At 62.1% G+C, this 225,675-nt stretch carries 227 protein-coding genes and 2 tRNA genes (1 of these 229 only partly in view); 139 read left to right on the forward strand and 90 right to left on the reverse strand.

The window, feature by feature from the left end; translation table 11 throughout:
- The 13 genes from murC to AN189_RS03465 form a co-directional block, all read left to right on the forward strand.
- Positions 1–1,247: the 3' portion of a UDP-N-acetylmuramate--L-alanine ligase gene (gene murC, locus AN189_RS03400; RefSeq protein ID WP_253279540.1), read on the forward strand. The gene continues 148 nt to the left of window position 1, outside the view; 1,247 of the gene's 1,395 nt are visible here — the last part of the coding sequence; the start codon falls outside the window, past its left edge; the stop codon is at positions 1,245–1,247.
- A gap of 4 nt (positions 1,248–1,251) precedes the next feature.
- Positions 1,252–2,835: a hypothetical protein gene (locus tag AN189_RS03410; RefSeq protein WP_157057372.1), complete on the forward strand. Its 1,584-nt coding sequence runs from the start codon at positions 1,252–1,254 to the stop codon at positions 2,833–2,835.
- The gene (locus AN189_RS03415) at positions 2,832–3,086 is read left to right on the forward strand and encodes a DUF2484 family protein (protein ID WP_056031079.1); all 255 of its coding nucleotides are present in this window, start codon (positions 2,832–2,834) and stop codon (positions 3,084–3,086) included. The genes AN189_RS03410 and AN189_RS03415 overlap by 4 nt, the downstream gene beginning before the upstream one ends.
- Positions 3,083–3,343 carry a DUF2484 family protein gene (locus AN189_RS03420; protein ID WP_056031082.1) on the forward strand — a complete coding sequence of 87 codons (261 nt, stop codon included), beginning with the start codon at positions 3,083–3,085 and terminating at the stop codon, positions 3,341–3,343. The genes AN189_RS03415 and AN189_RS03420 overlap by 4 nt, the downstream gene beginning before the upstream one ends.
- Positions 3,340–4,278, forward strand: coding sequence for a UDP-N-acetylmuramate dehydrogenase (gene murB, locus AN189_RS03425; protein WP_056031085.1), 939 nt, complete (start codon positions 3,340–3,342; stop codon positions 4,276–4,278). The genes AN189_RS03420 and murB overlap by 4 nt, the downstream gene beginning before the upstream one ends.
- 117 nt (positions 4,279–4,395) lie before the next feature.
- On the forward strand, positions 4,396–5,274 hold the full coding sequence (locus AN189_RS03430) for a D-alanine--D-alanine ligase (RefSeq protein WP_056031088.1): 879 nt from the start codon (positions 4,396–4,398) through the stop codon (positions 5,272–5,274).
- Positions 5,262–6,143 (forward strand): cell division protein FtsQ/DivIB, encoded by an 882-nt coding sequence (locus tag AN189_RS03435; RefSeq protein WP_056031091.1) that lies wholly within the window; start codon positions 5,262–5,264, stop codon positions 6,141–6,143. Before AN189_RS03430 ends, AN189_RS03435 begins: the two co-directional genes overlap by 13 nt.
- Positions 6,143–7,477: a cell division protein FtsA gene (gene ftsA, locus AN189_RS03440; RefSeq protein WP_056031094.1), complete on the forward strand. Its 1,335-nt coding sequence runs from the start codon at positions 6,143–6,145 to the stop codon at positions 7,475–7,477. The genes AN189_RS03435 and ftsA overlap by 1 nt, the downstream gene beginning before the upstream one ends.
- A 177-nt stretch (positions 7,478–7,654) precedes the next feature.
- The gene (gene ftsZ / locus AN189_RS03445) at positions 7,655–9,283 is read left to right on the forward strand and encodes a cell division protein FtsZ (RefSeq protein WP_056031096.1); all 1,629 of its coding nucleotides are present in this window, start codon (positions 7,655–7,657) and stop codon (positions 9,281–9,283) included.
- A gap of 183 nt (positions 9,284–9,466) precedes the next feature.
- Complete coding sequence (gene lpxC, locus AN189_RS03450) at positions 9,467–10,384, forward strand: UDP-3-O-acyl-N-acetylglucosamine deacetylase (protein WP_056031099.1); 918 nt, start codon at positions 9,467–9,469, stop codon at positions 10,382–10,384.
- Between the two features lie 135 nt (positions 10,385–10,519).
- Positions 10,520–11,365 carry an outer membrane protein assembly factor BamD gene (locus AN189_RS03455; RefSeq protein ID WP_056031102.1) on the forward strand — a complete coding sequence of 282 codons (846 nt, stop codon included), beginning with the start codon at positions 10,520–10,522 and terminating at the stop codon, positions 11,363–11,365.
- Between the two features lie 18 nt (positions 11,366–11,383).
- Entirely contained in the window at positions 11,384–13,036 is a 1,653-nt protein-coding gene (gene recN / locus AN189_RS03460) for a DNA repair protein RecN (protein WP_056031105.1), read from the forward strand.
- Between the two features lie 283 nt (positions 13,037–13,319).
- Positions 13,320–14,927: a chloride channel protein gene (locus AN189_RS03465; RefSeq protein WP_083484254.1), complete on the forward strand. Its 1,608-nt coding sequence runs from the start codon at positions 13,320–13,322 to the stop codon at positions 14,925–14,927.
- Positions 14,928–14,936: 9 nt separating this feature from the next.
- On the opposite strand, the gene AN189_RS03470 is transcribed toward AN189_RS03465, so the two are convergent.
- The 5 genes from AN189_RS03470 to cobS form a co-directional block, all read right to left on the reverse strand.
- Complete coding sequence (locus tag AN189_RS03470; RefSeq protein ID WP_056031111.1) at positions 14,937–15,278, reverse strand: DUF427 domain-containing protein; 342 nt, start codon at positions 15,276–15,278, stop codon at positions 14,937–14,939.
- Between the two features lie 43 nt (positions 15,279–15,321).
- On the reverse strand, positions 15,322–17,112 hold the full coding sequence (locus tag AN189_RS03475; RefSeq protein WP_056032098.1) for an aminopeptidase P family protein: 1,791 nt from the start codon (positions 17,110–17,112) through the stop codon (positions 15,322–15,324).
- 74 nt (positions 17,113–17,186) lie between these two features.
- Positions 17,187–19,064 (reverse strand): cobaltochelatase subunit CobT, encoded by a 1,878-nt coding sequence (gene cobT / locus AN189_RS03480; protein ID WP_056031114.1) that lies wholly within the window; start codon positions 19,062–19,064, stop codon positions 17,187–17,189.
- Between the two features lie 18 nt (positions 19,065–19,082).
- Entirely contained in the window at positions 19,083–19,394 is a 312-nt protein-coding gene (locus AN189_RS03485; RefSeq protein ID WP_056031117.1) for a hypothetical protein, read from the reverse strand.
- Positions 19,391–20,377 (reverse strand): cobaltochelatase subunit CobS, encoded by a 987-nt coding sequence (gene cobS / locus AN189_RS03490; RefSeq protein ID WP_056031119.1) that lies wholly within the window; start codon positions 20,375–20,377, stop codon positions 19,391–19,393. The genes AN189_RS03485 and cobS overlap by 4 nt, the downstream gene beginning before the upstream one ends.
- 177 nt (positions 20,378–20,554) lie before the next feature.
- Here cobS and AN189_RS03495 point away from each other — a divergent pair, with 177 nt between their 5' ends.
- The 4 genes from AN189_RS03495 (at position 20,555) to AN189_RS03510 (ending at position 23,001) form a co-directional block, all read left to right on the forward strand.
- The gene (locus AN189_RS03495; RefSeq protein ID WP_056031122.1) at positions 20,555–21,106 is read left to right on the forward strand and encodes a sigma-70 family RNA polymerase sigma factor; all 552 of its coding nucleotides are present in this window, start codon (positions 20,555–20,557) and stop codon (positions 21,104–21,106) included.
- On the forward strand, positions 21,096–21,827 hold the full coding sequence (locus AN189_RS03500; RefSeq protein WP_056031124.1) for an anti-sigma factor: 732 nt from the start codon (positions 21,096–21,098) through the stop codon (positions 21,825–21,827). Before AN189_RS03495 ends, AN189_RS03500 begins: the two co-directional genes overlap by 11 nt.
- Positions 21,828–21,955: 128 nt before the next feature.
- Positions 21,956–22,414, forward strand: a complete 459-nt coding sequence (gene msrB / locus AN189_RS03505; protein ID WP_056031127.1) for a peptide-methionine (R)-S-oxide reductase MsrB — start codon at positions 21,956–21,958, stop codon at positions 22,412–22,414.
- Positions 22,415–22,506: 92 nt separating this feature from the next.
- The gene (locus AN189_RS03510; RefSeq protein ID WP_056031129.1) at positions 22,507–23,001 is read left to right on the forward strand and encodes a hypothetical protein; all 495 of its coding nucleotides are present in this window, start codon (positions 22,507–22,509) and stop codon (positions 22,999–23,001) included.
- A gap of 22 nt (positions 23,002–23,023) precedes the next feature.
- On the opposite strand, the gene AN189_RS03515 is transcribed toward AN189_RS03510, so the two are convergent.
- Entirely contained in the window at positions 23,024–23,671 is a 648-nt protein-coding gene (locus AN189_RS03515) for a J domain-containing protein (protein ID WP_056031132.1), read from the reverse strand.
- A gap of 72 nt (positions 23,672–23,743) precedes the next feature.
- Between AN189_RS03515 and AN189_RS03520 the strand changes: the two genes are divergently transcribed.
- Complete coding sequence (locus AN189_RS03520) at positions 23,744–23,998, forward strand: BolA family transcriptional regulator (RefSeq protein ID WP_056031135.1); 255 nt, start codon at positions 23,744–23,746, stop codon at positions 23,996–23,998.
- Here AN189_RS03520 and AN189_RS19460 read toward each other — a convergent pair.
- Together AN189_RS19460 and gatB are read right to left on the reverse strand one after the other, a co-directional pair.
- Complete coding sequence (locus AN189_RS19460) at positions 23,995–24,375, reverse strand: DUF4177 domain-containing protein (RefSeq protein ID WP_056031139.1); 381 nt, start codon at positions 24,373–24,375, stop codon at positions 23,995–23,997. The two genes, AN189_RS03520 and AN189_RS19460, sit on opposite strands and share 4 nt — an antisense overlap.
- Positions 24,376–24,410: 35 nt before the next feature.
- The gene (gene gatB, locus AN189_RS03530) at positions 24,411–25,925 is read right to left on the reverse strand and encodes an Asp-tRNA(Asn)/Glu-tRNA(Gln) amidotransferase subunit GatB (RefSeq protein ID WP_056031141.1); all 1,515 of its coding nucleotides are present in this window, start codon (positions 25,923–25,925) and stop codon (positions 24,411–24,413) included.
- A gap of 116 nt (positions 25,926–26,041) precedes the next feature.
- Between gatB and AN189_RS03535 the strand changes: the two genes are divergently transcribed.
- Together AN189_RS03535 and AN189_RS03540 are read left to right on the forward strand one after the other, a co-directional pair.
- Entirely contained in the window at positions 26,042–26,602 is a 561-nt protein-coding gene (locus AN189_RS03535) for a type 1 glutamine amidotransferase domain-containing protein (protein WP_056032100.1), read from the forward strand.
- 124 nt (positions 26,603–26,726) lie between these two features.
- On the forward strand, positions 26,727–27,647 hold the full coding sequence (locus tag AN189_RS03540; protein ID WP_083484255.1) for a transglycosylase SLT domain-containing protein: 921 nt from the start codon (positions 26,727–26,729) through the stop codon (positions 27,645–27,647).
- On the opposite strand, the gene AN189_RS03545 is transcribed toward AN189_RS03540, so the two are convergent.
- Both AN189_RS03545 and pepN read right to left on the reverse strand, forming a co-directional pair.
- Positions 27,598–28,473, reverse strand: coding sequence for a lysophospholipid acyltransferase family protein (locus tag AN189_RS03545; RefSeq protein ID WP_056031143.1), 876 nt, complete (start codon positions 28,471–28,473; stop codon positions 27,598–27,600). The genes AN189_RS03540 and AN189_RS03545 overlap by 50 nt on opposite strands.
- An 81-nt stretch (positions 28,474–28,554) precedes the next feature.
- The gene (pepN, locus tag AN189_RS03550) at positions 28,555–31,104 is read right to left on the reverse strand and encodes an aminopeptidase N (RefSeq protein WP_056031146.1); all 2,550 of its coding nucleotides are present in this window, start codon (positions 31,102–31,104) and stop codon (positions 28,555–28,557) included.
- Between the two features lie 115 nt (positions 31,105–31,219).
- Between pepN and AN189_RS03555 the strand changes: the two genes are divergently transcribed.
- The 4 genes from AN189_RS03555 (at position 31,220) to AN189_RS03565 (ending at position 32,882) form a co-directional block, all read left to right on the forward strand.
- Entirely contained in the window at positions 31,220–31,423 is a 204-nt protein-coding gene (locus AN189_RS03555; protein ID WP_056031148.1) for a hypothetical protein, read from the forward strand.
- Positions 31,423–31,575, forward strand: coding sequence for a DUF2256 domain-containing protein (locus AN189_RS18695; protein WP_083484236.1), 153 nt, complete (start codon positions 31,423–31,425; stop codon positions 31,573–31,575). Before AN189_RS03555 ends, AN189_RS18695 begins: the two co-directional genes overlap by 1 nt.
- 28 nt (positions 31,576–31,603) lie before the next feature.
- Complete coding sequence (locus tag AN189_RS03560) at positions 31,604–32,029, forward strand: heme-binding protein (protein WP_056031151.1); 426 nt, start codon at positions 31,604–31,606, stop codon at positions 32,027–32,029.
- 76 nt (positions 32,030–32,105) lie between these two features.
- The gene (locus tag AN189_RS03565) at positions 32,106–32,882 is read left to right on the forward strand and encodes a gamma-glutamyl-gamma-aminobutyrate hydrolase family protein (protein WP_056032102.1); all 777 of its coding nucleotides are present in this window, start codon (positions 32,106–32,108) and stop codon (positions 32,880–32,882) included.
- A gap of 24 nt (positions 32,883–32,906) precedes the next feature.
- Here AN189_RS03565 and AN189_RS19665 read toward each other — a convergent pair whose 3' ends face one another.
- Positions 32,907–40,811, reverse strand: a complete 7,905-nt coding sequence (locus AN189_RS19665; RefSeq protein WP_056031156.1) for a Hint domain-containing protein — start codon at positions 40,809–40,811, stop codon at positions 32,907–32,909.
- Between the two features lie 447 nt (positions 40,812–41,258).
- Here AN189_RS19665 and AN189_RS03575 point away from each other — a divergent pair, with 447 nt between their 5' ends.
- The 5 genes from AN189_RS03575 to AN189_RS03595 all read left to right on the forward strand — a co-directional run bounded on the left by AN189_RS03575 (position 41,259) and on the right by AN189_RS03595 (position 44,540).
- Complete coding sequence (locus AN189_RS03575; protein ID WP_056031159.1) at positions 41,259–41,879, forward strand: ATP-dependent Clp protease proteolytic subunit; 621 nt, start codon at positions 41,259–41,261, stop codon at positions 41,877–41,879.
- Positions 41,880–42,027: 148 nt separating this feature from the next.
- The gene (gene clpX, locus AN189_RS03580) at positions 42,028–43,296 is read left to right on the forward strand and encodes an ATP-dependent Clp protease ATP-binding subunit ClpX (RefSeq protein WP_056031165.1); all 1,269 of its coding nucleotides are present in this window, start codon (positions 42,028–42,030) and stop codon (positions 43,294–43,296) included.
- A 61-nt stretch (positions 43,297–43,357) separates the two neighbouring features.
- A complete protein-coding gene (locus tag AN189_RS03585) occupies positions 43,358–43,741 on the forward strand; it encodes a RidA family protein (RefSeq protein WP_056031168.1) in 384 nt (127 codons plus the stop codon).
- A gap of 62 nt (positions 43,742–43,803) precedes the next feature.
- Positions 43,804–44,187 carry an NADH:ubiquinone oxidoreductase subunit NDUFA12 gene (locus AN189_RS03590; protein ID WP_056031171.1) on the forward strand — a complete coding sequence of 128 codons (384 nt, stop codon included), beginning with the start codon at positions 43,804–43,806 and terminating at the stop codon, positions 44,185–44,187.
- Positions 44,184–44,540, forward strand: a complete 357-nt coding sequence (locus tag AN189_RS03595) for a DUF2155 domain-containing protein (protein WP_056031174.1) — start codon at positions 44,184–44,186, stop codon at positions 44,538–44,540. The genes AN189_RS03590 and AN189_RS03595 overlap by 4 nt, the downstream gene beginning before the upstream one ends.
- Here AN189_RS03595 and aat read toward each other — a convergent pair.
- From aat to AN189_RS03635, 8 genes are all read right to left on the reverse strand, one after another.
- On the reverse strand, positions 44,504–45,145 hold the full coding sequence (gene aat / locus AN189_RS03600; protein WP_056031177.1) for a leucyl/phenylalanyl-tRNA--protein transferase: 642 nt from the start codon (positions 45,143–45,145) through the stop codon (positions 44,504–44,506). The two genes, AN189_RS03595 and aat, sit on opposite strands and share 37 nt — an antisense overlap.
- Before the next feature lie 5 nt (positions 45,146–45,150).
- Positions 45,151–46,497 (reverse strand): acetyl-CoA carboxylase biotin carboxylase subunit, encoded by a 1,347-nt coding sequence (gene accC / locus AN189_RS03605; RefSeq protein WP_056031180.1) that lies wholly within the window; start codon positions 46,495–46,497, stop codon positions 45,151–45,153.
- An 11-nt stretch (positions 46,498–46,508) separates the two neighbouring features.
- Positions 46,509–46,997, reverse strand: coding sequence for an acetyl-CoA carboxylase biotin carboxyl carrier protein (accB, locus tag AN189_RS03610; protein ID WP_056031185.1), 489 nt, complete (start codon positions 46,995–46,997; stop codon positions 46,509–46,511).
- Positions 46,998–47,254: 257 nt separating this feature from the next.
- Complete coding sequence (locus AN189_RS03615; protein ID WP_056031188.1) at positions 47,255–48,004, reverse strand: ABC transporter ATP-binding protein; 750 nt, start codon at positions 48,002–48,004, stop codon at positions 47,255–47,257.
- 73 nt (positions 48,005–48,077) lie between these two features.
- Entirely contained in the window at positions 48,078–48,836 is a 759-nt protein-coding gene (locus AN189_RS03620; protein ID WP_056031192.1) for an ABC transporter ATP-binding protein, read from the reverse strand.
- 4 nt (positions 48,837–48,840) lie between these two features.
- Positions 48,841–50,052, reverse strand: coding sequence for a branched-chain amino acid ABC transporter permease (locus AN189_RS03625; protein WP_056031195.1), 1,212 nt, complete (start codon positions 50,050–50,052; stop codon positions 48,841–48,843).
- Between the two features lie 3 nt (positions 50,053–50,055).
- Positions 50,056–51,132: a branched-chain amino acid ABC transporter permease gene (locus AN189_RS03630; protein ID WP_056031198.1), complete on the reverse strand. Its 1,077-nt coding sequence runs from the start codon at positions 51,130–51,132 to the stop codon at positions 50,056–50,058.
- A 130-nt stretch (positions 51,133–51,262) separates the two neighbouring features.
- Entirely contained in the window at positions 51,263–52,627 is a 1,365-nt protein-coding gene (locus AN189_RS03635) for a substrate-binding protein (RefSeq protein WP_056031201.1), read from the reverse strand.
- A 200-nt stretch (positions 52,628–52,827) separates the two neighbouring features.
- On the opposite strand from AN189_RS03635, the gene AN189_RS03640 reads away from it, so the two are divergent.
- The 5 genes from AN189_RS03640 to AN189_RS03660 all read left to right on the forward strand — a co-directional run bounded on the left by AN189_RS03640 (position 52,828) and on the right by AN189_RS03660 (position 58,564).
- Entirely contained in the window at positions 52,828–54,102 is a 1,275-nt protein-coding gene (locus AN189_RS03640) for a helix-turn-helix transcriptional regulator (RefSeq protein ID WP_056031204.1), read from the forward strand.
- A gap of 106 nt (positions 54,103–54,208) precedes the next feature.
- Positions 54,209–54,577, forward strand: a complete 369-nt coding sequence (locus AN189_RS03645; protein ID WP_056032104.1) for a response regulator transcription factor — start codon at positions 54,209–54,211, stop codon at positions 54,575–54,577.
- Positions 54,574–54,864 (forward strand): hypothetical protein, encoded by a 291-nt coding sequence (locus AN189_RS03650; protein WP_056031207.1) that lies wholly within the window; start codon positions 54,574–54,576, stop codon positions 54,862–54,864. Before AN189_RS03645 ends, AN189_RS03650 begins: the two co-directional genes overlap by 4 nt.
- Positions 54,861–57,548 carry an ATP-binding protein gene (locus tag AN189_RS03655; RefSeq protein ID WP_056031209.1) on the forward strand — a complete coding sequence of 896 codons (2,688 nt, stop codon included), beginning with the start codon at positions 54,861–54,863 and terminating at the stop codon, positions 57,546–57,548. Before AN189_RS03650 ends, AN189_RS03655 begins: the two co-directional genes overlap by 4 nt.
- 92 nt (positions 57,549–57,640) lie before the next feature.
- Positions 57,641–58,564 carry a FliM/FliN family flagellar motor switch protein gene (locus tag AN189_RS03660; protein WP_216597719.1) on the forward strand — a complete coding sequence of 308 codons (924 nt, stop codon included), beginning with the start codon at positions 57,641–57,643 and terminating at the stop codon, positions 58,562–58,564.
- 3 nt (positions 58,565–58,567) lie between these two features.
- Here the strand turns inward: AN189_RS03660 and AN189_RS03665 are convergent, their stop codons facing one another.
- A complete protein-coding gene (locus AN189_RS03665) occupies positions 58,568–59,068 on the reverse strand; it encodes a TIGR01244 family sulfur transferase (RefSeq protein WP_367379428.1) in 501 nt (166 codons plus the stop codon).
- A 4-nt stretch (positions 59,069–59,072) separates the two neighbouring features.
- Here AN189_RS03665 and AN189_RS03670 point away from each other — a divergent pair, with 4 nt between their 5' ends.
- Positions 59,073–59,351 carry a helix-turn-helix transcriptional regulator gene (locus AN189_RS03670; RefSeq protein WP_056031213.1) on the forward strand — a complete coding sequence of 93 codons (279 nt, stop codon included), beginning with the start codon at positions 59,073–59,075 and terminating at the stop codon, positions 59,349–59,351.
- Here AN189_RS03670 and AN189_RS03675 read toward each other — a convergent pair.
- A complete protein-coding gene (locus AN189_RS03675; RefSeq protein WP_056031216.1) occupies positions 59,348–59,563 on the reverse strand; it encodes a hypothetical protein in 216 nt (71 codons plus the stop codon). The two genes, AN189_RS03670 and AN189_RS03675, sit on opposite strands and share 4 nt — an antisense overlap.
- Positions 59,564–59,672: 109 nt before the next feature.
- Here AN189_RS03675 and AN189_RS03680 point away from each other — a divergent pair, with 109 nt between their 5' ends.
- From AN189_RS03680 to AN189_RS03720, 9 genes are all read left to right on the forward strand, one after another.
- Positions 59,673–59,933 (forward strand): DUF2312 domain-containing protein, encoded by a 261-nt coding sequence (locus AN189_RS03680; protein ID WP_056031219.1) that lies wholly within the window; start codon positions 59,673–59,675, stop codon positions 59,931–59,933.
- 78 nt (positions 59,934–60,011) lie between these two features.
- Positions 60,012–60,944: a Gfo/Idh/MocA family protein gene (locus AN189_RS03685; protein WP_253279541.1), complete on the forward strand. Its 933-nt coding sequence runs from the start codon at positions 60,012–60,014 to the stop codon at positions 60,942–60,944.
- A 37-nt stretch (positions 60,945–60,981) separates the two neighbouring features.
- Positions 60,982–63,087 (forward strand): hydantoinase/oxoprolinase family protein, encoded by a 2,106-nt coding sequence (locus tag AN189_RS03690; RefSeq protein WP_253279542.1) that lies wholly within the window; start codon positions 60,982–60,984, stop codon positions 63,085–63,087.
- Positions 63,088–63,089: 2 nt separating this feature from the next.
- Positions 63,090–64,790 (forward strand): hydantoinase B/oxoprolinase family protein, encoded by a 1,701-nt coding sequence (locus AN189_RS03695; protein ID WP_056031230.1) that lies wholly within the window; start codon positions 63,090–63,092, stop codon positions 64,788–64,790.
- Entirely contained in the window at positions 64,787–65,554 is a 768-nt protein-coding gene (locus tag AN189_RS03700) for an HpcH/HpaI aldolase/citrate lyase family protein (RefSeq protein ID WP_056031232.1), read from the forward strand. Before AN189_RS03695 ends, AN189_RS03700 begins: the two co-directional genes overlap by 4 nt.
- Complete coding sequence (locus tag AN189_RS03705) at positions 65,551–66,159, forward strand: glutathione S-transferase (RefSeq protein ID WP_056031236.1); 609 nt, start codon at positions 65,551–65,553, stop codon at positions 66,157–66,159. Before AN189_RS03700 ends, AN189_RS03705 begins: the two co-directional genes overlap by 4 nt.
- 100 nt (positions 66,160–66,259) lie before the next feature.
- Complete coding sequence (locus tag AN189_RS03710; protein WP_056031238.1) at positions 66,260–66,508, forward strand: hypothetical protein; 249 nt, start codon at positions 66,260–66,262, stop codon at positions 66,506–66,508.
- 240 nt (positions 66,509–66,748) lie between these two features.
- Positions 66,749–66,952, forward strand: a complete 204-nt coding sequence (locus AN189_RS03715) for a hypothetical protein (RefSeq protein WP_056031242.1) — start codon at positions 66,749–66,751, stop codon at positions 66,950–66,952.
- 163 nt (positions 66,953–67,115) lie between these two features.
- Complete coding sequence (locus tag AN189_RS03720) at positions 67,116–67,817, forward strand: sugar transferase (RefSeq protein WP_083484239.1); 702 nt, start codon at positions 67,116–67,118, stop codon at positions 67,815–67,817.
- A 39-nt stretch (positions 67,818–67,856) separates the two neighbouring features.
- On the opposite strand, the gene AN189_RS03725 is transcribed toward AN189_RS03720, so the two are convergent.
- On the reverse strand, positions 67,857–69,896 hold the full coding sequence (locus tag AN189_RS03725) for an ASKHA domain-containing protein (RefSeq protein WP_056031244.1): 2,040 nt from the start codon (positions 69,894–69,896) through the stop codon (positions 67,857–67,859).
- A gap of 165 nt (positions 69,897–70,061) precedes the next feature.
- Here AN189_RS03725 and guaB point away from each other — a divergent pair, with 165 nt between their 5' ends.
- The 3 genes from guaB to AN189_RS03740 all read left to right on the forward strand — a co-directional run bounded on the left by guaB (position 70,062) and on the right by AN189_RS03740 (position 75,113).
- Positions 70,062–71,513 carry an IMP dehydrogenase gene (guaB, locus tag AN189_RS03730; RefSeq protein WP_056031247.1) on the forward strand — a complete coding sequence of 484 codons (1,452 nt, stop codon included), beginning with the start codon at positions 70,062–70,064 and terminating at the stop codon, positions 71,511–71,513.
- Between the two features lie 7 nt (positions 71,514–71,520).
- Positions 71,521–72,693: an RsmB/NOP family class I SAM-dependent RNA methyltransferase gene (locus AN189_RS03735; RefSeq protein ID WP_056031250.1), complete on the forward strand. Its 1,173-nt coding sequence runs from the start codon at positions 71,521–71,523 to the stop codon at positions 72,691–72,693.
- Between the two features lie 173 nt (positions 72,694–72,866).
- The gene (locus AN189_RS03740) at positions 72,867–75,113 is read left to right on the forward strand and encodes an ATP-binding protein (RefSeq protein WP_056031253.1); all 2,247 of its coding nucleotides are present in this window, start codon (positions 72,867–72,869) and stop codon (positions 75,111–75,113) included.
- Between the two features lie 14 nt (positions 75,114–75,127).
- Here AN189_RS03740 and AN189_RS03745 read toward each other — a convergent pair whose 3' ends face one another.
- The gene (locus tag AN189_RS03745) at positions 75,128–76,108 is read right to left on the reverse strand and encodes an ROK family protein (RefSeq protein WP_056031256.1); all 981 of its coding nucleotides are present in this window, start codon (positions 76,106–76,108) and stop codon (positions 75,128–75,130) included.
- On the reverse strand, positions 76,105–77,436 hold the full coding sequence (locus AN189_RS03750) for a GH1 family beta-glucosidase (protein ID WP_056031259.1): 1,332 nt from the start codon (positions 77,434–77,436) through the stop codon (positions 76,105–76,107). Before AN189_RS03750 ends, AN189_RS03745 begins: the two co-directional genes overlap by 4 nt.
- 149 nt (positions 77,437–77,585) lie before the next feature.
- Between AN189_RS03750 and AN189_RS03755 the strand changes: the two genes are divergently transcribed.
- Positions 77,586–79,244, forward strand: a complete 1,659-nt coding sequence (locus AN189_RS03755) for an alpha-glucosidase (RefSeq protein WP_056031262.1) — start codon at positions 77,586–77,588, stop codon at positions 79,242–79,244.
- Between the two features lie 60 nt (positions 79,245–79,304).
- Here the strand turns inward: AN189_RS03755 and AN189_RS03760 are convergent, their stop codons facing one another.
- Genes AN189_RS03760 through AN189_RS03775 form a run of 4 tightly spaced genes read right to left on the reverse strand, consistent with a single transcriptional unit; the run spans position 79,305 to position 81,918 of the window.
- Positions 79,305–79,535 carry a hypothetical protein gene (locus AN189_RS03760; protein ID WP_056031266.1) on the reverse strand — a complete coding sequence of 77 codons (231 nt, stop codon included), beginning with the start codon at positions 79,533–79,535 and terminating at the stop codon, positions 79,305–79,307.
- 36 nt (positions 79,536–79,571) lie between these two features.
- Positions 79,572–80,639, reverse strand: a complete 1,068-nt coding sequence (locus tag AN189_RS03765) for a methyltetrahydrofolate cobalamin methyltransferase (RefSeq protein ID WP_056031269.1) — start codon at positions 80,637–80,639, stop codon at positions 79,572–79,574.
- Positions 80,636–81,625 (reverse strand): hypothetical protein, encoded by a 990-nt coding sequence (locus tag AN189_RS03770; protein ID WP_056031271.1) that lies wholly within the window; start codon positions 81,623–81,625, stop codon positions 80,636–80,638. Before AN189_RS03770 ends, AN189_RS03765 begins: the two co-directional genes overlap by 4 nt.
- Positions 81,622–81,918 (reverse strand): virulence factor, encoded by a 297-nt coding sequence (locus tag AN189_RS03775; RefSeq protein ID WP_056031273.1) that lies wholly within the window; start codon positions 81,916–81,918, stop codon positions 81,622–81,624. The genes AN189_RS03770 and AN189_RS03775 overlap by 4 nt, the downstream gene beginning before the upstream one ends.
- A 231-nt stretch (positions 81,919–82,149) precedes the next feature.
- Here AN189_RS03775 and AN189_RS03780 point away from each other — a divergent pair, with 231 nt between their 5' ends.
- Together AN189_RS03780 and AN189_RS03785 are read left to right on the forward strand one after the other, a co-directional pair.
- A complete protein-coding gene (locus AN189_RS03780; protein WP_056032114.1) occupies positions 82,150–83,262 on the forward strand; it encodes a Ppx/GppA phosphatase family protein in 1,113 nt (370 codons plus the stop codon).
- 63 nt (positions 83,263–83,325) lie between these two features.
- Entirely contained in the window at positions 83,326–84,051 is a 726-nt protein-coding gene (locus AN189_RS03785) for an RlmE family RNA methyltransferase (protein WP_056031276.1), read from the forward strand.
- Here the strand turns inward: AN189_RS03785 and AN189_RS03790 are convergent.
- Complete coding sequence (locus AN189_RS03790; RefSeq protein WP_056031278.1) at positions 84,036–84,644, reverse strand: hypothetical protein; 609 nt, start codon at positions 84,642–84,644, stop codon at positions 84,036–84,038. The genes AN189_RS03785 and AN189_RS03790 overlap by 16 nt on opposite strands.
- A 197-nt stretch (positions 84,645–84,841) precedes the next feature.
- Between AN189_RS03790 and recA the strand changes: the two genes are divergently transcribed.
- From recA to AN189_RS03810, 4 genes are all read left to right on the forward strand, one after another.
- Positions 84,842–85,915, forward strand: coding sequence for a recombinase RecA (gene recA / locus AN189_RS03795; protein ID WP_056031281.1), 1,074 nt, complete (start codon positions 84,842–84,844; stop codon positions 85,913–85,915).
- Between the two features lie 168 nt (positions 85,916–86,083).
- Positions 86,084–88,741 (forward strand): alanine--tRNA ligase, encoded by a 2,658-nt coding sequence (alaS, locus tag AN189_RS03800; RefSeq protein WP_056031284.1) that lies wholly within the window; start codon positions 86,084–86,086, stop codon positions 88,739–88,741.
- Positions 88,738–89,025: a DUF1330 domain-containing protein gene (locus AN189_RS03805; RefSeq protein ID WP_056031287.1), complete on the forward strand. Its 288-nt coding sequence runs from the start codon at positions 88,738–88,740 to the stop codon at positions 89,023–89,025. The genes alaS and AN189_RS03805 overlap by 4 nt, the downstream gene beginning before the upstream one ends.
- Before the next feature lie 20 nt (positions 89,026–89,045).
- Positions 89,046–89,495, forward strand: a complete 450-nt coding sequence (locus AN189_RS03810) for an MOSC domain-containing protein (RefSeq protein WP_056031291.1) — start codon at positions 89,046–89,048, stop codon at positions 89,493–89,495.
- Positions 89,496–89,599: 104 nt separating this feature from the next.
- On the opposite strand, the gene typA is transcribed toward AN189_RS03810, so the two are convergent.
- The 12 genes from typA to AN189_RS03865 all read right to left on the reverse strand — a co-directional run bounded on the left by typA (position 89,600) and on the right by AN189_RS03865 (position 100,840).
- Positions 89,600–91,417: a translational GTPase TypA gene (gene typA, locus AN189_RS03815; protein ID WP_056031294.1), complete on the reverse strand. Its 1,818-nt coding sequence runs from the start codon at positions 91,415–91,417 to the stop codon at positions 89,600–89,602.
- 61 nt (positions 91,418–91,478) lie between these two features.
- On the reverse strand, positions 91,479–91,808 hold the full coding sequence (locus AN189_RS03820; protein ID WP_056031297.1) for a multidrug efflux SMR transporter: 330 nt from the start codon (positions 91,806–91,808) through the stop codon (positions 91,479–91,481).
- A gap of 31 nt (positions 91,809–91,839) precedes the next feature.
- Positions 91,840–92,442 (reverse strand): YitT family protein, encoded by a 603-nt coding sequence (locus tag AN189_RS03825; protein ID WP_056031300.1) that lies wholly within the window; start codon positions 92,440–92,442, stop codon positions 91,840–91,842.
- A gap of 88 nt (positions 92,443–92,530) precedes the next feature.
- A complete protein-coding gene (locus tag AN189_RS03830) occupies positions 92,531–93,739 on the reverse strand; it encodes an NADP-dependent isocitrate dehydrogenase (protein ID WP_056031303.1) in 1,209 nt (402 codons plus the stop codon).
- A gap of 91 nt (positions 93,740–93,830) precedes the next feature.
- Positions 93,831–93,968, reverse strand: coding sequence for a hypothetical protein (locus tag AN189_RS19085; protein ID WP_157057373.1), 138 nt, complete (start codon positions 93,966–93,968; stop codon positions 93,831–93,833).
- Complete coding sequence (locus tag AN189_RS03835) at positions 93,965–95,209, reverse strand: formate dehydrogenase subunit gamma (protein ID WP_056031306.1); 1,245 nt, start codon at positions 95,207–95,209, stop codon at positions 93,965–93,967. Before AN189_RS03835 ends, AN189_RS19085 begins: the two co-directional genes overlap by 4 nt.
- 63 nt (positions 95,210–95,272) lie before the next feature.
- Complete coding sequence (gene fdh3B / locus AN189_RS03840; protein ID WP_056031309.1) at positions 95,273–95,866, reverse strand: formate dehydrogenase FDH3 subunit beta; 594 nt, start codon at positions 95,864–95,866, stop codon at positions 95,273–95,275.
- Between the two features lie 11 nt (positions 95,867–95,877).
- Positions 95,878–98,838, reverse strand: coding sequence for a formate dehydrogenase subunit alpha (locus tag AN189_RS03845; protein WP_056031312.1), 2,961 nt, complete (start codon positions 98,836–98,838; stop codon positions 95,878–95,880).
- 42 nt (positions 98,839–98,880) lie between these two features.
- Complete coding sequence (locus AN189_RS03850) at positions 98,881–99,072, reverse strand: twin-arginine translocation signal domain-containing protein (protein WP_056031314.1); 192 nt, start codon at positions 99,070–99,072, stop codon at positions 98,881–98,883.
- Positions 99,073–99,120: 48 nt separating this feature from the next.
- Positions 99,121–99,708 (reverse strand): molecular chaperone, encoded by a 588-nt coding sequence (locus tag AN189_RS03855; RefSeq protein WP_056031317.1) that lies wholly within the window; start codon positions 99,706–99,708, stop codon positions 99,121–99,123.
- Complete coding sequence (locus AN189_RS03860; protein ID WP_056031320.1) at positions 99,705–100,307, reverse strand: DUF3306 domain-containing protein; 603 nt, start codon at positions 100,305–100,307, stop codon at positions 99,705–99,707. Before AN189_RS03860 ends, AN189_RS03855 begins: the two co-directional genes overlap by 4 nt.
- Positions 100,304–100,840, reverse strand: coding sequence for a DUF3305 domain-containing protein (locus AN189_RS03865; protein WP_056031323.1), 537 nt, complete (start codon positions 100,838–100,840; stop codon positions 100,304–100,306). Before AN189_RS03865 ends, AN189_RS03860 begins: the two co-directional genes overlap by 4 nt.
- 283 nt (positions 100,841–101,123) lie before the next feature.
- Between AN189_RS03865 and AN189_RS03870 the strand changes: the two genes are divergently transcribed.
- The 5 genes from AN189_RS03870 to AN189_RS03890 are packed head-to-tail and all read left to right on the forward strand — an operon-like array spanning position 101,124 to position 105,512.
- Positions 101,124–103,073: a 4Fe-4S binding protein gene (locus tag AN189_RS03870; protein WP_056031327.1), complete on the forward strand. Its 1,950-nt coding sequence runs from the start codon at positions 101,124–101,126 to the stop codon at positions 103,071–103,073.
- 9 nt (positions 103,074–103,082) lie between these two features.
- Positions 103,083–103,277: a DUF6494 family protein gene (locus AN189_RS03875; RefSeq protein ID WP_056031330.1), complete on the forward strand. Its 195-nt coding sequence runs from the start codon at positions 103,083–103,085 to the stop codon at positions 103,275–103,277.
- Positions 103,274–104,341 (forward strand): iron-sulfur cluster carrier protein ApbC, encoded by a 1,068-nt coding sequence (apbC, locus tag AN189_RS03880; protein ID WP_056031334.1) that lies wholly within the window; start codon positions 103,274–103,276, stop codon positions 104,339–104,341. The genes AN189_RS03875 and apbC overlap by 4 nt, the downstream gene beginning before the upstream one ends.
- Positions 104,341–105,039 carry a biotin/lipoate--protein ligase family protein gene (locus AN189_RS03885; RefSeq protein ID WP_056031337.1) on the forward strand — a complete coding sequence of 233 codons (699 nt, stop codon included), beginning with the start codon at positions 104,341–104,343 and terminating at the stop codon, positions 105,037–105,039. Before apbC ends, AN189_RS03885 begins: the two co-directional genes overlap by 1 nt.
- Positions 105,036–105,512, forward strand: a complete 477-nt coding sequence (locus tag AN189_RS03890; RefSeq protein WP_056031340.1) for a DUF6505 family protein — start codon at positions 105,036–105,038, stop codon at positions 105,510–105,512. Before AN189_RS03885 ends, AN189_RS03890 begins: the two co-directional genes overlap by 4 nt.
- A 77-nt stretch (positions 105,513–105,589) precedes the next feature.
- Here AN189_RS03890 and AN189_RS03895 read toward each other — a convergent pair whose 3' ends face one another.
- From AN189_RS03895 to AN189_RS03925, 7 genes are all read right to left on the reverse strand, one after another.
- The gene (locus AN189_RS03895) at positions 105,590–106,399 is read right to left on the reverse strand and encodes a substrate-binding domain-containing protein (RefSeq protein WP_056031343.1); all 810 of its coding nucleotides are present in this window, start codon (positions 106,397–106,399) and stop codon (positions 105,590–105,592) included.
- Positions 106,396–107,112 (reverse strand): ATP-binding cassette domain-containing protein, encoded by a 717-nt coding sequence (locus AN189_RS03900; protein WP_056032117.1) that lies wholly within the window; start codon positions 107,110–107,112, stop codon positions 106,396–106,398. Before AN189_RS03900 ends, AN189_RS03895 begins: the two co-directional genes overlap by 4 nt.
- On the reverse strand, positions 107,106–107,810 hold the full coding sequence (locus tag AN189_RS03905) for an ABC transporter permease (protein ID WP_056031346.1): 705 nt from the start codon (positions 107,808–107,810) through the stop codon (positions 107,106–107,108). The genes AN189_RS03900 and AN189_RS03905 overlap by 7 nt, the downstream gene beginning before the upstream one ends.
- 42 nt (positions 107,811–107,852) lie before the next feature.
- Positions 107,853–108,305 carry a cupin domain-containing protein gene (locus tag AN189_RS03910; protein WP_253279543.1) on the reverse strand — a complete coding sequence of 151 codons (453 nt, stop codon included), beginning with the start codon at positions 108,303–108,305 and terminating at the stop codon, positions 107,853–107,855.
- A gap of 171 nt (positions 108,306–108,476) precedes the next feature.
- Positions 108,477–109,754 carry a phosphopyruvate hydratase gene (gene eno, locus AN189_RS03915; protein WP_056031349.1) on the reverse strand — a complete coding sequence of 426 codons (1,278 nt, stop codon included), beginning with the start codon at positions 109,752–109,754 and terminating at the stop codon, positions 108,477–108,479.
- A gap of 35 nt (positions 109,755–109,789) precedes the next feature.
- Positions 109,790–110,680 carry a DMT family transporter gene (locus tag AN189_RS03920; RefSeq protein WP_056031351.1) on the reverse strand — a complete coding sequence of 297 codons (891 nt, stop codon included), beginning with the start codon at positions 110,678–110,680 and terminating at the stop codon, positions 109,790–109,792.
- Between the two features lie 64 nt (positions 110,681–110,744).
- Entirely contained in the window at positions 110,745–111,170 is a 426-nt protein-coding gene (locus AN189_RS03925) for a Fur family transcriptional regulator (RefSeq protein ID WP_056031353.1), read from the reverse strand.
- A gap of 137 nt (positions 111,171–111,307) precedes the next feature.
- On the opposite strand from AN189_RS03925, the gene AN189_RS03930 reads away from it, so the two are divergent.
- Positions 111,308–112,102, forward strand: a complete 795-nt coding sequence (locus AN189_RS03930; RefSeq protein ID WP_056031355.1) for a DUF533 domain-containing protein — start codon at positions 111,308–111,310, stop codon at positions 112,100–112,102.
- Here AN189_RS03930 and AN189_RS03935 read toward each other — a convergent pair.
- The 3 genes from AN189_RS03935 to AN189_RS03945 are packed head-to-tail and all read right to left on the reverse strand — an operon-like array spanning position 112,099 to position 114,806.
- A complete protein-coding gene (locus tag AN189_RS03935) occupies positions 112,099–113,070 on the reverse strand; it encodes a CorA family divalent cation transporter (protein ID WP_172794851.1) in 972 nt (323 codons plus the stop codon). The genes AN189_RS03930 and AN189_RS03935 overlap by 4 nt on opposite strands.
- Positions 113,060–113,902: a PhzF family phenazine biosynthesis protein gene (locus AN189_RS03940; protein WP_056031360.1), complete on the reverse strand. Its 843-nt coding sequence runs from the start codon at positions 113,900–113,902 to the stop codon at positions 113,060–113,062. Before AN189_RS03940 ends, AN189_RS03935 begins: the two co-directional genes overlap by 11 nt.
- Positions 113,903–113,933: 31 nt before the next feature.
- The gene (locus tag AN189_RS03945) at positions 113,934–114,806 is read right to left on the reverse strand and encodes a GNAT family N-acetyltransferase (RefSeq protein ID WP_172794852.1); all 873 of its coding nucleotides are present in this window, start codon (positions 114,804–114,806) and stop codon (positions 113,934–113,936) included.
- A 70-nt stretch (positions 114,807–114,876) separates the two neighbouring features.
- On the opposite strand from AN189_RS03945, the gene AN189_RS19670 reads away from it, so the two are divergent.
- Positions 114,877–114,999, forward strand: a complete 123-nt coding sequence (locus AN189_RS19670; RefSeq protein WP_301281433.1) for a hypothetical protein — start codon at positions 114,877–114,879, stop codon at positions 114,997–114,999.
- On the opposite strand, the gene tyrS is transcribed toward AN189_RS19670, so the two are convergent.
- Positions 114,996–116,246, reverse strand: a complete 1,251-nt coding sequence (gene tyrS, locus AN189_RS03950; RefSeq protein ID WP_056031366.1) for a tyrosine--tRNA ligase — start codon at positions 116,244–116,246, stop codon at positions 114,996–114,998. The genes AN189_RS19670 and tyrS overlap by 4 nt on opposite strands.
- A gap of 61 nt (positions 116,247–116,307) precedes the next feature.
- Between tyrS and AN189_RS03955 the strand changes: the two genes are divergently transcribed.
- Complete coding sequence (locus AN189_RS03955) at positions 116,308–117,411, forward strand: anhydro-N-acetylmuramic acid kinase (RefSeq protein ID WP_056031369.1); 1,104 nt, start codon at positions 116,308–116,310, stop codon at positions 117,409–117,411.
- Between the two features lie 126 nt (positions 117,412–117,537).
- Positions 117,538–118,122 carry an outer membrane protein gene (locus AN189_RS03960; protein ID WP_056031372.1) on the forward strand — a complete coding sequence of 195 codons (585 nt, stop codon included), beginning with the start codon at positions 117,538–117,540 and terminating at the stop codon, positions 118,120–118,122.
- Positions 118,123–118,180: 58 nt separating this feature from the next.
- Here AN189_RS03960 and AN189_RS03965 read toward each other — a convergent pair whose 3' ends face one another.
- Positions 118,181–118,519 (reverse strand): MmcQ/YjbR family DNA-binding protein, encoded by a 339-nt coding sequence (locus AN189_RS03965; protein ID WP_056031373.1) that lies wholly within the window; start codon positions 118,517–118,519, stop codon positions 118,181–118,183.
- A 194-nt stretch (positions 118,520–118,713) separates the two neighbouring features.
- Here AN189_RS03965 and cysS point away from each other — a divergent pair, with 194 nt between their 5' ends.
- The 3 genes from cysS (at position 118,714) to AN189_RS03980 (ending at position 122,632) form a co-directional block, all read left to right on the forward strand.
- The gene (gene cysS, locus AN189_RS03970; protein WP_056031376.1) at positions 118,714–120,147 is read left to right on the forward strand and encodes a cysteine--tRNA ligase; all 1,434 of its coding nucleotides are present in this window, start codon (positions 118,714–118,716) and stop codon (positions 120,145–120,147) included.
- Positions 120,148–120,217: 70 nt separating this feature from the next.
- Positions 120,218–121,837, forward strand: coding sequence for a citramalate synthase (gene cimA / locus AN189_RS03975; protein WP_056031379.1), 1,620 nt, complete (start codon positions 120,218–120,220; stop codon positions 121,835–121,837).
- Positions 121,838–121,867: 30 nt separating this feature from the next.
- Positions 121,868–122,632, forward strand: coding sequence for a squalene/phytoene synthase family protein (locus tag AN189_RS03980; protein ID WP_056031382.1), 765 nt, complete (start codon positions 121,868–121,870; stop codon positions 122,630–122,632).
- Here the strand turns inward: AN189_RS03980 and AN189_RS03985 are convergent.
- Genes AN189_RS03985 through cobA form a run of 3 tightly spaced genes read right to left on the reverse strand, consistent with a single transcriptional unit; the run spans position 122,629 to position 126,053 of the window.
- Positions 122,629–123,864: an MFS transporter gene (locus AN189_RS03985; protein WP_056031384.1), complete on the reverse strand. Its 1,236-nt coding sequence runs from the start codon at positions 123,862–123,864 to the stop codon at positions 122,629–122,631. The genes AN189_RS03980 and AN189_RS03985 overlap by 4 nt on opposite strands.
- Complete coding sequence (locus AN189_RS03990; RefSeq protein WP_056031386.1) at positions 123,861–125,141, reverse strand: cobyrinate a,c-diamide synthase; 1,281 nt, start codon at positions 125,139–125,141, stop codon at positions 123,861–123,863. Before AN189_RS03990 ends, AN189_RS03985 begins: the two co-directional genes overlap by 4 nt.
- 60 nt (positions 125,142–125,201) lie before the next feature.
- The gene (gene cobA, locus AN189_RS03995; protein WP_056031389.1) at positions 125,202–126,053 is read right to left on the reverse strand and encodes a uroporphyrinogen-III C-methyltransferase; all 852 of its coding nucleotides are present in this window, start codon (positions 126,051–126,053) and stop codon (positions 125,202–125,204) included.
- A gap of 97 nt (positions 126,054–126,150) precedes the next feature.
- Between cobA and AN189_RS04000 the strand changes: the two genes are divergently transcribed.
- The 8 genes from AN189_RS04000 to pgi all read left to right on the forward strand — a co-directional run bounded on the left by AN189_RS04000 (position 126,151) and on the right by pgi (position 133,753).
- Positions 126,151–127,200, forward strand: coding sequence for a cobalt-precorrin-5B (C(1))-methyltransferase (locus AN189_RS04000; protein WP_056031392.1), 1,050 nt, complete (start codon positions 126,151–126,153; stop codon positions 127,198–127,200).
- On the forward strand, positions 127,197–127,925 hold the full coding sequence (locus AN189_RS04005; protein ID WP_056031395.1) for a cobalt-precorrin-6A reductase: 729 nt from the start codon (positions 127,197–127,199) through the stop codon (positions 127,923–127,925). Before AN189_RS04000 ends, AN189_RS04005 begins: the two co-directional genes overlap by 4 nt.
- Complete coding sequence (locus AN189_RS04010) at positions 127,922–128,554, forward strand: DNA-3-methyladenine glycosylase (protein ID WP_056031398.1); 633 nt, start codon at positions 127,922–127,924, stop codon at positions 128,552–128,554. Before AN189_RS04005 ends, AN189_RS04010 begins: the two co-directional genes overlap by 4 nt.
- Positions 128,551–129,219 carry an alpha/beta hydrolase gene (locus AN189_RS04015; RefSeq protein ID WP_056031401.1) on the forward strand — a complete coding sequence of 223 codons (669 nt, stop codon included), beginning with the start codon at positions 128,551–128,553 and terminating at the stop codon, positions 129,217–129,219. The genes AN189_RS04010 and AN189_RS04015 overlap by 4 nt, the downstream gene beginning before the upstream one ends.
- Positions 129,220–129,345: 126 nt before the next feature.
- Complete coding sequence (locus AN189_RS04020) at positions 129,346–129,930, forward strand: HNH endonuclease (protein WP_056031404.1); 585 nt, start codon at positions 129,346–129,348, stop codon at positions 129,928–129,930.
- A gap of 88 nt (positions 129,931–130,018) precedes the next feature.
- The gene (gene zwf / locus AN189_RS04025; RefSeq protein ID WP_056031407.1) at positions 130,019–131,473 is read left to right on the forward strand and encodes a glucose-6-phosphate dehydrogenase; all 1,455 of its coding nucleotides are present in this window, start codon (positions 130,019–130,021) and stop codon (positions 131,471–131,473) included.
- 4 nt (positions 131,474–131,477) lie between these two features.
- On the forward strand, positions 131,478–132,149 hold the full coding sequence (pgl, locus tag AN189_RS04030; RefSeq protein WP_056031409.1) for a 6-phosphogluconolactonase: 672 nt from the start codon (positions 131,478–131,480) through the stop codon (positions 132,147–132,149).
- A 5-nt stretch (positions 132,150–132,154) separates the two neighbouring features.
- The gene (gene pgi / locus AN189_RS04035) at positions 132,155–133,753 is read left to right on the forward strand and encodes a glucose-6-phosphate isomerase (protein ID WP_056031412.1); all 1,599 of its coding nucleotides are present in this window, start codon (positions 132,155–132,157) and stop codon (positions 133,751–133,753) included.
- Here the strand turns inward: pgi and AN189_RS04040 are convergent.
- The 4 genes from AN189_RS04040 to AN189_RS04055 form a co-directional block, all read right to left on the reverse strand.
- Positions 133,750–134,220 (reverse strand): thioesterase family protein, encoded by a 471-nt coding sequence (locus AN189_RS04040; RefSeq protein WP_056031416.1) that lies wholly within the window; start codon positions 134,218–134,220, stop codon positions 133,750–133,752. The two genes, pgi and AN189_RS04040, sit on opposite strands and share 4 nt — an antisense overlap.
- Positions 134,217–134,561 carry a RidA family protein gene (locus AN189_RS04045; RefSeq protein WP_056031419.1) on the reverse strand — a complete coding sequence of 115 codons (345 nt, stop codon included), beginning with the start codon at positions 134,559–134,561 and terminating at the stop codon, positions 134,217–134,219. The genes AN189_RS04040 and AN189_RS04045 overlap by 4 nt, the downstream gene beginning before the upstream one ends.
- Positions 134,562–134,587: 26 nt before the next feature.
- A tRNA-Gly gene (locus tag AN189_RS04050) sits at positions 134,588–134,661 on the reverse strand.
- A 93-nt stretch (positions 134,662–134,754) separates the two neighbouring features.
- Positions 134,755–135,324, reverse strand: a complete 570-nt coding sequence (locus tag AN189_RS04055) for a DUF882 domain-containing protein (RefSeq protein ID WP_056032123.1) — start codon at positions 135,322–135,324, stop codon at positions 134,755–134,757.
- Positions 135,325–135,659: 335 nt separating this feature from the next.
- Between AN189_RS04055 and AN189_RS04060 the strand changes: the two genes are divergently transcribed.
- The 4 genes from AN189_RS04060 to AN189_RS04075 are packed head-to-tail and all read left to right on the forward strand — an operon-like array spanning position 135,660 to position 139,881.
- Entirely contained in the window at positions 135,660–137,258 is a 1,599-nt protein-coding gene (locus AN189_RS04060) for a murein L,D-transpeptidase (protein WP_056031421.1), read from the forward strand.
- Positions 137,259–137,290: 32 nt separating this feature from the next.
- Positions 137,291–138,385 (forward strand): UDP-3-O-(3-hydroxymyristoyl)glucosamine N-acyltransferase, encoded by a 1,095-nt coding sequence (locus AN189_RS04065; RefSeq protein ID WP_056031425.1) that lies wholly within the window; start codon positions 137,291–137,293, stop codon positions 138,383–138,385.
- Between the two features lie 3 nt (positions 138,386–138,388).
- Positions 138,389–138,673, forward strand: coding sequence for an acyl carrier protein (locus tag AN189_RS04070; protein WP_157057374.1), 285 nt, complete (start codon positions 138,389–138,391; stop codon positions 138,671–138,673).
- Between the two features lie 5 nt (positions 138,674–138,678).
- Entirely contained in the window at positions 138,679–139,881 is a 1,203-nt protein-coding gene (locus AN189_RS04075; protein WP_056031431.1) for a beta-ketoacyl synthase, read from the forward strand.
- A 61-nt stretch (positions 139,882–139,942) separates the two neighbouring features.
- On the opposite strand, the gene AN189_RS04080 is transcribed toward AN189_RS04075, so the two are convergent.
- On the reverse strand, positions 139,943–140,539 hold the full coding sequence (locus AN189_RS04080) for an invasion associated locus B family protein (RefSeq protein ID WP_056031433.1): 597 nt from the start codon (positions 140,537–140,539) through the stop codon (positions 139,943–139,945).
- A 323-nt stretch (positions 140,540–140,862) separates the two neighbouring features.
- Here AN189_RS04080 and AN189_RS04085 point away from each other — a divergent pair, with 323 nt between their 5' ends.
- On the forward strand, positions 140,863–142,401 hold the full coding sequence (locus tag AN189_RS04085) for a helicase HerA-like domain-containing protein (protein WP_056031436.1): 1,539 nt from the start codon (positions 140,863–140,865) through the stop codon (positions 142,399–142,401).
- The gene (locus AN189_RS04090) at positions 142,401–143,024 is read left to right on the forward strand and encodes a bifunctional 2-polyprenyl-6-hydroxyphenol methylase/3-demethylubiquinol 3-O-methyltransferase UbiG (RefSeq protein WP_056031439.1); all 624 of its coding nucleotides are present in this window, start codon (positions 142,401–142,403) and stop codon (positions 143,022–143,024) included. The genes AN189_RS04085 and AN189_RS04090 overlap by 1 nt, the downstream gene beginning before the upstream one ends.
- 42 nt (positions 143,025–143,066) lie before the next feature.
- Here AN189_RS04090 and AN189_RS04095 read toward each other — a convergent pair whose 3' ends face one another.
- The 4 genes from AN189_RS04095 to AN189_RS19330 are packed head-to-tail and all read right to left on the reverse strand — an operon-like array spanning position 143,067 to position 147,016.
- The gene (locus tag AN189_RS04095) at positions 143,067–144,383 is read right to left on the reverse strand and encodes an HlyC/CorC family transporter (protein WP_056031442.1); all 1,317 of its coding nucleotides are present in this window, start codon (positions 144,381–144,383) and stop codon (positions 143,067–143,069) included.
- A gap of 55 nt (positions 144,384–144,438) precedes the next feature.
- Positions 144,439–145,362, reverse strand: coding sequence for a site-specific tyrosine recombinase XerD (locus AN189_RS04100; RefSeq protein ID WP_253279544.1), 924 nt, complete (start codon positions 145,360–145,362; stop codon positions 144,439–144,441).
- An 11-nt stretch (positions 145,363–145,373) separates the two neighbouring features.
- Positions 145,374–146,849, reverse strand: coding sequence for a hypothetical protein (locus AN189_RS04105; protein ID WP_253279545.1), 1,476 nt, complete (start codon positions 146,847–146,849; stop codon positions 145,374–145,376).
- Between the two features lie 26 nt (positions 146,850–146,875).
- Positions 146,876–147,016, reverse strand: a complete 141-nt coding sequence (locus AN189_RS19330) for a hypothetical protein (protein ID WP_172794847.1) — start codon at positions 147,014–147,016, stop codon at positions 146,876–146,878.
- Positions 147,017–147,181: 165 nt separating this feature from the next.
- Between AN189_RS19330 and AN189_RS04110 the strand changes: the two genes are divergently transcribed.
- Positions 147,182–147,760, forward strand: a complete 579-nt coding sequence (locus AN189_RS04110) for a shikimate kinase (protein WP_056031452.1) — start codon at positions 147,182–147,184, stop codon at positions 147,758–147,760.
- Positions 147,757–148,860 (forward strand): 3-dehydroquinate synthase, encoded by a 1,104-nt coding sequence (aroB, locus tag AN189_RS04115; RefSeq protein WP_056031455.1) that lies wholly within the window; start codon positions 147,757–147,759, stop codon positions 148,858–148,860. Before AN189_RS04110 ends, aroB begins: the two co-directional genes overlap by 4 nt.
- 43 nt (positions 148,861–148,903) lie before the next feature.
- Here aroB and ssb read toward each other — a convergent pair whose 3' ends face one another.
- A complete protein-coding gene (ssb, locus tag AN189_RS04120) occupies positions 148,904–149,455 on the reverse strand; it encodes a single-stranded DNA-binding protein (RefSeq protein ID WP_056031458.1) in 552 nt (183 codons plus the stop codon).
- 139 nt (positions 149,456–149,594) lie between these two features.
- Here ssb and AN189_RS04125 point away from each other — a divergent pair, with 139 nt between their 5' ends.
- On the forward strand, positions 149,595–150,182 hold the full coding sequence (locus AN189_RS04125) for a lytic transglycosylase domain-containing protein (protein WP_056031461.1): 588 nt from the start codon (positions 149,595–149,597) through the stop codon (positions 150,180–150,182).
- A 46-nt stretch (positions 150,183–150,228) separates the two neighbouring features.
- Positions 150,229–151,515, forward strand: coding sequence for a DUF2254 domain-containing protein (locus AN189_RS04130; protein ID WP_083484242.1), 1,287 nt, complete (start codon positions 150,229–150,231; stop codon positions 151,513–151,515).
- A gap of 61 nt (positions 151,516–151,576) precedes the next feature.
- On the opposite strand, the gene AN189_RS04135 is transcribed toward AN189_RS04130, so the two are convergent.
- The 3 genes from AN189_RS04135 to miaA all read right to left on the reverse strand — a co-directional run bounded on the left by AN189_RS04135 (position 151,577) and on the right by miaA (position 155,170).
- Entirely contained in the window at positions 151,577–153,238 is a 1,662-nt protein-coding gene (locus AN189_RS04135) for an ABC transporter substrate-binding protein (RefSeq protein WP_056031467.1), read from the reverse strand.
- A gap of 116 nt (positions 153,239–153,354) precedes the next feature.
- On the reverse strand, positions 153,355–154,212 hold the full coding sequence (locus tag AN189_RS04140) for an AraC family transcriptional regulator (protein ID WP_056031470.1): 858 nt from the start codon (positions 154,210–154,212) through the stop codon (positions 153,355–153,357).
- Positions 154,213–154,273: 61 nt separating this feature from the next.
- Complete coding sequence (miaA, locus tag AN189_RS04145) at positions 154,274–155,170, reverse strand: tRNA (adenosine(37)-N6)-dimethylallyltransferase MiaA (protein ID WP_172794853.1); 897 nt, start codon at positions 155,168–155,170, stop codon at positions 154,274–154,276.
- 83 nt (positions 155,171–155,253) lie between these two features.
- Between miaA and pyrH the strand changes: the two genes are divergently transcribed.
- The 13 genes from pyrH (at position 155,254) to lpxB (ending at position 167,349) form a co-directional block, all read left to right on the forward strand.
- Positions 155,254–155,976 carry a UMP kinase gene (gene pyrH / locus AN189_RS04150; RefSeq protein ID WP_056032126.1) on the forward strand — a complete coding sequence of 241 codons (723 nt, stop codon included), beginning with the start codon at positions 155,254–155,256 and terminating at the stop codon, positions 155,974–155,976.
- 117 nt (positions 155,977–156,093) lie between these two features.
- Positions 156,094–156,654: a ribosome recycling factor gene (gene frr, locus AN189_RS04155; RefSeq protein WP_056031477.1), complete on the forward strand. Its 561-nt coding sequence runs from the start codon at positions 156,094–156,096 to the stop codon at positions 156,652–156,654.
- A 124-nt stretch (positions 156,655–156,778) separates the two neighbouring features.
- Complete coding sequence (gene uppS, locus AN189_RS04160; protein ID WP_056031480.1) at positions 156,779–157,504, forward strand: polyprenyl diphosphate synthase; 726 nt, start codon at positions 156,779–156,781, stop codon at positions 157,502–157,504.
- Between the two features lies 1 nt (position 157,505).
- Entirely contained in the window at positions 157,506–158,315 is an 810-nt protein-coding gene (locus tag AN189_RS04165; protein ID WP_056031483.1) for a phosphatidate cytidylyltransferase, read from the forward strand.
- The gene (dxr, locus tag AN189_RS04170; RefSeq protein WP_056031486.1) at positions 158,312–159,481 is read left to right on the forward strand and encodes a 1-deoxy-D-xylulose-5-phosphate reductoisomerase; all 1,170 of its coding nucleotides are present in this window, start codon (positions 158,312–158,314) and stop codon (positions 159,479–159,481) included. Before AN189_RS04165 ends, dxr begins: the two co-directional genes overlap by 4 nt.
- Before the next feature lie 4 nt (positions 159,482–159,485).
- Positions 159,486–160,814: an RIP metalloprotease RseP gene (gene rseP, locus AN189_RS04175; RefSeq protein WP_056031489.1), complete on the forward strand. Its 1,329-nt coding sequence runs from the start codon at positions 159,486–159,488 to the stop codon at positions 160,812–160,814.
- A 74-nt stretch (positions 160,815–160,888) separates the two neighbouring features.
- Positions 160,889–161,014: a hypothetical protein gene (locus AN189_RS19675; RefSeq protein ID WP_301281435.1), complete on the forward strand. Its 126-nt coding sequence runs from the start codon at positions 160,889–160,891 to the stop codon at positions 161,012–161,014.
- A 170-nt stretch (positions 161,015–161,184) separates the two neighbouring features.
- Entirely contained in the window at positions 161,185–163,467 is a 2,283-nt protein-coding gene (gene bamA / locus AN189_RS04180) for an outer membrane protein assembly factor BamA (RefSeq protein ID WP_253279555.1), read from the forward strand.
- 20 nt (positions 163,468–163,487) lie between these two features.
- Positions 163,488–164,096 (forward strand): OmpH family outer membrane protein, encoded by a 609-nt coding sequence (locus tag AN189_RS04185; protein WP_083484258.1) that lies wholly within the window; start codon positions 163,488–163,490, stop codon positions 164,094–164,096.
- A gap of 73 nt (positions 164,097–164,169) precedes the next feature.
- Positions 164,170–164,643, forward strand: coding sequence for a 3-hydroxyacyl-ACP dehydratase FabZ (fabZ, locus tag AN189_RS04190; protein ID WP_056031492.1), 474 nt, complete (start codon positions 164,170–164,172; stop codon positions 164,641–164,643).
- Positions 164,640–165,422: an acyl-ACP--UDP-N-acetylglucosamine O-acyltransferase gene (lpxA, locus tag AN189_RS04195; RefSeq protein ID WP_253279546.1), complete on the forward strand. Its 783-nt coding sequence runs from the start codon at positions 164,640–164,642 to the stop codon at positions 165,420–165,422. The genes fabZ and lpxA overlap by 4 nt, the downstream gene beginning before the upstream one ends.
- A complete protein-coding gene (locus AN189_RS04200; protein ID WP_056031498.1) occupies positions 165,419–166,201 on the forward strand; it encodes an LpxI family protein in 783 nt (260 codons plus the stop codon). The genes lpxA and AN189_RS04200 overlap by 4 nt, the downstream gene beginning before the upstream one ends.
- The gene (gene lpxB / locus AN189_RS04205) at positions 166,198–167,349 is read left to right on the forward strand and encodes a lipid-A-disaccharide synthase (protein WP_056031501.1); all 1,152 of its coding nucleotides are present in this window, start codon (positions 166,198–166,200) and stop codon (positions 167,347–167,349) included. The genes AN189_RS04200 and lpxB overlap by 4 nt, the downstream gene beginning before the upstream one ends.
- A gap of 76 nt (positions 167,350–167,425) precedes the next feature.
- Here lpxB and AN189_RS04210 read toward each other — a convergent pair whose 3' ends face one another.
- The 4 genes from AN189_RS04210 to guaA form a co-directional block, all read right to left on the reverse strand.
- Positions 167,426–168,910 (reverse strand): hypothetical protein, encoded by a 1,485-nt coding sequence (locus tag AN189_RS04210; protein WP_056031503.1) that lies wholly within the window; start codon positions 168,908–168,910, stop codon positions 167,426–167,428.
- Positions 168,911–169,042: 132 nt separating this feature from the next.
- A complete protein-coding gene (locus AN189_RS04215) occupies positions 169,043–169,900 on the reverse strand; it encodes a DMT family transporter (RefSeq protein WP_056031505.1) in 858 nt (285 codons plus the stop codon).
- Complete coding sequence (locus tag AN189_RS04220) at positions 169,897–170,142, reverse strand: putative quinol monooxygenase (protein WP_253279547.1); 246 nt, start codon at positions 170,140–170,142, stop codon at positions 169,897–169,899. The genes AN189_RS04215 and AN189_RS04220 overlap by 4 nt, the downstream gene beginning before the upstream one ends.
- Positions 170,143–170,159: 17 nt before the next feature.
- The gene (gene guaA, locus AN189_RS04225; protein ID WP_056031510.1) at positions 170,160–171,734 is read right to left on the reverse strand and encodes a glutamine-hydrolyzing GMP synthase; all 1,575 of its coding nucleotides are present in this window, start codon (positions 171,732–171,734) and stop codon (positions 170,160–170,162) included.
- Positions 171,735–171,861: 127 nt separating this feature from the next.
- On the opposite strand from guaA, the gene AN189_RS04230 reads away from it, so the two are divergent.
- Positions 171,862–173,409 (forward strand): trimethylamine methyltransferase family protein, encoded by a 1,548-nt coding sequence (locus AN189_RS04230; protein ID WP_056031513.1) that lies wholly within the window; start codon positions 171,862–171,864, stop codon positions 173,407–173,409.
- On the opposite strand, the gene AN189_RS04235 is transcribed toward AN189_RS04230, so the two are convergent.
- Complete coding sequence (locus tag AN189_RS04235) at positions 173,402–173,710, reverse strand: DUF6477 family protein (RefSeq protein WP_157057375.1); 309 nt, start codon at positions 173,708–173,710, stop codon at positions 173,402–173,404. The genes AN189_RS04230 and AN189_RS04235 overlap by 8 nt on opposite strands.
- Before the next feature lie 235 nt (positions 173,711–173,945).
- Here AN189_RS04235 and AN189_RS04240 point away from each other — a divergent pair, with 235 nt between their 5' ends.
- Together AN189_RS04240 and lipA are read left to right on the forward strand one after the other, a co-directional pair.
- Positions 173,946–175,013 (forward strand): DUF6456 domain-containing protein, encoded by a 1,068-nt coding sequence (locus AN189_RS04240; RefSeq protein WP_056031519.1) that lies wholly within the window; start codon positions 173,946–173,948, stop codon positions 175,011–175,013.
- A gap of 99 nt (positions 175,014–175,112) precedes the next feature.
- A complete protein-coding gene (lipA, locus tag AN189_RS04245) occupies positions 175,113–176,060 on the forward strand; it encodes a lipoyl synthase (protein WP_056031521.1) in 948 nt (315 codons plus the stop codon).
- On the opposite strand, the gene AN189_RS04250 is transcribed toward lipA, so the two are convergent.
- Both AN189_RS04250 and hpt read right to left on the reverse strand, forming a co-directional pair.
- A complete protein-coding gene (locus AN189_RS04250; RefSeq protein ID WP_056031524.1) occupies positions 176,057–176,236 on the reverse strand; it encodes a hypothetical protein in 180 nt (59 codons plus the stop codon). The two genes, lipA and AN189_RS04250, sit on opposite strands and share 4 nt — an antisense overlap.
- Positions 176,233–176,769, reverse strand: a complete 537-nt coding sequence (gene hpt / locus AN189_RS04255; RefSeq protein WP_056031527.1) for a hypoxanthine phosphoribosyltransferase — start codon at positions 176,767–176,769, stop codon at positions 176,233–176,235. Before hpt ends, AN189_RS04250 begins: the two co-directional genes overlap by 4 nt.
- A gap of 82 nt (positions 176,770–176,851) precedes the next feature.
- On the opposite strand from hpt, the gene AN189_RS04260 reads away from it, so the two are divergent.
- Complete coding sequence (locus AN189_RS04260) at positions 176,852–177,301, forward strand: type II toxin-antitoxin system RatA family toxin (protein ID WP_056031531.1); 450 nt, start codon at positions 176,852–176,854, stop codon at positions 177,299–177,301.
- 47 nt (positions 177,302–177,348) lie between these two features.
- On the opposite strand, the gene AN189_RS04265 is transcribed toward AN189_RS04260, so the two are convergent.
- From AN189_RS04265 to AN189_RS04280, 4 genes are all read right to left on the reverse strand, one after another.
- Positions 177,349–178,530 carry an ammonium transporter gene (locus AN189_RS04265; RefSeq protein ID WP_056031534.1) on the reverse strand — a complete coding sequence of 394 codons (1,182 nt, stop codon included), beginning with the start codon at positions 178,528–178,530 and terminating at the stop codon, positions 177,349–177,351.
- 138 nt (positions 178,531–178,668) lie between these two features.
- Positions 178,669–179,154, reverse strand: coding sequence for a CinA family protein (locus AN189_RS04270; protein ID WP_056031537.1), 486 nt, complete (start codon positions 179,152–179,154; stop codon positions 178,669–178,671).
- Complete coding sequence (locus AN189_RS04275; protein WP_056031540.1) at positions 179,151–179,642, reverse strand: phosphatidylglycerophosphatase A; 492 nt, start codon at positions 179,640–179,642, stop codon at positions 179,151–179,153. Before AN189_RS04275 ends, AN189_RS04270 begins: the two co-directional genes overlap by 4 nt.
- Entirely contained in the window at positions 179,639–180,757 is a 1,119-nt protein-coding gene (locus tag AN189_RS04280; protein ID WP_056031543.1) for a bifunctional 2-C-methyl-D-erythritol 4-phosphate cytidylyltransferase/2-C-methyl-D-erythritol 2,4-cyclodiphosphate synthase, read from the reverse strand. Before AN189_RS04280 ends, AN189_RS04275 begins: the two co-directional genes overlap by 4 nt.
- Positions 180,758–180,944: 187 nt before the next feature.
- Here AN189_RS04280 and dusB point away from each other — a divergent pair, with 187 nt between their 5' ends.
- The 9 genes from dusB to hflX all read left to right on the forward strand — a co-directional run bounded on the left by dusB (position 180,945) and on the right by hflX (position 192,670).
- On the forward strand, positions 180,945–181,931 hold the full coding sequence (dusB, locus tag AN189_RS04285; protein WP_056031545.1) for a tRNA dihydrouridine synthase DusB: 987 nt from the start codon (positions 180,945–180,947) through the stop codon (positions 181,929–181,931).
- Positions 181,928–182,998: a nitrogen regulation protein NR(II) gene (locus tag AN189_RS04290; RefSeq protein ID WP_056031552.1), complete on the forward strand. Its 1,071-nt coding sequence runs from the start codon at positions 181,928–181,930 to the stop codon at positions 182,996–182,998. Before dusB ends, AN189_RS04290 begins: the two co-directional genes overlap by 4 nt.
- Entirely contained in the window at positions 182,998–184,359 is a 1,362-nt protein-coding gene (locus tag AN189_RS04295; protein ID WP_056031558.1) for a response regulator, read from the forward strand. The genes AN189_RS04290 and AN189_RS04295 overlap by 1 nt, the downstream gene beginning before the upstream one ends.
- 87 nt (positions 184,360–184,446) lie before the next feature.
- Positions 184,447–186,693: a PAS domain-containing sensor histidine kinase gene (locus AN189_RS04300; RefSeq protein ID WP_056031561.1), complete on the forward strand. Its 2,247-nt coding sequence runs from the start codon at positions 184,447–184,449 to the stop codon at positions 186,691–186,693.
- A gap of 10 nt (positions 186,694–186,703) precedes the next feature.
- On the forward strand, positions 186,704–188,104 hold the full coding sequence (locus AN189_RS04305) for a sigma-54 dependent transcriptional regulator (protein WP_056031564.1): 1,401 nt from the start codon (positions 186,704–186,706) through the stop codon (positions 188,102–188,104).
- Positions 188,105–188,159: 55 nt separating this feature from the next.
- Complete coding sequence (gene trkA, locus AN189_RS04310; protein ID WP_056031567.1) at positions 188,160–189,536, forward strand: Trk system potassium transporter TrkA; 1,377 nt, start codon at positions 188,160–188,162, stop codon at positions 189,534–189,536.
- Positions 189,536–191,056, forward strand: a complete 1,521-nt coding sequence (locus AN189_RS04315; protein ID WP_056031570.1) for a TrkH family potassium uptake protein — start codon at positions 189,536–189,538, stop codon at positions 191,054–191,056. Before trkA ends, AN189_RS04315 begins: the two co-directional genes overlap by 1 nt.
- 102 nt (positions 191,057–191,158) lie before the next feature.
- Positions 191,159–191,392: an RNA chaperone Hfq gene (gene hfq / locus AN189_RS04320; RefSeq protein ID WP_056031573.1), complete on the forward strand. Its 234-nt coding sequence runs from the start codon at positions 191,159–191,161 to the stop codon at positions 191,390–191,392.
- Entirely contained in the window at positions 191,393–192,670 is a 1,278-nt protein-coding gene (gene hflX, locus AN189_RS04325) for a GTPase HflX (protein ID WP_056031576.1), read from the forward strand.
- Between the two features lie 195 nt (positions 192,671–192,865).
- Here the strand turns inward: hflX and glnA are convergent, their stop codons facing one another.
- The 3 genes from glnA to AN189_RS04340 all read right to left on the reverse strand — a co-directional run bounded on the left by glnA (position 192,866) and on the right by AN189_RS04340 (position 195,448).
- Complete coding sequence (gene glnA / locus AN189_RS04330) at positions 192,866–194,272, reverse strand: type I glutamate--ammonia ligase (protein WP_056031579.1); 1,407 nt, start codon at positions 194,270–194,272, stop codon at positions 192,866–192,868.
- Positions 194,273–194,302: 30 nt separating this feature from the next.
- A complete protein-coding gene (locus AN189_RS04335; protein WP_056031582.1) occupies positions 194,303–194,641 on the reverse strand; it encodes a P-II family nitrogen regulator in 339 nt (112 codons plus the stop codon).
- Between the two features lie 339 nt (positions 194,642–194,980).
- Positions 194,981–195,448, reverse strand: a complete 468-nt coding sequence (locus AN189_RS04340) for a Hint domain-containing protein (protein ID WP_056031585.1) — start codon at positions 195,446–195,448, stop codon at positions 194,981–194,983.
- Positions 195,449–195,620: 172 nt separating this feature from the next.
- Here AN189_RS04340 and AN189_RS04345 point away from each other — a divergent pair.
- From AN189_RS04345 to AN189_RS04355, 3 genes are all read left to right on the forward strand, one after another.
- A tRNA-Leu gene (locus AN189_RS04345) sits at positions 195,621–195,705 on the forward strand.
- A gap of 25 nt (positions 195,706–195,730) precedes the next feature.
- Positions 195,731–197,065, forward strand: a complete 1,335-nt coding sequence (tig, locus tag AN189_RS04350) for a trigger factor (protein ID WP_056032132.1) — start codon at positions 195,731–195,733, stop codon at positions 197,063–197,065.
- A gap of 139 nt (positions 197,066–197,204) precedes the next feature.
- A complete protein-coding gene (locus AN189_RS04355; RefSeq protein WP_056031594.1) occupies positions 197,205–197,693 on the forward strand; it encodes a hypothetical protein in 489 nt (162 codons plus the stop codon).
- Between the two features lie 94 nt (positions 197,694–197,787).
- Here the strand turns inward: AN189_RS04355 and rplI are convergent, their stop codons facing one another.
- From rplI to rpsF, 3 genes are read right to left on the reverse strand one after another with little or no spacing between them, the layout of a single operon-like run.
- A complete protein-coding gene (rplI, locus tag AN189_RS04360; RefSeq protein WP_056031597.1) occupies positions 197,788–198,393 on the reverse strand; it encodes a 50S ribosomal protein L9 in 606 nt (201 codons plus the stop codon).
- 11 nt (positions 198,394–198,404) lie between these two features.
- Positions 198,405–198,632, reverse strand: coding sequence for a 30S ribosomal protein S18 (rpsR, locus tag AN189_RS04365; RefSeq protein WP_056031599.1), 228 nt, complete (start codon positions 198,630–198,632; stop codon positions 198,405–198,407).
- A 22-nt stretch (positions 198,633–198,654) separates the two neighbouring features.
- Positions 198,655–199,008: a 30S ribosomal protein S6 gene (gene rpsF, locus AN189_RS04370; RefSeq protein ID WP_056031601.1), complete on the reverse strand. Its 354-nt coding sequence runs from the start codon at positions 199,006–199,008 to the stop codon at positions 198,655–198,657.
- A gap of 256 nt (positions 199,009–199,264) precedes the next feature.
- Here rpsF and AN189_RS04375 point away from each other — a divergent pair, with 256 nt between their 5' ends.
- Together AN189_RS04375 and AN189_RS04380 are read left to right on the forward strand one after the other, a co-directional pair.
- Positions 199,265–199,858 (forward strand): hypothetical protein, encoded by a 594-nt coding sequence (locus tag AN189_RS04375; protein ID WP_157057376.1) that lies wholly within the window; start codon positions 199,265–199,267, stop codon positions 199,856–199,858.
- Between the two features lie 87 nt (positions 199,859–199,945).
- On the forward strand, positions 199,946–200,521 hold the full coding sequence (locus AN189_RS04380; RefSeq protein WP_056031607.1) for a YceI family protein: 576 nt from the start codon (positions 199,946–199,948) through the stop codon (positions 200,519–200,521).
- 152 nt (positions 200,522–200,673) lie between these two features.
- On the opposite strand, the gene AN189_RS04385 is transcribed toward AN189_RS04380, so the two are convergent.
- Positions 200,674–201,861, reverse strand: a complete 1,188-nt coding sequence (locus tag AN189_RS04385) for a cytochrome b/b6 domain-containing protein (RefSeq protein WP_056031610.1) — start codon at positions 201,859–201,861, stop codon at positions 200,674–200,676.
- Positions 201,862–201,998: 137 nt separating this feature from the next.
- On the opposite strand from AN189_RS04385, the gene fabD reads away from it, so the two are divergent.
- The 24 genes from fabD to cysE all read left to right on the forward strand — a co-directional run bounded on the left by fabD (position 201,999) and on the right by cysE (position 221,830).
- Entirely contained in the window at positions 201,999–202,937 is a 939-nt protein-coding gene (gene fabD, locus AN189_RS04390) for an ACP S-malonyltransferase (RefSeq protein WP_056031612.1), read from the forward strand.
- 3 nt (positions 202,938–202,940) lie between these two features.
- The gene (gene fabG / locus AN189_RS04395; RefSeq protein WP_056031614.1) at positions 202,941–203,678 is read left to right on the forward strand and encodes a 3-oxoacyl-[acyl-carrier-protein] reductase; all 738 of its coding nucleotides are present in this window, start codon (positions 202,941–202,943) and stop codon (positions 203,676–203,678) included.
- 135 nt (positions 203,679–203,813) lie between these two features.
- Positions 203,814–204,047 (forward strand): acyl carrier protein, encoded by a 234-nt coding sequence (locus tag AN189_RS04400; RefSeq protein WP_056031618.1) that lies wholly within the window; start codon positions 203,814–203,816, stop codon positions 204,045–204,047.
- Positions 204,048–204,260: 213 nt separating this feature from the next.
- On the forward strand, positions 204,261–205,523 hold the full coding sequence (gene fabF, locus AN189_RS04405; RefSeq protein ID WP_056031619.1) for a beta-ketoacyl-ACP synthase II: 1,263 nt from the start codon (positions 204,261–204,263) through the stop codon (positions 205,521–205,523).
- Complete coding sequence (gene mltG, locus AN189_RS04410) at positions 205,524–206,684, forward strand: endolytic transglycosylase MltG (protein ID WP_056031622.1); 1,161 nt, start codon at positions 205,524–205,526, stop codon at positions 206,682–206,684.
- Between the two features lie 176 nt (positions 206,685–206,860).
- Positions 206,861–207,205: a hypothetical protein gene (locus AN189_RS19090; RefSeq protein WP_056031625.1), complete on the forward strand. Its 345-nt coding sequence runs from the start codon at positions 206,861–206,863 to the stop codon at positions 207,203–207,205.
- Positions 207,132–208,475, forward strand: a complete 1,344-nt coding sequence (locus AN189_RS04420; RefSeq protein ID WP_056031629.1) for a DNA-packaging protein — start codon at positions 207,132–207,134, stop codon at positions 208,473–208,475. The genes AN189_RS19090 and AN189_RS04420 overlap by 74 nt, the downstream gene beginning before the upstream one ends.
- A 100-nt stretch (positions 208,476–208,575) precedes the next feature.
- Positions 208,576–209,745 carry a phage portal protein gene (locus AN189_RS04425; RefSeq protein ID WP_056032135.1) on the forward strand — a complete coding sequence of 390 codons (1,170 nt, stop codon included), beginning with the start codon at positions 208,576–208,578 and terminating at the stop codon, positions 209,743–209,745.
- A complete protein-coding gene (locus tag AN189_RS04430) occupies positions 209,742–209,951 on the forward strand; it encodes a hypothetical protein (RefSeq protein WP_056031632.1) in 210 nt (69 codons plus the stop codon). Before AN189_RS04425 ends, AN189_RS04430 begins: the two co-directional genes overlap by 4 nt.
- Before the next feature lie 26 nt (positions 209,952–209,977).
- The gene (locus tag AN189_RS04435) at positions 209,978–210,520 is read left to right on the forward strand and encodes an HK97 family phage prohead protease (RefSeq protein WP_056031635.1); all 543 of its coding nucleotides are present in this window, start codon (positions 209,978–209,980) and stop codon (positions 210,518–210,520) included.
- Positions 210,521–210,554: 34 nt separating this feature from the next.
- Positions 210,555–211,736: a phage major capsid protein gene (locus AN189_RS04440; RefSeq protein WP_056031637.1), complete on the forward strand. Its 1,182-nt coding sequence runs from the start codon at positions 210,555–210,557 to the stop codon at positions 211,734–211,736.
- Between the two features lie 117 nt (positions 211,737–211,853).
- On the forward strand, positions 211,854–212,453 hold the full coding sequence (locus AN189_RS04445; protein WP_056032138.1) for a head-tail connector protein: 600 nt from the start codon (positions 211,854–211,856) through the stop codon (positions 212,451–212,453).
- Entirely contained in the window at positions 212,450–212,788 is a 339-nt protein-coding gene (locus tag AN189_RS04450) for a head-tail adaptor protein (RefSeq protein ID WP_056031640.1), read from the forward strand. The genes AN189_RS04445 and AN189_RS04450 overlap by 4 nt, the downstream gene beginning before the upstream one ends.
- Complete coding sequence (locus AN189_RS04455; protein WP_056031643.1) at positions 212,785–213,195, forward strand: DUF3168 domain-containing protein; 411 nt, start codon at positions 212,785–212,787, stop codon at positions 213,193–213,195. The genes AN189_RS04450 and AN189_RS04455 overlap by 4 nt, the downstream gene beginning before the upstream one ends.
- A 31-nt stretch (positions 213,196–213,226) precedes the next feature.
- Positions 213,227–213,640, forward strand: coding sequence for a phage major tail protein, TP901-1 family (locus AN189_RS04460; RefSeq protein ID WP_056031646.1), 414 nt, complete (start codon positions 213,227–213,229; stop codon positions 213,638–213,640).
- A complete protein-coding gene (locus AN189_RS04465) occupies positions 213,640–213,954 on the forward strand; it encodes a gene transfer agent family protein (protein WP_056032142.1) in 315 nt (104 codons plus the stop codon). Before AN189_RS04460 ends, AN189_RS04465 begins: the two co-directional genes overlap by 1 nt.
- A complete protein-coding gene (locus AN189_RS04470; RefSeq protein ID WP_056031649.1) occupies positions 213,951–214,157 on the forward strand; it encodes a rcc01693 family protein in 207 nt (68 codons plus the stop codon). Before AN189_RS04465 ends, AN189_RS04470 begins: the two co-directional genes overlap by 4 nt.
- On the forward strand, positions 214,150–214,809 hold the full coding sequence (locus tag AN189_RS04475; RefSeq protein WP_056031653.1) for a phage tail tape measure protein: 660 nt from the start codon (positions 214,150–214,152) through the stop codon (positions 214,807–214,809). Before AN189_RS04470 ends, AN189_RS04475 begins: the two co-directional genes overlap by 8 nt.
- A 12-nt stretch (positions 214,810–214,821) precedes the next feature.
- Positions 214,822–215,454 (forward strand): DUF2460 domain-containing protein, encoded by a 633-nt coding sequence (locus AN189_RS04480; RefSeq protein ID WP_056031655.1) that lies wholly within the window; start codon positions 214,822–214,824, stop codon positions 215,452–215,454.
- Positions 215,451–216,332, forward strand: coding sequence for a DUF2163 domain-containing protein (locus AN189_RS04485; protein ID WP_056031658.1), 882 nt, complete (start codon positions 215,451–215,453; stop codon positions 216,330–216,332). Before AN189_RS04480 ends, AN189_RS04485 begins: the two co-directional genes overlap by 4 nt.
- A complete protein-coding gene (locus AN189_RS04490) occupies positions 216,329–216,757 on the forward strand; it encodes an NlpC/P60 family protein (RefSeq protein WP_056031661.1) in 429 nt (142 codons plus the stop codon). Before AN189_RS04485 ends, AN189_RS04490 begins: the two co-directional genes overlap by 4 nt.
- A 6-nt stretch (positions 216,758–216,763) precedes the next feature.
- Positions 216,764–220,687 carry a glycoside hydrolase/phage tail family protein gene (locus AN189_RS04495; protein ID WP_056031665.1) on the forward strand — a complete coding sequence of 1,308 codons (3,924 nt, stop codon included), beginning with the start codon at positions 216,764–216,766 and terminating at the stop codon, positions 220,685–220,687.
- Positions 220,687–220,995 (forward strand): hypothetical protein, encoded by a 309-nt coding sequence (locus AN189_RS04500; protein ID WP_056031667.1) that lies wholly within the window; start codon positions 220,687–220,689, stop codon positions 220,993–220,995. Before AN189_RS04495 ends, AN189_RS04500 begins: the two co-directional genes overlap by 1 nt.
- 25 nt (positions 220,996–221,020) lie before the next feature.
- Entirely contained in the window at positions 221,021–221,830 is an 810-nt protein-coding gene (cysE, locus tag AN189_RS04505; protein ID WP_056031671.1) for a serine O-acetyltransferase, read from the forward strand.
- Positions 221,831–221,897: 67 nt separating this feature from the next.
- Here cysE and AN189_RS04510 read toward each other — a convergent pair whose 3' ends face one another.
- The 3 genes from AN189_RS04510 to pdhA are packed head-to-tail and all read right to left on the reverse strand — an operon-like array spanning position 221,898 to position 225,653.
- The gene (locus tag AN189_RS04510; protein ID WP_056031674.1) at positions 221,898–223,247 is read right to left on the reverse strand and encodes a pyruvate dehydrogenase complex dihydrolipoamide acetyltransferase; all 1,350 of its coding nucleotides are present in this window, start codon (positions 223,245–223,247) and stop codon (positions 221,898–221,900) included.
- A gap of 12 nt (positions 223,248–223,259) precedes the next feature.
- Positions 223,260–224,639, reverse strand: a complete 1,380-nt coding sequence (locus tag AN189_RS04515) for a pyruvate dehydrogenase complex E1 component subunit beta (RefSeq protein ID WP_056031677.1) — start codon at positions 224,637–224,639, stop codon at positions 223,260–223,262.
- Between the two features lie 3 nt (positions 224,640–224,642).
- Positions 224,643–225,653 carry a pyruvate dehydrogenase (acetyl-transferring) E1 component subunit alpha gene (pdhA, locus tag AN189_RS04520; RefSeq protein WP_056031680.1) on the reverse strand — a complete coding sequence of 337 codons (1,011 nt, stop codon included), beginning with the start codon at positions 225,651–225,653 and terminating at the stop codon, positions 224,643–224,645.
- Between the last annotated feature and the right edge of the window lie 22 nt (positions 225,654–225,675).

Genomic DNA, 225,675 nt, shown 5'->3' on the forward strand with positions numbered 1-225,675 from the left:
GCCTGTCGGACATGGGTGCCCAGGTGTTCATCGGTCAGGTGGCCGAAAACCTTGCCGATGCGCAGGTCGTGGTGATTTCCTCGGCCATCAAACCGGGCAATGCCGAACTGGACGCGGCGCGCGCGCGCGGGCTGCCGGTGGTGCGCCGGGCCGAAATGCTGGCCGAGCTGATGCGGCTGAAATCCAACGTGGCTGTCGCGGGCACCCACGGCAAGACGACGACGACCACCATGGTCGCGGCGCTGCTGGACGAGGGGGGCATTGACCCCACGGTCGTGAACGGCGGCATCATCCATGCCTATGGGTCCAATGCCCGCATGGGGCAGGGCGAGTGGATGGTCGTGGAGGCGGATGAGAGTGACGGGACATTCAACCGCCTGCCCGCCACCATCGCCATCGTCACCAACATCGACCCCGAACACATGGACCACTGGGGCACGATCGAAAACCTGCGTCAGGGCTTCCTCGACTTCGTGTCCAACATTCCGTTCTACGGCCTTGCCGTCTGCTGCACCGACAACCCCGAGGTGCAGGCGTTGGTGGGCAAGATCACCGACCGCCGGGTCGTGACCTTCGGGTTCAATGCGCAGGCCGACGTGCGTGCGATCAACCTGACCTATGAGGGGGGCAAGGCGCATTTCGACATCGCCCTGCAATCCGAGGACGACGTGATCACGGGCTGCGTGCTGCCCATGCCCGGCGATCACAACGTATCCAACGCGCTGTCCGCCGTTGCCGTCGCGCGGCACCTTGGCATGACCAAGGCGCAGATCCGCGCGGCACTGGCAGGCTTTGGCGGCGTGAACCGCCGGTTCACACTTGTGGGCGAGGTCGGCGGCATCACGATCATCGACGATTACGGCCATCACCCGGTGGAGATTACGGCCGTGCTCAAGGCCGCGCGTCAGGCGACCAAGGGCCGCGTGATCGCCGTTCACCAGCCACACCGCTATTCGCGCCTGTCGCATCATTTCGATGAATTCTGCGCCTGTTTCAACGACGCCGATGTCGTGGGAATTTCGGACGTCTATGCCGCAGGCGAAGACCCCATCCCCGGCGCATCGCGCGACGATCTGGTCGCAGGGCTGATCCGCCACGGCCACCGCCACGCGCGGGCGGTGTCGTCCGAAGAAGACCTCGAACGCCTCGTGCGCGAACAAGCCGTGCCGGGCGATATGGTCGTCTGCCTCGGCGCCGGGACGATTTCCGCCTGGGCCTACGCCCTGAAAGACCGGCTGGCAGGCTAGGGCAGTGGAAGTTGCAGAGGTTCAGGACAAGGAGAGCCTAAAGCGGTATCTGGACGCGCTGCCAGAAGATGTGCGGCTGATTACGGCGCGCCGTGTTGCGTTCCGCGCGGCAGCAAGGGTGTTACCACTTGGTGCGAAATGCTTCGAAAAACTTCCGCAGAATGGCCACACACAATATCTCGGTCTGTCAATTTTTGGTGCATCGGCAATCGGCGGATCAGCGGCAGTCTGGCCTAGCCGACCATCTACCGCCACCGCTTCTGCTGCCGCGTCTGCTGCTGCTGCTGCATATGTCGTCGGGACCGATGCAGACTCAGTCCGTGCCGCGGTCGCCTATGCCGCTTTTGCAGCCGCCAGCGCCGCATACACCAGTGTCCCAGGCGCTGAAGTCGACGCAGCTGGCGGCGGCGCGGCCATGGCGGCTGGCGGAGCTAAAATAGTTGATTTATGGCTGGCTGTCAGAGCCGATCTGACAGCAGAGGTCGAACTGCCAAAGGCGGACATGACAGGCCTTTGGACGGCATTGCCTCAGCCTGACGATCTGCGCGACGATTGGGCGACGGTAAAGCAGATTTTGTGCGATGACACATCCGCCGACTGGTCGTTCTGGATCGCGTGGTATGAACGCGTCCTGTCTGGCCGTGATTTTCTGGCGGCAGACATGGCCGACATTTTGAACAAGCTGGGCCATGATGACTGGAAAAAAGGCCCCGCCCACGTCAATCCGATGTTTGACGCTGTGCTGGGGCGCTATCGCGCAGAGGATTTTGAGGCAGGCCATGCTTACGGTTTGCGGGCGCTGGTTAACCGCAAAAAGGATCGGCTTGATCTGATTGCGGTCAAAGCCGTCGATCTGTCTGAGATTGTGAAAAAATTGCGAGGCGCGTTGAGCGACTATAAGCGGCGCAGTAATCGAGGGACTTCGGACAACCAGCTCAACGCGATGTGCTACGATACGCTGGAACCTGAATTGGCTGATTTTCGAAAGGTCATTAGCAAGTACAAGGAAAACCCACAGGCCCTGCACGATGAAATCATAAGATACGAAAAACACGTCATGCGTGTTTTGCAGGATCAGGATTTGCCGCCAGCGGCCGAGGTTGCCAGCCTGATCGACGACATGCGTGCCGCACAGTCCGAAATTTGCCTGATGTCGGAAGAGGTGCGCGCAAAGGAAAAACTGCGCACCGCGATTGCAGTCGAAAAGGCGACTGAAGCCCAGACACTGCAAGCGATCCGCAATTGCCTCGGCATGATGACCGACGGCACAGATGAGATGGAGTTATTTGCCGGTTTGGCGGTCAAGGCGCTGGTCGATCCTGATGCAACGGAGACAGAGAAGCAAATGGCGTGGCAGTTCGCCTATCGCATGGGTGCCAACGCCGCGACGACGATCAAGAGCTACGAGGAAGAGGTTGGGGCGGACAAAACCAACCTTGGAAAGCGTCTTAAGGACGTGTCTGATATGGCAGTGGCAGGTGATAAGTTCGTCGATGTTCTTCAGGAGGCGGTCGCAGAAAGCGCGCCTTGGGTCGACGGATACTTTAAGTATCTTGGCGAAAATGGATTTCCGGGGATGCTTTCATGACCCCCTCCCTCATCATCGCGGCGCTTTGGGTCATTGCAGCGACCATCACCGCCTTCCTTTCCATGCGATACCAATATGTGCCGGGGGTGGCCTTGTTGCTGGTGGCACCCGTGCTGATCGTCTGGCTGGCCGTTGATCTGGGGTGGATCGTGGGGCTGGTGGCGACGCTGGCCTTTGTCTCGATGTTTCGCAATCCGCTGCGTTACCTGATCGCGCGGCTGCGAGGCCACCACCCGGAGGTGCCAAAATGAGCCTGCCCATCATCCTTGGCCTGCTGTGGCTGATCGCCGCCAATGTGGTCGCGATGTTCCCGTCACGTGACAATCACTGGCGCTTTGCCTATGGCATGATCGCCCTTGGCATCCCCCTGCTTGGGTGGGTGACCTGGGTGAATGGTCCGCTGATCGGGCTGTTGTTCATGGCGGCTGGCTGCTCTGTCCTGCGCTGGCCCATCATCTATCTGGGCCGCTGGTTACGTGCCCGTCGTCCGCAGGAGCCTGCCGAATGATCGACCTTCCATCCGTGCGCGGCACGCTGACACCCGATCGCCCGCTGGACAGCCTGACCTGGCTGCGCGTCGGTGGTCCTGCCGATGTGCTGTTCCAGCCTGCCGATGCCGATGATCTGGCGGATTTTTTGCGCGCGCTCGACCCGGCGGTGCCCGTGTTCCCGATGGGCGTGGGGTCGAACCTGATTGTGCGCGACGGCGGCGTGCGCGGCGTGGTGATCCGGCTGGGGCGTGGGTTCAACGCGATCACGGTGGACGGCAATACGGTGACGGCCGGGGCTGCTGCCCTTGATGCCCACGTGGCGCGCCGCGCGGCCGAGGCGGGCGTCGATCTGACATTTCTGCGCACCATTCCCGGCAGTATCGGCGGGGCCGTGCGGATGAATGCGGGCTGTTACGGGTCCTATGTGGCGGATGTCTTTGTCAGCGCGGATGTCGTGCTGCGCGATGGCACGCGGGCCACCCTGCGGGCCGAGGATCTGCAATTTCAATACCGGTCCAGCACGTTGGCCGATGGGGCCGTGCTGGTCGGCGCGACGCTGCGCGGCCCCATGGGTGATCCGCAAGAGCTGGAGCAGCGCATGGCGGACCAGCTGGCAAAACGGGACCAGACCCAACCGACCAGGGACCGCACGGCGGGCAGCACGTTCCGCAATCCGGTGGGCCATTCGTCCACCGGGCGCGATGACGACACCCACGAACTGAAGGCGTGGAAGGTGATCGAGGACGCCGGCATGCGCGGCGCGACCCTTGGTGGTGCTGTCATGAACTTGATGCATGCCAACTTTTTGACCAATGCCGGTGGTGCCACTGCCGCAGACCTCGAAGATTTGGGTGAAAAGGTCAGAAAGAGGGTTTACGCCGAATCGGGCGTCACACTAGAGTGGGAAATCATGCGGGTCGGCGAACGGGCCCCGCATGACACCAAGACATAATCCCCGAAAAGGGGCGGCCCCGGGCAAGGGCCATTTCATAATGACGGGTCGCAAACGACCCGCGAGCGAGGCGGTAAGGGCATGTCATCAGTGGCACCCTCTAAAGTTGTTGTCCTCATGGGCGGCCCATCGGCAGAGCGAGAGGTCTCGCTGTCAACGGGCCGCGAATGTGCGGCGGCGCTTGTCGAGGCAGGATTTGACGTAACAGAACTGGATGCAGGCCCCGATCTGGCCGCGCGTCTGGCAGATATCGCACCCGATGTGGTGTTCAACGCCCTGCATGGTCGCTGGGGCGAGGACGGCTGCGTGCAGGGTCTGCTGGAATGGATGCGCATTCCCTATACCCACAGCGGTGTGCTGGCCTCGGCGCTGACACTGGACAAGCAACGGACCAAGGCGGCCTATGTGGACGGGGGACTTCCGGTTGTGCCCAGCCTGATTGCGGCCTCCGCCGATGTGCGCGCCGGTCACGTCATGGCACCGCCCTATGTGGTCAAACCCAATAACGAAGGGTCCAGTGTCGGGATCTATCTGGTGCACGATATGGCCGATGCACCGCCGCCGCTGTCGGATGACATGCCTGACCGCGTGATGGTCGAGGCCTTTGCGCCGGGGCGTGAACTGACCGTCACCGTTTTGGGCAACCGGTCCCTGACCGTGACCGATATCCTGACGGACGGTTGGTATGACTACGATGCCAAATACAAGGCCGGTGGTTCGCGCCACGTCATCCCCGCCGATCTGCCGCAGGACATTTTCGATGCCTGCATGGACTATGCGCTCAAGGCACATCTGCTGCTGGGGTGTCGCGGTATCAGCCGCACCGATTTTCGCTGGGATGAAACCCGCGATCTGGATGGCTTGATCCTGCTGGAAACCAACACGCAACCCGGTATGACCCCCACATCGCTGGCCCCTGAACAGGCGGCCCATGTCGGAATCGATTTCCCGACCCTGTGCCGCACCTTGGTCGAGGATGCGTCATGCGACCGGTGACCCGACCGATCCGTGATCCCGCTCCGTCGAAATGGGGCTATCGCTGGCAGCGCTGGATGCTGACGCCCGGTGTGCGCACCGGTTTGCGGTTGGGTGTGCCGGCCCTGATCATCGCGGCCATCGCTGGCGGTTGGTCGATGAACGCGGGCAACCGGGCACTGCTGGCTGAACGGATCACCGCGGCACAGCAGGCGTTTCAGGAACGTCCGCAATTCATGGTGTCGGGCCTTGCGATCAACGGCACCGACGAGGAACTGGCCGACGCGGTTGCAAGCCTCGTGGAGACCGAATTTCCGGTGTCATCCTTTGACCTGGATCTGAACAAGCTGCGCGATGATGTCGTCGCACTTGATGCGGTGGCCGAGGCCCGCGTGCGGGTCGGTGACGCGGGTGCGCTGGAAATCAACGTGACACCGCGTGTGCCGGTCGCGATCTGGCGCACGCCCGACGGGCTGCGGATGATCGATGCGGAGGGTGTGTTCGCGGGCGATCTGGCCGCGCGGGTCGACCGGCTGGATTTGCCGCTGATCGGTGGTGACGGTGTGCAGGGCCATATCGACGAGGCGCTGACCCTGTTCCGGAGTGCGGGTCCCATCGCGGATCGCATGCGCGGGTTGGTGCGGGTCAGCGGTCGGCGCTGGAACATGGTGCTGGAGGACGGTCAGCAGTTGTTGTTGCCCGCTGACGCACCGGTCGCGGCACTGGACCGGATCATCGCGCTGCACGAGGCGCAGGATCTTCTGGATCGCGACGTGGCAATCGTCGACATGCGCATGCCGCAGCGACCGACGGTCCGGATGAACCCAGAGGCGGTGGCGGCAACGCGTAACGCCGCGACGACAGGCAGAATTCAACAGGTGGGGCAGTGATGCGGGATTTATACGAAACGCAACGGGCTATGCGGAATGTGCGCAAGGCGGCGATGCAGAGGGGCGTGATCGCCATTCTGGACGTCGGCACGTCCAAGATCGCATGTCTTGTGCTGCGTTTTGACGGTCCTGACCGCCTGGGCGACAATGACGGCGTGGGGTCCCTGGCGGGACAGTCCCGTTTCCGGGTGATCGGGGCGGCCACCACGCGGTCGCGCGGTGTGCGTTTTGGTGAAATCGACGCGATGCAGGAAACCGAACGTGCCATCCGCACTGCCGTGCAGGCCGCGCAGAAAATGGCCGAGGTCCGTGTCGATCACGTGATCGCCTGTTTTGCCGGTGCCCGCCCGCGGTCCTACGGTCTGGATGGCAGTGTCGAGGTGGCCGACAACATCGTGACCGAAGGCGATATCGGCCGTGTGCTGGCCGCCTGCGATGTTCCCGATTTCGGTGAAGACCGTGACGTGCTGCACGCGCAGCCTGTGAACTTTGCACTGGATCACCGCAGCGGTCTGGCCGATCCGCGTGGCCAGATGGGATCGACCCTTGCAACCGACCTGCACCTGCTGACGGTGGACGCCACGGCGATCCGCAACCTGTTTTTCTGCATCAAGCGGTGTGATCTGGAACTGGCCGGGATCGCGTCCTCTGCCTATGTGTCCGGTGTGTCCAGCCTGGTGGAGGACGAACAGGAACTGGGCGCCGCCTGTATCGACATGGGCGGCGGGTCCACCAGCCTGTCGGTTTTCATGAAAAAACACATGATCTATTCCGACGCGGTGCGAATGGGGGGCGATCACGTCACCGGCGATATTTCGATGGGTCTGCAAGTGCCGATGCAGACGGCCGAACGGATCAAGACATTTTATGGCGGCGTGGTCGCCACAGGCATGGACGACCGTGAGATGATCGAGATCGGCGGCGATACCGGGGACTGGGAACGTGACAGGCGCACCGTCAGCCGGGCCGAACTGATCGGCATCATGCGGCCGCGGATCGAGGAAATCCTCGAAGAGGTGCGCGCCCGTCTGGATGCGGCGGGGTTCGAATATCTGCCCAGCCAGCAGATCGTCCTGACCGGCGGTGGCAGCCAGATTCCGGGGCTGGACGGGCTTGCGGCGAAAATCCTGGGGCAGCAGGTGCGTCTGGGGCGTCCGTTGCGCGTTCAGGGTCTGCCACAGGCGGCGACGGGACCTGCATTTTCGTCGTCGGTCGGCCTTGCGCTGTTTGCGGCCAACCCGCAGGACGAATGGTGGGATTTCGACGTGCCGGCGGAAACCTATCCCGCACGGTCGCTGAAACGGGCCGTGAAATGGTTTCGCGACAATTGGTGAGAATCAAGATTTGGCGCGACTCGCCATATCGTGAAAAAATTGTGCGGATTCATGCCACATTTTGTGGTCCCAGTGTGGTTTTCGGGTGACGTATGCGCGCAGAGCCGCTACTATAAAGGGAATTAGGTGATTTCTGCCCGGTGGGACGGGTGCAACATAAAAACAGGCGGACCGAGCATGACATTGAATCTCTCCCTTCCGGGCCACGAGGACCTGAAACCACGCATCACCGTTTTCGGTGTCGGCGGGGCCGGTGGCAATGCAGTCAACAACATGATTGAAAAAGAGCTCGACGGTGTCGAGTTCGTTGTCGCGAATACGGACGCGCAGGCGCTGCAACAGTCCAAGTCCGAAGCCAAGATCCAGATGGGCCTCAAGGTCACCGAAGGTCTGGGTGCAGGCGCACGCGCCACCGTGGGTGCGGCCGCCGCCGAAGAGAGCATCGAGCAGATCGTCGATATGCTGGCCGGTGCCCACATGTGTTTCATCACCGCAGGCATGGGCGGCGGTACGGGCACCGGTGCTGCCCCGATCATCGCACAGGCCGCGCGTGAACTGGGTGTGCTGACCGTCGGTGTCGTGACCAAGCCGTTCCAGTTCGAAGGCGGACGCCGCATGCGTCAGGCCGAAGAAGGCGTCGAGGCCCTGCAAAAGGTCGTCGATACCCTGATCATCATTCCCAACCAGAACCTGTTCCGTCTGGCGACAGAAAACACCACCTTTACCGAAGCTTTCGCACTTGCTGACGACGTGCTGTACCAGGGCGTCAAGGGTGTCACCGACCTGATGGTCCGTCCGGGCCTGATCAACCTCGACTTTGCCGACGTGCGCGCCGTCATGGACGAGATGGGCAAGGCGATGATGGGCACAGGCGAGGCCGAGGGCGAAGATCGCGCCAAGCAGGCTGCGCAAAAGGCCATCGCGAACCCGCTGCTGGACGAAATCAGCCTTCAGGGTGCGCGTGGTGTGCTGATCAACATCACCGGTGGGTATGACCTGACCCTGTTCGAACTGGACGAGGCCGCGAACGAGATCCGCGAAAAGGTCGACCCCGAGGCAAATATCATCGTGGGTTCCACGCTTGACACCAGCATGGAAGGCCGGATGCGCGTCTCTGTGGTCGCCACCGGCATCGATGCGGCCGTCAAGTCGGGTGCAGAACCGCAGCCGCGCCGCAGTGTGTCCGAGCCGGTACGTGAACCTGTCCGCGAACAGCGCCGTGAAGAGCCAGTCGCCCGCGCTGAACCGGCCCCCGTCCGCGAAGAGCCGCGTCGCTATGAGCAGCCCGCAGCCCGTGTCGAGGCACCGCGCCGCGAAGAGCGCGCAGAGCGCAGCCTGCTGGACGAGATGGAGGATCGCCACGCCGCAGAGGCGCGTCGTCCCGCAGCCCCGCAAGCCGCCGATCTTGACGATGATCTGCCGCCGCCAGCCTACCGTCCGCGCGTCGAACCCGAAATCGACGCATCCGAGCAGTTCACCGCACCGCGCGCCGCCCGTCCGGGTGAGCCGTCGGCAGAGGCGCTTGCGCGTCTGCAGGCCGCCGTGCAGCGTCAACCCAAAGAAGCGCCGGTGCGTGCCGCCGCCCCCCAGGAAACCGAAGCCGAAAAGCCGCGTTTCGGGATCAATTCGCTGATCAACCGCATGACGGGCGACCAGAAGCCGGCGGCCCCCGCAGCACCGCGTCAGCAGCCGCAGGTCAGCGCCCGGCGGGAACAGCCGATGACGCATCAGCGCCCCGAGGCTGACATCGATCCCGATCAGGAGCGGATCGAGATTCCCGCCTTCTTGCGGCGCCAAGCGAACTAAAGACGATTATCGTCACCAAAAAGCCGCCCCAAAGTGGGCGGCTTTTTCATTTGAAACAGCAGGTTACATTGCCGGACTGACATTGTTTCAGCTTGTTGCAATGTGTGAATTGTCGTTGTGAACCCATTGGTATTATTGCTGCGTTAACACTTCGTAACAGTGATGTAACCGTTAGGTGCAGCCATGCAGACGACATTGAAAACCGAACTGATCTTTGACGGTGTGGGCCTCCATACCGGCCGTCCGGCCCGTTTGCGTCTGCGTCCTGCGCCTGCTGGTCACGGTGTCGTCTTTCAGCGGACCGATGTCGCCGGGTCCGGCGTCAAACTTCCTGCAATCTGGAATCACGTCGAAATCTCGCCGTTGAACACCCGTCTGCGTGTGGGTGATACGATTGTTTCGACGATCGAACACCTGATGGCGGCCTTGTCCGGTTGTGGCGTGCACAACGTGCTTATCGAAATCGACGGCCCGGAAGTTCCGATCATGGACGGGTCTTCTGCCGAATTTGTGCGCGGCATCCTTGGTGTCGGTGTGTCCCGTCAGGGCAATCCGCTGCGTGCGATCAAGCTGTTGGACGAGGTGCGCGTGACCCAGGGCGACGCCTGGGCCAGTCTGCGCCCCGCGACCAGTCTGCAAATCGATTTCGAGATCGATTTCCCCGATGCGGCGATCGGCCATCAGGCCAAGACGCTGAACATGGCGAACGGCAGCTTTGTCCACACGCTGTGTGACAGCCGCACGTTCTGTCGGAATTCGGATGTCGAGGACATGCGCAAGCGCGGCCTCGCACTGGGTGGTACGCTGGAAAACGCGGTCGTCGTCGACGGTGCCGATGTGCTGACACCAGGCGGATTGCGTCATCCCGACGAGGCCGTGCGCCACAAGATGCTGGATGCACTGGGTGATCTCTATACGGCCGGTGCGCCCATCCTGGGGCGCTACACGGGACACAAGGCAGGTCACAACCTGACCAATGCGTTGCTGCGTGCCTTGTTCGACAACACGGCTGCATGGCGCTGGATGGATTGTACACCGCAGATTGCGGCACGCCTGCCGGGTCATGGCGTGTCTGCCGCGGATATGGTTGCTGTTGCCTGACGGCAGGCGGGGCGTGTCTCACATCTTGGCAAACCCTGACATAAGCCGTTTTGCATGCCTGTTTTTTCTGTTAGACGTTTGCGCGAACCCGGCCGATAAGGTGCGGGACGTGAAAGACGACGCGGGGGCGTAACGATGTCGGGCAAATTTATTCGGTCTGGGACGGCAACGCTGGTGCTATCGCTTGGTCTGTTGGTCGGCTGTAGCGAAAGCTTCAACCCGCGCGATTCCGCTGCCATGGAAGCACTGTCCGCGCAGCAGATCTACCAGTTGGGCGAGGTCGAGGTCGAAACCGGCGATCCCGGTGAGGCCGCGTTCTTTTTCGGCGAGATCGAGCGTCTTTACCCCTATTCCGAATGGGCTGAACGTGCGCTGATCATGCAGGCCTTTGCCTATCATCGCGATGCGGATTACCCCAACAGCCGCGCATCCGCGCAGCGGTTTCTGGATTTCTATCCGGCCCAGCCTGACGCGGCCTATGCGCAATATTTGCTGGCGCTGTCCTATTACGACCAGATCGACGAGATCGGCCGCGACCAAGGGCTGACGTTCCAGGCGCTTCAGGCCTTGCGGACCGTGATCGAACAATATCCCGACAGCGAATATGCCCGCGCGTCGATCCTGAAATTCGACCTCGCGTTCGATCACCTTGCGGCCAAGGAAATGGAAATCGGGCGCTACTACCTCAAGCGCAAGAATTATGCGGCTGCCGTGAACCGGTTCCGCGTCGTGGTCGAGGAATTCCAGACGACGTCGCAAACCCCCGAGGCACTGCACCGCCTGGTGGAATCCTACCTGTCGCTGGGCCTGACGAACGAGGCGCAGACCGCAGGCGCGATCCTGGGGGCGAACTATCCTGCAACCTCGTGGTATCAGGACAGCTTTGCCCTGTTGACGGGGCAGGGGCTGGAGGCCCGCGCCCAGGGCGACAGCTGGCTTGCGTCGATCTATCGTCAGGTCATCCGCGGCGAATGGCTCTAGGGGTGTCAGGCATCTGACATGCTGCGCACATTAGACATTCGTGACATGCTGATCATCGACCAGCTGGAACTGACGTTCCAGCCGGGTCTGAACGTGTTGACCGGTGAAACCGGCGCCGGCAAATCGATCCTGTTGGATTCACTGGGGTTCGTGCTGGGGTGGCGCGGGCGCGCCGAGCTGGTGCGCCAGGGGGCCGATCAGGGCGAAGTCACGGCCAGTTTCGATCTGCCCCCCGACCACCCCGCCCATACCGTATTGTCAGAGGCGGGGTTGCCGGGCGGTGACGAACTGATCCTGCGGCGCGTCAATTCCCGCGACGGGCGCAAGACGGCCTGGGTCAATGATCGTCGGGCCAGCGGCGAGGTGCTGCGCGCCTTGTCCGATACATTGATCGAATTGCACGGCCAGCACGACGATCGCGGGCTGCTGAACCCGCGCGGACACCGTCAGATGCTGGACACTTATGCGGGTGTGGATGCCGAACTATCCGCGGTGCGTGCGGCCTGGACGTCCCTGTCCCGCGCCACCAAGGCCCGCGAGGCAGCCACCCTGCGCATCGCAGAGGTCCGCGCCGAAGAGGAATACCTGCGCCACGCGGTGGGCGAGCTGGACAAGCTGGACCCGCAGGCCGGCGAAGAGGCGACATTGGACGCTGCCCGCCGCACGATGCAGGCCGCCGAAAAGATCAAGACCGACGTGGCCCGTGCGGGCGAGGCGCTGGGTCTACAGGGGGCCGAGGGCATGATGTCCGACGCGAACCGCTGGCTGATCGGCGCCGCCGACCGGGCCGAAGGGCGTCTGGACGAGCCGCTGTCGGCCATAGAACGTGCGCTGGTCGAACTGGATCTGGCGCAGCGCGGGGTGCAGGACGCGCTGGACGCGCTGACCTTTGATCCCGCCGAATTGGAAGCGACAGAGGAACGTCTGTTCGCGATCCGTGGTCTGGCGCGCAAACATGACGTGCTGGCCGATGAACTGGGCCCCTTTGCCGATGATCTGCGGGCGCGGCTGGCCTTGCTGGATGACAGCGAAAAGGATCTGGACGATCTGCTGCGTGCCGAACGCGCCGCGCAATCGGCCTATGACAGCGCCGCTGATGTCTTGCGTGCGGCACGGGCTGCTGCCGCGGGTCGTTTGGATGCCGCAATGGCGTCAGAGCTGGCGCCGTTGAAAATGGAACGCGCCGTTTTCCGCACCAACATGACCGATGCGCCTGCCGGACCCGAGGGGCGCGACGCCGTGGCCTTTACCGTGGCGACCAATCCCGGCGCACCACCGGGACCGCTGAACAAGATCGCGTCGGGTGGCGAACTCAGCCGGTTCCTGCTGGCGATGAAGGTCTGTCTGGCGCAGGCCGGGCAGGGCGGTGTGACGATGATTTTCGACGAAATCGACCGCGGGGTGGGCGGCGCGACAGCGGATGCGGTCGGGCGCAGGCTGGCGGCATTGGCTGACGGTGGTCAGGTTCTGGTCGTCACGCATTCGCCCCAGGTTGCCGCGTTGGGTGGCCATCACTGGCGTGTCGAAAAACGGCAGGACGCGACAGAGACCACTTCGACCGTCGTGCCGTTGGGGGCAGACGAACGCGTCACGGAAATCGCGCGGATGTTGTCCGGCGATACGATCACCGATGCGGCCCGCGCGGCTGCGATGGCCCTGATGGACAGCTGATCCGGCTGTCTGAATTGGCGGGTGCCCCGTTGGACCACCCGCCGAGACTGCTGAAATTATCCCATCCATAAACTGCACATGTAACGACGGTATGTCTTGCGCAGGGGTCAGCCGCGCGAAACAATCGGGGCAAGCGCCCGCTTGCGCGCAAAGGTGGTTGCAATACCGGGCATGCAGACGCTAGCCGGGACATGCGGCAGCGGCAAAGGTCAGTGCAATGGACGGGGCAGAGGAACAGGATCGCATCGGTTGGCTTGGCCAGATCCGTCGCGCCTGGATGGTGATGCGGCTGCGCGGGCCGGGACAGATACAGTTCTGGTTCATCGCGCTTGTGCTGGGGATCGCATCCGGCGGTGCCGCCGTGCTGTTTCGCATGGGCATCGATCTGGTCAGCCGGATTGCCTATGGCACGCCCGATCCCAATCGCCTGCACAGTTTCGTCACCGGCCTGCATTGGTCGCAAGTCCTGATCGTTCCGATCATCGGCGGCCTGATCGTGGGATTGATCCTGAACCGGTTCGTCCCCGACAACCGCGTGCGATCCGTCGCCGACGTCATCGAAGGGGCGGCACTGCGCGAGGGCCGTGTCTCCTTCCGCGAAGGTCTTGGATCGGCAGGGGCCAGTCTCTTGACGCTGGGCATGGGCGGATCATCAGGCCGCGAGGGGCCGGTGGTGCATATCGCTGCAATGATTTCCACGTGGATCTGCGTGCGTATCCGTGCTGACGGTGTGACCGGGCGCGACCTGCTGGGATGCGCTGTCGCCGCCGCCGTGTCGGCCAGTTTCAACGCGCCCATCGCCGGTGCGCTGTTCGCGCTCGAGGTGGTTTTGCGGCACTTTGCGGTGCATGCCTTTGCGCCCATCGTGATCGCCTCTGTGGCGGGGACGGTGGTTAATCGGTTGGCCTTTGGCGATGTGTCGGAATTTGTCATCGACCGGGAAAACGCACTGGGATTCTACATCGAATTGCCCGCGTTCCTGTTGTTGGGCCTGATGTGTGGTCTGGTGGCCGTCGTGCTGATGCGGTCGATATTTTGGGCGGACAACATCGGCAGCCGTATCCAGTACCGCTACCGTATTCCCGCCTATCTGCGCCCGGCGGCCGCCGGCGCGCTGCTGGGCCTGATCGCAATCTGGTTTCCGCATATCATCGGCGTGGGATATGAAACGACGGTTGCAGCGCTGACGGGCGGGTTCCTGCTGCACGAGGCCTTGGTTTTCGTCGCGATCAAGGTGGCAGCGGTTGCAATCACCATCGGCGGCCGCATGGGGGGCGGGGTGTTTTCACCGTCCTTGATGGTGGGGGCGCTGACCGGGCTTGCATTCGGCGTTGTGGCGACAGGCATTTTCCCCAGCGTATCCGGCGAGGGCACCCTATATGCGCTGGCTGGCATGGGGGCCGTGGCCGCAGCGGTGATGGGCGCGCCGATCTCGACCACGTTAATCGTGTTCGAATTGACCGGCGACTGGCAGACGGGTCTGGCCGTCATGGTGGCCGTGTCCATGTCGACAGCCCTTGCGTCGCGATTGGTGGAGCATTCGTATTTCCTGCACCAGCTGGAACGCCGTGGCGTGCATCTGGCCGCGGGGCCGCAGGCATACCTGCTTGGGACATTCGTAGTCGGCAACGTGATGCGTCCCATGTCAGACCCGCGTGCCGCGGCAGAAAAGGCCTGCCGCGACATGATCGCTGCGGGGACCTATATCGACGCGCGCGCGACGCTGGAACAGGCCATGCCCATATTTGACCGGGGGGCCTATGCCTTTGTTCCGGTTGTCATCACGCAAAAGGGCGAAGAACCAACACTGCAAGGTGCGTTGTTTCAGGTCGATGCCTTGCGGGCCTTCAACCGCGCCCTGGCCGACCGCGCCCAGGAAGAACATTCCTGAAGATAGGTGTCAGACTTCTTCGACCGTCACCACGCTGGTGTCGAATGCCAGGTAGCCCGCGATCTGGGCCACATCATCCTTGGGGGTCTCGTAGGACCAGACGACGTTTTCCAGGGTTGCGCTGCGATTGACGATGGAAAAATAACTAGCCGTGCCTTTGAAAGGGCAGGTTGTGCTGTGATCCGTCGCATCAAGGAACGTCATCGCGATATCTTCGCGCGGAAAATAGACGACGGGGTCATGACCTGCTTCGTGCAGGATCATGGCGTTCGTGCTTTCGCCCAGAACAGCACCCCCGGCGCGGACGACCCAGCTGGCAGTTGCGGGGGAAATCGTGATGTGATCGGCCATGGCGACCTCCTCTTTTGGCGAAGTATTTTGGGAAATGCCCTGTTCAGAGCGGTTGGCAAGCCTGTGCAAGCCAGTCACGTGCTGCCCCCTCCACGAGCGGCCCGATCAGTTTCAGTGTATCGGCATGGTATTGGTTGATCCAGTCCAATTCCCCTGCCGACAACATTGACGCAGCGATGAGCCGTCTGTCGAATGGCACGCGCGTCAGCGTCTCGAATGACAGCATCGGCCGGTCATCCGCGCCGACCAGATCCGGTGCGGTCACACAGACAATGAGGTTTTCGATACGGATGCCATAGGCACCTTCGCGGTAGTAGCCCGGCTCATTCGACAGGATCATGCCAGGTTCCAGCGCAACGGTCGATCGGCGCGAAATGCCTTGTGGCCCCTCATGGACGCACAGATAGCTGCCGACACCGTGTCCCGTGCCGTGATCATAGTCCAGACCCGCAGACCACAGCGACGCACGCGCCAGCGCGTCCAGATGTTGTCCTGACAGCCCCTTTGGAAACCGCAGCCTGCTGATGGCGATCATGCCCTGCAGGACGCGGGTATAGCGGTCACGATGTTCTGCACTGGGGGTGCCCACGATTACGGTGCGGGTGATGTCCGTCGTGCCGTCGACATATTGGCCGCCACTGTCGATCAGCAGCAGTTCGTCCGGGCGGACGGGGCGATCAGTGTCTTCGGTCACGCGGTAGTGCACGATGGCACCATGCGGACCCGCACCGCAGATCGTCTCAAAGCTGATGTCGCGCAGCATGTTGGTGTCGCGGCGAAAGGTTTCCAATTGCTGCACCACGTCGATTTCGGTCAATCCGCCCATCGGGGCGGCACCATCCAGCCAGGCCAGAAACTGCACCATCGCTGCCCCGTCACGCAGGTGTGCGGCATGGCTTCCTGCAATCTCGACCTCTGTCTTGCAGGCCTTGGGTAAAATGCAGGGGTCGTTCGCATGGACGACTTCTGCTTCGGCATCCGACAGGATCGTGGCGATCGCATCAGCGCAGACCCGTGGGTCGATGCGTACGGGGCCGACCAGTTGGGTCAGCGCGTCGTCGAAATCTTCGGGCGGGTGAACGGTGACATCAGGCCCCAGGTGTTCGGCGATATCCGTGCATTTGCCCAAGGGCGCGAACAGGTCAACCGTGCCATCGTGATGCAGGATCGCATAGGCGTGTGGCACCGGGTTGCGCGGGATATCGGTTGCCCGGATGTTCAACAGCCAGGCAATGCTGTCCGGCAGCGTGATGATCCAGTGCCCGGTGTCGACGTCAGCTGTCAGGCGTGCACGCTTGTCCGCGTGGCTCTCGCCGGTCAGTTCCAGCGGTTGCGCAAAAAACGGGGCGTCGGGCCGCGCCGGACGGTCGGTCCAGATCGCGTCGATCTGGTTGGGGGCGGCCAGCAGGTCGATGCCGTTCGCCGCCAGCTTGTCGGTCAGGTCGGTGATTTCCGTGACAGTGTGCAGCCAGGGATCATAGGCCACGGTGCCACCATTGGGCAGATGCGCGATCAGCCAGTCAGACAGGCTGGTTTCAGGCCAATGCACCGGGGTATAGACATCGGCCGTCTGGTCACGCACCTGCAACCGGTAGCGTCCGTCGATGAACACACCGGCGATATCCGGCAGAACCACGGCAAAACCGGCAGATCCGGTGAACCCGGTCAGCCAGGCCAGCCGTTCGTCACAGGCCGCGACATATTCGCCTTGCCACCGGTCGGTGCGCGGAACCAGCAAACCGTCGATACCGCTTTTGTCCAGTTGTTCGCGCAGGGCGGACAGGCGTGCGGGTCCCTGTTCGGGGGCGCTGCTGGCAGAAAAGGTCTGAAACATGGGTCTGGTATCCATAGGTTCGCGTTCGCGGCGAGTTTCACCGCGCGCGTCAGGTTTTCAAGTGGCAATCCGGGTCAGCCTGCGCGGCGCAGACCCAGAACGCGGGCGCGTTTGCGCGGATCGCTGTCAAACAGGCCGGCCAGCTGTTCGGTCATGGCCCCGGCCAGTTGTTCGACATCCGTGATCGTGACGGCGCGGTCATAATAACGCGTCACGTCATGGCCGATGCCGATGGCGGCCAATTCGACCGCCTTGCGTTTCTCGATCATGGCGATCACGTCGCGCAGGTGTTTTTCCAGATAATTCGCGGGGTTGACCGACAGGGTGCTGTCATCGACGGGGGCACCGTCGCTGATCACCATCAGCACCTTGCGCTGTTCCTGACGGACCATCAGGCGGCGATAGGCCCATTCCAGCGCCTCGCCGTCGATGTTTTCCTTCAGCAGCCCCTCTTTCATCATCAGGCCCAGATTGGGGCGCGCACGACGCCAGGGGGCGTCGGCTGATTTATAGACGATGTGACGCAGGTCATTTAGACGGCCCGGTCCCGGTGCGCGACCCTCCTTGAGCCAGGCCTCGCGGGATTGGCCGCCTTTCCACGCCTTGGTGGTAAAGCCCAGGATCTCGACCTTGACGTCGCAGCGTTCCAGCGTGCGGGCCATGACATCGGCGCAGATGGCCGCGATGGAAATGGGGCGCCCCCGCATGGAGCCAGAGTTGTCCAGCAACAAGGTCACGACGGTGTCGCGGAATTCCATGTCCTTTTCGACCTTGAACGACAGCGGTGTTGTGGGGCTGGCCACGATCCGGGCCAAACGGCCAGCGTCGAGAATGCCTTCCTCCAGGTCGAATTCCCAGGTGCGGGATTGTTTCGCCTGCAAACGGCGTTGCAGCTTGTTGGCAAGGCGACTGACGGCCCCTTTCAGCGGGTCAAGCTGCTGGTCAAGGTAGGCGCGCAGGCGTTCCAGCTCGGCGGGTTCAGCCAGATCAGCGGCGCTGATTTCCTCGTCAAAGGCGGTGCTGAACACGCGGTAATCCTTGTCGGCGTCAGACACGGGGGCCGGCTGCGGCGGCTCCATCGGGGCCTCGCCGTCGGGCATTTCCATTTCCTCGCCCAACTCGGGTTCGGCCTGATCGTCCATGCTGACCTCGGCCTGTGCCGCGTCCTGCTGTTGTTCCTGGCTTTGCTCTGGCGAGGCCTCTGCCTCGTCACCGTCGCTGTCGTCCTCGCCGGTGGAATCCGGTTCCTGCTGTTCGTCCTGACCTTCTTCGGCCTCGTCGTCCTGATCGTCGTCGGGTCCGTCGGGGTCATCGCCCAGCTGATCGGCATAGCCCAGATCGCTGATGATCTGGCGTGCGAATTTCGCAAATGCACGCTGGTCGCCCAGTGTGTCTCGCAGACTTTCAAGGGTGCCGCCGGCCTGTTCCTCGATGAACCCGCGCCACAGTTCCATGACGTTGTCCGCACCGGCGGGCAGGTCGCGGCCCGTTGCGAGGTGGCGGATCAGATAGCCTGCCGCAACGGCCAGCGGCGCGTCGGCAGCGGATTTGATCTGGTCATAACCCTTGCGCGCGGCGTCATTGCCGATCTTGGCGTCGATGTTGCCGGCGGTGCCGGGCATGTGTTGCGCGCCGACGGCCTCGATCCTTGCGGTTTCCATCGCATCATAGATGTCGCGCGCCATCTGACCTTGGGGCGCATAACGCGTATCGGTCTGGGCGTCGTGAAATTTATGGCGCAGCGCAAAGGCATCGGCGGTGCCGCGCGCCAGCAGGACTTCTTCGCGGCTCATGCGGCGGCTGATCTGGGGCAGGCGGATCGTGTCGTTGGTCTGGCCTGCGGGATCGACGGAATAGCTGACCGTCAGGTCAGGATCGTCCGCCATGACCTTGGTGGCCTCTGCGAGGGCCTTCTTGAACGGATCGGCTGGGTTATCGCTCGGTTTGCTCATGGGGTGGCCTTGGTTGGGTTAGCCGCAGGACAGGGTTGCGGGGATGCGCCCGGCAAATCGCAGGGCAGCAGAGGCGGGCAGGACAGCGGACCGATCACCGCCCGCCAGATCATAGATCACGGGTGCCGCTGTCGCATCGCAGCCCCAGGGGGCTGCGCGTTCCGCTGCGCGTTCGATCCCCGCGATTGTCGGCGCATCCGTGGTGGGCGTGACAAGCGCCAGTTTGCCGCTGTCGGACAGGGTCACGTCATAGCCGCGCGACGGCATGCTGGCCCCGCAAGACGCGAGCCCCAGCACGATACCGCCGGCGATGACGTGGCGCGCGATCACCGCAGGCTCTGGCTTGCGGCGCTCTCGGGCAGTTCCTCGTCGAAACAGCGCTGATAGAATTCGGCCACCGTCTGGCGTTCCAACTCGTCGCATTTGTTCAGGAATGACAGGCGGAATGCATAGCCCACGTTGCCAAAAATGCGCGCGTTTTCGGCCCAGGCGAGCACGGTGCGCGGCGACATCACGGTGGACAGATCGCCGTTCATGAATGCCGTGCGGGTCAGGTCGGCCACGGTCACCATCTGGCTGACTGTCTTTTTGCCCGCGTCGTTCTGGTAATGGGGTGATTTCGCGATGACGATTTCGGTTTCCACGTCGTGCGGCAGATAGTTCAGCGTGGCGACCAGCGACCAGCGGTCCATCTGCGCCTGGTTGATCTGCTGCGTGCCGTGATACAGACCCGTCGTGTCACCCAGACCCACCGTGTTGGCCGTGGCGAACAGGCGGAAATAGGGGTTCGGCGTGATGATCTTGTTCTGGTCCATCAGCGTCAGTTTGCCGTCAGCCTCCAGCACGCGCTGGATGACGAACATGACGTCGGCGCGGCCTGCATCATATTCGTCGAAAACGATGGCGACCGGATTGCGCAGCGCCCAGGGCAGGATGCCCTCGTGGAATTCGGTGACCTGCACGCCGTCACGCAGCTTGATCGCGTCCTTGCCGATCAGGTCGATCCGGCTGATGTGACTGTCAAGGTTCACACGCACGGCGGGCCAGTTCAGACGGGCGGCGACCTGTTCGATATGGGTCGATTTGCCCGTGCCGTGGTAGCCCTGCACCATCACGCGGCGATTGTGGCCGAACCCTGCCAGGATCGCGAGGGTCGTATCCGGGTCAAAGGTATAGGTCGGGTCCACGTCCGGCACACGGTCGGTCGGTTCGGCAAAACCCTTGACGGTCATGTCGGTGTCGATACCGAACACCTCGCGGACGGAAATATCGGTTGTCGGGGTGGCGTTGATGTCGATCGTGCCGTCGGCCATGGGTCAGCCCTTCTCTCGCATTCGCTGTGCATTTTGATAGTCGCGGGATGCAACATATCGCCCGAAATGAAAAGGGAAAGCGGTTGCGGCGCGACACCACAGCAAACACCGCGCCGGGAAACATTGCGTTTTTTGTCAGATGCGCCAAGGTGGCGGCGACAAGCAGGGTAGATAACGATGACGACGACAGCCGATATCGAGGACATGATCGCGCGGATGGCCATGGGCGACCGCGCCGCGTTCGACGGGCTATATAATGCGACTTCCGCGAAACTCTTTGGCGTATGCCTGCGTGTGTTGGGTAATCGGGCAGAAGCCGAGGACGCATTGCAAGAGGCCTTCGTCAAGATATGGCGCAATGCCGACCGCTACCGCGTCAATGGCCTGAGCCCGATGACCTGGCTGATCACGGTCACGCGCAATCATTCGGTGGATCGCGTGCGGGCCCGCAAGGCAAAGCAGGCCGGGAGCATGGACGAAGCGGCCGAGATTGCAGACAGCAACCCCGGACCCGAGGCACTGGCGATGGCATCGTCGGATCGGGTGCGGATCGTGGATTGCATGGGCCAGCTGGACCCCGACAAGGCCGGTGCGGTGCGCCGGGCATACCTTGAAGGTGAAACATACCAAGAGCTGGCAGATCATTATGATGTGCCGCTCAACACAGTGCGGACCTGGCTACGCCGGAGTCTGTTGAAGTTAAGAGAGTGCCTGTCGCATGACGGATGAAATCGAAAAAGACGAAGAGCGTCTGCTGACGGCCGAATACGTGCTTGGCCTGCTGACGGATCAAGAGGCGAAGGCCTACGAAGATGTTCTGGCCGTCGATCCTGAGCTGCGCCTTGAATACGCATTCTGGGCGGAACGGATCGCGGCCCTGACCGACGATATCGCGCCCGTTGATCCACCCGCAAAGATGCTGGCGCGGATCAAGTCCGACCTCTTTGGCGCGGAGGCGGCCGAGACCACGGCAACAAAGGCCCGGTCATGGCTGGATCGTCTCGGTCTGTTGCCGGCGATGACCGGCGGCGTCGTGGCGGCGCTGGCGGTCTTGTGGGTGATCAACCTGTATATTCCCGCAGCACCCACCGTCACTGACCCACCCGTTTTGTCCGCGCCGACGCTTCAGGCGCAGATCGCGGCCGAGGATGACAGCCTGATCGTGCTGGCCAGCTATGACGCGACAGCGCAGGTGCTGACGGTGCAGCGCACCGCCGGACAGGCCCCGGACGGCAGGGTTCTGGAACTGTGGTTGATCGCTGACGACAATCCACCCGTATCGTTGGGTGTGCTGCCTGATGATGAAACCGGACAGATCGGGATCGATGCAACACTGATCCCGGCCTTGCCCGGTGGAGTGCTGGCGATTTCTGACGAACCGCCGGGCGGGTCCACGACGGGTGCGCCCACGGGTAGTGTCCTTGCGGTCGGTCCGATGACCGAGGCCTGATGTCGCGGGCCCTTGGGGTCCGCGGCGCGTCTGACATGGTTTTCACATCCTCGTGGTTTTCCGCATTCTGCGCACATCTTGTGTGCGCAGCGTGATAGGCGGGGTCCGGGAAGAAGAGGAGACCGGACATGAACAGACGCATGTTTATCGCAACGGCACTGGCCGCCACGGCAGCCCCCGCTGCGCTGATGGCCCAGCAGTTCGAAGTGACCCGGACCGATGCGCAGTGGCGGGCCATGCTGACGCAGGCCGAATACAACGTCATGCGCCGTGAAGGCACAGAGAGGGCAGGGTCCAGCCCGCTGGACAAGAATACCGCCGAAGGTGTCTATCACTGTCGCGGGTGTGATCTTGCGCTTTATCCATCGCGGACGAAATTCGACAGCGGCACCGGTTGGCCCAGCTTTTACGCGTCTTACGAAAACGCGTTGGGTACCAAGGTTGACCGCAAGATCGGGGTGGCACGTACGGAACTGCATTGCCGTCGCTGCGGTAGCCATCTGGGCCACGTGTTCAATGACGGTCCGCCGCCCACTGGGCAGCGGCACTGCATAAACGGTGTTTCGCTGGTGTTTCGCGCCGCATGAGTCGGTTCTAGAAACAATCTGTTGACGCGTTTCAGATGGGTCATTTCCGGCCATCCGGTTAGGGTGGCCGGAAACATGGATCTTTGACTGTGATGCGCGACCGAATTCTTTATCCGCTGCGTCCTTCGGTGGGCGAACGCCGTCTGTTGACGGCGTGGATCGGCGTTGCCCTGCTGGGTGGGATTTTGGCCCACATCCTTGTCAGCAACATTTCCTACGAACAATCGATGCTGCGCGTGTTCACCACGTCAGATGGCTGGTTCGTGCTGTGTGGAATCTTTGGTTCCCTGGCAGGGCTCTATTTTGCGCGACGCTGGATGGGATCGACGGGTCGCTTTGGGCCCTGTCGGGCGTTCTGCGGCATGATCATCGTCACCTTCATGGCAGCATTGGTCGGCGGATCGCTTATGCTGCCGCTCTACGGCACGATGTTCGGGCCGATGCTGTTCGTGCTCATGCTGATCGAAAAACCTGTTCTGGCGTTCACATGGATCGCAATGCTGCTGCTTGCCGACAAGCTGATCCGCGACTGGCGGCGAGAGCGCGAAAGCATTTTCGCGCTCTCGTCCTTTCGGGCGCAGAGCTAACGCGTTCCGCGCCTTCTTAGGCTTAGTCCTTTTCGCGGAAGTTGCGGCTGGATTTGAGTTGATCCCACGCCCAGACGACCTCTGACAATTGTTCTTCCTGGCTGCGGTCACCGCCGTTCATATCGGGGTGCAGCACCTTGATCAGCGCTTTGTAGCATTTGCGGATCTCGGCCTTGGACATGCTGTCCTTGGCGTCCAGAATTTCGATCGCGCGGCGTTCGGTCGGCGGCAGGCGCCGCGTGCCGCCCGCAGCAGCCGCATTGCGCCCGGGGTTGCGCGTGGCATTGTCACCCAGCACCTCGTGCGGGTCCTGCACGCCCAGCCGCGCCCAGGCCCGTTCCTCGACCGATCGTTTCATCGGCTTGGTCGGCCGTTCCCAGGTGGCGCGGTCCTTGTCCATTTGCGCCATCAGTTCGGCCTCTGACGTGCCGTCAAAGAAATTCCATTTCAGGTTATATTCCCGAATGTGTTCCTTGCAGAACCAGATGTAGTCATCCAGCGTATCTGGTGATTTCGGCGCGCGGTACTTGCCGGCCTCCTCGCAACCCTCGTGTTCGCACACGCGCGTCGATGTTTCGGACGCGCCTGACATCCCGCGACGTCCGCGCGGGTTCTTCTTCTTGCTGCTCGACACCGACATGTCGAAACCGAAGGGATCTTTCTTGTTCATGGTGGCCCTTTCCGACTCGGAGACAGCACTCTAAACCATTGGTTCGGCAGGTGAAGAGCAATGGAGAAAATAATGGCCCTTGACGCAGAAATCCGCGCGGCCCTGATGGCGGGATTAAATCCCGAACGTCTGGATGTCGTGAACGAAAGCGCGCTGCATGCAGGCCATTCCGGTGACGACGGATCGGGCGAAAGCCACTGGCGTGTGGTCATCGCGGCATCTTCGCTGGACGGTCAGTCGCGGATCGCGAAACACCGCGCCGTGCACGCAGCCCTTGGTCCCGCGATCATCGGTCGCATCCACGCGCTGGCGATCAGCTTCGACTAGGGCGCGGGTTTGGCATCCTCGGTGGGCGCTTCTGCCGCTGGGGTGTCATCCGCCGGGGCAGGGGTGTCCTCTGCCACGGCTGCGTCGTCGGTCAGATCCTCGATCAGGGGCATTGGCTCTGACGGAGTGTCAGCCGCGGGCTGTGCTGTGCGGCGAAACACCATCATGTTCTGAAACACGGTGACCTTGTTCATCATCAACCCGTCGCGTTCGTCCGACGGTAGCGTGTCGGTGCGCTGATATTCCCAGCCATCCGCAGCATGGGCGTTCATCACATCTGACAGCGCCTTGGCAAAGCGCGCCTCGGCTCCCTTCAGACCCTTTGCCTTGAGCCCGCGACGCGGGGCGGGGACGACCAGATATTCGTAATGCATCATGCTATCCCTTTTGCCATTGCCCGCGGTTGTGGGGCCTAAAGCCCCAGTTTTGCCGCGACAAGCGTGTTGACGGCGGCGGGGTTTGCCTTGCCGCCCGTCGCCTTCATCACCTGACCGACGAACCAGCCTGCAAGTTTCGGGTTTTGTTTGGCCTTTTCCACCTGCGCGGGGTTGGCGGCAATGATCTCGTCCACGGCGGCCTCGATGGCACTGGTGTCGGTGACCTGTTTCATGCCTTCGGTTTCGACCACCTCTTCGGGGTCGCGGTCCTGGGTGTAGGCGATGTCGAACACGTCCTTGGCGATCTTGCCGCTGATCGTCTCGGCCTTGATCAGGGACACGATCTGGCCCAGGCGCGCGGCTGAAATCGGGCTGTCGGCGATGCCCTTGTCGCCGTCCTTTTTCAGACGGCCGAACAATTCGTTGATCACCCAGTTGGCGGCAAGCTTGCCATCGTTTCCGGCGGCGACTTCCTCAAAGTACGCGGCGTTGGCCACATCGGCCGTCAGCACGCTGGCGTCATAGTCGGACAGGCCGAATTCACTGATGAAACGACCCTTTTTCGCGTCCGGCAGTTCGGGCAAGGAGGCTGCGATGTCATCAACCCAGGCTTGTTCGATTTCCAGCGGCAGGAGGTCGGGATCGGGGAAATAGCGGTAATCATGCGCCTCTTCCTTGGACCGCATCGACCGTGTTTCGTTCTTGTCCGCGTCATACAGGCGGGTTTCCTGCACGACCTCCTTGCCGTCCTCGACCAGCGCGATCTGACGGCGGGCCTCGACCTCGATCGCCATCTGGATGAACCGCATGGAGTTCATGTTCTTGATCTCGCAGCGGGTGCCCAGGTGGCTGAAATTCTGCGTTTCCTGATATTTCTCGTAATCGCCGGGTCGGCAGATCGACACGTTGACGTCCGCGCGCAGGTTGCCGTTCTGCATGTTGCCATCGCAGGTGCCCAGATAGCGCATGATCTGGCGCAGTTTCGCGACATAGGCGGCGGCCTCTTCCGGGCCACGGATGTCGGGGCGGCTGACGATTTCCATCAGGGCGACGCCCGTGCGGTTGAGGTCCACGAACGACATGTTCGGGTCCATGTCGTGGATCGACTTGCCCGCGTCCTGTTCCAGGTGGATGCGTTCGATCCGCACGCGCCGCGCGGTGCCGTCACCCAGTTCGACCAGCACTTCGCCTTCGCCCACGATGGGATGATACAGCTGGCTGATCTGATAGCCCTGCGGCAGGTCCGGGTAGAAATAGTTCTTGCGGTCGAATGCGCTGAACAGGTTGATCTGCGCCTTCAGTCCCAGCCCCGTGCGCACCGCCTGTGCCACGCAGCCTTCGTTGATGACGGGCAACATGCCGGGCATGCCTGCGTCCACAAAGGCGACGTTGCTGTTGGGTTCGGCCCCGAACAGCGTCGATGCCCCTGAAAACAGCTTGGCCTGCGTGGCGACCTGCGCATGAACCTCGAGCCCGATGACCAGTTCCCAGTCGTGTTTCGCACCGGCGATCACCTTGGGGGCGGGGGCTGTGTATTCCAGATCAAGCATGGGGCACCTCTTTCGTTCGCGGTGTTCTAAGCCAGCACAGTGGATGGAACAAGGGGCCGGGACGCCCCGTTGGTGCGGCAGAGACGAAATGCAGACCCCGATGAAAGGACCGCATGATGACACAGATGAATGACGCGAAAATACTGATCATCGCAACCGATGGTTTCGAGCAATCCGAACTGGAATTTCCGCGCGACCAATTGCGCGCCAAGGGGGCCACCGTCCATGTCGCCACGCTGGATGGCAAGCCGATCAAGGGATGGGAAGGCAACGATTGGGGCGATACCGCAGAAGCCGATCTCAGGATCGAGGACGCCAATATCGACGACTATGACGCCTTGGTGCTGCCGGGTGGCCAGATCAATCCTGACCTGCTGCGCGTGGAGGCAGCGCCGATCCAGTTGATCAAGGATGCGGTCAAGGCAGGCAAAATCGTCGGCGCAATCTGCCATGCACCCTGGCTGCTGATCGAGGCAGAGGTCGTCGCAGGGCGCGAAATGACCAGCTTTGCCTCCATTCGCACGGATCTGAAAAATGCCGGTGCGCAGGTCGTCGACCAAGAGGTCGCGATTTCGAATGGAATCATCACGAGCCGAAATCCGACCGACCTCAAGGCTTTCGTCGCCAAGATCGTCGAAGAAGTGCAAGAAGGTCCTCATCCACGACCCAACGCCTAAACCGTTGCCGTCACATGAAAAGTCGGTGCCATCGGCACCGGCTTTTGCTGCATTGGGCGGCGGATTGCCCATGCCTGCGATTCATTTCTTGTGCGATTGATCCGATCTGGGCAGTTTGACGGCCATGCTCAGGGGGGTTTTCATAACTGCGGGTCTCTTGGCCGGTGTTGTCGGGGCGGATGCGCGTGCAGCGACCGACGCTGCCGTGCTGGCCGACAGAACGGCGACGGTTGCGCCCATCAGCTCAGAGGTGCGGCCCTTTGGTCGCGAGGATGCGGCCGCACAAAAACAAGCCGCGCGCCTGAAAGCCTTGCAATCGGTGCGTCCCCTGGCGCGTCCCGTCCACATGGTGCGCTATCCGGTCGAGGTCATCACGGGCGCACCGCCCCTGCGGCCCGCGATCCGTCCGAATTTCATTCCCGATACCCGCTGGGGAAACAGCAACACCGCCCGCATGTGGACGCGCGCCACGATGGCCGCCGTCGCGACGCACGGTCTGGATACCCAGGTGCCGCGCGATATCGAGGCCTGGTGTCCGGCCTATGCCCAGAACTCTCCGACGTTGCGGCGTGCGTTCTGGGTCGGCATGATGTCTGCCCTGACCAAACACGAAAGCACCCATAACCCCGATGCCGTGGGCGGTGGCGGGCTTTGGTATGGTCTGTTGCAGATCCTGCCCGCAACGGCGCGTGGCTATGGGTGCAGGGCCACCACCGGTGCAGCTCTCAAGGATCCGATTGCGAACCTTGCCTGTGCGGCGCGGATCATGGGTCATACGGTTGCCCGCGACCGGGCGGTTGCCGTTCGTGATGGCCGATGGCGCGGTGTTGCCGCGGACTGGGGCCCGATGAGCAATCGTGCAAAGATCGCAGAAATGTCGGCCTGGACGCGCAAGCAGGACTATTGTGTGATACAGACCCGGCCCCGGCCATTGCTGCGGCCCGAAACCCTTGTGGCGCAAAACGCAGGCGCGCCGCGTCCCGTGCTGCGCGATCTTAGCCCCACGATTTCGACAATGGGTGCCGTGACATCCGCAGCAGACTGACGTTGGGCGCATCGACGCCGCCCAGATCCAGCGTCGCCTTTTTCAGCATCTCGATACCGTCCTCGCTGTTGCGGTCGATCTGGTCGGCGGGAATCGGTTCACCAATCGTCACGCGATAAGGCTGACGGTCCTTGTTCAGCGTTTCATGAAACAGGGTCACGTCGCGCAGCGTCGGGTGCAATTTGTCGAACAGATAGAACAGCGACGAATTGCGTGCCTGAAGGTTCACGGGGATCACGGGCAGGTCGAATTTGCGCGCCAACATCGCAGCCGATGGCATCCATTCGCGTTCATGCAGTTTCAGCCCGACCCGCTTGGCCAGGCGGCCAGAGGGAAAGATGACCCCCAGACGATCCGCGGCCGTTGCCTCGCGGACGTATTGCATTGTCTCGCGGGTTTTTTCGCGGCTCCGTTTGTCCATGCGCCATTCGACGGGACAAATCATGTCGATCATCTGCGGCATGACACGCAGGATGTCGCTGTTGGCAAAGAAATAAAGGTCCGGTCGCACCCGTGAAATAAGGTGCCACAGGATGATCCCGTCTGCGATACCCGTCGGATGGTTCGCCACGATCAGGGCGGGGCCACGCGTCGGGATGTGGGACAGACCGAATACGGTGACCAGTTTGGCCAGCCGTTCCCCCATCGTGTCCATGATCTGTTGTGACGTGGCATGTTCCAGCGACTCGCCGATTGCGACCGTCTTGTCGTAGGCCAACGCGAGGTGCATCAGACCGCGAATGTATCGCATGCCTGGCACGGGCCGATACATCCAGGGCGCACGTTCCACGATAAGTGGGGTGATGCGATCTCTGATCTCGGTCATGCGCAAACCCCGCAAATAAGCCGATGCCGTTTCGCGAGTGACATAGCCGTTATGCGCGATTTGTCCACCTGTCAGTGGAACCTACCCCAAGATTCGCTCCACCATTTCTGTTGTGTCGCGCGACAGGTTCGGGGTGCTTGCGATGCGCGTCAGGGCCGCGCGCATCAGGTCCTGTCGGGACGCGTCATAGCGGGTCATCGCGTCAAAGGCCGTGACCATGCGCGCCGTGGTTTGCGGGTTCAACGGATCGAGTTTGATCAGCCAGTCTGCCATCAGGTCATAGCCGGCCCCATCCTTGCGGTGAAACCCGGCCATATGCCCGGCGAGCGCCCCGAAAACGCTGCGGAACCGGTTGGGGTTTTTCCAATCGAAGGCCGGGTCGCGGGTCAGGGATTGCGCGCGTGCGACCGTTTCGGCCGGATCGGACCGGGCGATCTGCAGGCCGAACCATTTGTCCATCACCAGCCGGTCGCCCTGCCATTGCGCACGAAATGCTGCCAGCGCCTCTTGTCCGGAACCGATGTCCAGCAGACAGCCCAATGCCGCGATCTGCTGGGTCATGTTGTCGGCATCCGCATACTGGGCCGTCGCGCGGCGCCCCGCGTCCAGCAGCGAAAGGTAGGACAGCAAGGTGTTGCCCAATGTCCGGCGGCCTGCGTCCTCGGCCCGGGGATCGTAGGGGCCGGGCACCTGCATCGCGGCAAAAACCGCATCCATCTGCGCATCCAGGGCTGTCGCGATGGCGAGCCGCACCCGCCGACGCGCGCTGTGGATCGTGTCGGGATCGGTCGTTTCACCTGCGCGCACCAGCGCATCGGCGATGTCCTGTTCGCTGGGCAGGGCCAGGATGCGGGCGCGAAACGCCGGATGCAGCCGATCATCGGCCAGCGTCGCGCGCAACCCGTCCAGATAGGTCGGATCGGGTGCGGTATCATCGCGCACCGCGGCCAGCAGCACATCGCGGGCCAGCATGCGCCCGGCCTCCCATCTGTTGAACGAATCGCTGTCGTGCGCCAGCAGGACACCCCGGTCCGCCGCAGACTGTGTGTGGTTCACGATGACGGGGGCGGAAAAGTCACGCAGAACCGACGGGATCGGCCGCGCCGCAAGACCTGAAAAGGTATAGGTCTGCTGCGCCTGCGTCAGTTCCAGCATCCGGGTCGGCACGACCTCGGTGCCATCGGGTGCCAGCAGACCCACGGCCACGGGAATATGCAGCGGCTGTTTGTCCGGCTGCCCCGGCGTGGGGGGCGTCATCTGGGTCAGTGTCAGCTGATATGTGCCGTCCGCGAAATCATCGGTCACGGTGATCTGCGGCGTGCCTGCCTGCGCATACCACAGTGCAAATTGCGTCAGGTCACGCCCCGTCGCATCGGTGAAACATTGCAACCAGTCCTCGATCGTGGCGGCCTGACCATCGTGACGGTCAAAATACAGCGCCAGGGCCGCGCGGTAGCCGTCATCGCCAACCAGTCGTTTCAACATGCCGACCAGTTCGGCACCTTTTTCGTACACGGTCGCGGTATAGAAATTGTTGATTTCGACGAAGCTGGCGGGCCGGACCGGGTGTGCCAGGGGGCCCGCATCCTCGCGGAACTGGCGGGCACGCAGGGTCAGCGCGTCGTCGATCCGTTTGACGGCATGACCACGCAGATCGCCGGTAAAGGTCTGATCGCGGAACACGGTCAGACCTTCTTTCAGGCACAGCTGAAACCAGTCGCGGCAGGTGATGCGGTTGCCCGTCCAGTTGTGGAAATATTCGTGTGCGATGATCGCCTCGATCCGTTCGAAATCCGCATCGGTCGAGGTGTCGGATTTTGCAAGAACGCAGCTGGAATTGAAGATGTTCAATCCCTTGTTTTCCATTGCACCCATGTTGAAGTCGTCAACGGCGACGATGTTGAACAGGTCCAGATCATACGCACGGCCATAGACCTGTTCGTCCCAGACCATCGACGCCTTGAGCGCGGTCATACCAAAGGCACATTTGTCCAGATCGCCGGGGCGCACCCAGATGTTCAGGGCGACCTCGCGCCCCTCCATCGTGGTGAAACGATCACTGTGCGCGACCAGATCACCCGCGACGAGGGCAAACAGATAGGCCGGTTTGGGCCAGGGGTCGTGCCATTCCGCCCAGCCATCGCCCGATGCAACCGGGTTTCCGTTGGACAGCAGAACGGGCATGTCGCCGTCGATGCGGACGGAAAAGACACCCATCACGTCAGGGCGGTCGGGATAATAAGTGATCTTGCGGAACCCTTCGGCCTCGCATTGCGTGCAATACATCCCACCCGACATGTAAAGCCCGTCCAGCGCGGTATTGGCGGCGGGCGCGATTTCGACTTCGGCCTCCCAGACGAACGGGCCGTCAGGGACAGGGCAGGTGAGGCCCGTGGCGGTGATTTCGGGCGTCACGGGCTGACCGTCGATGGTTGCGCCGATCAGTTTGAGGTTTTCACCGTGCAGATAGAACCGATCCTGCCTGCCTTCGGGGTTTGGCCGGAATGCCACGCGCGACACCACCCGCGTGGCCTGGGGATCCAGCCGGAATGTCAGATGCACGCTGTCGACCAGCCAACCGGGGGCTGCGTAATCCGCCAGGTAGACGGTTTGCGGTGCGCTGTCTTTCATGACTTTGTCCTGACGATTGGCTGGGTTTCGCGCCCACGGTATGTTCAACATTGAATAGTCGCAAGACGCGCTATTTCCATGCAGAACACGGAATTGAAAGGAAAGGAGCCTGACCATGTCAGCCCCAAAGACGGATCTGGACAAACAAGAAAAACGCCATCGCGGTGCCCTGACAGGGATCGGCACGGTCGTGATTTTCGCGCTGCTGTTGCTGGCGGGACTGCTGTTTTTGTTGTCGGCGGATGGTAACGAACCCGAGGGCGCAGAGGTGCAGATTGATGGTCGCACCGGCGCCGAGGTGACGGCCGAGACCGAATAATGCCCAAGATGCGCAAGAAATCGGATCTGCCATCCAAGGTCTGCGTGACCTGTGGCAGACCGTTTGTCTGGCGCAAGGCCTGGGCCAAGGTCTGGGACGATGTGAAATATTGTTCTGACAAATGCCGTGCGACGCGGCGCACATCCGGCTGAATCCAGCCCAAACATGACAGGAACTGCCATGACGCAGATCAGCCAGGCGCAGGCGCGCACAATCATCGACACGGCATTCGCAAAAGGTGAAGCCCTGGGGCTAAAACCGCTGTCCGTCGTGGTGCTGGATGCCGGTGGGCATGTGCTGGCGTTCAGCCGTGCGGACGGTGCCGCACCCGGACGTTTTGCGATTGCCCATGGCAAGGCCTACGGTGCGGTGATGCTGGGCATGGCCGGGACCGCCCAGATGAAACGGGCCGAGGATCAGGCCTATTTCATGGCCGCCGTGAACGGTGTGTTTGGCGGACAGGTCGTGCCGGTTCCGGGGGGCGTATTGGCGCGCCATGACGGTGCGGTCATCGGCGCCGTCGGTGTGACCGGCGATACCTCTGACAATGACGCGATCTGCGCGGTTGCCGGTCTGGAAGCTGCGGGTCTGTCGGCCGAAGTTTGACAAGGCAGGTCACGCTTTGCAGTCGCAGCATATTCGCGTTACGCTTTGCCAAACCTGACCGAAAGGATTGCATCGCGTGTCCCGTCCCGTCATCGGCGTTATCGCCAATTCGCATTTGCTGAATGATACCTATGCGGTGCAGGCCGTGGGTGACATGAACCTCGAGGCGATTGCCGCGGTCTGTGACGCCTTGCCCATCATTGTCCCGGCCCTGCCGGACATCGTCGCCCTGCCTGATCTGATGAACAATTTTGACGGGTTCATCTTTCCGGGTGGGCGTCCGAACGTCCACCCCGAGGAATACGGCGAAGACCCCACCCCGGCGCATGGCGAATTCGACCGGGCGCGCGACCGGCTCGCGCTTCCTTTGATCCGCGCCTGTGTCGAGGCTGGTTTGCCGATCCTTGGGATCTGTCGTGGTTTTCAGGAAATGAACGTCGCATTCGGCGGGTCGCTGCATCCTGAAATCCGTGACCTGCCGGGGCGCGACAACCATCGCATGCCGCCTGACGGCACCATCGCGGAAAAGTTTGCCATGCGGCATACTATCAGTTTCACCCCCGGCGGGGTGTTCCACCGGCTGATGGGTGCGGAACAGGTCGTCACCAATTCGCTGCACGGGCAGGGGATCAAGACACCCGGCGCCCGCGTCGTGATCGAGGGCTGGGCCCCCGACCAGACGCCAGAGGCCGTCCATATCGCAGATGCGCCCGGATTTGCGCTGGGCGTGCAGTGGCACCCGGAATATCAGGCCGGGATCGACCCCGTGTCACGTCCGCTGTTTGCCGCCTTTGGCGATGCGGCGACCAACTGGGCCAATGGCAAACGCAGTCCGGTCAGGCAGATTGCCTGACCGTCAATTCTATTTCATCGGTATCTAGCGCAGATTGCCGGCCAACAGCAGTTGTGCCTCGTGGCGTCGCAGGCAGCGCCGGGCTGTATCGCCGTAGTGATGCACATCAGCACGCAGGTCAGGGAACAGGTCAAACAGTTCCGCACGTGCGCGATCCGTGATGCCGTTCATGCCGACGTCGCCGGGATGGAAACTTTCGGTTGCCGCGCCGTTGGCGAAAATCACCTCGTGACAGTCGAACATCATGTGGATGTAGGTGACGTCGCCGCCTGCCTCCTGCGTGACATCCTGACCGTCCAGCAGATGCTTGGCAGGGACCAGAACCTCTGACTCACCGAACAGGAGTTCCGCCCGGTAGCCCTGGAACAGCATCCGATGCTGTGGCGACACGAGCAGATCACTCTCTTGGCCGGTTACCACGCCGGGACGAATACGGATCGGCGCAAAGCGGCCGCGTGCGGGCACCGTGCGGGACTGGATCCAGCGGATGGGTTGCAGGCCGTGATCACGGGTCACCACCAAATCGCCCACCCGCAGGGTTGCCACATCGCGCGCACCGCGCGGCGTGGCAATCATCGCACCGGGAGTAAAGCAGATGATTTCCTCGATATCGCTGAAATTCAGCGTCGTGCCGTCATCCAGCGTCGCGGTGCCGGAATAGCTGCCATTCGCATCGATGGTCGCATCGGCAAGGATCTGGTTCAGGTTGCCCAGACGGCCCAGCACAAGCCGGTCGCCAGTTGTTTCGTCACCGCCGCCGCCAAAGATGTTGATTGTTTCGGTGCCGGGCTGGTCGGTGATGACAAAGGTATCGTCGCCGTCGCCACCGCTGACGGTATCGCCTTCGCCGACTGTGATGATGTCGTTGCCAGCGCCCGCGTCGATGCTGTCGCCCGCCGCGCCAAGGTCGATGGTATCGTTGCCGGCACCCGTGCTGACCGTTTGGCTGCCTGTGTCCCCCGTCACGGTGTCGTCGCCTGCGCCGGTGCTGACCGCCTCGACCTCGGAGAACGTCGCCAGATCCGGGCCATTGGACACTGTGCCCGATTCCGCCCCGTCAAAGGCAACCGTCACATCCTGCGTCAGGCCGCTGCCGTCCAGGACGTCGCCGCGGGTTTCGCCAGTCTCACCGCCGACGAGGGTGTCGTTTCCGAACCCGTCGTTCAGCACCAGATCATCGTCGCCGTCGCCGCCATAGACGCTGTCGTTGCCAGCGCCGCCGTCGAACCGGTTGTCGCCGGTCCCTGTGCCCGTCAGGATGTTGTCCGCCGCGTCGCCTGTCGCATTGGCATCGCTGTCGATGATCTCGACGTTTTCGACATTGCTGATCGTGTCGTGCACCGCACCGTCAAAGGTGACGTTGCCTGCACCCAGATCGACCGTGTGATCCTGGGTGAATGTGCCGCGCGATCCGTCCAGCACGTAGGTGTCGTTGCCGGCACCACCGTCGATCGTGGTGACCTGGGCGACATTCGTCCCGCCGATGTTGACCAGCCGGTCATCACCGTCGTCACCGGACACGCTGACTGCGGCTGATCGGTGTTCGATCGTGTCATTGCCGGTGCCGCCGAACAGCGTGTTGCTGCCATTGGCTGCGGTGATGAAATCATCGCCTTCGTCGCCAAAGACGGTGTTGGAACCGGTTCCGGCGTCGATTGTGTCGTTGTCGCTGCCACCTGACAGGCGGTCATCGCCCGTGCCACCAAACAGCGCGTCTTCGCCCGCCTGACCCTCCAGCCGGTCGTTGCCCGCATCGCCATAGGCCACATCATTGCCGCCGCTCATCCACAGCGTGTCGTTGCCGTCGCCGCCGTAGGCCGTGTCGGCGCTGGGCAGTTCCTGGATGGTGGGAACGTCGTCGATCCAGTCGTCACCGGCCCCACCAAAGAAGGTGTCGCCCTGACCCCGACCGATCAGATAATCGTTGCCGTCTCCGCCGTCGATCGTATCGCCGCCGGCCCCGCCGTCGATCGTGTCGTTGCCCGCACCGCCATAGATTTCGTCGGCACCGTCTTCGCCGTAGATTTCGTCATCGCCCAGACCTGCGAACACGGTGTCGTTTCCGGCCCCGGCCTCGATCAGGTCGTCGTTGCCCGTATCGCCCGGAATGATCGCGTCGCCCGCATCAACGCGGTCGCCATCGGGATCACCGGTATAGGCCGCATCGATCGTATCATCGCCCGCTGTGCCGCTGACGGTGCCGTCAGGCAGACTAATGCCGATGGCAGCCAGGGCAAAAGGCGATTGCAGCGTCGCCGGAGCGACACCCGACAACAGGACGGTTTCGCCATTGGCGAATGTCAGCAGGGCGCTGCCGCCCTGATCGCTGACGGTCACGTCATTGGTATTGACGGGCAGGCCATCCGGTCCTGTCAGGCCGGTCACATCCAGCAGGTCGCGCCCGGTAAAGGTGCCGTCGCCGTTGTCGACGGGCCCTTCGAAATCGAAAACCGTATCGTCGCCGCCATCGTCTTCGAGGACGATGGTGTCCTCGGCCCCGTCGGCCGCCCCAAGGCGGATGGTGTCGTTGCCAGCGCCGCCCGCGACGGTATCGGCCCCGGTGCCTGCATCGATGCTGTCGTTGCCGGCACCTGCGATGATCGTGTCGTCGCCCGCACCGGTTGCCACGCTATCGTCGCCCGCGCTGCCGCTGACCGTGTCATTGCCAGCGCCGGTGCGGACCAGTTCCATCTGGTCAAAGGACGTCGTGTCGGTGCCGTTCGTGATGCTGCCGCTTTCGGGGGTGGTCAGCGTCACATCAACATCTTCGGTCAGGGCGCTGCCGTCCAGCACGTCGCCCGTGGTCTCACCGGTCTCGCCGCCGGTGATGTCGTCATTGCCAAAACCGTTGAACAGCGCAAACACGTCGTCGCCCGCGCCAAGGTCGACCACGTCGTCACCTTCGCCACCGAAAGCGGTATCGTTTCCGGACCCGAGGAAAAATTCCTCGATCTCGGTAAAGCTGACGTTGTTCGCCGCCTGCGTCAGGGTGCCGGTGCCGGTGCCTGTCAGCGTCAATGTCGTGTCGGCATCCACGGCAGTGGCATCCAGTCGGTCGGCTGTCGTCTGGGTCCCGCCGTCAATGTTGTCCTGGCCAAAACCGTCATCAAAGACAAAGCTGTCGTCGCCAGACTCGCCGGACAGGCTGTCGTTGCCAGCACCGCCCGTCAGCGTATCGTTGCCTGCCCCGGATGCGACGCTGTCGTCATCGCTGGATCCAAGCACGGTATCATTGCCGGACCCCAGACGGACGGCTTCGATTTCGGCGAATGTCAGTGTCTGGGCACCGTTCGATAGCGTCCCGCTTTCGCCGTTGGCCGCACCGCCCTGCGTCAGGTCCAGCGTCAGGTTCTGATCCGTGGCAGCCGCATCCAGAACATCGCCTGTCACTTCCTGCGTTTCGCCACCGATGATTAGGTCGTTTCCGAAATCATTGCCCACGACAAAGCTGTCGTCGCCGCCATTGCCGAACTGCTGGTCGTCACCGCTACCGCCGACCAGCGTATCGTTGCCGTCGTCGCCGATGAGTTCGTCATTGCCTGCGCCGCCGAACAGGGTGTCTGCGTCAGTCCCGCCATCGCCGCCGTCGATGATGTCGTTGCCGTCACCGCCAAAGATTTCGTCGCTGCCAGCCTGACCAAACAGACTGTCGTCGCCCGTGCCACCGCGGATCGTGTCGTTTCCGGTTCCGGCCAGAACGTGATCGTTGCCATCGCCCGCGTCGATACTATCGTTGCCGTCGCCGGCCTCGATCAGGTCGTCGTTCTGGGTGTCGCCCGCAAGGATCGCATCATCGGCATCCACGCGGTCGCCGTCGGGATCACCGGTGTAGGCCGCATCAATGATGTCGTCGCCAGCGGTGCCGCTGACGGTGCCGTCGGGCAGGGGGATACCGATTGCCGCCAGCGCGAAAGGCGAATTCAGCTCTGCCGCGGTGACGCCGTCCAGCAGGACCGTTTCGCCATTGGCAAAGGTCAGCAACGCGCTGCCAGCCTGATCGGAGACGATCACATCGTTGGTGTTGACCGGCAGGCCGTCGGGGCCCTGCAGGTCCGAGACATCCAGCAGGTCGCGACCGGTAAAGGTGCCATCGCCGTTGTCGATCGGACCTTCGAAGGCGGTGATGACATCGTCACCGGACCCGTCCTGCAAGACAACCGTGTCATTGGCCGCATCGTTCAGGCCCAGGTCGATCTGGTCGTTGCCTGCGCCGCCGTCGATGGTATCGGCCCCGGCCTGGCCCGCGATCTGATCGTTGCCCGCGCCGCCGGCCATACTGTCATTGCCCGCACCCAGTCTGACGTTGTCATCACCGGCGCTGCCGATGACGCTGTCGTCACCGGTGCCGGTCTCGACCCGTTCAATCTGGCTGAACGTCAGGGTGTTGTCGGCGTCTGACAGCGTACCACTGCCATCGGGACCAAGCGTTACGGTCAGATCTTGCGTGACCAGTTGCGCCGTCAGCAGATCGCCCACCGGAAGCGTATTGTCGCCGCCGGCAATGGTCGCATCCCCGAAATCGTCAAACAGAAGGACGGTGTCATCACCCGCGCCGGTATCGACGGTTTCGTCGCCAACTCCGACGGCAACCAAGTCATCGCCAGACCCCAGCAAGAAGTTCTCGATTTCGGAAAACGTGGTGACTTCGGCCGCGTAGGACAGGTCGCCTTCTTCGTTTCCGTCCAGATAGAGAATGGCGTCATCGGTCAGGGCTGTGGCATCCAGCGTGTCACCGGCGGTTTCACCCAGTTCGCCGCCGACAATTGTGTCGTTGCCGCCACCTGCGGTCACGACAAACGTGTCGTCACCCGCGTCACCCGACAGCGTATCGTCGCCCGCGCCACCGTCCAGTGTGTCGTTACCGGAACCGCCGAAGACCGCGTCATTGCCGAGGCCGGCAAACACGGAATCGTCGCCGCCACCGGCCTCGATCAGGTCGTCGTTGCCGGTATCGCCAGCGAGGATCGCATCGTTGTCGTCAACCGTGTCACCGTCGCCGTCGACATAGCCAAGGCCGATCGTGTCAGCCCCTGCGGTGCCGCTGACCGTGCCATCGGACAGCGGAATACCCGTCGCTGCCAGAAAGAACGGATTTTGCGCATCCGTGGGGGACACACCTGCCAAAAGCACGGTTTCCCCGTTCGGAAAGGTCAGCCGGGCGCTGCCGCCGTCATCGGTGACGCTGACATCGTGATGGTTGACCGGATCACCACCAGCATCCAGCAGCCCCGACACATTCAGCTGATCGCGCCCAGAGAATGTGCCGTCGCCATTGTCGAGCGGCGCCTCGAAACCGAGAATTGTGTCGTCGCCGCTCCCGTTGGTCAGAACCACGGTGTCGTCCATAAGGTCGGCAACACCCAGATCGATCAGGTCGTTGCCCGCGCCGCCTTGAATGCTGTCGGCACCGATACCTGCATCGATCGTGTCGTTGCCGCTGCTGCCGATGACGCTGTCGTCACCGGTTCCGGTTCCAATGCTGATGCCGCTGGCCGCCGCCGAGGCATCGACCGTGTCGTCGAAGGACGTTGTTTCCAGCCGCTCAATTTGTGTGAAATCGACGCTGGCTGTCGTGGCGTTGAAATCAACACGGCCTGCCTCTGCGCTGCTGTAGACAACGGTCACACCGTCGGTGGAGGACGTGTTGTAAAGGTTGAGTGAATCGACATCGGTGTCGCCGACATCTTCGCCACCTTGAACCACATTGGAATCGTCCTGGTCGCCGACCGAAAAAATATCGTTTCCGGCATCGCCATAAAGCGAGTCATTTCCACCACCGCCCAACAACACATCGTTGCCCGTGCCGCCAAAGAGGGTGTCGTTGCCGATACCACCGGCCAAACCATCATCGCCGGCGTCGCCGTACAGAACGTCATCGCCCACTTCGAGTTCGATATCGCCGATAACGTCGTTGCCGTCACCGCCATACAGCGTGTCGTTGCCCGCCCCACCCAGCAGGCTGTCGTCACCATCCTCGCCTGCGACAAAATCATCGCCGTCATCGCCCTGAACCAGGTCGTTGCCGCTGCCACCGTTGACCGTGTCGTTGCCTGTTCCGCCATATACGCTGTCGTTGCCGATATCGCCAAAGACGCGGTCGTCACCGGCGTCACCGAACAGGGTATCGTCACCTTGCTGGCCACTGACGAAATCATTGCCCGCGCCGCCAAAGGCGCTGTCATTGCCGCCTGCCATCCACAGCGTGTCGTTCCCCGCACCGCCGTAAAAGGTGTCGTCGCTGATCAGATCCGGGCCGCCGGGATCATCGTCAAGGTAATCGTCGCCATCGCCACCAAAGACGATGTCATTCCCGTCGCGTCCGATCAGATCGTCGTTTCCGCCGCCCCCATAGAGAACGTCGTCGCCTGCGCCGCCGTCGACCGTGTCGTTGCCGGGTGTGGGGGCAATCGTCGTGAACCGCAGGTCGCCGATATTGACGCCGTGGTTCGTGGTGCCGCCATTGGCGTTGATAAACCGCACTTCGATTGCGGTGACCGGTCCGGCGACGGATACAAAGGCTGCGCCGGCCGGCGAATCCTGCGTATCATTCGATGCAGCTGCCGTGATGGTGTTGTTGCCTGTCCCGGCACCGGTGTTCGATACGACGTCGTTGCCAAAGGCCGTGATGTTGACCGGAACGACATTCCCGTCAGGCCCGTAGGCAAAGACGACAATCTGATCGGTAAAGTTGTTCACACCGTCGCCGGTTACCGCGTCGATGTCCGTGATGTAGAAACCGACGTTGGCCACGGCATCGGAAACACCGCTTTGGGTGTCGGCGGCGAATTCGAAAACCGTCGTCGAGGTCGTGCCACCCGTACCCAGGATCTGGACCGAGGACGTCGGGTTGTAGTTTCCGTCGCCGTTGTTGAAGGTCACCAGATTGCTGGTCAGCGCCGAGCCGAGGCTGCCATCATCGCGGAATGACACGCTGACATTGATGTTGCCGGTATCTTGCGTGAAGCCGTTGCGCACGTCTGCATTCAGCAAGCCGAGGTCGGACCACCGCATCGTTTCCGTGGCAATCGGCGCCGACAGCGGGTCATCGCCGTAAAGCGCGTCATTGCCATCACCGCCCAGAATGGTGTCGCTTCCGGCTTCGCCGTAGATCGTGTCGGCACCCGCGCCGCCGTCGATGGTATCGTTGCTGTCTCCGCCGTAGACGATGTCGTTGCCGCCACCCGCATTGATGCTGTCGCGGCCTGCATTGCCGGCCAGCCGGTCGACGCCCGACCCTGCCGTGATGGTGTCGTCGCCGGTTCCACCCGTGGCACTGTTGTTACCTTCGCCCAGATCGATCAGGTCGTTGTTATAGCCACCCGAAACACTGTCGTTGCCAATGCCGCCATACAGGCTGTCATTGCCGATTCCGCCAATGATCGAATCATCCCCGTCACCGCCAAAGATCGTGTCATTGCCACCGTTGCCGTTCAGCAGGTCCGAACCGGCACCGCCGAAAATAGTATCGTTTCCGGAACCACCGAAAACCGTATCAATTCCGTCGCCGGCATAGACTTCGTCGTTGCCGCGACCTGCGCTGATCGTATCGCTGGCGGTGCCTGTCGCGCTGGTGGTGGATCCACCGTAGATCAGATCAGACGCATCGCTACCGTTCAGCGCGATGTCATTGAGGTTCGTGCCCCGATACAGACTGAATTGCGGGCCGGACTGGACCGTTACCCCGTTGACGTTGTTCGGAAAAGCCGTGTCTGGAACAAAATAGACCTGACCGTTGGTCCCCAGAAAATAGGTGCCGGTCCGGGTGGTCGTGCTGCCGAAAAAATCAAAAATGTTGGCGGTGAAATTCACCGTGACCGATCCCGTGCCGATCACGCGATCGGTCGTGAATGTGGTGATGCCGGTATTTCCGGTATCGCCGCTGTTCAGGGCGTTATTGCCGCCAAGATTGATCTGATAGCCGTTCGGCATGCTGCACCTCAATTATTCAGCCAGTAACGCAGCTGATACTCGTCCAATGGTTCGCTATTTTGTGGTGGTGGCCGATCTGTGACTGAAGGTTGGCGGAACCAAGGAGTTCGTGGTCATTTCGCGGCAAGATCCGGTAAATACGGCGATCTGGTCATATTTGCCGTCGGTCACCGAAAATGTGTCACCGTTTGGTGAACAGGATCGCCCAGGGTCGGCCAGTGACGGCGATCACGAAACAGTCACGCGCCCCAGGTGCCTGTGTGTGGCAGACCGAACGGACCGACTGGTCTGGAATGGCGGGCAGGGCAGGGACGTGTCACCCGACAGACCGGGGGCTGCGGCGATCACGCGCTGCCGTCGGCTCTTGAAGCTGCTGGCCGGGCTGCATAGTGTCTGGGGGACTTTGAAAGACACCGCCCGTCGGTGTCCCCCAGATAAGGCCTTTCCATGCAAGATCCGATCGAAACCCACATGAACCTCGTCCCGATGGTGGTCGAACAGACCGCACGCGGTGAACGCGCCTACGATATTTTCAGCCGCCTGCTGAAAGAGCGGATCATTTTCGTCAACGGTCCCGTGCATGACGGCATGAGCCAGCTGATCGTCGCACAGCTGCTGCACCTCGAGGCAGAGAACCCGAAAAAAGAGATTTCGATGTATATCAACTCCCCCGGCGGCAGCGTCGTTGCGGGCATGAGCATCTATGACACGATGCAATATATCCGCCCCAAGGTGTCGACGCTGGTCTGCGGGCTTGCGGCATCCATGGGATCGGTCATCGCCATCGGCGGCGAAAAGGGGATGCGCTATGCGCTGCCGAACGCCGAATTTCTGGTGCACCAGCCGTCCGGCGGCGCACGCGGTACGGCAGCCGACATCCTGATTTCGGCCAAAAGCATCGAAAATACGCGCGAACGCATGTACAAGCTTTATCAAAAGCACACGGGTCAGTCCTATAAGGAGGTCCAGAAGGCGCTGGACCGTGACAAGTGGATGTCCCCCGAAGAGGCCCTGGAATGGGGCCACATCGACGAAATCGTGACAAACCGCGATAAATCCGACGATTGATCACGCATCGCGGGTGCCATGATCACACAGACCTGAACAGGGTCACCGATTGCGTCTTTTTGGCGTTGTGACCCGGAACGCGCTGTCCTACTCTGACGAACCAAGGACAGCGCGACACCAAACTGGCCCCGGCGCCAAAGGATACGACATGGCAACCACCACCGGTAGCGACAGCAAGAACACCCTCTACTGCAGCTTTTGCGGCAAGAGTCAGCACGAGGTGCGCAAGCTGATTGCGGGCCCGACTGTTTTCATCTGTGATGAATGCGTCGAACTCTGCATGGATATCATCCGTGAGGAAACCAAGAGCGCGTCGCTGAAATCGGGTGACGGCGTGCCGACCCCGCGCGAAATCTGTCAGGTTCTCGATGATTACGTCATCGGCCAGATGCACGCCAAGCGGGTTCTGTCCGTGGCCGTGCACAACCATTACAAACGTCTGAACAATTCCGACAAATCCGACATCGAGCTGGCGAAATCCAACATCATGCTGATCGGGCCGACCGGCTGCGGCAAGACTCTGCTGGCCCAGACGCTGGCCCGCATTCTGGATGTGCCGTTCACGATGGCCGATGCCACCACCCTGACCGAGGCCGGTTATGTCGGCGAGGATGTGGAAAACATCATCCTGAAACTGCTGCAGGCGTCCGAATACAACGTGGAACGCGCGCAGCGCGGCATCGTCTATATCGACGAGGTCGACAAGATCACGCGCAAGTCCGACAACCCGTCCATCACCCGCGACGTGTCGGGCGAGGGCGTGCAGCAGGCCTTGCTCAAGATCATGGAAGGCACGGTTGCATCGGTCCCGCCGCAGGGCGGTCGCAAGCATCCGCAGCAGGAATTCCTGCAAGTGGACACCACGAACATCCTGTTCATCTGTGGTGGGGCATTCGCCGGTCTGGACAAGATCATCGCGCAGCGCGGCAAAGGCTCTGCCATGGGCTTTGGTGCTGACGTCAAGGATACGGATGAACGCGGTGTCGGTGAAACCTTTATGGATCTCGAACCCGAGGATCTGCTGAAATACGGTCTGATCCCCGAATTCGTGGGCCGTCTGCCCGTCATTGCGACGCTGACCGACCTCGATGAAGAGGCGTTGATGATCATTCTGACACAGCCGAAGAACGCATTGGTCAAACAATACCAGCGCCTGTTCGAGCTGGAAGACACCAAACTGACGTTTACCGATGATGCGCTGACGGCGATTGCCAAACGCGCCATCGAACGCAAGACCGGTGCCCGTGGCCTGCGGTCCATCATGGAAGACATCTTGCTGGACACGATGTTCGAGCTGCCCGGCATGGATACGGTCACAGAGGTCGTCGTGAACGAAGAAGCGGTTGGCCCAGACGCCAGCCCGCTGATGATCCACGACGACGGCAAGAAAAAAGAGAAAGAGACCGCCAGCGCCTGAGGGTTCTCGGGATCAGAACAGGGCCGCTGCGGATGCAGCGGCCCTTTCTCATGGGGGTCACATGACAGTCAGACATATCACCACCGGTAGCCCGTTCGAGGCGCAGATCGGCTATTCGCGTGCGGTCGTGGCCGATGGCTGGGTCCATGTCGCAGGGACCACCGGTTATGATTACGCAACGATGAAAATGCCCGACGATATCGTGGATCAGTGCCGCAATGCGCTGGCCACCATCGGGCGCGCGCTGGTCGAGGCAGGCAGCAGTCTGGATGACGTGGTGCGCGTCACATATATTCTGCCTGATCGCGCGGAATGGGAAAGCTGCTGGCCAGTGCTTGCCGAGGCGTTTCGTAACGCGCGGCCCGCTGCAACGATGTTCATAGCCGGGCTGCAAAACCCCGAAATGAAGATCGAGATCGAGGCGACAGCCCGCCTGCCGCGCTGAACCTGCTGGACCTTTTCATGCGATTGCGGCATGACAGGCACAGCCACAGACCGGAGACGACCATGGGTATCGCCCGCAACATCGCACGCATTTTCACCTGGTGGGACGGGCAGACCTTTGCCACCCAGTTCTGGACATGGCGCAAGGGCGAGCGCGTGGGCGAAGACGCCGGCGGAAACATCTTTTACCGCAATGCCGACGACAGCCGTCGCTGGGTCATTTTTAACGGAGAGGCCGAGGCGTCGAAGGTTGCACCGGAATGGCATGGCTGGCTGCACCGTACCTGGGATGAACCCCCGACCGAGGTGCCGCTGGTGAAACAGCCTTGGGAGAAACCGCATTTGCCGAACCTGACAGGCACGCCGCAGGCCTATGCGCCTGCCGGGTCGCTGCGCCGCGCAGACCCCCAACCCAAGAGTGATTACGAGGCATGGACGCCCGAATGATCCGCGCACTGGCGTTCGTGTCTGCGCTGGTTCCGATGGGGGCCACCGCACAGCAGGCCGTGTCGCAGCCCGGCGCCGAATTGCGCGTGCTGGACAAGGTGACGGGGCAGGTCGCCGATGTTGCGATACAGGTTGGCGACGCTGCGGTGTCGGGACTGGTCATGATCCAGCTGAACGACTGCCGCGTGCCTGCGGACAATCCATCGGGCGATGCATTTGCAGAAATGTCGGTCACTTATGGCGACGACGCGACCCCTGTGTTTTCAGGGTGGATGGTTGCATCAGCCCCTGCGCTGAATGCGATGGATCACCCGCGCTACGACGTCTGGGTCATCCGCTGCACAGCCGCCTGATCCAGCGGGATCGGTCCGGGCGCGCCAAAATCTGCGGCAATTTCCAACGCGGCGGCCAGCCTTTCTTCGTAGGCTTTGCGCGGAATTTCGATGGCCCCGAGCGTTGCAAGGTGGTCGGTCACGAATTGCGTATCGAACAGGATGAACCCACGCGACCGCAGCCTGTCGACCGCGCAGAGCAACGCAACCTTTGACGCATCCGTCCGGGTGGAAAACATGCTTTCCCCGAAAAAAGCGCCACCGATGCTCACGCCATAGACGCCGCCCACCAGGTCACGGTCCTGCCAGACCTCGATGGAATGGGCATGTCCCTGGAGGTGAAGTTGGCGGTAGACTTCGAAAATCGGGCCGTTGATCCAGGTTTCCGCGCGATCAGCACATCCACGCACCACATCGACAAAGGCCGCATCCGCAGTGACCTGAAAATGTCCCCGGCGCAGGGTTTTGCGCAGCGAACGTGACACGTGGAATAGATCCAGCGGCAGGACGCCCCGTTTTCTGGGCTGCACCCAGAACACATCAGTTGCATCCCGGTCCTCTGCCATCGGGAAAACACCGGCCCTGTAGGCATGCAACAACAGGTCCGGTGTCAAATGATCCGTCACGCAACCTAGCCCAGGTTGGTTTCCAACCAGTGTTCGAGCCAGTGGATATTGTAGTTGCCGGTCTGGATATCATCCTCGGCCAGCAGGGCATCGAACAACGGCACCGTCGTTTCCACACCGTCGATGATCAGCTCTCCCAGCGCGCGGGACAGACGTGCCAGCGCCTCTGGCCGGTCGCGACCATGCACGATCAGTTTGCCGATCAGGCTGTCGTAATAAGGCGGGATCCGGTAGCCCTGATAAAGCGCGCTGTCGATCCGCACACCCAACCCGCCCGGCGCGTGATACTGGGAAATCGTGCCGGGGCTGGGCTGGAAATTGGGCAGTTTTTCAGCGTTGATCCGCACTTCGATGCTGTGGCCGTCGATCACCAGATCGTCCTGTGTGAACGACATGGGCTGACCTGCCGCGACATTGATTTGTTCGCGCACCAGATCGACGTTGAAAATCGCCTCGGTGACAGGGTGTTCAACCTGAAGCCGGGTGTTCATCTCGATGAAATAGAATTCGTCATTCTCGAACAGGAATTCGATCGTGCCGGCACCGATATAATTGATCTTGGCCACGGCATCGGCGCAGACCTTGCCAATGCGCGCGCGCAATTCGGGGGTGATGGCGGGGCCGGGGGCCTCTTCGAGCACCTTTTGGTGACGCCGCTGCAGCGAACAGTCGCGCTCGCCCAGATGGACCGCGTTGCCCTTGCCGTCGCCAAAGACCTGAATTTCGATGTGGCGGGGCGTGGTCAGGTATTTTTCGATATAGACTTCGTCGTTGCCAAAGGCGGCCTTGCCCTCTTGGCGGGCGGACAGAAACGCCTTTTCCATCTCATCGGCATTCTGCGCGACCTTCATGCCGCGACCACCACCGCCGGCGGTGGCCTTGATGATGACAGGATAGCCGATTTCCGCGCCGATGCGCTGCGCATCCTTGAGCGTGGGCACACCGCCGTCGGACCCCGGCACACAAGGCACACCAAGTGCCTTCATCGTGTCCTTGGCCGTGATCTTGTCGCCCATCATGCGGATATGTTCTGCGGTCGGCCCGATAAAGGTCAGGCCGTGGTCCTCGACCACCTGCACGAATGCCGCGTTTTCCGACAGAAACCCGTAGCCGGGATGAATGGCCTGGGCCCCCGTGATTTCACAGGCCGAGATGATGGCCGGGAAATTCAGGTAGGAATTGGTCGAGGACGGCGGGCCGATGCAGACGGCCTCGTCGGCCATGCGCACATGCATGGCATCGGAATCGGCAGTCGAATGGACGGCGACGCTCTTGATGCCCATCTCGCGGCAGGCGCGCACAACCCGCAGCGCGATTTCGCCACGGTTCGCAATCAGGATTTTATCGAACATGGGACTGGCCTTTATTCGATGATCATCAGTGGTGCGCCGAATTCGACGGGACCGCCGTCTTCGACCAGAATACGTTTGACCGTGCCTGCGCGGGGGGCCGGGATATGGTTCATTGTTTTCATGGCTTCAATGATCAGCAGGGTGTCACCTTCGGCGACGGTCTGACCGGCAGACACGAAGGGCTTTGCGCCTGGTTCTGCGGCCATGTAGATCGTGCCGACCATCGGCGATGTCACGGCACCAGGGTGCGCTGCGGGGTCCGACACCGCGGCCACGGGTGCAGCAGCAGGTGCGGGGCTGGCGGCGGACGTGACCTGCACGGGGGCGGGGGCCGCTGCGGGAGCCGCCGGCGCTGTCATACGGCTGACGCGCACGTTCAGGCTGTCGTTTTCTGCGTAATCCCGCTTGACCTGAAGCTCTGTCAGGTCGTTGGCGCGCAAAAGCTCTGCCAAGGCCTGGATAAAGCTGACGTCGCTATCCTGAGAAGTCTTGTTGCCCATGACCAAACTGTCCTTGCCTAATTCTACTTGATCGCGTGACGTTCCGTCACTGCATTGGCAAGACGTATAGGGCAAGGCGCGCGAGGGGGAAAGCGCAAGTGAAACGCTGTCTGCCGTTAAGTTCGATTAATAGCACCGATCGGCGCAAACACGCGCTGTCGGGGGCAGTGACCAGCGCGAGCAACAAGGTCGCATGGAGCGCCCGCGCTGATGATCCTGCAAATACGACTCTCCCTGCGTTTCAGCGCAGGCCCCGTTCAGATCGCGAGGTATTCCGCGCGCAGTTTTTCGTCATCCAGCACGTCTTGGGCCGATCCGTCATAGACAACGGTTCCGGTGTCCAGGATCACCGCGCGATCAGCCAGTTTCAGGGCGGCAACGGCGTTTTGTTCGACGATGACCGTCGTGATGCCCTGGTCACGGATGATGTTCAGTGTCTTGGCGATTTCCTGCACGATGACCGGGGCAAGACCCTCGTAGGGCTCGTCCAGCAACAACACCTTGATGTCGCGCGCCAGTGCGCGGGCGATGGCCAGCATCTGCTGTTCGCCGCCTGACAGGGTGACGCCCTCTTGCTTGCGGCGTTCCCGCAGGCGGGGGAACAGGTCATAGATGCGGTCCAGCGACCAACCGATCGGTGGGGCGATCTGCGCCAGTTGCAGGTTTTCCTCGACCGTCAGGCCCGCGATGATCCGACGGTCCTCTGGCACGAGCGCGATCCCGGCGGCGGCGGCCTGGTGGCTTTTCATCTGGTGCAGGGGTTGGTGGTCCAGCCAGATTTCGCCGTGCTTCAGTTCGGGATTGTCCAGCCGCGCGATGGCGCGCAGGGTCGATGTCTTGCCCGCGCCATTGCGGCCAAGCAAGGCGAGGATTTCGCCCTCGTGGATGTCAAAGCTGACATTCTGGACGATATAGCTTTCGCCGTAGTAAGCCTCGATTTCCCAGACACTGAGGAATTTCGGGCTGGTCGCTGCGTTGTTGCGGTTCTTGTCGAATGGGGCGTTCATCTCTGTTTCCTTCGCGGTGCCGCATTTTCGCGAAAATGCGGGCGGGTCCGATTTTTCGCGAAAAATCGGGGTGTCAGACCTGTGCTTCGCCAAGATAGGCTTCGCGGACCTTCGGGTGCCCCTTGATGTTTTCCGGGGTTTCCTCGACCAATGGCGTGCCTTGCGCCAGAACGGTGATCCGTTCGGCCAGGCTGAACACGACGTGCATGTCGTGTTCGATGATGCACATGGTGATGTTGCGCTTTTCCTTGATCTCTTTGAGCAGATCGATCGTGTTGTTGGTATCGGCCCGGGCCATGCCGGCAGTGGGTTCGTCCAGCAGCAGCAGCTTGGGTTCCTGCACCAGACACATCGCCATTTCCAGACGCCGCTTGTCACCGCGCGACAACGCAGAGGCCAGCATGTCGCGTTTGGCCAGCATGTTCACGTCGGCGAGGATCGCCTCGGCCTGCCCGATGATATCGCCCTCGTTCCTGACACTGCCAATGGCATGCATGCGGAACGCGCCGTCACGCCGGGCAAAACAGGGGATCATCACGTTTTCCATCACCGACAGATCGGCAAAGATTTCCGGCGTCTGGAACACCCGGCTGATGCCCATCTGGTTGATTTCATGCGGTTTGCGCCCCAGAACGCTTTGACCGTCGAACATGACAGAGCCGGAGTCCGGGATCAGCTTGCCCACCAGCACGTTCAGCAGTGTGGATTTCCCCGCACCGTTGGGGCCGATGATTGCATGTACGGTGTTTTCGGCCACGCTCAGGTTCACATCACCCAGCGCCTGCAAACCACCAAAGCGCTTGTTGACGCCTTTGACTTCGAGAATGCCCATGATCTTACTCCGCCGGGGTGTTGGTGTTGGCTGTGCCAGCCGTCGTCGCGTCGCTGTTTGACGACTTGGACTTGCGGCTGAACAATGCGCCCAGTTTCTGACCGCCCTGCACCAGACCACCGGGCAGGAAGATGACGACGACCATGAACAGAACGCCCAGTGTCAGGTGCCATCCCTTGCCCACGAAGGGGTACAGGATGTTGACCAGCAGGTTGTCCATCCAATCGGGCATGAACGCGAACCAGTTGTGCAGGATGTCGCTGTTGATCTTGGAAATGATGTTTTCCAGATACTTGATGATGCCTGCACCCAGGACCGGACCGATCAGCGTGCCGACGCCACCCAGGATCGCCATGACAACGATTTCACCGCTGGCCGTCCAGAACATCCGTTCCGCGCCGGTCAATGGGTCCATCGCGGACATCAGGCCACCAGCCACGCCAGCATACATCCCCGAGATCACAAAGGCCGCCAGCATGTAGGGTTTGGTGTTCATGCCGGTATAGCTCATGCGGGTCTGGTTCGACTTGATCGCGCGCAGCATCAGGCCAAAGGGCGACCGGAAAATGCGGATCGAGATGTAGAACCCGATGATCATGCAGATCGCCGAAAGGTAGTAGCCGTTCTGGAACACGAACTGCCAGCCGCCAACATTCCACGTGACCGAACTGTTCATCTCCAGGCCGAACAGATGCGGCACGATGGGATCACCCGCACGCATCAACACCTGTGGGTCGTCGGAATAGACCTGAAGCCCGGTTTCACCGTTCGTGATCGGTGACAGCACCGAATAGGCGAGGGCATAGGACATCTGCGCAAAGGCCAGTGTCAGGATCGAGAAATAGATGCCGGACCGACGCAGGCAGACATATCCGATCACCACCGCGAACAGCGCGGCCACGATCACAGAGGCCAGCATGGCGGGGACGATGTTGTAGCTGAGCAGCTTGAACATCCAGACGGCGGCATAGGAACCGACCCCCAGAAAGGCCGCATGGCCGAACGACAGGTATCCGGTGAGGCCGAACAGGATGTTGAACCCGACAGCCAGCAATCCAAAGATCACGAACCGTTGCATCAGGGCAGGATAGCCTGCGTTGAAACTTTCGCCCAATGCGCTGTCAACGGGAAACGGATTCAGCAGGATGGGTGCTGCAAGCGTCATGAAGATGACGATCATCAGCAATTTGAAATCGCGCGAATTCAGACCGAGCATGTCTTAGTCCTCCATCACGCCCTTGCGACCCAGCAGGCCGCGCGGACGCGTAAGTAGAATGATGATGGCAACGAGGTAGATGATGATCTGGTCCAGACCGGTGATCACGGTGCCTGCGAATGTGCCCTCAAGGCGCAGCAGTTCGACGAAATAGCCTTTGAACGCCGGGTTCGAGAAGAAGCTTTGCGTGATGCCCAGCAGGAAACCGGCCAGAACGGCACCCGGCAGCGAACCCATGCCGCCGACGACCACGACAACAAAGCTGAGGACGAGGAAATCCATGCCGATGTTGTAGTGAGGGGACAGGATCGGCGCATACATCATGCCGGCCAGACCCGCGACCGATGCCGCAAGGCCGAACATGAATGTGAACCGCTTGTCGATGTCGATGCCCAGCATGCCGACCGTTTCGCGGTCAGCCATACCGGCGCGGACCACCATGCCGAAGGTCGTGAACTGCAGGAACGCAAAGACGGCGGCGATGATTGCAGCAGAAAAGAAGAAGTAGACCAGACGCCAGGTCGGATAAGCGACAGCGCCTTCGCCAAGGCCGAGATAGCGACCCAGATCGACCGTGCCGACAAATGCGGACGGCATCGGCGTCTGGATCGGGTTGGCACCGTAAAATGCCTTGATGATCTCGCCGATGACGATCGCCAGACCAAATGTCACCAGGATCTGGTCCGCGTGCGGACGCTTGTAGAAATGCTTGATCAGGCCGCGTTCCATGCCCCAGCCGACCAGCAGCATCACGGGGATCGTCAGGAAAATCGCAAGCGGAACCGCCCAGTCCTGAATGGCCGCACCTGCGACAGGACCGAACCAGTCCTGTACATATGGCACCTGCATTTGCAACGGATTGCCCAGGAAATCGGTCTGGGTTTCATCCACGACGGTGCGCGACAGGCCGAGGATGCGCTGCATCGTGACAGCGCAGAAGGCACCGATCATGAACAATGCGCCATGCGCAAAATTGACCACGCCAAGGGTGCCGAAAATGAGGGTCAGACCAAGCGCGATCAGCGCATAGGCCGACCCCTTGTCCAGCCCGTTCAAGATTTGAAGGATAAAGGAATCCAAGTCACCACTCCTCAATGGTTACAGCAGGCCAGAGCGCCGCGTCAGGACAGATTGTTCAGAAGGCCGGGCAGTGCGGAATTTCCCCGGGGTGTGTGGGGCGGCACATCATGCGCCGCCCCGGATGGTGCGTTTATGCGCCCGGGTTGCATTCACCCAGCGCGCCACCGGCGAACATGGGGTGATCGGGTGCGTATTCGACCTGTGCGCGCGGCGTCTGCTCGACGATGCGCAGGGTGTCGTAGCCGACCATGTTGGCGTTGCCCGAGGGGCTTGCGACGCCTTCCATGACCAGAACGTCCTTGAAGCACTGGTGATCCGCGCCGCGGTACAGGACCGGACCGTTGCCCATGCCGTCGAATTCGTAGTCCTCGAGGGCCTCGACGACGGCGCAGGGGTTGAACGACCCTGCACGGGTGACGGCATCCGCATAGAGCATGATCTGCGTGTAGCAGGTATGCGCGGCATTCGACGGCGGGAAACCGTACTTTTCACCGAACGACCGCACGAATGCCTTTGTGCCTTCGTCTTCAAGCTGCCAGTTCCAGTTCATGGAGCCGAACACGCCTTCGATGTTCGATCCGGCACCCTTGGCCATCAGTTCCGAATAGAGCGGCACGATGATCTTGAAGTCCTTGCCGTTGACCTGACGATCCTTGAGGCCGAACTGAACGGCCTGTGTCAGGCTGTTGACCATGTCCCCACCGTAGTGGTTCAGGACCAGCGTATCCGCGCCAGAGTTCAGGATTGGTGCGATATAGGACGAGAAGTCACCGGCACCGACGGGTGTCAGCACGTTCTCGACGGTTTCCCAACCCAAGGCACCGGTCGAGGCAGCCATGGATTCCTGCTGCGTCCAACCCCAGTTGTAGTCGGCGGTCAGGTGATAGGCGCGACGATCCGCGCCGTATGCGTTGACCAGCACGGGGGCCAGCGCGGCACCGGACATGTAGCCGTTGAAGAAGTGACGGAAACCGTTGGCCTTGCGATCCTTGCCGGTGGTGTCGTTGGAATGGGTCAGACCCGCCATGAAGATGACGCCGGCCTCTTGGCACAGGCCCTGCACGGCAACTGCCACACCAGAGGACGAACCGCCGGTGATCATGATGCAGCCGTCCTTCTGGATCATCGACTGCGCGGATGCGCGGGCAACGTCAGATTTCGTCTGCGTGTCGCCGGTGACGAACTCGACTTTCTTGCCCATGATGCCCGTGCCGTCCAGAACCTTGGACGAGAAGGTGTTCATCATGCCGCCGTCACCCATGCCGTTCAGGTGTTCGACAGCCAGTTCCTGTGCGCGCAGCTCGTCCAGACCTTCTTCGGCATAAGGACCGGTTTGCGGCACGTTGAAACCCAGCGTGACCGTGTCGCCGGTCGGCGCATTGGTAAAGCCCTCGTGGGCGGCCGCACGCAGATACGTGGGCATCATCAGACCCGCGGTGCCCGCAACGGCACCGGTTTTCAGGACCCGACGGCGTGAATACGTCGTTTTCGTCATTAGATTCCTCCCTATGAACGCTGCCCGGACCCTCCCGTCTGGACAACTGCACTTTGGTCGTGCTGCCGTCAGTTTGCAGAAGGCCAACCTGTCAAACAACATTCCCTTGCGTCGCCTGGATGAATTTGTAAATTTGTAAACAGCGTCGCCACCTGTTGTGTAAATTGCATTTGCCAGCAGCAGATTAGGAATGAATTGGCATGGACAGGACGGGTGACAGAATCCGGGCGCGCCGGATGGATGCAGGTGTCGCACAACGCGACCTGGCGGCTGCGGTCGATATATCGGCCAGCTATCTGAACCTGATCGAACATGGCAAACGCCCCGTGGGCGGGCAGTTGTTGCGGCGGATCGCGGCGACCCTCGGGATTGATCTGGCCTTGTTGGAACGGCCTGCGGATCCGTCCTTGATCGACCGGTTGCTGGCGGCCTCGGCGCGGTTGCCGCAGGTTCCGACCGAGGTGGCGCAGGTCGAGGACCTGGCCGCCCGGTTCCCCGGCTGGACCGGGCTGATCACCGCGCAGGCGCAGGAAATCATGTCGCTGGATGACCGGCTTCAGATGTTGAATGACCGGCTGACCTACGATCCCGATCTGGCAAAGGCGCTGCACGGCGTCATCACCGCCGTGACGGCCATTCAATCGACTGCGACGATCCTGACGGGCGACGGTCCGGTCGATGCGGATTGGCAAGCGCGGTTCCATGCCAATATCCGTGACGACGCGGGCAAACTGGCGGCCACAAGCCGCGCACTGGTGGCCTATCTGGACGCGCCCGATGATCTGGAACGCACCCGCCTGTCGCCGCTGGAGGCGCGCGACGCGATATTGAATGCGTCGGGCTATCACCGGCCGCATCTCGAAGATCCCGCTCAGCTGGAGCCAGAGCCGCCGGCGCGGCAGGGGGTCGCGGATTTGCTGGCCCGGTATGACGAGGTCTATGCGGCCGATGTGGCGGCCTTGCCGATTGCATCCTTTGTCACGGCTGCCCGCGCGCTTGACTGTGATCCGGTCGGACTGGCGGCGCGTCTGGGGCAACCTCTGGACCGGGTGATGCGGCGACTGGCAAGCCTGCCTGCCAAGGCGGGCCTGCCGGATCACGGGTTGATGCAGGTCACGGCGTCCGGTGCGGTCCTGCTGCTGAAACAGGCTGCGGGTTTCGACATGACACGCGGCAGCGACTGTGCCTTATGGCCGGTCTATACCGCCCTGGGGCAGGCGGGGCGCTGTGTGACCGCGCGTGTGGCCGTGCACGGCCAGAACGACCGGCATCTGCAATGTCACGCGGTGGCCGTCGCCGCGCCCAACCCGCTGGGCCCGCATGCGCCACCGGTCATGACGTCGACGATGCTGGTGCGTTCACTGCCAGAGCCGCCTGACCCGCTGTCATTGCCGGTGGGATTGGCCTGCCGGATGTGCCCGCGTGACGACTGCGCGGCACGTCGTGAACCTGCGGTTCCGGCGACACAGCTGTGACAGCTGGGCTTTGACATGTGACGGGGCGCGGACAATAGTGTGCCGGGTGGCGCATCGGGGAGGGTGGGCCATGTATATGGCAAGCGACCACAGGGGGGACCGGGCGTTGGCAAAACGTGTCTTGTTGATCGAAGACGAGCCGAACATCATCGAGGCGCTCAGTTTCATCCTCAGCCGTGCCGGTTACACGGTCCACACGCACGAGGACGGGACGACCGCCATGGACAAGATCCGCAATCAGCGTCCCGACATGATCCTGCTGGACGTGATGCTTCCGGGGCGGTCAGGATTCGACATTCTGCGCGACTTGCGCGCGGACCCCAGCACCAGTGATCTGCCTGTCATGATGCTGACTGCGCGCGGTCAGGCCAAGGACAGGGCGCTGGCCGAGGCGCTGGGGGCGGACCAGTTCATGACCAAGCCCTTTGCCAATGACGAGGTCTGCGCGCAGGTCCGCGCCATGATCGGCGCATGACGCAGGACGGGCGCAAAGGACAACGTGGATTGTTCCTTGCGCGGGAACGCTACCGGCAAAGACGCTTGCGCGACGGGGCGCGGATGTTGCCGATCATCGGTTTCATCCTGTGGGTCCTGCCGATGTTGTGGGTGCGTGACGAGGGTGACCCGGGCGGATTGGCCGGAACGGTCGTTTATGTCTTTGTCGTCTGGATGGTGTTGATCGGGGTGGCCTTTGTCGTGGCACGGCGGATTGATACCACCGATGATGTCGAACCGTCCCCCGCACAGGAGGGGTCCGACTGATGTCGTTCAACGGGCTGGTGTTGGCGGCTGTCGTCTATGTCGCCTTCTTGTTCATTGTCGCAGCCCTGGCCGAACGGCAGGCGCGCCGTGGCAAGGGCGATTGGCTTCGGATGCCGCTGGTCTACACGCTGTCGCTGTCGATCTATTGCACGGCCTGGACGTTCTACGGCGCGGTCGGCTATGCCGCGCGGTCGGGTCTGGAATACGTGACCATCTACCTTGGTCCCTCGCTCGTGATGATCGGGTGGTGGTTGGTCCTGCGGCGTCTGGTTCGGATCGGGCGGGCGCAGCGGATCACGTCAATTGCTGACCTGATTTCGTCGCGTTTCGGCAAATCCACCACGCTGGGCATGATCGTCACGATCATGGCGATCATCGCGTCCACCCCCTATATCGCGCTGCAATTGCAGTCGGTCGTGCTGAGTTTTCAGGTCTTTGCCCAGGCGGGCGGCCAGAACTGGGGCTCCGCAGAGCTGGGCCGTGCCGCGATCATGGTGTCCACGGGGCTTGCGATTTTCACCATCCTGTTCGGCACCCGTCACGTCGATGCCAATGAACGCCAGCACGGTGTGGTGATTGCCATCGCCATCGAGGCCGTGGTCAAACTGGTGGCGCTGCTGGCCGTCGGGATCTTTGTCGTCTGGGGGCTGTCGGACGGCCCCGCCGCCACATTGGCCGCGATCGAGGCATCGCCGGTCGCGGACTGGACCCAGTCGGGCACGCGCTGGGCGGCGCTGATATTCCTGTCGGCAGCGTCCTTTCTGTGCCTGCCGCGCATGTTTCAGGTTCTGGTCGTCGAAAACGCGGACGAGCGGCACCTCAAGACGGCCTCATGGGCCTTTCCGTTCTATCTGGTGTTGATGAGCCTCTTTGTGGTGCCGATCGCCGTGACCGGATTGCAGGTCATGCCGCCGGGGTCCAACCCCGACCTGTTCGTGCTGACAGTGCCATTGGCCGAAGGGCAGACCAGTCTCGCCATCCTGTCGTTTCTGGGGGGATTTTCATCCGCGACCTCGATGGTGATCGTCAGCACCATCGCCCTGTCCACGATGGTGTCGAACCACGTCGTTCTGCCCGTCTGGATGCGCAGCCAGACCCAAGGGCGGGCGGTCATTTCCGGCGATGTGCGGTCCGTGGTCAAGATCACCCGCCGTTTGTCCATCGCCGGCATCCTCGCGCTTGGTTTCCTTTACTATCACCTGTCGGGTGGCGGGGCAGCACTTGCCGCGATCGGGCTGATCTCCTTTTCGGGGGTCGTGCAGGTTCTTCCGGCGCTGCTGGGCGGCATTTTCTGGCGCGGGGCGACGCGGACCGGGGCGATCCTGGGGCTGGTGTCGGGGTCGGTGCTGTGGCTGTGGACATTGTTCCTGCCCAGCTTTGGTCCCGATGCCGTCCTGTCAGCGCAGGTTCTGACCGATGGACCCTACGGGATCGGCTGGCTGCGCCCCGAGGCGATGTTCGGCATCGGCGGGATCGACCCGGTGCTGCACGGTCTGCTGTGGTCCTTGCTGGTCAATGCCAGTCTGTTCTTTCTGGGGTCGGTTTTCAGCTTTCCGGCACCGCTGGAACGGCTTCAGGGCGCGCAATTCGTCAATATTTTCGAAGGCCCGGGTGGCGAACGGACATGGACGCGATCCGCGGCCACCGCCGAGGACCTGTTGATCATGTCGCAACGCATCCTTGGCCCGCGAGAGGCGCAGGCGATTTTTCAGGCCGAGGCGGCGGCCCAGCAGAAATCCGGCTTCTTGCCGGATGTGTCACCGGCGTTCCTCGCGGCACTGGAACGCGAACTGTCGGGGTCGGTGGGCGCTGCCACGGCCCATGCGATGATCGGGCAGCTGACCGAAGGTGTCAGCGTTACAGTCGACGATCTGTTCGCGCTGGCGGATGAAACCGCGCAGATCCTCGAATATTCTGGCCAGCTGGAAGCCAAGAGCCGCCAGCAAGAGGAAACGGCACGCGCCTTGCGCGATGCAAACGCCAAGCTGATGGCGCTTTCGGTGCAAAAGGATGCGTTTCTGTCCCAGATCAGCCACGAGTTGCGGACGCCGATGACCTCGATTCGGTCGTTTTCCGATATTCTGATGCAACAGGACCTGAGCGCGGCGGACAGCCAGCGCATGGCGCGCATCATCAGTACTGAATCGCAACGGCTGACGCGTCTGCTGGACGATTTGCTGGATCTGGCCGTGCTGGAACATGGACAGGTCACCCTCAAGACTGACACAGGGGTGTTGGCCGACCTGCTGGATCAGGCGATTGCATCCGCCGGGGTCGCCGGGGATGATTTGACCATCAGGCGCAACCGAAAGGCGGAACAGGTCGTGCTGACCACCGACCTTGACCGGCTGGGGCAGGTGTTCATCAATCTGATCGCGAACGCGCGCAAATATTGTGACGCGCCGCAGCCGCGTCTGACCATCAAGGTCTGGCAGTCGCAGCATGGCACGGTTTTGGATTTCATCGATAACGGCAGCGGCATTGCACCCGCCGATGCGCAGGTGATCTTTGAAAAATTCTCGCGGTTGACGGATGCGGCGCGTGCAGGTGGTGCAGGGCTCGGCCTTGCGATCTGTCGCGAGATCATGACCCGTCTGGGTGGCGAAATCATGTATTTGCCCGGACAGGGCGGGGCGGCGTTCCGCGTGTCGCTGCCCGCGCAGGTCGCAATCGCCGCCCAATAGGTGCACTGCGGTTGAGGGAATGTTTACCTCTGCGGCGTTAGCTAAGCGCAACGAAACGCGGGGTGGCCAGTATGACGGGCGTGTTGCACAGGATGGTCCGGCGACAACAGACGGATGCGCCTGATGTGCCGCTGACGGCGACACGGGCGGTCAAACTGGCGGTGACGCGGGCCGCACAGTCCAGTGTCGGCCTCGTGGTCGACGTGACCGGGGTTGCGGATCGCACCTGTGATCTGGACGGTGTCACCGCCGACCTTGCCCCCGACACGCTGATGCTTGGCATTGAACGCGATGGCGCGTGTATCGGCATGATGGTCTGTGATGCCAGCCTGATTGCAGCCACGCTTGAGACGATCACGACCGGTGGGGTGTCTGCACAGCCTGCGCCCACGCGCGCGATCACCGAAACGGATGCGGATCTGGTTCGCCCGTTGTTGCAGGCGTTGCTGGATGATCTGGCCGCCACCACACCGGGGACGGTGCTGGATGGCTGGGCCGTCGGGTGTCGGCTGTCGGTGCGGTTTTGCGATACGCGGGCGGCCTGTTTCGCGCTGCGCGAACAATCCTACCGGATCATCGCCATCACGGTATCGGATCAGAAAACCGACCGTGCGCCTTGCGTATCCATCGCTTTGCCGGACACCGCTTGCCCAGTTCCTGATCGTGTGCCGCAATCGCAGGTCGCGGCTGACTGGGCCGACCGGTTGGCCGCGTCGGTCATGGGCGCGCCTGCGCGACTGGATGTGGTGGTGCACCGCATGCCTGTGCCGCTGCGCCGTCTGACATCGCTTGCCGTGGGCGATTGCCTGCCCTTGACCGGGTTTGCAGTCGGGTCCGTCCGGGTCGAGGCACCGGGCGGCCAGCTGGTTGCCACGGGCCGCCTGGGTCACGTCAGTGGTCGTATCGCGGTCAGGATCGCAGGTGATACACCGCCGCAGCTTGTGGATCTGCCGCATAATGCGCTGGCCCAACCCAAGGGAAGCACGGCAATTCGTGATGCGACCCTGATTGCCTGACCGTCAGGACAGCGTTTCGAGCTGGCTGCGCATGCCGTTCAGATCGTATCCCGCCTGCGCTGCGGCTGCGATGATGTCATCGACCGGCATCTTGCCTGCCTGTCCCAGCGCCCAGACGATGGTCGACCGGGTGCCGGATGCGCAATAGGCCAGCGTCTTGCCGGTGGCGGCCGCGTCGGACTGGGCATGCACCATATCCATGTTCAGCCCCTGATGCGTCACCGGGTTGACGACAAAGGTCATGCCAGCGGCTTCGACCGCGATCCGCATGGCCTCGGCCTGCAAGGGCGGCGGCACCTCGGCATCAGGGCGGTTACAGATGACCGTCGTGAAACCCTGTTGTGCGAGCGTTGCCGCATCGGCGGGCTCGATCTGGGGGGCGGCGGAATAGGCGGGTGTGATCTGATTGATTTGCATGCGGCGCAGACTACGCGCGGCCTGCGGCGCGGTCCAGTGGCAACAGGTCTGGCGCAGGGCGGCATGCAGGTTTAGCGTCGCGGGCATGATCATGGACGAAAACGCACTTGCGGCGGCTGCGACCGTTCTGCACGAAATGGGGGGCACCGTACGCCTGTCGGTGCTGTGTGCACTGCGTGGTGGGCCCCGGACGGTCAGCCAGTTGCAGGGGGCTGTGGATGTCCCGCAGGCGCTGGTGTCAAATCACCTGCGCCGCCTGCGCGCGGCCGGTCTGGTGCGGTCCGACCGCAGTCCGGACGACGCGCGCATCATTTTCTATTCCATCGCCGATGACCGGATCCATCGCGTGCTGGATGCGCTGTCGCTTTAGCCCAGCAGGATGCCGACCACGACCATCATCAGCCCCAGCATCGCGGAAAAGAACGCGCCCAGGTTGACCGGCATCATCGCACCGATGCGGGCGCGCAATTCCGTGTCAGTCAGATCGGCACGTTTTGCGCGTGCCACCATGATGATGGAATAGACCACGCCACACAGGCCCAACACCGATACGACTGCCCCGACCCAGATCAATGTTTGCATGACATACCCCATGATTGCGCCCCGATCCGCTAACCTGACACGGCGCACCTTGCAAGGGTTTGGCAGGCTCGCTAGGACATGCCCCTGACCCAGCCGCAGGAGTGTTCCGATGTCCGACAACGCCACCAACCCGACCGAAAACGTAGCCGGCGAGGAGCTGCGCCAGTTCATCGAACGCTACGAACGTCTGGAAGCAGAGAAAAAAGACATCGCTGACGGCCAGAAGGAAATCATGGCCGAGGCCAAGGGGCGTGGCTACGACGTAAAGGTGCTGCGCAAGATCGTGGCCATGCGCAAGCGCGACAAGGACGATCTGGCCGAAGAAGAGGCCGTGCTGGAAATGTACATGGCCGCGCTGGGCATGTCCTGAGGGCAAAACGCCCTATGTCTGACGCCAGATCAAAACTTGAGGCAGACCATGACAGCGACCAGTTCCTCCGGCCGGCAGTTGACCGACGCGAAAATCGCCCTTTTGGGTATAGGCAAGATCGCGCGCGATCAGCACATGCCCGCCATATCGGGCAGCAGTGCCTTTGACCTGGCCGCAACGGTCAGCCGTTCGGGCGGGGTGGACGACGTCGAAAACCATGGCGACATCGCAGAGCTGATCGACGCAAGGCCCGATATCGACATCTATAGCCTGACCATGCCCGCGATGCCGCGCTACGACATCGCGGTGAAATCGCTGATGGCGGGCAAACATACCATGCTGGAAAAACCCCCCGGTGCCACCGTCACCGAGGTGCAGAAGCTGGAAAAGCTGGCGCGCGCAAAGGGTGTCACACTCTACGCCTCCTGGCACCTGCGTCATGCGCCTGGCGTGGCTGCGGCCCGCGCCTGGCTGCGCGACCGCACGGTCAAGGGGATGCGGATCAACTGGCGCGAGGACGTGCACAACTGGCACCCGGGTCAGGACTGGATCTGGGAACCCGGCGGGCAGGGCGTTTTTGATACGGGTATCAATGCGCTGTCCTTGATGACGGAAATCCTGCCGAACCCCGTGCATCTGCGCGATTCCGTTCTGAAATACCCCGGCAACCGCGATATGCCGATTGCCGCCGATCTGACCTTTGTCGGGGCAGGTGGCATACAAGTGCAGGCACAGTTCGACTGGCGCCACGAGGATCCGCCCACCTGGGATATCGAGGTCGACACGACCGACGGCACGCTGAAACTGCTGGATGCCGCAACCAAGATGCTGGTCAACGGCCAGCCGCATGACGTGGCCGAACATGGTGAATACGAAGGTGTCTATCACCGCTTTGCCGAACTGATCGAAACCGGTCAGTCTGATGTCGATGTGGAACCGCTTCAGCATGTGGCGGATGCGATGATGCTGGCCCGCCGCGAGATCGTCGCGGATTTTCACCAAAAGGATTGATGCCACCGGTTTGACATTCCCCGCGTTCCGGCGCTGCATGGCACCGCAACAGGGAGAGTGGCGGATGCAAGGCGGTCAAGTGCGACTGGGTGTCGATATCGGCGGCACCTTTACCGATGTGGTGCTGGAAACCGCTGATCGTCGATATTCCACCAAGGTGCTGACGACCTATGCGGCACCAGAGGATGCGATCGTCGAAGGAATGCAGCGGGTCTGCGCGGATGCGGGCATTTCGCCCGCGCGGATCAGCCAGATCATTCACGGCACCACGCTTGCGACGAATGCGCTGATCGAACGGCGCGGCGCGAAAACGGCGCTGATCACGACGGCAGGGTTTCGCGACGTCATCGAGATGCGCAGCGAATCGCGGTTTGAACAATACGATCTGAACCTGAAGCTGCCCGCGCCGCTGCTGCCGCGCAATCGTCGCTACGTGGTGCATGAACGCATCGATGCGGATGGTGGTGTGCTGGTGCCGCTGGACCGCGACGCGGTCGCGGCCCTTGCGGATGAATTGCGCGATGCAGGGTATGACAGTGTCGCCGTCGGCCTGCTGCATTCCTATGTGAATGACGCGCATGAGACGCTGATCCGCGACGTGCTGGCGGAACGTATGCCTGCGGCGATGGTGTCGCTGTCGTCAGAGGTCAGCCCCCAGATGCGGGAATACGAACGGTTCAACACCACCGTCGCCAACGCCTATATCAAGCCGCTGATCAAATCCTACCTTGGTCGCCTGGCAGACAGTCTGCGCGCGGCCGGGGCGGATTGCCCGGTGTTCCTGATGCATTCGGGTGGCGGGATCATCGATTTGGCCACCGCGGCCGAATTTCCTGTCAGGCTGGTGGAATCCGGGCCTGCGGGCGGGGCGGTCTTTGCCGCCGATATCGCGGCGCGGCATGGGCTGGACCGGGTCCTGTCATTCGATATGGGCGGCACCACGGCCAAGATTTGCCTGATCCGCGACCAGACCCCGAAAACCGCCCGCGTGTTCGAGGTCGCACGCACCTACCGTTTCAAAAAGGGGTCGGGCATGCCCATTTCGATCCCCGTGATCGACATGGTCGAAATCGGTGCTGGTGGTGGATCGCTGGCCCATGTCGATGCGCTGCGCCAAATTCGCGTCGGTCCCGAAAGCGCTGGGTCCGAACCGGGTCCGGCGTGCTACGGTCGCGGCGGGCAGCGACCTGCCGTCACGGACGCCGACCTGATCTTGGGTAAACTGGACCCCGCCGGATTTGCGGGTGGTCGCATCCCGCTCGACCCCGCGCAATCAGCGCAGGCGCTGGACGCCGCCGTGGGTGCGCCACTCGACATGTCCGTTCAGGATGCGGCGCATGGGCTGGCCGAAGTCGTGGATGAAAACATGGCAAATGCCGCGCGTGTCCATGCTGTCGAAAACGGCGAGGATCTGGCAGGCTACACCATGATTGCCTTTGGTGGGGCAGCGCCACTGCATGCCGCGCGTTTGTGCGAAAAGCTGGGGATCGACCGCTGTCTGGTTCCCAGCGGTGCGGGTGTCGGTTCCGCCATCGGATTTTTGCGCGCGCCCTTCAGTTTCGAGGCAACGCGGTCGGTGTTCATGCGCCTGTCCGCGTTCGATGCGGCTGCGGTGGCAGGGATATTCGCCGATCTGACGGCGCAGGCGACGACCTTTGTCAGGTCTTGCGATGCAGACGCGCCGATCACCGCCGATTACAAGGTCTACATGCGCTACAGCGGGCAGGGCTGGGAAATCCCCGTGACGCTGCCCGCGCAGGATGCCGAACAGCCCGATCCTGACCGTTTCCTTGTGCTGTTCGAGGCGGCCTATGCGGCCCTGTTCAGTCGGACGGTCGCCGGGATGGAGGTCGAGATCACGGTCTGGGCCGTCAATGCCAACACGCCCAAGGCAGCCGTCGCCCCCGCAGCACCCGTGACGGTCGCACCACCTGTCGCAGCGCGCCTCCAGCGCGACCTGTTCGACGCGGCGCAGGGCATCAGCCAGACAGCCGGGGTGCATGCGCGCACAGACCTTGCGCCGGGGGCCACCGTCATCGGGCCCGCCGTCATCACCGAGGACGAAACCTCGATCATCGTGCCTGCCAGTCGCTGCGCTGTGGTGCTGTCCGACGGCTGTATCGCATTGCAACGCAAGGAGTGATCATGCCCGGTCAGGTTGCCTATCAGATCATGTGGAACCGCCTGATTTCCATTGTCGAGGAACAGGCGCAGGCCCTGGTGCGGACAGCCTTTAGCACCTCGGTGCGCGAGGCGGGCGATCTGTCGGCCGGGGTTTATGATGCCACGGGACAGATGCTGGCGCAGGCTGTCACCGGCACACCCGGCCACGTCAACGCGATGGCTGATGCGGTGCCCCATTTCATCCGCGACATCGGGTTGGACACCATGCGCCCGGGCGATGTCTATCTGACGAATGACCCGTGGAAAGGCACTGGTCATCTGCACGATATCACGGTCTGCACACCTGCGTTTCACAAGGATCGCCTGATCGGCTTTTTCGCCTGCACCGCCCATGTCACGGACATCGGCGGTCGCGGGTTCGGGGCCGATGCGGATTCGGTCTACGAAGAAGGGCTGCATCTGCCGATCATGCGGTTTGCGTCCGCCGGAACGGTTGATCCGACCCTGATCCAGATCATCCGCGCAAACGTGCGCGCACCCGATCAGCTGGTCGGTGATCTCTATGCGCTGGCGACCTGCAACGATATCGGCAGGGCACGCCTGACCGAGATGCTTGACGAATACGGGCTGGATGATCTGGACGGGATCAGCGACTTTATCCTCGATCATTCGCGCCGGGCGACACTGGACCGGATCGCGGCATTGCCACAGGGTCAAGCGGCCGCACACATGCGGATTGACGGCTATACCCGACCCGTCGACCTGCATGTCAGCGTGACCTTTGCCGGGGACCGGGTGCTGTGCGACTGGACCGGCACCAGCGGCCCCGATCCCAAGGGGATCAATGTGCCGATGGTCTATACCAAGGCCTATGCCTGCTATGCGCTGAAATGCGCCATCGCGCCGGATATTCCCAACAATGCCGCCAGCCTTGCGCCGTTCGAGGTGACCGCACCGCCGGGCACGATCGTAAACGCCCTGCATCCTGCGCCGGTGGCGCTGCGGCATGTGATCGGCCACCTGCTGCCGGATACGATCTTTGGGGCGCTTGATCAGTTGATGCCGGGCGTCGTTCCAGCCGAAGGCGCGGGCTGTCTGTGTAATTTCCAGATGTCGCTGCGGCCGCTTGCGGGAACCGGGGGCGCTGGCGATGCCGAGGTGCTGGTGTTCAATTCCGGCGGCACGGGCGCGCGTCCGACACTGGACGGGATGTCGGCCACGGCATTTCCATCCGGCGTCATGACCATGCCGGTCGAGGCGACCGAACAGGTCGGCCCGGTCATCATCTGGCGCAAGGAACTGCGTCCTGATTCCGGCGGGGCCGGGCAATATCGCGGCGGATTGGGGCAGGTGATGGAGGTCGGGCCGCGCGCGGGATACGACATGCATCTGTCGGCCATGTTCGACCGCGTCGCACATCCGGCACGCGGCCGACGCGGTGGTGCAGCGGGTGGGGCCACGACTGTGGCGCTAAGTGATGGCACGCCGCTGCGGGGCAAGGGACGACAGCACATCCCGGACGGCACCCGCGCGGTGATGGGGTTCCCCGGCGGGGGTGGCTATGGCGACGCCGCTGCGCGCGATGCAGATGCGGTCCGCCGCGATCTGGCGCTGGGCTATATCACGCCAGAGGTGGCACAGCGCGATTATGGCCTGTCCGCGCATGACGTGCAGGCCGTTCTGGCGGCCAGTGTGCAGGGCGACGAAGGAGCAGGATCATGAACCTGAAACCAAACGCATTTCTGGCTGCGATCCGCTCGGGCAAGCCGCAAATCGGGATCTGGGTCTCGCTTTGCCATGCCGGCGCCGCCGAGGTGATCGCCGGTGCCGGGTTTGACTGGGCCGTTCTGGATATGGAACACGCGCCAACGTCGCTGGGCGATGTGATGCATCAGCTGCAGGTCTTTGCCGGCTACACGACGACACCGATGGTGCGCCCGGATTGGAACGACCCGGTCAAGGTCAAGCGGTTGCTGGATCTGGGTGCGCCTGCGTTGTTGTTCCCGATGGTTCAATCGGAACAAGAGGCGCGTGCGGCGGTCGCCGCTTGCCGTTATCCGCCAAGGGGGATCAGGGGCTTTGCGGGTGGCACCCGCGCGAACGGCTATGGTCGGATCAGCGACTACCTCGACCGGGTCGAGGCAGAGACGGCGATCATCGTGCAGGTTGAATCGCGTCAGGCACTGGCGGACGCCGTGGCGATCGGCACGGTCGACGGTGTGGACGGCGTGTTTTTCGGGCCGGCAGATATCGCAGCCGATCTGGGTCTGCCGGGCCAGCCGATGGCCCCCGCCGTGTGGGACGCGATCAGACCGGCCGCGGCTGCGCTGATGGCGGCCGGTGTGCCCGTAGGAACATTGGTACAGGACGTCACCTTTGCCCGGTCACTCTTGGCTGATGGGTTTACCTTTGTCGCTTGTGGCATCGACGCCACGCTGCTGGCGCGTGCCTCTGACGATCTGCTGGCCGGCATGCGCGCGCCATGACACCTGTCCTGTGGTCGTTTCGGCGGTGTCCCTATGCCATGCGTGCGCGGCTCGCGATCGCAGCCGCGAGGCAGGTCGTCGAAACGCGCGAGATATTGCTGCGCGACAAACCCGACGCCTTCTTGGCGGTCTCACCCTCGGCCACGGTGCCGTGCCTCGTCTTGGCCAACCGCGTGATCGACGAAAGCCGCGACATCATGGTCTGGGCCTTGCAGCAGCATGATCCGCAGGATTGGCTGGATATGCCGGCAGAGGGCCATGACCTGATTGCGCGCAATGACGGGCCGTTCAAACAGGCCCTCGACCGCACGAAATACGCAAACCGCTACCCTGACAGCGATCCGTATCAGCAACGCGAGATCGCGGCTGAAATCCTGCATGACCTGAACAGGCGGTTACAGGCCGGTTGGCTGTTTGGCCGGGTGACATTGGCCGATATTGCGATCCTGCCGTTCGTGCGTCAGTTCGCACAGATTGATCGGACCTGGTTTGATGCACAGGATTGGCCTGATCTGCGGGCGTGGCTGGATGTGTTTACACAGTCGCAAGATTTTGCCCGCATCATGACGCGCAGACCGATCTGGTCGCCAGACGTCCGGTCCTGACCGCGCACAGCCGCGGATTTGGGGTGCGCATCACGCTTGCGCGATCTGGGCGTGACACTATGGTGATCATGAAAACAGAAATACAAAGGGATTTTCCGTGATGAAAATGACGACCTTGGCCGCGACAGTGGCTCTGATGCTTCCGACCTTGGCCCAGTCCCAGGGGTTGATCGTGACCGAACCAGCGGCACCGCCTGCGCCAGTAATTGATCCGATGACCCCCGCGCTGACGACGGGTCAGGGACTGTCAACCGGTGCGATCCTGGGAATCGGTGCTGGTATGGTGGGCTTGTTCGCCCTTCTTTCATCGGATGACGACGAAGGTGCAGCGACGCCCGATACCAACTGAGACACCGTTTTTGATACAGATACCGCCCCACATCTGGCAGCGGCCACAGCCTTTGTGCCTGAATTTAGGGCAGTTCCTGGATATAGGCCTAGTCGCGATCTTTTGTTGGCGGTCTGGTCACCATCCGAGATTAATCTTGAAAACAAGGCGTGGAAGCGGTAACCGATTGTTGATTGAAACCGTTGACGCTACGTCGTTTGACATGAACGCACGCGTTGCGCACATTTGGGGATATATAAAATGAAAAAAATCATTCTTGCACTGACCATCGCTGCGACAATGCCGATGGCCGCATCTGCCCAAGACAGCATTGCCGTTCCCGGCCTGTCGACGAACATCCCGACCGTCGTGCCATTTCTGACACTGATGGGCGCAGTCTTCATCATTGGTGCGACCAATGATGGCGACAACGATGGTGCGACCTCGGACACCACCACCAACTAATCACCGGCTGGTTCCGCCCGCCTATGCCGATCTGGTATTTCGCGCGGGACCAGCATGTCACACGCCTGTTATTCGGTGCGTGTTAAGTCCTGTTATGAATTGTTTTTCTGCGTAAGTTTTTGGGTTGTGATTACACGGCCGTCATAATCTGTGTCTTGCGCCGATGGTGCTGGTACGGCTAGTCGAAGTTTCGGGGGCAATTTTGGTCGAGATTAGACAATTTACGTCTTTGCGGCACGACCATGATGCCGTGCCAGAGACGAAACCTGCGTCCCCCAAGCTTGGTTTTGCCGTCTTCAAGCGTTGCTTTGATATTGTGATATCATCAATCCTTTTGGTGCCATTGGTGTTGGTGGCCATCACGCTGTTGATCATCAACAGGTTCTACAATCCGGGGCCCCTGTTTTACGTTCAGGACCGCATGGGTCAGGGGTGCGTGCCGTTTCGTGCCTACAAATTCCGCTCCATGCTCTGCGCTGAAAATATCCGGCGCGGTGCGTTCGACGATCTTGAGGTGTCGCGGATCACGCCGTTGGGGCGTCTGCTGCGCAAATGTCGTGTAGACGAGCTGCCGCAGGTCTGGAATGTGCTGATCGGCAACATGAGCCTGATAGGCCCGCGCCCCGATTTTATCGACCATGCCTGCATCTATGTCGATACCGTGCCGGGATACCGCGCGCGCCACGCTGTCAAACCGGGCATCACGGGCCTGGCCCAGACCGAAGTCGGCTATGTCGACGGGCGCGAAGGATTGGACCGCAAGGTCGCGGCCGATCTGACCTATATCCGTGACCGGTCTGTCACGCTGGATCTGTGGATTACATGGCGCACCATCGTCACCGTGTTTACGGGCAAGGGCAGCTGAACCCAGCCAGACAGGGGTCTGGCGCGGGTTGGTATCCCGCTATTTGCGGGCGCGTCTGCGTCTGCGGCCCTGATCGTCGACACTTCCGCCACCCCCAAGGTTGAAACTGACTGATGGCAGCGTGGTCACGCTGGCAAGATGGGGGAATGGATCGGTGGCGTGGGGAATGGCGTTTGCATTGACAAAATGCTCCTGAAATTTCGGAGCAATCGCCGTTTCGACCTTGGTGATCTGGCGCACGGTTGCTGCAATGTCGCGGCGGGCGGTCACGGAACACAGCGCAATGCGTGCGCCTGTGCCAGCCGCGTTGCCTGCACTGCGCACATTCGCCAGCGGCGCATCCGGGATCATCCCCAGCACCATCGCATGTTTCGGGCTGATATGCGCGCCAAAGGCACCCGCCAGCGTGATGCGGTCGACATGATCGACACCCATTTCATCCATGAGCAGCCGCGCCCCGGCATAAAGCGCCGATTTTGCCAGCTGGATCGCGCGGATATCGCCCTGCGTCACGGCAATCAACGGGCCGCCATCGGCGGTGCCGTCGTGCAGGACGTAGGAATGTGTGCGCCCGGCGACGATACAGCGTGACGTGCCGGTCTGGTCGGGCGAACCGATCAGACCCTTGTCGTCCAGCAGGCCGGCCATGCGCATTTCGGCGACGGCTTCGATAATGCCGGACCCGCAGATCCCCGTGATCTGCGGCGTGCCGAAATCGGGATCATTTGACCAGCTGTCGCTGCCGATGATCTTGAACCGGGGTTCCTTGGTCGCGGGGTCGATTTCAACGCGTTCGATGGCACCGGGGGCGGCGCGCTGACCGGAACTGATCTGCGCACCCTCAAAGGCGGGACCTGTGGGGGACGAACAGGCCAGAACGCGGCTTTTGTCGCCCAGCAGGATTTCCGCATTGGTGCCCACGTCGACGATCAGCACGAGGTCGTCGGATTTGCCGGGTTCCTCTGACAGTGCGACGGCTGCGGCATCGGCACCGACGTGACCTGCGATACATGGCAGGATGAACACCTGTGCTGCGTCATTCATTCGGGTCAGGTCCAGATCGCGCGCGGGCAGACCCATCGCATCCGATGTGGCCAGTGCAAACGGGGCCTGGCCTAACTCCACGGGGTCCACCCCGATCAACAGGTGGTGCATCACCGGGTTGCAGACGAACACGGCCTCCATGATCTGGTCGGGGGTGATGCCGGCCTCTGCCGCGATATCCACGGTCAGGTCATTGATGGCGGCGCGCACGGCTGCCGTCATTTCGACCTCACCGCCGGGATTCATCATCGCATAGCTGACGCGGCTCATGAGATCCTCGCCAAAGCGGATCTGCGGGTTCATCACACCTGCACTAGCGGCGACCTGACCGTTGCGCAGGTCGCACAGGTGGGCTGCGATGGTGGTGGACCCAAGGTCGATGGCAAGCCCGTAGATCCGACCTTCGTGGAAACCGGGATAGACGTCGATCACCTGATGACGACCGTCCAGCGACCCGCGATGCAGGGCGACCGTGACCTCCCAGTTGCCCTTGCGCAGGACCTTTTGCAGCTTGGTCAGCACGGGCAGGGGGGCATGCACATCCGTGATCCCCCATTCATCACGCAGGGCCGCTGCCAGCCTTTCCAGATCGCCAGAGGGTTCGTGCATGTCCGGTTCCTGCACCTTGACGAACAAGAGCTTGGTTGCGGGGTCCATGACGATGTCGCGCACGGCGGCGGCCTTGCGGACGACCTGGCGGTGGACCTGGCTTTCGGGGGGGACGTCGATCACGATGTCGCCCTGGACGGTGGCCTGACAGCCCAGACGGCGACCGTCCTTTAGCCCGCGGATGTCGTCATACCGCTGTTCCACACTGTTCCAGTCTGACAGCGCGCCCTCGCGTACCGTCACGCCATGCTTGGAAAATTCGCCATAGGACGGTGCGACCTGACATTTCGAACAGATGCCGCGTCCGCCGCAAACGCTGTCCAGATCGACGCCCAGCTGGCGGGCCGCCGTCAGAACAGGGGTCCCCACGGGAAACCGTCCGCGCTTGCCCGAAGGCGTGAAAATAACAAGTGGATCGGTGGTCATGTCCGGATGCCTTTGCTGTGTTGCGCGCACACTAGCCATTTTGCGCCGAGGTAAAAGGGCGGGGCGCGACGGCACAGCGTCGCAAGCGTCATTCTTTTGACCTTTTGCCCCGGTGGGTTTCGTGCAATACGGCACCGCCAAACGACCCTATCAGGAGAGACCGTGATGGAGATTCGCGAGGCACTGACTTTTGATGATGTTCTGCTGGTTCCGGCAGCGTCATCCGTACTGCCTTCGACGGCAGACACCCGCACCTACGTCACCCAGTCGATCAGCCTGAACATCCCGCTGTTGTCGTCCGCCATGGACACCGTGACAGAAGGCCGCATGGCGATCGCGATGGCCCAAGCGGGCGGCATGGGGATCGTACACAAGAACCTGGATATCGAGGCGCAGGCCCGCGAAATCCGACAGGTCAAACGGTTCGTATCGGGGACGGTCTACAACCCCGTGACACTGCGCCCCGACCAGACGCTGGCCGATGCCAAGGCGCTGATGGAACGCTACCGCGTCACGGGATTTCCGGTGGTCAACGAAAACGGATTGGTCGTCGGGATCGTCACGAACCGCGACATGCGATTTGCGAGCGATGACAGCACGCCTGTCAGCGTGATGATGACCTCTGATGATCTGGCCATGCTGCAAGAGCCCGCCGATCTGGACGAGGCACGGTCGCTGATGCAGGCCCGCCGCATCGAAAAACTGCTGATCACGGACGCAAAGGGCAAACTGACGGGCCTGTTGACCCTCAAGGACAGCGAACAGGCGGTGCTGAACCCCTCGGCTTGCAAGGATGATCTGGGACGTTTGCGTGTGGGTGCTGCGACGGGGGGCGGGGATTCTGGTTTTGAACGGTCTGCGGCGCTGATCGATGCGGGCGTCGACCTGATCGTCGTGGATACGGCACACGGCCACTCTGAGGGTGTGTCCAAGGCGGTCGAGCGGATCAAGGCGCTGTCGAACCAGGTGCAGGTTGTGGCTGGCAATGTCGCCACTGGCGAGGCGACCCGCGCGCTGATCGGTGCCGGTGCCGATGCGGTCAAGGTGGGCATCGGTCCGGGTTCGATCTGCACCACGCGCATGGTCGCTGGCGTGGGCGTGCCGCAGTTGACGGCCATCATGGATTGCGCCGGTGCGGCGGGTGATGTGCCAGTGATCGCCGACGGCGGGATCAAGTTTTCGGGCGATTTTGCCAAGGCGATTGCCGCAGGGGCGTCCTGTGCAATGGTCGGATCGATGATTGCAGGCACCGACGAGTCCCCCGGCGAGGTCATCCTGTATCAGGGGCGGTCGTTCAAATCCTACCGCGGTATGGGGTCGCTTGGTGCGATGGCGCGCGGGTCTGCCGATCGCTATTTCCAAAAGGACGCGGCGAGCGACAAGCTGGTCCCCGAAGGCATCGAAGGTCAGGTGCCCTACAAGGGATCCGCCAGCGCGGTGGTCCATCAGCTTGTCGGTGGTCTGCGGGCCGCGATGGGCTATACCGGCAACGCGACCGTCGCCGAAATGCGCAAGAACGCGCAATTCGTCAAGATTACGGGTGCCGGCCTGCGTGAAAGCCACGTCCATGACGTGCAGATTACGCGGGAATCCCCCAACTATCGCATCGGGTCCTGAGGGGGCCGTGACACCTGCCGCCAGATTTGCCGCAGCGATAGAGGTTCTGGACGACGTTTTCGCGGGGGCCCCCGCGGAACGGACCCTGACCACCTGGGCACGCAAGAACCGCTTTGCCGGGTCCAAGGACCGGGCGGCCATTCGTGATCACGTCTACGATGTGCTGCGGGCCAGGCGGTCTCTCTGCGCGGCCGGTGGCGAAACCACCGCCCGTGCGGCGATCCTGGGGCTGCTGCGCCGCGACGGCATCCCGGTGGACAGCGTGTTCGGGGCTGGCGGCTACGGTCCTGCGGCACTCTCGCCCGATGAGGTTGAACCGGTGCATCTGCCACAATCGGATGCCATATCGGCGGATTTGCCCGATTGGCTCTGGCCGCTGTGGCAAGCCTCGCTGGGTCAGGCAGCGATGGCCACAGCGCAACTGATGCGTCATCGTGCATCCGTCTATCTGCGGGTCAATCTGTCACGCGGCACGCGAGATGAGGCGATCGCCGCATTGGCACGCGACGGTATTGTGTCCAAACCTGTGGATCAGGTGAAGACCGCAATCGAAGTCATTGAAAACGAACGCAAGGTTGCGGGTTCATCTGCCTTTGCCTCTGGCCTGGTCGAGGTGCAGGACACCGCATCGCAAATCGCTATGGCGCAGCTGTTGCCCGTGGTAGGTCGCCGGGTGCTGGACTATTGCGCAGGCGGCGGTGGCAAGGCCCTCGCGTTGGCAGATCAAACCGATGCGGCCGTCTATGCGCATGACATTGATCCGGCACGCATGGCGGATATTGCCCCGCGCGCGCTGCGGGCGGGGGTGCAGGTCACAACGCTGCGACAGACCGACCTGATACGCCACGCGCCCTATGATCTGGTGCTTTGCGATGCGCCCTGTTCGGGCAGCGGCACATGGCGGCGCACGCCGGATGCGAAATGGCGGCTGACACCGCAGGATCTGGACCGGTTCAGCGTCATGCAGGCCGAGGTCTTGGAAAATGCCAAACCGTTTGTCGCACAGGGCGGGACACTGGCCTACGCGACCTGTTCGGTGCTGAATTCGGAAAACGACGCGGTGGTTGATGCGTTCCTGCGGAAGAACAGCGATTTCCGCAGGCAAGAGAGCCTCAGGCTGTTGCCGCGCGCCGAACATGACGGTATCTTTCTGACCACACTCCTCAAAATTCAACCTTGAGGAGAATTGATCGGTTTTAACGCCCTGTTTACCGTTTCCTCCGTAGGGTCGTCTTTGAAGTCAAAGCGCGTGCGGGAGGGAATTTGCGTCAGACCATCTTTAGTTTCCCGGTCTCGCCAACGCGGCAGTCTCAGGCGATATGGCTGCTGTCTGCGCTTGCAGCGGCTTGCGGCATGTTTGGCCTGTTTGCCGGTGATCACGCCATACGTTTGACGGCGATTTTCGCTGGCATCTTGTTGATGTTGATGGCGTTTTTGACCCATAGGCGTGGCGCGCGCACCGTTCGGGGGGGTGATGCGGACATCAGCCCCTTGCGCCGCGTGATGCAGACCATGCTGCTCTACGATGGTGATATCGCCTTTTTGACCACTGCGGACGGGGACATCCTGTATCGCAATCCCGCCGCCATCACGCGGTTTGGGGATATCCTCGACGGTCATCTGGCCTCTGCGATCGGGCAGATTGTCGCGACACCTGACCTGCTGCTGGCGCAAATGCGCGAACAGGCCGCGGCATACGGTGCCGCGACCCAAGACGTCGCGACGCGCACCGGGCAATACCGGCTGACCCACATGATGATCGAACCCGATCTGGCGATGTGGCGGTTGAACGATCAGGGGCGCAACAGTCAGTCCCTGGGCCGCGCTGCCGATATGCTGACCTTGCCGATGCTGACCGCCGGTCCATCGGACGCGGTTTTGTATATGAACGAGGTTTTTCGCAAGCGTTTGGGAAACAGGCCAAAATCGCTCTCGGAAATCTTTGGTTCGACGCCGCCGATCAGCGGTCGCGCCTGCGAGGTCAGGACCACCGCTGGTCCGCAGACCTTTGTCGCCGGTGTGGTCGACAGGACCGCACAGCGCCGCGAGATTTACCTCTTGCCGACGGCGCGTGACGCGATGGGTCTGACGGGCACGGTGGGTCTGTCTGCCGGATGGGACGAAATCGAAGACCTGCCGGTTCCACTCCTCAAGATTTGCCGTGAGGGCGTGATCACGGCGTCAAACCGCCAGGCCCGCATCCTCTTGGGGTTCGAAAACAACGATGAACGCAGGGTTCAGGATGTGCTGGACGGGCTGGGTCGACCGATTTCGGACTGGATCAAGGAGGCGATCGCCGGGCAGGGCGGGCATGTGTCGCAATTCCTGCGGGGGCGCGGTGAAAATCAGGAAACCTTTGTGCAGGTGACCCTCAATATCGCCGATGGTCCCGAGGGGCGGCATCTGATTGCCGTTCTCAATGATGTAACCGAACTCAAAACCCTCGAAGCGCAATTCGTACAAAGTCAGAAAATGCAGGCCATCGGTCAGCTAGCCGGTGGCGTTGCGCATGATTTCAACAATTTGCTGACGGCCATATCGGGGCATTGCGACCTCTTGCTGCTGCGCCATGACGCGGGTGACCATGATTATGGCGACCTTATCCAGATCCATCAGAACGCGAATCGTGCAGCCAGCCTTGTGGGCCAGCTTTTGGCGTTTTCCCGTAAACAGAACCTGCAGCCAGAACGGATCGACCTGCGCGATACCCTGTCTGACCTGACCCATTTGCTGAACCGTCTGGTCGGCGAGAGGGTGAGCCTTGTGCTTGAACATGATCCCGATCTGGCGGCGATCAAGGCGGACAAGCGGCAGCTGGAACAGGTCATGATGAACCTGGTGGTCAACGCGCGCGATGCGATGCCGCAGGGCGGGGAAATCCGCATCGTCACGGAAAACAGGCAGCTGGATGTGCCGTTGGTGCGGGGCAATGTGTCCGTCCCGCCGGGGGCATATGTGGTGGTTCGCGTCATCGACGAAGGCTGTGGCATCATGCCCGAACGCCTGCCCAAGGTGTTCGAGCCATTCTATACGACCAAACGCACGGGCGAGGGGACCGGACTGGGGCTGTCGACGGTATACGGGATCGTGAAACAGACCGGGGGATTCATATTCGCCCATAGTGAGGTTGGCAGCGGCACCGAATTTGAAATGCTGTTCCCCAGCCAGACCCGTCCCGTCGCCGACACGCGCCGCCCTCCCGGCAGGGCGGGTGACCCGCCCATCACCCAAGGCAGCGGCGTGGTCCTGCTGGTCGAGGACGAGGCACCGGTCAGGGCATTCGCCTCGCGGGCCTTGCGGCTGCGTGGATACACGGTGATCGAGGCCGATTGTGCAGAGGCTGCGCTGGACCTGTTGTCCGACCCGGACCTCAAGGTGGATTTGTTCCTGTCAGATGTCATCATGCCAGGACTGGACGGTCCGACCTGGGTCAAACAGGCGCGTGTCGCGCGACCCGATACCAAGGTCATCTTTGTTTCAGGCTACGCCGAGGATGCGTTCAACGCGGACAACGACCGAATCGCAAATGCGGTTTTCCTGCCAAAGCCATTTTCGCTGAACGCGCTGACCGAAACCGTGCAGGCGCAATTGCTGCATTGATGTAGCCGTGCGCCTTAGCCCTGACGTTCGAGTGTCATAAGTTGGCAGGCGCACCCGGTCAGCGCAGCATAGTCGTCTTCGATGATCGTGACCGAGAAATTCGACATGAAACCGGCAAATCGGCCCTTGTCGCGGAACGCATCACCAAATCCGTATTGCGCCAGATAGGGGCCAAAGGCCCGTGCGACACCCCCTGCGAGGTAGACCCCGCCGAACGGGAGCTGGATCAGCGACAGGTTGCCGGCAACCGTTCCCAGGATACGGACGAAAATACGGGCGGCGGCGGCGGCGCGTGGATCACTGCCATCGGCCAAGGCCGTCATGATCTCTTGTGCGAGGATCTCTTTGCGATCGTCCGCCTCTTGGCCAAGAAAGGCATAGACCCGCTCCAGCCCGCGGCCTGACAAAACGTCCTCGACCGCGGGAAATCCATGCGCGTTGGACACGAACTGGCACAGGCGCAACTCTTGTTCGGTGCGGATCGGCAGGTTGGCGTGGCCGCTCTCGGATGCTGTGACGATGCGGCCCTGATCCGTTTCAAAGACCGGTGCTGCGTTGAAACCTGTCCCGACGCCGATCACCAGTTTGGTCGCCTTGGGACCGGCCTCGGCACCGGTCAGGACCTGCCGCAGGTTTTCGTGCGCGATATGCCCGAGCGCATGACCCTGCGCCTGCAAATCGTTCAGGATGGCGACCTTTTCCGACCGGCTGGCATGCGCCAACGTTTCGGTATCGATCGTCCAGTCCAGATTCGTCATGGCGGCACGACCGTCACGCACTGGCCCCGCGACGGCGACGCAGGCGGCATAGGCATCCACGTCGCCTTCGTCCTCGCAGTAGCGGCGGATCACGCTTTCAAGGCCGGTGAAATCGACATTGCGATAGCGCCGCACGGTCGCGGGCAACACATCCGCGCCCTGGGCCAGCGCAATGCGCGTGTTGGTCCCGCCGATATCGGCGACCAGGTTGTAACTGTTGGCCTGTCGTGTGCTCATGAATTGTCCTGCCGTGCGATCGCGGATTTCAGCGCGTGGTAGGATGATTTTGGCGTGCGGTCCAGCGTATCGAAATCGACATGGACCAACCCGAACCGTTTTTCGTAGCCAAAGGCCCATTCGTAGTTGTCCAGCAACGACCAGTAAAAGAACCCCTGAAGGTTCACGCCGTCATTCACGGCCCCCTGCATGGCCTGCAGGTGCAGATCGATGAAATCGGTCCGCGCGTCATCTGCATGATCAGGCTCTTCGGGCCAGGCCATGCCGTTTTCGGTCACGAAAATCGGCAGATCACCCACGTAATCACGCGCCATGCGCGTCAGGGTGCGGTGCAGGCCCTCGGGATAGATTTCCCAATCCATCTGTGTCTTGGTCAGCGGTCCGGCGATCTGGCGGGTGCCGGGCCAGGGCGCGCCATCCGCGGCCGCGCCGATCAATCCGCGTGTATAATAATTGACGCCCAGAAAATCGATTGGCTGGCTGATTTCGTCCATGTGGTCCTGCCACCCCTGCGGCATGTGCGGCTCCAGCCCCGCGAGCGCCTCTTGGGGATAGCTGCCGCGTGTGACCGCCTCGATGAACCAGCGGTTATGCGTTGCATCCTGCGTTGCGGCAGCGGCGCGGTCGGCGGGGCTGTCGCTTGCGGGTTCGGTGGCCTCAAAGTTCAGGACGATGCCGCAGTTGTCCTGACCCATCTCGCGCAACCGGGTCATGGTGCGCCCGTGGGCGAGGTTCACGTGATGCATGGCGCGGGCCGTGGCGCGAATATCGCGCTGACCCGGCGCGTGGTGGCCCAGAAAATGTGACAGATAGCTGACACACCAGGGTTCGTTCAGGGTGGCGATGGAATGGACGCGGTCGCCGATCCGGCGCGTGATGACCTCGGCGTAGTCGGCCATCCAATCGGCCACGTCCGGGTTGGTCCAGCCGCCCAGATCGGCCAGCGCGGACGGCATTTCCCAATGATAAAGGGTCTGAAACGGCTTGAGTCCGCGCGCAAGGCAGCCGTCGACCAGGCGGTCATAGAAATCCAGCCCCTCTTGGTTTGGCGTGCCGCGTCCCTCGGGCAAAACCCGTGCCCAGCTGGTCGAGAATCGATAGGCGTCCATGCCGGCATCGCGCAGCAGGTCCAGGTCAGCATCCATCCGGTGATAATGGTCGCAAGCGATGGCACCGTTTTCGCAGCCCACGACATTCCCCGGAGTGGCCGAAAAAGTGTCCCAGTGCGTGGATCCCGCCCCGCCAAAGCTGTGGCCCTCGATCTGATAGGCGGCGGTTGCAGCCCCGAATACGAAATCTTGCGGGAAATCCTGTCGGGTCAGTTTCATCGGGGCCTCCGGTTATTGGGTTGTTCAAATCAAGCGGCATCACACAGCCGATGGCAAGCCACAAGGCCTGCGGGGCGTTGCCAATTGCACGGTCCAACGCTAGTCGGTGTGAAACGTTATCGCTACCAGAAACCGGGGGACCGTCAGACATGACCGCCGACAATGCACCACGTATGGACAACGCAGCAAACCCCGACTGGTGGCGCGGCGCGGTCATCTACCAGATCTATCCGCGCAGCTTTCAGGACAGCAACGGCGATGGTGTCGGCGATTTGCTGGGAATCGTGAACCGGATCCCCTACATCGCGTCTCTGGGCGTCGACGCGATCTGGATTTCGCCATTCTTTACCTCACCGATGAAGGATTTCGGCTACGACGTCAGCGATTATTGCGACGTGGACCCGATGTTCGGTAGCATCGCGGATTTCGATGCGGTGGTTGAAACCGCCCACCGGTTCGGCATCCGCGTGATGATCGACCTCGTGCTCAGCCACACGTCCGACCAACACCCGTGGTTCAAGCAAAGCGCATCCGACCGCAGCAACGACAAATCGGACTGGTACGTCTGGTCGGATCCCAAGCCCGACGGCACAGCACCCAACAACTGGCTGTCAATCTTTGGTGGCAGTGCCTGGCAGTGGTCGTCGCGACGCGAGCAGTATTACCTGCACAATTTCCTGACCAGCCAACCCGACCTGAACTTTCACAATCCAGATGTGCAGACTGCCCTGCTGGATGTGGCGCAATTCTGGCTGCACCGCGGGGTGGATGGTTTCCGCCTGGATACGATCAACTTTTACACCCATGACGCCGAACTGCGCGACAATCCGCCCCTGCCCAAGGAAAAGCGCAACGCCACGATTGCGCCGGCGGTGAACCCTTACAACCATCAAGAACACCTCTACGACAAGAACCGGCCCGAAAACCTCGACTTCTTGCGCAAGTTGCGCGCGGTCATGCAGCCCTTTGGCGCAGCCGCCGTGGGCGAGGTGGGCGATGCGCAGCGCGGGCTGGAAATCATGGGCGAATACACCCGCGGCGATGACCTGATGCAGATGTGCTATGCGTTCGAATTCCTGGCGGCCGACCAGCCGACTGCGCAGCGGGTGGTCGAGGTAATGCAGCAGGTCGACGAGGTCGCATCCGACGGTTGGGCCTGCTGGGCGTTTTCCAACCACGACGTCGTGCGCCACGCCACGCGATGGAACCTTTCGCCTGCCGCCCAGCGGATGTTCGCGACCATGATCATGTGTCTGCGGGGATCGGTCTGCATCTACCAGGGCGAAGAGCTGGGCCTGCCCGAGGCCGACGTCGCGTACGAAGAGTTGCAGGACCCCTACGGCATAGAATTCTGGCCGGAATTCAAGGGCCGCGATGGATGTCGCACCCCGATGGTCTGGGATGACGCCGAACATAACGCAGGTTTCTCGTCCAAGCCGGTGACGTGGCTGCCGGTGGCGTCCGAGCACCGCAATCTGGCCGTGGCCGGGCAGGAACGTGATCCCGGGGCGATCTTGCACCATTATCGGCGCGCCATTTCGTTCCGGCATCACAACCGCGCGCTGCGGGTCGGGACGCACGACGGGCTGAAATCGTCGGGCAACGTGGTCTATTTCACGCGGACCGACGGCGATCAGACGATTTTCTGCGTATTCAACATTTCCGATCAGCAAAGCGTGTTTGACATGCCAAAGGGCGACTGGCGCACCATCGGATCGGAACTGGGCAGTGCGAATGTGTCCGATGACGGCAAATTGCACCTCGGACCCTGGCAGGTCTGCATGGCGCTGGACAAGTCGGGCCGCTAGGGCCCGCCGATTTTTCGCGAAAAATCGGGCCGTTCCAAATTTTCGCGAAAATTTGGGGCATCAGAACAACAGACGGACAGCACCCGGGTGGCATATGATGACCAGATGCCACCCAGTTTCGATAAGGTGAAACCCGCGTTTGCGCACCTCTTCCTCGAAACGGGGGCGACCGATTTCCCGTTCGACCCAGTCGATGCGGCGGCGAATGACGCCACCGGTCCGGACTGATTTTGCGGCAAATACCTGATCAATCCAGGCGTCGGGTGCGGTGATGCGGGTCATTTCTATCATGACCCGCACCCTGCACCCCAAGCGGTAAAGCCCGTGTTAATTGCGGCGACGACGTCCTGTACGTGCGCGACCTTCGCCCTCTTTGACGGGGGCGCGATTGAACCGGATCCATTCACCGCCAGAAGGGTCGTTGTCGGTCAGGAAATTGGCGGCGCGGATCGCCTCCATTTCCGATCCCGCACGCGGTTTCGTGGACCCAAGGCCGGTCAGGGTCGCCAGCAGTTCGGGGTCGATATCGGCAGGCACGATAATGCCGGCTGCCGCCAGCGCATCCAGTTTTTCCTGCAATTTCTTGGGCCCGACGGGCAGGGCGACCGGGTTCATGATCGCGCTGGTCATGCCCGACGCGATTGCCATCGGCAGAAACGCGTTGTTGATGCCGTGCCGGTTGGGCAGGCCAAAGCTGATGTTGGATGCGCCACAGGTCGTGTTGACGCCCAGTTCCTCGCGCAGGCGACGCACCAGCTTAAAGACCTGCAAACCGGCCGTCGACATTGCACCGATCGGCATGACCAAAGGGTCGACCACGATGTCATGGGCGGGAATGCCGAAATCGGCGGCGCGTTCCACGATCTTTTTCGCAACGGCAAAACGGACCTCCGGGTCCTCGGAGATGCCAGTGTCGTCGTTTGAGATCGCCACGACGGGCACATTGTATTTCTTGACCAGCGGCAGCACCAGTTCCAGTCGTTCTTCCTCGCCGGTGACAGAGTTCAGCAGCGGGCGGCCCTCGGCCTCGGCCAGACCGTTTTCCAGCGCACCGGGGACAGAGCTGTCGATGCACAGCGGCAGATCGGTGACGCGCTGCACGCAGGCGATCAGCTGTTTCATCAGCATCGGTTCGACAAAGTTGTTGTCGGCGTAGCGGGGATCTTCGGCCATCTTGTTGGAAAAGACGGCCCCCGAATTGACGTCCAGCACGTTGGCCCCGGCCAGGGCCTGCGCGATGGCGTCCGCCTCGACCCGGCTGAAATCGTCGCGTTCCAGTTCTTCGGCGAGGATCTTGCGCCCGGTGGGATTGATCCGTTCGCCAATGACGCAGAACGGCTGGTCAAATCCGATGATGGCGGTTTTGGTTTTCGATTCGATAACGGTGCGGGTCATGCGATGTCTTCCTGTGGGTTGGCTGGCACGGCAGAGGTGCCGCCATGGGTCATGGCCCATGTAGCATTGGTCTTGATCCCGCCAAGCGGGAAGAAGTGGACGTTGGTGATGTTGAAATCGGGGTGCGCGGCCTTGTGAGCGGCAAGCGCGGAAACCACCTCGTCCGGTTCATAGGGCAACAACAGCTTGGTCACGTCGGCGGCACGCTTTTGCAGCACCTTGAGCGATGGGCCGACACCGCAGGCGATGGCGAATTTGATCATTGTTTGCAGCTTGGCGGGGCCTGCGATGCCGATGTGGATCGGTAGCGTGATACCGGCCTGTTTGAGGCTGTCAGCCCAGGCGATGATGGGCTCCGCGTCAAAACAGAACTGCGTTGCAATCGCCATCTGCGCGTCCGTGCGGGACTGGAAATCGTTTTTCCAGCGCAGTGCCGCATCCACCTGGGTCTGGGTGCCGTCGGTGTCGATATCGCGGTTCCCCTCGGGGTGGCCGGCCACATGCAGACGGGTGAAACCCGCCTGATCGAACAGGCCCGTTTCCATCAACTGCATGGAATCGCTGAAATCACCCTGCGGGGTTGCGACACCACCGGCCAGCAGCAGCGCCTGACGCACGTCCGCCTCGCCCTGATAACGCGCGATCCAGTCCGCCAGCGTGGCCCGGTCCTTGATGATGCGGGCGGGAAAATGCGGCATCACGGCATAGCCGTCGGCATTCAGACGTTTTGCCGTCGCGACCATGTCCTCGATCGGCGTGCCGTCGATATGGGCGATATAGACCCGGGTGCCGGCAGGCAAAAGCTGCGTGAAATCCGCGACCTTTTCCGCGGTACGGGGCATCACCTCGATCGAATAGTCGGCAAGCAAGGCCGCGACGGCCGGGACCGGCGTCGGCACGGCGGGTTCAGGCTTGCGCTTGAGAAAGGGAAGGAGGGACACGGCGGTTTCCTTTAATCGGTTTGACAGGGGGCGGGGCGGCGTCATGCCCAGCCGTCGGTTGCGATCAGTGCGCGCAGGCGGTCTGCGGTATATTCGGCATCAAGGCGCGCGGCCTCGGCCTGAGCGACGGCGGCATCATCACCTGGAACGCTGTAGGGGTCGCCACGGCGCATACCTGCAAGGTAGTCGTCGGTGCCTGCGGCCCCCGACTTCATCGCGGCCCGGTCGATTGCCTGTTCAAAGCGTTCCGGCAATTGCACCTTTTGGGCCTTGCGACCACGGCCGACCATGACCTGTGCTGGCATATCGCGCCAATAGATAATCGTGACGTCCGGCATGATCCTGATCCTTTGTTCGCAATTCGCGTTCTAACATTCCGCACGACGTGCCGCGGCCTGTTTTCGACACAACCGCACCCTGTCGCGACGGGTATCGCAACTGTCGCCCGCACGCGCCAGACCGGCGGACGCCAGAAACCCACATGATTATGGTGAAGGGACCTCATGTCGCTTGCGTGGGGCGGCGTCAGGGCCTACCTTGGAGACAACTCGAAATCGGAGGGCGTGACGATGGCGCCCATGCGTCCCCATGGTGCGGGCGCGTTCCCCAAAGCGGTCGTAACCCCCGCGCCAAATGCCCCGGACCCTGCGCAGCTCTATGCGGCGCTGGATCTGGGAACAAATTCCTGTCGGATGCTGATTGCCCAGCCAAAGGGCAGCCAGTTTCACGTGATCGACAGTTTTTCCAAGTCCGTCCAGCTGGGGCAGGGCCTCGAAAGTAGTGGGAAACTGTCGCGTGCGTCGATGAACCGCACAATCCAGGCCATGCGGATCTGTCGGCAAAAACTGGAACGCCACGGCGTCAAACGGATGCGTCTGGTCGCGACAGAGGCCTGTCGGCGTGCGCGCAACGGGGCCAATTTCATCGCACAGGTCCGGCGCGAAACGGGGTTGCAGCTGGAAATCATCAAGCCCGAAGAAGAAGCGCGGCTGGCCGTGATTTCCTGCGCGCCACTGGTCAGCACCAAGACCGAACAGCTGCTGGTTGTCGATATCGGCGGGGGGTCGACCGAACTGGTCTGGATCGACATCAGTCATGTCCCCGCACGCGAACGCCCGCGGGCGATCATGCGGCTGCACGCAGGGTTTGTCGCGGATCCCGGCCCCTTTGCCGCGGCCAAGGTGGTGGACTGGATTTCCGTGCCGCTGGGCGTGGCCACGCTGCGCGATCAATTCGCGGATGTGGATGACGACGCCGCACGTTTCGCCCTGATGAGCTGGTTTTTCGAGGAAAACCTGTCGGATTTCGCGCCCTCTGCTGCGGAACAGGCACGTGACGGTTTCCAGATCATCGGCACCAGCGGCACTGTCACCACGGTCGCTGCCTCGCATCTGGGGTTGAAACGGTATGACCGGACCAAGGTGGACGGTCTGCGCATGACGTCGGACCAGATCGATGCGGTCATCCGCGGCTATCTGAAGCTGGGTCCTGACGGCCGGCGGGATGATCCGCGTATCGGGCGCGACCGGCAGGCGCTGATCATGTCTGGGGCCGCGATCCTGCAGGCGCTGATGCGGCTGTGGCCGACGGACCGTCTGTCGGTCGCGGATCGCGGACTGCGCGAGGGGTTGCTTTATGCGCAGATGTCGGCAGATGGGGTGCTGGAAGACGCCCCCTACTGAAGGGGCCGATTTTTCTGCGAAAAATCGGGGGCCCCGGCCCACGGCAATGAGTAGGACGCGACGATGGCGAACAAACCAACAAAGAATTCATCCGGGCGGGGTCAGCGGGACCTGACGGTCAAGGTCAAATCCGCACGCGGCAGGTCCACGTCGTCGACCCGCTGGCTGCAACGCCAGCTGAACGACCCTTATGTCAAGAAGGCCAAGGCCGAGGGGTATCGCGGTCGGGCGGCCTACAAGATCCTCGAGCTGGACGACAAGTTCCGCTTTCTCGTGCCCGGTGCGCGTGTGGTCGATCTGGGCTGCGCCCCCGGCGGCTGGTGTCAGGTTGCCGCCCGCCGGGTGAATGCTCTGGGCGACCGCACGTCGAAATCCGTGGGAACCGTGCTGGGAATTGACCTGCAAGAGGTCGAACCGGTGGCAGGGGCCACGATTTATCAGCTGGATTTTCTGGACGAGGGCGCGGATGCGCAGGTCAAGGCATGGCTGGGCGGTTCCGCAGACGTCGTGATGTCCGACATGGCGGCAAGCGCATCGGGCCACAAACAGACCGACCATCTGCGCATCATTTCATTGTGCGAGGCGGCGGCCTATTTCGCGTTCGACGTGTTGGAAGAAGGCGGCACCTTCGTGGCCAAGGTGCTGGCTGGTGGCGCAGAAGGGAACCTGCAAAAGCTGCTCAAATCGCGGTTCACCAAGGTCGCCAACGTCAAACCGCCCGCGTCGCGGTCCGACAGTTCGGAAAAATTCGTCGTGGCCACCGGGTTCAAGGGTCAGATCAGCGACTGACGCCCGGCCATGTCCCACACCTCGAATTCGATGCTGCGTTTTTCGCGCAGCTTGGCCTCGACCGCAGGGCTGAGAGGGGTGGGTTTGCTGGGCGAGACGTTCAATCGCTTGAGGTCGAGCGTGACGTCCAGCCGTGCCTCGAGAAAGGCGATCAGCAGGCTCTGATCCTCGTAGCGGAACAGGTGGTCGATCCCCATGTTGCCATCACCATCCAGCACGAATTTGGCCTGAGACCCGACATTCGCGAAATCGGCAGGCTTGCCCTTGCAGTATTCCAGCACGAAATCGTCGAAACTGATGTCGCGCGTGCTGTTGGGGTGTCCGATCAGATCATCGCGCGACCTGTAGCGATACCAGCTGCCCAGCCAATCGACCGGATCGCGGACCACGGCCATGATCTCGGGCTCCTTGCCACCGGCCTGCACGAACAGCGGTTTGAAAAAACGGCGATAGCGGTACACGGGCGCGTGTTTGATCTGGGGCGGGTCGCGCATCACCATCGCGGCCTTGGGGGCAAGCGCGCCCTCGATGGCGGTGGTGCCGGTTTTCGGCACCGCGAGGAACACCAGATTCTGTTTCCAAAACACGAGCATGGCTGCCCTCCGCTGATCAGGTCCGAAATAATCCTACGCCATGCACGAAGTATTAACCACCATCCACACAATCTGAGGCTGTTGATAAAGAGATTGCAATGTTCTTGTTTCGGTCCCATATAGGGTGACGAGAACACAATAAGAACAAAGAGCGGTGATTGCCGCTGTTTCAGGTACGTGACATAAGGACGAAACTCATGGCAACGGCAGAACTCCTCAAAATGGCTGACAAGAAAACCGCCGACAAGCAAAAGGCACTCGATAGCGCGCTGGCACAGATCGAACGGCAGTTCGGCAAAGGGTCGATCATGACCCTGGGCGGCAAGAATCAGATGCCTGACATCGAGGCGACAAGCACCGGTTCGCTGGGGCTGGACATCGCCCTGGGGATCGGCGGTCTGCCCAAGGGGCGGATTATCGAAATCTACGGGCCGGAATCATCGGGCAAGACGACGCTGACACTGCACACCCTCGCGGAAGAGCAGAAAAAGGGCGGTGTTTGCGCATTTGTCGATGCCGAACACGCGCTGGACCCGCAATACGCGAAAAAGCTGGGCGTCAATCTGGACGAGCTGCTGATTTCGCAGCCTGACACCGGTGAACAGGCGTTGGAAATCGTCGATACGCTGGTGCGGTCGGGTGCGGTCAGCCTTGTGGTTGTCGACTCGGTTGCGGCGCTGACACCGAAATCCGAACTTGAGGGTGACATGGGCGACAGCAGCGTGGGCGTCCACGCCCGCCTGATGAGCCAGGCCATGCGCAAGCTGACAGGGTCGATCAACCGGTCCGGTTGCATGGTGATCTTTATCAACCAGATCCGCATGAAAATCGGCGTCATGTTCGGCTCGCCCGAAACGACGACGGGTGGCAACGCTCTGAAATTCTACGCATCGGTACGTCTGGATATCCGCCGCATCGGCGCGCTCAAGGATCGCGATGAGGTGGTGGGCAACGCCACCCGCGTCAAGGTCGTCAAAAACAAGGTTGCACCGCCGTTCAAACAGGTGGAATTCGACATCATGTACGGCGAGGGCATTTCCAAGATGGGCGAGCTTCTCGATCTGGGCGTCAAGGCCGGGATCGTCGAGAAATCGGGTGCCTGGTTCAGCTATGGCGATGAACGCATCGGTCAGGGGCGTGAAAACTCCAAGACGTTCCTCAAGGAAAATCCGGCAATCGCAATGGAAATCGAGGACAAGATCCGTGCGTCGCACGGGCTCGACTTTGGTGCCTCTGGCGGATCGGACGACGACGATCTGGTCGAAATGTAGGACCCTGGTCACCGGCATGACTGGACGTGTGGATGATAAACACGGACAGGACAGCGAACAGGGCGTGCACTGCGGTGCGCGCCCTGTTTTGTCTTTGGGGTTATTGCTGGACCCTTGGGCTGTGGGGGGCTATTTCAGGCGCAACCTGTTGATCCGAAAGCGCCCGATATGACCTCTCTTGCCGATATCCGCTCTACCTTTTTGAATTACTACGGCCGCCAGAACCACGAGGTCGTGGCCTCCAGCCCGCTGGTGCCGCGCAATGATCCGACGTTGATGTTCACCAACTCGGGCATGGTGCAGTTCAAGAACCTGTTCACTGGTCTGGAAAATCGCGATTACCAGCGCGCGACCTCTGCTCAGAAATGCGTGCGCGCAGGCGGCAAGCACAATGATCTGGACAATGTCGGATACACCGCGCGGCACCATACGTTTTTCGAGATGCTCGGGAATTTCAGCTTTGGCGATTATTTCAAGGATGACGCCATCGCATTTGCCTGGGAGTTGCTGACCCGTGATTTCGGTCTGAACAAGGACAAGTTGCTGGTCACGGTCTATCACACCGATGACGAGGCCGCCGATATCTGGAAAAAAGTCGGCGGTTTCAGCGATGATCGCATCATTCGCATTCCAACCGACGACAACTTTTGGCGCATGGGCCCGACTGGTCCCTGCGGCCCCTGCACCGAGATTTTCTACGACCACGGTGACCACATCTGGGGCGGCCCTCCGGGCAGCGCAGAAGAGGACGGTGACCGGTTCATCGAGATCTGGAACCTTGTGTTCATGCAGAACGAACAGTTCGAGGACGGCACAATGCGGCCGCTGGACATGCAGTCGATCGACACGGGCATGGGCCTTGAACGTATCGGTGCGCTGCTGCAGGGCAAGCATGACAACTATGACACTGACCTGATGCGCGCCCTGATCGAGGCGTCGGCCCATGCGACCAGCAGCGATCCCGATGGTCCGGGCAAGGTGCACCACCGTGTCATCGCAGACCATCTGCGGGCCACGTCATTCCTGATCGCCGAAGGCGTGCTGCCCAGCAACGAAGGACGCGGCTACGTGCTGCGTCGGATCATGCGCCGTGCCATGCGTCATGCGCATCAACTGGGTGCTGCCGATCCGCTGATGCACCGTCTGGTGCCTGCATTGGTGCAGGAAATGGGCGCGGCCTATCCCGAACTGGGGCAGGGCAAAGCGCTGATCGAAGAAACGCTCAAGAACGAAGAAGTCCGTTTCCGCCAGACCCTCGACCGTGGGTTGAAATTGCTGGACGATGAACTGGCACAACTGCCGGATGACGCGGACCTGCCGGGCGAAACCGCGTTCAAGCTTTATGATACTTACGGTTTCCCACTGGATCTGACGCAGGATGCACTGCGTGAAAAGGGCCGGGCCGTGAACACGGACGGGTTCGACAGCGCCATGGCCGCCCAAAAGGCAAAGGCGCGCGCCGCCTGGTCCGGCAGCGGCGAACAGGCCGATGCAAGCGTCTGGTTCGACATCGCAGACAAGTCCGGCACCACGGATTTTCTGGGCTACGAGACGCTGAATGCCGAAGGTCAGATCGCGGCGGTGATCGTCGATGGCGCACCTGCGGACACAGGGACCGGTGCTGTGCAGATCGTTCTGAACCAGACGCCGTTCTATGCCGAAAGCGGTGGCCAGGTCGGCGATGCAGGCACGCTGACAACCGAAACCGGGACCGTGCGGATCACAGATACGAAAAAGGTCGCCGGTGTTTTCATTCACATTGGTGACGTCACCACGGGCGAGGTCCGGCGCGGGCAGGCCGCTGTTCTGGCGGTCGATGCAGACCGGCGGGCCGATATTCAGGCCAACCATTCCGCAACCCACCTGCTGAACGAGGCGTTGCGCGACACGCTGGGCGATCATATCGCTCAACGTGGGTCCTTGAATGCGCCGGACCGTCTGCGGTTCGATTTCAGCCATCAAAAGGCGGTCGAGGCGGATGAACTTGCGGCGGTCGAACGCGCGGTCAACGCGATGATCCGCCAGAACACCACTGTGGAAACCCGGATCATGACGCCGGATGATGCCCGTGCGCTGGGTGCGCAGGCGCTGTTTGGCGAAAAATACGGCGACGAGGTGCGCGTGGTCTCGATGGGACGCAAACCGGGGTCCGGCAAGGGCGTCGATGGTCAGACTTATTCGCTGGAATTGTGCGGTGGCACCCACGTGAGCCGTCTGGGTCAGATCGGTGCCTTTGTGCTGTTGGGCGACAGTGCGTCCAGTGCTGGCGTGCGCCGGATCGAGGCGCTGACCGGGCAGGCCGCACTGGATCACCTGCGGACTCAGGATGCGGCATTGGCGCAGGCGGCGGCCGTGCTCAAGGTGCCGGCGGCGGATGTTGCATCACGGGTCAAGGCGCTGATGGATGAACGCAAGGCGCTGGCAAACGAAGTCGCGCAGCTGCGCCGCGATCTGGCGATGGGCGGCGGCAGATCCGCTGAGTCCGAAAGCGAGGTCGTGAACGGCATTCCGTTCATCGGGCAGGTCATGGCGGGCGTGTCGGGCAAGGATCTGCCCGCACTGATCGACCAATTCAAGGACCGCGCCGGTTCTGGCGTGGTGCTGCTGATCGCGGATGCGGGCGGCAAGGCGGCGGTTGCCGCCGGCGTCACGGCTGACCTGACGGACCGGGTGTCTGCCGTGGATGTGCTGCGTGCGGCTGTGGCTGAATTGGGCGGCAAGGGGGGCGGCGGCCGCCCCGACATGGCGCAGGGTGGCGGTGCCAGCATTGACAACGCCGAGGCCGCGCTGACCGCTGCAAGAACCATTCTGGAGGGCAAAGCATGAAAACCGCACTCTGGATTGCCCATGTCACGGTAACGGACGAGGAGTCCTATGCCAGATACGCGGCCCTCGCGACCGGGGCGATTGCGCATCATGGCGGGGTATTCCTTGCCCGTGGGGGGGACTACGAAACGCTGGAAGGGCCGGACCGGTCCCGCAACGTCGTGGCACGGTTTCCGTCGAAACAGGCGGCGCATGATTGCTACTATTCGGACGCGTACCAAGAAGCGTTGAGCCATGCCAAAGGTGCATCGGTGCGCGAGCTGAGCATCGTCGAAGAGCTGTGAACCCTTCCGGCCTTGCCACCATGATGGCGCGTCATGCGCAGGTCGGGCGGCTGGACTGGATCGGATTGCGGTCGGAGCGGCGCGCCGACGTCCGGTCCGTCGCACAAGCCACGGTTACGCCGGACGGTTTAACCAATGACCACGCGCGGCCGGGCAAGCGGGCGGTGACGCTCGTTCAGGCGGAACATCTGCCGGTCATTGCCGCGCTGTCCGGGCATGCGGTCATTGCGCCCGAAACACTGCGGCGCAATCTGGTGGTGTCAGGGATAAACCTGGCCGCCCTTCGCAAGGGGCAAGTGCGCATCGGTGCGGTCACGCTGATGATCGAAGGTCCCTGTCCGCCCTGTTCCCGGATGGAGGAATATCTGGGTCCTGGCGGCTATAATGCCGTGCGCGGGCATGGCGGCTGGTATGCGTCGGTCGTGGTGCCGGGCACGATCGCTGTCGGCGATGCGGTCGTGGCCGGGTAGGGGGCGCTGCCCCCTCTGCCCCCTGCGGGGCCATTCACCCCCGGGATATTTGAAACCAGAAGAAGATGAAAAAGGCCCGCCGGGTGAGGCGGGCCTTTGATCGTTCAGCTTGCGCGCGACTGGCGTTTGCGCTCGTGCGGGTCGAGGTAGCGTTTGCGCAGACGGATCGCATTCGGCGTGACCTCGACCAGTTCGTCGTCGTCGATATAGGCGATCGCCTGTTCCAGCGACATGGTGACAGGTGTTGTCAGGCGCACGGCCTCGTCGGTGCCGGAGGCCCGCACGTTGGTCAGCTGCTTGCCTTTGAGCGGGTTCACTTCGAGGTCGTTTTCACGGCTGTGTTCGCCGATGATCATGCCCTGATAGACGGCCTCTTGGGCACCGATGAAGAATTTGCCGCGATCTTCGAGTTTCCACAGCGCAAAGGCCACCGACGTGCCGTTTTCCATGGAGATCAGAACGCCTTGACGACGGCCCTGGATCTTGCCCTTGTAAGGGGCCCAGCCGTGGAACAGGCGGTTGAGGATACCCGAACCACGGGTGTCGGTCAGGAATTCACCGTGATAGCCGATCAGGCCGCGCGACGGGACATGTGCGATGATGCGGGTCTTGCCGGCACCTGCGGGCTTCATCTCGACCAGCTCGCCCTTGCGCGGGCCGGTCAGTTTTTCGACGACGGCACCGGTGTATTCGTCATCCACGTCGATCGTGGCTTCTTCGATCGGCTCATGTCGCACGCCGTCGATGTCGCGATAGATCACCTGCGGACGCGAGATCGACAGTTCGAACCCCTCGCGGCGCATGTTTTCGATCAGCACGCCCATCTGCAATTCGCCGCGGCCAGAGACCTCGAAGGCGTCGCCCATGAGCGTGTCCGCGATCTTGATCGCGACGTTGACTTCGGCTTCTTTCATCAGACGGTCACGGATGACGCGGGACTGCACCTTTTTGCCGTCCTTGCCCGCCAGCGGGCTGTCGTTGATGCCAAAGGTCACGGTGATGGTGGGCGGGTCGATGGGCTGCGCGGGCAGGGCTGTTTCGATGGACAGGTCGCAGATCGTGTCGGCCACGGTTGCCTTGGTCATGCCGGCCAGGGTGACGATATCGCCGGCCTCGGCGACGTCAATGGGCTGCTGACCCAAACCACGGAAGGCGAGGATCTTGGAGACGCGGAACTGTTCGATCTTGTCGCCCTTGCGGGACAGCGCCTTGACGGTTTCACCAGCGCGCAGGGTGCCTGCCTCGACCCGGCCCGTCAGGATGCGGCCGATGAACGGGTCGGCAGACAGGGTCGTTGCCAGCATCTGGAACGGCTCGTCGCGGCGCTCGATCTGCTTGGGCATGGGGACATGGTCGAGGATCTGGTCGAACAAGGCGTCGAGGTTTTCGCGCGGGCCGTCCAATTCCTGATCGCACCAGCCAGCACGGCCAGAGGCATACATGACGGGGAAATCCAGCTGTTCGTCGGTTGCTTCGAGTGCGGCGAACAGGTCGAACACGTTGTCCACGGCCTGATCGGGTTCACCGTCGGCCTTGTCGACCTTGTTGACGACCACGATGGGACGCAGGCCCAGGGCCAGTGCCTTGGAGGTTACGAATTTCGTCTGCGGCATCGGACCTTCGGCGGCATCCACCAGCAGGACCACACCGTCCACCATGGACAGGATGCGTTCCACCTCGCCACCGAAATCGGCGTGGCCGGGGGTGTCGACGATGTTGATCCGGGTGCCTTTCCATTCGACGCTCGTGCACTTTGCAAGGATGGTGATTCCCCGCTCGCGTTCGATGTCGTTGCTGTCCATCGCGCGTTCGGTCGTCGCCTCGTTTTCGCGGTAGATGCCGGATTGCTTGAGTAGCTCGTCCACCAGCGTGGTTTTGCCGTGGTCAACGTGTGCGATGATCGCGATGTTGCGAATGTCCATGTGGTCTGCCTTTGTACGGAGTTGCGCGCGCCATACAGCGCCAAGCGTCCAAAGGCCAGCCCTAGTGCGTCGTGGTGTCCGAGAACACCTGAATGACGATGATTCCGCACATGATCAGCGCTATTCCCGCAACGGCTGCGCCATCCAGCCGTTGATGAAAGATCAGATAGCTGAAACCTGCAATGAGAACGATTCCGAGGCCGGACCAGATGGCATAGACGATGCCGACCGGCATGACCTTGAGCGCGAGCGCCATGAAGTAGAACGACGCGGCGTAGGTGGACAGGCACAGTGCCGATGGCCAGAGCCGTGTGAACTGCTGGCTGGCCTGCAATGACATGGTGCCGATGGTTTCGAGTGCAATCGCGATGATGAGCCAGAGATAGTGCATGGCGCCGACCTACCCCGGCAGGGGCCGCGTGTCACGTCGCGATATAGCGGTCGCGGCGGTGATTGAAGGTGATGATCAGGTTCAGGACAACGGCCCCCAGCAGCGACCACATGACGACTGTCGCCGGGAACAGCAGCAGCGCCGCGGCAAAGATCACGGCGTCCACGGCAAGCTGGACGTAGCCCGCCTTGAACCGGGTGGTGTCCTGCACCAGCAGGGCCACGACACCCAGACCGCCAAGGCTGCCATTGTGCCGAAAGAGGGCCAGCAGTCCCAGACCGGTCAGCGATCCGAATGCAATGGCCCCCAGGGCCGGGGACAGGGTTGCAAACACCAGGTTCTGTGGAATGATTTCGGTCAGCACCGACAGGGCCGTCACCGAGATCAGGGATTTGATCGTGAATGCCGGGCCCAACCGTCGCCAGGCCAGCAGATAGAACGGCAGGTTGATGACAAAGAACACCGGTCCGAACGACCAGCCGCTGAGATAGGCGATAATCACGGCCACACCCGCGGTCTGGCCGGTGATCAGCCCCAGATGGGTCAAAAACGTCAATCCAAGCGCGCAGAGGAATACCCCCAGCGTCATGCCTTGGACGTCTTCTGCCAGCGAATGTTTGTCTGATGGTGTCATGCGGTGCAATTAGGACAACAAACCTGACCTGTCCATGCAAAAGGCCGCCCCGCGGTCGGGACGGCCCCAAGATGCATGAAATTTGCGCCTACATGACCGCTTGCAGGTTTTTATCAATCGCCTCAAGGAACCCTTCGGTCGTCAGCCACGATTGGTCCGGACCAACGAGCAGGGCCAGATCCTTGGTCATCTGGCCCGATTCCACGGTATCGACGACCACCTTTTCCAGTTTTTCGGCAAAGGCCTGAAGCTGGGCATTGTCGTCCAGTTTCGCGCGGTGCTTCAGACCGCCGGTCCAGGCAAAGATCGACGCGATGGAATTGGTCGACGTGGCCTTGCCGGCCTGATGGTTGCGATAATGGCGTGTGACGGTGCCGTGCGCGGCCTCTGCCTCGACGATCTTGCCGTCGGGCGTCATCAGGGCAGAGGTCATCAGGCCCAGCGAGCCAAAGCCCTGCGCCACGGTGTCGGACTGGACGTCGCCGTCGTAGTTCTTGCAGGCCCAGACATAACCGCCGGACCATTTCATCGCGGATGCGACCATGTCGTCGATCAGGCGGTGTTCATACCACAGGCCAGCGGCCTCGAACTGTTCGCGGAATTCGGTGTCATAGATGTGCTGAAAGAACATCATGAACTGGCCGTCGTATTGTTTCAGGATCGTGTTCTTGGTCGACAGATAGACAGGGTAGCCGCGTTTCAGGCCATAGTTGAACGACGCACGGGCGAAATCCGCGATGCTGTCATCTAGGTTGTACATGCCCATGTAGACGCCAGAGGAGGGTGCCTTGAACACCTCTTCTTCCATGACGTTGCCATCGTCGCCGACCCATTTCATCGACAATGTGCCGGGGCCGGGGAATTTCATGTCGGTGGCGCGATACTGGTCGCCATAGGCGTGGCGGCCAATGACGATGGGCTGGGTCCAGCCGGGGACCAGACGCGGGACGTTCTTGCAGATGATCGGTTCACGGAACACGACACCGCCCAGGATGTTGCGGATCGTGCCGTTGGGGCTGCGCCACATCTTTTTCAGGCCGAATTCCTCAACCCGGCCTTCGTCGGGCGTGATCGTCGCGCATTTTACGCCAACGCCGATTTCCTTGATCTTGTGGGCGGCGTCGATCGTGATCTGGTCGTCGGTCGCATCACGCGACTGGATGCTGAGGTCGTAGTACAGCAGGTCTACGTCCAGGTAGGGCAGGATCAATTTCTTCTTGATGAAATCCCAGATAATCCGGGTCATCTCGTCACCGTCGAGTTCGACGATCGGATTGGCTACCTTGATTTTGGACATGGTCACTCCGGCGCAATTGGGTGGGTTTCACATTGCATAGCGCAAATGAAACCCACCCGAAAGATCGTATACGAACGTATACCGAAATAACCTAGTTGTCGCCGACCCGCACAAAGGTCCCGCTGGTATAGGCCTCTTGGGATGACAGCGGTGTGGTTTCGGTCAGGATGACGTTGGCCGCGACGGTGATGACACCGGCGCAGACCAATGCGGCCAGAAACGATTTCATGCGCGTCCCTCCGTGATCTTTTCAGGGGTTTCCTGACGGACCTGTTCCAGCCACAGGTTGTGGTGCTCTCGGGCCCATTCCTCGTCCACGTCGCCCTTGCCCATGGCATCGAACGCGCCTTCCATGCCGACGGTGCCGAGGTAGATGTGGAAAAAGATGATCGCGGTCAGGATCAGCGCCATGGCAGCGTGCCAGATCTGCGCCAGTGCCATTTCCTCTTGGGGGGCGAGGTCGGCAGGCAGGGCAGGCAGGCCGACCCAGCCCAATACGCCGGTGTCGTTGATGAAACCAAAGGTCTTGGCAAAGAGGTTCAGCTCGAACGGGAACAGCAGCGACAGACCCGACAGCGAGATGGTGCCACCGAACACGATAACCGCCCAGAAGATCAGCTTTTGACCTGCGTTGAATTTCTTGGCGGGCGGATGACCGCCGCCGAACATGCCACCGCCGCGGGCCAGCCATTTCAGATCGGTCTTGTCGGGGATGTTGTTGAGCACCCACATGAAGAAGATCATGACCAGCGCCAGCATGAAGGCCCAGCTGATGTTGTCATGCACCCATTTGCTGGCCGCAGCCACGGCGGCAAAGGAATCGTGGCCAAAGATCGGGATGAACACCTTGCGTCCGAACAGCGACAGCAGGCCCGTCACGCCCAAGACAATAAAGCTGGTCGCCAAGAGCCAGTGACCAAACCGTTCGATCGCCTTGAACCGTTCCACACGACGCCCGGTCGGGGGATGATCCATGCGCATCTTGCCGCGCAGGACATAGAAGATCACGAGCAGTGCCAGCGAACCAAGCAGGATCACGGCACCCCAGAACGGCAGTGGCCCGTCGCGGGCCTCGAGCCAGACCATGCCACCATCCTGAATAAGGGTCGTAGCGGCCGGGCCGTTGTTGACCGTGGTGATGTCGGCGGTATCGAACCGCAGCGCGCGCCATTGATCGCTGTCGGATGCGGTGCCCGACGGCCCCAGAACACCCGATGCAGGCACATCGCCGTCGAAACCGGTGTTTGCGCGCCTGTCGCTGTCGTCAACGGACAGCCCTTGCTGGCGGCGCAGGATGTCCTCCAGCGTGGGTGCACCGCCTGTGGCCGCGCGGTCGCCGATGTTGGTTTCCGCGTCAACCGGGGTTTCATCGGCGAGCGCGGCACCAGTGACGGCCGGATCGACGTATTGTGCAAACGCCGGACCGGTCAGGCCAAGGGTCAGGAATAGGGCGGCTAAGGCCTTCAACATGGATCGCTCCCGGTCAGAAATTGTGGTGATGGGGGCGCGCTGACGCGCGCCCCACGGCAGGGGTCAGCCCTGCTTTTCGCCGTAGGCTGTGCCCCAGCCCCATGCGCCGGAACCAAACCCGCGTGCGACAGTCCGCTCGCGGTAGATTTCCGACACATCGTCGCCGTCACCGGCCAAGAGCGCCTTGGTCGAACACATTTCCGCACAGATCGGCAGTTTGCCTTCTGCGATGCGGTTGCGGCCATACTTCTGGAATTCGGCCTGGCTGTGGTTTTCCTCGGGGCCGCCGGCGCAGAAGGTGCATTTGTCCATCTTGCCACGGCTGCCAAAGTTGCCGGCCTGCGGGTACTGCGGCGCGCCAAAGGGGCAGGCGTAGAAACAGTAACCGCAGCCGATGCACAGATCCTTGGAGTGAAGCACCACACCGTCGGCGGTCTGGTAGAAACAATCCACCGGACACACGGCCATGCAGGGCGCATCGGAACAATGCATGCAGGCCACGGAAATGGACCGTTCACCCGGTTTGCCGTCCTGAATGGTCACCACCTTGCGGCGGTTGATGCCCCAGGGCACCTCGTGTTCGTTTTTACACGCTGTGACGCAGGCGTTGCATTCGATGCAGCGTTCGGCGTCGCAGAGGAATTTTGCGCGTCCCATAATATTTCTCCTTACGCTGCGCTGATTTTGCAGAGGGTGGCCTTGGTTTCCTGCATCTGGGTGACGCTGTCGTAACCATAGGTCTGTGCGGTGTTGGTCGATTCACCCAGCACGATCGGGTCTGCCCCTTCGGGATAACGCGACCGCAGGTCCTCGCCTTCCATGACGCCACCAAAGTGGAACGGCATGAATGCGACACCCGGTCCCACGCGTTCGGTGACCATAGCGGCCACCTTGACGCGGCCCTTTTCCGGGCCTTCGACCCAGACCTGCGCACCGTCGCGCACACCCAGGTTGTTGGCGTCGCGCGGGTTGATCTCGACGAACATTTCCTGCTGAAGCTCGGCCAACCAGGGGTTGGACCGGGTTTCGTCGCCGCCGCCTTCGTATTCAACCAGGCGACCGGACGTCAGGATGATCGGATAATCCTGCGAAAAGTCGTTTTCCTGAATGGACGAATACATCGTCGGCACGCGCCAGAACTTCTTGTCGTCATAGGTCGGGAATTCCGCGACCAGATCGCGCCGGTTCGTGTACAGCGGTTCGCGGTGGATCGGCACCGGGTCAGGGAATGTCCAGACCACGGCCCGGGCCTTTGCGTTGCCGTAGGGCGCGCAGCCATGCAGGATCGCGACCCGCTGGATGCCGCCCGACAGGTCGGTTTTCCAGTTCACGCCGCCAACCTTGTCCAGATAGTCGGACGGCAGTTCGCCCGTCTGGCTGGTCTCGCCGACCTCTTCGGTGCCGGGACGGGTATCGCTGAACCCGCTGACCCATTCGATCATGCGACGCTCAAAGGGGGTCAGGTCGCTGTCCCAGCCCAGTTCGATCAGCATCGCCATGGTGAATTCGGGATAACCGTCCTCGATTTCCGACCCTGGGTTGCTGACGCCTTCGGCCAGCAGGTTGTCGCCATCGCGTTCCACGCCGAACCGGGCGCGGAACGGCAGACCGCCTTCGGCGACTGGCAGCGACATGTCATAGAGGTTGGCCGAACCGGGGTGGTTCATTTCCGGCGTACCCCATGCAGGCCACGGCATGCCGTAGAAATCGCCGTCAGCAGGACCACCGTTGGCGCGCAGTGTCGTGCGGTCAAAGGTGTGCTGGTTTGCCATGTGCATCTTCAGGCGTTCCGGGCTTTGTGCCGTGTAGCCGATGGTCCACATGCCGCGGTTGAATTCGCGGGTGAGGTCCTCGATGTTCGGCTCGTCGCCTTCGACAGCGATGTTGCGGAACAGACGATCCGAGAAACCGAACTTGTCCGCGAACAGCTTGATGATCGTGTGATCGGGCTTGCTCTCGAACAGGGGATCGACGACCTGATCGCGCCACTGCAACGACCGGTTGGATGCGGTGACGGATCCGCGCGTTTCGAACTGCGTCGTGGCCGGCAGCAGCCACACACCATCCTGACGGTTCTGCATGACAGCTGACACGGTGGGGAAGGGGTCGATGACCACCAGCATGTCCAGATTTTCCATGGCCGTGACCATTTCCTTCTGGCGGGTCTGGCTGTTGGGGGCATGACCCCAAAGCACCATCGCGCGGGTGTTGTCGGGCTGGTCGAGGTTGGCTGCATCCTCCAGCACGCCGTCGATCCAGCGGCTGACGGGAATACCCGTCAGGTTCATCATCGCGGTCTCACCGACCATCGCCGGGCTGAAACGCCCCCGGAGCCACTCAAGGTCTTCGTCCCAGACGCGGGCCCAGTGGGCCCAGGCGCCTTCGGTCAGGCCATAATAGCCGGGCAGCGTATCGGCCAGAACGCCCAGATCGGTGGCACCCTGCACGTTGTCGTGGCCGCGGAAAATGTTGGTGCCGCCGCCGGCGGTGCCCATGTTGCCCAGTGCCAGTTGCAGGATGCAGTAGGCGCGGGTGTTGTTGTTGCCGTTGGTGTGCTGTGTGCCACCCATGCACCAGATTACGGTGCCCGGACGGTTGTTGACCAGCGTGCGGGCAACGCGTTCGAGTTGCTCACCGGGGGCACCGGTGACGCGCTCGACCTCTTCGGGGGTCCACTTTGCGACCTCGGTGCGGATTTCGTCCATGCCCCAGACGCGGGTGCGGATGAATTCCTGATCTTCCCAGCCGTTTTCAAAGATGTGCCACAGGATGCCCCAGACCAGCGCCACGTCAGAACCGGGACGGAAGCGGACGAATTCGTCGGCGTGGGCCGCCGTGCGGGTAAAGCGCGGGTCGCAAACGATCAGCGGCGCGTTGTTCTCTTCCTTGGCCTTGAGCACGTGCAGCAGCGACACCGGATGCGCCTCGGCGGGGTTGCCGCCGATGATAAAGATCGCCTTGGAATTGTGGATGTCGTTGTAGCTGTTGGTCATGGCGCCGTAGCCCCATGTGTTTGCCACGCCGGCCACGGTGGTCGAGTGGCAGATGCGCGCCTGATGGTCGACGTTGTTGGTCCCCCAATAGGCCGCGAACTTGCGGAACAGGTACGCCTGTTCGTTGTTGTGCTTGGCCGATCCCAGCCAATAGACCGAGTCCGGGCCGCTTTCTTCGCGGATCTTCATCATGCCGTCGCCGATCTCGTTGATCGCGTCTTCCCATGACATGCGGATCCACTCGCCTGCGACCTTTTTCATCGGGTATTTCAGGCGGCGCTCACCGTGGGCGTGTTCGCGCACGGATGCACCCTTGGCGCAATGAGCGCCCAGGTTGAACGGGCTGTCGAAACCCGGTTCCTGACCGATCCAGACGCCGTTATCGACCTCTGCCAGAACGGTGCAACCGACCGAACAGTGGGTGCAGACCGATTTGATCGTCTGGACGTTGGCGTTGCTGACCTGCTGTGCGCTGGCTGGCGTCACGGCACCGCCGGTCGCGGCAATGGCCGACAGTCCACCGATGGCCAGACCGGACCCGCGCAGGAACCCGCGACGGTCGATCGTGCCACGGGCTTTTTCGGTGGCGATGCCGGGACGGGCGCGGCGACTGTTATCTGTCTTTTTGCGAAGCATGGTATCCTCCTTCGATCCGCCGATGGGCGGTCGGCGTTGAAATCAGAAGCGGGCGCTGGCCAGATAGGTGCGCGTATGCTCGGTGTCCTGAATGGTGGTCGAGGACAGGTCGACCGGATTTGCCTGGGCCGCATCGGGCTTTGCGATTGCCACCGCCGCAATGGCGGCAGGCGCGGCAGTCCCGGCAAGTTTCAGAAATCCGCGGCGGTTGGTGCCTTTGGTATCTTCCGTCATTGGTCGTCCTCCCAGTTTGGTGCGGGCGTCCCCGCAGGGTCATTGCGTTCAGGCAGCAAGCCGGAACGCCTCTTTTTCGATGGTCATGAATGCGGCGCCGACGGCACCGACATGGGTGTACAGGTCTGCCGATTTCGCGCCGCGCAGGTCGTTGTAGAAATGTCCGGCCCAGGGGCCCACATGCTTGGCGTAGAAATCCTTTTGCGCGGACAGGGTCACGGGCGCACCAAAGCGCCCCACGATCATGCCGCCCATCATTTCCATCAGCGATGCGGCGTTGTCCTCTGGCTCAAAGACATTGGCGGCCCGCACGATGCGCAGATCCATCATGTCGCGCCGCAGGCGCGCCAGCGGTTTTTCGTTCAGAAATCCGGTCAGATAATAGCTCGCGTAGGGCAGCAGTTCACCACGGCCCAAACCGATGAACAGCGCGTTGTATTCACGCGAAACGTCCTTTGGCTTGGCCTTGCGTGCTGCTGCGGCCAACCCGTTGATCGCCGATCCCAGCCCCGTGTCGTCACCGGACAATTGTGCGGTCTGGTCCAGCAACAACTGATCAGGCGGTCCCGACAGGATCAGGCCCAGAAAATTATAAAGATCGGCGCGCAGCCGGTCCTCTGCTGACAGATCGGTCATGTCGCCCCCTCATCGAACGCAAACCGCATCCGACGCGGTGCGGGTGGTATGTCGTGGGACTGCGCGTCAGCCTCGGTGTCTGCCTCGGCGTAGGCGACCGGCTGGGGCACCTCGGGCGTTTGCACATCGTCCTGGGCAGGCTCGGCCACTGGTGCGACGGTATCGGCCGTCTCTTCTGTCGGGGCGCTTTGCGCGGCGATCCGTTCGATATGCTTCAGCAGGCCCTTGCCGACCTGATAGCTGGTCTCAAAAGGCCCCTGATCGCGCGCCATCGCAAGGTAGTCGTCGTCATAGTCATTCAACCCGTCGACACAGGCCAGCACCGGGTTAGACCGCCACAGCGTGCGCAGCGCACGTTTGCGCAGATAGGCGGGCACCGTTTTCGCCATGAAGGCGGTAAAATCGTCCCCCGCATGCAGCGTATCGGGATCGGGCAGGTCCAGCAGACGCAGAACCTCTTCCTCGGGCAGCGCGTCAAGGTCGATCGGGGGGGCTTCGCTGGTTGCGACATCAGCGGCGCGCGTTGCTTCTGCCTCCGCTTCTGCCTCGGCGCGCAGGCCCGCAAGCCTGCGGGCAAAAAAGGATGCAACCGCGGTCACGACTGCGTCTCGTGGGTTGTGGGCGCACGGTAAACATCTGTCGTCTGGTTGATCCGGTGATCGCCAATCCCGTCCTGGGTCGCGTCAACACGCTGGCGATCCCGCTGGCGTTTCACGAATGGCACCTCGACGTGATGCCGGGCGACGTAGGCCTCGACCCAGTCTTGCACGGCGGCTGGCATCGCGACCTTTTCGACGATGTCCTCACCGTTATCGGCATAGTCCTGCGCCTCGTAAGGAGATGCCGTGACCGACACCAGCCGCAGCGGGGCATCGCTGCGCGCCGTGTCCGCCCGCATGATGATATACAGCGATGGGCAGCGCGTCTGCAATTCATGCACATAGGCCTCGGTGTCAGAGGCATGCAGATCAACGTCCAGCGTCGCGATATGAAAATATGTCACGCCATCGACGGTGCGAAGCGTTGTCCAGTCTGCCGGCCCGGCACCCGGCAGGACGTCGGTTGCTTTCCACGACCATTTTGCCCAACGGGTCACGCCCGGCGCACGACGCACCACGACGCCAATTGGCATCGACTCTTGATGAGGCGTTGTCAGACGCAATTTGCGACGAACGGTCATGGTGGTCCCGGTCTCTTTGGCTGGGTCCGGAGATACCTCCGGCAGTCTTGGCTGGGTCCACTGTCGCAGCAGGTCGACGGGGTCTGCAAGCAAAAAATGGTATCCAATGGCATGCAAGGTGCGTTTGATCCATGCTGCGGCGCAGCAAGTACGCTGCAAAAATTTGCCGAAAGTATGGGTGTTTACGATCTCTTGCTTTCGCTGGTATCAGGTGCCCTGCGCCGGGGAGAGAGCCATGACCAAGACAGTTTTGATCTGCGATTGCCTGGGCAGTCAGCGCGTTGACGGGACCGCCTTGACGGCCGCGACCGGGCTGTCCTGTTCGGCCTGTCATACCAGTCTGTGCGATGCCCAGATCGACCTTGCCGAGGCCGCCATACGTCAGGGCGATGTGGTGATTGCCTGCCAGCAGGAAGCCCCAAGGTTTACTGAACTTGCCGATGATATCGGGGCCGATGTGCCGACCTTCGTGGACCTGCGCGACCGGGCTGGCTGGACGGCTGACGATATGGCCACGGCGAAACAGGCCGCACTGCTGGCCGAAGGCGTTCTGCCCCGCGGCGAAGTGCGGACGATGGATGTGGTCAGCGACGGCACATGCCTCATCCTGGGGGTTTCGGATGTGGCCGTCCGCGCGGCGGAACAACTGGCACCGATCCTGGGTGTTACCCTGCTGATGCCCGATGGTTGGGACGTGGATCTGCACAGCGGCTACGATACGGTGACGGGCGAATTGTCGCAGGCCACCGGGTCGCTTGGCCGGTTCGAGACGAAATTCGACCGCCTGCGCCAGACGATCCCCGGCGGTCGTGGTTCCGTTGCCCTGACCCCGCCGCTGAACGGTGCGCGGTCGGGCTGCGACATCATCCTCGATCTGCGCGGGGCGGGGGCGCTGTTTGCCGCCGACGCCAAGCGGGACGGTTACCTGCGTGCCGACCCGGGCAGCCAGACGGCCGTGGCTGATGCGGTGCTCGCCGCGTCGCAGCTGACAGGGACATTCGAAAAACCGCTCTATGTCCGCATGGAGGAATCGCTGTGCGCACACAGCCGGGCGGAACAGACCGCCTGCACGAATTGCCTGGATCTGTGTCCGACGGGGGCGATCACGCCTGATGGGGATCACGTCACCGTCGATCCCGCGATCTGTGCAGGGTGCGGGGCCTGTAGTGCCGTATGTCCATCCGGTGCGATCAGTTTCGACGCCCCCAGCGCCGACGATACGTTCCGGCGCCTGAACACCCTGGCCAGCGCCTATCGCAAGGCCGGGGGGCAGGCCCCCCGTCTGCTGGTGCATGACGGGGATCATGGCGCGCAGATGATCGGCCTTGCGGCGCGGTTCGGTCGGGGTCTGCCCGCTGATGTCGTCCCGCTTCAGGTCGCAGCCCTTGCAGGTTTTGGCCATGCCGAGGCGTTGGCGGCGCTGGGTGCGGGATTTGCCGATGTGGCGATCCTGCTGTCGCCCAAGACCGAACGCGAGGCACCCGTGGCGCAGACCGCACTGGCGAATGCCATTGCCGGGCGCGCGGCTGTCACCTTGCTGGACCTTAATGATCCCGATGCATTGTCGGATGCGCTCTTTGATGCGGATGCGGGGCCCGTGGTGGAAACACCCGCCTTGCAGATGGGACGGCGGCGTCAGGTCGCGCGGCTGGCGGCCAAGACGCTGAACCCGGAGGCCGCGGTCATCGATCTGCCCGCCGGTGCGCCCTATGGTGCCGTGCTGGTCGATACCGAGGCCTGCACGCTTTGTCTGTCGTGTGTCTCGCTTTGCCCGTCCGGTGCGCTGGGGGACAATCCCGACCATCCGCAGCTACGCTTTCAAGAGGACGCCTGCCTGCAATGCGGGCTGTGCGCCAACATCTGCCCCGAGCAGGCGATCACGCTGCAACCACGGCTGAACCTGACCGACGCGGCGCTGACCCAGACGGTCGTGCACGAAGAAGAACCTTTTGCCTGCATTTCCTGCGGCAGCCTGTTCGGCGTGAAATCCACGATCGAGGCGGTGACGGCCAAGCTGGCGGGGCATTCCATGTTCCCGAACCCCGACGCCCTGCGGATGATCCAGATGTGCGACAATTGCCGCGTGAATGCGCAGTATCATAGCCAGAACAACCCGCTGGGCGGTGGCGAACGACCCAAGCCCCGCAGCAGCGAAGACTATTTTTCCAAACGCAAAGATCACTAGGAGAACCCGATGAGCGACGAGAATTTCAACATGTCGATGCGCAAGTTTCTCAAGCAGGTGGGCGTGACCAGCCAGCAGGCGATCGAAGAAGCGATGCGCAACGCGCAGACGACAGGCAAGACGTTCGACGCCAAGGTCGTGCTGACCATTGATGGTCTGGATTTCGAACACGTCGTCACCGGCAAGATCGAAGGCCCGCAATGACCGCAACCCGCGACGACGTCCAAAAGGTTCTGGCCGGCATCACCGATCCGGTCTCGGGTGGTCCGCTGAATGCGTCAGGTGCCGTCAAGGCGCTGAACGTGGACGACAGCACCGTGCGTTTCGTGCTGGAAATCCCGCCCAGCCGTGCCGCTGACTACGAGGCCGTCAAGGCCGAGGCCGAGGCCGGGATCAGGGCGCTGGACGGCATAGACACGGTCAGTGTCGTGCTGACGGCCCATGCGACGCCCGCCGCCCCGCCGGACCTGAAGCCACAGCGCGCGTCCCAGCCGCAGGGGCCGCAGAAAATCCCCGGTGTGGACCGCATCATCGCCATTGCCTCTGGCAAGGGTGGCGTGGGCAAATCGACGGTCACGGCGAACCTTGCCTGTGCACTGGCCGCCGAAGGGCGGCGGGTAGGCCTGCTGGATGCCGATGTTTACGGTCCCAGCCAGCCCCGGATGCTGGGTGTCTCCGGTCGTCCGGCCAGCCCCGACGGCAAGACGATCCTGCCGCTGCGCAATTACGGCGTGACGATGATGTCCATCGGCCTGATGACCAACGAGGGTCAGGCCGTTGTCTGGCGTGGCCCGATGTTGATGGGTGCGCTTCAGCAGATGATGACGCAGGTGCAATGGGGGGCGCTTGACGTTCTGCTGGTGGATCTGCCGCCGGGAACGGGGGACGTGCAGATGACGCTTGCGCAAAAGGCGCAGGTCGATGGTGCGATCATCGTCAGCACGCCGCAGGACATCGCGCTGCTGGATGCCCGCAAGGGGATCGACATGTTCAACCAGCTGCATGTGCCGATCCTAGGCATGATCGAAAACATGTCGACGCATATCTGCACCAACTGCGGTCACGAAGAACATGTGTTTGGTCACGGCGGCGTCGCGGCCGAGGCTGCGAAACTGGGTGTGCCGCTGCTGGCGGAGGTGCCGCTGCACCTGTCGATCCGCAAAGCCGCCGATAGCGGTGCGCCGATCGTCGTGTCTGACCCCGACAGCGCCCAGGCGACTGCATTCCGCGATGTCGCCCGTGCGCTGATTGCCGACGGCCGCGCCTGATGCCTGATTTCCCGCCGCTGTTCCGAGGTCAGGATTGTGCGGGCACCTGTCCCGCCACCGCCGCGATTGCGGCGGGGCAGGCCGGCGATGATCCCGGTCTGGTCTGTTATGATCTGGCCGGCGACCGGCTGCGGGCGGCGATTCTGTTCGCGCCAGAGGTGCCGCTGGCCGAGGCGGCGATCATGCTGCCGCTGTGTGCGGTGGGGTTCCAGAACGCATTGGGCACGCTGGCACCGCCGGTCGTGGCGATCCACCTTGGCTGGGACGGTAACATCTATGTCAACGGGGGGCGCTGCGGGCAGCTGACGCTGCATGCGCCCCGCTGCGCGGATGACGTCCCCCCCGACTGGCTGGTGATCGGTCTGACGCTGGATCTGTGGCCGCGCGACACCGAAGGCGGCGCTGCACCGGACCAGACCGCCCTCTATGCCGAAGGCTGCGCCGAGGTGTCGGCCCCGGACCTTTTGTCGGCATGGGTGCGCCATAGCCTGTCTTGGCTGGACACATGGACCCATGACGGACCGGCCCCGCTGCACCGCTACTATGTCGGACTCGTGCATGGCATGGGCGAGGACGTGACGCTGGCGGGCCGGTCGGCACGACTGATGGGACTGGACGAAGGCTTTGGCGCTTTGCTCCGGTCCGGTGATGATACCACGCTTGTCCCCCTGACCACCCTGATAAAGGACACCGCATGAAACTGGCCCGCGCCATTCATTTCGACGAAAGCGACACACGCGTTTTCCACAATCCCGCGCGCACCGGGGAATGGTGCATTTCCGGCGGATTCGAGTTTTCAAACTGGACCGAGGGCGATCTGGTCGGCAAGGCCAGGCAGGCCTTTGCCAATGGGTGGTTTGGTCTGGAAACCGCGGGTCGCAGCAGTTTCGTTGCGGTGACGACGGTTGAACAGGCCGAGGTGGCAGCCCTGACGGATGCGCTGGCCGCGCATTTCGTCAGTGTCTACGGTGCCCCGGACTTGGATGCAGCGCGCCCCGTCGCGGCCGAGGAAATCGCGCAGATGTTGGATCTGTGTGACGAACATGACCCAAACACGCTGCTGACCGTCAGCCGCGAGCTGACCGATGGTGGTGTGCGCGAAGGCTACCGCGCGATTGCCCCGCAGGACGCGGGACTGGAACAATTCGCGATCCATGTGACCGAGGACTGAGCGGGCTGTCGGGTTTGCTGTGCAAACCCGATGCCTGCGGCGCGAGTATTTTCGGCAAGATGATATGCCTGCAGCCCTTAAGGGGCTGCGTTGGCGTTGAAGACAAAGAGTGGTTCACCCGCGATGGTGTAGCCGTTGATCAGGTCTGCTGCGCGGTCGGAGATCAGCCAGTCCTGAAGGCGCGTTGCGCCGTCGATGTTGGTGCCTGGCTGTGCGTCCGGGTTGACAGGGATGAAGGTGTATTGATTGAACAGCGCGGGATCGCCTGCAAAGAGCAGCGCCAGATCACCCTTGTTGCCGAAATTCAGCCAGCTTGCGCGATCGGCAAGGATATAGGCATTGAGGCCGGACGCCGTATTCAGTGCGGCCCCCATGCCTGCGCCGACGGCGTTGTACCAATCGCCAAAGGTGGCCGGATCGGTTCCGGCGGCAGCCCATAGGGCCAGTTCCGCCTTGTGCGTGCCGCTGTCATCGCCGCGACTGACAAAGGGTGCCTGCACCGTGCTGATGTCGGCCAGGGCAGCGGCCGCGGTTTCGGCGCTGGCAATGGACGCGGGGTCTGCTGCTGGTCCGATCAGCACGAAATCGTTGTACATGATCTGCTGGCGTGCGGTGCCGTAGCCATCGGCGACAAAGGCTTCTTCTGCGGCGCGCGCGTGCACCAGGATTGCATCGACATCGCCGGCCTCTCCCAGTCGGATCGCCTGTCCGGTGCCCACGACGAGCAGTTGCACGTTGATGCCCGTATCCTCGGCGATTGCGGGCAGCAGCACATCGGCAAGGCCGGAATTTTCGAATGAGGTCGTGACGGCGAGGCGAAGGTCCTCTGCCATTGCGGGGGTGGCGATCAGTGTGGCAAGGGCCAGCAGGGGAATGTGACGTGTCATGGTAGAATGTCTCCGTTCAAGAAAGCGCGCAGGGCCGTGGTTTCGGGGGATGAGAGCGTCGTTTGCGCATCGCCCCGTTCATGGACAGCACCACTAACCATGAAGATGACATCGTCCGCAAGGCGTCGGGCCTGACCCATGTCATGGGTTGCCATGAGTATCGTGATTCCATCGCTGCGCGCCTGCCGCAACAGATCCTCGATGTCGCGTGTGGCCGCACCGTCGAGGCTGGCGCAGGGTTCATCGAGGAACAGAACCTGCGGCTTGCGGATCAATGCACGCGCAAGGGCGAGTTTCTGCCGTTCCCCGCCCGACAAACGCGGGGCGGGCGTATCAAGCGCGCAGCCAAGGCCGATGCGCTGCGCCCAGTCCCTTGCCTGTTCGTTGCGCGAGGCACGACCAACGCCTGCCAGCTTGAGCGGGTAGGCCAGATTGGCCAGCACCGACCGTCGCAACATGATCGGGGTCTGAAAGACAAAGGCCTGATCGCGTTCGACGATGTCATCGGGGCCGGCCCAGCTGATCCTGCCCTCGCTCAGGCGTTCCACGCCGTGCATGACCCGCAGCAGGGTCGTCTTGCCTGATCCGTTCGGGCCAAGCAGGACGGTCAACCGGCCCGCGTCGAGTTTCAGGTCGACGGGCCCCAGCAGGCGTTTGCCGCGGCGGCGGACCGTCGCACCGGACAGGTGAAGGGGCAGGAGGCGGGTCACCAGCGGCCCTCGCGTTCGGTCCGGCTGAGGGCATGGATTGCAAGGTTGACCACGATGGCCAGCCCGATCAGGACAAAGCCAAGACCGAGGGCCAGCGCGAAATTCCCCTTGCCGGTTTCCAGTGCGATGGCGGTGGTCAGCACACGGGTGGCATTGTCGATGTTGCCGCCCACGATCATGATTGCACCGACTTCGCCGATCGCGCGACCGAAACCGGCCAGCGTGGCCGTCAGCAGCGTACGGCGACCGTCCCACATCAGTGTCGCGATGCGCTGCGCCTTGGTCGTGTTCATCGAAATCAGCAGGTCGTGATATTCCGCCCAGAGGTCGCGCATGGCCTGATGGGTGACCGATGCGATCAGCGGCGTGATGATGATGACCTGTGCGATGATCATGGCCGCAGGCGTGAACAACAGACCCAGCACGCCCAGTGGCCCGGCGCGCGACAGCAGCACATAGACGACCAATCCCACGACAACGGGCGGCAGTCCCATGAGCGCGTTCAGAACCGCGATCACCGTCCGTCTGAACCGGAACCGCTGAATAGCGAGCATGGTGCCCAGCGGAATGGCAATCGCACTGGCGATGACGAGTGCTGTCAACGTGACACGCAGGGACAGCAGGCTGATGTTGACGAGATCGGGGTCGCGCGTCACGACCAGTCGTGCGGCCTCTGCCAATCCTTGGGTGATGTCATTCATGGCATGCTTATGGCCGACCGCAGGAGGTGCCGTCGAGACCTGTCAGTAACGCGGAATGTCGAAACCGGGGGCCGCCAGTTCAAAGCCCGCGTATTCGAACCCCGGCGCGCAGATGCAGGTGCACAGGGTCCAGTCGCCCGTGGTGCGGGCTGATTGCCATTCCATTGGTGGCAGGGCGACCTGCGGAATATGGCCAGACGCCAGATCAGGCCCCATGATCACATCCTCTGCGGGGCCGGCGTCGGTTGCGGCACGCGACAGGACCAGCGGTGCGCCTGCGTGAAACAGCCAGATTTCGGGCGTGTCCACGCGGTGCCAATGGCTGGATTCGCCCTTGGCCAGCAGGAAATATATGGCGGTGATGTTGGCCCTTGGGCCATCCCCGTGGGACCATGTTTCGCGAAACCAGCCGCCTTCGGGATGCGGGGCAAGATCAAGATAGCTGATCAATTGCGCCGTGCTCATGTGCATCAGCCGATCCGGTGATCCCTCCATTGCGCGGTCATCTCCCTCAACTCGCTGCACGTGTGACGTTGCTCTCCCTGCGGGTGTATCTTTAGCCGTCTGAATAACCCTACGTAAAGCGTAGTGACGACATGACTTTACGTCAGTCGTGTCCGTTGGGGTGTTGCGGTGCCTGCGCGCGGGAAGGCACCGCGTTTGCGATCAGGACCGCAGGATGGACCGACCGGCGTAGATGGCCGTATCGCCCAGCATTTCCTCAATGCGGATCAGCTGGTTGTATTTTGCCAAACGGTCGGAGCGCGACAGCGAACCCGTTTTGATCTGGCCGCAGTTGGTCGCAACGGCCAGATCGGCAATCGTCGCGTCCTCGGTTTCGCCCGAACGATGGGACATGACGTTGGTGAACCGTGCACGATGCGCCATCTCGACCGCCTGAAGCGTCTCGGTCAGCGTGCCGATCTGGTTGACCTTGACCAGCATGGAATTGGCGCTGCCCTTGGCGATGCCTTCGGCCAGACGCTTGGGGTTGGTGACGAACAGATCGTCACCGACCAGTTGGATGCGGTCTCCCAGACGGTCGGTCAGGGCCTTCCAGCCATCCCAGTCGTCTTCGGCCATGCCGTCCTCGATGCTGATGATCGGATAGTCCGACACCAGCTGCGCGAGGTAGTCGACATTTTCGGCAGAGGTCAGCGATTTGCCTTCGCCCTTCATCTCGTACTTGCCGTCGCAGTAGTATTCGGTCGAAGCGCAATCGAGTGCGAGGTACATGTCCTCGCCCGGCTTGAATCCGGCCTTTTCGATGGATTTCAAAATGAAATCAAGCGCCTCGCGGGTGGAGCTGAGGCCGGGGGCAAAGCCGCCCTCGTCACCGATACCTGTGTTGTGGCCTGCGGCGGACAGTTCTTTTTTCAGGGTGTGGAATACCTCTGCGCCCATGCGCACGGCCTCGCGGATGTTGTCCGCGGCGACCGGCATGATCATGAATTCCTGAATGTCGATCGGGTTGTCGGCGTGTTCACCGCCGTTGATGATGTTCATCATCGGGACCGGCAGGGTGCGCGCGGATGTGCCACCGATATAGCGGAACAGCGGCTGCGTGGTGTAGTCGGCGGCCGCCTTGGCCACGGCCATAGACACGCCGAGGATGGCGTTGGCACCAAGACGGCCCTTGTTGTCGGTGCCGTCCAGTTCGATCATCGTAAGATCGATGCCGACCTGATCGGTGGCATCGAAGTCCAGCAGTTCGTCGGCGATTTCGCCGTTCACGGCGGCGACCGCTTCGGTTACGCCCTTGCCCATGTAGCGGCTCTTGTCGCCATCGCGGCGTTCGTGTGCTTCGTGCACGCCGGTCGAGGCACCTGACGGCACCGCTGCGCGGCCCATCGTGCCGTCCTCGAGGGTGACATCAACCTCGACCGTGGGGTTGCCACGACTGTCAAGGATTTCGCGGGCGTGAATGTCGATGATGCTGCTCATGGGTGGGCCTTTCAGTGATGTTAGCGTTATCGGGGTCATACCAATGGTGGTTGTCGAAGGGAAGCGCGGCCGCGCCGCGCCTCGCGCAGGAGGGTATAAAGCCCGGAGCCGACCACGATCAGCGATCCGGTCAGCACCCAGGCATCGGGTCGTTCGCCAAAGACCAATGTGCCGACGATCAGGGCGAACACCAGCCGGGAATAGCGGAACGGAGCCACGAAAGACACGTCACCGATGCGGGTTGCGGCGACGATGGCATAATAGGCCAGTACGCCGACGATGACGGTCAATCCCACGATCGCGATGGCACCGCCATGCGGGGCAGAAAGCGTCTGATCGGTGGCCAGCACGACAGCCAGCCCTGTGGGCACGATCACCGCAAAGGCGTAGGTGGACAGTTGCATGCTGCTGACGCTGCGCGGCACGCCGCGCGTGGCAAGATCACGCCCCGCCAGAAAAATGGCACCTTGCAGGGCGAACAGCGACGCGGGCTGGAATGCGTCCAGGCCAGGCCGGATAATCAGCATGACACCGCAAAATCCGATGGCGATGGCAACCCAGCGCCGCCAGCCGACGTTTTCGCCCAGAAACAGGGCTGCGCCCGCGGTTACGAACAGCGGTATAGCCTGAATGATGGCGCTGGCCGATGAAATCGGCGTCAGGGCGACGGCCGTGACGAAGCCGACCGTGCCCAGCACCTCGCATCCGTTGCGCAGCAGCACCATCGGATGCAGCAGGTCGCGCGACAGCAGGGGGTCTCCGCGCCTGAGGCTGAGCGCGCCGAACACCAGCGCGCCACCCAAGCCCAGATAGATCAGGATCGCACCGACCGACATCGTGTCGGCCAGCAGTTTGATGAACATGTCCTCGATGGCAAAGCCCAGCATCGCCAGCACCATCAGCCCGCCGCCGCGTAGATTGTTCATGGGATGCTCCGTTGATCTGCGCGCATGACTATGCTGCCGCAGCGGCAGGGACCAGCCCCGCGGGTCACTCGGCGTTCTCTTCGGGGGAAATGGGTTCACCGTAAAGTTCGAGACGATGACCCTGCAGGCGGTATCCCAACCTGCGGGCAATTCGTTCCTGCAGCGCCTCGATTTCGGGGTCGACGAATTCGATCACCTGCCCGGTGGTCATGTCGATTAGATGGTCGTGATGCGGTCCATCGGCGTGTTCGTAGCGTGCGCGCCCATCTCCGAAATCGTGTTTTTCCAGGATGCCTTCTTCTTCGAACAGTTTCACCGTGCGGTAAACGGTGGCCAGCGAAATGCGCGCATCCAGCGTCATGGCGCGGCGGTGCAGTTCTTCGACATCCGGGTGGTCGGTGGCGGCGTCCAGCACCTTTGCGATGGTGCGGCGCTGACCGGTCATGCGCAAACCGGCGGCCGCGGCGCGGGACTGGATGGATTGGGTCATGACTTCTCCGCCGGTTGTGCGGCTACCCTTAGCCAGATTTTCGCCGGTGGGCTACCACGTCCGCCCATTTGCATGGCAAGTTGCCGCAAGATGTGCCAGCTTTTGTCAGAACCGTTTCAACTTTGGGGATATTTGACATGAGTTTGATGAAAACACTGGCCCGCGTGGCTGTGGGTGTTGCTGTTGCAAAGGGTGCGGCCTCGCTGACGCGCAGCGCGAAACAGGGCAAATCTGGGACCATGCTGGACGACATGCTGGGCGGCGGCAGCCGGTCGGCGGGCGGCAACACCGGGTCCGGTGGTCTTGGCAGCCTGCTTGAAAGCCTGCAAGGGGCCAAGACCGGCACGCGCAGTGCAGGGTCCGGCGGCGGTCTGGCCGGCATGCTGGGCGGTCTGACGGGCGGCGGATCAGGTGGCGGTGCCTTGGGCGGTCTGGGTGGTCTGGCCGGTGCCGGTGGTCTGGGTGGCCTGCTGGGCGGTCTGGCCGGGGCCAGCAGCAATGGCGGTGGCGGGTTTGGCAGGACGTTGAATTCCCAATTCCAGCAAACGCCTGAGGACCCGATTGAGCCGACCGCAGAACAAGAGGGTCTGGCCGCGGTGATGCTGGTGGCGATGGTGCAGGCGGCCAAGGCTGACGGACAGATGGACGAGACCGAACGCCACCGCATCATGGAACATCTGGAGGATGCCACAGCCGAGGAACGCGCCTTTGTCGAACAGGCGATGGCGGCCGACATCGGTGTTGCGCAGCTGGCCGAAATGGTCCCGGTCGGGGCAGAGGCACAGGTCTATGCGATGGCGCTGGCCGCCATCGACCTCGACCACATCAAGGAGGCCGAGTTCCTGCGCGATTTCGCAGACCAGTTGCAGCTGGAAACCGAAACGGTCAACGACATCCATCGCCAGACCGGCGCGCCGGTGCTGTTCGGCTAAAACCAGCGCAGCCAGCGCATCACGGCAGCCGACAGGACGCCGATCACGACCATGCCGATGCACAAGATCGCAAAGGCATGGTCGTAGGCCACGCCGGGGATGCCCGCGACATTGACCCCGAACAAACCCGTCAGAAACCCCAGCGGCAGGAAAATCGCGGCCACGATCGACAGCCGATACCCGTTGCGTTCCAGACGGGCCGCAGCAACGGCGTCCAGATGATCGGCCATTGCCTCAAGCCGGTCGTGCACCTCTGACAATTCTTCCAGCGACCAACGGCACCGGCTGGCGGTATCGCGCATCCGCGCACGCAGATCGTCCGCGATCAGCTCCGTGTCCAGCTGTGCCAGGTGGTGCAGCGTATCCGCCAGGGGTGAAACATGGCGGCGCAGCTTGATGATCTCGCGGCGCAGGGGGGCGAGGTCGGTCAGCGGCTGGCGGTTTTCCTCGTAGACCGAATCTTCCATGTCGTCGGCCAGATCCTCGCGGTCGAATGCGATCTGTTCGACCCGCGCGACAAGTGCCTCGGTCAGGCGGGCCAGCATGTGATCTGTGCTGTGTGGTGCGTCGTTGCGGGCGATCCGGTCGCGCAATTCCTCGACGGCATAAACGCGCTGGCGGCGCACGGTGACGATCAGGGTGCCTGTCAGCCAGATACGCAAGGATACCATGTCGGCATCTTCTTCGTTTTCGTTCAGATTGATCCCGCGCAGGGTGACGGTCAGGCCGCCGTCGCCGTGATCCGTGCGTGGCCGCGTCTTGTCGGCCAGCAGGGTGCGTCGGGCCAGCGGTGGCAGGTTTTCAGCCGACCAGCCGCGCAGTGCCGCATCCGACAGATCCAGGTGCAACCAGCGATAGGACGCCCCTGCAGCCGGAATAATGCCAAAGCTGTCGCAGGGCTGCGCCGTGCCATCCGACCAGATGTCATAGGCGCACAGTGGCACCAGGCTGGGTGGTTCAGATGACAAGGCGACCCTCCATTGTCTGGCACGCGGCCCCGGTGATCCGCACAGCGCTGGCATCGGCCTGCGCATGAATGATCGCAGGCCGGCCCATATCGTCGCCCTGGTGGATCGTCAGGGTCTGATCGGTTCCGGTCACATCACGCAAGAGCGCGGCCAATGCGGCAGCTGCGCTGCCGGTAGCGGGGTCCTCGGGAATGTTGTCCAGTGGTGCGAACATGCGCGCATGGATGTTATCGCCGTCCTGGACATAGGCAAATGTTGCGAAATCCAGACTGGCGGGATGCATGTCTCTTGCCTGTTTCATCGCAGTGGTGTCTGGGGCGCAGCGGGACAGGGCGGCCCTGTCGGTCAGCCGCACGAATGTGAACGTCAGGCCGACACCGGCCTGCACTGGGCGATGCGTCTGCGTGTCGATCTCGGACGCTGCAATGCCCAGCACGCTTGCGACCAGATCGACCGCGGGTTCATCCGCGCGGGTCAGCGGATTCGTCGTGACAAAGGCCGCGCGGTCACCCGTCACCTCGCAGATGATGGGTCCTGCGCCGGTCTCGAGGGTCATGTCCGACGGGAATCCCAGTTTTGACAGGGCCACCGCACTCCCGATCAGCGGGTGGCCGGCAAAGGGGATTTCCATCGTCGGGGTAAAGATCCGCAGCCGCGCCGTGTGCCGCAGGTCATCCGGCGGATAGACGAAAACAACCTCGGAGAAATTGAATTCCGCCGCGACCTTTTGCAGATCGCTGTCCCTGACACCTTCGCCGTCAGGGAACACGGCCAATTGGTTGCCGCCAAAGGGGGTGTCCGTAAACACGTCATAGACGACATATCGGGTCATCGGCCTGCTCCATCCTTGTGTCGGGAACAGCCTACAATGATTGGCGGGGACGCTGCCACCGCCGAAACGCATCAGACGGTCCGGGGCATCTGATCCAGGTGCCGCCTTGGGTCAGCGGCGCAGCACCTGATCCCAGTTTGAACCGTGCCAGACCGGGTGCATGCCGCGTGTCCAGGCCGCCCAGATCCAGCGTGGCGACCCCCGTGGCACGCAGCCAATCCGTGACGGCCATCAGGACCGCGTGATGCGCCCGCGCGCGCCGGCCTGCGTCGCCGGACCAGCCGATGTGATAGGTGGCCGATGCACCATGCGTCAGAACAAGCATGGCCGCGATAGGTGCGCCATCCTGATGTGCTGCAAAAACCTGTGCCTGACCGGGATTTGCCTGCGCATAGGCCCGTGTCAGCGCGGGCGGCAGGGCGCGATAGCCGCGCGATTTTTGTTGTGCGGCCTCCTGCGCGAACAGCCATGCGTGTTCGCAGCCCAGCGGTGATCGCGTCAGCGTCAGCCCGGCGCGGACCGCCGCGCGGGCCGCATTGCGCCATTTGCCGTGTGTCATGCGCATCTGCGCGTCGGTATCACAGGCCACCGGCAGGATCGCGGTCGTCGCAGGGGTCATCAACAGGGCAAAGCCTGCAGTGCGGCAGACGGCCTGCGTCCCACTTGCCGCGTTCAACAGATGCAGCCGTGCAGCCCGCAGCAGTGCCACCCGGTCCGCCAGCGTGGACTGGTCCGCGAACACCGGCCCCTGCGAGGAAAAACGGATTTCACCCAAGGGTCCGATCCCGCGGCGGATCACCAGCGCATGACCTGCATCCGTGGTCACAAGGTCCGCGCCACAGCCCAGCGCCGTCAGTGCACGGCCCATATCGGGGGATTGCATCAGCGCAAGATGGGCAGCCACTTTCATAGTCCGATTAACGTTATCGAAAGCTAAGGTCTGCTTAATCGCACCAAGACAGAAAGGGGGAACCTTGGCGAAATCCCAAACAGTTCTGGGCATCAGGGCCGAGGCACCGCGCCCGACGCCACTGGCGGCGGCCATTGTCGCGACAATGGCCTGCCTGCCTTTGCTGGTGGTCTGGACGCTGGGTTAGGTCAGGCGGACCAATGCGTGGCGTTTCTTGCCCGCGCTCAGTTTCATCGGGGTGGTCAGCATGTCGGCGGTGACCATCAGGCCTGCGTCTGACAGGGGTTCGTCGTTCAGACGCGCCCCGCTTTCACTGATCAGGCGCTTGGCCTCCTTGCCGGACCCGGCCAGACCACTGCGCACGATCAACTGCACGACGGACATGCCGTCGCCCAGATCCGCGGCAGGTAGATCCAGCGTGGGCAGATCATCACCCACGCCGCCCTGTTCGAACACCTCGCGCGCGGTGGCCTCTGCCGCCTCTGCGGCAGCGCGTCCGTGCAGCAATGCCGTCACCTCGTTGGCGAGGATGATCTTGGCCGCGTTGATTTCGGACCCCTGCAAGGCACCCAGTCGGTCGCACTCATCGACGGGCAGTTCGGTAAAGATTTTCAGAAACTTGGCCGTGTCCGCATCCGTCGTGTTGCGCCAGAACTGCCAGAACCCATAGGGGGCCAGCATGTCGCCATTCAGCCAGATCGCACCGCCTTGTGATTTGCCCATCTTGCGCCCGTCGCTGGTGGTCAACAGGGGCGTGGTCAGACCGTAGATTTCCGTATCGGCCACCCGGCGGGTCAGGTCGATCCCGTTGATGATGTTGCCCCATTGGTCCGATCCGCCCATCTGCAACAGGCAGCCGTAGCGCCGGTTCAGTTCAAGAAAATCATAGGCCTGAAGGATCATGTAGTTGAATTCGAGGAACGACAGCGATTGTTCGCGGTCCAGCCGTGATTTCACGCTCTCGAACGCCAGCATCCGGTTCACGCTGAAATGCCGTCCGATGTCGCGCAGAAAATCGAGGTAGTTCAGCTGGTCCAGCCATTCCGCGTTGTTGAGCATGATCGCATCGGTCGGCCCGTCACCATAGGCAAGGTATTTCGCAAAGACCTGGCCCATGCCGTCGATGTTGGACTGGATCTGATCCGGGCCCAGCAGGGGGCGTTCATCGCTGCGGAATGACGGATCACCCACCTTGGTCGTGCCGCCGCCCATCAGGGTGATCGGCTTGTGCCCGGTTTTTTGCAGCCAGCGCAGGACCATGATGTTCATCAGGTGGCCCACATGCAGCGATGCGGCCGTGGCATCATAGCCGATGTAGGCGGGCACGACCCCCTTGCTGAGCGCGTCATCAAGGCCCTGATAATCGGTGCAATCGGCAAGAAAGCCGCGCTCCATCATCGTGGCGATGAAATCCGATTTGGGGTGATAGGTCATGGCTTGTTCCCTTGGCGTTGAATTGGCATCAATAGCCGCGAGCTTGTCCGAGGGAAAGACCATGAAGATCAAAGGGCCGGTGCGTGCACTGGGGGCCATGTCGGGCACGTCGCTGGACGGGATCGATGCAGCCGTGCTTGTGACCGACGGCGAAACGATCAGCAGCTTTGGCGACAGCGACTACCGCGAATATTCGGATCGCGAACGCGCCACCTTGCGGGCCGCCTTGGGGCTGTGGCCGGACGACGATGTGGCCGCGGCCGCACGGGTGGTGGCCAAGGGGCATGACGTGCTGCTGTCGGGGTTTGCGGACGTGGACCTGGTCGGGTTTCACGGTCAGACACTGGCCCATGACCCCGCCGGACGCGGCACGCATCAACTGGGCGACGGTGCAGCATTGGCACAGGCGCTGGGCATCCCTGTGGTCTGGGATTTTCGCAGTGCGGATGTGCGACTGGGCGGGCAGGGCGCGCCACTGGCCCCGTTCTATCACTTTGCCCTGGCAAAATGGATGAAGGCGGACCGCCCGTTGGCGTTTCTTAACCTGGGCGGTGTCGGGAACCTGACATGGATCGACCCTGCCTACCAAAAGCCCGAGGAAGACGGCGCGCTGCTGGCGTTTGATACCGGACCTGCGAATGCGCTGCTGGATGACGCCATGCTGACCCGCACCGGCCTGCCCCGGGACGAGGGTGGCCGATTGGCGGCACAAGGCGAAATCGACGACGCCATCGTCGCAGACTTTTTGCAGCACGCCTATTTCTACAAGATCCCGCCCAAGTCACTGGACCGCGACACATTCCAACATCTGGCGCAGGCCGTAGCGGTGTTGTCGGACGCGGATGCGGCGGCGACCTTGACGGCGGCCACCGCGCTGAGCGTTGCCGAAGGTTTGCGCCATTGCCCCGCACCTCCACAGACGATCTGGGTCTGCGGCGGGGGGCGTCACAATCCGACAATGATGCAGATGATTGACGCAGCCACAGGTGCCCGCGTGCGCCCGGTCGAGGATGCGGGGCTGGACGGTGACATGCTCGAGGCGCAGGCATTTGCCTATCTGGCCGTGCGTGTCGCACGGGGACTGCCCACGTCCTGCCCCGGTACGACGGGTGTGCGCGCTGCCGTTTCGGGCGGAACCCTGTCGGTGCCAGATACCTCTCGCTGAGAGGGGATGACTGCCGCACCGATGCTCTAACGAAATCGTGTATACGTAATTTTTACATTTGATGGACCCGATCGCGATCCCGCGCGTTCGCGGTATGAAGCAAACAAAAATTAAGGACTTCACAAAATGAAATACGTTGTCTCCACCGCCGCGATCATGATGGGTCTGTCAGGCGCTGCTTATGCAGGCGGAATGGCAGAGCCCGCAATGGAGCCCGCACCGACCCCCGTCGTCGTTGCCCCCGTCCAGGCCGTCAATGACTGGACCGGTTTCTATGCCGGTGGTCAGCTGACCATGGGTGACGTCGAGGCTGGCGGCGCAGAGCTGGACGCCGATGGATTTGGTGTGCACGCAGGTTACCGCTATGACCTTGGCAGCTATGTGCTGGGTGCGGAAATCGACGTCGATCGTCTGGACGTTGACACATTGCCCGATGACGCGACCGTCGCCCGCCTGAAGGCCGTTGCCGGTTACGACGCTGGCCGTTTCATGCCCTATGTGACCGCTGGTATCGCACGTCTGGAAGTTGACGCGGGCGCCGCTGGCGACCTGAGCGGCAACGGCGGTTTCTACGGTGTTGGCGCGACATATGCCGCCAGCGACCGCATCGATCTGTCGGTCGAATACCTCCAGCACGAATTCGATGATTTCGAAGTGCTGGGCGACACGGACGCTGACACGCTGTCGGCACGCGTTTCGTTCAACTTCTGATCCCGCACAGTCTGGATCACGGAACGGGCACCCTTTGGTGCCCGTTTTGCGTTCTGGCCTAGCCCGACAGGCTGTCGCGGACCGCGCGAGTCAGGCTTGCGCGGATGATGTCGTAGGACACGCCGATCCTGTGCGCCAGTTCGGCGGGATCGGCGTCCAGCGGGACGGCAACCCAGGATTTATGGAAATACCGCGCCCGGCTGGCCAGACCTGCATCAATCAGCATCTGCGCCGTCTCGATCCCGTCAGTCTTCACCGACACGCTTGTGGCATCGGGGCCCAGGCTTGCGAATAGCTTGCCGCCAATTTTCCAGCTGTCATGGCCCGGCCCCAGCGCATCGTCGCAGGTCGCATTGGCAAAGGTGGCGCAGAGCGCATTTACGGTGTCACGGCTCATGTCGGCAGATTGCGACAGGTCTTAAAGCTTGGCAAGTGAGCAACAGACTGCTACGCAGTCCTCATGAACAAGCGCTGCATCCACATTTGCTGCATTATTTCCTGCTGATCCGCTCGGCAGGCCGCTTTTTCACGTTTCATCCCTGAACTGAACTCGCTAGGTCTGCCGCCGCGTATTGCTGCCGCGAGGGCCCCATGACGACAATTCGATTGCACAACACGAAAACCCGCCGAAAAGAGGAATTCATTCCCCGCGATGCGTCGCGTGTGGGGCTCTATCTGTGCGGGCCGACGGTCTATGACCGGGCGCATCTGGGCAACGCGCGGCCGGTCCTGGTGTTTGACGTGCTGTTCCGTCTACTGCGGCAGGTCTACGGGGTCGATCACGTGACCTATGTGCGCAACTTTACCGACGTCGATGACAAGATCAACGCGCGCGCCGCCGAAACGGGCCGGGCCATCGGCGATATCACGGCAGAAACGATCCGCTGGTATCACGATGACATGGATGCGCTGGGCGCGCTGCGGCCGACGCATGAGCCGCGTGCCACCGATTTCATCCCCGAGATGATCACGATGATCGAAACCCTGATTGATCGGGGGCACGCCTATGCTGCCGAAGGCCACGTGGTGTTCGCGGTCGAAAGCTTTGCCGACTATGGGAAATTGTCTGGCAGGTCGCTGGACGACATGATTGCGGGTGCACGGGTCGAGGTTGCACCCTACAAGCGCAATCCGATGGATTTCGTGCTGTGGAAACCGTCGGGCGACGGTCAGCCCGGTTGGACCAGCCCTTGGGGCTATGGTCGCCCCGGCTGGCATATCGAATGCTCTGCGATGTCAAAGGCGCTGCTGGGGGACACATTCGATATCCACGGCGGTGGCAACGATCTGATGTTCCCGCACCACGAAAACGAGGTGGCCCAAAGCTGCTGCGCCAATCCGGAGGGCGATTTCGCGCAGGTCTGGCTGCACAACGAGATGTTGCAGGTCGAGGGCAAGAAGATGTCCAAGAGTCTGGGCAATTTCTTCACGGTGCGCGACCTGCTGGATCAGGGCGTCAGCGGCGAAGTGATCCGCCTTGTCATGCTGGGCACACATTACGGCAAGCCCATGGACTGGACGGCCAAGCGGCGTGACGATGCCGATGCCACGCTGCGGCGCTGGTACGGGATTCTTGCGGGGCATGGGTTCAATCCTGCGCTGGTCGCGGCGCTGAAGGCGGATGGCCTGTGGAACCCGGACGCCGAATTCATCGGGGTCCTTGCAAACGATCTGAACACATCCGGTGCGATTGCCCGGTTGCATGTCCTGTCCAAGGGCAAGACGCCCGCGCAACTGGCGGGGTTTGCGCATGGGCTGGACATGTTGGGTCTGGTGGCCGACTGGGCGCAGCTGCCGCATCTGGACGGTGGCGAGGGCGGTGCGGGTGTGTCGGTGGACGCCGCGGCCAAGGTCGATGCGCTGCTGGCCCGCCGCGCGCAGGCACGTCAGGACAAGGATTGGGACGCGGCCGATCAGGTCCGCGATATCCTGACGGCGGCCGGTGTGCTGGTGACGGATGTGGGCGGGCAGGCGACCTGGACACCCGGACCTGCATTCGATGCCGCCAAGCTGGAGGACCTGTGATGCCGAATTTTCGCGAAAATTCGGGTGTGGCCAAACTTTCGCGAAAGTTTGGGGCCCGGAGGGAGATGCCATGACCAAGGAACGCCTGTACCTCTACGACACGACCCTGCGCGACGGACAACAGACCCAGGGCGTGCAATTTTCGACAACCGAAAAATTGCGGATCACGCAGGTCCTGTCCGATCTTGGCGTCGACTATATCGAAGGCGGCTGGCCGGGGGCGAATCCGACCGATTCCGAATATTTCGAAACCGTGGGTCACATCACACCGACCCTCGCGGCCTTTGGCATGACCAAACGCGCGGGACGTTCGGCGGAAAACGATGATGTTCTGGCCGCCGTCCTGAACGCCGATACGCCTGCCGTCTGCATCGTCGGCAAATCCCATGCCTTTCACGTCAGCACCGCGCTGGGGATCAGCAACGACGAAAATACCGAGAATATCCGTGCCTCGATCGCCCATATCGTGGAACAGGGGCGCGAGGCGCTGTTTGATGCGGAACATTTCTTTGACGGCTACAAATCCGACCCGGATTATGCGCTGGAAGCCATCCATGCGGCCCATGCCGCAGGGGCGCGCTGGATCGTGCTGTGTGACACCAATGGCGGCAGCCTGCCCGAAGAGGTGGGCCGTATCACCCGTGCCGTGATTGCCAGCGGCATTCCGGGTGACCGTCTGGGCATTCACACCCATAACGATACCGAACATGCGGTCGCCAATTCGCTGGCTGCCGTCAGCGCCGGTGCGCGACAGATCCAGGGCACGTTGAACGGGCTGGGCGAACGCTGTGGCAACGCCAATCTGATCACCCTGATTCCGACGCTGCTGCTCAAGGAGCCCTATGCCAGCGCCTATGAAACCGGCGTCACGCTGGATGCGTTGAAGGGGCTGAAGGCCGCAAGCCGGGTTCTGGATGACGTGCTGAATCGGGTGCCTGCGAAACAGGCCGCCTATATCGGGTCCAGTGCCTTTGCCCACAAGGCCGGTCTGCACGCGAGCGCCATCGCCAAGAACCCCGCAACCTACGAACATATCGACCCCGCGCTGGTCGGCAACAGCCGCATCATTCCGATGTCGAACCAGGCCGGGCAGTCCAATTTGCGTGAACGCCTTTTGCGGGCCGGGCTGGAGGTCGCACCGGGCGACCCGCGGCTGGCCCGGATCCTCGACCGGATCAAGGAACAGGAGGCGCGTGGCTATTCCTATGACACGGCACAGGCCAGCTTCGAGTTGCTGGCACGCCGTGAACTGGGGCTTTTGCCCGATTTCTTTGAGGTGAAACGCTACCGCGTCACCGTCGAACGTCGCCGCAACAAGCGCGGCAAGATGGTGTCCCTGTCCGAGGCCGTGGTCGTGGTGAAAATCGACGGTCGCAAGGTTCTGAACGTGTCAGAAAGCCAGGGCGAGGACGGTCGCGATCGTGGCCCGGTCAATGCCCTGTCGCGGGCCCTGGCCAAGGACCTGGGCCCCTATCAGCACATCATCGACGACATGCGGCTGGTGGATTTCAAGGTGCGTATCACCGATGGCGGAACCGAGGCTGTCACCCGTGTCATCATCGACAGTGCCGATGCCGCTGGCCGGACGTGGTCGACGGTGGGTGTCTCTGCCAATATCGTGGATGCCTCGTTCGATGCGCTGCTGGATGCGATCAACTGGAAACTCTTGCGCGATGGGGCAGAGGTCTGATTTTGAGTATTTATGGCAAGATGATGCGATATGAGCTTTGACGCTTGCGCAGCACTGGTTGAACGGGGCGACCCGCTGCGGTTTCGCGCCGCGATGGCGGCACCGCTGGCCGCGCGCCGGGTCTTGTTCCCGCTATATGCCTTCAATCTGGAAGTCGCGCGGGCACCCTGGGTCACGAAAGAGCCGATGATCGCAGAGATGCGGCTGCAATGGTGGCGTGATGTGCTGGCCGAGGTCGTCGCAGGCGGGCCGGTGCGGCGGCATGAAGTGACGGATGCGCTGTCTGACGTGCTGGATGTGCAGGGCGCGCGGGATCTGGATGGATTGATTGCCGCGCGGCGCTGGGATGTCTACACCGACGCATTCGAGGATGCTGAGCATTTCGCGGATTACATTGATGCGACGGCGGGTAGTCTGATGTGGACGGGGGCACGCCTGTTGGGGGCAACGGCGGAAACGTCTGTCCGCGATCTGGCGTTCGGCGCAGGTGTGGCCGCGTTTTTTCAGGCTATTCCGGCGCTGGAACAGGCCGGACGCAAACCCCTCGTGGATGGGACCCGTGATGGTGTCGCGGCGCTGGCGCGGGCGGCCTTGTCACGTGTCAACCGGGCGCGCGCGGCGCAGCGAGATTTGCCCGCCCTCGCACGTGCAGCGGTGCTGCCTGCCTGGCAGGCGCGGCCGCTCTTGGTGCAGGCGGTTCGTGATCCGGGTCGTGTCGCGGGTGGGGGCCTTGCGCTCTCGCCGCTGGCGGACCGCTGGCGGTTGACCCTGAGCGCGCTGAGGGGCCGCGTCTAGGCGGTGCGCCGGGTCTGTCCGCGCGACAGCCACACGAGTGCTGCACCCGCCAGCAGCAGAAACGGGACCATTGCGATATTGACGTAGGACCAGCCTTGCACGGCCGATCCGCCGGCGCAGTTCAGCAAGCCACCAGAGGCGAGCGAGGCTAGCGTGACCATGCCAAAGACGATCATGTCGTTGAGGCCCTGCACGCGACCGCGTTCGGCCGGTGAATGGCTGGCGGCCAGCATCGTCGTGGCCCCGATAAAGCCAAAGTTCCAGCCAAGCCCGAGCAGGATCAGCGCCACGTAGAAATTCCCCAAGGCAATCCCGGACAGCGCGACGATCCCGGCGATGCCCAGCAGTACAAGACCCGTGCCGACGATCCTGGGTGCGCCGAACCGCGCGATGAGGTGTCCGGTGAAAAAGCTGGGCGCGAACATGGCCAGCACGTGGCCTGTCACGATGTTGGAGGCGTCGGACACCGTATATCCGCAGCCCACCACCGCCAGCGGTGTGGAGGTCATCACCAGGTTCATCAGCGCATAGGCGACCATGGCGCAGATGATCGCCACGGCGATCTGCGGGGTCCGCAGCAATTGAGCGGTGCTGCGCCCGAGATCTGATCCGGCGACCGGCCTGGGTGGGCGAGGGATACGCAGCAACGGGAACAAGGCGATGCCCACAAGATTGAGAGCCATGGCACCAAAGTAGACCGGCAGGAACCGGGCCACCGTCGCATCGGGGTTGTCGAATGTCAGGTAGGACACCAGTTGCGGTCCGATAATGGCAGACACAAGCCCGCCGGCGAGCACGTAGGAAATCGCCTTGGGCCTGAAATCCTCCGACGCGGTGTCGGCTGCGGCAAAGCGGAAAAAGCCCTGCGCGCTCATGTAGATGCCTGTGAGGTAACTGCCCAGGAGAAACAGCGCGAAATTCTCGATGGTGATGGCGTAGGCCGACAGGCCCGCGCCGATCAGACCGCCTGCGGCACCTGTCATGAAACCCGCGCGGCGCCCGAACCGCTGCATCATGTGCGACAGCCAGGGGGCCGTCGTCATCGACCCGAAGACGATCATGGAAATCGGCAGGGTTGCGAAACAGGCGATGGGGGCGAGCTGCTGCCCTGCCAGTCCGCCCACCACAAAGATCATGGTGATCTGGCTGCCGAGGATCGCCTGGGCTGCCACGAGGATCGCGACATTGCGCAGGGCGGTCCTGTTCTGGGTATGTGTTGTTGTCGCGGTCATGGCGTTTCGGTCCTGTCGATCAGATGTGCAAAAGACCCTGCAACGCGCCCCGCCACAAGCCCCATGTCGGGCAGTGCGGTGCCTGTAGCGTCATGGGCCGCAAACAGTGGTTGTCCGCGGGCATGCAGCGTCGTGGCATAGTGAAACTCGTGTCCGGCCCAACGGCCTGCCATCGGGCCATGCGCGGCATGCAGGTGCCTGTAGCCCAGATGCAATTTGCGGCTTGCAAAGGAGGTGTGCAGGTCCAGCAGGCCGGCCATGGGATAGGTGACCCCATCCGCGTCGGTGATGGCATGCCCCAAGGCCATGTAGCCACCACATTCACCATAGATGTCAGTGGTCTGGGCGGCGTTCCTGAGGCTGGAGACAAAGCGGCTGGCACGGCTGAGCTGCGCGGCGAACAGCTCCGGGTAGCCGCCGGGCAGATAGATCAGGTCGGCCTGTGGGACGGGATCGTCCGCAAGCGGCGAAAAGGCGATGACCTCGGCGCCGGCAGCCTGCCAGTCCGCATATTGGTGGGGGTAGAAAAAACTGAATGCCGCATCCTGGGCCACGGCGATCCGCTGGGCGGGCGGGATGCTGCGCGCAGGTGCTGCGTCGGGCGCAGAGGTCGCCAGATCGCAAAGGGCGGCAAGGTCGATCCGGGTTGCGACGGTGTCTGCGACCCGGTCGAGAAACGCGTCCAGCGCGGGATCCTCCTGGGCCTGCACCAGACCGAGGTGGCGTGAGGGGCGTGCGATGCCGTCCCTGCGGGGCAGGCAGCCCAGAACCGGCAGCCCGCTGGGGGCCAGAGCCTGGCGCAACATCGTGGCATGGCGGTCGGAGCCCACATTGTTGAGGATCACGCCCGCGATGCGCACGGCCGGATCAAAGGTCGCAAAACCGGCGACAAGCGGTGCGATGGATTGCGCCATGCGGGCCGCATCCACAACGAGAACGACGGGAAAGCCCAGTAGCCGGGCAAGGTCCGCCGTGGCCCCACGCCCATCGGGTGGTGCGCCGTCGAACAGGCCCATCGCGCCTTCGATCAGCAAAAGACCGTCGTCCTTTGCCCTTGCGCGCAGCAGGTCGGGCGACATGGCCCAAGCGTCGAGGTTCAGGCAGGGCCGACCGCAGGCCGCCGCATGATAGGCAGGATCAATGTAGTCGGGTCCGGATTTGGCCCCCCGCACGTCGATGCCAGCGCGCGACAGGGCGCGCAGCAGTCCCAGCGTCACCGTCGTCTTGCCGCTGCCCGACGCGGGTGCGGCGATGATCAGGCCGCGCGGCGGTGACATCGGGCGGGTGCCTCCGGCGGGAGTATTTTTGGCAAGATGATGCGAGGGCGGCGCAAGGTCTCAGGCGATTTCGGCAGGCAGGCCGCGGCCCAGCGGGTCAAGATCGCGCGGGGCCTCGCCTGCGATCATGCCCTGCCAGTCGAGGACCTGACGCATCAGCACCGAGCGTCCCACGCAGATGATGGCGGGCGGTTCCATTCCTGTGGCGGCAATATCGTCGACCATCGTGCCGAGCGTTGTTTCCAGCACGCGCTGGTCGGCGGTCGTGGCCGAGGTGACGACTGCCACGGGTTCGGACGGCTTACGGCCCGCGCCGATCAGGTGACCGGCGATTTGTGCCGCGTGTTTCATGCCCATGTAGATTACAAGGACCTGCGATCCTTTGGAAATACTTGCCCAATCGAGTGACGACGGGGCAGCGCCGCTTTGGTCGTGGCCGGTGACGAATGTCACGGATTGGTTCACGTCGCGGTGCGTGACGGGGATGCCTGCATAGGCCAGCCCGCCGATGCCAGCGCTGATGCCGGGGATGATCCGCACGGGCACATTGTGCTGCACGAGGGTTTGCGCCTCTTCTCCGCCGCGACCGAAGACAAAGGGATCACCGCCCTTGAGACGCAGCACGCGTTTGCCCGCGCGGGCGAGGTCCACCAACCGCAGCGAGATGTCGCGCTGTTTGGCCGAGGGTTTGCCGCCCCGTTTGCCTGCATAGATATGTTCGGCCTGCGGTGCCCAGTCCAGGATCGCCTCCTGGACCAGCGCGTCAAAGATCACGACATCGGCCTGCCGCAGCGCATTCAGCGCGTGCAAGGTCAAGAGACCCGGATCGCCGGGACCTGCGCCGCACAGCCAGACCCAGCCCGGTTCCATCACGGGCCAGTCGAATGCAGGAAGGTCAGGCGTCTGTGTCATGCGGTCGTTATGGCCCAGCCGTGATGCGTTGAAAAGGGCCGAGAACGGCGATCTGCGGCACCTTGGCGACAGGCGATGGCGCGCCTATAGTCCGGTCATGACGCGTAAACCCGACGGTCCCCTGCGCCGTGGCTGGACCACGGGTGCCTGTGCCACGGCCGCCACCAAGGCGGCCCTTGCACGGTTGTGGGGCGGTGCGTTTCCTGCCCGGGTCACGATCACGCTGCCGCGTGGCGAAACCCCTGTATTCGCGTTGGCGCATATGGAGGCGGGACCTGACTGGGCCGAGGTCGGCATCACCAAGGATGCGGGTGACGATCCTGATGTGACCCATGGTGCATTGATCATCGTGCGGGTTGCGGTCTCGGCGGGGGGCGTCGTGTTCCGGGCCGGCACCGGGGTCGGCACGGTGACCAAGCCGGGCCTGCCGATCCCCCCGGGAGAGCCCGCGATCAACCCGGTGCCTCGTCAGATGATGACCGACGTGGTTGAAGCGATGGCACGCGACCACGGACGCAAGCCAGACGTGACCATCACGGTATCGATACCGGGCGGTGCCGAGATCGCGCAGAAAACGTGGAATCCGCGTCTGGGCATCGCAGGCGGGTTGTCGATCCTCGGCACGACGGGGGTGGTGCGGCCGTTCTCTTGTGCGGCGTGGATCGCATCGATCCATCGCGGCGTGGATGTGGCGCGCGCGGCGGGGCTCACGCATGTGGCCGGCTGCACCGGGGCCACGAGCGAACGGGTGGTGCAGGGCCTCTACGGGTTGCCCGACCACGCGATGCTGGACATGGGGGATTTCGCGGGCGGGATGCTGAAATACCTCAAGGCGCATCCTGTCGGCCATGTGACCATCGGCGGTGGCATCGGCAAGATGACCAAGCTGGCGCAGGGCGCACGCGATCTGCATTCGGCCCGGTCGCAGGTCGATTTCACCGCTCTTGCTGCGCTGACCGGCTATGCAGAGGTGGCCGGGGCCAATACGGCCTTGCAGGCCTATCAGATGGTCGGCACACCCATGGCAGAGGCGGTCGCGCAAGGTGCGCTGGCGGCGGTCACAGGCGGGTTCGGGGGCTCTGGCATGCGCTTTGACATCGTGATCATCGACAGGGACGGGCAGATCATCGCCCGTGCTGGCGCATGACGCTGTTGTTGCTGGCGGGAACCGGCGATGCGCGGCGGTTGGCGCAGGGTCTGGCCGACAGCGACGTGCCCGCGATTGCGTCCCTGTCCGGGGCCACCCGGCAGGCGGCCGCATTGCCGTTGCCGACGCGCATCGGCGGCTTTGGCGGCGAGGCGGGGTTTCGTGAATACTTGGCCGCACAAGGAATCAGGGCCGTGCTGGACGCGACCCATCCCTTTGCCAGCCGGATCACCCTGCGGACGGCAGCGGTCTGCCGGGACATGGGCCTGCCCTATCTTTATCACCTGCGGCCGCCCTGGGCACCGGGGCCAGAGGACCGCTGGACCATGATCGACCGCGAGGAAGATGCGGCGCGCCATATCGGGCCAGACCAGACGGTGTTTCTGGGGACCGGACGTCAGACGCTGGACCGGTTCAGCAACCTTGAGGGTCGCCGCGTGATCTGTCGCCAGATTGATCCGCCGACCTCGCCGTTTCCGTTCGAAGGCGGAGAGTTCCTGATCGGGCGGCCGCCGTTTTCGGTGCCGCATGAACGCGACCTGTTCACGGAACTGGGCATCGACGTGCTGGTGGTGAAAAACGCAGGCGGCAGCGCCAGCCGGACCAAACTGACGGCGGCGGCTGATCTGGGGTTGCCGGTGCTGATGATCCGTCGCCCGCCGCCGCCCGATGCGCCGATCTGCGATGATCTGGCCGAGGCGCTGGATTGGGCCAAGCGTCAATGAGCGTCGGCCGGATCATCAAGGGCGACGCCTGCGTGGCCGAGGGGGCCGCATGGCTGGCGGCGCACGACACCCAAATGGCCACCGCCCTGCGCCAGGTTGGTCCTTTGCCGTTGCGGCTGAAGCACGACGGATTTCCGGCCTTGCTGTCTGCGATTTGCGGCCAGCAGGTCAGCGTGGCCTCGGCCAATGCGATCTATGCAAGGCTGGATGCGGCAGGCATGACCGCCCCGGCCGAGGTCGCCGCCAGTAATGTGGAAACGCTGCGCGCCTTGGGTCTGAGCAGGCCCAAGGCGCGATACGCCATCGCCCTGGCGCAAGCGGGAATCGATTTTGATGCGCTGCGGGGCATGACGACCGATGATGTGACGGCCAGGCTGGTGCAGGTGCCCGGTATCGGGATCTGGACTGCTGAAATCTATGCCATGTTCAGCCTGGGGCGGGCCGATGTCTTTGCCCCCGGCGATCTGGCCCTGCAAGAGGGCGCGCGGATGCTTTATGATCTGCCCGCCCGGCCCACGGAACGCGCATTGCGGGACATCGCGCAACGCTGGTCGCCATGGCGGTCGGTTGCGGCGCGCATCCTGTGGGCCTACTACGCTGATCAGAAAAAACGCGAGGGAATCCGATGACACGTGCACTGAACGCTGGCCGCAAGGAACCGAAATCGGGCGAGATCCGCGCCGCTGTGATTTTCCTGCATGGATACGGGGCCAATGGGGCTGACCTGCTGGGGCTTGCTGATCCGCTGGAGGATCACATGCCCGACACGCTGTTTCTGGCACCCGACGCACCCGAGGATTGTGCAGGATCACCCATGGGTTACCAGTGGTTCCCCATTCCCTGGATCGACGGGTCCAGCGAAGAAGAGCAAGAGGCCGGCCTGCGCCGCGCTGCCGACGATCTGAACGCGTTCATTGATGGTGTGATGATCGACGAGGATCTGCTTCCCGAACAGGTCATGGTGCTGGGGTTCAGCCAGGGGACGATGATGGCGCTGCACGTGCTGCCCCGGCGCGAGGACCCGGTAGCGGGTCTGGTCGCGTTTTCCGGCCGTCTGTTGCAGCCGGAACTGCTGGCGGACGAGGTCGTCAGTCGCCCGCCGGTGCTGCTGGTGCATGGCGACCAGGACGACGTGGTGCCGCCGCAGTCCCTGCCGCTGGCGGCAGAGGCCTTGCAGAACGCGGGCTGGAAAGAAGTCTATGCCCATGTGATGAAAGGCACGGCGCACGGGATCGCGCCCGACGGGTTGCAGGTCGCACTGGCATTCATGGCCGACAGGCTGGGGATGGATTGACGCGGCAAACTGTCATCCAAATTTCATTTGGAATCTGTCAGCCACTAGATATAGTCGAAATCAACAGGTGGCGCGCCACATGAACCGGGCATCGCGCCATCCTTGACCGACAGGGACGTGGACGACATGGACGGTGATTTCAGAACGGAATTTGTGCGTGACCCGGCGGGGCTGAAACATTTTCCCGCGCTTGTGCTGAACGCGGATTACAGGCCACTCAGTTACTATCCGCTCAGTCTTTGGCCGTGGCAGGACGCGGTCAAGGCGGCCTGGCTGGACCGGGTCCAGATCGTGAGTGAATACGACGAGGTTGTGCACAGCCCGTCCACCACGATCCGGATACCCTCTGTTGTCGTCCTCAAGGATTATGTTCGACCCCAAAAGCGCGTGGCCTTCACGCGCTTTAATTTATTCTTGCGGGACGAATTCAGCTGCCAGTACTGCGGTGCGCGTGGTGATCTGACGTTTGATCACGTGTTGCCGCGGGCGCGGGGCGGGGTGACCAGCTGGACCAATGTTGTGGCGGCCTGTAGCCCTTGCAACTTGCGCAAGGGATCGCAGCTGCTGAAACATTCGGGCCTGTCCTTGCGGCGCAAACCACATCAACCGCAGCCGGCAGAGTTGCAAAATGTGGGGCGCAAATTCCCACCCAACCATCTGCATCATAGCTGGATGGATTTTCTGTATTGGGATGCCGAATTGGACGCCTGATTGCGGCACCCGTGCTAGACTTTTGCACAGCGGCTGGGTAACACGCACTCGTTAGCGCTAACGCGTCAGTCGAGGAATTGGAGCCGCAATGGTATCTCGCGTTATTCCGGTCGATGATTTCGACCTCGTGATTTTTGGCGGTACGGGCGATCTGGCCCGCCGCAAGATCCTGCCCGGCCTGTTCCGGCGGTTCCGCAGTGGCCAGATGCCGGCAGACAGTCGGATCATCGGTGCCGCGCGGTCCGAGCTGGATACATCCGGTTATCGTGCGATGATCCGCGAGGCGATCGTGGAATTCGGCGGCGACGAGAAATCCGACACCGACACGCTGGACCAGTTTCTGAACGCGCTGGAATACGTGGCAATCGACGCCAAGGGTGAAGGTGGCTGGTCCGAGCTGAAGTCCCTGATCCGTGACAAGGTCATCAAGGCGTTCTATTTTTCCGTGGCACCGTCGCTGTTCGGTGATCTGGCGGAACGTCTGCACGCCCATGAAATTGCGGATGCAGACAGCCGGATCGTCGTGGAAAAACCGTTTGGCCGGGATCTTGCTTCGGCGCAGGCGCTCAATGCGACGCTGGCCGAACATTTCGACGAACGGCAGATTTACCGGATCGATCATTACTTGGGCAAGGAAACGGTCCAGAACCTGATGGCCGTGCGGTTCGGCAATGTCCTGTTCGAGCCGCTTTGGAACAGTCATTATGTCGACCACATCCAGATCACCGTGGCCGAAACGGTCGGTGTCGGCGGGCGCGGCGGCTATTACGACAAATCCGGTGCGATGCGGGACATGGTTCAGAACCACCTGATGCAGCTGCTCTGTCTGATTGCGATGGAACCGCCTTCGGTCTTTGGCGCAAACGAGGTGCGCGACGAAAAACTCAAGGTGATCCGCGCGCTGCAACCGGTCGAGGCACATCACATCGTGCGCGGTCAGTATGACGCCAGCGACGATGCGGCCAGCTACCGTGCCGATGTGGAAAATCCGCGCAGCTTTACCGAGAGTTTCGTCGCGATGAAATGCCATGTGTCGAACTGGCGGTGGTCCGATACGCCGTTCTATCTGCGCACTGGCAAGAAGATGAAGGCGCGCACCTCTGAAATCGCCGTGGTGTTCAAGGATCTGGGTCACAAGATGTTCGAGGGCGATTCGGCCCGGCACCGCAACATTCTGGCGATCCGTCTGCAACCGAACGAAGGCATGGATTTGCAGGTCACGATCAAGGAACCGGGTCCGGGGGGCATGCGTTTGATCGACGTGCCGCTGGACATGACCTTTGCCGATGCGCTGGGGGATGACGCAGAGGATGCGACAGACGCCTACGAGCGCCTGATCATGGACGTGATCCGGGGCAACCAGACGCTGTTCATGCGCGGCGACGAGGTCGAGGCCGCATGGGCCTGGACTGATCCCATCATCGAAGGATGGGAGGCGCGCAACGACGTGCCGAAACTGTATGATGCGGGGTCCGCAGGGCCGGATGATGCCATGATGCTGATGCATCGCGACGGGCGCCGCTGGCGCGATATCAAGGGGTAAGCAAATGGAATTCGTCACCTATCCCGACACCGAGGCGTTGATGATGCAGCTGGCCGGCAAACTGTCGTCGCAGCTGCGCGAACATCTGCTGACCCATGATTCCGCGACGCTGGCCGTGCCGGGCGGGACAACGCCGGGGCCGATCTTTGACAATCTGTGCGATGCCAATCTGGACTGGACGCGGATCAACGTGATGCTGACCGATGAACGCTGGGTGCCAGAGGACAGCGACAGGTCCAACACCGCACTGCTGCGCCGTCGTTTGCTGACGGGCCGCGCGGCTGCTGCGACCTATGTTCCGCTCTACGCCGATGCGCCCGCACCCGAGGACAAGCTCGGCGATCTTCAGGCGAGCCTTGCGACGACGCTGCCCCTGTCCGTCTGCCTGCTGGGCATGGGGGCGGACATGCATACCGCGTCGATTTTTCCGGGGGCGGACCAGTTGGACCGCGCCCTGACGGGTGATGATACGCTGGTCGCCATGCGCGCGCCCGGCGCGCCGGAGCCGCGGATCACGCTGTCTGCCAAAGTGCTGCGCGCCGCGATGCACCGCCATATCGTCATCATCGGTGACGAAAAGCGTGACGCACTTGAGCGTGCCCGCACCCTGACACCCAAAGAGGCCCCGGTCGCCGCGATCCTGGATGGATCGACCGTGCACTGGGCAAAAGGCTGATCTCCATGTTTGATGCGCTCAAGTCCCACCACGCCAAAATCGCGGACCGTCGGTTTGCCGACATGCTGGACGCGGCACGTGCCGCCGATTTCAGCGCCACACTTGGCGACATGCGGTTCGACTACAGCAAGACCAACATTGACGCCGAAGGCCGCGCGCTGTTGTTCGCTCTGCTGGATGCACGCGGTGTCGCTGACCGCCGCGACGCGATGTTCGGCGGTCAGGCCATCAATGAAACCGAAGGCCGCGCCGTATTGCATACGGCATTGCGCAATCTGGATGGCGCGCCGGTCATGGTGGACGGACAGGACGTGATGCCGGATGTGCTGGCCACGCTCGACCGCATGGCCAATTTCGCCACGCGGGTCCGCGACGGCAGCTATACGGGGCAGGGCGGGGTGATCACCGATGTGATCAACATCGGGATCGGCGGGTCCGACCTGGGACCTGCGATGGCCGCCCGCGCGTTGCAGCCCTATCATGACGGGCCGCGCTGCCATTTCGTGTCCAACGTCGATCCTGCCGATATCGCGCAGACGCTGGCGGTTTGCGATCCGGCGACCACGCTGGTGATCGTGGCGTCCAAGACCTTTACCACGATCGAGACGATGACCAACGCGCAGACGGCACGGGACTGGATGGCCGCTGCGGTCAGCGATACGGGCGCACAATTCGCAGCCCTGTCGACGGCCGCTGACAAGACCGCGGATTTCGGCATTGCACCGGACCGGGTGTTCGGGTTCGCGGATTGGGTCGGTGGCCGCTATTCGATGTGGGGACCGATCGGTCTGTCGCTGATGATCGCCATTGGCCCTGACAATTTCCGCGCCTTTCTGCGCGGCGGGCAGGCGATGGACGACCATTTCCGCACTGCACCCTGGGACCAGAACCTGCCTGCCTTGCTGGCGCTGACAGGGATCTGGCACAATCAGATCTGCGGCTATGCCACGCGTGCCGTGCTGCCCTATGACAACAACCTCGCGCGATTGCCCGCCTACCTGCAGCAGCTGGAAATGGAGAGCAACGGCAAGGGCGTCAGCATGGACGGGGTGGATCTGCCCTATCATTCCGGCCCTGTCGTCTGGGGCGAGCCGGGCACCAACGGCCAGCACGCATTCTATCAGCTGATCCATCAGGGCACGCGGGTGATCCCGTGTGAATTCATGGTTGCGGCGCGTGGCCATGATGACGCACTGCACCACCAGCACCGCCTGTTGGTGGCCAATTGTCTGGCCCAGTCAGAGGCGCTGATGATGGGGCGCGATCTGGACACCGCACGCGGCAAGGTCGCTGACAAATTCGACGGTGCCGAATTGGATCGTCAGGCCCGTCACCGGGTGTTTCCGGGCAACCGCCCGTCCACGACGCTGATCTATCCCAAACTGACCCCCGCGGTGCTGGGCCAGATCGTTGCCCTGTATGAACACCGTGTCTTTGTCGAAGGTGTCGTTCTGGGCATCAATTCCTACGATCAATGGGGCGTGGAACTGGGCAAGGAACTGGCGACATCGCTGCAACCCGTGGTCGAAGGGCAGGCGTCAGCCGACGACAAGGACGGATCGACCGCAGCCCTCGTCGCCGCGTTGCAGGCGCAAGGGCTTTAGTCCGGCACACCGTCGATCTCGCGCAGCTCTGTGCGCAGGCTTTCGGGCAGGGCCGCCTTGGTGTTGTCGGGGTTCAGCATGACCAGCACGGCGTGGCTGGTCGTGGTCAGCCTGTCACCGACCCAGACACCGTATTCCATGGTGAAACTGGATGTGCCCATTTTCATGGTGCGACCGGTCAGGATGTAGCGATCCGTCAGTTTGACCTCGGACCGGTAGTCCAGATCAACCGCGCGCAGCACGAATTTCGGGCGGTTATCGCGCTGGTGCCACAGGCTGAACTGCTGAAAGTACAAGATGCGCAGGTTTTCGAACCATTTGAGGTAGACCGCATTGTTGACGTGCTGCAACGCGTCGATTTCCCCAAAACGGACCTGGTCGGCCATTCCGAACCGCCAGGGTTCGGGAATACCTGCGGCGCGCAGCTGATCGGCGTTCAGCGGGGTCAGAAACGGCAGATCCGTCATTGCACCGCGGTCACGATGATTTCGACCTTGTAGTCTGGTGTGGCCAGCTTTGCCTCGCCGGTCCAGCGGGCAGGGGCGTGGCCGGGGGCGACCCAGGCGTCCCAGACTGCATTCATCGCCGCGAAATCGGCCATGTCGGCAACCCAGACCTGTGCTGTCAGGATCTTGGTCTTGTCCGTGCCTGCCTCGGCCAGCAGGGCGTCGATGCTGTCCAGCACGGCCTGTGTCTGGGCCGTGGCGTCCTGACCGGGCGCACCGACCTGACCGGCCAGATAAACGATACCGTTGTGCACAACGGCTTGCGACATCCGGGGGCCGGATTGAATACGGGTGATGGTCATCGGGGATGCTCCTGCGCGATGGAGGGTGGAGCGGGTAACGGGAATCGAACCCGTAACTGAAGCTTGGGAAGCTTTCGTGATACCTTTTCACCATACCCGCGCAAATCAGTGCTTACACGCGGTCCGGTGCTGCTGCAAGTGGGCATGAAAAAAGCGCCCGAAGGCGCTTTGTTTCAGGGAGGAGGGTGCTGGATCAGCTGCCCCAGGTGCGCACGTCACCGCAATCCATGTGGACGAAATCCGAACCGGAATAACGACCGACACCGCCTGCACGACAGGACGCTGCGGCCTGTGCGATCTGGCGCACGGACCGGCTGGACAGGCGCAGATCCGCGGCCTGACCCTTGAGGTGGAGGGAATTGCGGGCAACACCGGACGACTGCCTGCGCAGCATCGTGTTGGTTTCCGGTGACCGGTAGCCTGACAACAGCATATAGGGTTCGGTCGCGTCCAGCAGGCGATGGGCGGCTGCCATGATGTCGACCGTGCGGGTGTCGATGTTGATCGTCTTGCCGTTGCGCCAGTCGCGCATGAAGACGTTGATTTCGTTGATGGCCTCGCCGATGTACTGGCCTTCGATCCAGTAGATGGTATCCAGACGTTCGCCCGTGCGTCCCGAATACATCTTGATCCTGCGGATATCACCGCCACCACGCAGAAATCCTGCCGCGTTGGAATAGGTCGGTGCCGCTGTCAGTGCCGTTGCAGCAAACGCGCCGAGTAGTCCACGCCGGGTCATGCCCGAAGAGCTGTTCGTTCCCATAATCACCTGTCCCAGTCTGCCGATGCGTGGTTGATCCACGCTAACGATCATCAGATACGTAGACTGTGTTGCACAGTTGTCTGAACGGACCAAGCCCCCTCTGAATTTGTTCCATAATTTTGCCACATCTCGGCAAATTTTCGCGCACGACCCCGTGATTCCATCGTTCGTGCGTCGCGGCCCAGATGCAACAGGGATGCGAAAGGCGGCGTATTGTCGCCAATATCGGTGGACAGGATGACCCCGAGACCGGACAAGTCGGACAAAGCCCTGCTGCCGGGGCGTCACGTCAAGTCCGGGGAAAACTCTTGTCAAACGCTTTGCCTGTGGGGTTCATGCCTCTTGTTTCGCGCGCTGCTGCTGTCGCGGGTGTTCTTCTTGTGTTGCTGTTCAGTCTGCCGACATTGGCACAGGCCCAGGTGACGGCATTCCGTCAGGCGGTCGCTGAATCCGCAGCGCGGGACACGGATCTTGCCGCGTTTTATCGTGCCCGCGATTTCGAGGGGATCTGGACCGGGTCGGACAACGCCGCGAAACAGCGCCGCAACGCATTGCTGGCGGCGCTGGCCGGTGCGCCCGCCCATGGTTTGCCAGCATCGACCTATGATTCCGATCAGTTGATGGCAGAGCTGCGCGCCGCCCAGACACCCGCACAGCAAGGCCAGATGGAAGTCCGGCTGAGCCAGATCTTCTTGCAATATGCCCGCGATGTGCAGACCGGTATCCTGACGCCCGCAAATATCGTGCCGCTGATCAAACGCGAGGTTCCGCTGCGGTCGCGTGCGGGAACGATTGACGCCTTTGTCCAGTCGAACCCGGCAGCGTTTCTGCGGTCATTGCCGCCCAGCAGCCCCGAATACGCACGTCTGATGACCGAAAAGCTGCGCATGGAACGCCAGCTGGCGCAGGGCGGCTATGGCCCCAGTGTGCCGGCCGGCAGCCTCGCACCCGGTGCGTCGGGCGCTGCGGTCGTGGCATTGCGGGATCGTCTGATTGCGATGGGGCACCTCGAACGCACGGCGACCCAGACCTATGACAGCACCATTCAGGCTGGCGTGCAGCGTTTCCAGCAGGCGATGGGCCTTGCGGTTGACGGTGTGGCGGGTGAAGGCACCATGTCCCAGATCAACGTTTCCATGGAACGGCGGATGCAGTCCGTGATCGTTGCGATGGAACGTGAACGCTGGATCAACCGGCCGCGTGGTGCGCGTCACATCTGGGTCAACCTGACCGATTTCACCGCCGCTATCGTGGACAATGACCGGACCACGTTCTCGACGCGGTCGGTCATCGGGGCGCAGGACATGGATCGCCGCACGCCTGAATTTTCCGATGTGATGGAATTCATGGTGATCAATCCCAGCTGGTATGTGCCGCGTTCCATCGTGGTGGGGGAATATCTGCCGCAGCTCCAGCGGAACGCCAATGCGGTCAGCCATCTGGATGTGACCGACCGCAACGGGCGCGTGGTGCCACGCGGTGCGGTCAATGCCAGTGCCTATACCGAACGCACCTTTCCTTATGCGATGCGTCAGGGGCCCAGCCCGAACAACGCGCTTGGACTGGTCAAGTTCATGTTTCCCAACCAGTACAACATCTATCTGCACGATACCCCGGCCAAGAACCTGTTCAGCCGGTCCGTGCGTGCCTTTAGCCACGGCTGCATCCGTCTGAACGATCCGTTTGATTTCGCCTATGCCCTGCTGTCAAAACAAGAGAGCGACCCCCAAGGTTTCTTTCAGTCGCGGCTTGCGACCGGTGCAGAGACCCGTGTGAACCTGAACGAACCCGTGCCGGTGCATATCGTCTATCGCACCGCATTTACCCATGTGACGGGCAAGTTGCAGTTCCGGAACGATATCTACGGCCGCGACGCCAAGATCTGGGATGCTTTGGCCCGCGAGGGGGTAGCGATCCGGGCGGTGCAGGGCTAAATCAACGTCAGACACCCGCTGCGGAGAATGACATGCCCCTGACGATCGCCGAAATCGCGCAGGCCCTCGGGACCACGGCGCATGGCAACACGGCACTGGTGGTGCAGCGCCCCGCCGAGCCGGGCAGCGCTGGTCCTGATGATCTCGCTCTTGCCATGTCCAAGGCCTATGCCGATGCGCTGCGCAGCAGTCAGGCGCGCGCGGCGATTGTCTGGGACGGGGCGGATCTGGACGATCTTGGCCTTGCGGCGGCGATTACGGTGCCACGCGCACGCCTTGCCATGGCGCAGTTGACGCAGGCCTTTGACCCGCGTCCTGCGGGGGCTGGCATTCATCCCACGGCCGTGATCGATCCTGCGGCGCGGATCGGCGCGGATGTGCATATCGGACCATTCGTGGTGATCGGGCCGGGTGTCGCATTGGGCGACGGGTGCCGCATCGATAGCCATGTCAGTATCGGCGACCGCGCCACCCTCGGGGCCGGGTGTTGGCTGGGGGCGGGCACGCGCATTGGTCGCGACTGCCATCTGGGTGCGCGGGTCATTACCCAACCCAATGCCGTGATCGGGTCCGACGGATTTTCCTATGTGACCACCGACCTCGCCAACGAGGAACGCGCGATCAAGACCATGGGGCGGACGCCGCTGACCCCGCCGCAGGACGGCACGCGCCATCGGATTCATTCGCTGGGTGGGGTCGTGCTGGGGGACGATGTCGAGGTCGGTTCGAATTCGACGATTGACGCAGGCACGATCAGACCTACCCGGATCGGTCGCGGAACCAAGATCGATAACCAGGTCCATATCGGTCATAATTGCGTGGTGGGCGAGGATTGCATCGTCTGCGGTCACGTGGGTCTTGCTGGGTCCGGCACCTTTGGCGACCGCTGCGTGTTTGCGGGCAAGGTCGGGACTAAGGATCACGTTACCCTTGGAAATGATGTGGTGATGGGAGGCGGGGCAAACGTTTATTCCGATTTCCCCGACGGTGCCTTTGTCATGGGCAGTCCGGCGCTGGACATGCCGGACCACCGCGCCCAGCAAAAGGCGCTGCGCGGTTTGCCGCAACTGCAAAAAATCGTGGCGGACCTGCGTGCCCGCCTGACCAATCCGGGTGAGGCCGGCTGAGCCATGTCAGAACAACAGATGCAATACGATCAGACTGTTGCAGACAAGATTATCCAGATCCTGGCGGATCAGGCGTTGTTGGACAGTGCCGATGTGACAATGGACGACACGTTGGACAGCCTCGGTCTGGACAGCATGGGCGTGGTCGAGACGATTTTCGCCATCGAAGAGGCGTTCGACATTACGGTGCCGTTCAATGCGAACGCGCCGCAGGACAGCGGGTTTGACGTGTCCTCGGTGCGGTCCATCGTGGCGGCGGTCCAGGATCTGATCCAGCGGCAGGGCTGACGGGAATGCGGCGGGTCGTCATTACCGGGGCCGGCACGATCAACCCGCTGGGCGCATCTGTTGCCGCAACCTTTGACGCGATGCGGGCAGGAACCTGTGCCATCGGTCCATTGGATATTCGCGACGTGGACCGCCTGCAGGTCAGGATCGGTGCGCAGGTGCGCGACTACGATGAGGCCGATCATTTCACCAGGCAGCAGTTAACGCTGTACGACAGGTTCACCCAATTTGCGCTGATCGCGGGCGCGCAGGCCGTGACGCAAGCAGGGCTGGTCGGTGTCGATCCTGATCGGGCGGGCGTGGTGCTGGGCACGTCGGGGGGCGGTCTGAACACGCTCGATGACAATTACCGCGCTGTGTATGAGGACCGCCGCGACCGTGTGCATCCGTTCATCGTGCCGCGCCTGATGGCCAATGCCGCCGCCAGCCATCTGTCGATGACGCACGGCCTGCGCGGACCGGTAACGACCGTGTCCACGGCCTGCGCGTCCTCCAATCATGCGATGGGGCAGGCATTGGCGACGATCCGCGGGGGGCAGGCCGACGTCATGCTGACTGGCGGGGCCGAGGCCATGCTGTGTTTTGGCGGGATCAAGGCCTGGGAAGGGCTGCGCGTCATGGCGCGCGACACCTGCCGCCCGTTCTCGGCGGACCGGACCGGGATGGTGCAGGGCGAAGGGGCCGCAGTGTTTGTGTTCGAGGACCGGGATCACGCACTGGCCCGCGGTGCGACGATCATGGCCGAGGTTGCGGGATTTGCCGCTACCTCTGACGCGGGCGATATCGTGAGCCCCAGCCAGGACGGTGCCGCACGCGCGATGCGCGGTGCGATGGCCGATGCCGGGCTGACCCCTGCGCAGGTGGGCTATATCAATGCCCATGGCACCGGGACTGCGGCGAATGACCGGACCGAATGTGCAGCGGTCCACGAGGTGTTCGGCGAACACGCCCGGGACCTGCTGATATCATCGACCAAATCCATGCATGGCCATTTGATCGGTGCCGCAGGCGCCGTCGAATTGCTGGCCTGCCTGATGGCCCTGACCGAAGGGGTGATCGCGCCCACGGTCAACCACCGTGCGGCTGACCCCGATTGCGACCTGGATATCGTCGCCAATACCGCACGCAGGGCCGAGGTATCGGCAGTGCTGTCCAATGCCTTTGCATTCGGTGGATTGAATGCGGTGGTGGCGCTGACCCGTGCCTGAGGCATGAAAAAGGCCGCCCTGCGCGATGGCGGGCGGCCCGGTCGCAGATTATCGTCTATGATTACTGCTGATCGACGCTGTCAAAACCGGCGGTGAAACCCGACAGCGACATGTCCAGAACAACCTCTTGGTCGGGGGCCGCGGCAGGCACCATGCGCACAACGGCGTTATTGCCCCGCTTGAGCTGGTTGACCTCTTCTGCGGTGAACCCGACACGCGCCACGCATCCCGCCTGGTTGCAGAACGTGAACGGGTAGACCTTGGGTTCGTTGCTGTCGATGGTGACGCGCAGGTTCTGGGTCAAAAGCGTTTCAAGCGGCACGACGAAAGTCGCGCCAGCCGCAGCTTCGCCACCGGCGGGCAAGGGAAAGGTGCTGACCTCGGCCACGGCATTGCCGTCGTCATCCATCAACAGCTGATACAGCTGGCATGGGTCGGTGCCTTCTTCGGCCTTGAGGCAGCGAAGCGACCAATCGTTGAACTCTTGGCGGATGTAGGGCTGTCCGATGCGCAGCTCTTCTGCTGCGGGGGCTTCTGCTGCGGGTGCCTCGGCTGGGGTGTCCGTCGCGGGGGTTTCTTCTGTGGTCTGTGCGGCGGCAGCCAGCGGCGCGGCGGCAACCAGCAGTGCCAGCAGCGTTGTCTTGGTCGTTTCGAACATCGGATACCTCTTGGTATAGAATTTGGCCCTGAAGTAGCATGCAACCGCAGGACTGTCAGTGACAAATTTACGACCACGCACGACACCGCCGACAACAAAAAAGGGCCCCGCAAAGGACCCTTTTCCGTTCTCCCTGCCGGACGTTGCCGACGAATTGACCGAACGCTAGGGCAAGCTTTCTGTTGCGTCAACGCGAAAATGAAGGAGCGCGTCATTGGGTCCCGTTGCCTTGCCGACAAATCGAACCACGCCCGGTTTGAGGCTTTTATCAGGCGCAGCGGGCGCATAGAGTTTCGCTGCGAAAGAACGCTTTGGGGGCTGATATGACGGATCGTATTTTCATCGGGGGGGGTGGTGAAAACTATGCCGCGCCGCAGGAGTTGTTGCTGAACAAGGCCAATCGCCACGGCCTGATCGCGGGTGCCACTGGCACCGGCAAGACCGTCACGCTGCAAATTCTGGCCGAAGGATTTTCCGCCGCTGGCGTCCCTGTGTTCTTGTCCGACGTCAAGGGCGATCTGTCGGGGCTTGCGGTCAGCGGATCAGCCGATTTCAAGCTGCACGAACCCTTTATGAAACGGTCCGAAACCATCGGTCTGGACCTGCAATACAGCGCCTTTCCCGTCACGTTCTGGGACCTGCTGGGGGAGCAGGGCCATCCGATCCGGGCAACCGTCGCGGAAATGGGGCCGCTGTTGCTCAGCCGTCTGCTGGGCCTGACCGACGTGCAGGAAGGCGTGATGAACGTCGCATTCCGCGTGGCCGACGAAGAGGGGCTGCCACTGCTGGACCTCAAGGATCTGCAGGCGCTGCTGGTCTGGGTCGGGCAGAATGCCAAGGATCTGTCGCTGCGCTATGGCAATGTGGCCGCGTCCTCGGTGGGCGCGATCCAGCGGCAATTGCTGGTCCTGGAAAATCAGGGGGGCAACCAGTTGTTCGGTGAACCCGCGTTGGAATTGTCGGACATTATCCGCTGTGCCGATGACGGCCGCGGCATGATCAACATTCTGGCAGCTGACCGGTTGATGGCGTCACCCGCGCTTTATGCCACGTTCCTGTTGTGGCTGTTGTCGGAACTGTTCGAGGAACTGCCAGAGGTCGGCAACCCGGACAAACCCAAACTGGTTTTCTTCTTTGACGAGGCGCATCTGCTGTTTGACGACGCACCCAAGGCATTGGTGGACAAGGTCGAACAGGTCGCGCGCCTGATCCGGTCCAAGGGGGTTGGCGTCTATTTCATCACGCAGAACCCCGACGATGTGCCGGACGATGTGCTGGGGCAGTTGGGTAACCGCGTGCAGCACGCCCTGCGGTCATTTACCGAACGCGACCGCAAGGCCCTGCAAAAGGCCGCCGAAACCTATCGTCAGAACCCTGCATTCGACACGGCAGAGGCGATCCAGCAGGTCGGCACCGGCGAGGCGGTCACGTCGATGCTGGACAACAAGGGTGCCCCGATGATCGTCGAGCGGACGCTGATCCGCCCGCCGTCGTCGCAACTGGGCCCCATTGATCCCAGCACACGCGCCGTGATGATGGGGCAGAACCCGATGCACGCGAAATACAGCACCGCCGTGGACCGCGACAGCGCATTCGAAATGCTGAGCAAACGCGCAGGCGACGCGGCCAAGGCCGCAGCAGAAGCCGAAGCCGCCGAGGAAAAGGCCGAAGCACAAGAACGCGAATTCAAGATGGCGCGTCGCTACGAAGGCAAGCAGACCGGGCGGTCAACCCCGCGCCGGGCCAAGGACGACGGCGGTTTCGGGGGGGCAATCGCATCCGTCGTGGTCAAGGAACTGAAGGGCACCACCGGTCGTCGTATCGTGCGCGGCATCCTGGGCGGGTTGTTCAAGGGTCGCTGATGGCCGACGACAAAACATTCTGGGATCGCGCGGCGGACAAATACATCAGTGATCCGATTGCGGACATGGAGGCCTACGAAGAAGGGCTGCGCCGCACGATCCCCCATCTGTCAAAGGACATGCGCGCGATTGAGATTGGCTGTGGGTCGGGCATGACCGCCCGCAGGCTGGCACCGCATGTCGCTCATCTGACGGCGACCGACCTGTCCAGCGCCATGATCGGCCATGCGCGCAAACTGCAGGACAGTGAAAACGGCCCCGACAATATCGACTACCGCGTGGCCGACCTCTCGGAGCTTTCGCACGAAAACGCCGACGTCGTTTTGTGTTTCAGTCTGCTGCATTTGCTGCCCGATCTGGACGCTGGCCTGCGTCAGATACATCACATGCTGCCGGCGGGTGGCCTGTTCATTTCAAAAACACCTTGTCTTGGCGGGATATGGTCAGCGCTCAAGTTGGTCATGTGGCCGATGAAGCGACTGGGCAAGGCGCCGTCCAATGTCGATTTTTTCACTGCGGAGCGTCTGGAAACCAGGATCAGAGCTGCCGGATTTGACATCATCGACGCGGATGTGCAGCCCACGCGCCCGCCGCGCCACTATATTGTTGCGCGCCGCATCTGATGGAGTGATCGAGGGCGCGGACAATCCGTCCGCGCCACCCGGTCAAAGCGGACGGATGCTGAGGACGGAAATTCGGTTTTCGTCCTTTTCCATGACTTCGAACCGGAACCCGTAAAAGCTGAAAACCTGACCGACCAACGGGATGATCTGGGCCTCGTGGATCACCAGACCAGCGACGGTATTCGCGGTTTCGTCAGGCAGGTTCCAGTCGTGCGCACGGTTCACGTCGCGGATCGTCATGGAGCCATCAACAATATAGCCACCGTCGGGCGTCGTCTCAAAGACATAGTCTTCTTCGTCGTCGTGTTCGTCAGCAATTTCGCCCACGATTTCCTCGAGGATATCCTCGAGTGTCAGCAAACCCTGCAATGCGCCGTATTCATCCACCACCAGCGCGAAATGCGATTTGCGTTTCAGGAACTGGCGCATCTGGTCGTTCAGCGTGGTGGTTTCCGGCACGAAATAGGGCGGCATGGCCACGTCCATGATGTCGACGCGGGTGACGCCATCCGACAGTTTTGTGCCGTCGTCCTGCACGTCATGCATGGCGCGCAACAGGTCCTTGGCATGGATGACACCGACAATGTTTTCGGGATCGTCACGGAACAGCGGCAGGCGGGTGTGCGTGCTTTCAAGGCATTGGCGCAGAATGTCCGCCGCGGGCTGGTCGGCGTCGACCATTTCGATGCCGGAGCGGTGCAACATCACCTCCTCGACGGTGCGTTCCGCCAGATCCAGCGCGCCCAGGATACGGTCGCGGTCCTCTTTCTGGACGACGCCTTCGGAATGACCCAGTTGCAGCGCACCGGCGATTTCCTCGCGCACGGCGAGGATGTTGCTGTCGGGATCGGTCTGCACGCCAAAGACGCGCAGCACACCGCGCACGAAAAACCGCACGGCGCCCACGATGGGCGAAAACAGGATCACCACCACCTTGATCGGCCGCGACACGATGCTGGCCGTGGTTTCGGGGTTGGTGATGGCGTAGGTTTTCGGCAGCACCTCTGCGAAAATCAACACCAGCGTGGTCATCACGAGGGTGGCCAAGGCCACGCCGTTGGGGCCAAAGAGCTGCGTCAACAATGCCGTTGCAAGCGAGGTCGCCAGGATGTTGACCACGTTGTTGCCCAGCAGGACCGACCCGATCAGGCGTTCGTTGTCCTCGGTCAGGTCCAGCGCACGCGATGCGCCCTTGTTGCCGCGGTCGGCGGCGGCGCGCAGTTTCCCGCGCGATGCAGCGGTCAAAGCTGTTTCCGACCCCGAAAAGAACCCCGACATGAACAGCAACAACACGATGCCCCCTGCGGTAATCCAGAAAGCGGCGTCAAAGAGCGCGGGCGCACTCGAAAGGGGGTCCATCAGGTCAGTTCCAATTGTTGATCAAGGCGAGGATATGGGGTCTGGCACAGTCGCTTCAAGTGGTTTTGGCCGCTTGTGCCAAGGGGTGGTGATTGAGCACCAGTTCAGACAGCGCTTCGTCCAGGACGTGGGTGTAGATTTCGGTCGTGGCGACATCGGCGTGACCCAGCATGATCTGGATCGCACGCAGATCGGCACCGCCCGCCAGCAGATGGGTAGCAAAGGCATGACGCATGGTGTGCGGTGTCACATCCGTATGGGCCAGACCGGCGGCTGCCGCCAGCTCCTTGATTAATGTGAAAAACCGCTGGCGGGTCATGTGCCCGGCCTTGCCACGGGCCGGAAAGAGGAATTTCGACACCGGCTTGCCCTGTGCGCGGCGCGCGTCCTGTTCGGCGTCCCAGACCTGCAACCAGTCGCGCACGGCCATGCGGGCAGGGGGCGACAGCGGGACCAGCCGTTCCTTGCCACCCTTGCCCAGCACCAGCAGCATGCGCGGGTCGCCGCGTGCGGCGCTGACGGGCAGGCTGACCAATTCCGTCACGCGCATCCCCGTCGCATAGAGCAATTCCATCAGGCAGGTGTTGCGTGTCGCGTCGGGGGCGGTGTCACGGGCCGCCTGCAACAGCCTGCCGACCTCTTCGACGGTCAGCGTCTTGGGCAGGGTTCTGGACTTGCCCGGCCCCTTGATCCGGATCGCCGGGTTGTCGGCGCGCCAGCCTTCTTCGAAAGCAAAACGATAAAGTTGCCGGATCGCCGACAGCCTGCGGGCGCGGGTCGCGCGGGCAAGGCCCTGCGCGTCGCAGTCGATCAGATAGCTTTCGACGTGGTCCTGTGTCGCGGTGTCGAAATGCAGTCCCTTGTCGGCCAGCCAATCCGCGAAATCGGCCAGATCGCGGGCGTAGGCCAGTTGCGTATTCTGTGCCGCGTCCAGTTCCGCCGCCTGTGCCGCGACAAAGGTCTGCACCCAGCGCGTCATGGGCTGCGCCGTCATGTGCGGCGGTCCAGCAGCAGCAATTCGATCGCGGCCTGACGTGCCACCCGGTCCTGTCCCGCGGCGCGCAGCACACGCAGCGCATCGGTGATCGCAGGGCCATCGCCTGCCGCACCGGCGTCAAAGATCGCAATGGCGCGCAGCAACGCCTCTCCGGTGCGGCCATCCTGAAGCAGTGCATCCAGCTGCGCGGAGGGTGGCGCGCCGTCAAAACCTGCACTGATCGCAGCCTCGACAGTGGTGCGCGTCGGCACATCCGCCGGATCGCCCGACAGCAGCGCCTGCACCAATGCGCTGCCGCCGGGGGCTGGTTGACCGGCCAGATGCCGGATCTTGCGGACGATGTCGAACACCTCTGGATCGTCGAGACCGTCCAGATCGTCGGCATAGAGCGTGGCAAAGAGGGTCTCTGCGCGGATGGCCTGCATGGCGTCCCAGGCAGCGGGCAGGGTCGCGGCCATTGCTGATGCATCGGCAATACGGGTAGCCGCGTGAAATTCCTGAAAGGCGTCGACGCGGTCCCAGACGCCGCCCGACGCCGAGGGCGTGCGCGCCAGATACAGGTCGGACAGGCTGGCGGCCGGCAGGGCATTGTGCATGGCCAGCCGTTCGGCTGCGTCCAGACGGCTCTTGAGGCCGACCGTGTCGCCAAGGTCTGCATAGGCAAAGGCCAGCGGCAGGCGGGCCGTCGCCAGTCCTTCTCCGATGGCACCGCGCAGGCGGAACACAAGCGGGCTGATACGGTCCGGGGCCGCCATCGGTCCTTTGGCTTCGAACAATTCCGGGTCCAGAAAGCGCGACAACAGCAATTCTTCGTCTGCATCCAGATCGCCCAGGGCTGCGTTGGTGTTGACGGTCAGGGCCGCGGCTGACCAATCGCCCGCGCGCGCCAGACAAAACACCCGCGCCGATACCGTGGGGGCGAGCGATGGGCTGGCCTGCATGGCGCGGCAGGCGTCATCCTCGGATCCGGTCAGCAGTGCGACGTCGAACCAACGCCGGAACAGGGCCGGGTCACGGGTGGCGTCCAAGGTGTCGATCAGCGCCTGCGCCTGCGGCAGCAACGCCAGATCCAGCAATTTGTCGATCCGCGCGATCAGGACAGGCAGTTCCGCGCCGGCGGGTGCCTCTGCGCGGGTGAGCAACAGGGCGGACAACAGGCCGTGCAGCGCAGGCAGACCGGGCGACGCCTGTGCATTGATCAGGGTTGTCACGTCGTCACCCGTGCTGGCCTGCCACAGGTCTGCGGGCAGGCCGCTGATGCGCGGGGCGAGGATGCCCACAGCGCCGAAACCAGATGCCCCTAGGGGGGTGACGGTGACCTGGGGGACATCGATTCTGCTGGCCACGGATGGTTCATCGCGTCGCACCGGCGGCACCGGTGCCGTGATCGCCACCGATTGCGACAGCCAGTCGATTGCGGACAAGGGTTCGTTCGCTGTTTGCGACAGGCCTGTTGCAGGCAGCAGCACCAACGCCGCTATGGCTGCATGCCTGTTCAATCGGTTTCCAACGTCACGGGTTGCGTGATCTGCGTGCTGGGTGCTGCAAAATCGTCGGGAAACAGCAGCGGTCCCGCATAGGCGTATGCGATCAACGCAAGCCCTGCGACCAGGATCAGGAAAAACAAGAATTTCATCAATCGCCACATCTGTCTGGGCCCCTGCCGATTTGTCGCCGGACGATTGGTCGCCGCGGATTTGAGATGTTTATATATGGCCTTTTTGGCAAGATCACGCCATTCAAGGCAGGAAATCTGAAACTGGCGGCAGATAGCCTGCCGCGCAAGACAAATGGGTGACCAGTGGGGTCCGAGACACGCACCACCGGCTCTGAATCCCTGATCCTGCATCGCACCGTGGTGATGGTGGGCATGATGGGGTCGGGCAAGACGGCGATCGGCCGCGCATTGGCGGCGCGACTGGGGGTGCCGTTCACCGACAGCGATGCCGAGATCGAGACGGCCGCCGCTGCCACGATCGCCGAAATCTTTGAACGTGACGGCGAGGCGTTTTTTCGCCGCCGTGAATCAGAGGTCATCGCGCGGTTGATGACGGACCGTCCCGCGATCCTGTCCACCGGGGGCGGCGCCTATCTGGCAGAACGGAACCGTGACGTGATCCACGAACACGGCATCGCGGTCTGGTTGAATGCACCGCTAAGCGTGCTGTGGGACCGGGTCAGAAACAAGGATACGCGGCCGCTGCTGCGGACAGCCGATCCCTATGGCACGCTTGCGCAGCTCTTTGCCGACCGCAATCCGGTCTATGCGCAGGCTGAATTGAAACTGGACGTGCAGGCCCGGTCGACAATCGAAGACACCACAAGTGCCGTGATCGATTTGCTGGCCACACGCCCCGACATCTTGGAGGTCCGCCGATGACCGAAACCGTCACCGTGGATCTGCCGGGGCGTGCCTATGACGTGGTGATCGGTCCGGGGTTGCTTGCGGATGCCGGTGCGCGCATTGCAGCACTGGGTGGGCGTCGCCATGTCGCCATTTTGACGGATGAAACCGTGGCCGGACTGCATTTGAACAGTTTGCAGGCGGCGCTGACTGACGCGGGGCTCACGTCAGAGGCCTTGGCCCTGCCGCCCGGCGAGGCGACCAAATGCTGGGCGCAGCTGTCGCGCAGCGTCGAATGGCTGCTGGATCAAAAGGTCGAACGCGGCGATGTGATCGTGGCACTTGGCGGTGGCGTGATCGGGGATCTGGGCGGCTTTGCCGCCGCGATCCTGCGGCGTGGTGTTCGTTTCGTACAGGTGCCGACCAGCCTCTTGGCGCAGGTCGACAGCTCGGTCGGGGGCAAGACAGGGATCAACGCACCGCAAGGCAAGAATCTGGTCGGTGCGTTTCATCAACCCAGCCTCGTGTTGGCTGATACGGACCTGCTGGCAACGCTGCCCGCCCGGGATTTTTTGGCGGGCTACGGCGAGGTCGTGAAATACGGCCTGCTGGGGGATGCCGCATTCTTTGACTGGCTGGAGGCGAACGCCGCTGCGATGGCCGCAGGTGATGTGGACGCGCGGGTGCGCGCCGTCACGCGGTCCGTTCAGATGAAGGCCGAAATCGTGTTGCGCGACGAAACCGAACAGGGTGACCGCGCGCTGTTGAACCTGGGTCATACGTTCTGTCACGCGCTAGAGGCGGCGACGGGGTATTCGGACCGTCTGCTGCATGGCGAGGGCGTGGCGATCGGCTGTGCACTGGCGTTCGAGCTGTCGCAAAGGCTGGGTCTGTGCCCACAAGAGGACCCCAGTCGTGTCCGCGCCCATCTGGCCGCGCTTGGCATGAAAAAGGACATCCGCGACATTCCCGGCGATCTGCCCGACCCCGCGGCGCTGCTCTCCCTCATGGGACAGGACAAGAAGGTGCAGGCCGGTGTGCTTCGGTTCGTGCTGGCACGCGGTATCGGCCAGGCGTTCGTCACGTCCGATGTGCCACGCGATGCGGTGCTGTCGGTGCTGGCGGATTCGTTCTAAGGCGGAACGGAAAACGCCGCCCCGTGGGGCGGCGTTTGTTGGATCAGAACGGGATTTCGTCGTCCATGTCGCGGCCACCGCCGCCACCGCCGCCGCCGCCATTGCCGCCACCGCCGTAGCCCCCACCAGAGCTGCCGCCGCCATAACCGCCGCCGCTGTCGCCACCGTAGCCGCCGCCGCTGTCGCCGCCATAGCCACCGCCGGAATCGCCACCGTAGCCACCGCCGCCGCCGGCGTTGTCTCCACGACCGTCAAGCATCGTCAGCGTCGAATTGTAGGGGCGCAACACGACTTCGGTGCTGTAGCGGTCCTGGCCGGACTGGTCCTGCCATTTGCGGGTTTCCAGCTGGCCTTCGATATAGACCTTGGACCCCTTGCGCAGATATTGTTCTGCCACCTTGGCCAGGGGTTCGCTGAAAATCGCGACGCTGTGCCATTCGGTGCGTTCCTTGCGTTCGCCCGAATTGCGGTCCTTCCAGGTTTCAGAGGTGGCGATCCGCAGGTTGCAGACCTTGCCACCGTTCTGGAACGTGCGCACCTCGGGGTCGCGCCCCAGGTTGCCGATGATGATGACCTTGTTCACTGAACCCGCCATGAAGTCCCCCTGCGATTCTGATGTTCGTGTCGTTGTGACAGATTTGCGGCCCAAGGTTAACAGGCGCTGAAGACCATTGGGGTGGTCAGGGCCGTCGAATCGGATAGACTGAGTACTCACGCGTATCCTGGGGGCGTCGATGATCAGAGCCAGTCTTGCGATTTCAGTCTGTTTGGCTGTGACGGCAACCGTTGCATCCGCGCAAAGCGTTTCGACGTCGAACCGGATGCAATTGTTCCAGAACCAGTTGTCAGTGCTCGATAATCGGGCCTCGCAGCAATACAACAATTCGATCCGCTTGCAGCCACCGCGCGTGGAAGTGCCAAGTCTGACACCGCCGACACCGCGTTATGCGGGGCGTTATGAGGGGCCTTATCTCGCGCTTGCGCGTGCTGCCGCGCGCCGCCACGGCATCCCCGAGGATCTGTTTGCGCGGCTGGTTCAGCAGGAATCGAACTGGAATGCGGGTGCGATTTCGCACAAGGGTGCCATCGGTCTTGCGCAGTTGATGCCGGATACCGCGCGTATGTTGCGGGTTGATCCGCACGATCCGGCCGAGAACCTTGAAGGCGGGGCACGATACCTCAAACAGCAATATGTCACGTTTGGGAACTGGCCACACGCGCTGGCGGCGTATAACGCTGGTCCCGGCGCCGTTGCAAAATTCCGTGGCATCCCACCCTACCGCGAAACACAGAACTACGTGGCGCGCATCTGGGGAAGTTGACGCGGATTTGCCCCTGTCGTCGCCGCGTGCATGAAAGGGGTGCTGCATGTCATCATTGAAATTCCGGTTGAAGCGGCTGTTCGAGCGGATTTGGGTGCCGATCGGTGCCTACGGCCTGCTGGGCGTGATCGCGGCTGCGATGGGGTCGATGCTGGCCGACGTGATCCCATCGTCGCTGGCGTTTCAGATCGGCGCGGAATCGATCGATGCGATCCTGAATATCATGGCCTCTTCGATGCTGGCGGTGACGACCTTTTCGTTGTCCATCATGCTGTCTGCCTTCAACACGGCGTCCAGCACGGCCACGCCGCGCGCTTTCTTGTTGCTCAAGACGGACCAGACGGCGCAACAGGTTCTGGCCAGTTTCATCGGCGCGTTCATCTTCAGCCTTGTGGGTATCATCAGTTTGCAGATCGGCCTTTACGGCGAGGGCGGTCGCGTGATCCTGTTCGGGGCGACATTGCTGGTGCTGTCTCTGATCATTATCAATCTGGTCCGGTGGATCGGGCATCTGACGGATTTCGGACGGTTGGGCGATACACTGGCTCGGGTGGAACGCGCGGCCGGTGATGCGATGGCGGCACGGCTGGCGGCCCCGTTTCTGGGCGGGCGGCCGTTGGTTGGCACCGTGCCGGATGATGCGGTGCCGATGCGTGCGACGGACATCGGACACGTCAGGTTCATTGATCTGCACCGCCTGGACAAACTGGCCGAGACACACGCGGCAACGATTTATCTTGCGGTGCTGCCAGGCGGTTTCGCCACACGCGACATGCCGCTGGCCCATATCGCCGGCGGCCCGGTCGGTCCCGACTATGACGGCCTGCTGCAAGACGCCCTGTCGTGCTTCGAGATCAGCGCGGACCGCAGTTTCGATCAGGATCCGCGTTTTGGCCTGATCGTGATGTCCGAAATCGCAAGCCGCGCGCTGTCGCCGGCGGTGAACGATCCGGGCACGGGCATCGACGTCATTCGCCGCATGACGCGCATCCTGTCGCAATGGGACGCACCGGCCGATCCCGAAGTGACGCTTTCGCATCTTTTCGTGCGGGGATTGAAGGCCGAGGATGTGCTGGTGGATGCCTTTCAGGCGATCGCGCGGGACGGGGCCGCGCTGATAGAGGTGCAGATCGCGGTCCAGCGGTCACTGCTTGCGTTGACCCGTTTGCAGCCGCCTGTTTTCGGGCCGGCCGCGGTCGCGCAATCGCAACGCGCCCTGGCGCATGCGGCAGATGCGATGCTGATCGGCACGGACATCGATCGATTGCGCCAGATGTCCGAGGAGATCGCCGCGGCTGCCCGTCCAGCACAGGGTCAGATCGGACAGATGTGATCTGATACGCCGATTTTTCGCGAAAAATCGGGCGGTCCCTGAATTTTCGCGAAAATTCGGATCAGATGCTGCGACCCAGTTTGTAGAGCTGGGGCAGATACGCGATATGCATGTCTGCGCCGGTGACATCGGGCTTTGCGTGTCGGTAGAGCATGCGCCAGTAGGGTTGCAGCGTCACGGCATCATCCCGCATCAAGGTCTGGAGTCGCGCCATGACCGCGCGGCGTGCCTGCGCATCGGCGATGGCGCCTGCCTCGGTCAGTGCTGCATCGAAGGCGGGATTGGCATAGCCGCTTTCGTTCCATGCCGCACCGGACCGATAGGCAAGGGCGAGTGTCTGAATGCCCAGTGGCCGGTGGTTCCAGTTCGTCGCGCTGAACGGATAATTGTTCCAATTCGCCCAATAGGTCGACCCCGGGACGATCCGGCGGCTGACCTTGAAGCCCGCGTCCCGCAGTTGTGCCGCCACCGCATCGGCGGTGTTCCTGCGCCAGTCGTCATCAATCGAGGTGATTTCCATGTCGAAATCGGCCATCCCGGCCTGGGTCAGCAAGTCAAAGGCGGCAGCGGGGTCATGGGGCAGGGCGGGAATGTCGGCCCATTCGGGATGCATGGGGCCGACATGCATGTTGCGCGCGGCAATGCCCCGGTCGGCATAGCCCAGTTCCAGGCAGACGGCAGGGTCCACGGCCATCGCAATCGCCCGTCTGACCCGGACATCGGCGTAGGGTGTCACGCCATCAACCTCGGCCTGCGCGTTGGTGCGGATGCAGATGGTGGCCCCTGACGCGATCTGTGATTTTTGCCAACCCAGCGCATCCATGACCTCGACGAAATCGCCGACGGTCTCGAACAGCATGTCGACCTCGTCTGCGACCGCGGCAGCCGCCCAGGCGGCCGGATCGGTACCGCAATCGATGAATGAGATCTGGTCGAGCGTGGCACCCTTGCCAGCGGCATCGCCCCACCAGACGTGATCGCGGTTGCGCACCAGATCGGCGCGCGTGCCGGCCTCGAAGAAGGTCGGAAGATACGGTCCGGTGCCAACAGGATTTTCCAGCATTGTCTCGGGCGAAAATCCGGCAGGCGTGATGGCGGCCGGATAATCGGACATGCTGGCAACAAGCGAGATGTCGGGTGACGGCAGATGCAGTGCGATCGTCAGGTCGTCGATCAACTCAATCGCATCCGGTCTGATCTGACCGGTCGCATCGTCGATCAACACGCCAAAGCGGGCGGCCATAGAGTTGCCCGCGACCGAGGTATCGCACCATCCTGTGATGTTCCGCGCGACATCTGACGCGGTAAAGGCCGTGCCATCGTTCCAGGTCACGCCGGGTCTGACATTCAGCCTGTATCGTGTCGCGTCGGCGTTCACGGTCCAGCTGTCCAGCAACATCGGGCCAAAGGTCCCGTCGTTGTTGTATTCGACCAGATATTCCAGCCAGCCAGAGGTAAAATAGGCAAGTTCGGTCCAGTCAAAGGTGCGCGGGTCGCGGGGGGTGCGCACGCCCATCTGGATGCGCAACGTGCCGCCCGGCCGCACCGGTGCCTGTGCCTGCGCTGGCGCGGTCAGGCCCAGCAGGCCGTAGGCGGCGGTGCCCGTCAGTCCCAGTGCCGTGCTCCGGGTCAGGAATGCGCGTCGATCCATCTGCCCGGACCGCACCTCTTGGGCATACATCAGTGCTGCGGGATGGACGGGCTGCGATGTCGGGTCGATCATGGTCTCCGATCCAATCGTGGCTGCGGCTGTCGTACCTTGTTCGCTATGCCCCAGAGCCTGTAGGGGCGCAACGCGGCTGTCACTGTGCAGGCATGAATCCGACCCTTGCCCGCGACCTAATGCTGTCCCGCGCGACGCTGGTCCGGGACGGATTTGCGAAATGCACTGGGGGTCTGGCCGGAACGCGCCTGAAACACGCGGCTGAAATAGGCCGCAGACCCATAGCCCGCGACCTGCGCCACATCAGCGATGGGCGCGCGGGTGTCGCGCAGCATACGGCATGCCTCGTAGTGCCTGCGATCCGACAGCAGCGTCAGTGCGGATTGACCGCTGGTCTGACGGCAGCACCTTGTCAGATGCGTGGCTGTGACACCCAGCGAGGCCGCATAATCCGCAATACCCTTGTCTGTTGGAAAATGACGCTCGATCAGGTCCGTATAGGCCGCGACCAGTCGCGCCGCACTGGAGTTGCGCCGATCCACGTCAGGACCGGTATTGCGCTGATTGTCGATCTGCCGGGCAAAGAACACGGCCAACAGCCCGGCCTGGTAATGGGCCGCGCGCCGCGCGTGCTGCCTGTCCGACGACAGCTCTCTTTCCAGTCCGTCAAAGAGGGTCAGAAATTCCTTTTGGGCCATGACGTCCCGAAGGCGCAGATGCACCGCCTCGGACGGCCATTCGGATGCCATGGCGCGCGGCAGGGTCAGCAGATGGCCGTATACGGTCGGGCCGGCCTCGAAACCGTACATGGTCCGTGCCGGGATATAGATGAGGTTGTTGGCAAAATACCCGTGGGTCAGGCCCTGGATGATGATGCGCCCCTGACCGCGCGCGATGAACAGCAGGCGCGGCGTGGCATGGCTGCGCATGGCCTCGGTGCGCCAGCGGTTCGCCTGTGTCGCGCCGCCTATGGGTTGCAAGGCAAGCGCGCTGTCAGGCGGTTGGGACGGGATCAGGCTGGCGATATGCGACATGGGCAGGTCCAATGTTCGATTTGGACAAAAGTGCCTGCCCGTTTGTTCAAAAACAACAGATTTAATCGGAAACAAATTGTAAAGCTGTGGATGGATCTGTGGATAGCGTGGGGACGACCTGCCAGTCCCGCATCCGTTTGCGAAACCATGTCCGCTGCCGCTTGGCGTATTGGCGCGATGCGATGATCGCCGATGTCCGGGCCTCGGGCAGTGACAGCTGGCCGGTGACATGGGCGATCAGCTCTGGTGCGCCGATGGCCTTGGACGAAGGATGCCGCGGATCCCATGTCGGGGCCATGGCCCGGGCCTCGTCCAATGCGCCGGCTTCCAGCATCGCATCAAATCGGCGTGCGATCCGCGGTGTCAGCCAGTCCTTTGGCGCGTCCACCACGATGGCTGTTGCACCCGCAAGCGGCAAAAGCGGCGGTGGTGTTGCATCCTGCCAGTCGATCAGGCTGCGGCCGGTCGCTTTCTGAACCTCCCACGCGCGCTGCACGCGGGCACGGTTGGCCGTATCGATCCGCGCATGCGTCGCGGCCTCGAGGTCCGCCAGCAGGCCCGACAGTGAACGGCTGTCCGCATCCGCGCGCACATCATCGGGGGTCGGGGGGATGTCGGCCAGCCCTTCGGTCAGGGCGGTCAGATACAGGCCGGTCCCGCCCACGATGATGGGGCGTGGTCCTGCCAGCAAAGGGGCAACATCCCGCAGCCAGTGACCGACGGAATAGGGCGCATCATATGCAATGTGGCCGTATAGCGCGTGATCCGCCTGCGCCAGATCGGCGTCGTCCGGGCGGGCGGTGACGATGCGCCAGCCATCAAAGACCTGCATGGCGTCGGCATTGACGATCACGCCGCCTTGGGTGCGTGCAATGTGCAACGCAAGCGCCGATTTGCCGGATGCCGTGGGGCCTGCAATCAGGACGGGCCTGCCGCTGTGGATCGTGATCGGTGCCACGGCGGGCCTTTCTGCAATTGAACCTTGGGTCTTTTTGCGACAATTTGCGCGGCAGTGAAACCCCGACGAACAGGATGCCCCAAATGCCGGACAAAGCGACGACCTACAGCCGCGTGATGCTCAAGATTTCCGGCGAGGCCCTGATGGGCGATACGGCGTTCGGCCTGCATCCGCCCACCGTCCAGCGGATCGCCAAAGAGGTCCAGACCGTGCACCAGATGGGGGTCGAGATCTGCATGGTGATCGGTGGCGGCAATATCTTTCGCGGGTTGCAGGGCAGTGCGCAGGGGATGGAACGCACCACGGCCGATTACATGGGGATGCTGGCCACGGTGATGAATGCGCTGGCGATGCAATCCGCTCTGGAAGAGCTGGGCATCCATACCCGCGTGATCAGCGCCATCACGATGAACGAGGTGGCAGAGCCCTATATCCGCCGTCGCGCCGTCCGCCATCTGGAGAAAAAGCGCGTCTGCATCTTTGCCGCGGGCACCGGCAACCCGTACTTCACCACCGACACGGCCGCCACCCTGCGCGCCAACGAAATGGCCTGCGAGGCCATTTTCAAGGGGACCAAGGTGGATGGTGTCTATGACAAGGACCCCGCCAAACACGCCGACGCCAAGCGCTATGACAGGGTATCCTACGACGAGGTGCTGGCCCAGCATCTGGGTGTGATGGACGCGAGTGCGATCGCGCTTGCCCGCGACAACCACCTGCCCATCATCGTGTTTTCGCTGGATGAACCCGGCGGGTTCAAGGGCATCCTTGCAGGCGACGGAACCTATACCATCGTGCACGACTGACAGGCAAAACGATCCGAACGGGCCACAGGCGATCCGAACGGTGATCTATACACGCAGCACAAATTGACGTAAGTGCAGGCAAAACCGGATGATACTCCGATAAGAGAGCGACAAGACATGGCAGACGATTTCGAACTTGATACCGACGACCTGGGCCGCCGTATGGACGGCGCGATTGCGAACCTGCGGGTGGAACTTGCGTCCCTGCGGACCGGGCGTGCGTCCGGTTCGATGCTGGAACCCATCATGGTCGATGCCTATGGCAGCCCGACGCCGATCAACCAGGTCGGCACCGTGAACGTGCCAGAACCGCGGATGGTCACGATCAACGTCTGGGACAAGGGTCTGGTCAACAAGGTCGAAAAGGCGATCCGCGAAAGCGGGCTGGGCATCAATCCGCAGTTGAACGGCACGATCATCATGCTGCCGATCCCAGAACTGAACGAGGAACGTCGCCGCGAGTTGACCAAGGTGGCCGGCTCTTACGCCGAGAGCGCGCGTGTCAGCATCCGCAACCTGCGGCGCGACGGCATGGACCAGATCAAGAAGGCAAAGGACGGCATGTCCGAGGATGACCAGAAATTCTGGGAGGCCGCCGTTCAGGAACTGACCGACAGCCATATCAAGCTGGTGGACGAGACGCTGGAAACCAAGCAAGCCGAGATCATGCAGGTTTGACGCCAATTGCCCGGGTTGGGCGTTGATCCGCCAACCTGGGTCAGCGCTGTTTGCGACCGCATCAACGCGGGCGTAGTGACCGGGCGGAAGATGATCCGCCATGTTAAAATCAGAAAGGGCCACCATGCCCCAGGACGAGCAGACACCACAGGGACCGCATCACGTCGCGGTCATCATGGACGGAAACGGGCGATGGGCGCAGCAGCGGGGCAGGCCCCGGTTGTTCGGTCACCACGCCGGTGCGCGGCGTGTCCGCGAAATCGTGCGGGCCTGCCCCGATGAGGGCGTCAAGTATCTGACAATCTTTGCCTTTTCGACCGAAAACTGGAAACGGACCCAGACCGAGGTTGCAGGTCTGATGGCATTGTTCCGCCGTTACATCCAACGCGAGGCGATGGCGCTGCTGTCCGAAGGTGTGCGGGTGCGGTTCATTGGCGACCGGATCAAACTGGACGACAAACTGGTCAGCCTGATGGATAACCTCGAACTGCTGACGGCCCATAATGACAAGGTGCACCTGACGATCGCCCTGAACTATGGCGGTCGTGACGAGGTGACCCGCGCCGCACAGCGTCTGGCCGTCGAGATCGAACAGGGCCGGTTGACCCACAAGGATGTGGATGCGGAAACGCTGTCGCGTTTCCTTGATACACGGTTCCTGCCGGACCCGGATCTGGTCATCCGGACCAGTGGCGAGGCACGGATCAGCAATTTCCTGCTGTGGCAGTCCGCCTATGCGGAATATGAATTCATCGACACGCTCTGGCCTGATTTCACAAGCAAGGTGTTCTCCGAAGTGCTGGCCGGATACGGCCAGCGCGAACGCCGGTTCGGGGCTGTTCCAGCATAAGATGGCTGGATCTGACCCGCAAACCAACCCCGGGAAATGGGATGATCTGACTGTCCGCATGGCGTCAAGCGCGGCCATGGTCGCGGTTGGTGCCGTGGCTGTCGTCCTGGGCGGCGTCTGGTTCCAGATCCTCGTGATTTTCGCTGTTGCCGTGATGATCTGGGAAATCTGGATGATGATCGCGCCCGATCTGCCGACCCCAGGCATGATCCTTGCGGCGCTGACCGCGTCGGTGCTGTCGGGCATGTTGACCCACGAAAGTGCGTTGATATTGCTGCTGTTTCTGGTGGTGCCAATTGTCGGCGCCTATATGGTCAAACACGAACGGCTGTATTTCTTTTGCTTTGCCTTTGGCGTGCAAGTGGCGGGCTGGGGGTTGCTCACGTTCCGCGCGGACTATGGTTTCACGTGGATCTTGTGGCTGGTCAGCGTCGTCGTCGCCACTGACGTGTTCGGCTATCTGGTGGGCCGGATCGTGGGTGGTCCGAAATTCTGGCCCAAGGTCAGCCCCAAGAAAACCTGGTCCGGGACCGCAGGCGGCTGGGCTGCGGCCGGCCTGGTCGGGGTTGTTTTTGCGATGCTGACAAATGCGGGTTTCACCATCGTGGCGCTGAGCGTGGTGCTGAGTTTCGCCAGCCAGTTGGGCGACATCATGGAAAGCGCGTTCAAACGCCGGATGCGGGTCAAGGACAGTTCCACGTTGATCCCGGGTCATGGCGGTTTGTTCGACCGGTTCGACGCATTGCTGGGGGCATCGTTGTTCATGCTGCTGATTGCCAGCGCATTCAACGTGCCGGGCGTGAACTTTTGAGGCGGATCACCATACTGGGTGCCACGGGGTCGATCGGACAAAGCACCATTGATCTGATCAAGCGACGCCCCGACGATTTTGATGTCGTTGCCCTGACAGGTGGCTGCAATGCCAGACAGCTGGCTGCCGATGCCATCGCCTTGCGTGCTGAAATTGCGGTCGTGGACAGTGCCGATTGTTATGGCGAACTCCGGGATCTGCTGTCCGGCACCGGGATCGAGGCTGCCTGCGGTGCGCAGGCCATCGCCGATGCCGCACGCAGGCCCGCCGACTGGATCATGTCCGCGATCGTGGGTGCGGCTGGTCTGCCGCCGGGTATGGCCGCCCTTGAACAGGGCAGCACGCTGGCCCTGGCCAACAAGGAATCGCTGGTCACTGCCGGGCCACTCTTGATGGCGACGGCTGCGCGGTATGGCGCACGTATCCTGCCTGTGGACAGTGAACATTCCGCCGTGTTTCAGGCGCTGGTCGGGGAACCGATGGATGCGGTCGAACGGGTCATCATCACCGCGTCCGGCGGCGCATTCCGTGATTGGCCGCTGGAACAGCTCAAGTCCGCGACCGTGGCGCAGGCCTCTGCCCATCCGAACTGGGACATGGGGCAGCGCATCACCATCGACAGCGCGTCCATGTTCAACAAGGCGCTGGAGCTGATTGAAACCAAAGAGTATTTTGGCATCTCGCCGGACAAGATCGAAGCCATCGTGCACCCTGAATCGCTGGTCCATGCACTGGTGGGGTTCAACGATGGCGCATTGATGGCCCATGTCGGACCGCCTGATATGCGCCATGCGATCGGCTATGCGCTCAATTGGCCGGACCGAAGTCACCTGCCGGTTGCGCGGCTGGATCTGACGGCTGTCGGCGCGCTGACGTTCCGTGCCGCCGACGAGGTGCGTTGGCCCGCGCTGCGCATGGCCCGAGAGGTGATGGCCGCGGGCGGCAAGATGGGTGCGGTTTTCAACGCGGCAAAGGAGCGGGCGCTTGATGCGTTCATCGCTGGGCAGGTGGGGTTCATGGACATGCCTGTGGCGGTGGCGGAAACGCTCGCCAAAATGTCAGCGCAATCGGGTCTGCAAAACGCCCCGATTTCGTTAGAAGAGGTTATGGAAACGGATCGCCTGTCGCGTATCTGCGCCGACGCGGCATTGGCAAAACTGGGATGACATCATGGATCTGACGACACTTCTGCCCTCGCTGGGTGGTGGCCTGTTTACGCTTTTGGCGTTTGTCGTATCGCTGTCGATCATCGTGACGATCCATGAATACGGCCATTACATCGTCGGGCGCTGGTCCGGTATCCATGCCGAGGTGTTTTCGGTCGGGTTCGGGCCGGTGCTGTTATCGCGAACCGACAAGCGCGGCACGGTCTGGCAGATCGCAGCCCTGCCGCTGGGCGGCTATGTCAAGTTTCTGGGGGACGCCAACGCTGCATCCGTCGGCAGCGACGGCAAGGAGGTGCCCGGTCGGGATGCGCGCCACACGATGCTGGGTGCCCCGCTCTGGGCGCGGGCCGCGACCGTTGCGGCGGGGCCGTTGTTCAACTTTGCGCTGACGATCCTGATCTTTGCGGGCTACCTGATGTGGGTCGGGACGCCGTCCGATCCGACGACGGTCAAGCGGGTGTTCGACCTGCCGCCGCAATTCGCCACCGAAATTCAGCCCGGTGACGCGCTGGTGGCCGTTGGTGGTCTGGATCTGAACGAAGAGGGGGTGCAGTTCGATTCCATTCCCGTTGCCGCCAGCGTTGACTATACGGTGGTCCGCGACGGCGCTGAAATCGTGGTGTCCGGTCCCTATCCGGTGCCGCCGCGCGCATCGGGGGTGACGCCGCGGTCTGCGGCCGATGATGCGGGCCTGCGGATCGGTGACGTCATCACGTCAGTGAACGGACAGCCGATCATCGCATTTCGCGAACTGGTTGATATCGTGACGGCCGGTGACGGCGACGCACTGTCACTCGAGGTTTGGCGTCGTGGTGACATGATCGACGTAGAACTTGCCCCCCGGCGCGTCGATCTGCCCCTACCCGAAGGCGGGTTCGAGACGCGCTGGTTGATTGGTGTGAACGGCGATCTGTTCTTTAGCGCCGCCACAGACCGAGTGGGCCCGTTCGAGGCGCTCTGGATCGGTGTGCAGCAGTTGTGGCGCACCCTGACCGTGTCGCTGTCGGGGCTGTGGCATGTGGTGACCGGCGCAATTTCGACCTGCAACATCTCGGGACCTGTGGGAATTGCGGAAACCAGCAGCACGATGGCCAGTCAGGGTGCAGGGAATTTCATCCTGTTCATCGCGTCGCTGTCGGCGGCTGTCGGCCTGCTGAACCTGTTTCCGATTCCGATCCTAGACGGCGGACATCTGGTGTTTCATGCCTATGAGGCGGTTTTCCGCCGCAAGCCGACGGATGCTGCACTGCGGGTGCTGATGGCGGCGGGGCTGGCGCTGATCCTGACGTTCATGATCTTTGCCATTCTCAACGACATCTGGTTCTGCCCATGATCGGCCAGACTCGCTGCATAGTTTCGCCACATTTGGGCGGTATTTCACATTCAACTTGTGAAAGGAGCCCTGACATGCAGACGATAAAGCAAGGTTATCGTAGCGTCAGCACCATCGTGTCCCTGAACTGGGACCGCGCGATCATGACCGTTATCCTGATGCTTGCCCTGTATTTGGGCGGCTACGTCGCGTTGTTGTAGCAACAGCCTTCGAACCTACCGAATATTGACGCGCTCGCAGGTTTGCGGGCGCGTCTTGCTTTTGACATCCTGCTTGGGAATGGCTAATCCGTTTACAACTGGGGATGACAAAAGCAGGCGCTGACATGACTTTGACAACGGGGGGCGTTCGTGCGTCCGGGCTGATGGGAATGTGTCGCACTGCGACGCTGGTTTTTGCGGTCGCGGTTCTGCCAGCTGCACCAGCATTTGCACAGAGCTTTACGTTCAATAACGTTGTCATCAACGGCAACCAGCGCGTGGCCGACAGCACCATCCTGACATTTGGCGGAATTGCGCGCGGCGAAACGGTCGATGCGGCAGCCCTGAACGATGCAGGCCAGAATATCCGTGCGTCGGGCCTGTTCGATGACGTCGAGGTGCGGGCGCAGGGCAATACGCTGGTCATCGACGTGGTGGAATTCCCGACAGTCAGCCAGGTTGCGATCGACGGAAACCGGCGTCTGGCCGATGGCGAGTTTCTGCCACTGCTGGAAAGCCAGCCGCGCCGCATCTATTCGCCTGAAACCGTTGAACGTGACGTTGCAACGATCACGTCGATCTACGCGCGCAACGGTCGCATCAACGCAAGCGTGACCCCCCGCATCATCCGCCTGTCCGAAAACCGCGTGAACGTGGTCTTTGAGGTCAGCGAAACAGGTGTGACCGAGGTCGAGCGCATTACCTTTGTCGGCAACCGCAGTTTTTCTGACAGGCGCCTGCGTGGCGTGTTGGAAACCAAGGAAGCCGGTCTTTTGCGCGCGATCATCAGCCGCGATACATTTTCCGAGGATCGGATCGCCTTCGATCGGCAGGTGTTGACCGATTTCTACCAGTCGCGCGGTTACGCCGATTTCACGCTGCAAAACGTCGATGTGGCGCTGACACGCGAACGCGACGCCTATTTGATCACCTACAACATCCAGGAAGGTCAGCAGTTCACGTTCGGCAATGTGTCCGCCAGTTCTGCCCTGCCAGAGGTGGATGTCGCGACATTCCAGGCCGCACTCAGCACGCGCAGCGGGCGGACCTATTCGCCCGGTCAGGTCGACCGCGATATCGCGCGTCTTGAACGGCTTGCAATCCAGCAGGGTCTGACGTTCGTTGCCGTGGAACCGCGGATTACGCGCAACGACCGCGACCTGTCGCTGGACGTGAATTTCGAGCTGGTGCGCGGGCCGCGCATCTTTGTCGAACGTATCGACATCGAAGGCAATTCCACCACGCTGGACCGGGTTGTGCGCAACCAGTTCCGCGTCGTCGAGGGTGACCCGTTCAACCCGCGCGAAATCCGTCAGGCCGCCGAACGTATCCGCGCCCTTGGCTTTTTCGCGAATGCCGAGGTTGACGCGCGCGAAGGGTCCAGCCCGGATCAGGTCGTCGTCGATGTGAACGTCGAGGAGCAGCCGACCGGTTCGCTGTCCTTCGGTGCCAACTACAACAGCGATGTGGGTGTGGGACTGGTTGCCAGTTTCCGCGAGGCGAATTTCCTGGGCCGCGGACAGGCCGTGGGCGTGCAGGTATCCACCGCCAGTTCCAACCGCGTGTTCGATTTCAATTTTTCGGAACCGAATTTCCTGGGCCGTGATCTGCGTGCAGGTATCGATCTGTCCTACCGGGTCACCGATAATCAGAACGCCGATTACGACACTGAAAATTTCCGTCTGAGCCCCAACCTGACGTTCCCCGTCAGCGAAAACGGGCGTCTGACGACCTTTGTCGCACTCAGCTATGACGATCTGACCGGTCTGGAAGACGCGACAGGCATCAGTTCGATCATCCAGGAAGAGGCCGCACTGGACGGTGTCACGACGCAATCGCTGGGTTACGCCTACAGCTTTGACAACCGGCGCACCGGGCTGGACCCGACCACGGGTTTCGTGTTCCGCTTCGGTCAGGAATTCGGATTTGGCGACACGCAGTTCATCAAGACATCTGCGCTGGCTGCGGCCGAAACCAAGGTTCTGAACGAGGACGTCACGCTGCGGGCCACGATCGAGGGCGGGCATCTGTCCTATCAGGACGGATTCAGCCGTGTGACCGACCGCTATTTCCTGAACGGCAATACCCTGCGCGGGTTTGATGCCAACGGTGTGGGGCCGCGCGATCTGGACCCGGCCAATGACGTGAACGACGCGCTGGGTGGCAACAGCTTTGCCGTGGCCCGGCTCGAGGCGGAATTCCCGCTGGGCCTGCCCGAGGAATACGGCATCACGGGGGGTGTTTTCGTCGATTACGGTTCGGTCTGGGATATCGGACGCCAGCCGAATGCGACGACGATCTACAACGACTTTACCGGGCGTTCGACCATCGGTTTCGCGATTTTCTGGACAACGCCGCTGGGGCCGCTGCGGTTCAACTTTACCGACGCGCTCAAGGCCGAGGAATTCGACGAAACCCGTTCGTTTGACCTGACGATTTCGACAGCATTCTGATGCGGGCGGCGGTTCTGGCCATGTGCGTCGCAGTTGCGGCGTGGGCTGGCCCGGCCGCCGCACAGCAGGATGCGCAGGCGTTGCCGATCCTGATCGTCGACTACGACCGGCTGTATATCGACAGCGCATACGCCCAGCAGATCCGCGCCGCACTGGACGCGGATGCCGAGGCGTTGAAGGCCGAGAACGACCGCATCGTGGCGGCCCTGACCGACGAAGAACGGTCACTGACCCTGCGCAGACCGACCATGACCGCCGAGGCATTCCGCGCCGAGGCAGATGCATTCGACACCAAGGTGCAGGCCATCCGGCGCGCGCGTGACGCCAAGGAGGTCGAGCTGCAACGCGCGCGGTCCGCCGCGCGCGATGAATTCTTTGTGTCGGTGCGGGATGTGGTCGGGCAGCTGATGCTGGAACGCGGCGCATCGCTTATTCTGGATCGGCGTTCTGTCTTTCTCGCACTGGCGGCGTCCGATATCACGGACGAGGCCGTGGCCCGGATCGACGCGGTGATGATGCAATCAGGGCAGGCGCCCGATGCCGACCAGCCGTTGATTGGCGGGACCGAGCCAGAATCTACCGATGACACCCCCCTTGATACGTCACCGGCGGTGCCGCTGAATCCCTGAGTGACTTGTCGATCAAGAGGCCAGTTGTTAGTCAGTCTCGTGGCCTAAGCCGCCCAGACACGCAGGAGCCCAGATGTCCGATACTCAACAGACCCCGATCACCGTCGCTGACATTCATCTGATTCAGGCGATCCTGCCGCATCGGTATCCGTTTTTGCTGGTTGACCGCGTGATCGACATCAATGGCACCGAAACTGCGACCGGGATCAAGAATGTCACCATGAACGAGCCGCATTTTCAGGGGCATTTCCCCGGTGCGCCAATCATGCCCGGTGTGACCATCATCGAGGCGATGGCGCAGACGGCCGGTGTGATGGTGGGCGCGTCGATGGGTTTGGTGAACGGCGACCTGCTGATCTATTTCATGTCGATCGACAAGGCCAAGTTTCGCCGCAAGGTCATTCCGGGCGACCGGATGCTGATGCATGTGACCACGACGCGCGGCAAGCCGGGCGGCAAGGTCTGGAAATTCCACGGCCGTGCCGAAGTCGACGGTGAGCTGGCGGCAGAATGCGAATTCTCGGCCATGCTGGACCTCAAGGGGTGAGTGCCGACATTCATCCGACTGCGGTGGTGTCCGATCACGCGGTAATCGGCGCAAATTGCACCATCGGGCCATTCTGCATGGTCGGGCCCAAGGTCGTCCTTGGCGACGGTGTCTGGCTCAAGAGCCACGTGGTTGTGGATGGTAACACCCATATCGGTGACGATTGCACCGTGTTTTCGTTTTCCGTGATCGGTGAAATTCCGCAGGATCTGAAATTCGCGGGCGAGGAAACCAGTCTGCGGATCGGTAAACGCAATCGCATCCGCGAAAGTGTGACGATCAACACCGGCACGGCCGGTGGCGGGGGTGTGACGCGGATCGGCGACGATTGCCTGCTGATGGCGGGCTGTCATGTGGCCCATGATGCGCAACTGGGCGACCGGATCGTGGTGGTCAATTCTGTTGCCATCGCTGGTCACTGTATCATCGAAGACGATGTGATCATCGGTGGGCTGTCGGGGATTCACCAGTTCGTCCGGATCGGGCAGGGTGCGATCATCGGTGCGCTGTCGATGGTGACAAACGACGTGTTGCCGCATGGCCTGGTCATGGGCGAACGTGCCGGGCTGGAAGGGTTGAACCTGGTCGGGCTCCGCCGTCGTGGCGTGCCGCGCGACGATATCTCTGCGCTGCGCCGGGCGTTCGAAAGTCTGAAGTCCGGTGAAGGCACATTCCATGCGCGGGTCGAGGCCTTGCAGGACACCGATAGCGCCTATGTGAAACAGCTGGTCGATTTCGTGCTGGGTGATACGGATCGCAGTTTTCTGATCCCGAAATGACGCTGGCGCTGATCGCGGGTGCCGGTGACCTGCCGGTGGCGCTGTTGGGAAGGCTGCCTGCGCGCCCCTTGATCTGCGCCCTTGACGGGGCCGAGCCGCGTGTGACGGTTGATCTGTGGTTCAGGCTGGAACGGATCGGGGGATTTTTACGGGATCTGCGGGCGCGTGGGATAACGCAGGTCTGTATGGCTGGCGGCATCCAGCGTCCCGGTATCGCATGGCGGCAACTCGATTGGCCGACAGTGCGGTTGCTGCCGGTGATGCTGCGCGCGCTGTCCAAAGGTGACGATGGCGCATTGCGGACATTCATCGCCGTTCTTGAAAACCACGGGCTGCGGGTTGTCGCAGCCCATGACATCGTGCCGGGGCTGTTGCCTGTGGCTGATGTTTTGACCGTGACGCATCCGGGGCCGTCCCATCGGGCCGATGCGCTGGTGGGGGACCGTTGCCTGCATGACATGGGACGGCGCGACAGCGGGCAAGCCTGCATCCTGCGCGATGGCAGGGTCGTGGACGAGGAGGACCGTCAGGGCACGGACGCCTTGATCGGACGCAATCGGGGCGCGGGCGGTATTCTGTTCAAAGGGCCAAAACCCGGTCAGGATCGGCGTGTTGATCTGCCGGTCATCGGGCCGGGCACGGCACGGGGCGTGATCGCGGCAGGTCTCGACGGTATCGTGATCGAGGCCGGTGGCGTGATGGTTTTGGACCGCGACGCGGTTGTCGCCACGCTGGATGCCGCGCAGAAATTTCTCTGGGTGCGCGAGGTGACGCGATGAGGGTTTTCGTGATCGCAGGAGAGCCGTCTGGCGACGCGCTGGGTGGGGCCGTGATGGCAGGGCTGCGGCAACTGCGGCCTGACGTCAGCTTTGACGGTGTGGGCGGGCCTTTGATGCAGGCGCAGGGTCTGGTCAGTCGTTTCCCGATGGACGAGTTGAGCGTGATGGGCCTGGCCGAGGTGCTGCCGAAATATCGCGGGCTCAAACGGCGGATTGCCGAATGCGCGCAGGCGGTTCTGGACACGCGACCCGATGTCCTGCTGACGATCGACAGCCCGGACTTCTGTTTGCGCGTCGCCAAGCTGGTCAAGGCAGGCAGCGAGATCACGACCGTGCATTACGTGGCCCCTTCGGTCTGGGCGTGGCGACCAAAGCGGGCAGATCGTATGGCGCATCATGTCGATCATGTGCTGGCGCTCTTGCCGTTCGAGCCGCCCTACATGACCGCAGCCGGCATGGGGTGCGATTTCGTCGGCCATCCGGTCGTCGCACAGCCGCAGGCCAGTCAGACCGAGGCCGAGGCGTTTCGCATGCAGTATCGCAATGGTGCCGGGCCACTGGTGCTGGCCTTGCCCGGATCGCGCAAGGGCGAGGTGACGCGCCTGACCGCGCGTTTCGGTGCCGCATTGGGACAACTGCATGACAGTCATCCCGATCTGTCGGTGGTCATTCCCTGCGCGGCATCGGTTGTTGGATTGGTGCGGGATCTGACCGCGCATTGGCCTGTGACGCCGGTTTTGATTGATCCTGCGGATGACCCTGACGGTGCGGTGAAACGTGCGGCGTTTCGTGCGGCTGACGTGGCATTGGCAGCATCCGGCACGGTGTCGCTGGAACTGGCGGCTGCCGGAACGCCGATGGTGATTGCCTATGACATGGCGTGGCTGTCGCGGGTCATCATGCAGCGCATGGTGCGGATCGACACGGTCACATTGGTCAACCTGGTGTCCGACACGCGTGCGGTGCCCGAATACATTGCCGCGGATTGCACGGCGGACAAGATCAGTGCCGGCCTGCGCGACACGCTGGCCGCACCGGGTGCGCAGCAGATCGCGATGGACCTCACGATGGACCGGCTTGGGCGTGGTGGTGAGGCACCCGGCCTGCGGGCCGCGCGTGCGCTGATTGCCGTCGCTGAGAACACCTGATCCAGACAGCACCCGAAAATGCAAATGGCCCCGCCTGTGACAGGCGGGGCCATTTGTTGTTCGGACGCTTGTGCGATCAGAAACGATAGCCGACCGACAGACCAACAGCGATGGCCTTGTTATCGCTGAAGTTGGTGGCCAGCGTCTCGTCCGCGCTGTCGAGGCCGTCACCAAAGGTCACGTATTCGATGCCGCCCGTGATCTTGAAGGCGTCATTGGTGTAGGTGCCACCGATGCCGAACGCGGTGGAACCGTCCGTGGGCGCAAGGCGCGACAGCACGTCATCGTTGCCTTTTTCATAGGTCACGCGGGCAAATGCCGAGAACTGGTCGTTGATCCGACGGCCGACACCCAGACGGTAGGTGGTCACGTCGTCGTCGATACCCGTCACGCGGTCGCCGGTGATGGCCTGATAGCCTGCGGGGCGGACCTCCCAATCGGACCATTTTGCGTGGCGGATCGAACCGAACACCAGCGTGTCAGCTGCAACACCGGACTGGAAATCCAGCGTGAACACATCCGGCATTTCGATGTCGGTTGTGCTGGTCAGCTGTGCGGCGGGCAGCGCATCCACGTTTTCGGTGGTGACGAAGGAATGCGTATAGCCTGCCTCGTAGGTCAGTGCGACGCGCAGCGCGATTTCGGGACGCTCGTATGCGACACCGACAAGGTAGCTGGTGGCGCGGTCTTTTTCGGTGGTGGCCGTATAGGAGTACGGACCATCGATGGGATCACCGCCAAAGCCGGCAGCAAAACCTGCAAGGGCCTGATCACCCAGCGCCGTCGCTGCTGCACCTTGGGCTTGTGCATCGGCACCCAGTGCCTGCGCCTGCGCGCCCAATGCCTGAGCCTGCCCACCAAGGGCCTGAGCCTGTGCGATCAATGGCGTCGGATCCTGCTGGGCCGCAATGGCCGCGGGGATCTGGTTGTTCTGAATGTCCAGTGCCTGAGCACCCAAAGCTTGTGCCTGAGCACCCAGCGCCTGCGCCTGTGCACCCTGTGCCTGGGCTGCTGCACCCTGTGCCTGTGCGGCAGTGGCCTGCGCTGCGGACTGGGGCACGACCGTGTTCAGTGCGACCAGTTTGTTGGGGATCACGATGTTGGCCTGGCTCTCGATGCTGCGCAGACCACCGTAGACGCTGATGTTCGGCGTTGCCTGATATTTCAGAACCAGCGCGATTTGCGACGAATCCCATTCTGCGGCCAGACCGGTGTAGTCACCGTCGGGGTAGAATGCGTTGGCACCAAAGGGCTGGTTCAGGAACAGGCCCAGGTCCAGTTTTTCGTTCAGCGCGTATTTCAGGGACAGCGATGCGGTGGAATAGTCCTCGGCCATGCCACCGGTGCTGCCACCGTTGAAAACGCTGGGTCCGCCTTCAAAGATCGGCGCGGTTGTCGGGTAGTCGCCCGATACGTCCGGGCGCACGGTCGCAAAACCCAATTCAACGTAGTTTCCATCTTCGAACAGGACTGCGTAATTGTTGAGCGTACGGTCGATACCGCCGGCAGATGCGGCGGTCGTCAGCATCAGTGCTGCGGCCGTCGATAGTGAAAGTTTCATGTCTCCATCCCATCCATGAAATTAGTTGCATTCGTTCATGTCTGGGAAGCGTTTACGATTCGGTCAATGTTTGACCTTACGTTACACAGACGTCACATTTGTCCATGTGACTTGATTGACGCGGGGGACGGTTCAGGCGGCTGCCTTGCGGCGCAGGTTGATGTAATTGCCCGCGATGATGAACGCTGCACCCAGGAATAACCACGGGTCTAGGGGTTCTGCATAAACCAGTGCACCGATGATCGCGATGGTCGGCAACCGGGCGAAATCCATCGGCATGACGATCGTTGCGGTCGCCAGCGACAAGGCGTTCGTGAGGCAAAAATGCGCAAGCAGGCCCGCGCATCCGATCACGACCAGCCATGGCAGGGTCGCGGCATTGGGCATGGCGATGTCCATGTCCCAACCGGCGCAGATGATGCCAAAGACGGCCTGCATGACGGTCAGGTAAAACAGGATGCAGGTTATACTGTGCCGCCGGGTCAGCCGCCGGGTAAAGATCGCGGTCAGGGCGAAAAATATTGCACAGGCCGCGGCGGCTGCCAGACCGGGTGTCAGCGGGATCGTGCCCGGACGGGTGACGATCAGAATGCCCAGGAATCCCATGATGGCCGCGATGACGCCCGCCTGCGTGATGCGTTCGCCCAGCAAGAGCGGTGACAACAACAGCACCCAGATCGGGGTCGTGAATTCCAATGCAAAGACCTGTGCCAGCGGGATGCTGGCGACGGCAAAGAACCACAGGTTCTGGCCGGTGAAATGCGCAAGGTTGCGCATCCCGTGCAGGTGCAGATCACGCCTGTCGATCTGGTTCAACGTGCCTGCGAAACCTGCAACCGTGACCACGATGATGATACCCAGCAGGCTGCGAAACAGCATGATTTCAAAGGTATCGAGGGCAAAGCTGATCTGGCGGCCTGCAACGGCCATGGATGTAAAAGACCCGATGGCACCGATCATCCACAAACCAGCGCGCAGGGTCGGGTTCATCCCTTGGTCACCGTGTAATTGCGTGGCAGACCGGCCGTCACCTCTGCCCATTCGCTCGCGCCAGCGCGTTGCTGATGGGTGTCGAATGCGGCCTGATCCGCAAAGGTTTCAGACACCGTGAAAACGCCCGGAGTGGTTTCGGCCACGTCGAATGTGATGCAGCCGGTTTCCTGACGGGTCAGCGCGATATGCGCAGGCAAGGCCGCCCGGACCGCATCACGGCGGTCAGGCGGGCAGGTCATTGCCCCCGTCAGGTGGATCATTCCCACTCGATCGTGCCCGGAGGTTTGCTGGTGATGTCATAGGTAACGCGGTTGATGCCCGGCACCTCGTTGATGATACGCGTCGCGGTTTCGCCCAGGAAATCGTGGGTAAACGGGTAGTAATCCGCGGTCATGCCGTCGACCGATGTCACCGCGCGCAGGGCGCAGGCAAAGTCATAGGTGCGTCCGTCGCCCATCACGCCGACGGTGCGCACCGGCAGGATCGCGACAAAAGCCTGCCAGATTTCGTCATAGAGGCCGTGCTTGCGGATCTGGTCGATATAGACCGCATCTGCCTTGCGCAGGATTTCCAGCTTTTCACGGGTGATTTCACCGGGGCAGCGAATCGCAAGGCCGGGGCCGGGAAAGGGGTGGCGTCCGATGAACGACGGCGGCAGACCCAGTTCGACGCCCAGTGCGCGGACCTCGTCCTTGAACAGCTCGCGCAGGGGTTCGACCAGTTTCAGACCCATCTTTTCGGGCAGGCCACCGACGTTGTGGTGGCTCTTGATGGTGACAGACGGGCCGCCGGAAAAGCTGACCGATTCGATCACGTCGGGATACAGCGTGCCCTGGGCCAGGAATTCCGCGCCCTGAATGCCGTCGGCGTATTTCTGAAACACGTCGATGAACAACCCGCCGATGATCTTGCGCTTGGTCTCGGGGTCGCTGACGCCATCGAGTTTGCCCAGGAACAGATCTGATTCGTCGGCATGGATCAGGTTGAGGTTGTAGTTGTCACGGAACATCGTGACGACCTGTTCGGCCTCGCCCTGACGCAGCAGCCCGTGGTCGACAAAGACGCAGGTCAGTTGGTCGCCGATCGCCTCGTGGATCAGGATCGCGGTGACAGAGCTGTCGACGCCGCCGGACAATGCGCAGATGACCTGTTTGTCGCCCACCTGTTCGCGGATCGCCGCAATGGCCTGTTCGCGGTAGGCTTCCATCGTCCAGTCGCCGCTGAACCCGGCCAGCCGCACAAAGTTCTCGTACAGCTTTGCGCCGTTGGGGGTGTGGTGCACCTCCGGGTGGAATTGCACGGCATAGAAATGGCGTGCGGCATCGGCGGTGATGGCGAAGGGTGCATTGGGGGAGGTGCCGTAGACCTCGAACCCCGGTGCGATCTTGGCGACATGGTCGCCGTGGCTCATCCAGACCTGTTCACGATCTTCGGTGAACCAGCCATCCAGCAGGTCAAGACGACCCGTGGGCGTCACGAATGCGCGGCCGAATTCGGCAGTGCCACCACCGCCCGAAATCTTGCCACCCTCAACGTGGCCGCCCAGATCCTGCATCATGACCTGCTGGCCATAGCAGATGCCCAGAATTGGCACGCCAAGGTCGTAGATTGACTTGGGCGGTCGGGGTGATCCCGGCCGGGTCACGCTGTCCGGTCCGCCGGAAAAAATCACGGCGCGGGGGGCAAAATCAGCCAGAAAAGCGTCCGTGACGTTCTGGTAGGGGTGAATTTCGCAGTAGACGTTCAACTCGCGCAGCCGGCGGGCGATCAGCTGGGTGACCTGGCTGCCAAAGTCGACGATCAACAGGCGTTCATGTTCAATCATATCCATGGGGTCTGATTATGCTGTCACAGGCGGCGCTGCAATGTCGCTTTCGTGCGCGGCATGGCGTTTGTCACCCCGCCCGACATGATTTGCCGGCGTATGAAGGGCCAACGCAAGCTTGATGAGGCCCGACATGACAGAAACAATTTCCCCCAGCCGCAGGGCCCGTGGTGGCGGTGGGGCCGCCCGGCGTGCGGAACGCACTGCCTTCAGCGTCGAAACCGCAAGGTATATCGAACGCAACATCCCCAACTACGAGGTTCTGACCGAAGAGGCGTTGGAGGTCATCGAGCGTAACGCCGAAACGGTTCTGGCCGAGATCGGTGTGAATTTCGTCGATAACCCGGCGGCGCTGGAGCGTTGGCGCGCTGCGGGTGCGCAGATCGAGGGTGAACGCGTGCGGATTCCCCGCGGTCTGGCACGCAAGCTGTGCAGCACGGCCCCGTCGGAATACACCCAGCATGCCCGCAACCCTGAACGGTCCGTCGTCGTCGGCGGCAAGAATCTGGTGCTGGCCCCGGTTTACGGCCCGCCATTTGTGCGCGACGCAGAGGGTGGCCGCCGATATGCGACGCTGGATGATTTCGAGAAATTCGTAAAGCTGGGCTATATGTCGAAATGGTTGCACCATTCCGGCGGAACGGTCTGCGAACCCACCGACATTCCGGTCAACAAGCGGCATCTGGATATGCTGCTGGCGCATATGATTCTGTCGGACAAGCCGTTCATGGGGTCGGTGACAGAACCCAGCCGCGCACAGGATTCCATCGACATGTGCAACATCCTGTTCGGCGCGGACTTCGTGCAGAACAACACGGTGATGACGTCACTGATCAATATCAACAGCCCGCTGACATTCGATTCGGTGATGATGGGCGCGCTGGAGGTTTTTGCCGCCAACAATCAGGCCAGCATCATCAGTCCGTTCATCGTGGGCGGTGCGATGGCACCGACCTCGGTGGCGGGGACGCTGACGCAGGTATTGGCAGAGGCGCTGGCCGGCATTGCCTATTCCCAGCTTGTCCGGCCCGGATCGCCGGTGGTGATGGGGGCCTTTGTGACCTCGATCGACATGAACTCGGGCGCACCGACCTTTGGCACGCCAGAGGCCAGCCATATCACCTACGGTGTGGGTCAGCTCGCGCGGCGTCTGAATCTGCCATACCGGTCGGCGGGATCGTTCTGCGGGTCGAAACTGCCCGATGCACAGGCCGCCTATGAATCGGCGAACAGCCTGAACATGGGCCTGCTGTCCGGCGTGAATTTCATGTTGCACGCCTGTGGTTGGCTGGAAGGCGGTCTGGTTGCCAGTTTTGAGAAATTCGTGATGGATGCCGACCAGTTGGGGGCATTGCACCATTTCGCAAAGGGCGTGGACATGTCCGAAAACGGGCAGGCCATGGATGCCATCGCCGAGGTCGGACCGGGTGGCCATTTTCTGGGCTGCGCGCATACGCAACAGAATTTCAAATCCGCGTTCTGGCGGTCAGAACTGCTGGACTACAAGCCATTCGAGACCTGGGACGAGGAGGGCGCGCGCGACACGCAGGCCCTGGCCAGTGCGCGGGTCAAACGTCTGCTGGACACATACCGGCAGCCGCCCCTCGATCCCGAGATCGAGGCACGGCTGCGTGCCTATGTCGCCGACAAGAAGGCGTCGATGCCCGACAGCTTTATGTAGGGGGTGGCACCGGGCTGGGGCGCGTTGCTGCAAGGTCGCGCGCCTCTGACATGATGGCACATAACGCGGTGATGTGATCGCCGATCCGGTAATCGTAGGATTGCGCGCGGCGGGCAGCATCCATTTCGGCCTCTCGTTCCATCAGGATCATCAACGTCGGACCGGGCGTCGCCGGCACCCGCCCGTCGAGCAAACGCGACAGGTCGCGACCCCGTTGATAATCGGTCAGCGCAAAGCGTGCAGCGCGCACCAAAAGCTGTGGTCGATTGAGCCTGCGTATCTGTGTGTGAAGATCGAGCATCGTGTCATCCTTTGCATTTTCGTCTCGCAATGGATGTCAGTTTTTCACAATCTTGGGCGGTGTTGCGCCGCAGCCGATTTCATCGCGCGATCCCTCAGGTGAAAATAAATCCTTTCAGAGCAGAAAGTTACGAGTGTGTTAATATTAACGTCTAGTTAATTAGACACTCATAGGTTGTTCGAAATAGACAGGTTGGCCTTGGTCAAACCTGCGTAGCCGGGAAGGGGGCGCAACGATGAATTCAACACAAAACGCAAATGATGCGGACTGGGTGCCGTCGCCAGTCCAAGACTATATTGCCCACACGACCAAGGGACGGTCCATTCGTGCACTGGCGCGCAAACGGGCGGTTCATCCGTCAACGATCCTGCGGCAGGTGCGCAATTGCGAGGCGCGTCGTGACGATCCGCTGGTTGACGCGGCCTTGCGTGCGTTGTCCGAAACAGATGCGCATCTCGAACAAAAGGCATCTTCGATCACGCCCATGTCGCCGATCGCGGCGATGCCGTCGCGCACCCTGAGCAAGGCGCGCATGGAACGTGAGGCGGGTCATATCCTGCGACGTCTGTGCGAACCCGGTGCGGTCATGGCCGTGGCCCGTGACATGGACAGCGCGGTGATCGTCAGAGAGGACGCAGAGGGTGAAACGCTGCGCACGGCTGTGGTTGCGGCTGAATTGGCACAGGCCTTTGCGTTGCAGAACTGGATTTCCTGCGCCGATCCGGGCGCACGGATTGCGCGTTATTTCGTGACATCGACGGGCCGGGCCGAATTGCGCCGATTGACGGCGCGTGACGAAAACCGGGCGCAGGGGTTTGCGGATGCGGCAGCGGGGCATGCGGACTGGATTGCCCCCAACGGACGGCAGATCGCATCACGGTTCATCGCGACCGAAACGCCGCTGATGGGGCTGTCACGCCGGCGCGACAAGGCGGGAAAACCATTCCTGTCGCGTGAACTGGTGCAGGCCGGAGAGCGTCTGCGAGAGGATTTCGTCGTCGCTGACGCAGGCCCGGACGTGACTGAAGACTGGCGCGCCGCACTTTCGCTTGAACCGCGCAGGTCATTGGCGCGGGGTGCCCTGGCCGCGCGGAAACGGGTGACGGATGCGCTGGATGACCTGGGGCCGGGATTGCAGGACGCGGTCCTGCGGTGTTGCTGTCTGCTGGAAGGCCTGGAAGTGACCGAGCGTGCGATGGGCTGGTCCTCGCGGTCGGGCAAGATCGTGCTGCGCATCGCCTTGCAACGCCTGATGCGTCACTATGACAGTGCTAACGGCAAACAGTCACCCATGATAGGCTAGGCGCCGATGTGCATGGCGGGACTGCGCGGCGGGTTCATGGACTTTTGCTGCGCAAGCGCCTAAGTGCAAGGGAACCAATGGCGAACCAAGGCGGTCATCATGCGCGACCTGAAAATTCCGGCTCAGCGGCATCCTGAAAAGGCCAAGCGACCCGACAACGTCCAGCCCAAGAAACCGGACTGGATCAGGGTCAAGGCACCGACGTCCGAGGGGTACAAGACCACGCGCGATATCATGCGCACCCACAAGCTGACGACGGTCTGCGAAGAAGCGGGTTGCCCCAACGTCGGCGAATGCTGGAGTCAGGGCCACGCCACCATGATGATCATGGGCGAGGTTTGCACCCGCGCCTGTACGTTCTGCAATATCGCGACAGGCAAACCGCCCGAGGCGCTGGATGTGTTCGAGCCGGGCCGCGTCGCGGATGCGGTCAAGAAACTGGGTCTGAAACACGTCGTGATCACGTCCGTTGACCGTGACGACGTCGCGGATGGCGGGGCAGAGCATTTCGCGCAGACCATCCGTGCCGTGCGCCGTCAGGCCCCGGGCACGACAATCGAAATCCTGACGCCCGATTTCATTCGCTGTGCTCCAGAGGCGCTGGAGGTCGTGGTCGCGGCGAAACCGGATGTGTTCAACCACAACCTTGAAACCGTGCCCGGCCTCTACCCCGAGGTGCGGCCCGGTGCGCGATATTTCCACAGCCTGCGTCTGTTGCAGCGGGTCAAGGAGCTGGACCCCACCATGTTCACCAAATCCGGTATCATGGTCGGGTTGGGCGAGGACCGTCAGGCTGTCATCCAGGTAATGGAGGACATGCGCGCCGCTGACATCGATTTCCTGACAATCGGTCAGTATCTGCAACCGACGCCCAAGCACCACCGCGTTGATCGTTTCGTGACCCCAGAAGAGTTCGCAGCCTACGAGAAGGCCGCGTTCGGCAAGGGGTTCCTGATGGTATCGGCCTCGCCTCTGACGCGGTCCAGCTATCACGCGGGCGATGATTTCGCTAGGCTTCAGGCGGCGCGGCTGGCCAAACTGGGCTAGGGTTGCGTGATGGGGCGCGGACCTGCCGGGTCCGCCTCCACACTCAGGCCGAACAGGTGTTCGGCCCCTGCCAGCGCAAGACAGATCGCAATCACCGCAAGGCCCAGCCAGACCCGCTTGGCCGATGGCGGATTGCGCGCCCAGCGACTGGCGTTCAGCAGCCAGCGCGGGTTCATGATGTGAACCGCACGCAGCCGATATAGGGCAGGTTGCGATTACGCTGCGCGTAGTCGATGCCGTAGCCCACGACAAAGGCGTCCGGGATTTCAAACCCGATCATGTCGGCCTTGAAATCGACCTCGCGACGGGCGGGTTTGTCCAACAAGGCAATCGTTTTCAGACGGGCCGGATTCCGTGCCATGACGAAATCCGTCACCCGGGCAAGGGTATGGCCCGTGTCGACGATATCCTCGACGATCAGCACATCGCGACCTTCGACGGTGCCGCGCAGATCCTTGAGGATTCGCACCTCGCGGCTGCTTTCCATGCCGTCGCCATAGCTGCTGGCCTCGATGAAATCGACCTCGACCGGCAGATCCAGTTCGCGCACCAGATCGGCGATGAATACGAATGATCCACGCAGCAGGCCCACGACCAGCAGTTTGTCCGTGCCTGCGAACGTGGTCTGGATTTCATCGGCCAGCGCCTCGATTCGCGCGGCAATCGCTTTTGCGCTGATCATCTGGTCAATGACATAGGGTTGGCTCATGGGGTCACCTGTCGCACCGGGGTTGATTTCAGGGGCCTACATACGACATTCAGTGGTATAGTCACACAACCGAAAGTCACCAATGCCAGTTCACGACGAGACACGGGTTCTGCCCTATACACCGCAGCAGATGTTCGATCTTGTCGCCGATGTCGAAAGCTACCCGAAATTCCTGCCCTGGACAGCGGCGGCGCGCCTGCGCGACCGCACCACGTTCGATGACCGGGTCGAGATTCTGGCGGATCTAGTGGTCAGTTTCAAAGTATTCCGCGAAACCTTTGGCAGCCGCGTCACACTGTGGCCCGCGCAAAAGGCGATCGACACGCAATATATTGACGGCCCGTTCAAGCATCTGAATTCTCGTTGGGAATTTTCGGATGCACCAGAGGGCTGCAAGGTGCATTTCCACGTCGATTTCGAATTCAAAAATCGCCTGCTTCAGGGGGCGGCGGGCATGTTTTTCAATCAGGCGATGCAGACCATCGTCAAGGCGTTCGAACGGCGTGCAGCGGCGCTATACGGCACCGCATGACGTGATTTCGGACGTGAAACGGGGGCCCTGCGGCCCCCGTTTTGCGTTCAGGTGTTCAGATCGTAGGCGCGTTCACCGTGGGTGGTCAGGTCCAGCCCGGTGATTTCGGTTTCCTCGGACACGCGGAACTGTGTCACGGCGCGGCAGATGTAGATCAGCGCCACGGTCACGACGGTGGTCCAGACACCGACGATGGCCAGTGATCCCAGCTGTGCGGCCCAAGTGCCTGCGCCAAAGACCGCGATCATGATGGTGCCAAAGATGCCACCGACGCCGTGAACGGCGAAGACGTCCAATGTGTCGTCAATCGACAGTTTGGTGCGGATCAGGGCGACGGCCTCTTGGCACAGGATGCCCGCGACACCACCGATGATCAGCGCCTCGACCGGGCCGACAAACCCGGAGGCGGGTGTGATGCTGGCCAGACCTGCGATGGTGCCGGTCACGAGGCCCACCAGCGAGGCGCGACCGAACTTGATCCGTTCCCACAGGGCCCAGGTCAGCGATGCGGCGGCTGCGGACAGATGCGTGACGGTGATCGCCATGGCTGCACCACCGTCAGCGGCCAACTGGCTGCCACCGTTGAATCCGAACCAGCCGACCCACAGCATCGCCGCACCGATCATCACCAGACCGGGATTGTGCGGCGGCTTGCTGCGATCCTTGCGCGCGCCCAGCATCACGGCCAGAATCAATGCGGCCAGACCTGCGGTTTCATGGACGACGATGCCGCCCGCAAAATCGCGCACCCCGGTGTCGCCAAAGATCCCGCCGTCGGCCAGCATCCCGCCGCCCCAGACCCAATGCACGACAGGCGCATAGCACAGCAGCATCCACAGACCGGAAAACAGCAGCACGAATCCGAACCCGATCCGTTCGACATAGGCACCGACGATCAGGGCAGGGGTGATGATCGCAAAGGTCATCTGAAACGCAAAGAACAGGATTTCCGGCAGGCTGCCGGCCAGGCTGTCCGCGTCGATGCCCGCCAGGAACAGTTTGTCCAGACCGCCCCAATAGCCGGTCGCGCCGCCCCCGAACGCGATGGAATAACCAAAGGCAAACCAAAGAATGCTCATCAAACAGGCAATTGCATAGCAATGCATGAACACGCTGAGCACGTTGCGCGCCCGCACGAGGCCTCCGTAAAACAAGGCCAGTCCGGGTAGTGTCATGAACAGCACCAGCGCTGTTGCCACCATGATCCAAGCGGTATCCGCTCCGTTCATCTGTTTTCTCCTCACGAAAATTTCGGCCCAGAGGCCGGATTCGTGGCGGTAAAGAAAGTGGCAACTGCCGTGTATGCCGCAAAATAAATGGGCGTTTCTCGAACTGCGCTTATTTGGCGCGCTTTTTTGGCGGAACGCCTAAGAATGCGGCGGAAATTGAATGATGGCCTGTGACAGCAGGCTCAATCCGTGGGCGACGGTGGCCGCGCGGACCGCATCCCGCCCGATTGCCCCGAATTCGCGGGTTTCGCTGAACGTGCCCGCCTGTGTGGCGATCCCGAAACACACGCGGCCTTCGGGTTTGTGGTCCGACCCGCCGGGGCCTGCGATCCCCGTGACCGACAGCGTGATTGCCGCCTGTGACCGCGCCAATGCGCCGCTGGCCATTTCGCAGGCAACCTGTTCCGACACCGCACCATACGCATCCAGCGTCGCGGAACGGACACCCAGCATCGCCTGTTTGGCCGCATTGGTGTAGGTGACAAAGCCACGGTCAAAGACGGCCGAACTGCCGGGCACTGCGGTTAATGCCGCAGAGATCAATCCGCCGGTGCAGCTCTCGGCCAGGGCGATCATGATGCCCCGTTCCTTTGCAAGATCAATGAGATGCGCTGCGTCGTTCATGCCATCAGCACGGCGTGGAACAGCCCTGCAAGGATGACGACGCCCAGGGCTGCGAACAGGCCGGCAATCACATCATCCAGCATCACCCCCAACGCGTCACCGCGTCTGTCAGCCCAACCGACTGGGCCCCATTTTGTGATGTCGAACAGGCGAAACAGCAGGAACGCCGCCAACCAGCCGGGCCAAAGCGCGGTATAGGCCGCGCCTGCGTTGGCGGCACCAAAGGCCAGTGGCCAGAGCGCGATCCACTGGCCCGCAACCTCGTCCGCGACGATTTCAGAAGGATCATGGTTCGCCTGACCTGCGATCATCCGGGCGGTTGCCCACCATCCCGCGCCAAAGATTGCGGCGGTGCCCGCAACCAGCAACCAGGGGCCGCCGAGCATCATCAAGGCAAGGCCCGTTGGCAGTGCCGCCAGCGATCCCCAGGTGCCGGGGGCGGGGCGCAGATAGCCCACGTAGAAAAATGTAGCGATCAGGCGGGTCATGCGGACACCAGTGCGGCGGTGGCAAGGGCTGCGATACCTTCGCCCCGCCCGGTGAACCCCAACCGTTCCGAGGTTGTCGCCTTGACGCTGACCCGGTCGGGGGCGATGCCCAAAATGCCTGCCATGGCAGCGCGCATGGCAGCCTGATGCGGCCCGACCTTGGGGAATTCGCACACCAGCGTGCAATCGACGTTTGAAATGGCAAATCCCATGTCGCGGGCCATTTGGGCCGCGTGCCGCAGGAAAATATGGCTTTCAGCACCTTTCCATTGCGGATCGGTCGGGGGGAAATGCACGCCGATGTCGCCTTGACCCAATGCGCCATAGATCGCATCCGTGACCGCGTGCATGCCCACATCGGCATCGGAATGCCCCTGTAGCCCGCGGTCAAACGGCAGTTTCACACCGCACAGCATGACATGGTCGCCCGGTCCGAACCGGTGCACGTCATAGCCGTTGCCCAATCTGACATCCATGCGCATCTCCAGCAGTTGTGCGGCGCGGGCAAAGTCGTCCGCATGCGTGATCTTGATGTTGTCTTCATCGCCCGCGACGATGGCGACGTCCAGCCCGGCGGCAAGGGCCACGGCCACATCATCCGCGGCATCAGAGGGGCCCGCCCGATGTGCAGCCAGGATGGCCGCGCGGTCGAACCCCTGCGGCGTCTGTGCGCGATGCAGACCCGTGCGGTCCTGCAAACCTGTCACGATGGCGTCGCCACGCCAGAGCGCGTCGGTGACGGCTATCGCGGGGGCGGCACCGACCTGGCTGTCCAGTGCCGTGCAGACCCGGTCGATCAGCGCGGCCCGCACCAAGGGGCGGGCGGCATCATGGATCAGCACGCGGTCGGCCTGCGTGGCAAGAAGCCCTGCCAGAACAGAGGCCTGGCGCGTGGCACCGCCGGTTGCGCAGACCACGCCCAGTGTCGCGCAACGGTCCATGTCATCAGGGTGCAGGACGACGACGACCTCGTCGATCATCGGGTGTGTGGCAAAGACCTTGACGGTCCGTTCCAACACGGGAACCCCCGCCAGATCACGCCATTGTTTCGGCACACCGCCGCCCGCGCGAAGTCCACGTCCGGCTGCAACGATGATGGCGGCGGTTCCTGGCATCGGCGGTCATACTCACTTTGCGCGTCTACAAAGTGACTATTGAACGGACAGGGTCCGCGCAAGTGCCCGCAGGTGTGCCTAAAATTTGGGCGATATGCGTGTAGATAGTGCACTGGCCTTGGCGTCCGGGCCTGCGCCGCGTAGGTAGACACATGTTCGGACGTAACGCACAGGCTTTAGGCAAACGATGAATGCTGCGGCAAACCTACCTTTGACCGACCGCCCGGCGGTCGCTCTTGCGCCGTTGGCGGGGATCACGGATTTGCCGTTCCGTCAGGTCGTGGCGGGGTTCGGCGCGTCCTGGGTCGTGTCGGAAATGGTCGCATCGCAAGAAATGGTACAGGACAAGGCAAGCGTGCGTGACCGTGCTGAGCTGGGGTTCGACCAGCGGGCGACTGCGGTGCAACTGGCGGGGCGCGATCCGTATTGGATGGCCGAGGCCGCGCGCATGGTTGCCGCAAACGGGGCGGCGCTGATTGACATCAACATGGGCTGTCCTGCGAAAAAGGTCGTGGGCGGCATGTCGGGGTCGGCCCTGTTGCGTGAACCCGATCATGCCTTGCGCCTGATCGAGGCGGTCGTCGCGGCGGTGGATGTGCCTGTCACGCTCAAGACGCGTCTGGGCTGGGATGACGACAGTCTGAACGCGGCCGATGTGGCGCGGCGGGCGCAAAATGCAGGCATCCAGCTTGTCACGATCCACGGCCGGACCCGCTGCCAGTTCTACAAGGGGCGTGCCGATTGGGCCGCGATCCGTGCCGTGCGCGAGGCTGTTGATATCCCGGTGATCGCCAATGGCGACATCGTGGATCATGCCACGGCCGTTCAGGCGCTGGACCAATCTGGCGCTGACGGTGTGATGATCGGACGCGGGGCGCAGGGCCGGCCCTGGGTGCTGGCCCAGATTGCAGCGCGCATGTCCGGTGCACCGGTGCCAAAGTCGCCGGATCAAGCTGAATTTATTGATTTGGTTTCAAGGCATTACGAGGCGATGTTGAGGTTTTATGGCATGACATTGGGCCTGCGTGTCGCACGCAAGCATCTGGGGTGGTATATGGATACGGCTGGCACCTTGTCGGGACTGCGGCACGCGGTGCTGACGGCAGCATCGCCCCAGACCGTTCTGTCGCTGATCCCGGATGCGATGTCCCGGACCGCACCGGTGGCCGCATGATCGAGGATATCGCCCTGTGGGTGTCGCTGCCGACGCCCGCGCTGTTGCTGGATGCCAATGACCGCATCCTGGAATCCAATCCTGCGGCAGAGAGTTTTCTGAACCTATCGGAAAAGGCGCTGAAAAATCAGGTCGTCTGGGAAAAGGTCCTGATCGATTCACCCCTGGATGGTCCGTTTGAACGGGCGCGGGAACAGCAGACATCCCTGTTCATCAATGATGTTTTCGTGGGCTCGGGCATGAGCGCGCCGCAGCATTGCAATCTGCAGTTTTCGCCGCTGCAAAACCGTGACGGCGTGATGATCATGATCATCAGCCCACAGCAGATCGTGTCGCGCCTCGTGCAGAACACGGTGACCGGCAAGGCGGCGCGATCGGCCATCGGCATGGCGGAAATGCTGGCGCATGAAATCAAGAACCCGCTGGCGGGGATCACGGGTGCCGCGCAATTGCTGTCGATGGGCCTGTCGCCCGAAGACCAGGAGCTGACGGACCTGATCGTCGCGGAATCGCGCCGCATCGTGAAACTGCTGGAGCAGGTCGAACAGTTCGGTAACCTGCGCCAGCCCAGCCGCAAGTCCATCAACATCCACGACACGCTGGACCGGGCGCGTCAGTCCGCCTCGGTCGGCTTTGGCGCGCATATGATGTTTGTCACGGATTATGACCCGTCCTTGCCGCGTGCGCTGGCCGATGCGGATCAGTTGCAGCAGATTTTCCAGAACCTGATCAAGAACGCCGCAGAGGCGGGTGGTCCGGGCGGCAAGATCACGCTGCGGACATTCTATGATGCAAGCCTGCGGGTGTTGCAGGCCGATGGATCGCATGCGCGGCTGCCCTTGCAGATCGAGGTGATCGACGACGGGCCGGGCCTGCCGCCCGATATCGCCAGCAACGTGTTCGAACCCTTTGTTTCCGGGCGTGAAAACGGCACCGGTCTGGGGCTCGCACTGGTCAGCAAACTCATTCAGGACGGCGGTGGCTGGATCACAGTCGATAGCGCCCCGGGCCGGACGGTATTTCGGATTTCCCTGCCACGCGCAGACACAGACGACGGAGACGACTGATGGATGGCACGATTCTGGTTGCGGATGATGACCGCACGATCCGCACGGTCCTGACGCAAGCCTTGACCCGTGCTGGCTGCAAGGTGCATGCGACATCGTCGCTGGTGACGCTGATGCGCTGGGTCGAAGAGGGCAAGGGCGATCTGGTGATTTCTGATGTGGTCATGCCCGACGGAAACGGGCTGGATCAATTGCCCAAGATCGCGGAATTGCGTCCCGGTTTGCCGGTCATCGTGATTTCGGCACAGAACACCATCATGACCGCGATCCAGGCGGCAGAGGCTGACGCCTACGACTATCTGCCGAAACCGTTCGATCTGCCGGACCTGATGAAACGCGCGGCCCGCGCGCTGGAGGTCAAGCGCACATCGCAGCCGGTTCGGCGCGAAGCGTCGAGTGAACAATCGGATTTGCCGCTGGTGGGCCGGACCCCCGCGATGCAGGCCCTGTACAAGCTGGTCGCACGGGTCATGAATACAACCATGCCCGTCCTGATCACGGGCGAAAGCGGCACCGGAAAATCGCTGATCGCACGTGCGATCCACGATTTTTCTGACCGCAGGTCGTTGCCATTCGTCACGGTGGGCGGGGCCGACCTGGACGGCGTGGACGGGCCGCAATCGGTGCTGTCGCGTGCGCGGGGCGGATCCATCCTGTTCGATGAAATCGGGGATATGGATGCGCAGGCGCAGGGGCGGATCGTGCGCATGCTGGACCAATTGGGTGATAGCGCACCGCGCATCATGGCGACATCGCAGACCGATCTGGGCAGCAAGATCGAGGCAGGCGCGTTCCGCGACGATCTGTTCTATCGCCTGTCCGGGGTGACGATTGCCGTGCCGTCCCTGCGGGAACGGGTCGATGACATCCCGCTGCTGGCAGAGCATTTCCTCGCCAAGGCGGAACGCGATGGCGGCCCGTTGCGGCGCATTTCGGATGCGGCCACGGCACTGGTGCGCACCTACAGTTGGCCCGGCAACGTGCGCCAGTTGGAAAATACGGTGCGGCGTCTGGTGTTTACTGCCGCCGGCGAAGAAATCAGCAAGACCGAGGTCGAGGCGGTGCTGGGCAACCAGCCCGCAATGGAGCCGCTGCGCGGTGGCGATACGGACAAGTTGTCGAGCGCCGTTGCACGCCACCTGAAACGCTATTTCGACCTGCACGGCGGCATGCTGCCACCGCCGGGTCTGTATAACCGCATTCTGCGCGAGGTGGAGGCCCCGCTGATCGAAATCGCCCTCGACGCGACTGCTGGAAATCAGGCGAAATGTGCTGATTTGCTGGGCATCAACCGCAATACACTCAGAAAGAAGATCACGGACCTCGATATTCAGGTGACACGCCGCCGCAAATTGATGTAAAACCGCAACATAAGCGTGGCCCCGACGGAACATCCGACGGCAAGGACCACATAAAACGGCGGTATTGGCGGGGTCACTCCCGTCGCAATGGACAGGGCAATTCGCGTGCAGCGGTCCCGGTTGAGCTTGAATTACCAGCGTATCAAGCGCTGGCGGCGGCAGCGTGCCGTCCAGAATTTCACGACCCTGGGGTTGGTTGTTCTGGGCCCGGTGCTGGCTGTCGTGACGTTTCTGATCCTGCGCAGTCCGCTGGATGCCGGATCCGCCTCGCCGGTCCTGCGTCTGGTGCTGCTGGCTGACCTTGTTTACATCATCATCGTCGCAGGGCTCGTGCTGAGCCGGGTGTTCTATCTGATCGTGGCGCGCCGCAACCAGTCGGCAGGATCGCGTCTGCACCTGCGCCTGACGGGCGTTTTCGTGGCACTTGCATTGATACCGACGGTATTGGTCGCCGTTTTTGCGGTGCTGTCCATCAATCTGGGGTTCGAAGGCTGGTTTTCAGAGCGGGTGCAGAACGTCCTGGGCACATCGCTGTCGACCGCGCAGGCCTACGAAGAAGAAGAACGATCAGAGGTGCTGCGCGATGGCAATGCGCTTGCGGCATACCTCAATACCGAGCGGCAGGCCAATTTCTTTATGAATGACGGTGACGTGCGGCAGGCCATTGCCGTCGTGCAGCCGCAAATCGACCGGGGATTGTCCGAGGTGTTTTTCCTGAACGGGGCAGGGGATATCATGACGCGCGGCGGCGGGTCGTATGATTTCAACTATGAACGCCCCGATCCGACTGATTTCGACAAGGCCCGCAACAGCGGTGCCGTCGTGATCGAAGATGCGGCAAACAATGAATTTCGCGCGCTTTTGTCGGTTGAAACCTTTCCAGATCGTTTCCTGCTGGTGACCCGTCCCGTCGATGGGGAAATCCTGGCGCTGCTGGACGAAACCGAGGCGACGGTCGCCTTGTATGAACAGCTGGAACGCGACAGGGGTGCGTTGCTGTTCCAGTTCGGTGGATTGTATCTGGGATTTGCGGTGATCCTGATCCTTGCGGCGACATGGCTGGGGCTGTGGTTTGCAGAACGCCTGTCGCGACCTGTGGGGCGGCTTGTCACGGCCTCGCAGCGGGTGGGGGCCGGTGATCTGGACGTGCGCGTGATCGAGGATGACGGCGACGACGAGATCAGCCAGTTGGGGCATTATTTCAACCAGATGACCAGTCGGCTGAAAACGCAGCGCGACGATCTGGTCGGCAGCAACCGCCTGTTCGATTCCGTGCTGTCATCGGTCACATCCGGCGTGGTCGGTCTGGACGCGGATGGCCGGATCAGTTTCGTGAACCCCTCTGCCGTGCGGTTGCTGAATGTCGGGCGTGGCCAGACCACGACCGCGCTGTCGGTGGCCGTGCCCGAATTCGGGTCATTGTTCGAGAAACTGCGCGCCGATGGCCGGCCCTTTGTGCAGGAACAGGTCAACCTCGTGCGCAGTGGCAAACAAGAAAGCCTGCTGGTCCGCATGGCACCGCGTGCCGGCAATGACGGGGCGCTGGATGGCTACGTGGTCGCGTTCGACGATGTGACCGATCTGGTCAGCGCACAGCGCATGGCCGCCTGGGGTGATGTCGCCCGGCGCATCGCCCACGAGATCAAGAACCCGCTGACGCCAATCCAGCTGTCGGCCGAGCGCATCAAGCGCAAGTTCGCGGCAGAGGTCGCAGATACCGACAAACTGAACCAGATGACCGATGTGATCGTGCGTCAGACCAACGATCTGCGCCGCATCGTCGATGAATTTTCGAAATTTGCCCGCATGCCCGAACCCGAACTGGCTGTTTCGGACCTGTCGGCACTGTTGCGCGATGTGGTGACGCTGCAAGAAGCAGGTCAGCCGGACGTCAGGATCATCGCGGATACGCCAGCGCAGCCGGTTCTGACGGATATCGACCAGACGATGATCGGGCAGGCGCTGACCAATCTGATCAAGAACGCAGGCGAGGCGATCGAAACCCGCGCCGAACAGCAGGGTATGCCGGTTGCCGACCCACTGATCCGGGTTGCGATGGTTGTGGGGGATCATGGTGTGCGGATCACGATTTCCGACAACGGGATCGGTCTGCCGCAGGACCGCGCGCGACTGTTCGAACCCTATGTGACGACGCGCGACAAGGGGACGGGCCTGGGCCTGCCCATCGTGCGCAAGATCATCGAAGAACACGGCGGCACGCTGCAACTCGTGGATGCCGAACCTTTTGGCACGGACACCCACGTGGGGGCCTGTGCCGTGATTGAACTGCCGTTGGCCCCTGTCGGGGTTGCGGCCAACAAAATTCCAGCATGAGGTTTTGACTATGGGCGACATTCTGATCACCGACGACGAACGCGACATCCGGGAACTGATCGGCGATATCCTCGAGGATGAGGGTTTCACCACGCGGTTGGCTGCGAATTCCGATCAATGCATGGCCGAAATCGCCAAGGAAACGCCGGCGCTGATGATTTTGGATATCTGGCTCAAGGATTCCAACATGGACGGGATCGATATTCTGAAAACCGTAAAACGTGATTATCCGGAGGTGCCGATCGTCATCATTTCCGGGCATGGCAACATCGAGATTGCGGTCGCGGCCATCAAGCAGGGGGCCTACGATTTCATCGAGAAGCCCTTTAACATCGACCAGTTGATGGTCGTGATCCGGCGCGCGATGGAAACCAGCCGTCTGCGGCGCGAGAATGTCGAACTCAAGCGCGGCGAGAGCGCCCCGGCCGACATGCTGGGTGACAGTGCGGCGTTCCGCGCCATGAAGGCGCAGCTGGACAAGGTGACCAAATCCAACGGCCGCGTGATGCTGACCGGGCCCGCCGGTGCCGGCAAGGAAATCGCCGCGCGCTATATCCATGCCAATTCCAACCGGGCGGGCGCACCCTTTGTCACGATCAATTCCGCCAGCGTTGAGCCAGACCACATGGAAGAAGCCTTGTTCGGCCGTGAAAGTGCCGGCAAGGGCATTGAAAAGGGTCTGCTGGAACAAGCCAACGGCGGGATCATCTACCTGGACGAAGTGGCCGAGATGCCGATGGGCACACAGGCCAAGATGCTGCGGGTTCTGGTGGATCAATCGTTCCAGCGCGTCGGCGGCACCGAAAAAGTGCAGGTCGATCTGCGTTTCATCTCTTCCACGAACCGCGATTTGCCAAAACTGATCGAACAGGGACTGTTCCGTCAGGAATTGTTCCACCGTCTGAACGTTGTTCCGATCGAGGTGCCCAGCCTGGAAGAACGCCGCGAGGATATCCCCACGCTGGCCGAATATTTCATCGCGCAACTGAACAAGGCGCAGGGTCTGCCGCTGCGGGAACTGGCCGAGGATGCGCGCGCGCTGTTGCAGACGATGCTGTGGCCGGGCAACGTCCGTCAGTTGAAAAACGTCGTGGAACGCGTGCTGATCCTGGGCGAAGGCAACCATCCCATCGGTGCCAAGGAATTGCCCAGCTCTGAGGAGGCGCCTGCGACCGAGGGACGGATCGTGCTGTCTGGCGGGCTTGCGACATTGCCGCTGCGCGAGGCGCGCGAATTGTTTGAACGCGAATATCTGCTGACCCAGATCAACCGTTTCGGTGGGAACATCAGCCGTACTGCCAGCTTTGTCGGGATGGAACGCAGCGCGTTGCACCGCAAGCTCAAGTCGCTGGGTGTCGCGACGGCGAACAAGGCGGGCGCACGCGTGGCCTATGTCGAAGAAGGCGCGTGAATTGACGCGCGGCACCGGCCATGTCACTGGAGCGTAGGTCGGCAGGAGAACATCGATGAAGGTCATCATCTGCGGGGCTGGTCAGGTCGGCTGGCAAATCGCCCGGCATCTGGCGGGCGAACAGAACGACGTGACGGTTGTGGACAACAATCCCGAACTGGTGCGGCGCGCGACAGACAGTCTGGATGTGCAGGGCATCAGCGGCTTTGCCAGCTATCCCGACATTCTGGAACGGGCAGGGGCGCGCGACGCTGACATGATCATCGCTGCGACCCATTCCGACGAGGTGAACATGGTCACCTGTCAGGTGGCGCATTCCGTGTTTTCGATCCGCCGCAAGATCGCGCGTCTGCGGTCGCAAAGCTATCTGGATGCGATCTATTCCGACCTGTACCGGCGCGATCATTTGCCGATCGACGTGGTCATCAGCCCCGAAAAAGAGGTGGCAGCGGCGGCGCTGCAACGGCTGGCCTCGCCTGCGTCATTCGACACCGAACAATTCTTGAACGATCAGGGCACCTTGATGGGTATTTCGATCGAGGCGGACTGCCCGGTGGTGAATACGCCGTTGCGCCAACTGACCGACCTGTTTTCGACGTTGCGGGCGATCGTGGTGGGGGTACGGCGCGATGGCGTGATGTTCGTGCCCTCGGCCAAGGATCAGCTGTTTGCCGGGGATGACGCCTATATTTTCACGCATACGGATGACGTGAACCGAACGCTGGAGATTTTCGGCAAACATCAGACCCGACAGCAACGCATCGTCATCATCGGTGGCGGCAATGTCGGTCTGGCCGTCGCACGCGCGCTCGAGGCCAAGACCGAACGCCTGCGGGTGCGCATGATCGAACGGACGCGCGAGGCGGCAGAGGCAGCGGCGGATGCGCTGGATCGCACCATCGTGCTGCATGGCGACGGTCTGGATGCAGCACTGCTGGACGAGGCGGGTATCGCGACAGCGGATGCGGTTCTGGCGGTGACTGACGATGACAAGGTGAACCTGCTGGCATCGGTCCGGTCCAAGGAGATGGGCTGCAAGATGTCGATCTGTCTGGTCAACGATCCCACGCTGGTGCCCCTGATGGGGCCATTGGACGTGGATGCCTGGATCAACCCGCGGTCGACAACCGTGTCGTCGATCCTGCGGCACGTACGCCACGGGCGGGTGCGGGGGGTCTATTCGATCGGCGATGCCGAGGCTGAATTGATCGAAGCGCAGGTGTTGTCCACATCGCCGATGGCAGGTCAAAAGATCCGCGATATCCAGTTCCCCGAGGGGGCCGTGGTCAGCGGTATCTCCAAGAATGGCAAGATGATCAAACCGGTCGCCGATACACGCATTGATGACGGTGATCTGGTCGCGATCTTTGCAATGGCGAACGATGTGCCAGAGGTCGAGCGCCTGTTGCAGGTGTCGATCGACTTTTTCTGATGGCAATTATTCGGTCCCTGCCTTTTTTCGTGCTGCTGATGGGGATCGGATCGGTTGCCATGCTGGTGCCGGCGATCCATGCGACGGCGTTGGGTGCCACGCGCGTCATGCAGACGTTTTTCTATGCATCACTGCTGGGATTGACGCTGACGCTGCTGGCGGGGCTTGCGACATCCGGGCGGGTGCCGCGCAATGCCGCCCTCAGTCAGTTGATGACGCTCGTGCTGGCCTTTGGGTTGTTGCCGATCATGTTCGCCGTCCCGTTCTACGAGGCGGGTGAAAACATCCGGTTCAGCGACGCCTGGTTCGAGATGGTGTCGTCGTTCACGACGACGGGTGCGACGCTGTACGAAAATGCCGGGCGTCTGCCGCCATCGCTGCATCTGTGGCGTGCGACTGTCGGCTGGCTGGGCGGCATGCTGACCTGGATCGTGGCTGTCGCCATCTTTGCGCCGATGAATCTGGGCGGGTTCGAGGTACGGACCGCTGGCGGATCGGCGCAGTTTACGGCGGGCCGCTATAGTCAGATCGGTGAGGTGGCGCGGCTACAGGACCGGCTGGCCCGGCATACGGCCACGCTCGCCCCCATCTATGTCGGCCTGACCTTTGTGTTGTGGATCGGTTTGGTGCTGCTGGGTGAAGTGCCCTATATCGCGCTGTGCCACGCGATGTCGGTGCTATCGACATCCGGGATTTCACCGATTGGCGGCGTCTATTATGCCGTGTCGGGATTCTGGGGTGAGCTGCTGATTTTCTGCTTCTTTGCCTTTGCCATTTCGCGCCTGACGTTTTCGCGGGGCATGTTCGGGGATAGTGATGCGCGGCTGGCCCGTGACCCCGAGGTGCATATGGCACTGATTCTGGTCGCGGGCGTTACGGCAATGCTTTTCCTGCGCCATTGGCTGGGCAGCATCGAGGAGGGGACGACTTCGACGCTGCCCGCGCTGTTTTCGTCACTCTGGGGCAGTATTTTTACGGTCACTTCATTCCTGACGACCACGGGGTTCGAATCGCGGTTCTGGGACGGCGCGGCAGATTGGTCCGGTCTGGAAACCCCGGGTCTGTTCCTGGTGGGGATCGCTCTGATCGGTGGCGGTGCAGCGACCACGGCGGGCGGCGTGAAACTGCTGCGCGTCTATGCGCTGTTCCGCCATTCCGAACGCGAGGTCGAACGCCTGCTGCATCCGTCATCGGTCGGTGGTGGCGGGCGCGAGGCCCGCACGATCCGACGTCAGGGGGCCTATATTTCATGGGTATTCTTCATGTTGTTCGCGCTGTCGATTGCAGCGGTGATGTTGCTGCTGGCCCTGACGGGGGTCCAGTTCGAAACCACGATGGTGCTGACGGTGGCGGCGTTGTCGACCACCGGACCGCTGGCCATCGTGGGGGCAGAGACGCCGATCAGTTATGCTGGTCTACCGGATGCGGCCAAGGCCGTGCTTGGGGCTGCGATGGTGCTGGGGCGGTTGGAGACACTTGCCCTGATCGCACTGTTCAATCCTGAAATCTGGCGGCGGTAGTGGGTTGATTTTAGGGCTGGATCATCCGAAAGACTGTCTCCATACTTTCTAACTGATGTTTACGGCCGGTCCGCGGCCCGCAAGAATAATTGGAGACCCGATATGGCGTCTGACAAGGCCAACCTGCAGGATGCATTCCTGAACCACGTGCGCAAGGTCAAGGTACCTGTCACGATCTTTCTGGTGAACGGTGTCAAGCTTCAGGGCGTCATCACGTGGTTCGACAGTTTCTGCGTCCTGCTGCGCCGCGACGGCCAGAGCCAGCTGGTGTACAAATCGGCGATCTCGACGATCATGCCAGCCCAACCCATTAGCCTGTACGAGGGCGAAGAATAATTGCTTGAACATGACCGGCCCATCACACGGGCCTACGTTCTGCACCCGGATCTGAAAACCGACCGTACCCGCCGCGCGGCTGACCCCGCGCTGGAGGAGGCCGTGTCGCTGGCCGCCGCCCTGCCGGATTTGCAGGTCGTCGGCGCAGAAGTGGTGCGTTTGCCAAAATTGCTGCCGGGGACCTTGTTCGGCAAGGGCAAGATCGCAGAGCTGAAAGACCGGATGAAAGCGGAAGAGGTCGAGCTTGTCTTGATCGACGGCCACGTGACGCCGGTGCAGCAGCGCAACCTGGAAAAGGCCTGGGACGTCAAACTGCTGGACCGGACCGGGCTGATCCTCGAAATCTTTTCGGATCGGGCGCGCACCGCCGAGGGCGTGTTGCAGGTTGAAATGGCGGCATTGTCCTATCAGCGCACCCGTCTGGTGCGGGCCTGGACCCACTTGGAACGTCAGCGTGGCGGACTTGGTTTCGTCGGTGGTCCCGGTGAAACCCAGATCGAGGCCGACCGCCGTGCCATCGATATGCAGTTGCAGGCGCTGAAGCGGCAGCTGGAAAAGGTCGTCAAGACACGGACGCTGCACCGCGCGGCACGGGCCAAGGTGCCCTATCCGATCGTGGCGCTGGTGGGCTATACCAACGCGGGAAAATCAACGCTGTTCAACCGGCTGACAGGTGCGGATGTGTTCGCCAAGGACATGCTGTTCGCGACGCTGGACCCGACGATGCGCCAGATCGAATTGCCAGAGGGCGACAAGATCATCATGTCGGATACGGTTGGTTTCATTTCCGACTTGCCCACCGAGCTGGTGGCGGCCTTCCGTGCGACGCTCGAAGAGGTGCTGGATGCCGATCTGATCGTGCATGTGCGTGACATCAGTCATCCGCAGACCGAGGAACAATCCAAGGATGTGATGGCAATCCTCACGTCGCTCGGGGTGGCCGATGATGCGCCGCTGCTGGAGGTCTGGAACAAGATCGACCGGCTGCCCAGCGATGATCACGATGGAATCGTCACCCAGGCGGCAAGAACAGAAGACATCTTTGCCATTTCCGCGATCACCGGCGAGGGATTGGACCCACTGCTGGACGCGATCAGCGAGGTTCTGAAGGACCCGCGGACCGCAGACCAATTGACGCTGGGATTCGGGGCCGGCAAGGCGCGGGCGTGGTTGTTCGATCAGGGCGTGGTGACGGGTGAACGGCAGACGGAAGATGGCTATGTCATCGACGTGTTCTGGACACAGACGCAAGCCAGTCGGTTCGGCAAGCTGGACTGACGGTCACAGATGATCGCGCGGCGCGCCTGTTGCGCATGCGGGAGCCTCCGGCGGGAGTATTTTGAGCAAGATGATGCGGGGGGATTTACCCGTTTCGGGCCGTCAGGTCCGAAATCAGCTGTCGGTCCGGCCGGATGATCAGGGATATCGTTTGTTGATGCGAAAAGGGCGCCCCGTGGGGCGCCCTTTTGCGATTTAGCAGCTGTAGTACAGCTTGTATTCGACCGGGTGCGGCGTGTGCTCGACCTGGTAGACCTCTTCCCACTTGAGGGCCATGTAGCCTTCGAGCTGGGATTTGGTGAACACGTCGCCTTGCAGCAGGAAGTCGTGATCGGCCTCGAGCGATTCCAAGGCTTCGCGCAGCGAGCCGCAGACCGTCGGGATGGCGGCCAGTTCTTCGGGCGGCAGGTCGTAGAGGTCCTTGTCCGAGGAGGGGCCGGGGTCGATCTTGTTCTTGATGCCGTCAAGACCGGCCATCAGCAGGGCCGCAAAGCACAGGTAGGGGTTTGCCGCGGGATCGGGGAAACGTGCCTCGACGCGCTTGGCTTTGGGGGATTCGGACCACGGGATACGGACACAACCCGAACGGTTACGGGCGGAATACGCGCGCAGAACCGGGGCTTCGAAGCCGGGGATCAGACGCTTGTAGCTGTTCGTGGAGGGGTTCGTGATCGCGTTCAGCGCCTTGGCATGCTTGAGGATGCCGCCGATGAAATACAGGGCCTCCTGGCTGAGGTCGGCGTATTTGTCGCCGGCGAACAGGGGCTTGCCGTCTTTCCAGATCGACATGTTCACGTGCATGCCAGTGCCGTTGTCGCCTGCGATCGGCTTGGGCATGAAGGTTGCCGACTTGCCGTAGGCTTGGGCCACGTTGTGGATGACGTACTTGTATTTCTGCAGCTCATCGGCCTGGTGCGTCAGCGTGCCGAAGATCAGACCCAGCTCGTGCTGGCAGGAGGCCACTTCGTGGTGGTGCTTGTCGACCTTCATGCCCATGCGTTTCATGGTGGTCAGCATCTCGCCACGCATGTCCTGCGCGTCATCGATCGGGTTGACCGGGAAGTAGCCGCCCTTGACGCCGGGACGATGGCCGGTGTTGCCCATTTCGTATTCGGTGTCGGTGTTCCAGGCACCGTCGATTGCATCGACCTGGAAAGATACCTTGTTCATGGCGACCGAGTAGCGCACGTCGTCAAAGACGAAGAATTCAGCCTCGGGACCGCAGTAGAAGGTGTCACCGATGCCGCTGGACTTGAGGTAGGCCTCTGCCTTTTGGGCGGTGCCGCGCGGGTCGCGGTCGTAGGGTTCCATCGTGTCCGGCTCGACGATGGAGCAATGCAGACAGATGGTTTTTTCAGCGTAGAAGGGGTCGACATAGGCCGTTGCCGTGTCGGGCATCAGTTTCATGTCGGACTGGTCAATCGATTTCCAGCCGGCGATGGAGGAGCCATCGAACATGAAGCCTTCTTCGAGGAAGTCTTCGTCGACCAGATCAGACACGATGGTGACGTGCTGCAGCTTGCCCTTGGGATCGGTGAAGCGGATGTCGACGTAGTCGGCTTCCTCGTCCTTCATCATTTTCAGAAAGTCTTTGGTGCTCATGAGCTGTCCTTTCGGTTCGTGTCTTATAGTTTACAGCGCGTCGTCGCCGGATTCGCCGGTTCTGATGCGGATGGCTTGTTCGACCGTGCTGACGAAAATCTTTCCGTCACCGATCTTGTCGGTTTTGGCAGCCTCGACGATTGCGGCGATGGCCGCGTCGACCTGATCGTCAGCAAGGACGACCTCGAGCTTTACCTTGGGCAGGAAGTCGACGACGTATTCAGCGCCGCGGTACAATTCGGTGTGACCTTTCTGGCGGCCGAAACCTTTGACTTCGACCACGGACAAGCCCTGAATGCCGACTTCTTGCAGCGCTTCTTTTACTTCATCCAGCTTGAACGGCTTGATGATGGCTTCGATTTTTTTCACGCAGACTCCCCCGTATGGCTTACCTCCGAGGTGAGATCATTTTCATGGCAGACCTACAATTCATCCCGGCATCGAAGGGCGTGGGAACAGACTGAAAAATACGCAACAGGTTACTTTTTGCGCTGTCTGGTCAATAAATGTGCAAAATGAGAACTGCCGGGATGTGCTGGGATCGCACGTCTGGCGATCAGCCATTTTTCGGGGAATTTTGGGTGAAAAACGCAAAAACGCGCCGTGCTTTCGGGCCAAGACGATCATAAGATCGGCATAGACACGTCCCGAAAGCACTGCGCGTGCTGTTTTTATAGTCATGTGCGGCCATGCGGCCGCATCGCGCCGTCAGACGGCGGCGGATGCCATTTCGATGCCGTCAGCATAGAGAATATGCTGGCGATCGAAGGTAAGTGTGTAGGTCGTCATTTTCTGTGCGGCCTGCGGTGCGAGGTATTCGCCGTCAACCAGGCGGGCGGCCTCGATGTTGGCGGTCTGGGTTCCGAACAATGCCTCGGCACGCCAGTCGCGAATGTGCAGAATCGTGTTGGGCGTCACCATCATGTCGCGGTCGGGGCGTGTGTGGCCCAGTGAACCCGCCTTGATGCGGATCGGCGCGATTTTCTGGGTCGCGACGTCGATTTTGCGCAGGATCGCCATGCCACTGTCACGGGTGATGATGCGCATGCCCGGTTCGAGGTGTTCGACGGGCATTTCGCCTTCCATCGTCATGATGGTTGTGCCGGCGCAAACGCCTGCGTTGAGTTTAGCTTTCTTGGGCGCAGCAACGCTGCGTTCGATCGTCTTGGTCTGCATGGCGTTTTTCCCGCTCTAGCTTGTGTCTGCCTCAATAGTTCTTTCACAACTAAGGCAAGATTCTGGCACAGTCATGCTTTTTCTGGGATGCTTTTTATTCTCGCATCCCCCTGTGACCTTTGTTAGACAGCCGCCAAACACCGGGGGCGCGGAAACGTGCCCCCGTAACAATGCGGGTGTGGCGGAATTGGTAGACGCACCAGATTTAGGTTCTGGCGCCGCAAGGCGTGGGGGTTCAAGTCCCTTCACCCGCACCATATTCGAATGAAAGAAGGACATTCCATGCAGGTCAACGAGACCCTGAACGACGGCCTCAAGCGCGGCTATACCATCACTGTCACAGCGGCAGAGCTGGATGCAAAAGTTGTCGAGAAGCTGGAAGAAGCGCGCCCTGGCGTGGAAATGAAGGGTTTTCGCAAAGGTAAGGTGCCGATGGCCCTGTTGCGCAAACAGTTCGGTCCGCGCCTGATGGGCGAAGCCATGCAGGACAGCATCGATGGTGCCCTGCGCGACCACCTGGACAGCACCGGCGATCGTCCGGCTGCACAGCCCGAAATGAAGATGTCCAATCCGGACTGGAAAGAGGGCGACGACGTTGTTGTCGAAGTGTCCTACGAGGCGCTGCCCGATGTGCCGGACACCGATTTTTCCGCGATCAAACTGGAAAAGCTAATCGTGAAGGCAGATGATTCTGCTGTCGAAGAAGCACTGAACAACCTGGCAGAGAGCCCGCAGGCCCAGACGTTCGAGAAAAAGAACGGTCTGTCCAAGGACGGCTATCAGGTGGTGATCGATTTCGTCGGCAAGATCGACGGCGAGGCATTCGACGGCGGCTCGGCCGAAGATTACCCGCTGGTGCTGGGGTCCAACTCCTTTATCCCCGGTTTCGAGGAACAGCTGCTGAAAACCAAGGCTGGTGAGGAAAAGGCCGTGACGGTCAATTTCCCCGATGATTATCAGGCAGAGCATCTGGCCGGCAAGGAAGCCGTGTTCGATGTGACCGTCAAAGAAGTCCGCGAGCCCGTCACGCCGGAATTGAACGACGAGCTGGCCAAGAAGTTCGGTGCCGAGGATCTGGAGGCCCTGAAGGGTCAGATCCGTGATCGTCTGGAAGCCGAATATCAGGGTGCATCACGTGCCGTTGCCAAGCGCAAGTTGCTGGACGAGCTGGACACGGCCGTCGATTTCGAACTGCCCCCCAGCCTGGTCGATGCCGAAGCCGGTCAGATCGCCCACCAGCTGTGGCATGAGGAAAACCCCGACGTCCAGGGCCATGACCACCCCGAGATCAACCCGACCGAAGAGCATATCACGCTGGCCAAGCGTCGCGTAAAGCTGGGTCTGTTGCTGGCCGATATCGGCCAGAAGGCAGAGATCAAGGTCACGGATCAGGAAATGACGCAGGCGATCATGAACCAGGCGCGTCAGTACCCGGGTCAAGAGCGTCAGTTCTTTGAATTTGTGCAGCAGAACGCACAGTTCCGCCAGCAGCTGCAGGCGCCGCTGTTCGAGGATAAGGTCGTCGATCATATCCTTGAAAAAGCAGATGTGAGCGAGAAGGAAGTCAGCAAGGACGACCTTCAGAAAGCAGTCGAAGCGATGGAAGCCGAAGACTGATCCAAAGGATCAACATTGTTTGAAATGGCGCCCCTCGGGGCGCCATTTTTCGTTGTGGCCTTGTCCAAACGTTTGGAAGCCCCACATTATTTACAGAGGGGGCATGCGCGCATGCTACCAGTTGGGACGAGTTTACCCCGTGCGGAAAACATTGAAATTCGCGTTGATCCTGAGTGGTCTGATGTTCAGCGGTCTACCGTTGGCAGCGCAAGCCTGTCCGAACCCGGATATGGCGTCGTTCACGCAGTTGACCGAAAGTGGCGTCAGTCTGCGCCGCGGGAAATCCGTTCGGATGACGGCGGGGGGGATGCGCCCGTTGGGCGATTGCCCGCAGGCCAGCGTCGCGCGCGGCAGCGATTCCCATTTTACCGATGCACCAACCTTTGAATTGAACTTGGTCGGCATGATGGGGCTGGCACTGCAGATGAGCGCGGACACCGGATGCGCGCGCGATATGCTGGTCCAGACGGCCGATGGGTCGTGGTATTATCGTGGACCGGGACTGAATGGATTCATGCCGCCGATGATGTTGTCCAACCCCGGCACGGGCGCGCTCAAGGTCTGGATCGGCACCCAAGACGACCGCAGTTGCCGGGTGCGCATGGAATTTCTGACTTTGCTGCGATGAAAACCGCAAAAAAATAAAGGCCGGATCATTGCTGATCCGGCCTTTATCGTCGTGATGGCCGCCAACCCGAAAAGGGGCGGGCGTCTTATTTTTATCAGGCGTTGTCGGATGCGCGGGGCGCGTCGTCGCCGTCGTCGTCGGATGCGGCAGAGCCGAGATCGTCGAACAGTTCCTGGATTTCGAATTCAGCTGCTGCTTCTTCTTCGGCGGCCAGTTCCTGAATGGATTTGCCAGCGGCCTGAAGCTGTGCTTCTTCGGCGGAACGTGCGACGTTCAGGGTGATCGTTGCCTCGACCTCGGGGTGCAGGTTCAGCGTCACATCGTGCAGACCCAGATCCTTGATCGGACCTTGCAGCACGACCTGATTGCGGTCGACCTTGTAACCGTCGGCGGCAGCAGCATCGGCCACGTCACGCGGTGTGACGGACCCATAGAGCGAGCCGGCGTCGGAAGCGGAACGAATCACGATGAACTGCTTGCCGTCGATCTTGTCGGCCTCGGCCTGTGCGGCAGCGCGTGTTTCAGCGTTGCGTGCCTCGAGTGCGGCCTTTTCGGCCTCAAAGCGAGCGAGGTTTGCAGCGTTGACGCGCAGCGCCTTTTTCTGCGGCAGCAGGTAGTTGCGCGCATAGCCTTCCTTGACAGAGACGACTTCGCCCATGTTGCCCAGCTTTGCGACGCGTTCGAGAAGAATGATGTCCATGATGCGGGTCCTTACTTCACTGCGTAGGGCAGAAGGGCGAGGAACCGTGCACGCTTGATCGCCTGGGCGAGCTTGCGCTGGTTCTTGGCGCCGACGGCGGTGATGCGGGCAGGCACGATCTTGCCGCGCTCGGAGATGTAGCGCTGCAGGGTGCGGGTGTCTTTGTAGTCGATCGCAGGAGCGTTTTCGCCCTCAAACGGATCGGACTTGCGACGACGGAAAAACGGTTTGGTAGCCATGTCTTACAATCCTTTTGTGAAGTTAGCGGCGCTCGCGACGGCTGTCGCGTTCGTCACGTTTCTGCATTTGGACCGACGGGCCGTCCTCGTGTGCGTCGACCTTGATCGTCAGAACGCGCATGACGTCTTCATGCAGGCGCATCAGGCGTTCCATCTCTTGCACGGCGGCCGCGGGGGCGTCGGTGCGCAGATAGGCGTAGTGGCCCTTGCGGTTCTTGTTGATCTTGTAGGCCATGGTCTTGACGCCCCAGTATTCGGAGTCGACCAGCTTGCCTTCGTTGTCGGACAGGACTGTCCCGAAGTGTTCGATCAGGGCTTCGGCTTGCGTGTTGGACAAGTCCTGACGCGCAATCATCACATGCTCATACAGCGGCATGGTATTCCTTACATGTTCGGCGCACTTCAAAGACCGGGTGGTTCCACTTCCGCGTCCCGGTCACGAGAGGCTGCGCAGGTCAAAAGTCGCGCGGAAGTCCGGCGCTTATACACGGGGACGGGCAGGGCGCAAGCCTGTGTACATATAGTGGCACCGGTCATGCAGAATCCCCGAATTAACGATTATTGGTCACCGTTTTGCCCAAGTCCGGTTGCACGACGAAAAGCGGACCGTAACCACCCCTCAAGGAGTACAGATGAGCGATCTTGCAACTGACCGGCGTGAGGTGGTGCGTATCCGCGGATGGATGCCCGACGGGCTCGTGCCCATGAGCAGTAGCGGATTTGACGTCGAAGAGTCGTTCTGGGGCTATACGATATCGCATGCGGGCAGCCCGCGTCTGGCGTTGGTGCTCGTGCAATTCCTCGTGTTGCTGATCGGGGCATTTTGTGCGGCGTCAGGGATGACGTTGCTGTTGCTGTCACCTGTGTCGGATATCGTATTCCGGTCGCCGCTGATTTTCGGGTGTTTTGCGTTTTCGCTGCTGTTGATGTGGTATGCCACGCGCGGGCTGTCGTCACGCTATGAGATCGACACACATCGGTCGGAACTGCGGCGCGTGGTTCTGAACCGCACCGGATTGCTGACGATCCAGGCGCAGTATAGTTTCGACAGTATTGCAAACGTCTACGTCGAAGCCGTGAACGACCAGACATCGCGGCTGTGTGTGCGTTTCCGCAATGGTCCCGGTCGCATCGTTGTCGCCAGCGGCACGCCCGAGGATCTGGAACCTTTGTCTGTGCGACTGCGTCGCGACATGGTGCTGGGCGTGGTGCAACGGAACCCGTGAACATGGAGTGTTCAAAAATGTGAAATTGCTTTTCGTGGGGCAGATCACATTTATCGCCGTGCAGACACATCAACACGGAGTACCACCATGAAAACGATTTTCGGCACCGCCACCGCACTTGCCCTGCTGTCCACGCCCGTTCTGGCCGCACCTGCGCCCTACACGCTGGACGCAAGCCACAGCCAGGTTCTGTTCAGCTACGATCACTTGGGTTTTTCCACGACCTACGGCCTGTTTTCGGGCTTTGACGGCGAAATTTCCTTTGATGCCGAAGACCCCGCTGCATCCAGCGTGTCGGTGTCGTTCCCGGTGCGCAGCATGATGACCGGCTGGGAAGCCCGTTTCGAGCATTTCATGTCTGAGGATTTCTTTGGCGCCGCTGAAGACGACATGGTCACATTCACCTCGACCGCGATCGAAGTGACCGGTGAGAACACCGCACTGATCACCGGTGACCTGAGCATGAACGGCATCACCAAGGAAGTCGTTCTGGACACCGTCCTGAACCAGGCCGGTCAGCACCCGATGGCCGAGAAGGCATGGCTGGGCTTTGACGCGACAACAACGTTGCTGCGGTCCGATTTCGAAGTCGGCGCATTCGCCCCCTTTGTCAGCGACGAAGTGCAGGTGATGATCTCGATCGAAGCTGAAGCTGCCGAATAAGCGGCGCACTGATCGACCGCACGAGGGCCGCGCCGGGGTATTCTGGCGCGGCCCTTTTTCCATGCGGTGGCCTGAACGGTCGATGCAAAACAAAGGGCCCGCTGCATGACGCAGCGGGCCCTTTGTTTTCACCGCGTGATGCGGGGTTTTCGTCAGTTGTTGCGTGTCGCGGTGAGGTCCATCGTGACGATCACGTCAAAAGCCAGATTGGATTCGCCTTCCATGCTTTCGCCGATATTGAATGTCTGGCGGTTCAGCGTGGTTTGCCCGGTAGCCGTGGCCGTGTCGCCGTCAAGCGTCAGCGAAAATGGCAGGGTGACGGGTGCCTCGATCCCCTTGAGCGTGAGTGTTCCGTCCGCGACATAGCTGCCGTCGTCCTGAACCGTGATGGGCGCTGCAAAGGTGGCTGTCGGGAAATTGGCCTGATTGAAAAAGTCAGGCCCCATGGCCTGATCCGTCACCGAGCCCAGCGTCAGTGACCCGATGGAGACCGTGACCTCGACCGCGCCTGCATCCGCTGTGGCGTCGGGGTCAAAGGTGATGGATGCGGTCCAGTCGGCAAAGCTGCCTGTGACCTCGTCGCCCATCTGCACCACTGTGATGCCAAGTGCTCCGTCCTGAACGGTCCAGTCCGATGCGACCTCGGCCAGTGCTTCGGTTGCGGGTGCCGCGGTTGTGCCTGCGGCCATGCCAGCGCCGACGCCTGCACCGATTGCCAGTGCAGCGGCGGCCAGCGCCGGAGCAGCGATTGGCGTGCGGTGATAGGCGACATCCGGCATCTGCGATTTCCCGAACCACATGCGGCGCAGGGTGGCGTCCTTGTCGATGAAATGATGTTTGAGCGCACCTGCGATATGCAGGGCAAGCGCGCCAATCAGCACCTTGGTCAGGATGATGTGCATGCTGCCGAACAGATGCGCGACATCGGGGTCCTTGGGGACGAAAGGCAGGGATTGTCCGAACGGCCACCAGATCGGGGCGAACCCGGTCGAGGCGGCGTGGTCGATCCAGCCCGTCAGCGGCACGAGGACCAGACTGCCGTAAAGCGTCCAGTGCACGATTTCCGCAAGCAGCGTTTCCGTCTTGCGTTCAGGGTGCAGGGGGCCGGGTTTGCGATGGCCGATTGCCCAGACGATACGCAGGAGGGCCACGAAAAACAAAAGCACGCCCAAGGTCTTGTGGGTCGAAAAGAGCGTTGTCTTGATCGCGAGTGCGGAATCGGTATCCGCAGCCCAGTCATTGGCCAACGTGCCGAGGATCAGCAGGGCGAGGATGAGTACGGCCGTCAGCCAGTGAAACGTCTTGGTCACCGTGCTGTAGGTTGTCGGGGTGTCGGACATGGGCGCAAATCCTTTCAATTTGGTGCAGATATAGCCTGTTCCAAAGCAAGGTCGCAATTTGCATTGACGCAGAGGCATTGTGCGACTTGGGGGCTTTGGCTATCCAAGCCGTCAATTGACAAATGACAGGAGACCTCATGCGCGCATTCGTTTTTCCCGGCCAAGGGGCCCAGACCATAGGGATGGGCAAGGCGCTGGCGGAGGCCTATCCGGCGGCGCAGGCCGTTTTCGACACCGTGGACGACGCCTTGGGCGAAAAGCTGTCCGCGCTGATCTGGGACGGTGACGCCGACACGCTGCAATTGACCCGCAATGCCCAACCCGCGCTGATGGCGACGTCGCTGGCTGCCATGGCGGCACTCGAGGCCGAGGGGATCACGATATCCGATGCGGCCTATGTGGCGGGGCATTCGCTGGGTGAATATTCGGCACTGGCGGCGGCTGGCGCATTGGACATTGCAGACTGCGCGCGGCTGCTGCGCACGCGCGGCGAGGCGATGCAGAATGCCGTGCCCGTCGGCGAGGGTGCCATGGCTGCGGTGCTGGGGCTGAGCATCGCGCAGGTCGAGGTGGTGGTCGCCGCCGCCGCTGACGCGGGCGTCTGCGAGGTGGCGAACGAAAACGATCCGTCCCAGACCGTGATTTCCGGGGCCAAGGCCGCGGTGGAACGTGCGGCTGTTCTGGCAAAGGAGGCCGGTGCGAAGCGTGCCCTGATGCTGCCGGTTTCGGCCCCGTTTCATTGTGCGCTGATGGCACCCGCAGCGCAGGTGATGCAGGAGGCGCTGTCTGCCGTGACAATCCGCGCCCCGCGTGTTCCGGTTGTGGCGAATGTCAAAGCAACTGCTGTGACGGACCCTGACGAGATTCGCGCCCTGCTGGTTGCGCAGGTTGCGGGTCGCGTGCGGTGGTCCACGTCTGTTGCGTGGATGGCCGATCAGGGGGTCACGGCATTTACCGAGATCGGTGCAGGCAAGGCATTGTCCGGCATGATCCGCAGGATCGCAAAAGACGCGGCGTGTGCGAATGTCGGCACGCCCGAAGAGGCAAAGGCGGTTGCAGCCGCGATGAAGGGATAAGAGATGTTCGATTTGACAGGTAAGAATGCGCTGGTGACGGGTGCCTCTGGCGGGATCGGCGGGGCCATTGCGACCGCGCTGCATGGGGCGGGGGCCACGGTGGGTCTGTCCGGCACACGGGTCGAACCGCTGGAGGCGCTTGCGGCCGAGCTGGGCGAACGGGTTCACGTGCTGCCTTGCAACCTGAGCGATGCAGAGGCCGTCACGGCACTGCCGAAACAGGCGATCGAGGCGATGGGGTCGCTGGACATTCTGGTGAACAACGCCGGGATCACGCGCGACAACATCTTTATGCGGATGTCGGATGATGAATGGGCCAGCGTGCTGGACGTCAACCTGACATCCAGCATGCGGCTGTGCAAAGGGGCCATTCGCGGCATGATGAAATCGCGTTGGGGCCGGATCGTGAACATCACCTCCGTCGTTGGCGCGACCGGCAACCCCGGTCAGGCGAATTATGCAGCGAGCAAGGCCGGTATGGTCGGCATGAGCAAATCCATCGCCTACGAGGTCGCAAGTCGCGGAATCACGGTCAACTGCGTGGCACCCGGTTTCATCGCCACACCGATGACAGACGCACTGAACGACGAACAGCGCAGCGGTATTCTGGGCCAGATTCCGGCAGGCAGGATGGGCGAGGCAGACGAGATTGCAGCCGCTGTTCTGTATCTGGCAAGCCCCGAGGCTGCCTACGTCACCGGTGCGACCTTGCATGTGAATGGCGGAATGGCCATGCTCTGAGCCGTGACCGGTCTGAGTGCGAAAGCGTTTGCGTGCTCTCGTTTCTCTGCTATAGGCCGGGCGGAAACGAATAAACGGGCCATTTGGTCCGTTTCAAAACCGGGGCATGCCCCATACAGAACGTGAGGATATTTCATGAGCGACGTCGAAGGCCGCGTACGCAAGATCGTTGTAGAGCATCTTGGTGTTGAAGAAGACAAAGTCGTCGAAAGCGCGTCGTTCATCGACGACCTGGGCGCAGACAGCCTCGACACCGTCGAGCTGGTGATGGCATTCGAAGAGGAATTCGGTATCGAAATCCCCGACGATGCAGCCGAGACCATCCAGACGTTCGGCGATGCGGTCAAGTTCATCAAGGGCGCGCTGTAAGCCAGCGTTCCGGTCCTCTTGGACCTTCTGATACAAAAGACCCCCGGTTCAGCCGGGGGTCTTTTTTGTTGTGATGGGGCCTTTGATCGGCTGAATCGCGCGGATTGCCGGGGTGACCCGTGCAGGTGACTGCATCGCTGCCCTGCGGCACTTGCCCCTGCTGACGATGTTACGGTATCAGGTCGGCAATTCTCTGTCGGAAAGGTACGAATTATGCGCCGGGTCGTTGTTACGGGATTGGGACTTGTCACGCCGCTGGCCGATGGGGTCGAGGCAAGCTGGAGCCGCATTCTGGACGGGCAGTCTGGTGCCGGTCCGATCACCCAGTTTGATCCCACCGGGCTGGCAACCACCTATGCTTGCGAGGTGCCACGCGGTGACGGGACCGACGGCACGTTCAATGCCGACGCGTACATGGAGCCGAAAGAGCAGCGCAAGGTCGATACATTCATCATGTTCGGCATCGCGGCAGCACAGCAGGCGATCGAGGATTCCGGCTGGGCACCGACCGCGACCGAGGATCTGGAACGCACCGGCGTTCTGATCGGGTCGGGGATCGGTGGTCTGAATTCCATCGCGAACACTGCGATCATGATGGAAGAAAAAGGCCCGCGCCGTGTGTCGCCGTTCTTTGTGCCGGGGGCGTTGATCAACCTGATTTCCGGGCAGGTCAGCATCCGCTACGGGTTCAAGGGGCCGAACCATTCGGTCGTGACCGCCTGTTCGACCGGTGCGCACGCCATCGGCGACGCCAGCCGTCTGATCCAGTATGGGGATGCGGATGTGATGATCGCAGGTGGGGCCGAGGCCGCGATCTGCAAGATCGGTATCGCGGGGTTCAACGCCTGCAAGGCCTTGTCCACGGACCGTGCGGACGATCCCACCAAGGCGTCGCGCCCCTGGGACAAGGACCGTGACGGTTTCGTCATGGGCGAGGGTGCGGGTATCGTCGTGCTGGAAGAATACGAGCATGCCAAGGCGCGCGGGGCCAAGATCTATGCCGAGGTCAAGGGCTATGGTCTGTCGGGCGACGCGCATCACATCACTGCACCGCCCCCTGATCACGAAGGGGCAGAGCGTGCGATGCGTGCGGCCTGCCGGAATGCCGGGATCACCCCGCAGGACATCAACTATGTCAACGCGCATGGCACCTCGACCATGGCCGACACCATCGAACTGGGTGCCGTGGAACGTATGGTCGGGCCGGAAGCTGCGGCCAAACTGGTGATGTCGTCGACGAAATCCGCAACCGGTCACCTGCTGGGTGCCGCGGGTGCGATCGAGGCGATTTTCAGCATTCTGGCGATCCGTGATCAGGTGGCACCGCCGACGTTGAACCTGGATCAGGTCGATGCCGAAACGCAGGTCGATCTGTGCGCCAACGAAAAACGCCCCTGCAAGATCGACATTGCCTTGTCGAATTCATTTGGATTCGGCGGAACCAACGCAAGTCTGGTGTTGGGGAAGGTCGAATAAATGTGGCGACACATCGCGTCCAACGCACTGACGTTCATGGTCGTGGCGCTGTTTGTCAGTGCAGGCGTCGTGGCGTGGGGCACGCAGCAGTACAGTAACCCCGGCCCATTGGCGCAAGGGATCTGTCTGCAGGTGCCCGGCGGGTCGAACATGCGGCGGGTGAGCGAGGATCTGGAGGCGCAGGGCGCTGTCAGTTCGGCTGCCATTTTTCGCATGGGCGCGGATTACACCGAAAAGGCATCCGAGCTAAAGGCAGGCAGTTTCCTGATTGCCGAAGGCGCATCAATGGCCGAGATCGTGGATACGGTGACGCGCGGCGGGGCCAGCACATGCGGTACCGAGATCGTCTACCGCGTCGGTGTGCGGGTTAACGAGGTGCAGGTGCGGGAACTGGACCCTGCCACCGGTCGCTATGAGGAAGTTGCCGCATTCACGCCGGGCGAAGGTGAAGTGCCGTCTGAATACACTGCGGTGCTGGATGCCGCGGACACGCGCCTGAGACTGGCCGTGGCCGAAGGCACGACCGCCTGGCAGGTGGTGCAGGCGCTGAATGCGATTGACGTGCTGGAAGGCCCCTTGGACGACATTCCGGCAGAAGGGAGTCTGGCACCCGATAGCTATGAGTTTACCGCAGGCATTACGCGGGGCAGCATCATTGACCGGATGACCGAGCGCCAAGAGAATATTCTGGCCGAAGCCTGGGCTGCGCGTGTCGACGGGTTGCCGCTGGATTCGCCGGAAGAGGCACTGATCCTTGCGTCGTTGATCGAAAAGGAAACCGCTGTTGCCGACGAGCGTCGTCAGGTTGCCAGCGTTTTCGTCAACCGCCTGGAACGCGGCATGCGTCTGCAAACGGACCCTGCCGTCATCTATGGTGTCACCGAGGGGCGTAGCGTGCTTGATCGCGGGTTGCGGCGTAGCGAGTTGGATACGCCGACGCCGTGGAATACCTACACGATCCCGGCCTTGCCACCCACGCCCATCGCCAACCCCGGGCGGGCAAGCATCGAGGCCGCACTTGATCCCGATACAACGGACTATGTGTTCTTTGTCGCCGATGGCACGGGTGGGCATGCATTCGCGACCAACCTTGATGACCACAATCGTAATGTCGCCGCCTGGCGTGTCATCGAGGCAGAGCGCGCAGCCAACGATGGTTAAGCGCGCTGATCTAACGGACCGTTAGGGGCTCCGGCCTGTCAGGGCACTGTATTTATTGTAAAATTAATGGCTCGCCTTCTAGCTGGAGGCGGGCCGATTTCGTTCTGACGTGCCGGTTGCGCCGTCATGCCGCCGTTTGTCGGAATGGCTTGGCCAGACCTGATTGGCGGAAGCAGATGACAGATAATGACGACCCGAACGGGGACGGGCGTGCTGCGGCATTGTCCCGGCAGCACGAAATTGCAGGGCTATATGCGACGCTGCGCGCCGCGATCCTGAAAGAGATCGAAACGCTGGGCGCGTCTGACGGGGCCTCGCCGAAACTGTTGGTTGGCAAGATCGGCGAGTTGTCGGCGGCCCATCTGATCCTACTGAAAGCAGAGGAGGCCTTTCGTGAGAAATACGCCCAAGACGATGCGAATATCCCCGACTACGACGCATTGCGCGTTGAGATCGGGTGCGCACTTGATCGCATCAGGGCCAGCCTCGCAACAGAAGGCGTTTCTGGCGGGGCTGAGTGACAGGGCCGTTGCCGGGTTGCCGTATCTGTTCGATTTCTGGGCGATGGCGCATCAGGTTCCCCCCGATGGTGATTGGCGTGCTTGGGTGGTGCTGGGCGGCCGTGGCGCAGGCAAGACACGGGCGGGGGCCGAGTGGGTCCGGGCGATGGCCGAAGGACCGATGCCTCTGACGCGGGGCCGTGCACGGCGGATCGCGATTATCGGTGAAACCTACGATCAGGCACGCGAGGTCATGGTCATGGGGGATAGCGGTATCGTTGCCTGTTCCCCCGATGACCGGGGGCCAAAGTGGATTGCGGGGCGCAAATTGTTGCGCTGGCCGAACGGGGCCGAGGCGCAGGTGTTTTCGGCGTTCGACCCAGAGGCGCTGCGCGGCCCGCAATTCGACGCCGTCTGGGCGGATGAGGTTGCCAAGTGGAAAAACGGCAGCGCCACCTGGGACATGGTGGAATTCGGTCTGCGGCTTGGGGCCTGTCCGCAGGCGGTGGTCACGACGACGCCGCGCAATGCGCCTGTGCTGAAAGAGATGCTGGCCCGGTCCAGCACCGTGGTCACCCATGCGACGACGTTTGACAATGTGGCGAACCTCGCGCCGTCGTTTCTGGCAGAGGTCCGGCGGCGTTATGGCGGCACCCGGCTGGGGCGCCAGGAACTGGACGGTGTGTTGCTGGATGATGCCGAGGGTGCGCTGTGGACAACCGCGCAGCTGGACGGGCTGATCCGCAAGGACATCGAAAGCCTGGAGCGCATTGTCGTCGCTGTCGATCCACCGGTCACAGGTCACAAGGGGTCTGATGCCTGCGGGATCATCGTGGCGGGTGTCGTCTGCAAGGGGCCGCCGCATGCCTGGCGCGGCTATGTGCTGGAGGACGCAAGTGTGCAGGCGGCGCGACCGCTGGATTGGGCCAAGGCCGCCGTCGCAGCCTACCATCGGCATGGTGCGGACCGGCTGGTGGCCGAGGTCAATCAGGGGGGCGATATGGTCGAAACCATCGTCCGCCAGATTGATCCGCTGATTTCCTACCGCGGCGTGAATGCCCGTCGGGGCAAGATTGCTAGGGCGGAACCGGTGGCCGCGCTCTATGAGCAGATGCGCATCAAGCATGCGCGCGGGTTGGGTGAACTGGAAGACCAGATGTGTCTGATGACGCGGGCTGGTTTCGTGGGGCAGGGATCGCCGGACCGTGTCGATGCGCTGGTATGGGCCATGCACGAGCTGATGATCGCGCCGGCCAAGGCATGGCAGGCACCGCGCCTGCGCCGGTTGTGAGGTGTTGCGCAGACAGCGCGCGGTGCAATCGGTCTTTGGCAAGGTTTCGGGTTCAGAACGTTTTTCCAAGGACAGTCAGTCCGTCCCCGAGGAGTGCGAGATGTTTGAATTCTGGAACAAGGCGACCGGGCCTGCGGCCACCGAGGTGAAGGCCTCGGCCACGGGGAAGGTCGTCAGCTGGGCGACGCAGGGTCGTGTCGCCTGGAGCGCGCGGGACAACGCATCGCTGACCCGGGCGGGATTTGCGTCGAACCCGATCGGATTTCGTGCGGTCAAGCTGATTGCAGAAGCCGCTGCCGCACTGCCGTTGGTCACGCAGGACCGCCTGCAACGCTACGATGCCCATCCCGTGCAGACGCTGATCAATCGCCCCAATGCAGCACAGGGGCGGGCCGAGCTGCTGGAGGCGCTTTATGGTCAGTTGTTGCTGACGGGGGACGCCTATCTGGAGGCGGTGGGGGACGGCGGGCTGCCGGTCGAGTTGCATGTCTTGCGGTCGGATCGCATGCGTCTGGTGCCGGGCAGCAACGGCTGGGCCGAGGCCTATGAATATGCGGTCGGTGCCAACAAACACAGGTTTGCCGTCGGGCCCGAAGGATCGGCGATCTGTCATATCAAGAGTTTTCACCCGCAGGACGACCACTATGGTTTCAGTCCGATGCAGGCGGCCGCCAATGCCATTGATGTGCACAATGCGGCCTCGGCCTGGTCCAAGGCCCTGCTGGATAACGCCGCGCGTCCGTCCGGTGCCATCGTCTACAAGGGCGGAGACGGCCAGTCGCAGCTGAGCCAGGATCAGTACAACCGCCTGGTCGACGAGATGGAACATCAGCATCAGGGCGCGCGCAACGCGGGCAGGCCGATGTTGCTGGAAGGCGGGCTGGACTGGAAGCCGATGGGATTTTCCCCGTCCGACATGGAATTCCAAAAGACCAAGGAGGCCGCCGCGCGCGAGATATCGGTCGCGTTTGGCGTGCCCCCCATGCTGCTGGGCATTCCCGGCGACGCGACCTACGCCAATTACCAAGAGGCCAATCGTGCCTTTTATCGGTTGACGGTTCTGCCACTGGCGATGCGGGTGACGAGCGCGATTGCCGACTGGCTGTCGGATTTCACGACGGAACGATTGGATCTGCGGCCTGACCTGGATCAGGTGCCGGCATTGGCCGCCGAACGGGACGCCCAGTGGCGGCGGGTCACAGAGGCCGCATTCCTGACCAACGCTGAAAAACGCAGCCTCTTGGGGTTGCCCGCACAGGATGTCGAATGATGCCGGACAAGGTCGTCACGCTGAAGAACCGCGTTGTTCAACCCGTGTTGCCGCAGGCGGCGGATGTCTGGCACGCGCAGATCAACCAACGTCTGGCCGCGATCGAGCGGATGTTGCGTCGGTTGGAATGGCAGATCTGGGCGTTGTGCTGTGGTGCAATGGCCGTGCTGGGTCTGCACCTGGCGCAATTCCTGCAGGTCCATTGAAACAGCCCCCTGAAAGGGAGAAACGAATGACACTGGAACACAAATTCTGCCCGCCACAGGCCAGGCTGGAGGTGGCGGACGGTTGCGAGATTTCGGGATATGCGTCCTTGTTCGAACAAGCGGACCAAGGTGGCGACCGTGTCTTGCGCGGTGCCTATCGTGCGTCCCTGGAAAAGGTCGCGGCCTCGGGGAACCGGATCAAGATGCTGTGGCAACACGACCCGATGCAGCCGATTGGCGTCTGGGACGAGATCCGGGAGGATGCGCACGGGCTGCACGTGAAGGGACGTATCCTGCGGGACGTGGCACGCGGGCGCGAGGCTGCGGCGTTGATTGATGCGGGGGCGATTGACGGGCTGTCGATCGGGTATCGCACGGTGCGGGCCACCAAGGCGGCTGACGGCGGTCGGAACCTGGCCGAGCTGGAGTTGTGGGAGGTATCCCTTGTGACCTTTCCGATGCTGCAGGACGCCCGCGTTGGCGCAAAATCCGACGATCCCGCCGACACCACGCTGCGCGTGCTGACGACCCTCTTTGTCGATGCGCGCGAGGCGCTGCGCCGGGACTGATCCCGGCACAGGCACTGACCAGAAAGGACCAGACATGGACAAAACCGAGGTGATCCCTCGGGCCGGGAAAGATCTGTCTCCGGCCGAGGACCTGCGGATCGCGATTGGCGATTTCGTGGCGGAATTCAAAACCTTTTCAACCGGCGTTCACGCCACTTTGCAAAAACAGGAAGACCGTATGAACAAGCTTGATCGCAAATCAATGATGGCGCAGCGGCCGGCACTGGCAACGGCTGCGGCAGAAGATGCGCCGCATCATAAGGCCTTTGCCGCGTATCTGCGGTCGGGGGACGACGACGGGTTGCGTGGTCTGACACTGGAAGGCAAGGGCATGAGCACGGCTGTTGCTGCCGACGGTGGCTATCTGGTGGACCCGCAGACAGCCGACACGATCCGAAGCACGTTGAGCGCAACAGCCTCGATCCGTGCGATCGCCAATATCGTGAACGTCGACGCCACGTCGTTCGACGTGCTGATCGATCACACCGAGATGGGGGCGGGATGGGCCACCGAAAGTGACCCCACCTCCGAGACCGACGCGCCGCAGATCGATCGTATCACCATCCCGTTGCACGAGCTGTCGGCCCTGCCCAAGGCGTCGCAACGTCTGCTGGACGACAGTGCCTTTGATATCGAGGGCTGGCTGGCGCAACGTATCGCGGACAAGTTCGCACGGTCGGAGGCGGCCGCCTTTGTCAACGGTGACGGTATCGACAAGCCGCGTGGCATTCTGGCCTATCCGTCGGTCGACAATGAGCTGTGGCAGTGGGGCAACCTGGGCTATGTGCCGACCGGCGTCGACGGGTCGCTGGGCGATGCGGATGCGATCATCGACCTGGTCTATGCGCTGGGGGCCGAATACCGCGCGGGCGCTGCGTTCGTGATGAATTCCCGCACGGCGGGCATGGTACGCAAGCTGAAGGACGCGGACGGGCGTTTTCTGTGGTCCGATGGTCTGGCCAGCGGCGAGCCGGCACGTCTGATGGGCTATCCAGTGCTGATTGCAGAGGACATGCCGGATGCCGGCACTGGTGCGACGCCAATCGCGTTCGGCGATTTCAACGCAGGCTATACCGTGGCGGAACGTCCCGACCTGCGTGTGCTGCGCGACCCGTTTTCGGCCAAGCCGCATGTGCTGTTCTATGCCACCAAGCGCGTGGGTGGCGGTGTGAGCGATTTTGCAGCGATCAAGCTGCTGAAGTTCGGCACCAGCTGATCCTGACGGTGCGACGACCTGCGTTGTCGCACCAGCCTCGGGCGCGTTTCAGATCCTGCCTGCGCTGCGTCCCGACACAATTCCATGATGCGCCAGATGATGACCGGAGACCCATCAATGATGTTAGTCGAGTTGACCAGCGTGCCCACGGCCTCACTGCCGATTGCGGCCCTCAAGGCGCATCTGCGGCTGGGGTCGGGGTTTGAGAGCGACGACGCCCACGACACTGGCCTGGAAACCTATCTGCGTGCGGCCCTTGCGGCCATCGAGGCGCGCACCGGCAAGATATTGATCGAGCGGGAATTCCGTTGGGAATTGCGTGAATGGCGTGATCCAGTGCGCCAGCCCCTGCCGCTGGCCCCCGTCAATGCAATCGTCAGCGTCACCCGGTTTGGTGTTGCGACACCACCCGAGGAGGTGGCGCGCGCACGCTATGCGCTGGAGAGTGATGCACAGCGCCCGACCTTGCATGCGACTGGGGCAGCCTTGCCACGGGTGCCGCAGGGGGGCCGGATCGAAGTTGTCCTGATGGCGGGATTTGGTCCGGAATGGACGGACCTGCCTGCAGATTTGGCACAGGCGGTCATGCTGCTGGCGGCGCATTTTTACGAATACCGGATCGGTGGCGATGCGCGTGACACGTCTTTGCCGCAGGGTGTTGCAGCGCTGATCGAACGCTATCGCACTGTCCGGCTCTTCATGGGGGGGCGGACATGAAGCCGCCTGTTCTGAACCGCGCGCTGACACTGGAAGCACCTGTCGCCCTGCCGGATGGATCGGGTGGGACGGTGACGGACTGGGCCGCGCGGGGCCTTTTGTGGGCGGACATCAAGGCGGGTTCCGGCGGGTTCCGGTTTCAGGGCGAAGCGCGGCTAAGCCGTGTGCCCCTGACCATCACGGTCCGCGCCGCTGCCGTGGGTGACGATGCACGCCCCGTGGCTGGGCAGCGGTTTCGCGAGGGGGCACGGATATTCGCCATTCTGGCGGTGACGGAACGCGATGGCGCGGGGCACTACCTGACGTGCCGCGCCCAAGAGGAGGTCGCGGCATGAGTTATGCAATGTCGCTGTCTCTGCAACAGGCCATTTATCACCGCCTGTCTGCGGACCCTGAACTGACCGCGCTGGTTGGTGGAGATGTCTACGACAATGTCCCCGAAGGTGTGCTGCCGGATCTGTATGTTGTTCTGGGGGCTGAAAAGGTGCGCGATGCCTCTGATGCGGGCGGGGCCGGTGCCATCCATGAATTTACCGTGTCCGTGCTGACGCAAGCGGCGGGTTTTGCGCGTGCAAAGGCGGCAGCCGCCGCCGTGAGCGATGCGGTGACGGGGCACGATCTGGTCTTGAGCCGGGGGCGCGTGCTGGGGCTGCGGTTTCACAAGGCTGCTGCCGCGCGGATCGGAACAGCCGACCGCAGGCGGATCGATCTGATTTTTCATGCGCGGCTGTCAGACGACTGACACCGCAGATTTCACAACAAGGAGCAACGACATGGCAGCCCAAAGTGGTAAGGACCTGTTGGTCAAGGTGGACATGAGCGGTGACGGCACGTTCGAGAGCGCCGCCGGCCTGCGTGCGACACGCATCAGTTTCAACGCAGAGGCCGTCGATGTGACCTCTTTGGAGAGCGAAGGCGGCTGGCGCGAATTGCTGGCGGGTGCAGGGGTCAAGACGGCCGCGATCAGCGGGTCGGGTATTTTCCGCGATGCGGCCACTGACGAGCGGATGCGTCAGGTGTTTTTCGCGGGTGAGACCCCAGCATTCCAGGTTGTCATTCCCGATTTCGGCGTGGTCGAGGGACCGTTCCAGATCAGTTCCATCGAATACGCAGGCACCTTTGACGGCGAGGCGACGTATGAAATGTCGCTGTCGAGTGCGGGTCAGCTGAGCTTTGCCGCGGCATGATGGTCAATCCCCATGCCGGAGAAGTGGCGGTGACGATCGACGGGATACCTCATCGCGCGAAACTGACACTGGGTGCGCTGGCCGCGCTGGAGGCAGAGCTGGACGAGGGCACGTTGATCACGCTCGTCGAGCGGTTCGAAAGCGGGCGCTATCGGGGGCGCGATGTTCTGGCCTTGATCGTGGCCGGGCTGCGTGGCGGTGGCTGGCGCGGACAGGCCGATGACCTGCTGAGTGCTGATATTGCGGGTGGGCCTGTCGGTGCCGCGACTGTTGCGGCCCAGTTGCTGGCACGCGCCTTTGCGCCGCCGTCATGACGCGATTGGATTGGGCGGCATTGCTGCGTGCAGGGATCTGCCAGCTGGGAATGGCACCCGACGCATTCTGGCGGCTGACCCCGGCAGAGCTGTCGCTGATGCTGGGCATTGCTGACGTGCAGCGGCCGATGGATCGCAGCGGCCTGGATGCGCTGTTGGCGGCATTTCCTGACAAGACCGAAGGTGAGGGTGAGGATGACTGAACTGGATCAGATCGACGGCCTGGAGGCGGATATCGACGCGCTGGAGCGCACGCTGGGTGATGCGAGTGCGATGGCACGGACCTTTGACCAGACGTTGCGCGGCATGCAGGGCACGCTGGGCGAGACGACGCGTGATCTGGGAAACCTGACGACCGGGTTCTCGCAGGGATTGCGGCGCGCATTTGATGGCGTTGTCTTTGACGGCCTCAAGCTGTCGGACGCCATGAAGGGTGTCGCGCAGTCGATGATCGACACGTCCTATGCTGCCGCAATCAACCCCGTGATGAAACACGCCGGGGGGCTTTTGTCGGACGGGGTCAATGCGGCGGTGTCCGGTCTGATGCCATTTGCGCAGGGTGGCGCATTCAGCCAGGGCCGCGTGATGCCCTTTGCCAAGGGCGGTGTCGTCAGTGGTGCGACCCGTTTTCCGATGCGCGGTGGCACGGGCCTGATGGGTGAGGCCGGACCAGAGGCCATCATGCCGCTGACCCGTGGCGCAGACGGCAGTCTGGGTGTGCGCGCATCCGGTGGCGGCCATGTCAGCGTCACGATGAACATCACGACCCCTGACGTGCAGGGATTCCAGCGCAGTCAAAGCCAGATCGCAGCACAGATGAGCCGCATGCTGGGGGCTGGCAACCGCAACCGTTGAGGAGACAGGCGCATGGCCTTTCACGACATACGTTTTCCCGCCAACCTGAGTTTTGGTGCGATGGGTGGGCCGGAGCGGCGCACCGACATCGTGACACTGGCCAATGGGTTCGAAGAGCGATCATCGCCCTGGAAACATGCGCGCAGGCGTTATGATGCGGGGATGGGGTTGCGGTCGCTGGACGATATCGAACAGCTGATCGCGTTCTTTGAAGCGCGTGAGGGACAGTTGCACGCGTTCCGCTGGAAAGACTGGTCCGATTTCAAGTCCAGTCTGCCGTCGCAAGCCATCACGCCGCTGGATCAGTTGATCGCCATGGGCGATGACCGGACCCATGCGATCCAGCTGGTCAAAGGCTATACCTCGGGTGAGCAGACCTATCTGCGGCCCATTGCGAAACCTGTTGCGGGAACCGTGCGGGTGGCCGTGGGTGGGGACGAAGTGCAGGAGGGTGTCGATTTCGACATCGATCTCGCGACCGGGATCGTGACTTTTCGCGATGCCCCTGACACCGGTGCAGAGGTGCGTGCCGGTTTCGAATTTGACGTGGCAGTACGGTTTGACACTGACAGGATCGAAACCGCGGTGTCCCATTTTCAGGCGGGTCAGGCCCCCAGCGTGCCCGTGGTCGAGGTGCGGCTATGAGCGCGTCGGGGCTGTTTGCACATCTGGCGACCGGATCGGCCCATGTTTGCCAAGCCTGGTCGATCACCCGCAAGGACGGACGCACCTATGGGTTTACCGACCACGATTGCGACCTGACATTCGACGGCATTCTGTTTCACGCCAATAGCGGGTTAAGCGCGCGCGCGCTTGCGACAAGCACGGGCCTGAGTGTTGACAACTCAGAGGCTGTGGGGCTGCTGCAATCGGACATGATCCGGGAAGCGGATATCGTGGCGGGTCGTCTGGACGGTGCGGAAATCACGCACTGGCTGGTGCGATGGGACAATGTGACAGAACGCGCCATTCGGTTCCGGGGCGAAATCGGGGAAATCACCCGCGAAGGCGGGCAATTCAAGGTGGCACTGCGCGGGCTGGCAGAGCGGTTGAACCAGCCTGTCGGGCGCAGTTTTCTGCGCAGTTGTACGGCGGTTCTGGGTGACCATGCCTGCGGTGTCGATATGGCCGATGACAGGTTGCACAAGGAGCGCAGGATCGACGCGGTCACCGATGCCGCGACATTGACCGTGATGGCCAGCGGCGTGGACGATCACTGGTTCACCAACGGGTTCGTGCGGGTTCTGGACGGGGCCGGGGCCGGTCTGACCGCAGTCATCAAGGACCATCGCGCAGAAGGGAGCCTGCAACGCATTCGCCTGTGGGACGCGCTGCGCGCTGATGTCGTGGCGGGTGACCGTGTGCGTCTGATTGCCGGGTGCGACAAGCGTGCCGAGACCTGTCGGGAAAAATTTGCGAACCTCGTGAACTTTCAGGGTTTCCCGGACATGCCGGGTGACGATTGGCTGATGGCTGTGCCGCGCGCCGATGGGGACGCGGATGGCGGGAGCCTGGTGCGATGAGCCTTGCGGCTGAGATAGCCCGAGACTGGATCGGGACACCCTATGTGCATCAGGCGTCGGTGCGGGGACATGGATGCGATTGCCTGGGATTGGTGCGCGGGGTCTGGCGGACCATGTATGGCAAAGAGCCCGAGACCGTGCCGCGCTATTCGCCAGACTGGGCCGAGCCGCAGGGTGACGAGCGATTGTTGCAAGCCGCTGCCAGGCATCTGATCCCGGCGGACGATGTGTCGATTGCAGCGGGTCAGGTCCTGTTGTTTCGGATGCGTGATGGCGCAATGGCAAAGCATTTGGGCATCGTCGCACAGGTGGGGGACTGCCCGACCTTTGTCCACGCCTACAGCGGTCACGCCGTGACTGAAAGCCCGTTGTCTGCCCCCTGGCAGCGCCGGATTGCGGCGCGTTTCGCATTCAACAAAGGATAAACGGCTATGGCTACTCTGGTTCTATCGGCGGCAGGAATGGCCGCGGGTGGCTCGCTTGGCGGGTCCGTTCTGGGGCTGTCGACAGCGGTCATCGGGCGTGCCGTCGGGGCAACCATTGGGCGGCAGATTGACCAGCGCATTCTCGGGACCGGGAGTGAGCCTGTCGAAGTCGGGCAGGTCGACCGGTTTCGCCTGATGGGCGCAAGCGAGGGCGCGGCGATTCCGCGGCTGCATGGGCGAATGCGTCTGGCCGGCCATGTGATCTGGGCCACGGCATTTCAAGAAGATACCACCGTCACGGGTGGCGGCAGCGGCAAGGGTGCGCCGCGCAGTCCTGATCCGGAGGTGACCACATACAGCTATACCGTCAGCATGGCACTGGCGTTGTGCGAAGGTCAGATTGCGCGGGTCGGGCGGGTCTGGGCAGACGGGGTCGAGGTGTCACCCGTCGATCTGAACATGCGGGTCTACCGTGGCAGCAAGACGCAACAACCCGATCCCAAGATTGCGGTCGTGGAGGGGGCTGCCAATACGCCAGCCTACCGCGGGATCGCCTACGTCGTTTTCGAAGACCTGCCATTGGGACAATTCGGCAACCGCGTGCCGCAATTCACATTCGAAGTGATGCGCCCGGCAGAGCCGGGCACACCAGAGGCGCTGGCCGATCTGTCCCAACAGGTGCGGGCGGTTGCGATGATCCCCGGCACGGGCGAATACGCGCTGGGCACGCGGCAGGTCGAGTTAAGCGCCGGATTCGGCGACAGCCGGGCCATCAACGTCAATTCACCCAGCGGCGGGACCGATTTCAGCACATCGGCCCTGGCGTTGGAGGAGGAATTGCCAAGGTGCCAGTCCGTCAGTCTGGTGGTGTCCTGGTTCGGGACCGATCTGCGTTGCGGTCACTGCGATGTCCGCCCGATGGTCGAGCAATATCAGTCCGAGGGCGACGACCCGTGGATCGTCTGCGATACCAACCGCTATTTCGCGCAGCGCGTGCCGCGCGTTGACGGGCGTCCTGTCTATGGTGGCACACCTTCGGATGCATCCGTGATCCAGGCGATCCGTGATCTGTCAGCACGCGGGATGGAGCCGATGTTCTATCCCTTTATCCTGATGACCCAATTGGCGGGGAACGATCTGCCAAACCCCTGGACGGGCGAGATGGGGCAACCTCGGTTGCCATGGCGAGGGCGGATCACATTGAGCCGGGCACCGGGGCAGGCGCAAGGCCCTGATCGCAGTGCCGCCGCAGCGGGCGAAGTCGCGGATTTCATGGGTACGGCGCAGGCCGATGACTTTGTCCGCGATGGCGAGGTCGTGCGCTATACCGGGCCCGCGGGCTGGGGGTATCGCAGATTTATCCTGCATTACGCGCATCTGTGCAGGATCGCGGGTGGGGTCAAGGCATTCTGCATCGGATCGGAAATGCGAGGGCTGACCCAGATTCGCGGGGCAGGTGACAGTTTCCCTGCGGTGGCCGCACTCAGGCAATTGGCCGCCGATGTGCGTGGGATTCTGGGACCAGGCTGCAAGATCTCTTATGCTGCGGACTGGTCAGAGTATCATGGCTATCAACCAGCCGGGACGGCGGACAAGTATTTTCACCTCGATCCGCTCTGGGCCAGCGACGACATCGATTTCATTGGTATAGACAACTACATGCCGCTGTCGGATTGGCGCGACGGCGAGGAGCACAGCGACGCGTCTGCCGGGTCCATCTACGATCTGGATTATCTGCGTGCGAATGTCGCCGGTGGCGAAGGCTTTGACTGGTATTACCCGACGCCCGAGGCCCGCGCGGCCCAACGGCGTGTTCCGATCACTGATGGCGATGGTGAACCCTGGGTCTGGCGGTACAAGGATCTCTCGGGGTGGTGGCAGAACCGGCATCATGATCGCATCGGGGGGGTCCGGTCTGCTGCATCGACGCCTTGGGTTCCGGGCAGCAAGCCGATCTGGTTCACGGAATTCGGATGCGCGGCCATCGACAAGGGCACGAACCAACCCAACAAGTTTCTGGACCCCAAATCGTCGGAATCGCTCTTGCCCCGATATTCCAGCGGGGCGCGGGATGATTTCATGCAGATGCAGTACTTGCGGGCGATCTGGGGGCATTATGCCGTGCCGCAGAACAACCCGTTGTCTGAAACCGGCCCCTACCGGGGGCGGATGCTGGATATGGACAGGGCGCATGTCTGGTGCTGGGACGCGCGTCCATTCCCGCATTTTCCTGCCAATGCCGCCTTGTGGTCCGACGGTGACAACTATGCTCGTGGGCATTGGCTGAACGGACGTGCGACAGCGCGGACGCTGGCCGGTGTCATGGCGGAGATCTGTGCAGAGGTCGGTCTGACCCGTGTCGATGTCTCACGTCTGTACGGGGTGGTGCGCGGTTATGTGATCGACCGTGTCGGTACGGCCCGTGCGGCGTTGCAACCCTTGCTGCTGGCCTATGGCGTGGACGTGGCCGAGAAGGACGGTGTCCTGGTGTTCCGTAATCGTGACGGGGTCGCCGTGGGTCGGGTTATCCGCGACGATCTGGTACTGGATGACGAACGCGGAGCCGATATCCTGCATGCCCGCGCCCCGGAGGCCGAGGTTACCGGACGCGTGCAGGTTGGCTATGTCGAAAGCGAGGCTGATTATGCCGTCAGTGTGGCCGAGGCCGTTCACGCGTCGGAACCGACGACAACCACGGCACGGACCGAATTTCCGCTGGTTCTGACCCGGACCGAGGGGGCACTGATCGCACATCGCTGGATTAACGAGGCGCGGACCGGCCGCGACACAGTGGCATTTTCGGTTCCGCAATCGCGCGGGGCGCTGGGCGCGGGCGATGTCATTGAACTGGACGACGCGGGGTTGACTGGCCGCTATCGCATCGATCGGATCGAGGAGATCGGGATGCGCCGCATCGAGGCCACACGGTTGCACCCGGAGGTATTCCAACCGCAGCGCCGGTTGGAGGAAGGCACACGCCTGCGCAGCTACAAGGCACCGGGCAAAGTGGTCGGATTGTTCATGGACCTGCCGTTGATCCGGGGTGATGAGGTCCCGCATGAGCCGCATTTTGCCACGACGTCAAAAGACTGGGGGCCAGCGGTGGCCCTCTATTCGGCCCCGTCTGACAATGGCTATGTCCTGCAGGACGTCTTCCGCAGGCGCAGCGTCATCGGAGAACTGACGTCCCCGCTCTCCCGTGGTCGCACGGGATTGTGGGACCGTCAGACCCTGACAGTCAAACTGGTGCACGGTGCGCTCTATGCCGTTGATCCGGAGGACGTACTATTCGGTCGCAACGTGCTGGCGATCGGTGACGGCAGCGCGGATGACTGGGAAATCGTGCAATTTGCGCAGGCGCAGGTGGTCGGGGACCGGACCTTTGCCTTGACAGAGCTGTTGCGCGGACAGGCTGGCAGTCATGCCATGATCCGTGACAGCTGGCCTGTCGGGTCCAAGGTGGTGCTGATGGACGGCCGGCCAGAGCAGGTCACGATCCCCACCTACGCACGCGGGCAGCGGCGACATTTCAGGTTTGGCCCGGTCAAGCGTCCCTACACCGACCGCAGCTATCGACATGTTGTCCATGCGTTCAAAGGCAACGGCTATCGTCCATATCCCGTTGTGCATCTAAGGGCGGATTTCGCTCCAGCGGGGTTGAACGTCGCGTGGATCAGGCAGACGCGGATCGACGGTGACCATTGGGGGCGCGGTGATGTGCCGCTGGGCGAGGAACGCGAACGCTATGTGGTGCAGGTCCGCCAGGGCGACCTGATCCTGCGCGAAGACACGGTACCTGCACCGGCGTGGACCTATCCGCGCGATGATGGGCTGGCCGAGGTCGGAAACGCGGCTTTTGTCGTTGCAGTCGCACAATTGTCCGAACGCTATGGCACCGGCCCGTTCATGTCGATTGCGTTGGGTGGCTGATGCGACCTGTTGGTTTGCTGGATCTCGATGCCACGGCCCGTTGCTTGTGCGTCGTCACCGCGCAGGAACAACATGATCTGGCCCGCGAGATTGTCGCACGTGCCGATGTGGCTGACAGGTATCGCAAGCGCCTCGGGCGGCGACACGCCCTTTATGGCGATGGCACGCTGAGTGCGGCGACTGCGCCATATGCCACCGCGCGCGGGCGTGTGGCGGAACAGACCTATCTGGCCGCGCTACGCATCGTGGTCGATGTGCTGATCGCAAGGCGCGGCTTTTGCTTTTCGGTGCGTCGCTCTATATGGTGACCAAAGATCACGCGAGGGTGCCGCTATGGCCATATCAAGATCACAGCTGCATAGCATCGACCCGGTCTGGGATGAGATCAGGGGTGATGCGGAACGTGCGGTGCGCAAGACACCCGCGATGGGTGCGATGTTCCATGCCGGGGTGTTGCAACACGACACATTCAACGATGCGCTGGCCTACCGGCTTGCGCTGAAACTGGCATCCAACGAGATGTCGGCGCAAAACGTGCGCGAGATCGCAGACGATATTTATGGTCGCGCACCACGGTTGGCGCTGGATGCGCGTGCAGATCTGGTCGCGACGTTCGAACGCGATCCGGCCTGCCACCGCATGATGCAGCCATTGATGTTCTTCAAAGGATTTCAGGCGGTTCAGTCACACCGGCTGGCGCATTTCCTGTGGCGCGACGGACAGGCAGACCTGGCCTATTTCATACAGATGCGTGCATCCGAGGTGTTCGGGGTCGATATTCACCCCGGTGCCAAGATCGGCAAGGGTCTGATGATCGACCATGCCCATTCCGTCGTGGTTGGTGAAACCGCCATCGTCGGGGATAATGTATCGATGCTGCATTCCGTGACCCTTGGCGGCACGGGCAAGGACGAGGAAAAGCGGCATCCGACCATCGAAAACGGCGTGCTGATCGGTGCGGGTGCCAAGGTTCTGGGTAATATCACTGTGGGCCATTGCAGCCGTGTGGCGGCTGGGTCTGTCGTGTTGCACGATGTGCCTGCAATGAAAACCGTTGCAGGCGTTCCCGCCAAGATCGTGGGCGAGGCGGGGTGTTCACAACCGTCGATCCTGATGGATCACATGCTGGGTCCGATGGACTGAACACACACAAAGCGAAACGAAAACGCCGGGTCAGTGACCCGGCGTTTTGTGTTTTGGTTGCGGTGGTTCAGGCCAACATCGTCATCGGGTTTTCAAGGTTGTCCTTGATTGCTGCCAGCAGGTTTGCCCCCAACGCACCGTCGATGACCCGGTGATCGACCGACAGGGTCACGGACATGACCATGCCCACGGACAATTCACCGTCCTTGCCGACAATGGGTTTCTTGACGCCCGCGCCGACCGCGAGGATCGCAGAGTGCGGCGGGTTGATGATGGCATCAAAGTTGTCGATGCCGAACATCCCCAGGTTCGAAATCGCAAAGCTGCCGCCCTGATATTCATGGGGCGCCAGTTTGCGGTCGCGGGCGCGGGATGCCAGGTCCTTCATTTCGGACGACAGGGCCGAGAGCGATTTCATCTCGGCGTCTTTCAGCACCGGGGTGAACAGCCCGCCTTCGATGGCCACGGCCACGGCCACGTCGGATTTTTCAAACCGCAGCGTCCGGTCGTTGGCCCAGACGGCATTCGCCTCTGGCACCTGTTGCAGGGCGAGCGCGCAGGCCTTGATGATGAAATCGTTGACCGACAGCTTGACGCCGCGCGCTTCGAGTTGGGTATTCAGTTGGCTGCGGAATTTCATCAGCGCATCCAGCTGGATATCCCGGCGCAGATAGAAATGCGGCACGGTCTGCTTGGCCTCGGTCAGGCGGGCGGCGACAGTCTTGCGCATACCGTCCAGTTTGACTTCCTCAAACGGGCGACCCTCGTAGGTCTTGAGGATGACATCCGTTGATGGACCGGTTGCCATTGCACCCCCCTTGGGGGCGTCCGCCTTGGCGGCGGGGGCCGCTGCTTCGGTTTTCGCCGCCTTGGGCTGCGATGTGGCGCCTTCGACGTCGGCCTTGACGATGCGCCCGCGCGGGCCGGAGCCTGTTATATCAGCCAGGTCCAGCCCCTTGTCCGCCGCGATCCGGCGGGCGAGGGGGGAGGCAAAGATGCGCTCGCCGTTCTTGGAACCCGCTGCCGGGGTGGCGGGCTTGTCCTCTTGTGCAGCCGATCCGGACCGGCCGTAACCGGCGGCGGGTTCGGTCGCATCTGACGGTTCTGCCGGGGCAGCGTTTGATGACGCAGGTGCGGGTTTGGCGTCTGCGCTGCCGATGTCGTCAGCCGTTTCACCATCGGCCAGAAGGATCGCGATCACGTCGTTGACCTTTACGCCTTCGGTGCCTTCGGCCACGGTGATCTTGCCGATGACCCCTTCGTCGACGGCTTCGAATTCCATGGTGGCCTTGTCGGTTTCGATTTCGGCCAGCAGGTCGCCGGATTGCACGGTGTCGCCTTCCTTGACCAGCCATTTGGCCAGCGTGCCTTCCTCCATCGTGGGCGACAGGGCGGGCATCAGGATTTCAATGGGCATGTCCTAAAATCCTTATTTGTAGGTGACTTGTTTGCAGGCCTCGACCACCTCGTCGGTGGTGATCAGGGCATGCTTTTCAAGGTTGGCGGCATAGGGCATGGGCACGTCCTTGCCGGTGCAGGTGATGACGGGCGCATCCAGATAGTCGAACGCCTCTTGCATGATCACACTGCTGATATATCCGCCGACGCTGCCTTGCGGCCAGCCTTCTTCGACGGTGACGCAGCGGTTTGTCTTGCGCACGGATTCAAGGATCGTGGCGGTGTCCATCGGGCGCAGGGTGCGCAGGTTGATGACCTCGGCCTTGATGCCTTCTTCGGCCAGTTTGTCAGCCGCTTCCAGCGCATATGTCATGCCGATGCCAAAGGACACGATGGTGACATCATCACCGTCGCGTTCGATCTTGGCCTTGCCGAAGGGGATGGTGAAATCATCCATGACAGGCACATCAAAGGACCGACCATACAGGATTTCGTTTTCCAGGAAGATGACCGGGTTGGGGTCGCGGATGGCCGTTTTCATCAGACCTTTGGCGTCGGCCGCAGAATAGGGCATCACGACCTTGAGGCCGGGGATCTGCATGAACCATGCCGCGTAATCCTGGCTGTGCTGCGCGCCTACGCGGGCAGCGGCACCGTTGGGACCACGGAATACCATGGGCGCGCCCATCTGGCCGCCGGACATATACAATGTCTTGGCGGCAGAGTTGATGATCTGGTCCATCGCCTGCATGGCAAAGTTGAAGGTCATGAATTCCACGATGGGACGCAGACCGCCAAAGGCCGCCCCCACACCGATCCCGGCAAAACCATGTTCGGTGATTGGCGTGTCGATCACGCGGCGCGCGCCGAATTCGTCCAGCAAGCCTTGGGAAATCTTGTAGGCGCCCTGATATTCGGCGACTTCTTCGCCCATCAGAAACACGTTTTCGTCGCGGCGCATTTCCTCGGCCATGGCGTCGCGCAGGGCCTCGCGTACGGTGGTTTTCTTGACCTCAGTGCCCTCGGGCCAGTCCGGGGTCCGGTCGGACGGGGCTGGCGTGGGGTGCGACTTGGCAGCGGCGGGGGCCGTTTCGGACGATTGTTCCTTGTCGGCGGCCACTGGCTGTTGCGCCTGGCTGTCGTCGATCACGGCGTCGTCCATGCTCTCGCCGTCTTCCAGCAGCACGGCGATCACATCATTGACCTTTACGCCTTCGGTGCCTTCGGGGATGACGATCTTGCCGATGGTGCCTTCGTCGACGGCCTCGAATTCCATCGTGGCCTTGTCGGTTTCAATCTCGGCGAGGATATCACCGGATGCGACGGTGTCGCCTTCCTTTACCAGCCATTTGGCCAGCGTGCCTTCTTCCATCGTGGGGCTCAGGGCGGGCATCAGAATTTCGGTTGCCATCGATCAAGCCTCCTGCGGAACTTCGGTTGCGTAAATATCGGTCCACAGCTCTTCGAGCGCGGGTTCGGGGCTTTCCTTGGCGAATTCGGCGGATTCGTTGACGATTGCCTTGATCTCTTTGTCGATCGCCTTGAGGTCGTCCTCGGTTGCGTGGTTGCCGGTCAGCAGCAGATCGCGGATCTGTTCGATCGGATCGCGTTCGTCCCGCATTTTCTGGACCTCTTCGCGGGTCCGGTATTTCGCGGGGTCGGACATGGAATGCCCACGGTAGCGGTAGGTCTTGATTTCAAGGATATAGGGGCCCTTGCCGGCGCGGCAGTGGGCCACGGCCTTTTCGCCGGCCTCCTTGACCGCCAGCACGTCCATGCCGTCAACCTCTTCGCCGGGAATGCCGTAGGCGGCCCCGCGTTCCCAGTAGCTGGGGGATTTCGTGGACCGTTGTGTGGATGTCCCCATGGCATACTGGTTGTTTTCGATCACGAAAATCACCGGCAGATCCCACAGTTCGGCCATGTTGTAGGTCTCGTAGACCTGCCCCTGGTTGGCAGCGCCATCGCCGAAATAGGTGAATGTAACGTTGTCGTTGCCCTTGTACTTGTCGGCAAAGGCCAGACCGGCACCCAACGGCACCTGTGCCGCGACGATCCCGTGACCGCCGTAGAAATGCTTTTCCTTCGAGAACATGTGCATGCTCCCGCCCTTGCCCTTGGAATAGCCACCTTCGCGGCCGGTCAATTCGGCCATCACGCCCTTGGGGTCCATGCCGCAGGCCAGCATGTGACCGTGGTCACGATAGGATGTGACGCGCTTGTCACCTTCCTTGGCGGCGGCCTCGAGGCCGACAACAACAGCTTCCTGGCCGATGTAGAGGTGGCAGAAACCACCGATCAGGCCCATGCCGTACAATTGTCCGGCCTTTTCCTCGAAACGCCGGATCATCAGCATGTCGCGGTAGTAGCCTTTCAGCTCTTCCGCCGACACATTCGGCTGGGCGTCCTTTTTCTTTGGCGGCATCGCGGGTCCCCTCGTGGTTCCA

The sequence above is a fragment of the Loktanella sp. 3ANDIMAR09 genome (assembly GCF_001420005.1).
Classification (GTDB): Bacteria; Pseudomonadota; Alphaproteobacteria; order Rhodobacterales; family Rhodobacteraceae; genus Loktanella.

What these genes read in the sequence shown, in the direction of transcription:
- AN189_RS03660 (WP_216597719.1), top strand. Translation starts at nt 57,641, where the DNA reads ATGGTCCGGCGACAACAGACGGATGCGCCTGATGTGCCGCTGACGGCG.
- AN189_RS04200 (WP_056031498.1), top strand. Translation starts at nt 165,419, where the DNA reads ATGACGCTGGCGCTGATCGCGGGTGCCGGTGACCTGCCGGTGGCGCTG.
- AN189_RS03690 (WP_253279542.1), top strand. Translation starts at nt 60,982, where the DNA reads ATGGCACCGCAACAGGGAGAGTGGCGGATGCAAGGCGGTCAAGTGCGA.
- AN189_RS03575 (WP_056031159.1), top strand. Translation starts at nt 41,259, where the DNA reads ATGCAAGATCCGATCGAAACCCACATGAACCTCGTCCCGATGGTGGTC.
- AN189_RS03750 (WP_056031259.1), bottom strand. Translation starts at nt 77,436, where the DNA reads ATGAAACTGACCCGACAGGATTTCCCGCAAGATTTCGTATTCGGGGCT.
- AN189_RS03930 (WP_056031355.1), top strand. Translation starts at nt 111,308, where the DNA reads ATGAGTTTGATGAAAACACTGGCCCGCGTGGCTGTGGGTGTTGCTGTT.
- AN189_RS03850 (WP_056031314.1), bottom strand. Translation starts at nt 99,072, where the DNA reads ATGACGGAAGATACCAAAGGCACCAACCGCCGCGGATTTCTGAAACTT.
- AN189_RS03765 (WP_056031269.1), bottom strand. Translation starts at nt 80,639, where the DNA reads ATGACCCGCACCGTTATCGAATCGAAAACCAAAACCGCCATCATCGGA.
- AN189_RS04165 (WP_056031483.1), top strand. Translation starts at nt 157,506, where the DNA reads ATGGCTGGATCTGACCCGCAAACCAACCCCGGGAAATGGGATGATCTG.
- AN189_RS19090 (WP_056031625.1), top strand. Translation starts at nt 206,861, where the DNA reads ATGACAGATAATGACGACCCGAACGGGGACGGGCGTGCTGCGGCATTG.
- AN189_RS04475 (WP_056031653.1), top strand. Translation starts at nt 214,150, where the DNA reads ATGACTGAACTGGATCAGATCGACGGCCTGGAGGCGGATATCGACGCG.
- AN189_RS03555 (WP_056031148.1), top strand. Translation starts at nt 31,220, where the DNA reads ATGTCAGCCCCAAAGACGGATCTGGACAAACAAGAAAAACGCCATCGC.
- alaS (WP_056031284.1), top strand. Translation starts at nt 86,084, where the DNA reads ATGACCTCTCTTGCCGATATCCGCTCTACCTTTTTGAATTACTACGGC.
- AN189_RS04070 (WP_157057374.1), top strand. Translation starts at nt 138,389, where the DNA reads ATGTCAGAACAACAGATGCAATACGATCAGACTGTTGCAGACAAGATT.
- AN189_RS04515 (WP_056031677.1), bottom strand. Translation starts at nt 224,639, where the DNA reads ATGGCAACCGAAATTCTGATGCCCGCCCTGAGCCCCACGATGGAAGAA.
- AN189_RS04130 (WP_083484242.1), top strand. Translation starts at nt 150,229, where the DNA reads ATGTCATCATTGAAATTCCGGTTGAAGCGGCTGTTCGAGCGGATTTGG.
- AN189_RS04240 (WP_056031519.1), top strand. Translation starts at nt 173,946, where the DNA reads ATGAATTCAACACAAAACGCAAATGATGCGGACTGGGTGCCGTCGCCA.
- AN189_RS03845 (WP_056031312.1), bottom strand. Translation starts at nt 98,838, where the DNA reads ATGCTTCGCAAAAAGACAGATAACAGTCGCCGCGCCCGTCCCGGCATC.
- typA (WP_056031294.1), bottom strand. Translation starts at nt 91,417, where the DNA reads ATGGACATTCGCAACATCGCGATCATCGCACACGTTGACCACGGCAAA.
- AN189_RS04275 (WP_056031540.1), bottom strand. Translation starts at nt 179,642, where the DNA reads ATGACCCGCCTGATCGCTACATTTTTCTACGTGGGCTATCTGCGCCCC.
- fdh3B (WP_056031309.1), bottom strand. Translation starts at nt 95,866, where the DNA reads ATGGGACGCGCAAAATTCCTCTGCGACGCCGAACGCTGCATCGAATGC.
- AN189_RS04010 (WP_056031398.1), top strand. Translation starts at nt 127,922, where the DNA reads ATGAGCGTCGGCCGGATCATCAAGGGCGACGCCTGCGTGGCCGAGGGG.
- trkA (WP_056031567.1), top strand. Translation starts at nt 188,160, where the DNA reads ATGAAGGTCATCATCTGCGGGGCTGGTCAGGTCGGCTGGCAAATCGCC.
- AN189_RS03500 (WP_056031124.1), top strand. Translation starts at nt 21,096, where the DNA reads ATGACGGATGAAATCGAAAAAGACGAAGAGCGTCTGCTGACGGCCGAA.
- AN189_RS19330 (WP_172794847.1), bottom strand. Translation starts at nt 147,016, where the DNA reads ATGAAATTCTTGTTTTTCCTGATCCTGGTCGCAGGGCTTGCGTTGATC.
- pgl (WP_056031409.1), top strand. Translation starts at nt 131,478, where the DNA reads ATGGAATTCGTCACCTATCCCGACACCGAGGCGTTGATGATGCAGCTG.
- guaB (WP_056031247.1), top strand. Translation starts at nt 70,062, where the DNA reads ATGGAGATTCGCGAGGCACTGACTTTTGATGATGTTCTGCTGGTTCCG.
- AN189_RS03725 (WP_056031244.1), bottom strand. Translation starts at nt 69,896, where the DNA reads ATGACCACCGATCCACTTGTTATTTTCACGCCTTCGGGCAAGCGCGGA.
- cobS (WP_056031119.1), bottom strand. Translation starts at nt 20,377, where the DNA reads ATGGCCGACGGCACGATCGACATCAACGCCACCCCGACAACCGATATT.
- AN189_RS04430 (WP_056031632.1), top strand. Translation starts at nt 209,742, where the DNA reads ATGATGCCGGACAAGGTCGTCACGCTGAAGAACCGCGTTGTTCAACCC.
- lpxC (WP_056031099.1), top strand. Translation starts at nt 9,467, where the DNA reads ATGCAGACGACATTGAAAACCGAACTGATCTTTGACGGTGTGGGCCTC.
- AN189_RS03615 (WP_056031188.1), bottom strand. Translation starts at nt 48,004, where the DNA reads ATGAACGCCCCATTCGACAAGAACCGCAACAACGCAGCGACCAGCCCG.
- ssb (WP_056031458.1), bottom strand. Translation starts at nt 149,455, where the DNA reads ATGGCGGGTTCAGTGAACAAGGTCATCATCATCGGCAACCTGGGGCGC.
- AN189_RS04315 (WP_056031570.1), top strand. Translation starts at nt 189,536, where the DNA reads ATGGCAATTATTCGGTCCCTGCCTTTTTTCGTGCTGCTGATGGGGATC.
- AN189_RS03520 (WP_056031135.1), top strand. Translation starts at nt 23,744, where the DNA reads ATGGCCCTTGACGCAGAAATCCGCGCGGCCCTGATGGCGGGATTAAAT.
- AN189_RS04340 (WP_056031585.1), bottom strand. Translation starts at nt 195,448, where the DNA reads ATGCAGACCAAGACGATCGAACGCAGCGTTGCTGCGCCCAAGAAAGCT.
- AN189_RS03465 (WP_083484254.1), top strand. Translation starts at nt 13,320, where the DNA reads ATGCGGCTGCGCGGGCCGGGACAGATACAGTTCTGGTTCATCGCGCTT.
- AN189_RS03910 (WP_253279543.1), bottom strand. Translation starts at nt 108,305, where the DNA reads ATGGAGGGATCACCGGATCGGCTGATGCACATGAGCACGGCGCAATTG.
- AN189_RS03665 (WP_367379428.1), bottom strand. Translation starts at nt 59,068, where the DNA reads ATGCCCGCGACGCTAAACCTGCATGCCGCCCTGCGCCAGACCTGTTGC.
- AN189_RS04445 (WP_056032138.1), top strand. Translation starts at nt 211,854, where the DNA reads ATGATGTTAGTCGAGTTGACCAGCGTGCCCACGGCCTCACTGCCGATT.
- rseP (WP_056031489.1), top strand. Translation starts at nt 159,486, where the DNA reads ATGGATCTGACGACACTTCTGCCCTCGCTGGGTGGTGGCCTGTTTACG.
- AN189_RS03695 (WP_056031230.1), top strand. Translation starts at nt 63,090, where the DNA reads ATGCCCGGTCAGGTTGCCTATCAGATCATGTGGAACCGCCTGATTTCC.
- guaA (WP_056031510.1), bottom strand. Translation starts at nt 171,734, where the DNA reads ATGGATATGATTGAACATGAACGCCTGTTGATCGTCGACTTTGGCAGC.
- rplI (WP_056031597.1), bottom strand. Translation starts at nt 198,393, where the DNA reads ATGGACATCATTCTTCTCGAACGCGTCGCAAAGCTGGGCAACATGGGC.
- AN189_RS03865 (WP_056031323.1), bottom strand. Translation starts at nt 100,840, where the DNA reads ATGCCAATTGGCGTCGTGGTGCGTCGTGCGCCGGGCGTGACCCGTTGG.
- apbC (WP_056031334.1), top strand. Translation starts at nt 103,274, where the DNA reads ATGACCGCAACCCGCGACGACGTCCAAAAGGTTCTGGCCGGCATCACC.
- AN189_RS03595 (WP_056031174.1), top strand. Translation starts at nt 44,184, where the DNA reads ATGATCCGCGCACTGGCGTTCGTGTCTGCGCTGGTTCCGATGGGGGCC.
- AN189_RS04235 (WP_157057375.1), bottom strand. Translation starts at nt 173,710, where the DNA reads ATGCTCGATCTTCACACACAGATACGCAGGCTCAATCGACCACAGCTT.
- AN189_RS03710 (WP_056031238.1), top strand. Translation starts at nt 66,260, where the DNA reads ATGAAAATGACGACCTTGGCCGCGACAGTGGCTCTGATGCTTCCGACC.
- AN189_RS03825 (WP_056031300.1), bottom strand. Translation starts at nt 92,442, where the DNA reads ATGACACCATCAGACAAACATTCGCTGGCAGAAGACGTCCAAGGCATG.
- AN189_RS04500 (WP_056031667.1), top strand. Translation starts at nt 220,687, where the DNA reads ATGCGACCTGTTGGTTTGCTGGATCTCGATGCCACGGCCCGTTGCTTG.
- uppS (WP_056031480.1), top strand. Translation starts at nt 156,779, where the DNA reads ATGCCCCAGGACGAGCAGACACCACAGGGACCGCATCACGTCGCGGTC.
- AN189_RS04000 (WP_056031392.1), top strand. Translation starts at nt 126,151, where the DNA reads ATGACGCGTAAACCCGACGGTCCCCTGCGCCGTGGCTGGACCACGGGT.
- AN189_RS03805 (WP_056031287.1), top strand. Translation starts at nt 88,738, where the DNA reads ATGAAAACCGCACTCTGGATTGCCCATGTCACGGTAACGGACGAGGAG.
- dusB (WP_056031545.1), top strand. Translation starts at nt 180,945, where the DNA reads ATGAATGCTGCGGCAAACCTACCTTTGACCGACCGCCCGGCGGTCGCT.
- AN189_RS03415 (WP_056031079.1), top strand. Translation starts at nt 2,832, where the DNA reads ATGACCCCCTCCCTCATCATCGCGGCGCTTTGGGTCATTGCAGCGACC.
- AN189_RS19665 (WP_056031156.1), bottom strand. Translation starts at nt 40,811, where the DNA reads ATGCCGAACGGCTATCAGATCAATCTTGGCGGCAATAACGCCCTGAAC.
- pepN (WP_056031146.1), bottom strand. Translation starts at nt 31,104, where the DNA reads ATGAAAGACAGCGCACCGCAAACCGTCTACCTGGCGGATTACGCAGCC.
- hpt (WP_056031527.1), bottom strand. Translation starts at nt 176,769, where the DNA reads ATGAGCCAACCCTATGTCATTGACCAGATGATCAGCGCAAAAGCGATT.
- msrB (WP_056031127.1), top strand. Translation starts at nt 21,956, where the DNA reads ATGAACAGACGCATGTTTATCGCAACGGCACTGGCCGCCACGGCAGCC.
- fabG (WP_056031614.1), top strand. Translation starts at nt 202,941, where the DNA reads ATGTTCGATTTGACAGGTAAGAATGCGCTGGTGACGGGTGCCTCTGGC.
- AN189_RS03535 (WP_056032100.1), top strand. Translation starts at nt 26,042, where the DNA reads ATGACACAGATGAATGACGCGAAAATACTGATCATCGCAACCGATGGT.
- AN189_RS03905 (WP_056031346.1), bottom strand. Translation starts at nt 107,810, where the DNA reads ATGAATGACATCACCCAAGGATTGGCAGAGGCCGCACGACTGGTCGTG.
- AN189_RS03790 (WP_056031278.1), bottom strand. Translation starts at nt 84,644, where the DNA reads ATGCTCGTGTTTTGGAAACAGAATCTGGTGTTCCTCGCGGTGCCGAAA.
- AN189_RS04210 (WP_056031503.1), bottom strand. Translation starts at nt 168,910, where the DNA reads ATGAAACTTTCACTATCGACGGCCGCAGCACTGATGCTGACGACCGCC.
- AN189_RS04260 (WP_056031531.1), top strand. Translation starts at nt 176,852, where the DNA reads ATGCCAGTTCACGACGAGACACGGGTTCTGCCCTATACACCGCAGCAG.
- AN189_RS04295 (WP_056031558.1), top strand. Translation starts at nt 182,998, where the DNA reads ATGGATGGCACGATTCTGGTTGCGGATGATGACCGCACGATCCGCACG.
- AN189_RS04425 (WP_056032135.1), top strand. Translation starts at nt 208,576, where the DNA reads ATGTTTGAATTCTGGAACAAGGCGACCGGGCCTGCGGCCACCGAGGTG.
- AN189_RS03625 (WP_056031195.1), bottom strand. Translation starts at nt 50,052, where the DNA reads ATGCTCGGTCTGAATTCGCGCGATTTCAAATTGCTGATGATCGTCATC.
- AN189_RS03830 (WP_056031303.1), bottom strand. Translation starts at nt 93,739, where the DNA reads ATGTCCAAAATCAAGGTAGCCAATCCGATCGTCGAACTCGACGGTGAC.
- fabZ (WP_056031492.1), top strand. Translation starts at nt 164,170, where the DNA reads ATGTCCGATACTCAACAGACCCCGATCACCGTCGCTGACATTCATCTG.
- AN189_RS18695 (WP_083484236.1), top strand. Translation starts at nt 31,423, where the DNA reads ATGCCCAAGATGCGCAAGAAATCGGATCTGCCATCCAAGGTCTGCGTG.
- cysE (WP_056031671.1), top strand. Translation starts at nt 221,021, where the DNA reads ATGGCCATATCAAGATCACAGCTGCATAGCATCGACCCGGTCTGGGAT.
- AN189_RS04020 (WP_056031404.1), top strand. Translation starts at nt 129,346, where the DNA reads ATGGACGGTGATTTCAGAACGGAATTTGTGCGTGACCCGGCGGGGCTG.
- pgi (WP_056031412.1), top strand. Translation starts at nt 132,155, where the DNA reads ATGTTTGATGCGCTCAAGTCCCACCACGCCAAAATCGCGGACCGTCGG.
- accB (WP_056031185.1), bottom strand. Translation starts at nt 46,997, where the DNA reads ATGGGCAACAAGACTTCTCAGGATAGCGACGTCAGCTTTATCCAGGCC.
- AN189_RS03770 (WP_056031271.1), bottom strand. Translation starts at nt 81,625, where the DNA reads ATGACGCCGCCCCGCCCCCTGTCAAACCGATTAAAGGAAACCGCCGTG.
- AN189_RS04100 (WP_253279544.1), bottom strand. Translation starts at nt 145,362, where the DNA reads ATGACGCGCTGGGTGCAGACCTTTGTCGCGGCACAGGCGGCGGAACTG.
- AN189_RS03560 (WP_056031151.1), top strand. Translation starts at nt 31,604, where the DNA reads ATGACGCAGATCAGCCAGGCGCAGGCGCGCACAATCATCGACACGGCA.
- AN189_RS04510 (WP_056031674.1), bottom strand. Translation starts at nt 223,247, where the DNA reads ATGCCCATTGAAATCCTGATGCCCGCCCTGTCGCCCACGATGGAGGAA.
- cobT (WP_056031114.1), bottom strand. Translation starts at nt 19,064, where the DNA reads ATGAGCAAACCGAGCGATAACCCAGCCGATCCGTTCAAGAAGGCCCTC.
- AN189_RS03955 (WP_056031369.1), top strand. Translation starts at nt 116,308, where the DNA reads ATGAAGATCAAAGGGCCGGTGCGTGCACTGGGGGCCATGTCGGGCACG.
- AN189_RS03855 (WP_056031317.1), bottom strand. Translation starts at nt 99,708, where the DNA reads ATGACCGATCTGTCAGCAGAGGACCGGCTGCGCGCCGATCTTTATAAT.
- tig (WP_056032132.1), top strand. Translation starts at nt 195,731, where the DNA reads ATGCAGGTCAACGAGACCCTGAACGACGGCCTCAAGCGCGGCTATACC.
- AN189_RS04265 (WP_056031534.1), bottom strand. Translation starts at nt 178,530, where the DNA reads ATGAACGGAGCGGATACCGCTTGGATCATGGTGGCAACAGCGCTGGTG.
- AN189_RS03780 (WP_056032114.1), top strand. Translation starts at nt 82,150, where the DNA reads ATGGCGCCCATGCGTCCCCATGGTGCGGGCGCGTTCCCCAAAGCGGTC.
- AN189_RS04230 (WP_056031513.1), top strand. Translation starts at nt 171,862, where the DNA reads ATGACAGAAACAATTTCCCCCAGCCGCAGGGCCCGTGGTGGCGGTGGG.
- AN189_RS03675 (WP_056031216.1), bottom strand. Translation starts at nt 59,563, where the DNA reads ATGCAAACATTGATCTGGGTCGGGGCAGTCGTATCGGTGTTGGGCCTG.
- AN189_RS03745 (WP_056031256.1), bottom strand. Translation starts at nt 76,108, where the DNA reads ATGAGCACACGACAGGCCAACAGTTACAACCTGGTCGCCGATATCGGC.
- AN189_RS04450 (WP_056031640.1), top strand. Translation starts at nt 212,450, where the DNA reads ATGAAGCCGCCTGTTCTGAACCGCGCGCTGACACTGGAAGCACCTGTC.
- AN189_RS03985 (WP_056031384.1), bottom strand. Translation starts at nt 123,864, where the DNA reads ATGACCGCGACAACAACACATACCCAGAACAGGACCGCCCTGCGCAAT.
- AN189_RS04460 (WP_056031646.1), top strand. Translation starts at nt 213,227, where the DNA reads ATGGCAGCCCAAAGTGGTAAGGACCTGTTGGTCAAGGTGGACATGAGC.
- AN189_RS03545 (WP_056031143.1), bottom strand. Translation starts at nt 28,473, where the DNA reads ATGACCGAGATCAGAGATCGCATCACCCCACTTATCGTGGAACGTGCG.
- AN189_RS04270 (WP_056031537.1), bottom strand. Translation starts at nt 179,154, where the DNA reads ATGAACGACGCAGCGCATCTCATTGATCTTGCAAAGGAACGGGGCATC.
- AN189_RS03990 (WP_056031386.1), bottom strand. Translation starts at nt 125,141, where the DNA reads ATGTCACCGCCGCGCGGCCTGATCATCGCCGCACCCGCGTCGGGCAGC.
- AN189_RS03820 (WP_056031297.1), bottom strand. Translation starts at nt 91,808, where the DNA reads ATGCACTATCTCTGGCTCATCATCGCGATTGCACTCGAAACCATCGGC.
- AN189_RS03700 (WP_056031232.1), top strand. Translation starts at nt 64,787, where the DNA reads ATGAACCTGAAACCAAACGCATTTCTGGCTGCGATCCGCTCGGGCAAG.
- AN189_RS04125 (WP_056031461.1), top strand. Translation starts at nt 149,595, where the DNA reads ATGATCAGAGCCAGTCTTGCGATTTCAGTCTGTTTGGCTGTGACGGCA.
- AN189_RS04060 (WP_056031421.1), top strand. Translation starts at nt 135,660, where the DNA reads ATGCCTCTTGTTTCGCGCGCTGCTGCTGTCGCGGGTGTTCTTCTTGTG.
- AN189_RS03590 (WP_056031171.1), top strand. Translation starts at nt 43,804, where the DNA reads ATGGGTATCGCCCGCAACATCGCACGCATTTTCACCTGGTGGGACGGG.
- AN189_RS03705 (WP_056031236.1), top strand. Translation starts at nt 65,551, where the DNA reads ATGACACCTGTCCTGTGGTCGTTTCGGCGGTGTCCCTATGCCATGCGT.
- AN189_RS03515 (WP_056031132.1), bottom strand. Translation starts at nt 23,671, where the DNA reads ATGAACAAGAAAGATCCCTTCGGTTTCGACATGTCGGTGTCGAGCAGC.
- lpxB (WP_056031501.1), top strand. Translation starts at nt 166,198, where the DNA reads ATGAGGGTTTTCGTGATCGCAGGAGAGCCGTCTGGCGACGCGCTGGGT.
- AN189_RS04380 (WP_056031607.1), top strand. Translation starts at nt 199,946, where the DNA reads ATGAAAACGATTTTCGGCACCGCCACCGCACTTGCCCTGCTGTCCACG.
- rpsF (WP_056031601.1), bottom strand. Translation starts at nt 199,008, where the DNA reads ATGCCGCTGTATGAGCATGTGATGATTGCGCGTCAGGACTTGTCCAAC.
- AN189_RS03810 (WP_056031291.1), top strand. Translation starts at nt 89,046, where the DNA reads ATGATGGCGCGTCATGCGCAGGTCGGGCGGCTGGACTGGATCGGATTG.
- AN189_RS04465 (WP_056032142.1), top strand. Translation starts at nt 213,640, where the DNA reads ATGGTCAATCCCCATGCCGGAGAAGTGGCGGTGACGATCGACGGGATA.
- AN189_RS03890 (WP_056031340.1), top strand. Translation starts at nt 105,036, where the DNA reads ATGAAACTGGCCCGCGCCATTCATTTCGACGAAAGCGACACACGCGTT.
- AN189_RS04375 (WP_157057376.1), top strand. Translation starts at nt 199,265, where the DNA reads ATGAGCGATCTTGCAACTGACCGGCGTGAGGTGGTGCGTATCCGCGGA.
- AN189_RS04095 (WP_056031442.1), bottom strand. Translation starts at nt 144,383, where the DNA reads ATGGACCCCCTTTCGAGTGCGCCCGCGCTCTTTGACGCCGCTTTCTGG.
- AN189_RS03495 (WP_056031122.1), top strand. Translation starts at nt 20,555, where the DNA reads ATGACGACGACAGCCGATATCGAGGACATGATCGCGCGGATGGCCATG.
- lipA (WP_056031521.1), top strand. Translation starts at nt 175,113, where the DNA reads ATGCGCGACCTGAAAATTCCGGCTCAGCGGCATCCTGAAAAGGCCAAG.
- ftsZ (WP_056031096.1), top strand. Translation starts at nt 7,655, where the DNA reads ATGACATTGAATCTCTCCCTTCCGGGCCACGAGGACCTGAAACCACGC.
- AN189_RS04055 (WP_056032123.1), bottom strand. Translation starts at nt 135,324, where the DNA reads ATGGGAACGAACAGCTCTTCGGGCATGACCCGGCGTGGACTACTCGGC.
- cimA (WP_056031379.1), top strand. Translation starts at nt 120,218, where the DNA reads ATGACCAAGGAACGCCTGTACCTCTACGACACGACCCTGCGCGACGGA.
- AN189_RS19085 (WP_157057373.1), bottom strand. Translation starts at nt 93,968, where the DNA reads ATGAAATCGTTTCTGGCCGCATTGGTCTGCGCCGGTGTCATCACCGTC.
- AN189_RS03455 (WP_056031102.1), top strand. Translation starts at nt 10,520, where the DNA reads ATGTCGGGCAAATTTATTCGGTCTGGGACGGCAACGCTGGTGCTATCG.
- AN189_RS03670 (WP_056031213.1), top strand. Translation starts at nt 59,073, where the DNA reads ATGGACGAAAACGCACTTGCGGCGGCTGCGACCGTTCTGCACGAAATG.
- clpX (WP_056031165.1), top strand. Translation starts at nt 42,028, where the DNA reads ATGGCAACCACCACCGGTAGCGACAGCAAGAACACCCTCTACTGCAGC.
- AN189_RS04135 (WP_056031467.1), bottom strand. Translation starts at nt 153,238, where the DNA reads ATGATCGACCCGACATCGCAGCCCGTCCATCCCGCAGCACTGATGTAT.
- mltG (WP_056031622.1), top strand. Translation starts at nt 205,524, where the DNA reads ATGTGGCGACACATCGCGTCCAACGCACTGACGTTCATGGTCGTGGCG.
- AN189_RS03835 (WP_056031306.1), bottom strand. Translation starts at nt 95,209, where the DNA reads ATGTTGAAGGCCTTAGCCGCCCTATTCCTGACCCTTGGCCTGACCGGT.
- AN189_RS19460 (WP_056031139.1), bottom strand. Translation starts at nt 24,375, where the DNA reads ATGATGCATTACGAATATCTGGTCGTCCCCGCCCCGCGTCGCGGGCTC.
- AN189_RS04385 (WP_056031610.1), bottom strand. Translation starts at nt 201,861, where the DNA reads ATGTCCGACACCCCGACAACCTACAGCACGGTGACCAAGACGTTTCAC.
- recN (WP_056031105.1), top strand. Translation starts at nt 11,384, where the DNA reads ATGCTGCGCACATTAGACATTCGTGACATGCTGATCATCGACCAGCTG.
- pdhA (WP_056031680.1), bottom strand. Translation starts at nt 225,653, where the DNA reads ATGCCGCCAAAGAAAAAGGACGCCCAGCCGAATGTGTCGGCGGAAGAG.
- AN189_RS04220 (WP_253279547.1), bottom strand. Translation starts at nt 170,142, where the DNA reads ATGACCTGCCCGCCTGACCGCCGTGATGCGGTCCGGGCGGCCTTGCCT.
- glnA (WP_056031579.1), bottom strand. Translation starts at nt 194,272, where the DNA reads ATGAGCACCAAAGACTTTCTGAAAATGATGAAGGACGAGGAAGCCGAC.
- AN189_RS04440 (WP_056031637.1), top strand. Translation starts at nt 210,555, where the DNA reads ATGGACAAAACCGAGGTGATCCCTCGGGCCGGGAAAGATCTGTCTCCG.
- AN189_RS03755 (WP_056031262.1), top strand. Translation starts at nt 77,586, where the DNA reads ATGACCGCCGACAATGCACCACGTATGGACAACGCAGCAAACCCCGAC.
- ftsA (WP_056031094.1), top strand. Translation starts at nt 6,143, where the DNA reads ATGCGGGATTTATACGAAACGCAACGGGCTATGCGGAATGTGCGCAAG.
- AN189_RS03760 (WP_056031266.1), bottom strand. Translation starts at nt 79,535, where the DNA reads ATGATAGAAATGACCCGCATCACCGCACCCGACGCCTGGATTGATCAG.
- rpsR (WP_056031599.1), bottom strand. Translation starts at nt 198,632, where the DNA reads ATGGCTACCAAACCGTTTTTCCGTCGTCGCAAGTCCGATCCGTTTGAG.
- AN189_RS04305 (WP_056031564.1), top strand. Translation starts at nt 186,704, where the DNA reads ATGGGCGACATTCTGATCACCGACGACGAACGCGACATCCGGGAACTG.
- AN189_RS04080 (WP_056031433.1), bottom strand. Translation starts at nt 140,539, where the DNA reads ATGTTCGAAACGACCAAGACAACGCTGCTGGCACTGCTGGTTGCCGCC.
- AN189_RS03420 (WP_056031082.1), top strand. Translation starts at nt 3,083, where the DNA reads ATGAGCCTGCCCATCATCCTTGGCCTGCTGTGGCTGATCGCCGCCAAT.
- AN189_RS03540 (WP_083484255.1), top strand. Translation starts at nt 26,727, where the DNA reads ATGCTCAGGGGGGTTTTCATAACTGCGGGTCTCTTGGCCGGTGTTGTC.
- AN189_RS03640 (WP_056031204.1), top strand. Translation starts at nt 52,828, where the DNA reads ATGGACAGGACGGGTGACAGAATCCGGGCGCGCCGGATGGATGCAGGT.
- fabF (WP_056031619.1), top strand. Translation starts at nt 204,261, where the DNA reads ATGCGCCGGGTCGTTGTTACGGGATTGGGACTTGTCACGCCGCTGGCC.
- tyrS (WP_056031366.1), bottom strand. Translation starts at nt 116,246, where the DNA reads ATGACCTATCACCCCAAATCGGATTTCATCGCCACGATGATGGAGCGC.
- AN189_RS04495 (WP_056031665.1), top strand. Translation starts at nt 216,764, where the DNA reads ATGGCTACTCTGGTTCTATCGGCGGCAGGAATGGCCGCGGGTGGCTCG.
- AN189_RS03475 (WP_056032098.1), bottom strand. Translation starts at nt 17,112, where the DNA reads ATGTTTCAGACCTTTTCTGCCAGCAGCGCCCCCGAACAGGGACCCGCA.
- AN189_RS03870 (WP_056031327.1), top strand. Translation starts at nt 101,124, where the DNA reads ATGACCAAGACAGTTTTGATCTGCGATTGCCTGGGCAGTCAGCGCGTT.
- AN189_RS04455 (WP_056031643.1), top strand. Translation starts at nt 212,785, where the DNA reads ATGAGTTATGCAATGTCGCTGTCTCTGCAACAGGCCATTTATCACCGC.
- AN189_RS03875 (WP_056031330.1), top strand. Translation starts at nt 103,083, where the DNA reads ATGAGCGACGAGAATTTCAACATGTCGATGCGCAAGTTTCTCAAGCAG.
- frr (WP_056031477.1), top strand. Translation starts at nt 156,094, where the DNA reads ATGGCAGACGATTTCGAACTTGATACCGACGACCTGGGCCGCCGTATG.
- AN189_RS04280 (WP_056031543.1), bottom strand. Translation starts at nt 180,757, where the DNA reads ATGCCAGGAACCGCCGCCATCATCGTTGCAGCCGGACGTGGACTTCGC.
- AN189_RS04085 (WP_056031436.1), top strand. Translation starts at nt 140,863, where the DNA reads ATGACGGATCGTATTTTCATCGGGGGGGGTGGTGAAAACTATGCCGCG.
- gatB (WP_056031141.1), bottom strand. Translation starts at nt 25,925, where the DNA reads ATGCTTGATCTGGAATACACAGCCCCCGCCCCCAAGGTGATCGCCGGT.
- zwf (WP_056031407.1), top strand. Translation starts at nt 130,019, where the DNA reads ATGGTATCTCGCGTTATTCCGGTCGATGATTTCGACCTCGTGATTTTT.
- AN189_RS04140 (WP_056031470.1), bottom strand. Translation starts at nt 154,212, where the DNA reads ATGTCGCATATCGCCAGCCTGATCCCGTCCCAACCGCCTGACAGCGCG.
- AN189_RS04065 (WP_056031425.1), top strand. Translation starts at nt 137,291, where the DNA reads ATGCCCCTGACGATCGCCGAAATCGCGCAGGCCCTCGGGACCACGGCG.
- AN189_RS19675 (WP_301281435.1), top strand. Translation starts at nt 160,889, where the DNA reads ATGCAGACGATAAAGCAAGGTTATCGTAGCGTCAGCACCATCGTGTCC.
- AN189_RS04090 (WP_056031439.1), top strand. Translation starts at nt 142,401, where the DNA reads ATGGCCGACGACAAAACATTCTGGGATCGCGCGGCGGACAAATACATC.
- pyrH (WP_056032126.1), top strand. Translation starts at nt 155,254, where the DNA reads ATGCCGGACAAAGCGACGACCTACAGCCGCGTGATGCTCAAGATTTCC.
- AN189_RS03470 (WP_056031111.1), bottom strand. Translation starts at nt 15,278, where the DNA reads ATGGCCGATCACATCACGATTTCCCCCGCAACTGCCAGCTGGGTCGTC.
- cobA (WP_056031389.1), bottom strand. Translation starts at nt 126,053, where the DNA reads ATGACACAGACGCCTGACCTTCCTGCATTCGACTGGCCCGTGATGGAA.
- AN189_RS03895 (WP_056031343.1), bottom strand. Translation starts at nt 106,399, where the DNA reads ATGACACGTCACATTCCCCTGCTGGCCCTTGCCACACTGATCGCCACC.
- AN189_RS04040 (WP_056031416.1), bottom strand. Translation starts at nt 134,220, where the DNA reads ATGACGGATCTGCCGTTTCTGACCCCGCTGAACGCCGATCAGCTGCGC.
- AN189_RS04485 (WP_056031658.1), top strand. Translation starts at nt 215,451, where the DNA reads ATGAGCGCGTCGGGGCTGTTTGCACATCTGGCGACCGGATCGGCCCAT.
- AN189_RS03720 (WP_083484239.1), top strand. Translation starts at nt 67,116, where the DNA reads ATGGTGCTGGTACGGCTAGTCGAAGTTTCGGGGGCAATTTTGGTCGAG.
- AN189_RS04075 (WP_056031431.1), top strand. Translation starts at nt 138,679, where the DNA reads ATGCGGCGGGTCGTCATTACCGGGGCCGGCACGATCAACCCGCTGGGC.
- fabD (WP_056031612.1), top strand. Translation starts at nt 201,999, where the DNA reads ATGCGCGCATTCGTTTTTCCCGGCCAAGGGGCCCAGACCATAGGGATG.
- AN189_RS04290 (WP_056031552.1), top strand. Translation starts at nt 181,928, where the DNA reads ATGATCGAGGATATCGCCCTGTGGGTGTCGCTGCCGACGCCCGCGCTG.
- AN189_RS04435 (WP_056031635.1), top strand. Translation starts at nt 209,978, where the DNA reads ATGACACTGGAACACAAATTCTGCCCGCCACAGGCCAGGCTGGAGGTG.
- AN189_RS04045 (WP_056031419.1), bottom strand. Translation starts at nt 134,561, where the DNA reads ATGACCATCACCCGTATTCAATCCGGCCCCCGGATGTCGCAAGCCGTT.
- AN189_RS03785 (WP_056031276.1), top strand. Translation starts at nt 83,326, where the DNA reads ATGGCGAACAAACCAACAAAGAATTCATCCGGGCGGGGTCAGCGGGAC.
- AN189_RS03715 (WP_056031242.1), top strand. Translation starts at nt 66,749, where the DNA reads ATGAAAAAAATCATTCTTGCACTGACCATCGCTGCGACAATGCCGATG.
- aroB (WP_056031455.1), top strand. Translation starts at nt 147,757, where the DNA reads ATGACCGAAACCGTCACCGTGGATCTGCCGGGGCGTGCCTATGACGTG.
- AN189_RS03980 (WP_056031382.1), top strand. Translation starts at nt 121,868, where the DNA reads ATGAGCTTTGACGCTTGCGCAGCACTGGTTGAACGGGGCGACCCGCTG.
- AN189_RS04215 (WP_056031505.1), bottom strand. Translation starts at nt 169,900, where the DNA reads ATGAACCCGACCCTGCGCGCTGGTTTGTGGATGATCGGTGCCATCGGG.
- AN189_RS03585 (WP_056031168.1), top strand. Translation starts at nt 43,358, where the DNA reads ATGACAGTCAGACATATCACCACCGGTAGCCCGTTCGAGGCGCAGATC.
- murB (WP_056031085.1), top strand. Translation starts at nt 3,340, where the DNA reads ATGATCGACCTTCCATCCGTGCGCGGCACGCTGACACCCGATCGCCCG.
- AN189_RS03620 (WP_056031192.1), bottom strand. Translation starts at nt 48,836, where the DNA reads ATGGGCATTCTCGAAGTCAAAGGCGTCAACAAGCGCTTTGGTGGTTTG.
- AN189_RS03925 (WP_056031353.1), bottom strand. Translation starts at nt 111,170, where the DNA reads ATGACCCAATCCATCCAGTCCCGCGCCGCGGCCGCCGGTTTGCGCATG.
- AN189_RS03775 (WP_056031273.1), bottom strand. Translation starts at nt 81,918, where the DNA reads ATGCCGGACGTCACGATTATCTATTGGCGCGATATGCCAGCACAGGTC.
- AN189_RS04490 (WP_056031661.1), top strand. Translation starts at nt 216,329, where the DNA reads ATGAGCCTTGCGGCTGAGATAGCCCGAGACTGGATCGGGACACCCTAT.
- AN189_RS04005 (WP_056031395.1), top strand. Translation starts at nt 127,197, where the DNA reads ATGACGCTGTTGTTGCTGGCGGGAACCGGCGATGCGCGGCGGTTGGCG.
- AN189_RS03960 (WP_056031372.1), top strand. Translation starts at nt 117,538, where the DNA reads ATGAAATACGTTGTCTCCACCGCCGCGATCATGATGGGTCTGTCAGGC.
- eno (WP_056031349.1), bottom strand. Translation starts at nt 109,754, where the DNA reads ATGAGCAGCATCATCGACATTCACGCCCGCGAAATCCTTGACAGTCGT.
- recA (WP_056031281.1), top strand. Translation starts at nt 84,842, where the DNA reads ATGGCAACGGCAGAACTCCTCAAAATGGCTGACAAGAAAACCGCCGAC.
- AN189_RS04400 (WP_056031618.1), top strand. Translation starts at nt 203,814, where the DNA reads ATGAGCGACGTCGAAGGCCGCGTACGCAAGATCGTTGTAGAGCATCTT.
- AN189_RS03965 (WP_056031373.1), bottom strand. Translation starts at nt 118,519, where the DNA reads ATGAGCCGTGACACCGTAAATGCGCTCTGCGCCACCTTTGCCAATGCG.
- AN189_RS04300 (WP_056031561.1), top strand. Translation starts at nt 184,447, where the DNA reads ATGGACAGGGCAATTCGCGTGCAGCGGTCCCGGTTGAGCTTGAATTAC.
- AN189_RS03740 (WP_056031253.1), top strand. Translation starts at nt 72,867, where the DNA reads ATGTTTGGCCTGTTTGCCGGTGATCACGCCATACGTTTGACGGCGATT.
- AN189_RS03510 (WP_056031129.1), top strand. Translation starts at nt 22,507, where the DNA reads ATGCGCGACCGAATTCTTTATCCGCTGCGTCCTTCGGTGGGCGAACGC.
- AN189_RS04480 (WP_056031655.1), top strand. Translation starts at nt 214,822, where the DNA reads ATGGCCTTTCACGACATACGTTTTCCCGCCAACCTGAGTTTTGGTGCG.
- AN189_RS04185 (WP_083484258.1), top strand. Translation starts at nt 163,488, where the DNA reads ATGTGCGTCGCAGTTGCGGCGTGGGCTGGCCCGGCCGCCGCACAGCAG.
- AN189_RS03940 (WP_056031360.1), bottom strand. Translation starts at nt 113,902, where the DNA reads ATGACCCGATATGTCGTCTATGACGTGTTTACGGACACCCCCTTTGGC.
- hfq (WP_056031573.1), top strand. Translation starts at nt 191,159, where the DNA reads ATGGCGTCTGACAAGGCCAACCTGCAGGATGCATTCCTGAACCACGTG.
- AN189_RS03650 (WP_056031207.1), top strand. Translation starts at nt 54,574, where the DNA reads ATGACGCAGGACGGGCGCAAAGGACAACGTGGATTGTTCCTTGCGCGG.
- AN189_RS04470 (WP_056031649.1), top strand. Translation starts at nt 213,951, where the DNA reads ATGACGCGATTGGATTGGGCGGCATTGCTGCGTGCAGGGATCTGCCAG.
- cysS (WP_056031376.1), top strand. Translation starts at nt 118,714, where the DNA reads ATGACGACAATTCGATTGCACAACACGAAAACCCGCCGAAAAGAGGAA.
- accC (WP_056031180.1), bottom strand. Translation starts at nt 46,497, where the DNA reads ATGTTCGATAAAATCCTGATTGCGAACCGTGGCGAAATCGCGCTGCGG.
- AN189_RS03435 (WP_056031091.1), top strand. Translation starts at nt 5,262, where the DNA reads ATGCGACCGGTGACCCGACCGATCCGTGATCCCGCTCCGTCGAAATGG.
- AN189_RS03680 (WP_056031219.1), top strand. Translation starts at nt 59,673, where the DNA reads ATGTCCGACAACGCCACCAACCCGACCGAAAACGTAGCCGGCGAGGAG.
- AN189_RS04250 (WP_056031524.1), bottom strand. Translation starts at nt 176,236, where the DNA reads ATGAACCCGCGCTGGCTGCTGAACGCCAGTCGCTGGGCGCGCAATCCG.
- AN189_RS04015 (WP_056031401.1), top strand. Translation starts at nt 128,551, where the DNA reads ATGACACGTGCACTGAACGCTGGCCGCAAGGAACCGAAATCGGGCGAG.
- AN189_RS03430 (WP_056031088.1), top strand. Translation starts at nt 4,396, where the DNA reads ATGGGCGGCCCATCGGCAGAGCGAGAGGTCTCGCTGTCAACGGGCCGC.
- bamA (WP_253279555.1), top strand. Translation starts at nt 161,185, where the DNA reads ATGTGTCGCACTGCGACGCTGGTTTTTGCGGTCGCGGTTCTGCCAGCT.
- AN189_RS03920 (WP_056031351.1), bottom strand. Translation starts at nt 110,680, where the DNA reads ATGAACAATCTACGCGGCGGCGGGCTGATGGTGCTGGCGATGCTGGGC.
- AN189_RS03885 (WP_056031337.1), top strand. Translation starts at nt 104,341, where the DNA reads ATGCCTGATTTCCCGCCGCTGTTCCGAGGTCAGGATTGTGCGGGCACC.
- AN189_RS03635 (WP_056031201.1), bottom strand. Translation starts at nt 52,627, where the DNA reads ATGACGAAAACGACGTATTCACGCCGTCGGGTCCTGAAAACCGGTGCC.